The sequence below is a fragment of the Pseudomonas sp. 9Ag genome (genome assembly GCF_902506445.1).
GTDB lineage: Bacteria > Pseudomonadota > Gammaproteobacteria > Pseudomonadales > Pseudomonadaceae > Stutzerimonas > Stutzerimonas stutzeri_AB.
Window position 1 is genome coordinate 1,247,921 of the sequence record NZ_LR733836.1, and the last position, 230,686, is coordinate 1,478,606.

The window sequence follows — 230,686 nt, forward strand, 5'->3', positions numbered from 1 at the left end:
GCGGCCTGGAGACGCGACTGCTACGCGGTCAGGTCTTGGTGGAGCAGATTCGCCCCGGCAGCGTGACGATCTATTCCCTGGTCAGCGCCGACGACCGGCTGGCCCTGACCGGCGAGGTCGAGCAACTCAGCGAACAGCTGGCACGCGCCACTATCTACCTGCTGATCGACGAGCTGATCCGCTATCCCGAAGCCGAACAACCCCAGCGCCTGGCTGAACTGAAGACGGCGCGTGGGTTCGGCTATCCGCTCGAGCTGCTGACCCGCAACAGCGCCAGCCTCGACGACGATCAGCGGCGCCGGCTGGATGAAGGCGACACGGTGATGGCGCTGGTCAACGGCGGTGAGGCCATCCGGGTGTTCGCCGCGATTGCCGGAACCCCTTGGATCATGTCGCTGGGGCCGTTGCGTCAGCTCAATCCCTATCCGCCCGAGCTGCTGACATTGATCGGTGTACTGGGCCTGTCGCTGATCGGGCTGACGGTGTATCTGCTGGTACGCCAGCTGGAACGGCGCCTAAGGAGCGTCGGGCGCGCCGCCACGCGCATCGCTAACGGCCAGCTGGAAGCGCGCGTGCCGGATGCCGGAACCGATTCGGTCGGGCGATTGGCCAAGGCCTTCAACGGCATGGCCACTCACCTGCAGCGCTTGCTGGCGGTGCAGCGGGAAATGGTCAGCGCCGTGGCACATGAGCTGCGGACGCCGGTCGCGCGGTTACGTTTCGGCCTGGAAATGGCCGGCTCGGCGCAGACAGCGGAAGCACGTAATCGCTATCTGGAAGACATGGATGGCGATATCGACGACCTGGATCGCCTGGTGGACGAGATGCTGGTCTATACCCGCCTCGAACGGGGTTCGCCAGAGCTGACGTTCCAGGCGGTGGATCTCGGCGCACTGGTCGATCAGGTCATCGGAGAGCTGGCGCCATTGCGGCCAGCGGTGCAGGTCGAGCGCGGGCCCTGTAAGCCGGCCGCCGACGGCAGCAGCGTGGTCGATGCCGAGCCGCACTACCTGCGCCGCGCCTTGAGCAATCTGATCAGCAACGCCATGCGCCACGCCGAAACGCGAGTTCAGGTCAGCTTCGTCATCGATGGCGAGCGGGCGCAGTTGGTGGTCGACGATGACGGGCCGGGCGTGCCTGAAGAGGCGTGGGAAAAGGTCTTTGCCCCCTTCCTACGTCTGGATGACAGCCGCACCCGCGCGTCCGGCGGGCATGGTTTGGGGCTGTCCATCGTCCGGCGAGTTACCTACTGGCACGGCGGCCGTTCGCAGATTGGGCATAGCGACCTGGGCGGCGCGCGCTTCAGCCTGGTCTGGCCGCGCAAGCGGGTGAAGTAGGCGCTGAGATCAGCGCCCTGCGGCTATCGAGAGGTGTGTTGTCCGCGAAGTCTCGCGTCTGACTGTAACGATTCAGGCCGGAATGCTCACCAGGCTCAGCAGGTAATCATCGAACTGCGCGAACTGGCCCTCCAGCTCGGCGCCGGTCTTCCATTCTTCCGATAGATCATTGAGCAAACGCAGGCGGGCGTAACCGCTGCTGTCGTGGTGGATCAGCTCGGCTTCCTGGAAGTAGAAGCGCTTGTTGACCAGCGGATACAGCGCCTTGAACAGGCTTTCCTTGATGGAAAAGGTCAGGGTGACGCGTTGGGCGCGCTGGGTCTCGTCGAGTGCCGCGTAACCTTCCAGCTCGCGCGGCGTGAGGATTTCAGCGACCAGGCGGTCGGCCCGTGTAGTGGGAATCTGCTTCTCCACATCCAGCCCGAGACCGCGCCATTGCGCGCGACGTGCCACCACGGTCGCCGCCCAGCCGGCGCCATGGGTGATGGAGCCGACCACCCCGGCAGGCCAGTTGGGCGAGCGGTCCTCGTTCACAGCCGGGATGCACGGCACGCCCGTCACCCTGCGCAAGGCCTCGTGCGCACAGAGGCGGCCGGCAAGAAACTCGGTCTGGCGCTTGCTCACGGCGCTCATGCCCGGCACGCCGCAGCGGGTGAAGTCCTCGGAGTCGAGCAGGGCGGGGTCGAAGCGGGTGCTAATCAACTGCACGCCGGGCAAGGCGAGCGGCAGCGGCCAGTGATCGCTCAAAGGCGAGCAGCAGGCCGGGTGATAAAGAATGGAAGTCATGGGCGTTAGTGTGCCTCAGTGCCGGCCCGAGCGCAGTCCCGGTGATGCGCTTGGCGTGGGCATAAGACTCTTCGCGAGCAAGCTCGCGCCTACATGACCCGGGTTGGCCCCTGTAGTAGAAAGCCCGCTTTCCCGTGAGCCGGACGCGCGGGCGGGGCGGCCATCGATTTCAGCCCTGTCCCGATCTCGCATCCTAATATTCTTGCAGGAGCGAGCTGGCCCGCGGACCAGAACCGCGGGCGGGCCATGTTTCATCAGGCCTCCTCAGGTCGCGCAAGGATCTTCGGCGCCGCTTCGATGATCTGGCGCGACAGACTTTCCATGCGTGGCGACTGCACCTTCCAGGTGTGCCAGTACAGTGAGATGTCCAGCGGCGCGTCTGCGGCCAGGTCGACCACGATGCCCTCGGCCAATGCATCCTGCAGCAGCGGCTGCGGCACCATGCCATAGCCCAGCCCGTAGCGGATCGCATTGAAGCGAGGCTCGGCGCCGGGCACATAGTGGCAAGGGTAGGCGCCCTCGGGCAGGCCCAGCCGGCGAAGCAGGAACGAAGAGGTGAGGCGGTCCTTGTTGGTGTAGGCGACCACCGGCGCCTTGCGCGCGGCATTGCGGTTCAGGCCGTTGGGAAAGTACTGCTGCCGAAAGGCGGCGGACGCTACCAGGCGATAGCGCATGCTTCCCAGCGGGCTGGCCGTGCAGCCGCGCATGGGCTTGGGTTCGGTGCTGATGCAACCGATCGCCAGACCGGTTTCCAGCAGGCTGTAGGTGTGGTCCTGGTCCTCGACCGTCAGATCGAGCAGCACGCGTTCCTTGATCAGCACGTCGGCCAGCGCCGGAAAGAACCAGGTGCCCAGGCTGTCGGCATTGAGAGCGGCGACCACCACCAGCGGCGCGTCGCTGCGTTCGGCCAGGTCCGCCATCAGGTCGGCTTCAAGCAAGGTGGCCCGCTTGAGGTACTGCAGCAGCCGCTGGCCTATTTCGGTAGGGCGACAGGGGCGGCTGCGCACTACCAGAGCATTGCCCAAGGCGCTTTCCAGCGCTCGCACCCGCTGCGAAATAGCAGGTGGCGTCAGATGCAGGCGCAGGGCAGCTTGCTCAAAACTGCCGGTTTTGATGACCGCACGGAAGGCTTCAGTCTGTTTGGGATCAAGATTCAAGCCCTGCGTCCTCAGATTAAATAAATGTTTGTATAGCCTAATTTTGCTAAGTCACATCGATTGAATGGCAGTGTGCCCCATAATGGCGCCGTTTTCCCGCCTGCCTCTTCTGGAGTTCCGCTGTGACGCTGTTGCACATCATCTATCTGATCGCCATTACGGCCGAAGCCATGTCCGGCGCCATCATGGGCATGCGCCGCGGCATGGACCTGTTCGGTATCTGCATGCTCGGCACGGTGACGGCGCTGGGCGGCGGCACGGCGCGCGATGTGCTGCTGGGGCATTACCCGATCGGCTGGATCGCCCATCCCGAGTACCTTGGTTTCACCGTGGGCGCGGCCATCGTCACCGCCCTGGTCGCGCGGCACATGCATCACCTGCGGCAGGTGTTTCTGCTGGTCGACGGCCTGGGCCTGGTGGCCTTTACCGTGATCGGTTGCGGCGTGGCCATGGACATGGGCGCGCACCTTTCAATCGTCGTGCTGGCGGGGGTCATCACCGGCGTGTTTGGCGGACTGCTGCGCGACATTCTCTGCAACCGGGTGCCGATGGTGTTGCGGCGCGAGCTCTATGCCACGGTGGCGCTGTTCACTGGCGTGCTCTACGTGACGCTGCTCTGGCTCGGGATAGACACGTCCATCGCCTCGTTGGCCACGCTGTGTGCGGGCTTCCTGTTCCGGGTGCTGGCAATGACCTTCCAGTGGCAGCTGCCGCACTTTCAGGAGCGCGACGTCCGCGGGCTGGACTGAATTCGCAACCGCCAGGCGCCCAATCAAAACGCGCCTGGTTCTGCCTGACGTGCATTTGTCTTGCAACGCAGATTCCCGCCCTTCGAGCCGCTACACTAGCGCACTGGCCACCAGGGGAATGGAACCGTGCTGAGAGACCTAGGAATAAAGAGTCGGGTGCTGGTGTTGATCTTGTTGCCCAGCACGGTGCTAGCCGTAGCGCTTGGCATCTATTTCACCTGGATGCAGCTGTCGGAGATGCGCCATCAGCTCGATGCGCGCGGCCAGTTGATCGCCCAGCAGCTCGCGCCGCTGGCGGCTCCGGCCATGGCGCAGGGCTATGGCAAGCGGCTGCAGCGCATTCTCAATCAGGTGCTGGATCAGCCTGATGTGCGTGCGGTCTCCATCCTTGATGCCGAGCGCAATCTGCAGGCCCATGCCGGGCCGAACATGATCACCCCGTCGCCGCCAACCGATCCCGAAGCGCTGACTCAGGTCAGCAGCGTCGACACCACGCGCATCCTCCTGCCGGTGCTAGGCAAGCATCTGAATCTCGCCGAAGACAATCCCGACAACGACCTCCGCCTGATTGGTTGGCTGGAGTTGGAGCTGTCGCACCAGGGCACGCTGCTGCGCGGTTACCGCAGCCTGTTTGCCAGCCTGTTGCTGATTGGCGCCGGGCTGATCATCACTGCGCTGCTGGCGCTGCGCATGAGTACCTCAATCAGCAAGCCGCTGCACAGGGTCAAGGTGGCCGTGGCGCAGCTCAAGGACGGTCACCTGGAGACTCGTTTGCCAGCGCTCGGCAGCCATGAAATGGACGAAGTGGCGGCGGGCATCAACCGTATGGCCGAAGCCTTGCTGGCCGCTCGTGAAGAACTGCAGCAGAGCATCGACCAGGCCACCGAAGACGTACAGCAGAACCTCGAGACCATCGAGATCCAGAACATCGAGCTGGACCTGGCACGTAAGGAAGCGCTGGAGGCCAGTCGGATCAAGTCCGAGTTCCTGGCCAACATGAGCCACGAGATCCGCACGCCGCTCAACGGCATCCTCGGCTTTACCCACCTGCTGCAAAAAAGCGACCTGACGCCACGCCAGCAGGACTACTTGTCGACCATCGAAAAATCCGCTGACAGCCTGCTAGGGATCATCAACGAAATCCTCGACTTCTCGAAGATCGAGGCCGGCAAGCTGGTCCTCGACAACATCCCGTTCAATTTGCGCGATCTGATCGAGGACACCCTGACCATCCTCGGCCCGGCGGCGCATCAGAAGCATCTGGAGCTGGTCAGCCTGGTCTACCGCGACACGCCGCTATCACTGGTCGGCGACCCGCTGCGACTCAAACAGGTGCTGACCAATCTGGTCAGCAATGCCATCAAGTTCACCAATGAAGGCACCGTCATCGTCCGGGCGATGGTCGAAGACGAGCGCTCCGACCGCGCTCAGCTGCGCATCAGCGTGCAGGACACCGGCATCGGTCTGACTGATCAGGACCTGCGTGCGCTGTTCCAGGCGTTCAGTCAGGCCGACAATTCGCTCTCGCGCCAACCGGGCGGTACGGGGCTCGGGCTGGTGATCTCCAAGCGACTGATCGAGCAGATGGGCGGGGAAATCGGGGTCGACAGCATTCCGAAGGAGGGCTCTGAATTCTGGATCAGTCTGAGCCTGCCCAAGGCGCGTGACGACATCGAGGACCTGCCGCGGGCGGCGCTGCTCGGACGCAAGGTCGGCTTGCTCGAGCAGCATCCTTTGACACGCCAGGCGTTGCAGCACCAGCTGGAAAGCTGCGGCATGGAAGTGCTGCCGTTCGACAGCCTGGATCAGTTGCAGGCGGCGGTGTTCGAAGCCCATACCAGCGACACACCGATCGAGGTGGCCGTGCTCGGTGTGACCCATCGAGAAATCGCACCGCAACAGCTATGCCTGCGGCTCTGGGAGTTCGAAGGGCTGGGCTGCAAATGCATCGTGCTTTGCCCGACCAGCGAACAGGCGCAATACCACGAGGCGCTGCCCGAATCGCACACCCATGCCCAGCTGCAGAGCAAACCGGCCTGTACGCGCAAGCTGCAGCGGGTGCTGCTCGATCTGTTGCGGCCGCCACAGGCGATGATCGAGAGCATCGCCGTGTCGGAAACCCGACCGCCACGGGTACTGTGCGTCGATGACAACCCGGCCAATCTGCTGCTGCTGGAAACCCTGCTGACCGACATGGGCGGTGAAGTCGAGGCGGTGAGCAGCGGCGCCGAGGCGCTGGAAGCAGTCAAGCACAAGTCCTTCGATCTGGTGTTCATGGACGTGCAGATGCCGGGCATGGACGGGCGCCAGACCACCGAGGCGATTCGTCGCTGGGAAGATGACAGTACGCAGCCACCGATGCCGATCGTTGCGCTTACGGCTCACGCGCTGTCCAACGAAAAGCGCTCGCTATTGCAGAGTGGGCTCGACGATTACCTGACCAAGCCGATCAGCGAGCGCCAGCTGGCCCAGGTGATCCTGAAGTGGACCGGCCTGCCGCTGGCGCGCAGCTTTGTTGCAGCACCGCCTGAGACGGCGACGCCGGAAAACAACCTCAAGGTGCTCGATGCGGAAGAGGGGTTGCGCCTGGCCGCCGGTAAAGCCGATCTCGCAGCGGACATGCTGAGCATGCTGTTGGCCTCACTGGAGGATGACCGTCAGGTGATCCGCGAGGCGCGGTCGATAAATGATCGCCAGGCAATGATCGACCGCGTGCACCGGTTGCACGGCGCGACCCGCTATTGCGGCGTTCCGCAGCTGCGGGCGGCCTGCGAGCGCAGTGAAACCTTGCTCAAACAGAACCATCCAAGCGCCGCCCAGGCGCTGGATGAGCTGGACAGCGCCATCGAACGCCTGGAGAACGAAGCGCGAGTCGTCTAGCGGATCCGGCTGACGTCAACGTATTCGCGTTGACGTCGGGCCTATACCGGAAACATCCGGCACTTGCTCTGGGCGTGGCGGGCGCCCTGCGACGACGCAAGTCGCCGGGCTGCCTGGAGTTCCGGTGGCCGGTGCGGCGTCACTCGCCCATGACTACACCTTCGCGGCGCGGATCAGCGCCGCCGAACCAACCGCTGTCGCTACGCTGAATGGCCTGCAGCCCGCTGGTCATTTCCGTCTCGTTGACCTCGTGACCACGCGCTTTCAGCCCCTGTACAGTGCTGGCCGGGAAGCGTCCTGCTTCAAGCACTGTGGGGCCGTTGAAGCTGCCGAAGTTGGGCAGGTCGATGGCGCGTTGGGCATCGAGCCCCCAGTCGTACATGCCCAGCAGCGTCTTCGCCGTGAAGTGGATGATCGCCGCGCCGCCCGGCGAGCCGAGGCTCGCCAGGAACTGTTCACCCGTGACGTCGAACACCAGCGTCGGACTCATGCTTGAACGGGGACGCTTGTTCGGTTCGACTCGATTGGCCACTTGCCGACCCATCGCGTCGTAGGGTTCAAAGGCAAAGTCCGTCAGCTCGTTATTCAGCAGATAGCCCCCGGCGAGGCCGGTGCCGCCATCGTTGAGCAGGCGCGAGCCGAAGGCCTGCTCGATGGTGGTGGTCATCGCCAGTGCATTGCCCTCGGCGTCGACGATGCTGATGTGGCTGGTGCCGTATTCCGGCTGTGCCGCCTGCGGGGCGAACGAGACAGGCATCTCGCCGGGTTCTCCCGCTTCGGCGGTGCCCATGCTGCGCGGACCAATCAGCGCGGCGCGCTGTTTGATGTAGCTCGGTGCAAGCATGCTGTTCCAGGTGCGGCCGGGTACCGGCACGAAATCAGGGTCGGCCAGGTATTTGGCGCGGTCTGCATAGGCCAGGCGTGCGGCCTCGGTGTAGCGGTGCAGGAATTCGACAGAAGGCACCCCCTGATCGAGAGGCTGAACCGGCGGCAGCTGTTCCAGCATGCCGAGGATCTGCATCTGGGTGATGTGGCCCGATGACGGTGGCGGGAAGCCGCAAACCTGATAGCGCTTCTGCCAGAGGGTGCAAATGGCGTCGCGCTGGCGCGGTTGATAGCCTTCCAGGTCGTTCAGACTGATGCGGCCTGGGTTGGTCGGATGAGTGTTTACCTGCAGGACCAGAGAGCGGGCATTGGCCCCTGTATAGAACGCCTTGCTGCCGCGCTCGGCGATGTCCTTGAGCAACGCCGCGAGGGCCGGATTGCGCAAGCGATGGCCGACCGGCAGAGGCTCGCCATCGTTCTGGTAGTAGAACGCTGCCGCACGCCGGTCTTTGCGCAAGGCCGGGTCGCTGGCTAGCAGGCCATGCAGGCGTGGGCTGATCTCGAAACCGTCTTCGGCGAGTTCGATAGCCGGCTTGAACAAGGCGCTCCAGGGCAACTTGCCGTACTGGTCGTGAGCCCGTTCGAGCATCCTGACCACACCGGGCACACCCACCGACCGGCCGCCCACCACGGCGTCGAGAAATGCCATCGGCTTGCCGTCGGCCGTCAGGAAGAGTCGCTCGTCCACCGCTGCCGGCGCGGTTTCGCGCCCATCCAGGGCCGCGATATGTTCGCCATCCCAGTGCAACAGAAAGGCACCGCCGCCCAGCCCGCTGGATTGCGGCTCGACCAGACTCAGCACCATCTGAACCGCCACGGCTGCATCCATCGCGCTGCCGCCAGCTTTGAGAATCTCGTAGCCGGCTTCGGTTGCCAGCGGGTTGGCTGCGGCCACGGCGAAACGCTGAAAGGCCCAGCCGGGTTTGGCCGAGTAGCCGCTGGACGCCTCTGGCGCGGGCGGGATTTCGCTGGACGGGCGGTCCGGTTGAGTACAGGCGGTTAGGCTCAATAACAGTATCGAGGGAACCAGGGCGGCTCGTCCGGCGTGCATGGGATGTTCCTTGTCTGGGGCGGAAGGAAAATATGTAACTGATTACAGACCTGGCAGGCTGTTAAAAAACGTCGGCGAGGCAGGCAAGACGAGGCAAAAGGAGCCGAAGATGCGAGTTTAGTTGTTCTGAATGAGCATTCTGAGGCTGCTTTTAACGATGTATTGCCAACGCGGGTAGTTTTTAAACAACCTGCTTGATCACTGACCCCAGTTAGCCAAGCCTGATCGCTGCGGTTGGCAAAATCTTCGTACGTCCAATGTGCTGAGCCGTTCGTCTGCCTGCTTCGCCGAATGGGTCGGGCATCGGGCGCATCGACAGCCGTTTCGCGATGCCCGCCCGACCGAAGCAAGGGTATTGCGGTCTGCCCGTGGCCGATGGTTGCCGGTATCATGTGCGCCTCTCAAAGGCTGTGCGGTCCATCGAAGCCATGACAATTCAGTACCCGACCATCGCCGATTGCGTCGGCAACACCCCTCTGGTTCGCCTGCAGCGTCTCCCCGGTGAAACCAGTAACACCATCCTGGTCAAGCTCGAAGGCAACAACCCCGCTGGCTCGGTCAAGGACCGTCCCGCGCTGTCGATGATTGCCCGGGCAGAAGCGCGCGGCGATATCAAGCCCGGCGACACCCTGATCGAAGCCACTTCCGGCAATACCGGCATCGCCCTGGCCATGGCCGCGGCGATCAAGGGCTACAAATTCATCCTGATCATGCCGGACAACTCGAGCGCCGAGCGCAAGGCCGCGATGACTGCTTACGGCGCCGAGCTGATTCTGGTGAGCAAGGAAGAGGGCATGGAAGGTGCTCGCGATCTGGCGGTCAAGATGGCCGCGGAAGGGCGCGGCAAGGTGCTCGATCAATTCGCCAATGGCGACAATCCTGAGGCCCACTTCACCAGTACCGGACCGGAGCTGTGGCGGCAGACCCAGGGCAGCATCACCCACTTCGTCAGTTCGATGGGCACCACCGGCACCATCATGGGCGTGTCGCGCTACCTCAAGCAGCAAAACCCCGAGATCCAGATCGTCGGCCTGCAACCCATGGAGGGCGCGGCGATTCCGGGCATCCGGCGCTGGCCGCAGGAATACCTGCCGAAGATCTATCAGGCCGAGCGCGTCGACCGCATCGTCGACATGGCTCAAGACGAGGCCGAGCACGTCATGCGGCAGCTGGCGCGCGAAGAAGGCATCTTCTGCGGCGTGTCGTCAGGTGGTTCCGTGGCAGCGGCGCTGCGGCTGTCCAAGGAAGTTGAAAACGCGGTCATCGTGGCGATCATCTGTGACCGTGGCGACCGCTACCTGTCGACGGGCGTGTATGACCAGCCCTGATCGCGACATGACGCTGCAAGGCGGAACCTGCTGATGGCCAAGCGCAGTGGCGGTTTACGCTTTCAGCCCAGTGGTGGCGAGAAGAAGCCGCAGATTTCCACCGGCAAGAAGCAGCGGCTGAGCATCCAGCGGCTCGCCAACGATGGCCGCGGCATTGCCTTTCTCGACAACCGCACCTGGTTCGTCGAAGGCGCTTTGCCCGAAGAAGAGGTCGAGGCGCGCGTGCTGAATGCGCGCAGCCAGATTGTCGAAGCCCGCACCGAGCGGGTGATGGTCGCCAGCGCCCAGCGGCGTACCGAGCCTTGCCCCCATGCTCGGGTATGCGGAGGCTGCAATCTGCAGCACCTGAGCGCAGCCGATCAGCTTGAATTGAAGCAACGGAGCCTGGCCGAGCAATTGTCCCGCGTGGGTTCTATCGAGCCGCAGCAATGGGCGGCTCCGCTCAGCGGGCCCGAATTTGGCTATCGCAGGCGCGCAAGGCTCGCCGTGCGCTGGGACAACAAGGCGCGGCGCCTGGATGTCGGCTTCCGCGCCAGCGCTAGCCAGGACATCATCGCGATCCGCGAATGCCCCGTGCTGGTACAGCCCTTGCAAACGCTGTTGCCGGCGCTGTTAGCCGTGTTGCATGAATTGGACAAGCCGCAGGCGGTCGGTCACCTGGAGTTGTTCAGCGGGACTAGCGAAGCGGTGCTGGTGCGCCACACCGCGGCGCTGGCAGCGGAGGATTTGCAACGCCTCACCGAGTTCGCCAAGGCGCAGAACGTCCAGCTCTGGCTGCAAGGCGAGGATGCGCCGCAGCCGCTGGAGCCCGCTTACAGGCTGGGCTACCGCTTGTCGGCGTGGGATCTGGAGTTGGCCTGGCGACCCGGCGACTTCGTCCAGGTCAATGCGCCGGTGAACGAGGCAATGGTGGCGCAGGCGCTGGACTGGCTGGCAGCGGAAGAGGGCGAGCGGGTGCTCGATCTGTTCTGCGGGTTAGGTAACTTCAGTTTGCCGCTGGCGCGTAAAGGTGCACAGGTCGTGGCAATCGAAGGCGTTGGCGAGATGGTCGAGCGCGCCTGCACCAATGCGGAGCAAAACGGTCTTCACGGTGCGCACTTTTATCAGGCAGACCTGTCGAAGCCGCTTATTGATGCGCAGTGGGCCAAAGAGGGTTTCGCAGCCGTCCTGCTCGATCCGCCGCGTGACGGTGCCTTGGAAATAGTGCGGCAGATGACGACTTTAGGCGCACGGCGCGTTGTCTATGTTTCGTGCAATCCTGCAACGCTGGCGCGCGATGCTGCCGAGTTGATCGGCCAGGGCTATCAGCTGAAGCGGGCCGGCGTGCTGGATATGTTTCCGCAGACGGCGCACGTCGAGGCCATGGCGCTTTTCGAGCGGCCAGCGTAAGTCAGTTTCTTTTGACAGGCGATCGGCCTGTGGTTCAACCGACCGGCTCTTAGAAAGCCGGCGTATTCGACGCAGATGATGCGTAGAGGGAAGGTATTAGATGGTCCAGGTCAGAGCGCTTCAGCCGATCAACACCGACGGCAGCATCAACCTCGATGGCTGGCTCGATCACGTGCTGGGGATGGACCCGGCACTCGACCGCGACGCTCTCAAACAGGCTTGCGAGTTCGCCCGAACGGCGGAGCAGCAGGCCAACGCGGCACAGAACCTGTGGAGCGAAGGCACCTCCAGTTACCAGACCGGGCTGGAAATCGCCGAAATTCTCGCCGACCTCAAACTCGACCAGGACAGCCTGGTGGCGGCGGTTATCTACCGCGGCGTGCGCGAATGCAAGATCCAGCTGGCCGAGGTGCATCAGCACTTCGGCCCGGTGGTGGCCAAGTTGATCGAGGGCGTGCTGCGCATGGCCGCGATCAGCGACAGCCTCAACCCGCGCGAGTCGCTGGTGCTGGGCACCCAGACCCAAGTGGAAAACCTGCGCAAGATGCTGGTGGCGATGGTCGACGATGTGCGCGTCGCGCTGATCAAGCTGGCTGAGCGCACCTGTGCCATCCGCGCGGTCAAGAATGCCGATGACGACAAACGTCATCGCGTCGCGCGGGAAGTATTCGATATATACGCGCCGCTGGCGCATCGGTTAGGCATCGGACACATCAAGTGGGAACTGGAGGACCTGTCCTTCCGCTACCTCGAACCCGAGCAGTACAAACAAATCGCTCAGCTGCTGCACGAGCGACGGTTGGATCGCGAGCAGTACATCCAGAACGTCGTCCAGCAGCTGAAGGACGAACTGACCGCCACCGGAATACACCCGGAAATCGACGGACGTGCCAAGCACATCTATTCGATCTGGCGAAAGATGCAGAAGAAAGGCCTGCAATTCAGCCAGATCTACGACGTTCGCGCCGTGCGCGTGCTGGTGCCCGAGGTCCGCGACTGCTACACCGCACTGGGTATCGTGCACACCCTGTGGCGGCATATCCCCAAGGAATTCGACGACTACATCGCCAACCCCAAGGAAAACGGCTACCGCTCGCTGCACACCGCCGTGCTCGGTCCGGAGGGCAAGGTTTTGGAGGTGCAGATCCGCACCCAGGCCATGCATGAGGAAGCCGAGCTGGGTGTTTGCGCGCACTGGCGGTACAAGGGCACCGACGTCAAGGCCACCTCGAACCACTACGAGGAGAAGATCTCCTGGTTGCGTCAGGTGCTCGAATGGCACGAAGAGCTGGGTGACATTGGCGGCTTGGCCGATCAGCTGCGCGTGGATATCGAGCCGGACCGCGTTTACGTGTTCACCCCGGACGGCCATGCCATCGATCTGCCCAAGGGCGCCACGCCGCTGGACTTCGCCTACCGCGTGCACACCGAAATCGGTCACAACTGCCGCGGTGCCAAGATCAACGGGCGCATCGTACCGCTCAACTACAGCCTGCAGACCGGCGAGCAGGTCGAGATCATCACCAGCAAACAGGGCTCTCCGAGCCGCGACTGGCTGAACCCGAACCTGGGCTACATCACCACCTCGCGCTCGCGGGCGAAGATCGTTCATTGGTTCAAGCTGCAGGCCCGCGACCAGAACGTGGCGGCAGGCAAGGCGCTGCTGGAGCGCGAACTCGGGCGCCTCGATTTGCCGCCGGTGGACTTCGACAAACTGGCCGAAAAAGCCAATCTGAAGACCGCCGAAGACATGTTTGCCGCGCTGGGGGCAGGCGATCTGCGTCTGGCTCAGCTGGTCAACCATGCTCAGCAGCTGGTTGAGCCGGATACCCATGATGATGACCAGCTCGAGCTGATCCCCAGACGCCCCAGCACCAAGCCTGGCAAGCGCGGCGACGTGCAGATCCAGGGTGTCGGCAATCTGCTCACTCAAATGGCAGGCTGCTGCCAGCCGCTGCCGGGCGATCCGATTGTCGGCTACATCACCCTCGGTCGCGGCGTCAGCATTCATCGCCAGGATTGCGCCTCGGTGCTGCAGCTGGCCGGGCGCGAGCCGGAGCGGATCATCCAGGTCAGCTGGGGGCCGATCCCCGAGAAAACCTATCCGGCGGACATCAGCATCCGGGCCTATGACCGCTCCGGTTTGCTTCGCGATGTCTCGCAGATCCTGCTCAACGAGCGGATCAACGTACTCGCGGTGAATACCCGCTCAAACAAGGAAGACAGCACGGCGCAGATGACGCTGACCATCGAGATCCCAGGGCTGGATGCGCTGGGGCGACTGCTCAGCCGGATATCGCAGCTGCCCAATATTATCGAGGCGAAGCGCCAGCGTACCTCCTGACCTGCTGCGCTCGGCCATACGGCGTTGCAAGCTTGCTGAAAAATGCTCATTGGCAGAAGCCAACTCCGCTTTTTCAGCAAGCTTGCGCCTTGTCTGGCCTTCGCTCGCGACGGTCAGGTTGATGTACCGAGCTGCTGCGCTCGCGACGCTCGGGGCCCGGACGCATGAACGGGGTGGGTCGGAGGCTACAGCCAACTCCTCTTTTTCAGCATGCTTACGCCTTGTCTGGCCTTCGCTCGCGACGCTCGGGTCGCTGTAAAAGCTGGTAACAGCGTAGATACCGTCTTCCCCATTACCGAGCAAGGGCCAGTTGAGGGTCGAAACGCTGGCCCGATTTAAGTACCCCATAGGCGATGTGCAGCAGCTTGCGCATCGCTGCACAGACGATTTGTTTTCCGGATTTTCCTTTTGCACTCAGACGCTCGCGTAGAGCACTAATGGCCGGGTTGTGTGTGAGCGAGCAGACCGCCGGCATGTAGAGTCCAGCCCTCAAGCGANGCACTGCCCCGTCTGTCGGTCCGCCCGATGACCCCGCGCCGCGCCTGGGCTCCAGCGTCACCCGGCTTTATCCGGACTCTTCCGGCAGGCCTCCCTCCCCAGTGCCATACCTAACACCTCCTCACACAATGCTCAACCTGGACTTGACCGGTTCGAGGACCGGCTGCAGCTGTTGCCAGAAACCCTCGCATACCCGTGGCTCGCATAGCACCAATGGGTGTTGCGCGATTTCTTCCAGCGGAATCTGTCGATACGCCAGCAATTGATGCCGCGCGGGCAGGGCGACGATGAGCGGGTCTCGCCATACGGGAACGGCAACGAGGCCCTCGACACGAGCTAGGCTCTGGGTCAGTCCTATATCGTATAGATCGTCCTGCAGCCCCTTGGCCTGAGCCGAGGACGATACCTCGTACAGGCAGACTTCCACTTCCGGGTCCTGCTCTCGGGACTGAGCGAGAAGCGTGGCCAGTCGGGACTGGGGAATACCATCCGACAAGGCAACGCGCAGCCGCCCTCGGTAGCCCATTGCCGCACCCTTCACGCTGGCCTTCGCCTGGTCGACCACGGCGAAGATGCGGCGCGCCTCTTCCAGCAGCACTGTTCCCGCCCACGTGAGACGAGTACGACGTGTCGTTCGCTCGAACAGCTGCACGCCCAGCCTGTATTCCAGATCTTTGATGATTCGCGAAAGGGGCGATTGCTCAATATGCAGACGGGCTGCGGCGCGTGCGAAATGCAGTTCCTCCGCAACCACGACGAAACAGCGAAGATGACGAAGCTCCACGTTTCTCTCTCCCTTGTCTGTCAGTGATGGAGTTCGGGCCGGCTTGTGCCTGACCAGCTCGACTGGCGCCGCAGGTTGATGAGCTGTATCAGGGTACCGGTCAGTGCGATGGCGCCAGCGCTGGCGGCCAGCGTCCAGCTGGGCAGTTGCAGCAGCAGAAGGAAACCTCCCGCAGCGGCGCCGATGGCGCTGCCCAGATAAAGCGCCGATTCGTTCAGGGCAATCGCGAGGTTGCCGTCGCCCTGCGCCTGCCTTGCTAGGATCAGCTCGTTGTTCTGTGGAACCTGCAGTGCCCAGCCAACGGCGCCCCATAGCGCAATGGGCAACATGACCAGCCAGGCGCCCAGTGCGGCGGCAAGCGGCAGCACGAATAGCGAGGTCGCCAGGATCAGCATGATGGCGAGCACCAGCACGGGACCTCGTACTCGGTCCACCACGGGACCGATTAGGAAGCTGCCCAGCACGCCACCGATGCCCCATATCCAGAGGTAGGGGGTCACCGAGCGAACCGCGCCATACGCCGGGTCTGCGAGCAGGGGAGCGATGAACGTGTACATCCCCAGACTGGCAACGGCCGCCAGGAGCGATACGAGCAGGATGGTCACCACATGTCCGTCGGTGAGGATGGCCAGTTTCTGGCGCAGGGAGCTGGTGGGCGCCGCGGGCAGCCCTGGCAACATGATCGACAGCCCTGCCAGGGCCAGCAGGCCCAGAAGCGTGACCAGCCAAAGTGCGGCCTGCCAGCCTGCCTGGTCGGCGATCATCAGGCTTAGGGGGACGCCCAGCACCACGCCGCTTGCCATGCCGCCCATGATGATGGCGATCGATTTGCCGCGCCGCTCGGTCGTCGACAATGCGGCGGATGCCCCGATGCCCATGGCCAGGTATACGCCCGCCCCGATGCCGGCCACGGCCCGCCAGATCATCAGGGTATTGAAGCTTGTCGACATGGCGCTAGCTGCGTTGGCGACCACGAACAGCGCAAGAGCGAGGAGGAGCCCGGCGCGCTGTTTGTCGGGTGGCGTCAACGCGACGAATAGCGGGGATCCGAGGCCGTACGCCAGGGTAAAGGCTGTTACCAGCTGCGCGGCGACAGCGACCGAGACTGAAAAGGACGATTCGATCATCGGGATCAGGCCGGCGGTGACGTAGGACGCCATCCCGAGTGCGAAGGCACCGAGGGCGATCAGGTAGATGGGCAGCTGGTTGGGCGAGGGGTTGCTCATGGGTGACACTCCACGGACGGACGCGACGCGACCCCGTCGGGACCGCGTCCCGATGGGTTAGAGAACGAGGCTGATGTCCTGCTCGGTGAGCCAGGTGTTTAGGCCGACGGCGAGTTCCATGCCCATGCGGTCGTACATGGGTGAGAAGTCGCCGAGGGGCCGGTCGAGGGTTTGCTTCACGCGCGACAGGTCGAGCAGGCCGCGCACGGGAGCATCGGGATCGGCGATGATTGCGGTCAGCGAGGTACGCAGCGCCTGCTCGTAGGCCGGATCTTGCGTGGAGGGGTAGGGGCTTTTGACCCGATCGACGATGGAATCGGGAAGCAGGTCGCGGGTCGCTGCGCGCAGGATGCTCTTCTCGCGCCCGTCGAATGCCTTCATCTGCCAGGGAATATTGAAGGCATAGTCGACCAGACGGTGGTCGCAGAACGGGACCCGGACTTCCAGGCCGACGGCCATGCTCATGCGGTCCTTGCGATCCAGCAATGTCTGCACGAAGCGCGTCAGGTTCAGGTAGCTCATCTGGCGCATGCGCCGCTCGACCGGGCTTTCGCCCGGCAGTTCGGGCGTCTCGGAAATCGCCTGGCTGTAGCTGTCGCCTAGAAAGCCCGGCATGTCGAGTTGGCGAAGCAGCCCGGCGTCGAACAGTGTCTTTCCGTCGAAATAACGACCCGTGACGGACGCCAGCCAGGGGAAGGTCGGCGCCTCGATCGCTGCCGGATCGTGGAACCAGCGATAGCCGCCGAAGACCTCGTCGGCGCTTTCGCCGGACAGGGCGACGGTCGAGTGCCTGCGCACTTCCTGGAACAATCGATAAAGAGACGGCCACATGTCGCCCCAGTAGGCAGGGGGCAGATCAAGCGCGCGCACGACCTGGCTGCGAAGTGCCGGGTCAGCCAGCTCATGGCTCTCGAGTACGATCTCGGCGTGGCTCGAGTGGATGCGTTCAACCAGGTCGCGCACGAAGGGCGCATCGGGGGTCCCGCGTACTGCGTCGCTGGCAAAGCCGCCGCCATGATCGTGAAAGTCTACCGAGAAGGAACGGATATTCTCCCTGCCGCTGGCCAGTAGCTTGCGCGAGGCCAGGGCCGTAATGATTGATGAGTCGAGGCCACCTGAAAGCAGGCTGCACAGCGGGACATCGGACACGATCTGCCGCTCGACGATGTCCTCAAGAAGCTCGCGTGTATGGTCAATGGTCTGCTCGAGAGAATGAGCATGTTCGCGTGCCTCGAGTTGCCAGTAGCGGCGTCGCGAAACGCCCTGGCGGTCGATGCTCACCAGCTCGCCCGGAAGGACCTCTTGCATGCCGTCGAATACGGCATGACCGGGCGTCTTGACCATTTCCAGGATCTCTCGCAGGCCATCGGCACGAACCCTGCGAGGGACACGCCCATTGGCCAGCAGGGCCTTTGGCTCGGAGCCAAAGATCACGCCGTCGTCCGTGCGGTAGTAGTAAAGCGGTTTGACGCCCATGCGGTCACGAACCAGCAGCAGTCGCTGGCTGCGCAGATCCCACAGTGCAAAAGCAAACATCCCGTTGAGGTGATCGACGAAGCCCTCACCCCATTCAAGGTAGGCGCGCAAGGCGACTTCGGTGTCGCTGTGGTTCTCGAAGTGATGGCCGCGAACCTGAAGCTCTGCCCTCAGCTCGCGGTAGTTGTAGATCTCCCCGCTATAGGTGATCGCGGCCGCTTCCCGACCGTCAGCCTGTCGGGCGAGCATCGGCTGCCTGCCCCCTTCAAGGTCAATGATCGACAGCCGGCGATGACCCAGCCCGATGGGGCCGTTCAGCCAGAGGCCTTCGGCATCCGGCCCCCGCCGAGCCATGGTGTCGGTCATGTGCTGCAGGGTGTCTCGTTGTGTCTGCATATCGAGGCTGTAGTCCAGCCATCCAGCAATTCCACACATAGTCTTTCTCCAGATATGACGGTTTAGCCGAGGGTTTCCAGATCGCTGTCTTCGGCCAGCAGGGCCCGGGTATCGCCATGGCAGTAGCGAGCCGGGGGAGGAGTCGATGCTCGTGCTTCGAATTCGTTGAGCAGGCGCTGCAGGCCCAGCGCCGTTTCGAAATCGGCAAATGGAAAGTCGGGTGGTTGCCGGTGCGCCACCCACTGCAACGCCTGCAGGCAGACTCGGGAAAGCTTGTGCAGCGTCTCCAGGCCGGGCTGGCGAGGGGAAAGGGCCAGTTCGTGCAGCACCAGCTCGGTGCCATCGGTATCACGCATCCAGATGCGCAATTGGTCGTGGTCCCATTGGGGGGTATCGAAGGTCAGGCGCGCATGGATCAAATGCGCCTCGCGATCGACAAAAGACAGGTCCACCGTGCGCTGCCGTACGACGTTGACGAAACTGGCGTAGCCACTCACTGGGGCATCTCCAAGCGTTGCGGTCAGCTGAAGGGTGTCGAGAACGGCATTACCCGAAATGGAAAAGTCGGAGCGGATGCCCAGCACGCCCGAAACTTCCAGCGGTCCTGCACAGGGACACAGCCAGGACAGCAGGTCCAATGCATGGATCGCTTCGCTGGTGACGCCGCAGGTAGGGCGGTAGTCGTTGATGCGATCCTTGCCCCAGTGGAAACTCGCCCGTACCAGTTCCCATCCATGGCGTGCGACCCAGTTGCGCAGAACCAGGCTCGCATCCGAATAGCGCTCGATAAGGTTCATGGCGAACCCGCAAGAGTTGGCGAGTGCCGTCTGGATCTGCGCCAGATCCTCATGCGGGCATGTCAGTGGCTTTTCGCAGACGACAAAGCCTCGATACCCGGCCAACTGCTCCAGAACCACTGAGTGCGCGATGTCATTGACGCTTACCACCACGATGTCTGGCGTGAAGTCCTGGAGTGCGCCATCGATACGGTCGAAATGCCGCAGCGTGGTCCGCTTAGGACGATGGTCGACGTAGGCGATCGAAACGGAGATGCCAGAGCAGGCGCCAACGTGCTCGAATGCGCGTTGAAAACGCTGGCCGGCGTAACCCAGGCCAATGATGAGAATCTTCATCCGCGTGCCTCCTGACGAATCAGCAGGCGTTCGTGGCTGGGCTCGAAACCGAGGGCCCGGTAGAGCCCTTGCGAATCCGCGGTGGCCTGGAGCACGACGGTGGTGACCTCGCGGTTGTCGAACCAGCGCAACAATTGCTGCATGAGCTGCCTCGCAGCTCCTCGGGAACGCCACTGGGGCGCGACCACCACCGACTGCACCCAGCCTGAAAGGCCGTTGAGGTTGGCGGACGAAGGTGCCCTCGCATCGATGATGCCGGTTGCGCAGCCGACCACCTGGCCAGATTCTCGGTGCTCGGCCGCGAAGACCTGCACGCTGTCGTTCGTGCCAAGCGTGCCGGTCAGCCAGCTTCGGTAGGCAGCGCGCCAGCGTGCCTGCTCTGTCGGAGTCCGGGCCGAATAGCTGGCGTCCGTGCCGTCGAGCAAGTGTGCTCGCAGCTCGATCAGCATGGCCACGTCCGCCAAAGTGGCGCTTCGCACATTGAAGGGGCGGTCAGCCATCAGGCCACCTCCGTTGCGAATGCGGCCGAGGCCAGCGGAATGGCGAAGTGCTCGAAGGTTTCCCGAAGCGCGAGGGCCAGGTGCTCTAGTTGCGCGCGACTGTGGTTCGGTGTGGCGTTGACGCGAAAGCGCTCGGTGCCAACCGGAACGGAGGGATAATTGATCGGCTGCAGGTAGACGCCATGGGTGTGCAGCAGGCGCTGGGCGGCTGCCCTGCAGCGCTCCGCCTCGCCGACCAGTACGGGCAGTACATGGGTCTGCGAGCACGGCATGACAGGGATGTCGTGTTGGGCAAGCCGTTCGCGAAGCAGCGCGGTGTTGGCGTGCAGGCGGCTGCGCTCCTTGTCGCTTGCCTTGAGGTGCTCGACGCTCGCCAGGCAGCCGGCGGTGATGGCCGGGGGCAGAGAGGTAGTGAAGATGAAGCCGGTTGCAAACGAGCGCACGGCATCGACGATCACGCGGCTGGAGGCGATGTAGCCGCCGATCACGCCGATAGCCTTGGCCATCGTGCCCTGGATGATGTCGACTTGTTCGGCGAGCCCGAGCTGGGCCGCCAGGCCAGCACCGCGTGGACCGTACATGCCGACCGCGTGCACCTCGTCCAGGTAGGTCAGTGCGTTGTAACGCCTGGCCACCTCGATGATCTCTGCAATGGGGGCGATATCGCCATCCATCGAATAAATTGATTCGAACACGACGAGCTTCGGCTGACCGAGCGGGTACTCAGCAAGAATCCGCTCCAGGTGTGCAACGTCGTTGTGGCCGAACACCTTGCGCTCGTTGGGAGTTGCACGGATGCCATTGACGATGGAGGCATGGTTCAGCGCGTCGCTGACCACCACACAGTCGGGGATCTGGCGCAGCAGGCACTGCAACGTCGCGTCGTTGGAACCGAAGCCGGTCGGGAATACCAGTGCCGCTTCCTTGCCGTGCCAGTCGGCCAGACTGTCTTCCAGCCGAGCATAGGAGGCGTGCGATCCGCCGATGTTGCGCGAGCCACCCGACCCGGCCCCGTAGGTATCCAGCGCCAGGTGCATCGCTTGGCATACCGCCTCGTGCTGGGACATGCCGAGGTAGTCGTTGCTGCACCAGACGACAACCGGCTCCTGCCTACCGTCCTTCAGCGTTGCCAATGGGTACTGGCCGCAGATCCGGCTAAGGGTGATGAAGGTGCGGTATTGATTGGAGGACTTCAGTAACTCCAGCTGCTCGCGAAGTAGTGATTGGTACATCCGTATCTCTCCTGACGGTCAAGACGCCGCCCATGCGCTCTGGCGCGGGCCTTCGGGACGACGAGGAGCTATTCTTAGTACCACTACGATGGGGTTACAATTTGACCATTTATGCTATTACTGGAGGTAACTGGATGAGCGCGCCACGCAGTCTCGAGCGAAACCGGGCAGAGCTGGCTGACTTCCTGCGCAGTCGGCGTGAGCGCATCACGCCCCAGGAAGTAGGCCTGCCAGCGGGCGGCCGCCGCCGTACCCCGGGGCTTCGACGCGAAGAGGTCGCCGCCCTGGCCGGGGTTGGACTGTCCTGGTACACCTGGCTAGAGCAGGGCCGTGAGATTGGCGTTTCGGCTTCGTTCCTCGAGAGCCTGTCGAGAACCTTGAAGCTCGATGCGACTGAACGTCGCCACCTGTTCCTCCTGGCGCATCAGCGCCTGCCACCGGAGCCGGGCAAGACCTGGTGCGTGGTTCCGGCGCTGGTGCACCGGCTGATGGCCGACCTTCCGTTGCGTCCGGCGTACGTGCTGAACCTGCGGTGGGACGTGCTGGCCTGGAACGCCGCGGCCGACAAGGTGTTCGGCTTCTCCAGTGTGCCGGCCGAACGGCGCAACCTGCTCTGGCTGCTCTTCACTGCGCCTACGCTGCGAACGTTGCTGGACCCCTGGGAGGACCAGGCGCTGCAGATCCTGTCGAGTTTTCGCCGCGACTTTGTACGCGCACCGCAGGATCCCGATATAGGGAATCTGGTCAGGGACCTGGAGAAGGTCGACCCCGATTTCCGGGCCTGGTGGCGGCAGCAGGACATCCACGGGCCGTGCCAGGGCATCCGCCATTTCCAGCTTCCTGATATTGGGCCGGTCGTGTTCGACCACACCTCGCTGTCCATCGATGTGGACCGCGATCTGCGCCTGGTCTATTACGCCGCCAGGGAAGGGGAGACCCAGAGCCGTCTGTTCGAGCAGTGGCTTCAGGCCGAGAGCGGCCAGGCCCAACTCGAGGCAGCTGCCCTCAGCTGAGAGTGGGGCCGCGTGAACGGCCGATCTGCCAGGACACATGGGCGCCCCGGACCGTGGCCGTCATCGTTTGCCCCAGCCTGTGTTCGATGACGGGCTTCCAGGGCACCAGGCTGAACCCCATGCCATCGTCGAGCAAGGCGTAACGCCCGCTGGCCAGCTCGATGCGGCGGCGATAAATCCCGCTGGCGGACTTGCCGTCGGCCAATGGGCGATACTGCAGGCCCGTCCGAGCCTCGATGTCATGGGCTGCGACCGCCAGTTCTCGATCCCGCAAGGTTGGCAGGAGGTTGCGCGCGATTTGCGTACGGTTTCCTCGACGTTGCGCCAGGCCCTGCTCGACCAGCCAGTCCGCGCGCCGGCGCAGGGCGTCACGGACCTCGGCGCCGAAGCCTCGATCACCGATGGCCTGGTTGTTGGCGATCAGCTGCGTGTCCAGCCAGGTGGCTCCGTTAGTGCCGATCTGCCGCTCGAGCGTAAGCGGGCTTCGTACCCTGACCGACAAGCCACCCGTGCGCCTGGCATCGTACCGTCGCCCGCGCTCGATTAGATCGTCCGGCACGCGCCATAGCCCTTCACCTGTCCGCTCGACGATTCCCGCCCGGCGCAAGGCCTCCAGCCGTCGCTCATGGGCATCCAGCAATGCCTCGGGTTTATCGCTCAAGCCCGGCTGCCGAGCCAGGAGCGTGCGGTGCTGCTCTCGGCGGTAAAGGCCGTCAGCCGCGAGTGAGCTGATGCGTCGATCCACCGCTCTCGGGGCCTGGGAGGCCTGCGCCTCGATTAATGCACCCATTGGGTAGTCGGACAGATCGGCGCCGGCCGGCAAACGCAGGTAATGGGCCCTGCCATCGACACCGTCGATCGCCAGGTAGGCCCGGTCGTGCGCCTCGCCGGCAAGCCCCTTGTCTGCGAGCCGGCCCACTACGACCTGTTCGGAGCCTGGCTCTACAATATTCAGTTCTGGCCACCTGCCGGACATGGCGCGCTGCATCGTCCGGACGATATCGCCTCGTTCGCCCATGGCCCGCAAAGTCTGCTCGGCACGGTCGTCGACATGCCAGTGGCCGGTTCGTGGTTCGTGCGCCAGCCCCAACTGCTGCAGATGTTGCAGCCGACCAATCAGCTGTTGCCGCCGTGGATGGTGGGCGATGTCCTGCAGCCGTATCCCATCGTTCCGGGACTGACGCAGCAGTTCGCGATCAAGGTTGGTCCATCGGGTTTGCCCGATTTCGCGTTGCAGCCCTTGGCGTATCTCCCGCTCGGTTCGCGGTCCCAACCATTCGGTGGCCAGTTGGCATGCCTGATGGCGCATGCCGTGCGAGATATAGTCGCGTGCGATGACCAGGTCCCGTCCGGCCTCATCCTTGCCGCGCAGGACGATGTGGGTGTGGGGGTTGTCGGTGTTCCAGTGGTCGACGGCCACCCAGTCCAGGCCAGTGCCGAGATCACCGGCCATGCGCTCCATCATATGCCGGGTGAAAGTGCGCAACTCCTCCATCGAATCGGCATCCTCGGGGGAGACGATGAAGCGGAACTGGTGGCGGTCGTCCCGCCCCCGCGCCTCGAACGTCTCCAGGTCGGCGCGATCGTTCATCGGTCCGTATGCCTGTCCGGGTTCGCCTTCGCGTCCGACCCCCTCGCGCTCTATGTAGCGTAGGTGCATCGAGATTGATCGCTGGCTGGTATGGCGCAGATTCACCAGGCGTGTCTTGATAGTCACCCGGCGATCGCTGGGCGAGGGGCTGGCTGAGAGCCGCGCCGCGACATGACCCCGACCGAGGCGGGCGCCCGGCCGATGTGCACCGGCACGGCGAATACCCCCGGCCTTGCCGGCCTGGCGAATGACCTGTGTAACCAGCGACTCGCTGCGATTCCCGGGCGCCCCGAGCCTGAGCTGAAATCGATCCTCCGACGCCTTGTCTCGATCATTCATGCTGCGCCCCCGTATCGGCGTGGTTCGAGGCGACTGCACGGGCGGACGTCAACAGTGGCGCACTCCCGGCTCGAAGCCCGACACGCTCGCCGACGCAGCCGTGCCGCTCCCAACCCCACGTGCAGACTGGTCCCGAAGGCCACTTCGTGCCGCCTTCTTTTATCTTGCCCTCCGCTTCTCCTGCCTGATGCACCCTCTACACGCATCGCTACCCTCGCAACTTGACGGCGATGCGCGGGTTCTGGACCGCTAGCCGTGCTGCTCGCGATCCACCGAACGCCTTGCATAGATTGGTCATCCTTTATCGAGACGTACGGGGTGGGCGATGCCAAGCACGGCGTCGCGTCTTAGCGGGCCGAAGTAGCGACTGTCGAACGAGTCCGGATGATCGGGGCTGAGCAGCCACAGCTCGTCCTCAGAGAGCGCTCGACAGCCGTTCCATCGGGGAAGGGGACGGCCGGCGAGGTCGTGCGGCTGCCACCGCGCAACCACTCGACCATCAACAATCACCTGCCGCGCTCTGATGCAGACCCGGCTCGGCGACGTGGCAAACACCCGCTTGATAAGCGGAACGTTCGCCGGCAGGTAGTGACGTGCAGCTGCCAGCTTGGCCGCAGCCTCGGGGATCTGCACAAGCACAGTGTCAGCGGGCACGATCGACTCAGCTGGCGAAATGAGGTACCACCCGGTCGGCATGCTCGCCGAGGCGTTGTAGACGATTCGCGCGGAAGGGGTTCTGACCACGGCCCAGGCAAGTGCCACCATGCCGATGGCGGCCAGCCCAACAACCAGCCGATTGGCCGGCATTGGATGTTCTGAGCACCCTTGTGCAGACCACCGCTGTAAGCGCACGTCAGGAATCTTCATCAGCCGTGCTCCTGAAATCGATTTTCCAGCAGTTCACGCAGCATTTCGGCGACCGTGCATCCCTGATTGAACGCGGCGACCTTAATCCGCCCGCGCAGGGCCGGCGTCACATCCAGCGTCAAGCGGGCGCTGTAGACGGTCCCCTTGGCGAGAGCGGCCCGGTTGCTTTGCCGTACCCAGGCCTCGGCCTGCCGATTAGCGAGCGGACGGCTGCCGATCGCGTTTCGCTTTGATGTCATAGGGACCACCTTAGTAGCTCATCAACCAGGTTGCTGACTTCACGTGACGCAGCGCTTCCAGGGGCGAGCTCGCACGCCAGCTGTCCGCCCGCGGCGCTGTCTGCAAACACGATTCGCTGACGAATTTCGGACCCAAGCGCCGGCAGTGGTTGGTCGGCCAGCGCCTGACGTGCCTCGCGGCCGATGATGGTCGTGCTGACCCGTCGATTGATGGCAAACGCGGCGCGAAGCGAGGGCTTGAAGACCTGCGCCTCTTGCAGCAGGGCCACCATCTCGGCACTGGCCCACATGTCGAACGGGCTGGGTTGCACCGGAATAAGCACACGGTCTGCAGCCATCAGTGCTGATCGGGCCAACGCCGCAATCCTGGGCGGCCCGTCAATGACTACATGGTCGGCCCGTTGGGCTAGCTGCGGCGCTTCCTGATGCAGCGTCTCGCGGGCAAGCCCCACCGCGCAAAAGAGTCTTGGCAGGCCCCGTTGCACGCGCCTTTGTGTCCAGTCCAGTGCCGAGCCCTGCGGGTCGGCGTCCAGAAGAATCACCGTGCTGCCGCGCAGCGCGAGCTCACCAGCAATATTGGTGGCCAGGGTGGTCTTACCGACGCCTCCTTTCTGATTGAGCAGAGCAAGGATCATGATCTGCCCTCGAAGCAAGCCGAGTACCGTCGAGTCATCCACGGCGGCGCTGACGACCCATAACAAGTTAGGACTCTTTGGTTAGTTATGTTAAGGGCCGCCGCAGGCCCCACAGGTTCCGGGCTAGGTGTGTTTGGGTACGCTCGATAGCACGACAGGCATGCGCCTGATAGCACGTGTGCAGTTGCGCCCGATAGCACGATGCATTCCACAGCTTGTTCGCAAGTTATCCCCGTGCCGCATGCGGCACCGGGCGAAAGGCAAGCAACTCGGTGGACGGCGGGATACGCAGGGTGCTCAACCGGTAACCTGGCAGTGACTGCCTCGCCACCAGTACGCGCAGGTCGTAGGCAAAATCGGAGTACCGCGCTGCGCTCCCTGACTTGCGGTACAGGTGCCGAAAATCGAACTGCCAACCGTCCACCTGGCGACCGCCGTGCTTGCGCACCAACCGATAGAGCCAGCGCTCTATGCCGCCTGTAAGCTTGAAATACGCAGGGTCTATTGTCAGGACCAGCGCCTGATCGAGCACGCCGGAGTAAAACCAGTCCGGCAGGATCATCTCCAATCCCAACGGTTTGCCATCTGGTGATGCGAGTTCGCGCCATTCGTTGATCCAGGAAAAGCGATGCAACCGTCGGCCAGTCGTCTCGCGCAGGGATGTTGCAACACTTGTACTTTGGAGCCGGTCCAGTGCTGCCTTGAGCCGCTGGTAATCGCGTTGCGACGTGCCGCGGCTGATAAACCGCAAAATCTCGTACGGCGTTGCCTGGATGAGCCGTGAGGTTGGGATGCCGGCGTCGCGGGCCTCGACCAGTTGGCTGGCTGCCCAGATCAAGATATCGGCATCCCAGATGGTGGCGATGCCGTGATCGAGCGTCCCCTCGACCCGAACGGTAACCGTGGCGGTTCGAAAGTCGATGGGTGTTGTTCGACGGGACTTGGCCAGGGAAAAGAACGGATGCGCCATCAAGTCCTGGGCATCCCGAGGCGCCAGGTCTCCTGGAATGGCCCGAAAGCATCGCAATGGCTCCGGCGTGGCGCTCATAAGTCATCGCACGCGCCTCCCTGTTGCTGAGCCAGATACTCCGGGTCAAAGGTGGTCTCGAAGCATCGTGCGTCAGCCCAGGCCAGCAGGTCAGACTGGGCGTACATCACGCGTCGCCCGAATTTGCGAAAACGAGGGCCTCCACCGATCACGCGCTGCTTTTCCAGCGTGCGCGGCGACAGGCGCAGAAAAGCGGCTGCTTCGTCGTTGTTCAGATACTGGGGAATGTCGGCTGGGGTCGGTTGCCGGCTCTGATCGGCCTCGCGCTCGAGTCCGCCTGGGCGCCTTTGTTTCGGCGTCGTACGGGAGGGGAGAGGGTGCGCATTGCGGTAGATGTGGCGTGACATGGTATGGCCTCCGGTGAATGAAGGCTTACCCTGGTCCGCACTGAAGCGGGAATCATGCCGCGTTCGGTCTCAAGCGAGTCGACAATAGCTAACTACCGCAATTACAGCGGGTCGAGTCGGACTTGTGACAGGCCAATCGGGCGCTAACTGCCCGTATGAATGTCAGGAGCAGTAAGGTGAGCGGGGCGGCTATCCGATCGCGGAACAGTACATTCGTAAAGAACAAAATATCAATGCCGTGCTTACGGCATCCGGGCTGTGAAATATTCAGTAAATGGTTCTTGCTCGAATGGTCTTAATACACGCCGCCTGTAGAGTGTGCTTATCCGTTCACGTAATTATAATAAATTAGACTGCGGTACGTACTATTAGGCGTCCGCTAGGCACACAAATAGGCCACTGGCCAAACTTACGAGAGTACAGATGAGCAAGATCGCAGAGTACAAACGCCTAGAAGCACAGCTTGCCGAGCAACTCGCTGCGCTGGACAAGCTAAAGGGCGACGATAAATTGCAGCAAGAAATGGAGTTTGAGACGAAACTGAGAGGGCTGCTTACAGAGTATGGATATGGCATCCAAACCGTACTTGATATTCTGGATCCGACGCCCTCAAAAAAGGCCGTTGAGCCAGATAATCGCAGAACACGGGTCATTAAGACATATACCAATCCGCACACCGGCGAAGTTGTGGAAACCCGAGGCGGGAACCACAAGATCCTTAATGTCTGGAAAGCCGAGTATGGTGCTGAGGAGGTCAGATCCTGGGGCAGTAACAGCCATTCTTGACTGCCCTAGGCTGGTCAATAGCACTGCTCTCAACACAGTGTTAACTGCAAAAGTCCCAAGCAGGGCAGACTCGAAATGTGACGCGTATATCCAATAGCGGATCCTGCTCTTTCGTGGTCGGCCGATTGAGATAAGGTCGTTGAAACCGCCGTTGGGGCGGTACCCGCAAAGGAATGCGCATATGGGTAGGTTGGTCCTTAACAGGCGAGTGGGCGAGCAAGTACGAATCACGCTACGGCGCGGCGTGTCGGTCGATGCATTGCTTGACCAACTCGAAGACGAGGGCGTCTGGATTACGGTCGCTGAGGTGGAGGGCGGTCGAGCGCGCCTGATCATCGACGCGCCCGATGAGCTGTTGGTACTGCGCGATGAACTCGTGGAACGGTACGAGCAATCCGATTGATATCCAGCCCTGGGACGGCAGCTGACTGGACTCGTCGCACATGGGTTCGCAGTCCCGGCGCCTGGCTACGGTATCTCCCGGCTACGTGGCAGGTTCGTACTGTGGTTGCTCCGGTGTTGGCGCTGGCTATCGGTACTGCATCGAGTACGTCCTTGGCGGCTGTGGGCTTGCGTACGACCGATGCGACCGGGTGTCACCTAACCGATGGCCGCGGTTTTGAGGCCCCTACAATCGTGTTGATGGCAGGAGCTTTCCGCGAGCCATCGCTGGGACCTGAGACGGCGTTGAAGATCATCGACGTCGCGATCGGCGCAGGCTGCGATATTGATGAGCCGGACGCATTGGGATTGTCTCCATCGAACGCGGCGATTCTCTATAACGAACCAGTGCTCGTCAGGCGATTCCTGGAAGGCGGCGCAAACCCCTACGCGAAAATCATCAGCCAAAAGAAATTGCTGAACGGTAACAACTCATTCGAATTTCTTGAGTTGCTCGAAGCACGCGACAAGCGTCGCAACAGACAAGCGCTCCGTAAGGTGCTCGGCACTCCGCGCTAGACGTGGAGCAGATAAGGCCTGTCATTTGCGATCAATCAGGAAATATTAGCCGCCGTACACACGCTGGCATCTCGCCAGCTCCTAAAGCTGAAAAGTGTGTTTGTCCAGCCAAATAGGTTCCAATTTTTCTTAAAAAGTCGTTGACAACAAATTGTTATGCACATCGGACCGTGCATTTATCGAGTTGGATATGAGAGGCCCTTACGGGTTTCCGTTCTTTTCTTTAAGTAACTGATTTTCAAGGAAATATCTAGAGTGGGTAAAAACTCACCGATCTGTCTCAACCCCGCGCCAGATGGGCGTTTGCCCCAGTCATCCAATAAGTGTTCACAGTGTTATCCACAGGATTTGTGGATAACGGAGGTAGCCCAAGCGTGGCGGGCCTTTCAGAGCGGCTGAAGGACGGTGCGTCCAACCTTACCCTTCGATTGTTTCGCTTTTAGGCATGCCATCGATGACTTGAAGACTGTCAACTGATCGCGATGTGGTCTGCCTGGCCTCGTCGAGGCGATTGCTCGATTGTCATTGGCATTCAGTCAGCTGGACCGGCGCGACATGACGATTGCCGTGGCCCATCACGCAGGCAATACGCTGGTTTCGAGCCCGCTCCCAAGGCTGGGGTGGGTAGCTTTTGCTCCATGCGCTGTACAGCTGTCGGTCCTGCTTGGACAACCGCAGCTTGTAGCGCTCGGCCATATAGAAGTAGGTGCGAGCAATCATGCCGCGCACCTGCTGGCGGGGCATTGCCTTGCGTGCCTTGAAATCCACCACCATCGGACAGGCGCCATACTGCGTCGGTTGTTGTGGAAGCCAGGCAAAACCATAGTTGCTCCGGTCGCCGTTTACCTCACCAATGCTGGGCACCAGGTTATGCAAGTCTGCTTCGGCCACCCGGTAGGTGGCGTCGTTCTTGGAGCAGTTGGCGCGGCCCCCTTTTTGCCAGCACTGGCGCTGGTGACCTATCACCCAGGCTGGCACGATGTGCTCCCACTCGATGCGAGAGGCCCGCTGCGCATTCTTGCGGGGGATGTATCCGCAACTCTGCAAGTCCACCTTGTTCCCCCTGAATTGGCAGCCGCAGTAGAACTCTGGGGTGCCAGCATAGAGTTTCCAGGCCACTTTCTTGGCCTCGGCAAAGGTGCGCGGCGCGTCGGCAAAGGCTTGTATGGAGAATATGCAGGTGAGGAACAGCAGCAGGCGGGGCGGGCGAGACATTCGCGCCTCCTTGGCGCAATTGATAGCTGTATAAATATACAGCATTGGACGCTCATCAGCCATTCCGGCCGTCTCGGTTTCGGACCCTGCCGGATAATGTCGTTTCGGCCCGTCAAGCAGACACTAGGCTGCGATTGCCCATGCCCAGGGGAAAGGCAAAAAAAACCGCGCCGGACAGCGCGGAGAAGCGGCCGCCGCATGGAGAGGGATGATCGGCCGCATCCTAATGATAGGCCGGCATCGGATCGGTCTGTCGGTCGGCAGGCGGAACGGGTTCACGTTTGCTGAAAGTCCAAAGCGTCAGCCGTGCTGGCCAAACGAATCAACTCGCTACGGGAAGATCAGTCTGATGGCATAAAGGGGGCAAGGTGATGAACTTATGCCAGTAATGGCACTCCTAGAACGGCACCGTTCTGAGCCCCCGTCTTGGTGAGCTCAGGCGTGCCCAAACCAGCTCGGGTTGCTCCCGATTCGGCTGCCGCGAAGGACTCGCAGGGTTTCAGGATGAAACCTCCCAGACCGCTCGGAGCGGTAACTCGAATGGACCCAGTCTTTGTCGGCCCTGTAGCGATACAGGGCCATTTTTTCTGTGGTTTGTAGTGACTGTGGAACACCTTAATTAACGAGGCAGCTGTCGATCACGGGATAAGCCTCTGAGACGCTGGACACGGATTTACTGGCTCGTACGTCAGCTGAAACCGGCTGGCTGTTGGCTGAACTTCCCCTGAAACAGCGTTCCAAGTGATATGCATCGCGGCGTCTCGCTTGTTGTCGCGGTACCCGACGTCATCGCCGCATTTACTCAAAGGGACTGATCATGAATCACCAAGCAAGGGACTACACCGAGAAGCGCGACTTCATCCGGATGTCTATTAGGACACCGATCACCCTTTCGCAGGCTGGGTGTGTCCTCCAAGGCGTATGCCAAGACCTTTCTAGCACGGGCATGCGGGTGGTCGCTGCCAGCTCGTTCGATCTGGGTGACAAGATTGAGGTGCGCATTCCGTCAGAGCATGCCGAGCTCAAGGGCCTCGAAGCGCTGGCCGAAGTGGTACGCGTCGAACATCAAACTGATGGTTCTCAGCATCTGGGCTTGTCCATTCAATACATGAAGTAATCTTCCCAGCATTGGCTGTCGTTTCTTAGCCGAACGGAACCAAGCCTAAGCTGGCACCGCTGCAGCGGAGCAGGGGTTGGTGAGTTGTCATAAGCCAACTCGCTCCAGTTGGTCGTAGCCGCTTCGAGCGCGCAGTCTCCAAAAAAGTCCGCCGGCCCGCTTGGCAACCTGCTTCAAAGTGATACGTCTGTCACCCTTAGGCGACGCTGCTTCGCTAGAATCTCGCCGACGTTTGGCGCCGCCTCGACAGTCGCTCTGAGGCGGCGTGTACTGTTAACTCACCTTAGCTTCCACTCGCTCCAATGGCGTCGCCAATCCATCGCTTATCACTGACTCAGCGGCCGCACTCGGATATCTCATGTTCTGCCGGCCGAGCAAAAAACGTGGCGTGTCTTTTCTGAGTCGCAGTACACATCTGGTGATATGGAAACTCGAACTGGAAAAAGTGAGTCTTCTTTTATCCGTTTAAGGGCTGAGGTTTATGCAAAGTCCATCGGACTCCTCCGACCACGAGATGTATGGCATTTCACTGATCACCCATTACACAGGGGCGAAGGCCTGGCGTGTCACTTTGTACCGCGACGGTAATAAGGTTGTGGATCGAGAGTTTCCGCATCTGAAGCATGGTGGCGAGGCGGCGGCGCTCCAGGAGGCCAAGATTCATCGCGACGCGCAAATGCTGCTTCATCCACCGCAGCTCAGCCGCGACGTTCGAGCAAAGATCAGAACCACCAACACCAGTGGCCATGCGGGCGTTACGCGCTATCGCATGGGTAAGCACTGGTACTGGGTGGCCCAAACCAAGCGTCGTGACGGCAAGTCGATGAAAAAGTCGTTTCGTATCGACCTCTTTGGCGAGGAGCAGGCTAAGGCGCTTGCTGTGGAAGAACGCCAACGACAGCTTTCTGAAATCGACCATCTGGTCTTTCGAAGCCTGCAGGGCGAACAGCACTATCGCAGGCTCGTCGAGCAGTCACCGGCGCGACCGACCGACCACTGATTGAAGCTGCGTTGGTCGCCTTCGTTCCCTGCGGAATTTGATCTGCGTCTTGTTTCTAAACTGTTTCTTATCCAAACGTGATTTGCGCACGAGGGTGTGCAAGAACTTGCCAATGTTTTGCGGCTAGCCTTCGCGCCTTGGAATAAGTCGTCATGCTGGCTCCGCCGGGCATGTGCAGGAAGCAGAGGAAACAGGATGTTCTCACCGGCCAACCAGAAGAAATTCGCCCTTAGGATTCTGGGCGTCAAACACGATTTCCAAGTTCTCTCTTTTGAGGGTCGCGAAGGCCTGAACAGCAGCTATGTCTTTGACATTGAGCTGGTCAGTGAACAAGCTGATTTCGACTACCTCTCGCTGCGAAACAAATCAGCATTCCTAGAGATTGACCCTGACGGAACGGGCTTTCATGGCCTGCTCTATAGCACTGCCCAGGGCGAGTCGGGCAAGCGCATGACGCGCTACCGGGTCTCGCTAGTACCGCAGTTGCAGTACCTGGCCCACCGGTATAATCAGCGCATCTTCCAGCATTTGTCGGTTCCCGACATCATCGCAACGGTGCTTCGCGAGCACGGCATTCTGGCTGACACGTTCCGCTTCCAGCTCTCCGGTGAGTACCCGTTGCGTGAATACTGCGTTCAGTACGACGAGAGCGATCTTCACTTCGTCAATCGCCTGTGTGAGGAAGAGGGAATCCACTACCACTTCGAGCACGCCCAGACAGCGCACGTGGTGGTGTTTGGCGACGACCAGACGGTCTTTCCGGAGCTTGGTGCAGCGACCTACCAGCAGGACAGCGGCATGGTGGCAGACCATCAGGTGGTGCGTGCGTTTTCTGCTCAAGCCAACACCCGTACCTCGCGTGTGGCACGGCGCGACTACAACTTCGAAACGCCACGCCTCGTCATGGAGGCCAGCCACCGAAGCGATTTGACGCCGGATCTTGAGGACTACGATTATCCCGGGCGGTTCCTGGACCGCAGCCGAGGCAAGCATTTGAGTCGGCGTACGACCGAGCGCCATCAAGCCGACCAGCATGTCGCCGAAGGGCGAAGCGACATCAGCGGCCTGGTGAGCGGCCATTTCATGCCGCTCGCACAGCATCCCCGGACGGACTGGAACGAGCTCTGGTTGCTCACCGACGTGTTCCATGAGGGCAAGCAACCCCAGGTTCTTGAAGAATCCGTGACCTTGGCGGCCGACGATGGCTCAGGTTTTCAGCAGGGCTACCGCAACGCGTTTGTGGCAACCCCCTGGTCTGCGATTTATCGACCACCGCTACGCCATTCCAAGCGCACCATCAGTGGAAGCCAGACGGCGCGCGTAACGGGACCGGAAGGCGAAGAGATCCATTGCGATCAGTACGGCCGCGTGCGTGTCCAGTTCCATTGGGATCGGCATGGCCAGGGCGACGACAAGACCAGTTGCTGGCTCAGGGTTTCCAGCAGTTGGGCAGGGGGTCGTTATGGCGGCATCGCCATTCCGCGCGTCGGGATGGAAGTGCTGGTGACCTTCCTTGAAGGCGATCCCGACCAACCCCTGGTGACCGGTTGCCTGTACCACGCGGCCAACGAGGTGCCCTACGAGCTACCCGCCAATAAGACGCGCACCGTGTTCAAAACGCTGAGTTCGCCCGGCGGTGGCGGGTACAACGAGTTGCGCATTGAGGACAAGGCGGGCGAGGAGCAGATCTACCTTCATGCTCAGCGTGACTGGGACGAGAATATCGAGCATGACCAGCACATCCGCGTCGGCAACGAGCGACACGATACGGTTGAAGCCAATAGCTATACCGAGCTACGCAAGGAAGAGCACCGCACAACCCTGCTTGATCGCAAGGTGCAGCTTAAGGCCAGCGATCACCTGACGGTCGCCCAGGCTCAGCACACCAAGATCGGGACCGGACAGTACGTCCAGATCGGCAAGGAGTTTCACCTCTCGGCTGGGCAGAAAGTGGTCATCGACGCAGGAGCCGAGCTGACGATCCAGGCCGGTGGCAGCTTCATCAAGCTGGATCCGGGTGGTGTGACCATCGTCGGACCACAGGTAAAGATCAACTCGGGTGGCGCGCCGGGGAAAGGGGCGGGCGCTCAGCCCATCCTGCCGGTAAACAGCGAGCCGGTAGACCCCGGTGCCGGCCCCGGCACGACCGTCAATTTCTATCGTACCCAGGCGCTGGCTGGTCATCTGTTGGTTGAGAAAAACTGCAGCCTGTGCGCTCAGGGCACCTGTGAGGTGCACGGCTATGCATAAGATTTCCGAGATACGCTCAACCACCATGCCGCTTGACCTGTCCGGGACGGACGAGGCTAGTCGCCGGTTTGTCATCCTAGACGGCGCCTTCGATGAAGACCTCGCTATGCAGGTTTACTTAAAGGCCAACGATGGTGCGCCGACCTGGTATCCCTTGGTCGTCGATACACCCTATGCAGAGCTCTACAAGGTCAGCCCCTGTCTGGTCGAGTGCGAGGATCAACCCCAACTGCTCGACTATGCATCGGCCATGCTCGACCAGCTCGATGCCGGTTGCGTGCTTTGGCTCGAAGACGGTGTGCATCCGGACCAGGCGGCCGCCCACTGCCGAAGCCTGTTGAGCGCACGGGACGACCGTAACCAGGAACGCTTTTTTCGGTTCTTCGAGCCGCGCTGGCTCGAGCCACTGTTTGCCGTCATGTCGATTGAGGAGGCCTCTATTTTCCTTGGGCCCTTCAGCGCGATTGCATGGCGCAACGAACGGGGCTGGCGACAGGTCACGCGGCTCGGCCCATGGAGCGGGGTCATCAAGGATCGCGGCTGGTTCTGGCTCGACGGGGAGCGCCAGGCGCAGCTTAGCCAGGCGCGCCTGCCGATGATTGCTGCGCAGCTCTCCAGCGATTACCTGCCTCATCATCCGGCAGCCACCGAGGCACGTGTACATGCCGCGCTCATCGAAGCGGGGCAGTGGGGGTTCGACGACCTGGCGTCCCAAGAACGGTGGTTGCGCCTGGATTTGCAGGCCCCGGCCGGCACACTGTCATCTGGCCCCGCCCACCAAATACTCACCCGCCAGGACCTGGCCAAAGGCGAGAAGCTCGACGAGCTCGAGCGAACGATTGCATAAGGAACATGCACCATGACATCTAACGCTTACATCGTCCGCGCAGGCGATACGCTCGGCTCGATCGCCAAGGCTCATGGCACGAGCCCGGCCAATATCCAGGCCGCCAACCCCATCATCAAGGATCGGGACAAGATCCAGGCTGGCTGGAAGCTCAGCATTCCCGGCGAGGCGATGTCGGCCAGTGCACCGACGTCCAAGCCACAGGCCACCCCGGCAAAACTCGCCGCTTCGCTTCCGCCAGCCAAGCACGCAGGCGACAGCAGCAGCGCCGCCGTCAAAAGCGCCCCGCCATGCGCCGACGAGCTTGTGGATGTGGTGCACTTCACCGCGGACGCTGATCGCCTTTTCGTGCTGACCGAGGCCCAGGCCAAGGAGCTCAAGACCGAGGTCGACCTGGTCCAGAAGCTCATGGACGAGTTCCACGGCATCGTCAGCGCGGCGACCGCCGTGCCCTGCAAAAAGACTGCCGCTCACTCGGACGCAGCGTGCACCTGCACCGGCTGCAAGAAGGCCGATTGGGCTAAGAAGGCCGGCGAGGTGGGCCTGCTCCGACTTGATGACCGACCCAAAGCGGTGACGGCCGAACCGGTCGTGACCGAGGCCGATATCCAGGGCAAGATTGGCGAACTGCAACAGGCGCGGGATTTCTTCCTCACTTACGACAGCTTTGTCGCCGCACGCAGCGGCCAAATGCATAACGTGATCGAGGGCAACTGGCGCAAGCTGTGCGAGAAAAAGGTCGCCCAACTCAATGCCGAGATCGGCACGCTTCAGGGGCAGCTCAAGGCGCAGGGTCCGCAAAGCGGCGAAACCTTTGCTGGCGGCGGAAAACCCGACTCGAATAGCACCTATACGAGCAAGCGCACCTTCGAGGCCGGCGCCGGCAGGCAGACCAGCCACTATATCCAGGAAGTCATCATCCTCAGCCGTCCCGACCGCCGCTACTACGTGCGTGCGCAATTCTGGACAAGGGTCAAGCGGACCTGGGCCCACAAAGCCAGCGCCCGAATCCTGCGCGAGAAGCCCTTTAGTCCGGCGATGGTCAAGGACCTCTTTGACGATATCAAGAAGGCCATCGGCGACAGCGCGAAGGCAGGCCCACTCGGCAAGGTTGAAGCCAAGCTGTGGACCATCAAGACGAAGGAAGACCATCCTCTCAATGCGCTGCGTTGCGAGCTGTACAAGTTCGAAACGAAGCAGGCCGACGGTGACCGCTACGCGCTGTCGGCCGAGGCCCAGGCCCTGCGCTTTGCGGCCAGCGCCAGCGCCGGCATCAAGAGCTTCAACCCAGCTAAGGGCGAGATTGATGTGGGCGTCAAATGCGAGGCGGCCTTTGCCTTGGCAGAGGGCAAAATCACCACGACAACCTATTTTCCGTCGCGGGCCGGCAGCACGCTCCAGATCAGCTACCGCAATGCCGTCGGCAAACCGGTGCGGCATTCATTCGGCAGCTTCCGCCTGAACGGTAGCCTGGAGCTGTCATGCTTCGCTGGTGCCAAGGGCAGCCTCGAGGCGGGCGTCAAGACAGGTAAGGGCGCTGCTGAAGGGCCTTCCGGCGCCCTTGCGCTGCTCGGCACGCCCTCGATCGACGCAAGCAAGGCCGGAGGCCGGCTCGGCCTGAAAGCAGAAGGCTTCGCCGGGGCCGAAGCCGGCGGTGCGCTTAGCGGCGCCGTCGAATGGCTGCCGCCAGCCGACTACGGCAAAGGGGCGGGCAATTCCGGCACCCTCACCAGCGGCAATTCCGGCTGGAGTGCCCTGGCGCAGGTCAAGGCCGAAGGCAACCTGGCGCTCGGTATTGGTTTTGAAGGGGACTTCGGTGTCAGCCTGCACGAAGGCTATTTTGCACTCACGTGCAAAGCCAATTTGGTCTTCGGGCCAGGTGCAGGCGGTGGCTTTGGGACCGTGGTGGACCTGGAGAAGATTTGGGACCTAGCCATGCTTGTCTGCCAAACGCTGAGCCAAGTCGAATACCGCTTTTTGCTCAGCGTCAAACCGGATGCGTTTCGGACACTCAGCCAAATGCTATATAAGGCTGCCTTGGAACCTGGCCAAACAGTAGAGCAAGTAATTGCGGCTGGGGCTGATTCGCTATTGCAATGGTGGCAAACACGCGAAGCAGGTATTGCTGAAGCTGAAAAGCTGACCATGGCAATCCTAGCCCAAGGTCAGATAGTGGTCGGCGGGCGCATGGTCAATATCGGATTATTGCCACCCCAGACCCTCGGACCAATGCTATGGACGCTGACTGAGTCATATGTCGGGCACACACACAGCCCGGCTCAAGAGGCGGCAATAGTTCAATTGCTGTCTCGGATTCGTCGTTGGCGACACATGCTCGAGACGCTGGAGCACATGTCTAAGTCGGCAAAAAAGGTCAAGGCAACCGATAGCCTAGAACGAATAAACAGTTTTCTTGTTGGTAAACAGCAGGACGACTTCAACCGTTTCCTAGATGGCCTGGCCTTGCATGGCCAACCGACTCAGCCGGCCGCTGCCTATGCCTGGGACGTTCGAGATTCCCTTCGCTTCGGATCTGACAAGGCGACGATGCTCGCTGGCGCGATGCGGCGGGATAACACTAGGCAAGCATAAAAAAAGGGGCCGTTAGGCCCCTTCTTTTGGGAATAATGCTCATGTCAGATTGTTATCTGCCACGATATATCAAGCAGAAGAGCAGAGAATAGGTCAGTCGCTACGATAGGCATAGTCAGCACCTGTTCTTAAAGCGGCTCGCTGGTCTTCAGCGCGCATCTGAACGAACGAGTCAGATAATGCTTATCCAAAACCAATGCTTGGTTTCGTCGTATGACCGTATTGGCCGTGAGCCAAGGGGTGTCAACCATGTCGGTCCCGCGTGCGACTTTCTCCTCTCCGGTATCGGGGCCTTTTGGATCTACCTCGTTCGCCGATTCGGCGTAGTAGCTATCGGAATACCAGTCGTTTACGTATTCCGTCGCCCCGCCGGACATGAGGAACAACCCGAGGGGATTCGGCGGAAAGGCGTCGACCCGGCTTGAGATCTGCTGCATCTCCTCGTCGTAGGGGAAGTTCTTGCCGAGCTTCAAGCTGCCATCGTTCGTTGGGTAGAGGATGTTCTTGCCTCGGTCTCTGGCGGCATATTCCCACTGGGCCTCGGTAGGCAAGTCGATGGGGTAGCCGCTCAGCTCGCCTAGCCACTGGCAGTACGCCTTTGTTTCGTCCCATCGCTTGACCGGTGCGGAATTCATCGTATCGAACAGGTACTGCAGATCTTCGCGATGCCGAAGCTCGCTGAGCACGGGCTCCTTACCGAGCACAGAAAGGTAAAGGTCGAAGTCGCCCACCGTCGTCTTTTTGGCTGCGAGGTGATAGCTCGATAGCTCCACCTCGTGCAGAGGCGCATCGCCATTCATAGTGATGTTGCAGAGATTGTCCTCGGGAGCTCCGCATGGCCAGGTACAGACCTCGGCGGGGTCGAAATCGCACTTCCAGCCGAAGTCACCCATTTCGAAGGTCCCGCCCTCGATGAACACCATCTCGTCCAGCGAGCGGACCACCGTGCGCAGCACTTCGTCCCGCTTGTCCTGGGATAGCTTCGGATACTGGGCCTCGATGCGCGAGGCGATCTCGGCGACCCGGTCAGGCGAGAGCTTTTGGCTTTCTGGGAGGTTGGCAGAGCTACACGCAGCTGCCGCGGCACAGCCGACGAGCAACGCAAGTGTCCGGATAGGGCTCATCTTCTTCGTCCTTGAATCGATATATCTTTGACGTCGCAGTCTAGCAACTAGGGAGATGGGGCGGGGCCAGCATAGCTTGAAGTTCAACGGCGCTCACATTCACGTCGACGTAAGCAGCGTTAAGTGTGAACCATATATTGATCAAGCCATCGAGCTAGGCTATGGCCTGCACTAGGACGGCATGTCGCTGCGAATACCGCAGCGAAAGCTATCGGTCTCGACGCTTTTCCCAAACCGCGTAATGGGTCGATCGGTCTATAGAGGCTTCTGCTCCTTCTCCAAGGGCAGCCTTCCGCCCCGGCTGTTCATTATGCTTGGAACGTAAACGACTCAATGGTCTATGGCGAACTGAAGCGATCCCTTCTTGCCTCTGCGGCTCGCCATAGCGACACGAGAATTGCTCCTTCGAGTACCAATCATTCACAACCTCCGTGGCGATCCCGGTCATGGAATACAGGCCGATCGGATTTGGGGGATAAATGTCGACTCGTTCAGGCAGAATCCTTCCGCTTTGCTTCGCATAATTAACGCCGGGCTTCAGGCTGCCATCGTCGGTAGGATAGAGCACTTTTTGAAGCGCGATAGGTCGATGCGCCTGATTAAGCCTCCTTAGAACGTGCGAGCGGTGGGCGTTATCAGCCATTCATATACGGAACGAGCCGCTGCCGGCCCCGTTAAAATGACGCTAAAGGGGTTTGCTTCTTTGTATGGCACACCGAAAGCTGTCTGAAAATATGTCCGTATCCGATTGAAGAGCCAGTGATCGACGCAGGACAGTGTTCGCTGAAATCCATGGCGTCTCGGACATATTTGAACCACGGGCGACCTTCCGAGCGCCCGATGGAGGGCCTTGCGGGTCTTTGATCGGTGAATTTGCGTAATAGTCGTTCGCGTACCAATCGTTGACTGACTCGGTAGATCCTCCGCTCATCATATATAGCCCAAGTGGATTGGGAGCAACGGCGTCAACTCGCGCCGTGAGGGACTGATGTTGCTTGTCGTATGGATAGTTCTTGCCTAGCTTCAAGCTGCCATCGTCAGTCGGATACAGTACGTTCCGACCTCGATCCCTGGCAGCGAACTCCCAATAGGCAGATCTGAAGCCCTCAAGTCTAACGAGAAGCCAATCGCAAGGGGCCGGCATGACTCACAGTTGAATTCGCTTCACATTTCGAGAGGTTTTAGCCTGACACTCTACGTTCTTTGGAGAGATCTGCCTTTACGGCTGTTTTCACCTTTGTGTTTAGGCGCATAGCTGCCCATGCCACGCCAGCATAGTGAGGGTCGTGTCGGCAGCTAACGGGCGGGACACAGCTCACTGTTTACAATGGCCTTTTGAACGAGAATAACGCCTGCTTGATAACTACGACAGGGATAGCGAAATGCAAGATCAAGGACTTGAGTACGCGGGTTTTTGGCCCAGGGTAGGGGCATCAATCGTCGACACGATTCTGATCATGCTGATCAACGTCCCGTTAATTCTCGCGATCTACGGATGGGAATATTTCGATTCAGGGCAGACCGATTTCATTGCTGGTCCAGCTGACTTCTTAATTACGTGGGTGCTGCCCGCATTTGCGGTAATCGTGTTCTGGATCTACAAGCAGGCGACTCCCGGGAAGATGGCGATTTCGGCCCGGATTGTTGACGCAAGATCGGGGCAGCCCGCTAGCCCTGCGCAATTGGTTGGCCGCTATCTCGCTTACTACATCTCAATGCTTCCGCTCGGCTTGGGCCTGATATGGGTCGCGTTCGACAAGCGTAAACAGGGCTGGCATGACAAGCTTGCCGGTACGGTTGTAGTCAAGCGGACCAACAGTGGGCCAGAGCCGGTCAGCTTCCATAGCGCCTAATTGGCTTGTGGATGAGCACGGTCGCCAACGGGCCGCAGCTTGTGGCAATTCGAAGTTTCGAGGATAAAAGCACCTCGCGCTTTGGACAACATGTTTGGCTCCCAATACTGGCCGGCTTGATCTGCATACCGTGGCGACTGGCTTCACGATGAGCGCGCCGGCGGCAGTGAGCTTCGACTTTATTCACCGGAACCAGGATGACCATTTGGAGTGCTAAACACCACCATCGAGTCAGTTGACGACGATTGGTGAACTGGTACCAGAAGTCGTTTTGAACCCAGCAGCGGCATCCTCAACGCTTACTATTCGAAGTTCGGGAAAAGGAAATGGGTACTTGGGGTCGACTTTTCGGCGGGCGCTTTACCATGCCGCCGCCCGACGAAACCGACCTCAGCGACAGTGCGTGTTTCAAAGCACTACGGCCTGATCTGCCCCACCAGCGGCGGGCGTTGAAAGCGCTCACCGAGGCTATATTGGCACGAACACCAGAGACTGAGCGCGGCAGGTTAGTGCGGCGCGTCATACGAAAGCTGGACGGCGGGGAGTGCGCCAGCACTGCGTTGTACGAGGGCCTCGTTGATGACAAGCGTGGGCAAAAGCTAGAAGAGCTTGCCCTGATATCCGTCGACTGGCGCGGGTTTGATTCTTTTGAGTACTTAGCCCCATACCTAGTACGCGCTAGCGGTATTGACACGCCATTTGCCTACTCGCATGAAGGGCACGGGCCGATGCCCGACGTGCTCAAAGCGCTCGATGCCTGGCTGGAGCCGCACGATCGGCGGTTTGTGCATCTGCATCCCGGAAGCGACAGCTACGTAGGGTTTATCACCTTAAAAGCGCGCGTGCCCGAGATACTAGAGTTGGCTCATGCGGCCGCGATTGAGGTCAGGCTCGAGAGTTTCTAGCTTGGCCTTAGCAAGCTGAGCGGCAAGTGTGCTCCCTCCACCACCGGGAATGGTGAAGGCCTGTCGAAGCTGTATGTGAAGCTAGAGCGGCGCGGGGGACTTCACACTGAGAGACGAATTTTCCAGTCTCTTATCGATAACTTGGGTGAAGTGGACACGCGTAGATAGGTGCCCGAGTCGAGTATCGAAAAGTACCGCTCTAAATTGCCCGATGTCCTGCTGGGCTACTGGCGTGATGAGGGCTGGTGTTCCTACGCAGGCGGGTTGTTATGGATCGTTAATCCAGAACCCTTCAAGGTCATGCTCGACATGTGGCTACAGAGTAGCTGTCGGTTCGTTGTATGCCTGAGGTGAGCGTTACCAACGCAAGTCACGGTATCGAGCTTGGCGGGCGGTATCGTTGCGCTGAAGAATCAGCTTCGGAAACGCAACCCTGATCCGGACCGTGCGATGGGCATTTTCCTTGGGTCGACCAGCCGGGAAGGCCTCGACTTCGAAGATAATCAGGGTAAGCCGTTGTTCCAACCGGCGCTGGCGAAGGAGGGGCCCGTTGGAGAGCATGAGATGTATGCGTTCGAGCCCGCGTTGTGTATTGGTGGTAAGGCTGACCTTGAACATATGGTCAAGCTGAGCATGGACGTTCACCTGATGGTACTCGATCAGTTGCGGCGCTGAGGTCGCGCTATCGGGTGAAGTAAATGTGCGTCGTCGATTGCCTGCTGGGCAGGGGTTACCAATCTGTCTTACCTCGGTTTCTACAAATTCGTCTCGGGTCGCTAAGCGGAGCGGCACGAGCAGACAATGCAAAAGCGCAGCTTTTCATAGCCTACGCAAACCGGACGTTGCCTAGATCACCCCACCAATGCCTACCGCCGCTCAAGACGTTGCGCTAGGATCGAAGCCGCGCCAGGTGCCGCTGGCATGACAGGGGTTATTTCGAGGAGCAGGGATGACATTCAGCAGCCACGGCGAAGCGCGGGTAGCGGTACTCGTCGATTGCGACAACGTAACGCCGGAAATTCTTGAGCATGCGCTGCGTGTTGTGGCCCAGTTCGGACGCGTCGTGCTTCGCCGCGGCTACGGCAACCACGGCACGCTTGCCAACCGCTGGCAGGAGGCGCTGGTTCGCCTGGCCTTCACACCCTGCCTGCAATATCAGTACGCCGCGGGCAAGAACACCGCCGACATCGCCCTTGCGCTCGATGCACTCGAAGCGCTTTTTGACCAGCGGGCCGACACGTTCTGCCTCGTGACCAGCGATTCTGATTTTGCCTACCTGTGCCGCAAGCTCAGGGAGCGGGGCGCTACGGTGTGCATCGTCGGCGAGGCCAAGACACCAGATGCGCTGCGCAACGCAAGCGATGAGTTTTTTGAATGGGTACGGTCAGCCCCGGAACCTGAGCCCGCTTGCGATTCAACAGAAAAACCACCAACGGCAGCGATTTGCCCAACAAAGGCCGAAGCCAAACCGGAGTTGGCAAAGCCGATCGTCAAACGCCGGCCACGCTTCCTCGTCGATGCAGTGGCGCTCATGGTTGCAGGCACGAACGAAGGCAAGGTGACACTCAGTGCGCTCGGGCTTTATCTCAAGCGCGCCGACCCAGCATTTTCGCCCAGCGCCTACGGGCATTCCGGGTTGCTGAACATGGTCAAGACATACGATCTCTTGCACGTGATACGGGAACCTGGTGGGCACTGGAGCGTAAGCCTGGCAAAGGAAATGGAAATGGAAATGGAAGACGCTGCTGCGCTTTGACCGGCTCGATACGCTTATCAATCACATGAAGGATCGCATGCATCGACGCCACACCTCGCCTTCATTTTTCATAAGCGGCAACTTCCAAGATACTTCACAGCCTCTAACGTCCACCCCGGCAACCCAGCTCAGTTTCTCCGTCATTGGCGTCCAGTCACCGATCTATGGTTAATGAGCGGCTTGCGAACCTGATGGCTTTCTGCATCGGGTTACGCGCGGCAAGGCGGAGCAGCTAAAGCCTACTGGCTGGTCAGCGAGTAGTGCTGGACTGACAGAAAAGGAGAATATCTATTTGCTGCTGATCGGCCGCTTCTGGGGCCGGTAGCTGACCGTCGACACCGGCCGCAATTGGCCAAAAGCAGTCATTCATAGCGTCTGCCGAATAAGAGACCAAATTCGAGCAGAAACTGACTGATTACGTGATCGCTACTGGAGCTGTCCAGATTTTCATTTTTCTGTTCGCGGATAATTTCGCCGCAATCGAGCCCTCGCTGTTCTATGTCGTCCCGGTAAAAATTTCCTACCGGGCGCAGTCAAAACTATCAAAAGAACAGCCGTAAATTTCTTGTCCTGGGGACTTCTAACCGCCTCTCACGGGGCATCCGCAATTCAGATAAATCATTCAGGCATGTATAAGTCGTCAGATTCACACTCCAGCATCACATCATAGAAATAGTCTCGCACCTCATCAATAGACATCGAGCTACTACCATTAAAATCTGCCTTTTTCTGCGGATCACTTTCAATCTGCTCAAATAAATCCCTTGTTAAAAACTCAATTCTGCAGGCTGTTGATGGATGCGTCGGCTTCGTGTTCTGTGGAAACTCCATAGAGCGCTCGGCCAAATCAAATCGTGGCAACTGGGTAAGTATGGATGCCTGGATACCTAACCCAGTATCACTCATCAGCCCCAAAGCATATTTATCAGCCTCATGCTCTTGCTGCCTAGACACTGAGGGCGAGATATCGCTGTACTTCTTATGCCTTAGAGCTACATGCCCAATTTCATGCGCCAGAGGAAATGCTAATGCATCAATCATAAATCCCTCCAGCCTTGCACGGTACTGATAATCATGCTGATCATTTATACAACAAGGCTTATTGATCCCAGCCCAAAGCCAAAAATCATTGAAGCCAAGGCTATACCCTTTTTTTCTTGACTCAAGCCCTCTCTCAGACAAATACTTCATGTACTCTTGATACAAACGCGGATCTAGATTCTCATCATAAGTTTGCATTAGAGCCCTAGCTTGAAAAAACGTTTCAGCCACAAACCCCAGCGGAACGACTATGCTCTTATTGCTATCGTTTGCGAACGCATTAAAATCAGCTACGGCTTCAACTCTTACTGCCTCAGTTCGATAAAGCTCAGGAGCCTCCTCCTCTACTACGGGGCGGAATTTCTCCATTAACAGATCTAAAGTTCTTTGCCCCGCATCCATCGTATCCTGCATCGATTCGATGGTATCAGCCTCATCATCTCCGAATACAGGTGAAACTCCCCCACCAATCAAAAGAATAAGAATAAGAATAAGAATAAGAATAAGGGAACATTTAGTCCCCGAAGCGCTACCCCGCCTCATTGGTTGACAATCCCTTGCTGGCTGTCGTACTTCAACTCTTCAAAAAAATCAACTTTCGGATCTCCGCTGAGTTCGGCGCGAAGAAAGTCCTCAAACTGCTTTTCAGTGCCTGACGTGAGAAATGTAGAGATAGCCTCATTGTATTGATCTGGGTCAGATATCTGAGTAACTGGGATCATCCCCTGGAAACTAATATCCCCTGCAAACCTAACAGCCTTACGATATATGATTCCTGCAACAATACACACTCTACGCTTGTTAGTGGCAATTATGTCAGCCTGCAATGCAACATCGCACTCTTGTCGCCGCATCTGAGCAGAGTTCTGAAGCAGCTTGAATTTAACATTATTGCATTCACTGCTCTTATACAGGTCGCCGCCATTCCGGCACCGCCTGTATTCGCAAACCCTCTCAAGCGACGTCTCGCATTTTGCATAGCACTTATCATGCTCGCTGCAAGCACCGCTAAAGTCGCATAGGCCGATAATTGAATCCGGAACGAACGGTGCATTCCATCCAGTTCCGCACCCGTTTGGTTCAGCTCCGCCAATCTTTTCGGCAGAGGCGTGAGACCAAATCATGATATTGAAAACAATAACAAAAGCCCGAAGAACAAATAATTTACGCAGAAGCATGAAATACTCCTTACATATCAATCACTAAGGCCGCCATCCTGTAGAGCCATTGCAGGGCTCATACCTCACTGTAGTACGCAAACAACTTCCCGACATGGAACTCATAACTCCGTCAGGCCTGAATGCGGCGTAGAGCGAATCAAATCGACATCAAGGACACAAAGTCCAAACGAGCTTCTTCCCGATCTTCCAGCGCAAGCGCTAGTAGGCTCTGGTAGATCCAGCATCGATCACTGATCTATGGATAGCGGGGTATCGAGACAGGACAGGTGCATTGCTTAGGCCCACCTACCTTTTGGCTATACGATAGGGACAGGCCCTATGGCATGGGTTTCAGAGGGGGAAAAGGGAACAGATCATTGATTGGGTTGACTGTCCGCTTCTGGCCGGTAGCAGCCGGTCGCTAAGGACTGCTTGCAGCAAGATGTGGTCGTCGAGCCCACGTTGCATCTTTGCGATGCTCATGAAAAGTAGCAGGCACGCGCAAGCAGTTCTTCTTCGCAGCGTTCCCAGCCTTGCACGCGAAAGCTATCCCAGGGCTCGCTCAACCCACTCCAGTCTGTCCTGACCAAAGAACATTTCCGCTCCGACAAAAAAGGTTGGCGCACCGAACACTCCGCGGTTCACTGCCTCGGTGGTTAGGCTTTTCAATCGATCTTTCACCACCGGGTCGCTGCATCGGCTCAGAACGTCCCGGGGATCAAAGCCGTCCGCCGCTAATACCTCGGCTATAACTTCAGGCTGGTGCATGTCGCGTTGCTCCACCCACATGGCATTGAAAATGGCGTGCAGATAATCATGGAAACGCGGCGTGCCTAGATAGGCCGCAGCGCCGCGCATCAGCGTCAAGGTGTTGATGGGGAAGTGCGGATTATGATTGAGCGGCAGACCATAGCGCCTGGCGAAACGCTATAGGTCCAGTTGGCTGTAGCGGCCCTTGGCTTCAACAGTGGCCGGTGAACTTTTGCCGGTCGCCTGAAACACGCCGCCGAGCAGCATCGGCTTCCACACCACGTCGGCGTCATGTCGCTCGGCTAAAGAGGGGAGTTGAGTCCAGGCCAGGTAACTGGCCGGGCTGCCTACATCAAAGAAGAACTCGATCTGCTTGCTCATGGTTCGCTACTCCTATCACTCAGAACGTTTCCAGCCAGGGGCGCAGATCCAATTCGTGCGTCCATGCAGAGCGAGGCTGACAGTATTTGCCAATACTGTTCAGCAATATGTTCTGGGTCGAGGATCCCATCCTGCGACTTCAGCGCGAAACGTTCAGGGAAGTTATCGCGAATGAATGCTGTGTCGATGGCGCCGTCGATGATCGGGTGCGCCACATGGATACCTTCCGGTCCAAGTTCGCGCGCCATGCTTTGAGCAAGGGCGCGTAGCGCGAATTTGGCACTGGCGAAGGCTGCGAAACCGATGCCGCCGCGCAGCGATGCTGTCGCTCCGGTGAAGATTATCGTTCCACGCCCTCGTTGGAGCATTACCCCATCGTCATAGACCTTACCCTCGGCGACGAGGTGGTCGACATTCTCGGCGGCCAGGCCGACGTTGCGGTACGGTTTGGCCATCTGCCCGACAGCCCGCTGACCGCTCGCAAGATCGGCGACACGGGCCAGGTGGTCGTGGCTTCGCCGGGGTATCTGCAGCGCCATGGCACGCCCCAGGAACCAGAAGACCTGCTAAGGCACAACTGCCTACGCTTCAACTTCCGTCGTGCCGAACCCAACTGGCCGTTTATCCGCGACGGAAGAGACTTTTTTTATCAAGGTCAGCGGCAACATCGAATGCAGCAGTGGTGAAACGCTGGCACAACTGGCACGGGAAGGTGCCGGCATCGCGCGTATCGGCGAGTTCAGCGTGGCTGAAGATCTGCAAAACGGCGATCTTGTGCCTCTGCTGGAGACCTGGAACCCAGATGACCGGGAGCCCATCCACGCTGTGTTCATTGGCGGTGCGGCAATGCCGGCGCGGGTGCGGGTTTTCGTAGACTTTTTGCTAGAGCAGCATCGGATCTGAGCTATGGCTCCGACTCAGGGTTAGTAGAGACGATACAGGGCCGGTTACTTCGGTGATGATTGAGCAGCAGCTAGGACGCCGTTGCATGCATAGTGAGGAAAAGCTGCTTGGAGCCCGAAGTTTTTACACACACCGGGCCGTTTGCTGCCTGTCGCTGTTCGTTTAGGCAGAACCCTCAAGGAAATCTTGCGTCTTCTTTCACACGTTTGTTTCTGGACCCCTTCGTTTCCCCGAGAATTCTTCCTGTATCCCTGGCAGGAGGAAGCCCAAATACCCGCGCGTAATCCCGGCTGAATTGTGTCGGGCTTTCATAGCCCACCTCGAAAGCTGCCGCTGTGACGCTCTTGCCACTGGCCACCATGAGCATCCGCGCCTGGAGCAAACGCACGCGCTTTTGATACTGCAATGGGCTCAAGGTCGTCACCGCCTTGAAGTGTCGGTGAAAGGCCGAGACGCTCATCGCTGCCTTCTGCGCCAGGCTTTTAACCCTGATGGGCTGGCAAATTCCGCCGGATCCATTGAATGGCCGTGTTCACACGGGCCATAGCGGTATCCCGCGCTGCGATTTCCTGCAACATCCAGCTGTGCGGGCCTTGCAGTACGCGAAACAGAATTTCGGATTCATACGCCGGCGCCAGGACGGCAATAGCATCCAAGTTGCCCATCCATCGCAACATGCGCCCCCAGGCATCCATCAATTTGGGCGTGACGGCTGCCAGCGAGAAACCGGGGTCGCCCTCATGGCGATCAGCAGGTTTAGGCAGGTCAGCCAGCAATGTGGATGGTGGGAGCAAGCGTCAGGCTGATGCACCTTCACGGTGCAGGGCGCATTGCCGTTAATGGGCGAGGGCAGCAGCGTCGTCATAATCGGCTCGACCGCTTCGATCAACCCCGGGCCCAGCCTGAGCGTCTACGGAACCACCAAGGCCGCATTACGCGAGATGGTGAGGAGCTGGATTCTGGACGTCAAAGGCTCTGGCGTACGCATCAACCTGCTCAGCCCTGGCCCAGTAGGCACCCAGTCTCTGCGTTAAGTGCTTGGCGCGAACGCGCAGCAGGTGATCGATGCCCTTAGTGAAAGAAGAGCACGCTCCGTCGTATCGGTCAGGCGCACGAGATCGGTAAAGCCGTGATCTTGCTGGCGAGCGATGCGCCGAGCCAGATCAACGGCGCCGAGCTGTTCGCTGACGGCGGCGCTTCCCAGGTAACACCACGTCAAATGGGCTCAGAGAGATGCGGTAAAGCAGACCGCCTGAAAGGCATTACCCTTACTTCCCTTTGCCCCCTAACCACCGAAATACGCACGATGTCGAGTAAGTGGCAAGCGCCAGCTACTGGCGCCAATAAAGGCGAAGGTATTGGCATAGCCGAAAGGTTGGCGGAATTAGGGCTTTACGTTGCGTATGTACCTCTCAATGCCACGAGCATCGTTCCAAAGCAGCCGTTCGAACATTCGGTAGGCTATTGGTGATGACGCACTGGGACTAGTCATTAGGAGCAGAATCCAGGCTCATGCGTAGCTATCTACTACCCGCCGGTACTGGCTTGGGGAGGCGCCGATGTGTTGACGGAAGAAGCGGGTGAAGTGACCCTGTTCGGAAAATCCCAGGCTCTCGGAGAGCTGACCGAGCGTGCCGCTGCGCTCGCGCTCCAGCCAGACGAATGCCCGGCGCATGCGTGCATCATTGACTACCAAAGCGGGTGTCATGCCGGTGTCCTGCCGAAACAAGGTGAAAAAGTGCGCGCGCGACAACCCGGCGGCTTTTGCTGCGTTGTTCAAGCAGTCCGGATCATCAAGGTGCGTCTGCAAATATTCGGAGGCGCGACGAATTCGTCCATCGCGAAACCCCTGGCGGGTCTGAGCGCCGAGGCGACGCAGTTGTTTCCACTGAGAGAAGTCCTCGATCAGCTCGATCAGAAAATCGAACAATAGAAACTCGATGTGCTCGCGCGGAAGCAGCCCGGCACTGTAGGCCTCGGCGATCAGCCGATCGGCCATTGCCCGATTCTTGCTGCTGAGCTCAATGCAGGGGTGGGAAAAGAAACCTGGATGTGCGCTCAGCGCCAGTGACTGTTGGGCTTCGGCCAGCCACGCCGGCTCGATGTAGAGCGCGAGGATCTGCGTCTGCTCGGCGCCTGGCTGGAAATCGTAATAATGCGGTTGCCAGGCGTTGATCAATACCGCGCAGCGATCGGTGAGTGGCACTTGACGCCCATTAACATTGAAGAAGGTGTCAGCCCCTGAAGCCTTCACCAGCACATGGCACTCGTGGTGCGAGTGGGTGACCAGGGGGCGATCCATGTCGAGCAGCGCCACCCGCCCGAATTTACCGTGAAAAACGCGTTGCGCAGAGGACATCGCTAGCTCCTTACGGGTTGGCTGGTGAAGGCGACGGCGGTTGCCGAGCGCTCGTTAAGATCGGCTGGACGGTCGACATCCAGCAAAATGCCAGGATCCTCGACGTCCACCGTTTTGTAATGTTCGGGATGACGGCGGATCAGGCTGCGCGCGCCCTTGTCGCCGTCAAGTTCGCATAGCGCGGGCCAGAAAGCACGACCGAACAGTACCGGGTGGCCTAGGTGGCCGTCATGGCGAGGCTGCACGATGTGCGCGGCGTCGGCTACGGTGATCAAGCTTGCGCAAGTATCCTGGCGCACCCAGGGCATATCGCCGAGCAGCACCGCGAGCGCCTTGGCGGGGTGTGTAGAGAGCGCCGCGACGCCTGCTGCCAGGCTGGCACCGAGACCGCGCTCGGCCAACGGCGTGTGGATCATCCTAACCTGCGGCGGCAGGTGCAGATCGTCGACCGTGTCGCCGTCGCGCAGCACCAGCAGCAGCTCGTTGAAGGCCTCTGCGGCGTTGGCAAGGCTCGCCTCCAGCAGCGTACGGCCGTCGGCCAGGCGCGCCCGGCGTTTGTCAGTGCCGAAGCGAGTGGCGCGTCCGGCGGCCAGGACCAGGCCCACCACAGCCGTTTTAGAGTTCATCACGGGCCTTGCCGTGGTAGACGCGCAGTACGTCGGCAACTACCGACAGGGCAATCTCCGCGGGCGCTTTGCTGCCGAGGTCGAGCCCGATGGGCATGTGGATACGTGCGATCTGCTGCTCGGACAACCCGCCAACCCTCGCGAGTCGTTCGGCGCGCTGGGCCGACGTTTTCCGCGAACCCATGGCGCCGATGTAGAAAGCCGGCGTGCGCACGGCCTCCATCAGCGCCAGATCGTCGATGCGTGGGTCATGGGTGAGGGCGACCACAGCGGTGGCTTCATGGCAGTGGCCGGCAGCAATGAATTCCGAGGGCAATACCGCATGAAAGTTGACGCCTTCGGGCGGGCGCTCACACATTTCCTCCCGCGGATCGCAGGCGATCACCTCACAGCCGATGGCCCGGGCGAAGCTGGCGCAGTATTCGGCAACTGGCGATAGCCCAGCGAGGATTAGACGCAGCACCGGGCCGATGCGCAGACGTACGCGCTCGTTCTCTACCTGCGTGATGTCCCCGCCACGGTCGTCTGGCGCGAGCACGAAGGCGCCGTAGCTCAGGTCGAGCTCGCGCACCAATCGACGTTGGCCAAGCAGGGCGTCGTACAGGTCCTGCAGATGGTCGCCCCAGGCCTCGTCCGGCTGGCGGTGCTCGACCAACACCTGAAGGATGCCGCCGCAGGGCAGGCGCAGCCGCTGACGCTCGTTGTCGCTCTCGCCGTAGCGGACGATCTGGGCCGGCGCGCGCAGCTCGCCGCGCGCCAGGCTTTCAATAAAGGCTTCCTCGACACAGCCGCCCGAAAGCGAACCGACGAACTGGCCGTCGGCGCGGGCTACTAGCATCGCGCCGGGCCCGCGTGGTGCCGAACCGTAGGTCGAAAGCACCGTGCACAGCCAGACGGTGTGACCTTCACGGATCCATTTCAGCGCGGCATCGATGACCTGGAGGTCGAGTTGACGCATATCAGAGTTCCCATGACGGGCGCCGGCGCCAAACGCGCCGCGCAGATCGGTTAATCTTCGGGCCCGTAAACAGAAGGCCCCGTACGCCATGACGCACCGAGAATTCATCGAAATCGCCGGTGCCAGGCTCGAGTATCAGTTGCTGCAGCCCCAGGGTTCGACCGGTCCGACGCTCGTCCTGTTGCATGAAGGGCTCGGCAGCCTCGAGCTGTGGAAGGACTTCCCAACGCAGCTGGCTGAATACTGCGGCTCGCCGGTGCTGATTTATAGCCGGCAGGGTTATGGCCGCTCCAGCCCGGTTCGGCTGCCACGTGCGCTCGATTACCTCAGCGTGGCCGGCCCCGATGAGCTTGGGCGCGTGCTGGACAGCTTGGCGCTCGGTCAAGTGGTGCTGCTCGGTCACAGCGACGGCGCGTCTATTGCGCTGGCCTACGCCGCCCGCCGGGATCCGCGTGTGAGTGGTGTGGTTGTCCTCGCGCCGCACGTCGATGTCGAGCAAGCCAGCGTCGAAGGTGTGCGCCGCACCGTCAACGCCTATGCCCGTGGCGACCTTCGCGAACGGTTGCGCGCCTATCACGGTGAAAACCTTGACGGTGCCTTTCGCGGCTGGAGTGAAACCTGGCTGCACCCGGCATTTGCCAAATGGAACCTGCATCAAGCCTTGCCGTGCATCCAGGTGCCATTGCTCGCCATTCAGGGCCGTGACGACGAGTTCGCCACACCCGCACAGCTGCAAACCATCGCATGTGAGGTTGGCGGCAACTGCCAAACGGTATTGCTCGACGATTGTCGCCACTTTCCGCAGAACCAGGCCCGCGATCGCGTGCTGACGCTGGTCGCGGGCTTCATGGCAAAGCTGCCGCGCTGAGTGGCTACGGGTCCGGTGGAAGGCGTCGGGCATAGGCATGGGCGTCAGCACTCTCGTATGGTCGCCTCAACCTCGTCGAGGGTTGGCAGGTCTTCCGGCGTTTCCCGCCAGCGCTTGACCACGCCGAGTTCGATATCGAACAGATCCAGCACTCGTCCGAGGGTGTGGTCGACCATTTCGCCGAGCGAGGCCGGCTTGGTATAGAACGCCGGTACCGGTGGGGCGATGATGGCGCCAAGCTCGGCCAGTTCGGTCATGGTACGCAGGTGATTCCTGTGCAGTGGCGTCTCACGGACCATCAGCACCAGGCGGCGACGCTCCTTGAGAATCACGTCGGCAGCGCGGGTCAGCAGGGTGGACGTCACGCCACTGGCAATCTCCGACATCGAGCGTACCGAGCAGGGCGCGACGACCATGCCCATGGTCTTGAACGAGCCGCTGGCAATGGCGGCGCCAATGTCCTGATTTGAATAGCACACGGTCGCCATCGGCTTGAGCAGGGACCAGGACAGGCCCATTTCGTGGGACAGTGTGATCAGCGCCGATTTCGACACCACCAGATGCGTTTCGATTGGCGTGTCGCGTAGTAGTTCGAGCAGGCGCACCCCGTAGATTGCGCCGGACGCGCCGGAGATGCCGATGACAAGCCGCTGCGGGCGGGGGCTAGTTGAGATCATGGTCGGTTTCCTGAATGGCGCCTTCCTTGTAGAAATGGATGGCGTTGAGGGCAGTGCCCAACGTTTTGCTAATGACGTCGATGAACAGCGTCGCGGCAGGGGTCAGCGGGCGGCGACTGTCGTGCACACAGACCATGCGCCGGGTGATTCCGGGCGCCGCCAGCGGATAGGCGCGTAATGCGCCTTCCTCTAGCCCACGTTGCAGCACGGTCGCGGGCAGCACGCTGATCCAGTCGCTACGGCGTAGGAAGCTTTCGATCACAGTGAGGTCGTCAAGCTCCAGATGCGGCGCCAGCTCCAGCCCCTGGGCGGCAAGCGCCCGGTCGATGACAATGCGCAGGCCGTGGCGGCGCGAGGGCAGTACCAGCTTGAGCTCTCCCAGCGCAGTGAGCGGGATCGGCATTGGCAGGCGCAGCCGAGTGGTGGCGCCAGTGGCTACCAGCAACTCCTCGTTGAGAATCTCGATGCGGTGCAAGTGCTCCTGCTGAAAGCTTTGGTTGATCACCGCGAAGTCCAGCGCCCCGGACAACACCCGATCGATCAGATCCTGGCTATAGCCGTAGCTGACTTGCAGATCGACGTCCGGGTGGTGCTCGACAAAGTAGGCCAGTGTGCTGGCTAGCGCCTGGTTTGCAGCCGAGGCGATCAGCCCGGCGTTGATCCGCCCGCCAATCTGGCCGCTGCGGTCGATCAGGGTCTGGCGGGCTTCCAGCAGTTCACCGAGGATCGGCATGAACAGGCGGTAGGCCTGCACCCCGGCTTCGGTTGGCGTCATGCCCTTGGGCGTGCGCTCGAACAGCGGCTGGCCGAGCTCCTCTTCCAGCTTGGAGATCTGCATCGACAGGGCAGGCTGAACGATGTTCAGCCGCTGCGCTGCCTTGGTCACCGACCCTTCCTCGTACAGACAGGTGAAGTACTTGAGCTGACGCAGTTCCATTTCAACCTCGTCGATACCGACCTATAGGGTCCCGACATTCTGGTAGACGTGCTTGAGCTCTGTAAAATCCAATAGCGCGTCGTAGCCGTGCAGGCGGCCCAGCCCGCTCTTGCGATAGCCGCCAGTTTCCGCTTCGGCGAACAGCTTGTTGTGATCATTGATCCACACGGTGCCGTTACGCAGCGCCCGGGCCAGACGCATGGCGCGTGCGCCATCTCGGGTCCAGACGCTGGCCGACAGACCGAAGTCGGTATGGTTGGCGCGACTAACGGCCTCCGCTTCGTCCTCGAACGTTTCCAGCACCAGCAGTGGGCCGAAGATCTCTTCCTGACAGAAGAACGCGCCGCTGTCCTGATGCGCGATCAGCGTTGGCGAGAGGAAGGCACCGCTGCTCAGCGCATCGCCAGGGCGACTGCCAGCCAGCAACACCTCGTCGCAGCTGTCCATCGACTCGCGGATGCGTTGCTCGACCCGGTCACGCGAGCATTGGTCGATCAGCGGACCCATCTGAGTTGCGGCTTCCAGCCCATGGCCCAGGCGTACTTCGGCGAGCGCCGCAGCCAGCGCCTTTTTCATTTCGGTTGCGCGACTGGCATGGACCAGTACGCGCCGGGCGGCAGTGCATTGTTGGCCGGAGATAATGGTGGCAGCCGCGGCCAGCTTTGGCGCCACTGCCGCCACGTCGGCGTCGCCCAGCACCAGGCAGCAGGACTTGCCGCCGAGCTCCAGGGACAGCTTCTTCATGGTGGGCGCCGCATCCCTCATGATCTGGATGCCGGTGGTCGTGGAGCCTGTAAAGCTGAGCACGTCGACTTTCGGCGTGGCGACCAGATAGGCCGCGCCGGCGTGGCCGGTCTCGGCAAACAGATTCACTACGCCGGGCGCAAGATTCGACGACTCCAGCAGCGGTGCGAGGAAAGCGGCGTTGAACAATGCGGTCTGTGGCGCCGGTTTGACTACGCAGGTGCAACCTGCGGCCAGCGCCGGAGCCAGCGCCCGTACCAGCAGCACCGCCGGAGCGTTCCAGGGAATGATCAGTCCGGCCACGCCGGCTGGCTCGCGCAGCATCGTCGAGAACTCACCGGGGGCGACTTCCAGCACATGGCCGGGGTTATGTCGCGCCAGGCCTGCGTAATAGAGAATTTCCGAGATGGCACCGCCGATCTCGCCGCGCGACTGAGCGACGGCCTTGCCATTTTCGCGAGTCAGTAGTGCAGCCAGTTCTTCCTGGCGAGCCTTCAGCGCAGCGGCCCAGTCCAGCATGACCTGCTGACGCAGGCGCGGGTTTCGAGACCACTGCGGATTTTCGAATGCCCGGGCGGCGGCCTCGACCGCGGCCCGTGCCTGCTCCTCGCCGCCATCGGCAAAGCGTCCGACAAGCTGACCATTAGCGGGATCGAGGCTTTCAGCCCATTGGCCGTTGTCGCACCACTGACCGTCTATGTAATGTCGTGCCTGCTGCATCTGTATCTCCTGTCCGGCGATTCTGACTTGTGTTTGTTTTAAGTCGCTGGAAAAGGCGCGGCGTCCATGGCCCGCCATGAGCGGTCAGGCTGTTTCTGCGCGCCCTCGCGGGTCAGCCGTTGCGCGGCTGACCGAACAGCTGCTGCCAGTCGGCGGGGGCCAGGTGGCTGACGTCGTGCAGATCGACCTCGGCCTCGCCTGGCACGCGGATGCGCTTGAAACGCATCGGTGGTGCCGACAGCGGCACGGTGGCATCGAAGCCCATCTTCGAGCCGACGCCGTCGCGGGTGGACGGATCGAGCTTCGAACCCTGGGATTCGTGGATCAGCACCAGGTCTCGATCGGCCTGGAAGCGGGTCGCCACGGCCCACTCCACCTCGGTAGGGTTATGAATATCGACATCGGTATCGACCACCACCACGTGCTTGATGTCGTAGTGGCCGCCCAATGCACCCAGAATCACGTTCTTCGCCTCGCCTTCCGAGCGCTTGTCGATCTGCACGTAGAGGTGGTAACGGCACACGCCGCCTCGGGCCAGGTGTACGTCGCGTACCGAGGGAAAGCTGCGGCGCAGATGTGCGAGCATCGTCGCCTCTCTCGGGATGCCTCCGAGCAACAGATGCTCCAGGCCGCCGCCAACAATTGTGTGGAACATCGGCGCCTGGCGGTGGGTGATGGCATCCACGTCAATCACATGGCGCTCGGCGCGTTCGCCGTAATACTGTGGGAATTCACCGAACGGTCCTTCTGCCGCGCGGGCGTTTGCCAGCAGGCGACCCTCGATGACGATTTCCGCCTCGGCCGGCACACGGATGCGGTTGGTCACACACTTGACCACCGGCAACGGACGGCCATGCAGCGCGCCAGCGATTTCCAGCTCGTCGTGGTCGATGGGCACGATGGCCTGCGACGCCATCAGTGTCAGCGGATCGCAACCGACCACGACGGCGACTTCCAGGTCCTCGTTCTCGCGTTCGGTCTCCTGAAAGTACGCCAGCGCATGACGCGGCAGTAACAGCGCGCCGAGACGATTCGGCCCGCTGACCTGCAGGCGGTGGATGGATACGTTCTGCACGCCGGTACGCGGGTTGCGGGTGATCAGCAGGCCGGCGGTGATGTAGGCGCCGCTGTCGTGTTCATTGTGTGTGGGAATTGGCAACTGAGCGAGCAGGTCGACCTCATGATGGACAACCTGCTGGCAGGGCGCGTCCTCGGTTTCCTGCCAAGGCAGCGGCTCAAGGCTGGCTTGCTCGAAACGGGCAAGCACCTGGCTCGGCTCGACGCCCATTGCTTCAGCCATCCATTGACGATCCGAGAGCAATCCGGAGATCACGGGAATCTCATGCCCGCCGGGTTGCAGGAACAGCGACGCACTGTTGCCGTCGAGCCGGTTAGCAATGGCCGCGACACCGAAGCGTAGTTCCGTTCCAGGGCTGATGACGCTCAGTCGCTGGGTTTGCTGTAGATGATCCAGCCAGCCGCGCAAGCTGACGCCGACCGGCAGTGCCGATGCAGTTGATTCGGCCGAAAAGGAGGGCATGGTCGGCATGGCGAATTCTCTCGTGGTTATTGTTTTGGCCATGCTAGGAGCGACAGGCAAGCGTGCCTATTAAGCTTTTCTGATGCGGTCCATCAGCACCGGCGATGCCCCGTTGCTTTATCGCAATCTGGCACGGACTGTGTCTGGCAGTGGTACGGCCAGTCAGCGCGCCCCATAACAATCCCTGATCCTCGACATCATTATTCACTAATGGCTGCAACGAGCGGCCTTGCGCTAGGTTCGTGGCTACCACTAGGCCGGACTCGAAGCGGCACGTCGCAGGGTCGGCAAAAAAGAACAACAAGAGGGCCGTATATGAGCATCGCCATCGAACGCTTGATCCATTTGCCCCGTCGCGGTCACGCACGGGCTTCATGTCATCTGCCGTCTGCGCCAAGCCACCATGGCCACGCGGCTGGCTGTCCCCCGTCCGCACCGATTCGTCCCTGCTGAACGAACAGCCCTGTCAGCGCTGCGCCTGATCATCAGTGATCGGCTGCGTTCGCTTGATGGTCGTCGGCGCGCAAACAGGTGCTCAACGCCGCATGGCGTGGCTGTTAGTCACTTCCCAAAACAAGAAAGGTGGACCATGAAAAGAACAACCAGACTGCTGTGCACGCTAGTGTCTGCTGCCGGCTTGATGCTCAGCGCCGGCGCGATGGCCAAGGATCTGCGCCTGGGGCTGATCGTCCCGGGAAGTCACGCCTGGACGCAGGCCGCGCAAGCCATGGGTGAGGAGCTCAAGGAACGCTCGGGTGGGGAGTACAGCGTTGTAGTGTTTCCCGCCGGTCAGCTGGGCAGCGAGGCGCGCATGCTCCAGCAACTGCAGACCGGCGCGCTCGACATGGCGTTCATGACCACCGCCGAAGTGGCTAACCGGGTGCCGGATTTTGGCGCGCTGTTCGCACCCTATCTGGTACGTGACGTGGGGCAGGCCGGCCAGCTGCTCAATGGCCCCACTGCCCAGGGGATGCTCAACCAGCTGCCCGGCAAGGCCGGTGTGGTCGGGCTTGGTTACGGGGTTGCCGGCATGCGGCTGATGCTCAATGCCTTCCCTACCGACGATGTCGGTGCGATCAGTGGTCGCAAGATTCGCATCACGCCGTTCCCGCCGGTACAGGACTTCTACCGCCTGCTCGGCGCCGCCTCGACACCGATGCCGGTCACCGACGTGTACGACGCGCTGGCTAACGGGCAGGTCGACGGCGTGGACGCCGATCTTGAGTTGATCTGGAAGCTGCGCCTCTACGAGCGTGCCAATACCGTCCTGCAGAGCAACCACATGATGTTTCCGGTCATCGGTCTGATGTCCGGCCGGATCTGGTCGCAGATGAGTGAAGAAGATCGAGGCCTGGTCCGCGAGCTGACCCGCAAACACCTCGACAGCCTTACCCCGCATTACCAGCAAGCCGAGGCCGAAACTCAGGCCAGCATCGAGGAGGCGGGCGTCAAGGTGATGGCGGTGGGCCCCGAGTTTTTCGGCGACACGCTGCAGCAGTGGGAAAACCTCTGGCAGAAAAAGGCCCCGGTGCTCGGCAACCTGCGCCAGGAAGCGGCCGGCCTGTAACCCGGAGCTGGGCCCCGCGACCAGCGGGGCTTCAGCTGAGAGTCCTTTGGAGAAATGTCTATGATCCGCGCCCTGAGCAACACGATCGGACGCGCCGAACGGGCCGCGCTACGCCTGCTGGTGGTGGTCTTGCCGCTGATGATTCTGGTCAACGTCGCCGGCCGCGCACTTAAGGTGCCGATCTTCTGGCTTGATGAATTGGCGGTCCTGACCATGGTCTGGCTGGCGATGCTGGGGCTGTCGGTGACCCTACAGATGCGCGAAGCGGTGGCCGTGACGCTGCTGACCGATGCCGTCCCCAAGCGTTTGAGCAAACTGCTGCGCTGCGTCGCCGATCTCGTGGTGCTTGGCTTTGCCGTGGCGCTACTGGTGCTCTGCTATCTATGGTTCGACCCCTTGCTGCTCTGGCGCAGTGGCTTCGATTTCGACGCCTTTGCTGCCGAGTCCTTCAACTTCGTTTACCAGGAGCCGACCGCGACGCTGGGTGTGTCCAAGTTCTGGTTCTGGCTGATCCTGCCGGTCGTGGCTTTCACCAGCAGTATCCACGCACTGGCCAACCTGATTGACAGCTTGCGTACGCCGCACTCGGTGACGGGCACCCGTCCAGCAGCGGCCGTTGGCTCGGGGGAATAAAGAAATGGTCATCGGACTTTTCGTAGTGCTGCTGTTCATTGGTGTGCCGATCGCGCTGGTACTGGCTGTAAGCGCAATGGTCTACATCCAGTCCAGCGGCAATAGCGTGTTGTTTCTGTCCTATCCACAGCAGTTTTTTGGCGGGCTGGACAATTACGGATTGCTCGCAATTCCTTTGTTCATGCTGGTCGGGGAGTTGATGAACGAGGGCGGTATCACCAAGCGGTTGGTCGCCCTCGCCTCGGTGTTCCTCGGTTCGGTGAAGGGCGGGCTGGCCTACATCAATATTCTCGCCAATATGATGCTGGCCTCGATCGTCGGCTCGGCCAACGCGCAGGTCGCGGTCATGGCGCAGGTGATGGTGCCGGAGATGCACCAGAAGGGCTACGACCGCAACTTCGCCACCGCGACGACGGCAGCTGGGGCGCTCCTGGCTCCGGTAATTCCGCCGTCGATGCTGTTCGTGATTTTCGGCGTGCTGGCACAGATTTCCATCGGCGACCTGTTCATCGCCGGCATTGTCCCTGGGTTGCTGATGGCCGCGGGCTTCATCCTGGTCATCGCGCTGCTCGGTTTCTTCTATCAATACCCGCCAAGCGAGCGCTTGAGCCGCGCACAGAAGCTGCGCAACGTGGTGCGCAGCCTGCCGTCGTTGAGCGTGCCGGTGGTGATGATCGGCTCAATCATTGGTGGCATCGCCACGCCGACCGAGGCCGCAGCGGTCGGGGCGGCCATGGCAGTGCTGGTCGGCCGTTTCGCCCATGGCGAGATGAAGTTCGAACGCATGGGCGACATGCTGCTGCGAGTGGGCATCAACAGTGGCGTGGTACTGGCGTTGGTGGCTGCGGCAGCGGTGTTCGGCTGGGTGATCGTCTACGAGCAGATTCCGCAGCAGTTGGGCACCATCATGCAGGGGATGACCAGCGACCCCTTCGTTTACATGTTGCTGCTGATCGCGCTACTGCTGGTCGTCGGCATGGTGATTGACGGCATCGCCGCGCTGATCCTGCTGGTACCGATCGTGCTGCCGGTGGCCGAGTCGGTCTACGGCATCAACGCCTATCACCTGGGCGTCGTCATGTGCATCAACCTGACCCTCGGCCTGCTCACCCCACCAGTGGGGGCCGCCCTCTACGTCGCCTCTCGCGTCACCGGTTGTCGTCCGGGCGAGATCATGCGGCCGCTGCTGCCGTTCCTGCTGGTCACCTTGTTGGTGATGGTGCTGATTTCCTGGCAGCCGGGCCTGGTGACCGCATTCATCTCATGAGGCCTGCTACAGGTCGTAAAGCGCACCCCGGCTCGCTTGGCCGGATTTGACTGGAGATATTTATGAGTCGTATGAAAAACAAGGTCGTGATCATTACCGGCGCGGCCCAGGGCATCGGTGCCATCTACGCCCGCGCGTTGGCGGCCGAGGGTGCGCACATCGTCATCGCCGATGTGCTTGATGGTGCTCCACTCGTTCAGGAGCTGGAGGGCATGGGCGCCGAAGCCATTGCGGTGAAGACCGACGTGTCGGATGAAGCGTCGGCGGCAATCATGGCCGCTGCGACGCTGGGTCGCTTCGGGCAGATCGACGTGCTGATCAACAACGCCGCGATTTACGCTTCGCTGAAAATGAAGGACTTCGAGGACATTGATGTCGCGGAGTGGGACAAGGTAATGGCCGTGAACGTGCGTGGCCCCTTCATCTGCGCCCGCGCCGTGGCGCCCCACATGAAGGCGCGAGGTCAGGGGCGGATTATCAATATATCGTCCGGCACGCCATTCAAGGGCACCCCGGGACTCCTGCACTACGTAACGTCCAAAGGCGCCATTCTCGCGCTGACGCGCGCGCTGGCCCGCGAACTGGGCGACTTCGGAATATCAGTCAACACGCTGGCGCCCGGGCTGGTGCTGAGTGAGGGCGTAGTCGCCAATGCCGAGATGCGCGAGCGGCTGACCGCGCCGGTGATCGCTAGCCGGGCTATCAAGCGCGACCAGATGCCTGGCGATCTGATCGGCCCGCTGCTGTTTCTTGCCTCGGATGACAGCGCGTTCATGACCGGGGAGACGGTGGTGGTCGACGGCGGTTCGGTGATGCACTGAGCAGCGACGACCCACAGAAAAGGCCGCGTTAGACGCGGCCTTTTCTGTGGTCCCAGTCCTAGCCCTGCGGGCCGGGTGTCAGGGCCGCAGGATCGACGGGTTCATCACCAGTTCGATGAGAAACGGCCGACTAGCCGTCATGGCCTGCTCGAAGATGTCTGCAAATTGCTCGGTGCGTTCGACCCGTGCTGCACCGGCGCCGTAAGCCTGGGCGAGGGCGACCATATCCGGATTGACCAGGTCGGTGCCATAGCGGCGGCCGGGGTAGTGCTTGTCTTGGTGCATGCGGATCGAGCCGTAGGAGCCGTTGTTGACCACGATGATAATTACGTTGGCGCCGTACTGCATCGCGGTCGCCAGCTCCTGGCAGGTCATCTGGAAACAGCCGTCGCCGGCAAAGCACACCGCTGGCCGCGACGGCTCGGCGAGTTTCGCGGCGATGGCTGCAGGCAGGCCGTAGCCCATCGAGCCGGAGGTCGGCGCCAGCTGGCTGCCCAGCCCGCGGAAAGGGTAGAAGCGGTGCACCCAGAGCGTGTAGTTGCCAGCGCCGTTTGTGATCACCGCTTCGGACGTCAACCGCTGGCCGAGCCAGGCGACGATCTCGGCGAGCTGGAGCGGCCCAGGGGATGGGGTCGGCTGTTGCCAGGCTGCGCGAATGTTTCGCGCGCGAGTAAGCCAGCTCTTGCGCGAAGCCGTGACAGGACCTGCCTGCAGTTCCTCGGTGGCTACGGCGAACTCGCTCACCGCCGCGCAGATTGCTAGATCCGGTACGCGGACGCGGCCGGGCTCCTGCGGATCGGGATGGATGTGGATCAGCCGCTGGCGCGCCTTCGGCACGTCCACAAGTTCGTAATGCCGCGTGGTGATGTCGCCCAGGCGGGTGCCAACCGCAAGCAGCAGGTCGGCCTCGCCGATCAGGTTGGCGAGCTCGGGATTCATGCCCAGGCCAGCGTCGCCAGCGTAGCTGGGATGGCTGTTGTCGAAACGGTCCTGCCGGCGAAAGGCCGTAGCCACCGGCAACGCTTGGGCTTCGGCGAAAGTTTGCAGCCGCGCGCGGCATTCAGCATCCCAGCCGGAGCCGCCAAAGATCGCCAATGGGCGTTGTGCCTCGTTCAGCATCTGGCTCAGCTGCGCCATTGCCGACGGCGACGGATAGCTCTGATTGATCGGAGCCGGACCCAGTTCGATAGTGTCCAGCCGCTCGAACAGCAAGTCTTCGGGCAGGCCCAGTACCACCGGGCCCTGACGGCCGGAACGGGCGGTACTGAACGCGCGCGACAGGTACTCGGGCAGGCGTGCGGCGTCCTGAATGTCAGTCGACCATTTGGCCACCGAACCGAACAGCGCGCCGACATCGACCTCCTGCCAGGCCTCGCGCCCCTGAAACCCGCGCGGCACCTGACCGACAAAAACCAGTAGCGGGGTGGAGTCCTGAGCTGCGACATGCAGCCCGGCCAGCGCATTGGCGCTGCCCGGCCCGCGGGTAACAAAGCAGACGCCCGGGCGCCCGGTGGTCTTGGCATAAGCTTCGGCCATCATTGAGGCGCCGCCTTCCTGGCGGCACACCACAAGGGCGATGTCGGGCGCATCGTGAAGGGCGTCTAGCACCGGCAGAAAGCTTTCGCCGGGGACCGTGAACACCCGATCCACGCCGTTGCGTCTTAGCAGTTCGACGATGGCCTTGCCGCCGTCGGGCTGGGTATCGGCTGTCATTCGTTCCTCGCTGGATGAGGGGCGAAAAAAGCCGCGCCGTGGGGAAGGCGGCGCGGTAGGGCGGGTTACTTGAGTAGCCCGATTTCGCTGTAGTACTTCTGGGCGCCCGGGTGCAGCGGGGCGGCAAGGTTGGCCGGCTCGGCCGAGCCTTCGGTGGTCCAGCCCTTCATCGAGCCGAACGAGCGCTGAAGTGCCTCGCGGCCTTCCATCACGGCCTTGGTGATCGCATAGGCATCTTCATCGGACATCGTCTCGGTGGCGTATAGCGAGGTGCTGAAGCCGACACCCTCGACTGTCTGCTCCTGGTCTTCGAACATGTTGGCCGGCATGGTGGCCCGGACGAAGCCAAACTTCTCCAGGTAGGCACTAGCCTCTTCGCTGAGGCTGAGGAAGCGCTGGCCGGGGGTAATCGACAGCTGGGCGGTGTTTGGGTGGCCTGCGGTCGTGATGCCGATGATCATGTCGAGTTTCTTGTCGCCGAATTGGTCCTGCAGGATGCTCAGGTTCGATTTGCCGATGCTGCCGCCGTAGGACTCGATGTCCTCATAGGACAGGCCGTTGGCTTCGAGGATCAACTTGGCGATGTACTCGTTGAGGCTGCCCTGTGGACCGGTGCCGATGCGCACCGGCAGCTTCTTTTCTTTGATCTCGGCGATCGACTGGATTTCGCTGTCGGTCTGCACGGTGATGCGCTGGTAATACTCGTCGAGCCCGCCGACCAGGCCGCGGATGTTCTCGATCTTGCGCTCGAACGGGCCGAACGGCTGCTGGGCCCAGGCGGCCACCGGAGGAAAGATCATTCCGATGTCCGCGCGCTTGGCGGCCAGTAGCTTGGTGTTGGCGATCGCCATTGGCGTGCCCTGGATATCCACCGTGGAGCCTTCTGGAAGGCGCTGGAGTAATTCGCCGCGCAGGGCACCGGCATAGGCATACCAGGTGGTGCCGGTCGGCCCCGCGGCGAATTTCACATTCACCGGCTCGGCGGCCAACGCGCTGCCGCTCAGGCCCATGGCCCCTATTACCGCAACGGCGGCGTACTTTGTCAGGAATTTTTTCATTTTGTTGTTCTCCTTGGTTGATATGCAGCCCGTTGGCGCTAGGCCCCGGACCTTTCCAGCACACAAGTACTCTGCGCCTGGCGAGCCTTGCGGCTCTGCCAGACCCAAACACCACAAAGCAGCGCCAGCCCGCCTAGCGAGGCCTTCAGCACCGGCGCAATCAGCAGTGCGGCGGCGATCAGCAGCAGAGCCGACTCCAGCAGCGAGTTACGTGCGCGCAGATAGCCCGCCACGCACCCGGCCAGGGCGTAGCAGCCGATCACAGCAGTGCCGACGGCCGGAACGATTGCCTGCCATTCGCCCTGGAGCAGCAGCGCAGGGCTGAAGACAAAGGCGAAGGCCACCAGGAATCCCGCCAGGCTGTAGCGGAACGCCACCCATCCGGTTTTCCAGACATCCGCCTTGGCAATCCCGCCAGCGACGAAGGCTGCCAGTGCCACCGGCGGCGTGACCATCGACAGCGCGGCGAAATAGAGCACAAAGAAGTGTGACGACAGCGCCGGGATCCCGAGCTTGTCGAGGGCCGGAATGGCCAGGATTGCACCCATGATGTAAGCGGCGGTGGTCGGCATGCCCATGCCCATCACGATGACCATGAACATCACCAGCAGCAGCGCCGGGATCAGCATGCCGCCCGACAGGGCCGTGACGAAGCTGCCGAAGGTCAAGCCGAGGTTGGTCATCGAGGCGATGCCGACCACGATGCCGGCACCGGCGCAAGGGATGGCCACCGCGATGGCGCCACGCGCGCCGGAGTCCAGCGCCTGTATCGAATCGCTCAATACCGAGCGTGCAGCCTTCAACACGCCGTTGCCACCTTCGGTGCGAAAGCCCTCCCAGGCGCGGGTGCAGAGGCCGAACACCAGGGTGATCCAAATTGCCTGCAGCGTCGACGAGCTCAGTGCGCGGCCGGCCATGATCTGGTAGACCAGCACGAACACCGGGATCAGCAGATACAGCCGCTTGAGCACACTGTTCCAGTTGGTGCCCAGTTCGTCGCGCTTGAGGCCGGCCAGGCCCTTGCGTCGTGCCAGTAGGTCAACGACGAAATACAGCGCGACGTAGAACAGCAGCGCCGGGATCAATGCTGCGATCGCCACGTCAGCGTAGGGGATGCCCATGAACTGCGCGATCAAAAAGGCCGCCGCGCCCATGACCGGCGGCATCATCTGGCCGCCAGTGGAGGAGGCCGCCTCGACCGCTGCCGCCTCTTCGGCGCTCATGCCCGACTTCTTCATTGCAGGGATGGTGAACATGCCCATAACCGCTGCGTTTGCCGTCGCGCTGCCGCTGACCGAGCCGAACAGCGTCGATGAAACGATCGAGACCTTCGCCATACCGCCTCGAAAGCGACCGACCAGCAGTACGGACAGGTCCATGAACAACTGGCCGCCGCCGAACAGCTGCAGGAAAGCGCCGAACAGTAGAAAGTAGAATACCTGGCCGTAGGAGACGATGCTGGGGATGCCGAACACGCCTTCGTTCTGTAGCACCTGCACGTCGAGGAAGGTTTCAAGAAACAGCCGGGTCGGCTCTCCGTCGTGACCGATGATGCTAAGCATCGGAATGCCGCGCAGCTGCGGGCCGATGAACTGGTAGACCAGAAACACCAGGATGACCACCGTCAGCCCCATGCCGAGGGCGCGGCGCACAGCCTCGATCACCAGGGCGATTGTGACGATGCCCACCACCAGATCGATCGGCCGCAACGGGTCGACCATCGCAATGCGCATCGTCAGTGCTTCGGCGTTGAGCAGGTAGAACAGGGCAATAACTGCCGCCACGGCGGCGAGCAGGTAATCCGAGACACGCAGCGCGTTGAAGTGGCCGAGGTCCTGTTTGCGCAGCGGGTGGGTGATAAAGGTCAGCACGAGGCCGAACATGATGTGGATTGGCACCGCGACGATCAGGTCCAGCGGCGTGCCGTAGACCATGTAGATCTGGAAGGCCGACCAGCAGAGCGCGACGATGGAGGCAGGGTTCAAGAATTTTTTCATGGGTTCAGCCCTGCTGGATGGCGGCCTGATGCCTGAGTACAAGGGAGCCGATTGAGCATTGCGCGCAGGCCATGGGGCCGGTGGCGATCAGGGCGACGAGACGGGCCGGCGACCCGGGGGTCTGGCAGAGGATCATGGCGTTCACCGTTGTTGTTTTTATCGGTTGTCTGCTCAGCCGACGCAGGCGTCGGCGGCAGATTCATCTTGGCGCTTGCCGGAAGGCCTGGCCATTAAGGAATGTTGATACGCGCCATCAGGCACAGCTCTAGCGTGCTTTAGGGCCCTGTCCGGCACCGGCCGTGCGAATTTCACCGAGCAATGCGGACACTGCGACGCCGAACAGCAGCGCCCAGAACGGCGAGCTGATGCCCAGCAGCGAGAACTGACTCATCGCCACGGCCAGCGCGACGAAGGCGCCGGTCTGGCAGGCACCGCCCTTCTGAAATGCTTGCTGCAGGGCTCCGAGCAGTACGCCGATCATCGCCAGGCCGGCGACCACGACGATCAATGCTTTCGGGAAGGCAAGAATGAAGGGCACCGCCAGCCCAGCGAACAGCCCGAAAAGGGCGAACAACACGCCGTTTACGATCGCGGCGCCGTAACGCAGGCGCGGATCGTCTCCGGCCTGCTCGGACGAGCAGATTGCCGTCATTGGTCCGGCGATATTGGCGTTGTGTCCGCCGAGCAGCCCGGCCAGCACGCCGCCGATACCGCTGATCACCGTCATCGCATTGACTGGCGGACGATAGCCTTCGGCCAACAAAACACCGGTCGCCTGCGCGTTTTCGGCGCCGATCACCAGCGCGGTAAGCGGAATGGTGATGGCCAGAAAGGCGTCGAGCGAGAACGTTGGCAGGGTAAACGTCGGCATCACCCAGGCGATGTCTACGTCGGCCGGTTGCAGCTGGCCAAAGGAGAAGGCCAGCACCAGCCCGACCACCCCGGCAACCAATACCGGCGGCACCGCACGGGTGAAACGCGTGACCAGGAAGAAGCTCAGGGCAGCGACCCCTGCTATCAGCGGCGCAAGCACGATCGCATCGATCGCACCCGTGGCGAAGCGGATGAGTGCCCCGGCGATCATGGCCATGACGATTGGCATCGGCAGCCAGCGCATCAAGCGGCCGATCAAGCCGGTGATGCCGAGCAAGAAGACCAGCAGCCCGCTCATGATGAAGGCGCCCACCGCATCGCTAAACGGAATCACGGTAAGTGAGGCGGCGAGAATCGCGGCGCCGGGGATGGTGTAGGCACCGCAAATAGGCTGACGGTAGCGCAGCGCGAGAAACAGACTGATCAGCCCACCGAGAACATAGATCGCAAATAGCCAGGCGACCGTCTGGGCATTGCTCAGATTGCCGGCTTCGGCTGCATTGATGACGACCAGTGCCGGGCCGGTGCAGCCGAAGAGGGCGGCGACTACCCCTGCGCTAATGGATTTGGAGTTGAATGCACGGCGCAGCGTAGGCTCGCCGGTAGAAGCGGACAGCTCGACCGTTGGGTGTGAAAGATTCTGGGACATGGCAACGCCTCCGCTTGTTGTTTTAATGCGTTCGGTCGTTCACCGGGTGCCGTCCAATGCCGGGCGGCACGCGAGCAGGCGACGTTTATCCGCCGCTTGATTTACTCCCCACGAAAAACCGCCGGACGCTTGCCGTGGAACGCCTCGACGCCTTCCTTGAAGTCCGCCGAGCTGCGCAGGCGGCTGTAGCAGTGGCCTTCCATCTCGATGGCGACTTTCAGCGGCGCGTCCTCGTTGTCGTTGATCAGTTTCTTCGCGGTGCGCTGGGCCAGCGGCGAGAAGCGGCGCAGTTCGTCCACCAGCGCATCGACAGTGCTCTCTAGCTCGGCATCGGGTACGCACTCGGTGATGAAGCCCCAGTCATAGGCCTGCTGGCCGGTAACCCGCTTGGCGCGCATGACCATGTGCTTGGTGCGGGTGATGCCGATCATTTTCTGCAGCCGAGCCGAGCCGCCGGAGCCGGGAATCTGCCCCAGGTTTTGTTCCGGCAGCGCGTAACGTGTGGTATCCGAGGCGATGCGGAAATCGCAGGCCAGCGACAGTTCGAATCCGACGCCGAATGTGTAGCCTCGGTTGGCGACGATGACCGGCTTGGTGCAGCGCTCGGGCGCGGCGACGTTCCAGGCCAGCTTAGAAACATGCTCCGGCGAAGCCTCGAGGAAGCCCCTGATGTCGCCACCGCTGGAGAAATGCTCGCCCTGGGCGCGCAGCACGATGACGCGCACGCCGGGGTGCGCATCAAGCGCCTCGAATACCTGGCGCAGCGTCTCGCGCTGGCTCATGGCGATGACGTTGAATGGCGGGCGGCCAAGGATGATGTCGGCGCGTTCGCGGGCGGTGTCGACCTCAACGGTGAAGCCATCGAATTCGTTGGCGAGAAACTGTTCAGGAGTTGGGTTGTTCATGGTCTTTCCTCTTGTCGATAGGATCAGCTGGCAGCCTTGAGGTCGCCGCCGTACTGGGCGACCAGTACACGGCGCAGGACTTTGCCAACGGGAGATTTGGGTATCTGTTCGATGAACTCGTAGCGGCGTGGTCGTTTGAAGCGCGCCAAACCGGAGCTCACGCAGTGGGCGTCGAGTTCCTCTTCGGTGACCGGATGGCGCAGCTTGATGAAGGCGGCGACCAGCTTGCCCCATTGCTCGTCGGGCAAGCCGACGACGGCGACTTCCTCGACTGCGGGGTGCAGCGAGAGGGCATTCTCGATCTCCGCCGGGCTGACGTTTTCGCCCCCGGTGATGATCAGGTCGTCGACCCGGCCGGTGACGAAGAGATCTCCCTGCTCATCGAAATAGCCGGTGTCACTGGTGAAATACCAGCCTTCGCGCAGCGACTTGGCGTCAGCGTCGGGCCGCTTCCAGTAACCTTCGAAGGCCTCGTCGCTGGCCAGGTCGGCGATGATCTGGCCTTCCTCGTTGGGCTTGACGGCCTGTGTCGGTGATTGCGCATCGAGGGCGACCACCCGGATCCGCTGATTCAGCGCGCAGCGCCCGGAGGAGCCTGGCTTGCGGCTGGCGCTCTGATCAATGGTAAAGGTATAGATCTCCGAGCTGCCGTAATGGTTGACGAACAGTTCGGGCTGGAAGGCCGCTTCGACCCGGTGCATCAGGCCGTCGCTCATCGCCGCTCCAGCGAAGCCGATCTTGCGCACGCTGGCTACCCGCTCGGGGCTGAACGCCGGGTGCTCAATGAGCATGTGGTAAAGCGTCGGCACTAGATAAAGATTGCTGATCTTTTTGCGCTCGATGGCGTCAAGCGTGGCCTCGACATCGAACTTCGGCACGCAGACAAAGTGGCCATCGATCAGCGCCATCGCCAGCAGAGAGCGCACGCCCATGGTGTGGTAAAGCGGCATCACGCCAAGGGTGCATTCATCATGGCCGTAAAGGTTCTGCGCGACGTGCGCGACCGCGGCGGCGCGTTCGGCGCGGTGCCGACGCGGCACGCCTTTCGGCCGGCTGGTAGTGCCGGAGGTGTAGAGCATCAGCGACCAGTCTTCGGCACCGGCACGCAGGATGGTTTGCGCCGGCGCGTCGGCGCACAGCTGCTCGAAGCTCATGGCGCCGTCTGCGGCTGCATCACCGACGCTGATGCAGGGAATCTGCAGGTTGCCGCAAGCCATCACCGCCTCGGTGGCGGAGTCGTCGTGGATCAGGGCGCGGGCGTCCGCATCAGCCATGCACCAAGCCAGATCGTCTGCGGTGCAGCGCCAGTTCAGCGGGGTCATGATGATGCCGCTGAATTGACAGGCCCAGTGCAGCGTTGCCATCTGCCAGCGGTTCTGCATTATCGCCACCAGGTGGTCACCCTTGGCCAGGCCAAGACGTTCGAGCCCGTACGAGGCGCGCTGAATGTCGTCGAACCATGTCTCGTAGGTTTTGTTTAGGTCTCCGTCGCTGATCGCCACCGCCCCAGGGCGGCGCTCCACCGCGGCAAGAAAGCTGCGTCCCAGATCAAACATGAGTGCTCTCCAAGGTTCTTGTTGTTGTATGGCTAGTGTTCAGGGAGCCCGGCGCTGCTGGGCCACGTCGAGCACCGCCTGGACCATCCCGGTGTATCCGGTGCAGCGGCACAGATGGCCGGAAAGCATGTCGCGCACCTGGGCCTCGTCCGGCTCGGGTACGCGTTCGAGGAATTCCACGCAGGACATCAGGATTCCGCTGGTGCAGAAGCCGCATTGCAACGCGTGATGGCGGCTGAAGGCCTGCTGCAGGTCGTTCATCACGTCGTCGCGGGCCAGCGACTCGACGGTGTCGATGCGCCGTTCGTGGGCCTGCACCGCGAGCATCAGGCAGGAACGCGAGGCAACGCCGTCGACCAGCACCGTGCAGGCGCCGCAGACGCCATGCTCGCAGCCGACATGCACGCCGGTGACGCCCAGCTCGTGACGCAGGAAGTCGCAGAGCTGCATGCGCGGTTCGGCATGGCCCTGGCGGTCACGCCCGTTGAGTTGCAGACGGACAGGAAAACGTTGGTCAGATAACGCGCGCATGGTCTTGTTCCTCGATGAGTTGCTGGCCGAGCTCGCGCACCAGATGACGGCGGTACGCCGCGCTGGCGTGTACGTCGTCCTGCGCGCCGAGCGACCAGGCGAAAGCGTTGAGCGCGTCGGGCAAGCCCTCGCCGCGCGGCAGGCGGCGAAGCACCGGACGGTCGGAGACACCGCCGATGCCGAGCTTGACGCCGTCGGTGCGAATGCAGGCGGCCAGCGCCACCAGGGCGAAGTCGCCGTGACGCATGGCCACTTCGCGGAATCGATAGCGCACGGCCGGGTCGGCCAGTGGAAAGTGCACTTCGCTGACCAGCTCGTCCGGGCGCCGCGCGGTGGTCAGCACGCCTTGGAAGAACTCCGCGGCAGGGACTTCGCGGCGCTTGCCCTTGAGCGACTCGAGTACGATTTGGCCGCCCAGCGTGACCAGGCACAGCGGAATCTCGGCGCTGGGGTCTGCATGGGCCACCGAACCACACACGGTGCCGCGGTTGCGCGTCTGAAAGTGGCCGATCCACGGTAGCGCTTGGGCCAGCAGCGGTACCTCGTCGGTGAGCGTAGGGCGGTCCATTAGCTCGACCTGGCGCACGGCGGCGCCGATCACCAAACGGTTTTTGTCGACGGTGAGGCCATGCAGGTCGCTGGCGTGGTTGATGTCGATCAGCACCTTCGGCTGCGTCAGGCGCATGTTCAGCACCGCCATCAACGACTGGCCGCCGGCGATGATGCGTGCCTGTTCGCCGTGCTCGGCGAGAATTTCCAGGGCCTCGCGCTTGTTGGCGACGCGCACGTAATCGAATGCGGCTGGTTTCATTGCGCACCTCCCTTGCCGAACAGGCCGAACAGGCCGAGCAGGCGTTGCCACAGGCCCGTTTGCGCTGGCGCGCCGGTCAGGCGCTGCGCCAGGCGGGTAAAGATCTGCCCGATGATCACCTTCGAGGCGCTCTGCAGCATGCGCCCGCCGACCGCGGCGACCTTGCCGCTTACAGCGGCGTCATAGACGTATTCGAGGCGTGTGTGGCCATTGTCCAGCTCGACGAAGCGTACCTTTGCACTGCCGGTGGCCGAGCCCATCGGGCTGTTGCCCGAGCCGGACAGCTTTAGCGAATGCGGCGGGTCGAGGTCAGTCATGCCGACCCGGGCGGCGAAGCGCGCGCGGATCATGCCGACGCCCACGGTGACGTCGGCTCGGTAGTGGTTTTCGCTTTCCAGCTCCAGCGCGTGGCAGCCCGGGATGATCGCCTTCAGCGTTTCCGGATCGAGCAGGGCGTCGTAGACCTCCTGTGGCGAAGCGGGAATCTCCACCGAATCCTCGGCCTGCAGGCTGGAGCCACCGGCCACCTTCGGCGCCTCGAGCACCATGCCCTCAGGCGCTGGCGGTTCGTCGATGCCGATCATGGTGCGCACCCGCGAAGGCGTCAGTGGAATGCGAATGTCCGAGCGGCCGAGCGCGTCGGCCACGGCATTGGCGATGCACACCGGGGTACTCATGTTGTTGCCTTCGCCGACACCCTTGGCGCCGAGTGGCGTAAACGGGGAGGGCGTTTCCATGTGCAGGATCACCGGCTCCACTGCTTCCGGCGCGGTCGGGACCAGATAGTCGGCGAAAGTCCCGGAAAGGAAGCTGCCGTCACTGGCGTAGGCGAACTCCTCCATCAACGCTACGCCCAGACCCTGGGTGAAGCCGCCGCGGATCTGCCCGTCGACCAGCATCGGGTTGAGGATGCGCCCGGCGTCGTGGCAGGTGACGTAGCGGTCGATGTGCACTTCGCCGGTGACCCGGTCGATTTCCACCGCACAGATATCGAAGATGAAGCCGTAGCACAGCGAGCTGTTGATGCAGTCCTCGTCGGTCGGTGCGGTCAGTTGCGGCGGGCTCCAGAACGCGGTTTCGCGTAGGCCGCCTTGCTCGCCTTCGGGCAGCAGGCCGGGCGACCAGTGGGTGGCGCCCGCTATGCGGTGGAACGGCTGGCTCGGCCCGCCTTCAATGAATACTTTGCCACCGCCGAAGCGTACGTCTTCGGCCGGCACGTTCCACATGGCCGCGGCGATCCCAGCCATGCGCTCACGGATGCGCATCGACGCGTTATAGACGGACCCGGCGACGGCACCGGCGAAGCGGCTGGAATAGTTGCCCGAGGCGATCGACCAGGCGTCCTTGCCGGTGTCCAGCTCGACATTGACGCTGATGCCTTCGAGCGCCACGCCCAGCACTTCGGCAACGATCTGCGCCACGACGGTCTGATGGCCCTGCCCCTGCGGAGTCGAAGAGACGTGCGCCGAGACGCCGCCGAGCGGATCAACGCTGACCGTCGCGGTGCTTACCGCTCCATTCTTTGGCCCAGCCTTGTGCCGCTCTTCGGGCGTCATCGCGACAGTGATGTACCCCATGTTGGAGATCGACGGCTCGACCACAGCGGTGTAGCCAATGCCGTAGATCCGTCCCTCGGCGCGCGCCTGCTCGCGCCGACGCAGCAGTTCGTCGAGGCCGCCCTCGCGCACGGCGAGATCGAGGGTTGCTGGGTAGTCACCCGAATCGAGCAGGGCGCCAGCGGCGGCGCGATAGGGAAAGGCGCCGGTCGGCACCAGATTGCGGCGAATTACCTCCAGCGGGTCGAGGCCCAGCTCCACGGCGACCTGATGCATCAGCCGCTCCAGCGCAAAGTACACCTGGCCACCACCGAAGCCGCGATTCAGGCCGCTGGGTACCTTGTTGGTGAGTACTACGCGGTTGCGCACCTGCAGATTGCGGATCGCATACGCGCCGGTCAGGTTGCCGTGCATGCGGTAAAAGGTGGCAGGTTCCGGGGCCCGCAAGTAACCGCCGCAGTCGTCGATCTGGTCGTATTTCAGCGCTAGTACACGGCCATCTACTGCAACGGCGGCTTCGATTTCGCAGACGCGGTTAGTCGCGCTGGACGACGCCTGCAGATGCTCGAGGCGGTCCTCGACCCACTTCACGGGTGCGCCGACCTTTCTTGCAGCAAGGCCCATTAAAACGATGTAAGGGAACACACCCTGCTTGATGCCGAAGCTACCGCCCGAATCCGGCGGGGTGCGCAAACGCAGGCGATTGCCGGGCACGTTCAGCGCCCGGGACATCACCGAGTGCAGTGCGTACGGTCCCTGGAAGTTGGAGAGCACGTCGTAGGTGCCGGTCGCGGCCTGATACTGGCCGAGCACTACATAGCACTCGATCGGCGTGCAGGAATTACGCGGGTAATGGACCTTGACCGACACCCGCCGCGCAGCGTTGGCAAAGGCCTGCTCGGGCTCGCCGTAGCGGAAGTGTCGCTCATTGACCACATTGCTGCCGACTGCCTCGTGCAGCACCGGCGCATCTTCGGCGGTTGCCGCCTCCGGGTCGATGATCGCCGCTAGCGGTTCGTACTCGACCTGCACCGCGTCGAGCGCGTCTTCGGCCAGGTAACGGTCGTTCGCGATCACCACGCAGACCGGCTCGCCGACGTAGCGGACCTTGTCCACGGCCAGGCACCAGTGCTCCATCGGCGCACGCACGCCGACCGGGAACGGATTGGCCCAGCGCTTGACGTCCTCACCCGTGAGCACGCCGTGCACGCCAGGCATGGTCAGGGCGCTGGTGGCATCGACGGAAAGCACCCGGGCATGGGCATGAGGGGAACGGACAATGGCGGCGTGCAGCGTGCCGGGCGGCGTCGCGACGTCGTCGGCGTAGCGGCCGAGCCCGCGCAGCAGGGCGGCATCCTCGATGCGGCACTGGCTCCGTCCGATATGGCCGGTCGCGGTTTCAGCATTGCTCTGATGCATAGTCATGGGTGAACTCTTGTTCTTATGCGCGAAGCGATTGCGACCGATTTTCGGCAACCACTCCGTGCACCGCCTTGCCCAGGACTATTCGTTTATGCGTTTGAGTCTGGAAATTTACCTTTGAGTCTGATCGACGCTTAGTTGGTGTCTATTGCTTGGGTGGCTGGCGACCGTAGGAGACCTAGAGCGCTAGCCATTGGATATGTGGATGGATTCTTCTTTTCGAGGGGTAGGAACGTATGCTTCGGCCGAAAGCCGCTGTTGGCATCGGGAGAGAGGTTGTCTGACCGAGGCGCACCTTCGTCCGCTTTTGGGCCGGGAGCGGGAGATGAAGACTGGCGGATAGCTGCCCAAAGCGATCTGCATCTAGCCAGTTGCCCCGCAGTGCGAGCGGGATCGTCAAGCTTAAGAAGACGGATCAAGGAACACTAAAGAACGCATTGCTGGAGCCAGCCCGTCTTTGAACGGCCGTGCTAGGCTTGGTTTTGGCTGTTCCCACAGCCGATACGAACAATTATGCATGGCCCGACTCGGCGCCTTGTTTGGAGTCCCGCATGATCGCGCGTCCGCCATCAGAGCTTCCAACCGAGCTCTCAGCATTCGTCGCCACGCACTTCGCCGGCCGTGAATCCAATCCGGATCGGCTGATTGCAGAATCCTGGTACCGCAGCGTCCATGAGCATGGACTGGATCCAGCTCAATCCGCGTCTCACGTTCAGCTTGAGCATCAGGAAATACGGCTGCATCAAGAGGAGCACCATGACTTTCTGGCCATTGCGAGCCAGGGATAGAGGGGCTGTCGCGGCGTCTGAACCCGGCGGGATTTGCGGTGCTGCTCAGCGATCGCCGCGGTATCACGCTCGACGCGAGGCTCCCTGGCCAGCACAGTCCCTATGCGGACTCGGGGCTGGTGGTCGGTAGCTGCTGGGACGAGTCGCTGGTGGGCACCAACGGCATCGGGACGGGGCTGGCCGCCTGCCAACCCCTGATCATCCATCGGGACGAACATTTCTTTAGCAGCAACGCCATGCTGAGTTGCTCAGTCGCGCCACTGTTCGACCCACAGGGCGACTTGATGGGATGCCTCAACGCCTCGTGTCTGAACAGTGGCGGGCCGAAGCAGGCGCAGTACCTGACGCTCCAGTTGGTGAGCCTGTACGCGCGACTTATCGAAAACGCCAGTTTCCGCCAGCGCTATGCCAGTAGCGCCATGCTGACTCTTGGCGGCGATGCCGGCGACCTGGGCAATGAGCGGTTGGTAGCGCTCGATGGAGGAGGCCGGGTCCTCGGAGCCAACCGCGCAGCTTTCATGGCCGCCGGCCAAGAGCGCGAACTGCTGGGAGAGGCGGTTCAGGATGTGCTGTCGATGTCACTGGATGAACTGATCACCCTGACCCACGGTGGCCAGCGTAGCGCGTCTCTGCGGCTGGCCGGCGGGCCGGCGCTGGAGGTCACGCTGCGTATGCCGGCCACCACCGCGCGGCGCGCCAGGAACGAGCGCGGCCTGAGCGTCACCCCGACAGAGCCGTCGCTTGAGCACTTGGCAGGGGAGGACCCAGGCCTGCAGCGCTCCGTCCAGAAGCTGCGGCGCGTGCTTGATCGAGACATTTCGCTGTTGCTGACCGGCGAAACGGGCACCGGCAAGGAAGCGTTTGCGCGGGCGATCCATCAGGGCAGCGTGCGCGCCAAGGGGCCCTTCGTTGCGCTCAACTGCGCGGCGATTCCGGAGTCGCTGATCGAGAGCGAGCTGTTCGGCTACCGCGCCGGGACCTTTACCGGCGCCAGCCGGCAGGGGATGAAGGGCAAGCTGGAACAGGCCAATGGCGGGACGCTGTTTCTCGACGAGATTGGCGATATGCCGGCGCACTTGCAGACGCGCCTGCTGCGCGTACTGGCCGAGCGGGAGCTGGTGCCGCTGGGCGCCGCCACGCCGGTGTCGCTGAATGTGCAGCTGGTCTGCGCGACGCACCGTGACCTGCCCGCCATGGTGGCCGCTGGCGAATTCCGTGAGGACCTGTATTACCGACTCAACGGCTTGACGGTCAGGCTGCCCGCTTTGCGCGACCGGGCGGATCGCGTGGGGCTCATCCGTCGCGTTCTGCAACGTGAGGCTGGGGATGAACATGTAGAGCTGACGGCCGAGGCGACGGAGCATCTGACCGCTTACGGGTGGCCCGGCAACGTGCGCCAGCTGATCAACGTGCTGCGCTGTGCGGTCGCGTTGGCGGACGACGGAATAATCGGGCTCGATTGCCTGCCGCCGGAGGTCGTGTCGGTGCCAAAAGAGCAGCCGCCAGAGGCGCACTCGCTTGAGACGACCCGAGACGCTGTCGAAGCGGCCGTCTTGCAATCGGCACTTGAGCAGCACGGCGGCAATGTCACGTCAGCGGCTCGTTCGCTCGGCATCAACCGCGCCACCCTCTATCGCAAACTGCACCGTTACGGCCTGGCCGCGCTGCGCACATGATATCTCGCAGGCGACTCGGCATTTTCTTAAAACCAGACGTTCGCCCAGCCCCATAACAAAAACCCCGCCGGGGCGGGGTTCCTGGTCACCTCAAGTCGCTTAGCTTTGCAGATACACCGCGTGGGTATGGGTGTACTCGTATAGGCCGTGCTTGCCGTCCGCACCGCCGATGCCTGACTTGCGCACCCCAGCGTGGAAGCCCTGCATCGCCTCGAAGTTCTCGCGGTTGATGTAGGTTTCACCGAAGTCCAGGCCTGCGGCCGCCTTCATCGCAGTGGAGAGATCGCGGGTGTAGATGGATGAGGTGAGGCCGTACTCGCAGTCGTTGGCCAGGGCGATGGCTTCGTCCAGATCGTCGATGATTTGCACCGGCAGCACCGGGCCGAAGACTTCCTTACGCATGATCTCCATGTCGTGCGAACAGTTGGCGAGTAGCGTCGGCTGGTAGTGGAAGCCCTTGCCCAGGTCCGCCACGGTGCCGCCTGTAATCAGCTGCGCGCCCTGACTCTGCGCAGTGCGCACCATCTGCTCGACCTTGCGCAACCCGGCCTCGTTGATCAGCGGGCCCATCTCTACGTCCGTCTGGGCGATCGGGTCGCCGTAGCGCGTCTCGGCCAGGGCGCCGGCGATGCGCTCGATGAACTGGTCGGCCACGCCGCGCTGCACGTAGACGCGCTCGGCACAGTTGCAGACCTGCCCGGTGTTGATGATCCGTGACGCGCGGATGGCGGAGACGGCGAGGTCCAAGTCGGCATCGTTCATCACGATTGCCGGGGCCTTGCCGCCCAGCTCCAGGTTGAGCTTGGTGACGTTCTGCGCCGCGGCGGCCATGATCCGTTGGCCGGTGCCGACGCTGCCGGTGAAGCTGATCATGTCGATCTTGTCGCTGGTGGTCAGGGCGCTGCCGACGCCCGCGCCGCTGCCGCAGACCACGTTGAACACGCCTTTGGGCAGGTCGGTCTCGGCCACCAGTTTGGCGAATTCGAAGCAGTTGTTTGGCGTCTCCTCGCTGGGCTTGATGACGATGGTGTTGCCGGTGACCAATGCTGGTGCCATCTTCCGGGCGATCAGGAAGAAGGGGAAGTTCCACGGCAGGATGCCGGCCACCACGCCCAGCGGTTTGCGGAACAGGAAGATGTTTTCGCCCGGGCGATCGCTGGTGATGATCTCGCCCTCGATGCGCCGCGCCCACTCGGCCATGTAGTCGAGGTAATCGGCGGTAAAGTTGACTTCGACAAGCGCCAGGCTCTGGATCTTGCCGCCTTCCTCGGTGATGACCCGGGCCAGGCGCTCGGCGTTCTGGCGGATTTTGCTGGCGATGGCGCGCAGGTAACCGGCGCGTTCGACGGCAGGCTTCTGGCTCCAGCCTTTCTGCGCAGCGCGAGCGGCGGCGATGGCGCGTTCGGCGGTGGCGGCGTCGGATTCCGGCACGCGGGACAGCACCGCACCTGTGGCCGGGTTGCGTACCTCGATGAGGTTGTCGCAGGCGACGAAGGCGCCGTCAATGTAGTTCTCGTAGGTGATTGGATCAGTCATGTCGGTCTCCTGAGGGTCAGTTGCTGGCCGTTTTCTGGGTGGGCTGCGGCAGGTCGTTCGGGCCCTGCTCGATGCGGTCGTGGGCACGCTTGATCAGGTACTGGTGGATCTGCTCCATCTGCTCCTGATCGAAAGCCTCGCCAAAGGACGGCATGCCGTCGGGGATGCGTGCGCCGTGGAGGATGCCGAGGAACTGCTTGTGCGTTTCGGGTGAAAGCATGCGCAGGTCCGGCAGCACGCCGCCGCTGACCGCGTGGATGCCGTGGCACTGCGAGCAGTAGCCGTCATAGAGCTTGGCGCCGGCCTCGACCGTAGCCGCATCGGCCGTCAAAGGCGGTGGCTTGGGTGCATCCTCACGCGGCGCGGGTTCCTGCAGTTCGGCCGTACCGCCGAGCTTGTAGGTCAGCACCTGTGCATAGGGCTGCACACCGGCGCGCAGCGACAGGGCGCCAGCGAAGGTCGAGAAGGCACCGCCCCAGCCGGCCATGAAGGTCACGTACTGCTCGCCGTCCACGCTGTAGGTGATGGGGGCCGCCATGACGCCGCTGGCAGCGGGCTGCTCCCAGAGCTTCTTGCCGGTGTCGGCGGCATAGGCGATGACACGGCCGTCAGCGCTGCCCTCGAACACCAGGTTGCCGGCGGTGCTCAGGGTGCCGCCGTTGAAGATGGTGACGTAGGGCACTTCCCAGGCCTGTTGCTGCTTGACCGGGTCCCAGGCAATCAGCTTACCGGACCAGGTGTCGGCGTACTTGCCGAGTCCTTCCGGGTCCTCCGGCATCATCCCGGTCTTCAGGCCCAGCTGGTACATGCTCTTGAACTTGTTACGCGCCGGCGCATCCGGCACGTGCTCGTACCAGGCGGACATGATGTGTGCCGGGATGTAGACGAGGCCGGTATCCGGGCTGTAAGACATGGGGTGCCAGTCGTGAGCACCCCAGAAGCCCGGCTGGACCAGCTTGGCCTTTTTCTCACCTTTCCAATATGCGGCGGCTTCGTCGTCTACGATCGGGCGGCCGGTCTTCAGATCTACACCCTTGGCCCAGTTGATTGGCACGATGTTCTCGGCCGACAGGAGCTCGCCGGTGGCCCGGTCGATGACGTAGAAAAACCCATTCTTAGGCGCCTGCATCAGCACCTTGCGCTGCTTACCCTTAATCTCCAGGTCAGCCAGGATCATGTGCTGGGTAGCGGTGTAGTCCCAGGCATCGCCCGGCGTGGTCTGGTAGTGCCAGACGTACTCGCCGGTGTCGGCATTGACCGCGACGATGGAGGAGAGGAAGAGGTTGTCGCCCTTGCCCTCGCTGCGCCAGATCGGGTCCCACAGCGAGCCGTTGCCTACACCGATATACAAAAGGTTCAGCTCCGGGTCGTAGGCAAAGGAATCCCACGCGGTACCGCCGCCGCCCTGTTCGACAAAGGCGCGGCCGTGCCAGGTCTTCTTGGCGATCTCCATGCCCTTTCCTTCGGCGGGCTTGTCCGGGTCACCGGGCACGGTGAAGAAGCGCCAGGCCTGATCGCCGGTCTCTGCATCATAGGCGGTGACGTAGCCGCGCACGCCGAACTCGGCACCACCGTTGCCGATCACCACCTTGCCGTTGACCACACGTGGCGCGCCGGTGATGGAGTAGCTGCGCTCCTTGTCGTAGCGGGTATCGACCGACCAGACGCGCTCGCCGGTCTTGGCGTCTATGGCTTCCAGGCGGCCATCGAGCACGCCGACATAGACCTTGCCTTTCCACACGGCAACGCCGCGGTTGATGGCATCGCAGCAGGCCTCACCGGCGCGGGACCGGTCGGACTTGGGGTCGTATTTCCAGATTTCCTTGCCGGTGCGGGCGTCCAGCGCATAGACGATGGAGAAGGGGCCTGTGGTGTACATCACGCCGTCGACCACGATGGGCGTGGCTTCCACGCCCCGGTCGATGTCGAGCTTGTAGCTCCAGGCCAGGCCGAGATCGTCGACGTTGCCGTCGGTGATCTTCCTCAGCGGGCTGTAGCGCTGCTCGCCGTAGTCGCGCCCATGGCTCATCCAGTTGCCGGGTTCGGCGTCGGCATTGGCGATGCGCTTGCCGTCAACATCGGCGGCCTGCAGTGGAAGGGACAGCAGGGCGGCAAGGCTGGCGCCAAGCAGGGCGGTGGGCCGTCGGCCCGAATAGGGATCGAATTGATTCATCGCAGGCTCTCTCTTGTTATTGGTCTGGCCGCCCCATGGGGCAGGTCTTTCAGAGAGAGCAACCGCTGTGCCAGCCATTCAAATGTGGCTGCAAAACCAGATGTGGCGGGGCTTAGAGCGTCCAGATGCCTCCAAAGTAAAAGCGGTCTGTCGCAACCAACCGTCGCACGGCTGCGACAACTGTCGCGCCTCTGCGACAGGGCGGACGGCGCCGCACGCCGCACGAACATAGCTTATGCCGAGGGGACGGTTCAGAACGGACGGCCGGGACAGCAGGACTTGCGGCTAGGGGGCTGTTTCGGCCAAGGGTGATGTCTATAGGCACCCTTGGCAGGTGCGTTGGCTAGATGACGCGCAGGCGTTTTCACCCGTACGCATCGGATGACTTGATCGAGCTCATGCAATGCAGAAAGGAGGCGAGCCGCCCACTAGGGACGGCCCGCAACCTGACCTAGCTTGTCGCTGTGCCAGAAACAGCTCGCCGATACAGCACGACCATTTCGTCGAGCAGCGCTTCGGCGGCATAGAGCGTCATCTTCAGCCGCAGGTCCTGGGGATAGAACCCGTCTGGCCCGCCAATCTGTTGCAGCAGATCCTTGACCATATCGGCACGTAGTTCGGCCTCGGCCAGCACGGACTGTCGTGCAGGCACAGACGCAGAAAACGAGGGCGACGATGGTGATTTTGGACGATAAGGGAAGGGGAGAAGCCCGGATTCAAGATCAGCCATGGCACACCTCCAATGAGGCGACACAAAACAAAGCTGATGAATCCGATGACTCTAGGTGGAGCGCGGGCGTAAAAAGGGGATAGCGCATTCTGCTTATGCTCCTCGAACTGGTTAAGGAGCCACAACCACCCGTTGTCACGCGGAATGGAGGTGGACCGCACGGGGGTGACAAACCGGCGTCCGAGGGAACCGGCCAGGCCGAAGCCTGCCCCGCACGGCCCACCATAGAATGCCGGAGCCAAACACAGTGAAGTGTCGGCTGGACATTTATGGCGCTGCCGCGCCCTCGAACGGTTTCAGGTTGTCACACCCGGTCGTGGGATTGACCACGACCGGCGCAGTCTAGCGCGGGGGTTCGAGAAGGGCAAACAGGCTGGGGCGTGGTTGAGAGGAGGCCTGGCGTCTTGTTGAAGCCGAATTCGAATGGCCGCTTTCGGCCAAAAGCGGTCCTGTGGGGGCTCAAGTCGAACCTACTTCGAAAGCCCGTTTGCGCCGTGGTCGACCTCCCACAAAAATCTCTCGAGTTAAGGTCGCGTCCACCTCTCCTAATAAATGCGTCCCGGTCGTCGTCGCTGTGCCAATACTCGCCTGCATCAAATGCCTGGTAGATAGAGAATGCCGGCTGGGGCATATCCGCATGCATGGACAAGCCGACGATATCGCTGACGACAGTATTCATCACCTCATCCCAGTAATGAAAATCGCGGGTGCCTGTAAAAAACAGTCTTGCTATTGAGATCGCCAACTGATTCAAAAGATCGCGACTGTCGATCTGTAGGTGCTCACACATCACACCTAACTCGGCGTCTGGGGCACTTTCAATAACCGCAAGTACGTAATTAAGGTTGGCATCACTCAGACCTTTGTCCATGGGATGAAAGTACTCTTCAATCCAGTTACTCGATGGATTCAGCGCAGGCCTGTTAGAACAGATATTGGCAGGTGTGCTGCCGAGCGTCCGCCTTTTGTAATCCCCTTTTGTACGATCACCTAGCGATGTCACGTGGTATGGAGGGGCATTTGAATTGCATTTTCACCCCAGCACACCGCCGAACCGAGGCCTGCTCCAATCCCTGCCATGAGTGATGTCTGTTTGATATCATGGGTTGTCCATCAATCCGGGGGCCGCTATCGCGGTTACCGCCGGTATGCGGACGATCTTTTATCATTCATTTATTGGCAGGAGAAAGACGTTGAGTGAAGGAAATGGGAGCGGAAAGGCGCCATTGTCGAAGGGAGTCATCATCACTCGGTCATCGGTTTGGGCTACGTATGAGGTGCTTCTGACGTTGATGCCTGTGCTTATTTGGCTTTTCATCATCTATTTTTCAAAGCCCGAGTTTGAGATTTCCCTGCAGTTTCCGGCGTTCTCTTTTTTCTGTGTTTCTATCTGGGCGGCTTGCATTAGGGAAATTCCGAGAACACTCGTCGGGGGGGATCCGGTTCAAGACAAATTTGAACGGGAGTGCTCGTTGGCCATTGCGATTCTAGGATTCGTGATTTCGCTTTTGTGTCTCGTCTTCGCTGCGCTCAGGAGCACCGGCAGCATTCCTAATATTTGGGGGGCTTTTTCCGTGATTGTGGCGACTGCCGGAGGGCTCGGTATCCTCATGCTTTTCGTGATGATCTCGATAAAAATCCAGCGAGTGGAATATGGGCGCTACAACATCCGTCCTACGATGTAAGAAAAGGGGGCTGATTTAGTTTCTGAGAAATAAATCAGTCCTTTTTTTCCAAAGCTCGTGTTTATGCACGTTGTTGTGCGAAGGCTTTTTTTATTTCCGTTTTAGGTGCTGCTTGCAGCACAATTTGAATTTTAGAACCCCTGGAGGGATGCAGTGGTTACTTATACACAGAGTGTAAAAGAAAAAAGCAGAGTAGAAGTATGGACTAGGGCTGTTAGAAAACTGACTACTGATAGGGAAAAGCATAGGGTTTTAAAGCCGAATTATATAAGGCGCCTTTGGGATTACGCTTTTGACGAGGTTCTACAAGATGAGAGTCCTAACGAGGATTTTATTGAGTCATGGACCAGATTTTCAAATAATCTTTACGAGACCAAGCAACCGCAAAACTTGAAAATTGCATACTTTTGCGGGCCGGAGCCTGAAAATGATTTGCGAATTATAGTGGCGCTAGGTGTTCAGATTGAGAATGTTTGGGCTATTGAGTCAGATAGAAAAATGTACTCTTCAGCACTGATTAAGGCACAAAAAAAATATCCAACATTAAAGATATTCAATGGTGCAATATCTGAACTCATGCGGGTCACTTCTTTTAAGTTTGATATAATTTACCTTGATTTTACTGGCCCTCTTTTTAGTCAGCAGTCAAAGCCGCTTCTAACTATAAATGCTGTCTTTGAAAACAGCTCTCTGAGTGATTTGGGGATTCTGGTAATAAATAGCTCTCTCCCCGAAAAAACCGAAGAAAATATTGAATTCTTGTCTTCTTATTTTCGTAGTCATCCATTTCTAGAGAACTGTATCCGTTCAGGTGACCCTAAAGATACTGGCTTTTGGGAAGGAGTTGATTGCTATGGGTTTGTTGACAGGGCCTACCAAGAGGAGCTTAAGGCGCTCGGCGAGCCTTGCGAGGAACGTTTGTTTGAGGACTTGATAAGCTCGCACTTCGACTCTGCATACAGTGCATTCTCAACGCATTATCCAACAATCTTTGCTAGCTACATAAGTCCGATGCTTAAGGTTGGTAGTAGCCCAGCCTTAAAACGCATGTTTTTGAGGATGGATGAAGCTCAGATAAAATCCATTATTAAAAAAATGTCTACCCCCCAAAGCTATGATTTCGAGGATGGACAGGTTGATGAGGCCACCCTCGAAGATTTGGATTTGTCAGGAGGTGAAATTTTCGAGCCGCATGAAGACTTTCCAATTTGGAATTTCTTGCTAAGGCTGAAGGAGTCTAAAAGTAAGCTGGGTCAGTACTGGTACGAGCAGTTTTCAAAAAAGAATGGGGCTCTGTCATATCTAGATAGCGTGCAACTTTATGATTTGCTCAGATATGCACAGTACTCATATAAAAGCACTCTGTCGGAAAGCTTGTCTCGGTCGATAAAGGAAATAATTAAATCTCTTCCTGATCCGCGCGGAGGCGTTTTTTGTGATGTACCGATGCCGCATTTATGGATAGAGCTTGCTTTAAATCACCTTGGGAATACGCACCACATAAACACGGACGCGCATTGGCGAGCCAGGTATAAAGCAAAGGAGCGGGAGATGTATCTTGATATGTTTGTTTTTGATAACTGCAGATCCCTGTATGACTGGCTTCCGATGGTGGATCTTTATGGAAAAGACACTGCGACCATAGAGAGGCAGATAATTATTCGTTCTTGCATGGATGCTATCACTAAGCAGAACCATTATTCGTCATTTTTTAGCTACTATGGCGCCAATCTAATTGGAGTCAATACAAAGAGATGGTCAGATTTTGGTGAGCTGAAAGAGCGATTTGATTTGAATGACTAGTATTGAAGCTAAGCATCTCAAAAGTTACTTGCTATGCGGGCGTTCCATCATTAGCAACAGCATTCCCCGAGGCTGACTGACTTGAATGCCTTTTGAGCTCCTTGATGATTCCACGGACCCTTTTGGCCGGTAGCGGTCGGCTTCCCAATGTCCGCTTATGGCCGATAGGTGCCTGTCACCAGCGCTTGGTACTGACCCTTAGCTGACGCTCGTAAGGGACTACCTTCCCTTAGAAGTTATGACATGAAGATGTTTAAGATCCCAGAGGCGATTCAACCACTGACGGCCCGGATGCTGTGCAGGGTAGGCGCGCTCAGCCTGATATTCTCTCGGCTTCATCGCGTTGATGAGGGGGGCTACGATGGGTTTTATCCCGAGCTGTGACCACAGAGAAGACGCTATTAGATCGCTCTCTGAAATCTATGCGGTTTCCACCGAGCAGATCGATAGAGTTCTTCGATCTCCGGAAGTGCTACAAATCGCAGAGGTGTACTCTCAAATTGATTCGCCCGGGTTCCACTTTGTGGTGTGCCACCTGCTGAAAGCTTCGCCTCGTGCCGACATTACCCACGCTTGTTACTACCATTCCACAAGCTACGATGGCTGCCCTTCATGGTTTGATGAAGGACTGCTGGGCGCGTCGCAGGGTGTAGCTCGCTTTCTAGACAAAGTCACCGAACGGTTCCCTCCTGAGAAGCAAATGGTTGCCAAACAGGCGGCTGAGGGAATCGTGAAGCTTCGCAGCGAGTACGAAGGCTCCACAGCCGAAATGAGTGGTCCCTACGCATGGAACACATTCACTGCTGCCAGCTCTAGCCCAAGCGGAATTTGCTATCGGGTTCCAGAGGCTATCCAGGATCTGTGGTCGCCAAGCTTTTGTGGGAACGGAGGGTTGGTCGATCTCAGAGGAGTCATCGAAGAATGGCTGAAACCCGTCGTAGTGAAGTTCAAAGGTAAAGTCTCAAACATCGATGACTATTGCGCCACGCTCTGGGCCTACTTACTTTCAGATAACGGTGAGTGCCACCTTACTCATACGTTCAGGGGCAATGGTTTCGCTATACCTAAAACGGACATCATTGCGCTGATGGACGTATCGTAATACAAGGCTTGGGCAAATATGCCGGCTGCCCCTTCGCGGACGCAGTGGAAACCGATGGCTACCCATGAGTTCTGAATAGCGGGTGGATGGCCGCCTTTGGCCGTTCTCTGCCGACCATGGCCACTTAGTCTGCCGAACAGATCCGATACAAATCGGTGGTCAGAACGAATGCATACAAGCTCAAGCGGAGTGCAAATTCGCAAACGCCTAGAGCTGTCGTTGTGGATTGAGAGTGGACGCATCAACGAAGGTCGCCTCAGCAGGCGACCTTCTTCTTAGGCTTTATCGGTATCAGCCAGCGCGAGCCTGTGGCGAAGACACGCCATCGGTCAGCGCAGGTTGAAGACGCAGCGCAACATGCTTGGCGCAGAGGCCATCGACGAGCTCACTAGGGGCGTACACCGGAGTCATGTCACAAGAAGCCGCACCTGCGCGTACTAGCAGTTTTTCATCAATGCAGGCGTTGCACCGTACAAGACCCGCAAGGCGAGCGCATTCAGCACACACGACAATATGCTCAGTCGGATCGTGATCGTGTGTATGTGAAACCTCAACGTGCGTAGCGTAGTGATCCCAAGAATGAGCACAGCGTATGGTGCCAGCTGATTCGTACTCAGCTGAAATGATGCGGGTAGTCATGATGGACCCTTCCTCTAAAAAAAGATGTGGAAAACTCTTTTTGAAGCGGCGGGTGTTAACGGAGTCGGTGTCGGAACTCGCTGAGCTCTGGACCGTAGGCGAAGAGAGGAACTCGGTTACAAGCAATCTCAGCAACTTTGCTGAGGTTCATGAAGGTGAGGTTTTCTTTCCGCAGGCGATAGATGGCAATGGCGGCCGAAAGGCCATGTGCAAAGCCTGAGAAAATAGACATCCCCCGACGCGAAAGCGTACGAATGGTGTCAATTGCGTCGAGACTAGATAAAGCGTCACTTACGATTACGCGCATCGCGTAATCCAAATAGCTCTCCTTAAGCTCGTCCTCAATGTTGGTTAGAAGAGCTTCTTTGCTCGGACCGCCGAGTCCTCCTGATTTCTCGGGCTGTGTTGCAGCAAGCGCTTCGTCGATTAGTCGATAAATCTTGTCCTGGTGAACATGCGCTTCGAGCAGCGCAATCTCGCGGGCTACCTCCTTTTCGCCCCAGGACTCAGCCGGAGTAGCATGAATACTCTCCTCAATGGCTGTGGTGTTGGGTTTAGGGCGGTTCATGGTTGCATCTACCTATAGTAGGTGGTGTAGCAGTTCATATGGCGTCCCAATATATGCATTAGAGAGCCCCCACTTCAACCAATTTTCTTTGGCTGCTTCTCGCCGTGGACTTACCCTTCCACCAGTTCTGAGACAGAACAGCCCAATCTTCACCACTGATCGCTTAGGCGTCCAGTCCAGCAGTGAGTGGCAGCTTCTGGCCGGTTAGCGACCGCCGTTCAGGCTAGTCATTCTTGTCCTCCCACACGTGGAGGACTTGCTATGAACATCATCGCTACCTGCAGCCGTCAGTCCTGGAACAAAGGAAATTGGTCGGACAGAAAACCCCACTCCGACTGAGAGATATCTGGGCCATCCGAGTAAGGCTTTAAATTGCAGAAAGATCCCGGGATCTGGCTCTCTTCGATCTGGCCATCGACAGCAAGCTTCGAGCCTGCGACTTAACCAAGCTCCGTGTGCGGGACGTTGCACATGGCGAGCATGTGTCATCACGAGCAGTAGTGATGTAGCAGAAAACACAGCGGCCAGTGCAGTTCGGGATCACTGAGCAAACTCGGGCGGCGCTCGCGGCCTGGATACATCAAGTACAGCTCCGCAGCGAGGACTACCTATTTCCGAGTCGACTGCATAGCTCAGATCATCTATCCACTCGTCAGTACGCTCGTATCGTCAAAGGCTTGGTGAAAGCCATTGGCCTTGATCCAGCTATGTATGGCACTCACACAATGAGACGCACGAAGGCATCACTGATCTATCGCAGGACGACGAACCTGCGGGCCGTTCAACTGCTGCTCGGCCATACGAAGCTGGAGAGCACCGTTCGATATCTGGGAATTGAGGTCGATGACGCCCTGGAAATGGCGGAACAGAGCGAAGTGTGACCATGTGTAGCGACGGTCAAAGTCAGGCCGTCGCTAACCGGCCAAAAGCAGACCATGGACACCATGCAAGCGCGCCAGTAACGTTGCCGTTCATAGTCATGCTAGTTACAGCGGAGGTAGCGATGGCGTCGGCAGAACACGACTATCAGCATTTCATGCAATGGCTTCATCGACCTGGCGGTAGTGTGCCAGAAGATGTACGTCGATTTGCAATGCTAGTGCTCGACGATTTTGAACGAGTTAGTGCCACTTCTCGTAATCGAAGTCAGCGGTCGGTGCATTTGGTTGAGCTGGCGCGCCAGCGACTTACCACGACTGATCCGGGGCAACCGCAGCTGGACGCCATAGCAGGGGGAGTAGGGTGGAGTTGGCAGAGGCTGTGCCACCTCTCGCTTGGGCCATTCCGGGGCTTTCGCAATGCTGAGGCGTTTGATCTAGCACGCCGTATCGTGTTGTTTTATGGCCCCAATGGTAGCGGCAAGACCAGTCTTTGCGAGGCGCTCGAGTTTGCCCTGCTCGGAGCTGTAGACGAGGGAGCGCAAAAGCGAATTGATGCTGCTCAGTACCTCCGCAACATACATGAAGGTCGGTTTGCACCTCCTCATCTGGCGGCATTAGATGCACATGGCCGGCAAGTTGCCGTTCAGGCAGATGCCGACGCATATCGGTTCTGCTTCATTGAGAAGAACCGTATTGACTCCTTTTCTAGGATCGCTGCAAAACCCGCCGGCCAGAAGACAGAGTTGATCGCCGCGCTGTTCGGCATGGACGATTTCAATGAGTTTGTGAGTCAATTTAACGAGTCAGTTGATGCGCAGCTCTCGCTTCAGGCTGGGCAAGGTTTCGAGCTTGCTCGTAGACGGCAAGCAATCGCTCATGACACTGAACTACTTACTGCTGAGCCTGCCAGTATTGCTGCGTTCGACCAGGCAGAGCGGCAGTATGCTGAGGCTTTCCAAGCCGGACTGACGTATGCCCAGTTGCAACAGGCGGTGGGCTCTGCTGACGCCCCGGGTCGATTACAGGCTTTGATAGAGATATTGAACCAACCTGCGCCGGCTTTGTACGGTATACGGCAGCAGGATCTCCTTGGGGCATTTCGCGTCGCAGATGAAGCTCACGATCTCGTTGAGCAACTCGCTGGCCAGCTGGCCTTGCAGCAGGATGGTGCCGCGTACCAAGGCCTCTACACTGCAGTTCTTGAGCTACAGGCACTTTCTCCAGACCATTGCCCCGCATGTGAGACTGCAATTGTTGGGGTGGAGCATGTCCATGCTGATCCTTTTGTTAAGGCTGCGCAGGGTCTGGAGCAGCTGCGGGAGCTGACTCAGCTCAAGCAGCAGCACCAAGCGGCTGTTGACCAGAGGCGGGTCGCCTCAGATGCATTGCGAGCGTTCTTCGCCAATTTCGCCCAGCGCGTCGGAGCTAGGGTTGATAGTGAGCATGAAGTTTTACGCTATCTGGCAAATCCAGGTGTCCAACCCGGCACCGCATGGTGGAAGGTAGGGTACAACCCAGTTGCCGGTGGCATCTCACTGGCACAGCAGGCAGTCAATTACGCGCGTCAGCTAGAGGAGGCGGATGCCGCTACTCAGCAAAATCTTCAGCAGCGGGCACAACTGATTGCTGAGCGAGATCGTCTTTCCGACGCTCGCATCGCATTGACTGAGCATACGACTCGACGCCAACAAGCCAGTGCAGCCATTGCTGCGGCTCGCCAGCGTGTCGATGCCTTTGAAGCGCAGAACGCCGGACTGATCGCCGCTGCCGCAGAAGAGGAAGTTCGCATTGCATCAGAGGTAAGAATTCAAGCTGCCTACAACGGATTCTTGGGCCTACTACGACAGTACCGCTCGGGGTTGCCGAGAACGTTGATGGCAGGTTTGAACACCTTGGCCATGGAGCTGTACAACGAGTTCAACGTCCGTGATGCCGACGAAGACAAACTGGCTGCGCTACACCTACCTGTCACCGGCGACGGTCGAATCGAGTTGAGCTTTCGAAGTTCCCCAGAAACGCGTGTTGATGCACTTCAGGTGCTGAGTGAAGGACATGTGCGGTGTCTGGGGTTAGCCATCCTGTTGGCAAAGGCTACCAACATCCAGGCGCCTACAGTGATCTTCGATGACGCGATCAATGCTATTGACCATGAACATCGTCAGGGCATTCGGGAGGCTTTGTTCCAGAGCGAGCGCTTTGCCAATACACAGATCATCGTGACCTGCCACAGCAATGAGTTCATTAAGGACATCCAGAATCATGTTGATCGTGCTCAGTGGGTGTCTTACACGTTCCGTCACCACACTGGGAATCATCACCCGCGCGTCCTACGGGATGTGCCGCCGCAAGCCTATCTTTTAAACGCAAGGGCCGCTGTTGACCGAGGCGACCATCGTGGGGCACTACAACCGTGCAGGCAGGCGTTAGAAATGCTCGCTAACAAGGTATGGCGATGGCTGGGGCAATGCGATCTAGGCGTAATCAGCGTCAAGTTGGCAGGTGTTGGAGATCAGCCCTCACTACGAAATTTGTGTGAGGGGCTCCGTGCAAGACTAAATGGCGCACGCACCTTTGAGCATAGTGATAAGCAGCCGTTGCTGGAAGCAATGGAGCAGATTCTCGGAATACCTGAGCAGACGTTGTTATGGCAATACCTAAACAAAGGCACTCACGAGGAGCAGGATCGGGAGGACTTTGATGAGGGGGTGGTCGAGCAGCTGGTTGTCCTAATGGAAGGAATGAATGCTTTGAGGCTGCGAAGCCGCTAAAAGCACCTCAAGCGGCCATAGAATCCTCAATGGCCCCTCCGGCAGCAGGTTGCCATTGGGCCGAGAGTCGCCAGTCGCAACAGGCTGAAACCTACCATTTGCAGCTGCTCGCAGATGTCTACCGAGTAAGGACCGATTCAGTGCCGCCTGAATGCGCGTAAGCGATTTCGTACGGCCCATCAGTAATCTTCTGACTTTCGGTTTCGGGTAAGTCCTGCGGTGAGCTAGGTATTGTTCAAAAAGCACTGACATGGACCGCGTAACGTGTAGGTCAATGTGACCGTAGCAGCAAAGGCCACCTAAGATGATGTCATTTGTTAGGTCGGCGCTCAGTGCAAGTTTGATGATTGCAAACGTATACAGTCAGCTCACTCAGGTACTGTACCCCGGGAGAAAGGAAGCATGAATTTTACTGGTCGTCCTGAAGCTGACGTATTCGCGGATCTTGCTGTTCTAACGGCACAGTCAGGTTACATCCACGCCATTGCACATATATGCCATCGAGACAACCTCGTAGCTTACGCAGGCGAGTACAAGGCATCTGACCTGAGCCACATGTTTGATTATGAGCGCCTCATAAGGACTGAGATTACTACGCTACTGGGTTTGATGATGCGACAGCCCCTTGATCTCACGCTCCCAACGGCGGAGACAATGCAGGCTTACATATCGCGCACCGACGAATTGATGAGGGAGCTGCATGATGCGCTGAACCGCCCGATGTTCGAATCGATGATCGAAAAATTTCGTGGCGGAAGGGATCCGAGCGATTTCTGGAGCGGCTCGGTGATGCGGGAACCCATTTTCTACGGTACCGAGTCTGCATACTCCTTCCAATACCGTGATTTGTTCCTAGAAAAACATAGCCCAGACGATACTTGGCTTCAGGAAAATACGGGGTTCACCAGTGCACAAGCGCAGCGGGTAGCGCGCACTATGTGTTCGCTGATGGATGAGAGGGCTACGGCCACCTTTGCCAAAATTCGGCAAGGCGGACAGCTTCCACCTTCAGTGCTATACCACTTTGAATTCACACCAGAAGAGATCGCGCAACGAAGCAGCCAGAGCATAGAGGTCGTGCAGGCGGTGTTCATGGCATTGACGCTTACGACCGGTAATTCTCAGTTTAACGAGCTTGGGGACTTCAATGCTGTTGCGGCCACCCCTTTGCTGCCCACCGGCCGAGGATCCGTGTTGCTCTTTCAGCATTACGCCATCTACGAAGCGCTGTATGAGTCGCCTTTTTTCTGGATGTGGAACGATAAAGCTTACAAGCAAACTGCGATGGACAACCGCGGCGCCTTTGCAGAGAAATTCTCCTCTCGGAGGCTGACTGCAGTCTTCGGTCAGGCGCGCGTCCATACGAACGTCAATATCTACCAAGGGAAAGACATCGTCGGAGAAGCTGATGTGCTGGTCGTCTTTGGCGACCGGATTATCATCGTTCAAGCTAAGGCGAAGAAACTGACGCTGGCAGCTCGCAAAGGAAACGATGGCCAGCTGAAAAGTGATTTTGCTGCGGCCATCCAAAAGGCTTATGACCAGGGGGTGGAGTGCGCTAATGCAATGCTCACTGGCAATTGCCGCCTAGTTGATGATCAGGGCCGAGAAGTCAATCTGCCTGAGTCAATAAAAGAAATTTCTCCATTCTGCGTGGTTTCGGACCACTACCCTGCCTTGGCATTCCAGGCGAGCCAATACCTGAAGCATCAAACGACAGACGTGATCCAGCCGCCGTTTGTAATGGACGTTTTTCTTCTCGACGTCCTCGCCGAAATGCTGGATACGCCACTTCGGTTTCTGAGCTACGTTCGTCTACGCGCGGCAGCGACAGGTAAGTTATCTGTCAATCATGAATTGACCGCACTGGCATACCATTTACAGCGTAATTTGTGGCTCGACCCCGAGTTCAACATGGTAATGCTGGAGGACTCAATCGCAGCCGAATTGGACACTGCGATGACTGTCCGAAGAGAGGGGTTTCCCGGGCAGAGAACCCCGTCTGGAATTTTGACAAAGATGGTGGGTACACTTTACGAGGGCCTTATTACCCAAATTGAGCGAAGAGCAGACCCCGCAATCCTCGAGCTGGGGTTCACCCTGTTGTCCATGGATGAGGACTCCTGCCAGAACGTTCATCGAGGCCTTGTAGCCATTACCCACCAAGCGAAGTCAGATGGCAAGCGTCATGACTTTGTCATCGGCGTGAGTTCAGGCGGCACCGGGATATGCTTCCATTGCAACCCTTCGTCTAGCCGAGACGCAATTGACGCGTTGCAACTACATTGCCAGAAGCGGAAGTACTCACTTCATGCCCGCACATGGTTTGGTGTGTCGCTGAGCCCGTATGCTGATATCCAATTCGGTGTGACGTTAGATTTTGCGTGGGCGCAATCGAGAGAGATGGATCATCTAACGAAGGGTATGAAGGCTCCCACATCAGTGAACGCGGCGTTCAAAACATTCGAAAGAAATATCCGTCCTAAGAAATGCGGACGTAACGAGCCCTGTCCCTGTGGCAGCGGGAAAAAGTACAAAAAGTGCTGCTGTTCCTGATAGCGATGAAAGCCTAGCGGTACCGGAAGGGACAACCTAGGTTTAGTACGGAAAGTACTGCCGTTAGCATCTCAGCGAGCAGATCAGAGTGCCATCGCCACAAAACTCCTGTATCGATGCTGAATCAGTTGATAGCTGCACAGAGGTATCAGATCAGGAGTTGCTCTTAACGGCTGCTATTGGCCGATTCTGTTGAAAAAGTAGCGGCCTCTCCATGCCGTTGGCAAAATTGCTCTGTCAGCGAGCGTGGGGGCGAACAGCATGATGGGACAGTTACCGGGAGGACAGCAGCGCCTGTTCTACTCGTTCAACCTGGAAGATCACGTCCCGGCTCAACACCTCCTGCGCAGCATCGACCAGTGCCTGGATCTCAGTGATCTGCGCGCCTACCTGGCGGACTTCTATAGCCCCATCGGACGCCCCTCGATTGACCCGGAATTGATGGTGCGCATGCTGGTCGTCGGCTACTGCTATGGCATCCGTTCCGAGCGGCGATTGTGCGAAGAGGTGCACCTGAACCTGGCCTATCGCTGGTTCTGCCGGCTGGGTCTGGAGGACGAAGTACCTAATCACTCGACCTTTTCGAAAAATCGCCATGGCCGTTTCCGTGACAGCGATCTGTTCCGCTGGTTGTTCAATGAGGTGCTGCGGCGCTGCATGGCAGCCGGCCTAGTCAAGGGCGAAGGTTTTGCCGTCGACGCCAGCATCATCAAGGCGGATGCCAGCCGGCAACGTGGGGTGGCGGGAGATGAGGTCGATTGGAGCGATCCAAAGCTCAGCAGCCGCGCCGTGCGCGAGTACCTCGAAGCACTTGATGAAGAGGCGTTGGCTGAGGCTCTTCCCAAGAAAATTTCGCTCACCGATCCTCAGTCCCGTTGGACAGCAGCGCCAGGTGGCCCGGCCTACTTTGCCTACTCCACCAATTACCTGATCGACACTGAGCACGGCGTGATTATGGATGTGGAAGCGACCCCGGCGCACCGTACCGCCGAGGTCGATTCGACCAGGACGATGGTCGAGCGTGTCGAAGCGCAGTTCGATCTCACACCGGAACGCCTTATCGGCGATACCGCTTATGGCACCGCCCCGATGCTGGCCTGGATGGTCGAAGAAAAGGATATCGAGCCGCATGTGCCGGTGTGGGACAAGACCGAGCGCAAGGACGACAGCCTCTCCAGTAACGACTTCCACTGGAATCAGGAGGCCAATGAATACCGCTGCCCAGCCGGCAAACCACTACGCAGTGAGTGGCGCGCCTTCACCCAGAAAAGATCGCGGGTGACCAAGGCCAACACCATCATTTATCGCTCCAGCCAAACCGACTGCACTACCTGTCCGCTGAAAGCGAAATGCTGCCCCAACACGCCGAATCGGAAGATCGTCCGCAGCATCCATGAGGCTGCCCGCGATGTGGCCAGGCGCATCGCCAAGACACCGGAATACCTCGTCTCTCGCTGCGAACGAAAGAAGGTGGAGATGCTGTTCGCCCACCTCAAACGGATCATGAAACTCGACCGTTTACGACTGCGTGGCCTGACAGGTGCCACTGACGAATTCACTTTGGCGGCGACGGTGCAGAACCTGCGACGCATGGCCAAGCTTTTGCCTCAAGGGCCACCGCTCACGGGATAGGTACGCCTGCTGAGAGCAGAAACCCTCAAATTAACCCTCAGGCCTGAGCAAGGACGCTCAGCGAAACGCCGAAAGGCAACCTGAGGTGGCTTGCAGCCACTTCGACAGCAGGTACATCCGACCGCCTTGCTGCCGCTAAACCTACTTTTTCAACAGAATCGGCCGAAACCAGTCATCAAACGCCGCCCGCGTCAGCGATAAGCGCCCTCGGGTCGAGACGGCCCCGGCCGGCTCGATGCACAGCACGCCAGCGCGCCCCGGCCCAGCCGGGAGACGCCATACTCTTTTGCACTTTTGCACTTTTGCACTTTTGCTCCTGCCGTTGTTCATCCGCCCACACCCGTCGGAAACCACAACACGCATACCCCACCGCGACCCGCGCACCTACCTAGACCGGACATTTGGCGCTACAGTGCCAATAGCCCCGTAGTCTGTTGCAAGGATCGCCGTCCGGATGGCTTCACCGTCTCAACCCAAAAGCCTGATCTTCGATCTCGAAGTCGCCCCCGGCAAAGCCGGTAAGCCCGACCGGATCTTTATGGTCGGTGCCCTGCGCCCCGACACGGGCACCGAACTCGAACGCAAGGTCGACAAGGACCTGCCCGAGGTCCTCGACGCCCTGGACAGCCTGGGGCAGGGCGCAAGCTTCGTCCTCGGCCACAACGTCATCGACCATGACCTGCCGATCCTTAAACAACAGGCCCCACACCTTGCCCTGCACGGGCTCCCTGTAATCGACACCCTGCGCTTGTCGCCCTTGGCCTTTCCGCAGAACCCGTATCACCGCCTGGTCAAGGACTACAAACTCATCCGGGACAGCCTCAACTCACCGCTGTCCGACTGCCGTTCCACACTCACCCTGTTTCAGGACCAGCGCCAAGCCTTTGCGCAACTGAACGAAACCAACCAGGCGGAGCTGCTGTGCTACCAGGCACTGCTGGCCCCTACGCTCAAGAGCGACCTGGGCTCATTCTTCGCTTCCCTCAGTGGCACCAGTCCCAAACCGGTTACCGAGCTGCGCGGCCTGATTCCCCAACTGCTGGTTGAAAACGACCCGACCCTGACCCGAAGCCTCAAGGTCTGCAGCACCCGCCTTGAGCAGCTCCTCGAAACCGACCTGCTAGATCAGTCCCTGCATCTGCCCTTGGCGTATGCACTGGCCTGGCTCCGAGTGTCAGGCGGCAACTCAGTATTGGCCCCCTGGGTGCGATATCAGTTTCCGGAAGTGGGGCGGTTGATTGCCGAGCTGCGGGACATTCCGTGTGGGCGCAGCGATTGCGAGTACTGCGCCACCACCCATGACCCGCGCCATGAGCTCAAGCGCTACTTTGGCTTTGATGACTTTCGGACCGAACCGGATGGCAAGACTTTGCAACACGACGTGGTCTTGGCCGGCATGCGCAGCCAACACGTGCTCGCCATTCTGGCCACCGGCGGTGGCAAGTCCCTGTGCTACCAGCTCCCGGCCCTGAACCGCTTTCACCGCAACGGCAGCCTGACCATCATCATCTCGCCGCTGCAATCCTTGATGAAGGATCAGGTTGATGGCTTGCTTGAGCGCAACGTCCAATGCGCCGCCACCCTCAATGGCCTGTTGACCATGCCCGAGCGGGCCGAGGTGCTGGAGAAGGTCCAAATGGGCGACGTCGGCATCCTGCTGGTCTCGCCCGAGCAGTTTCGCAACAAGGCCTTTCGACGCGCGATCAAGCAGCGGCAGATTGGCGCCTGGATCTTTGACGAGGCGCACTGCCTGTCCAAGTGGGGCAATGACTTCAGGCCCGATTACCAATACGTGTCGCGCTTTATCAGCGAGCACACCGGTGAGGGCCCCTTGGCCCCCATTGGCTGCTTTACCGCCACGGCCAAACCGGAAGTGCTTGAGGACATTCAGGATCACTTCAGAGAGCAGCTGAAGATCGAGTTCGAGACCTTTCTGGGCACCCACGAGCGCACCAACCTGAGTTTCGAAGTGTTGCCCTGCACCCGCGCCGAGAAATGGGCGCGCACCCACCAGCTGCTTGAAGACCATATAGGTCGGCACGACGGTGGCTCGGTGGTCTTTGTCTCCAGCCGTAAGGGCGCCGAGGAACTGTCAGACTTTCTCATCACTCAGGGCTGGCCCTGCAAGCACTTTCATGCAGGCCTCGAACCCCACGAGAAAACCGATATTCAGGATGCGTTCAAGGCGGGTCAACTGCGGGTCATTGTCGCGACCAATGCCTTTGGCATGGGCGTGGACAAGGCCGATATTCGCCTGGTGGTCCATGCCGACATTCCGGGTTCGCTGGAAAACTACCTGCAGGAAGCTGGGCGAGCAGGGCGCGACCAGGGCGATGCCCGTTGCGTGCTGCTCTATGACCTGCAGGACATCGAAACCCAGTTCGGCATGTGCGAGCGCTCCAAGCTTGGCCTGCGCGACATTCAGCAGATCCTGCGCAAGCTGCGCCGTGAAAGCGACCGACGCAAGGGCGGCAAGCTGGTCATCACCGCTGGCGAGGTGCTGCTGGATGATGAGGTCGAAACCAGCTTTAACGCCGATGATCGCGACGCCGAAACCAAGGTGGTCACCGCGGTGGCCTGGCTCGAGCGCGGCCAGTACTTAAAGCGTGAAGAAAACCAGACCCAAATCTTCCCGGCGACCCTCCGGCTGCCTCAGGCCGAAGCCGAACAGCGCCTCGATAACGCTGACCTGCCAGCACGCCGGCTGGAAGAGTTTCGGGCGATCTTGCGCTTTCTCTACGACGCGGGGGCCGATGAGCGCATTAACACCGACGGGCTGATGGCCCTGACCAGCCTCACCTCCGAGGAGGTCACGGCGACCCTCAAGCAGATGGAGGACATGGGGCTGCTGGAGAACGACTCCAAGCTGACCCTGTACCTGCGTCATGGGGTGTCGGGTGCGGCCACCCAGCGCTTAAAACACACCCTCGAACTGGAGGCGGGGTTGTTTGACACCCTGCGTGAGCAGGCCCCCGATGCCGAGAGCGGTGCCTGGCAAGACCTGAATTTGCCACCTCTGACCGCCGCGCTGAAAGAGTCGACCGGGCAAGGCGAGTTGATTCCGCTGCACGTGCTGCGCCTGTTGCGTAGCCTCGCTCAGGACCATGACAGCGACAGCCAACAAAAGGGCACGCTGGAGCTGCGCCAGGTCAGCCGGGATTACCTCAAACTACGGATCAAGGGTGGCCACAGCTGGGCAAAGCTTCATAAATTTGGCGAGAAGCGCCGGGCATTGGCTGGGGTGCTGCTCGAGTATCTGATCAGCAAGATTCCAGCAGGCCTTCGTGGCAAAGATCTGCTCGTGGAAACCACCTTTGGCGAGCTGGCCCGCACCCTTGAGGCTGACCTGGCGCTGCCGCACCTGATCCCACCGGAGCAGCGCCGGCGCGCCATCGAGCACGTGCTGCTGTACCTGCACAAACAGGAAATCCTGACCCTCAATCACGGCATGACCGTGATGCGCCGTGCCATGACCATTGAGGTCAACCCGGAAAAGCGCAGCGGGTTTCTCAAGGATGACTACCTAAAACTCGACGAGCACTACCGAGAAAAACGCATTCAGGTGCATGTGATGCGCGAATACGCCGAGGTCGCTCTCGGCGAGATGGCCGCTGCGCTGAGCCTCGTAATGCATTACTTCAGCGACTCGAAACAGGACTTTATCAAGCGCTATTTCGGAGGGCGCGAAGAAGTGCTGAAGCTCGCCACCAGCGAGGAGTCCTGGAACACCATCATCGAAACCCTGAGCGTACCGCAGCGAGTGGTCGTCGCCGATGACGACGACATGAACCGCCTGGTGCTCGCGGGTCCCGGCTCGGGCAAGACTCGCGTGATCGTGCACCGCATTGCCTATCTGCTGCGGGTGCGCCGGGTGCCAGCAAGCTGCATTGTGGCGCTGACTTTTAACCGCCACGCTGCAAACGAGATCAAGCAACGCTTGTTGCGCCTGGTCGGGGCCGATGCATTCGGCGTCAACGTGATGACCTATCACCGGATGGCGATGCGCCTGACCGGTACCCGTTTCGCTCGGGGCGAGATGGTCGAGGAGGGCACCCTCAAACAGGTGCTGTCGGACGCAGTCGAGCTGCTCGAAGGCAAGCGCCAGGTCGAAGGCGAGGATGATCTGCGTGAGCAACTGCTACGCGGCTACCGGTACATCTTGGTCGACGAGTACCAGGACATCGATGAGCTGCAGTACCGGATGGTCAGTGCCTTGGCCGGACGCAAGGCAGAGGAGGATGGCCGGCTATGCATTCTGGCGGTGGGCGACGATGACCAGAACATCTACCAGTGGCGCGAAACCAATAACCGCTACATCTTGCAGTTCCGTGAGGACTACGAAGCGACCACCAGCTACCTCATCGACAACTACCGCTCGACCCGTCACATCATCGAGGCCGCCAACAGCCTCATCGAGCGCAATCCCGACCGCCTGAAACAGCGTCATCCCATTCAGATCAACGCATCACGCCGTGATCATCCGCGCGGCGGCGAATGGGAGGAGCTGGACACTGACCGGCGAGGCCAGGTCATTCGCCTTTCGATACCGGGCGATGAGCAAACGCGACCGAACCTGCAGGCTCAAGCGGCTGTCGCCGAGTTACAGCGCTTGTTGGAGCTTGAAAACGGAGACTGGCAGGGGTGCGCCATCCTGGCTCGCCGGCACGAGTGCCTGTACCCGGTTCAGGCCTGGTGCGAGCAGAACGGGGTTTCCTATTGCCTGGCGGCTGACAAGGATTCAGCGCTTCCGCTCACCGGCCAGCGCGGCTTCGTCGCGGCGATCGAACAGCTGCGCTCCCAGGATGCGTCGCTTGATGCGAGAGGCCACTGGCGCGATCTCGATAGCGCGTCGCTTGAACCCGAATGGCATGACTTCTTCGAAGTTGCCTTCGGCCAGTTGTTGGCAGAGCTTGGCGAATGCCAGTTAAGCGCTCAGGCGGTTATCGACTGGCTCTACGACTACGCGCGCGAGCTGCGTCAACAGCCTAAGCAGGGGCTGTATGTTGGCACTGTGCATTCAGCGAAGGGGCTGGAGTTCCGTCACGTGGTGCTGCTCGATGGTGGCTGGCCCACCGGCGCGGAGGTACTCAATGACGAGCGCCGCCTGTACTACGTGGGCATGACCCGGGCTGAGCAGACGCTGACCCTGTGTGAGTTTTCCAATGGCAATCCGTTCAGCCGACACCTGCCCGCAAATATCCAAAAGCGTGAATACGTAGGTCGGTACCTTCCGGAGCTTGAGAAACGTTACCTGCAGCTTTCACTCAGGGACATCGATCTCGATTTTGCAGGCCGCCAGCCGCAACACGCACCGGTACATGCGGCACTCGCGCAGCTTCAGATGGGTGATCCTTTGGCGCTGGTCCCGAGTGAAGACCGGTACCTCATTCAAAACAGCCAGGGCCAAACCCTTGGTCGTACCTCGAAAACCTTCAAGCTCCCGCTCGAGGTTGAGCGATGCGAGGTGGCTGGCATTCTGGTTAGGCAATCAGGGCACTGCGACGAGCAGTACCGGGCCTGGCATAAGTGCGAGCAGTGGGAGTTGGTGGTGCTTAGAGCCATTGGCCGAACCATTTAGTTCTCCGCTCCCTTGTTTTGTCGCTCCGCCACCAGAGCCGGCCGAACAGAGCGCTGTTCGTGGTCGGCACGTAACTGCCCCCCTTTTTTGTGTCGCAACTTAAGTGCTTTACCAAACCTCAATCGGCCGATTGTGCCCGGGGACGTAGTGCATGGCCTCCAGGAGGCCTTCATCAGCGTTAGTCAAAGGTATTATTAGTTCCTTGTTGTTCGAAAATCCGAGTTTAATTTCCTCATCAGCTAGTATCGTGACGTAATTAGCCGTGCAGCCAATGAGGCTGCACAAGTCATCGCGTGAGCCGTTTTCCGGGTATCTTATTTCTCTCGCGCCATACCTTAAAATCGGGCAGGTAAATGAGCGGATAATTTTTTCATTAAATTGAAATTCGATATAGTCGTGAACAAATGAAATAGCTGACAATTGTTCATTTACTACCTCCAATAACCCCGTGTCGTCGGTCATGATCAGTCCAGATAGTGATGTCCACTGGGGTCTGCGTTTGGCACCGTTCTGCCTGTTGCAGGGTTAACTGTTTGCCCGGTCGTATTCATGTAAATCGCACGCGATCCTTGGTTACTATTGGCGTCCATGATCCGAACCCCCGTAACCTTGCTATCCATACTGTGGCCACCGGATCCCCCATTGTATTGAAATCCTGGTTTTCGAGTGGAGGAAGGACCGCTCGCCCCCGCTGGCACTGGCACGGCTGTGCCTTTCGGTGTTACCACGAAGTCAGGAGCAGGCCGAGGGATCGGGCAATAGACTTGGTCTCCTTGACGGCTTTGCGCTCCTTTACCCCCACCGATCGGGCCTATGCTTCCCGTTGGGCTGCATATCAGCCCCTCAAAGCCAGGCGTACAAACATTTCCCCCTAGCCCATCATCAACCATCAAACCAAATGGATCTGAATATCTCAACGGATTTCCCAGCACATACCCGAAGGTATTCAGCCCACCCTCTAGCCCTATCGGATCACTCTCCACATACCGCCCCGTCGCCGGGTCGTAATCGCGGAAGAAGTTGTAATGCAGCCCGCTTTCGCTATCGAAGTACTGACCAGGAAACCGCAGGTTGATGGTTGCGGTTCCTACGACATCACCGACCCCAAAAGCATCGGACTTCCACCGCCAGATCTCAACACCGGACTGGTTTGTCGCTAGCCGTGGGGTGTTGAGGTGGTCGGTGTGAAGATAAAAAGCACTGCTGCTAGTGACGCCACCTTCCGCATCATACGCCAGCGTGATCCCCCCTAAAGGCAGGCTATCCAGCCAAACGTAGAACTGGCCGCTGAGCTTCGTACCGGTGGGGCTGTACTGGGTTTCGCCAAGCAGCTGGCCGTTCGGTCCGTAGAAAAAGGTTGTTGTCGCTGTGCCCGTGATCTTGTGGGTTCGCTGACCCAATGCATTGTATCGGTATTGAGCAATTACGTTGCTGGCGACCTTCACCTGCGCCAGCCGGCCCTGGGCATCGTACTCAAAGTTTCGGTTATTGCTATATTGCGTCAGGCTGCCAGCGGCATCGCTAGTTACGGCCAGTCCGTCGATGCTCCCCAGCCGATTACTGTCGCTCGCATAGCTGAGGTCCGTAACCATGCTGCCCATGGGCTGGCCTTCGCTTAGGCCGATGAGGGCTTTGCTGGTCCTGTTGCCCACCGCGTCGTACCCATACTGCAGGCGCTGGTCCTCGTCAATGAAGAAGACCGTGCACTTGGATGCGCCAATGAGCTCCTTGATCTGGTTGTCACCCAGGTTGGCGTACAGGCCGCTCTTCTCATTGAGGCGGTGGGCCTCATCGACGATCAGCATGTCGAACACATCGCGCTCTGCATCCACGAAGGCACCGGATCCGGTAAACATGTGAGAGAAACGCGAGCGAGTGATGGAGCCGACGAGCTTAGTCTCGTAGACCTTGCGTGGCGCAGCATTCTTCGACACGTACTTGCCGACCAAGCCTAGCGAGGTCAAATGCACCAGGAGATTGATGGCGAGCACCGTCTTGCCGGTGCCGGGCCCCCCTCCACGATGACCACCCGAGGCTGTTCGGAGGAGGCTGCCTTCGCCGCAGCTACGGCCGCCTCGTAAACCTCCTTCTGGTCGTCGATCAGAACGAATTCCGGATTGCCCTTCAACAGGCCTTTCAATGAGTCTGCGAGCGCCTTGGAGGGGCGGATCTTTCCGTTCGCCAGTTCATACAGGACGGCTTTGTCATCACCGGTCTTGATGTATTTCTTGATGAAGGCCCGAAGCTGCTCGAGCTCATCCTTGCCCTTGAGAAAGAGTGGGGCTTTGTCGATGTAGGACTGGTAGTGGGGCGCATCGATGAGCCTCCGATTGATCTTGCATCGAACATGGCCATTGGCGACAGACGGCATTTAGGATCAATCCAAAGGGCCGATATCGGTTGTGCCTGGCTGCAAATAGGTTGCAGCTTGTTTCAAGGAAGCGCAATTGTGCAATTGAAGAAAACGCTGCTGGCTCTTTCAATACTGGCCGCGTCCCAAGCAGTTTCGGCTTATGAGGTCACGCTTGTTGACCAGCCATTCAACGAAGCGGTTGATGCCGACTATCTGTCAGTGTTTGGAAGTTTCACTGGCGAGCCAGTTGGTATTGCGGCGCCCTGGATGAATCTAACGTCGGATTTTCAGAACTTTGCCCAACTGGACATTGAACAGACCAGCAACCAAAGCATGATGGCATCCGGTATGGAGATCGGCGGGTTGATGCCCTCAAGCATCGGTGGCAGTTTCTTCAACCGGGCCGCAATCGATGTGCTGGGTTATAACGCTAACGGCATTCATCTCATGGATGTCAGCATTGCAAACGACCTGGTAAACAATGCAGCCATCAATGTCACCGGCTTCGCCGGATCCGCATCCAATGGCCTTTTATTGGATCACACGCGCCTGGACAACGCGTTGGTCAATAACTCTGACATCATCAGTTTCGGGCAGAAGACCAAGGGGGTCAATCTACAGCGCAGCTACGTTGAGAACCTGTTAAACGGCGGCAGCATTCTGTCTGCAGGGCAAGGGGCGAATGCCGTCTACCTTTCTGCGTCGACCTACGTTGGGACTATTCAAAACTTCGGCACCATTGGTGCGACCATCCCCGACAATAACCTTTTGCAGGGCTTCGAGGATGGCGCAAGAGCGGTGGTGCTCGGCAGTGGTTCGCTTATTAGCGTCTTGCACAACCAGCCTGGAGCTGTGATCACCGCCACCGGCGCCCACGGCGCGGGTATTCTGGTGGATGGTGGCGAGGTTACCGGCGGTATTCGAAACGACGGTGATATTTGGGGTGACGAATACGGCATATTTGTCAGTCAGCATGGTGATGGTTCCAAGCAATTGTTCATCACCTTGGTCGCGGGCCAAATTGGAGGCAATCACGCCGCAATCAACGGTGGTCACAACACGGTTCTCGATTGGTACGGTGCCACGATCCTTGGCGATCTTCACAATATGAACACCGTCGTTGTCCGCGGTGGCGAGGCAATCTTCAGGGGCGAGGATATTTACGCCAACAATGTGGTTGTCCTTCCCAGTGCCTCGCTGAATCTGACGCAGCCTCATAACTTCTTCTGGGGCGACTTCGACCTCCTGGGAAATGCTGAGCTGGTGATGAATCTTTCACCGGCGACTGATTTGAACAAGGCGATTCTGAACGTTAGCGGTATAGCAACGCTTGAGCAGGGCTCGCGGATTGTCCTTCGTTCACAGCTGAGCGATTTCGAAATGGCTGGTAAGGCGTACAGGCTGATTCAAGCCGGTACGCTTCGCGACTTCGGAGCTACGGTTGTTTCTTCGTCTGCTCTGATGCAAGCGTCGCTGGTCTCAGCCCACAACTACGATTACACGTTTTCGCCTCTTGCTCCTACACCGACCCCCATACCGACCCCGGAGCCGACCCCGATACCCACTCCTGAGCCGACGCCCACGCCGACGCCCACGCCTACAGATCCAACTGAGCCGACCGTTCCGACCGTTCCGGAGATCATTGTCGAAGTACCAACGCTTCCAACTGTACCTCCCACTCAGCCTGCGCCCGGCGAACCAGTCGTCGTCGTAACGCCGAATACCGAGGCTCAAAACCGAGAGTTGATAGCTAGGGCCGGCGGAAACCAAAATGCCCAGGTCGCTGGCGCGCGCTTCGCAACCCTGCTTGGTGGCGGAAATCTCAGCGAGAAAGATCCAGTTGTGTCTAGCTTGCTCGGTGCGGGCCAGGACACTGCTGCCATTGCGCGTATGGCCGCTCAGCTTGCCCCGGAGACCAACGGTGCCACCCCTAACGCTGTAATGAGTGGTCAGGGCCTGGTTACCGGTGCTATCGGAGGGCGAGTGAGTGGTGCGCGTTCCGGTATGTCGTCTGGCGAAGGCTTTGACGAACTAGGCGGCTGGATTCAGCTGCTAAATGGTGATTCAAAACAGGACATGCGTGATGGCCTTGACGGCTACAGCACTGATTCCAAAGGAATCCTGTTTGGCGCTGATGGCAAGTTGAGCAACAAAGTGACGGTGGGTATGTCATACAGCTTCGTTAACACTGACGTTGCCGCCGACAACTATCACAAGATTGAAGTCGACACGCATGCACTAAGCGCCTATAGCAGCTGGAACGACGATGGCTATTTCGTAGACGGTAGCGCGACCTATGGTTTGAGCCACAACAAGTCCGAGCGTCAGCTTCCGGGTACTACGGCCAAAGCCAACTTTGACAGCGACCTGTTCGCCATCAACGTAATGGGAGGCTATGCCCATGAATTGGATTCCGGTCTGATCGTTGAACCCCGCATTGCTGGCCGTTACAACCAAGTGAATACTGAGGGCTACCGCGAGAGAAGTGAATCAGGCGCGGCGCTGATGGTTGAGAACCAGCGCATGGAAGTTCTTGACCTGGGCGCTGGTATGCGCCTGGCCGGTAGGTTCGATCTCAGTGGTGGCCTGCTGGTGCCAGAGGTGAAGGCTATGGCATATCACGATGTAATTGGCGACCAGGCTGACTCTAAGGCGACGTTCATTGCCGGCGGCAGCCAGTTCACTTCGATTGGTGCATCAGCTGCTCGCGAGACGTACGAGTTCGGTCTGGGTGCCTCTTACCGTCGTGATCAGGTCACCATGGCTGTAGGGTATGACCGGATGATGAAGACAGGTTTCGAAGCGGATAGCTTTACTGCGAAGGTCCGTTACGACTTCTAAGTCGCTACGATCAGAAAGGCCCGTTTCGGCGGGCTTTTTTTGCCCGAATTGGTAGCAGGTACACTGCTACAGGCTCCTATTGCGGATAGCCAAGTTTCCGACGTTCCTCCTTCGTTGGTACAGGCCAACGAGCTTACAGTGGTCAATTTTGTGATAACTCACTTCAAGCGTGCCGTTTCGTTGCTCTTGGTAATAGCGCTGCCTGGTTGCGCTAGTCACCTTGACCGGTTGTCGGAGGCAGTATCGGTTAGGGCTGGCCAGATACAAATCATCCGAACCAGCGAGTTTGATCTTGTCAGCGCATCAACATCCGAGACCGTGAAGACTGATGTACTTCGAGTCTATATAGAAGGCGACGGCAAAGCGTGGTCGACCCGTACCCAGCCGAGTACCGATCCATCACCGCGCAACCTGTTTATGGTTAATCTTGCCTTGTCCGATCCGCATCCTTCGGTTTACCTAGCAAGACCTTGTCAGTTTCACAAAAGTGTCGGTTGCGGCATTTCGCTTTGGACAGACAGGCGATTCAGCACTCCGGTAATTCGGAGCCTTCATGATGCGCTGAACGCGCTGAAGGCGCGTCAATCAGCTCAATCACTGGAGTTGATCGGATACTCCGGGGGAGGTTACTTGGCTTTATTGCTGGCCGATGAACGTACCGATGTTTCGCAGGTGCAAACAATTGCCGGCAACCTCGACCCGGCCGCGTGGGCGCAGCATCATCAACTGTCGCCACTGCACGGGCTGAAGCCTATCGGCTCGTCGGCTCTGCTAAGGATGCTGCCTCAACGCCATTTTATTGGGACCGAAGATAAGGTTGTTCCCCCAGCATCAGTGGAAGCTTTCATTCGTGAAAATGAATTTCGATGTGCGTCTGTCACCCGCCTCGTGACCAGCCACGATTCCGACTGGCCTGGGCTGGCCCGTGCGCTCAATGCCGAAGTTACGTGCCAGTAGGTAAATCATTGAAGAACTGACAGCCAGCACCATAGGGACTTTCGGCAGTCTGCAGTTAGGGTGAGACGTGTCCGCAATGCTCGAGTCGTAGGCCGCCTTGTTGAATCGCTTCAGCCGGGATGCGTAGGGCTATGCTCGTATGAAGGTAAAGCCGTCACCCTACCGTTGCAGGGTGGTTATGACGATTACATCCTTTGGCATGACTTAGCCAAACTCCATTGCTTGAGTTCAATTTGCTGAGCCTTCTTCCCCTGCTTTCAGCCTTGATTCTCAATGCGACCCGACCCGACCCGACCCAGCACATGCAGCTCAAGCCGACCGGCTACCGAGCACGTTCTTGGGGGGCGTCGTGAGGCACTGCTTTCGACCTGCTGGCAAATCCCCAACCAAACAGAGGATCGCTTGTCAGTTTCCTTACCCCCACAAGAATGATGGTAAGGAACTGACATGAGAAGAAGCTCATTGCTGGTCGCCGGGTTTTGCGCAGCCCTGTTTGGTAACGCCTACGCGCAGGAAAAGCCCACGGTTCAGTTAATTGCGACTGGCGGAACGATCGCCATGAAGATCGACCCGGTCAAAAAGGCACCGGTGCCCGCCATTTCGGGTGATGACTTGCTCGCGACGGTGCCGGAGGTAGGGGAGTTCGCAAAGATTGAAGTCGACAACCTCTCGAATGTGCCTTCGGACTACATGGATCCGCCGCGCTGGATCGAACTCACCGAAGCGGTTAACGCTGCGCTGAAGCGGCCAGAGGTGTCAGGTGTAATCGTCTCACACGGTACCGACACCCTCGAAGAAACCGCGTTCTGGCTCGACCTGACTGTCAAATCCGACAAGCCGGTCGTTGTCATCGGCGCGCAGCGCAACGCCTCTTCTTCTGACTTCGATGGCCCGCGCAACCTGCTCAATGCGGTGCGTATTGCTGTCGATGAGCAAGCGAAGGGCAAAGGGGTCCTGCTGGCCATGAACAACCAGATCAATGCGGCGCGCCATGTGACCAAGACCCATACAGCCAACGTAGAAACCTTCCAGTCCGGTGACTATGGCTTTCTCGGAGAGGTCTATCCCGACCGTGTAATCTTCGCGAGAGAGCCGCTACGCCGACAGCACATCGAAATCCAAACCGATGAGATGCCAAAGGTCGAGATCGTTGCCATGTACGGTGGCGCCGACGGCAGTTTGCTTCGCAGCGCAGTCGACCAGGGGGCCAAAGGCATCGTGGTACAGGCATTGGGCATGGGCAACATGAACCAGCCGATGTTCGAGGCGGTGAAGTACGCGCTGAGTAAGCAGGTACCAGTAGTGATCTCGACACGTGTCTATAACGGGAGGGTCATGGCCAACTACGGCTTCGAGGGTGGCGGCAAAACGACTGCGGATGCAGGCGCGGTCATGGCGGGGAACCTCAGCCCACAAAAGGCGCGCATTCTGCTTATGCTGCTTTTGCAAAGCGGGAAGTCGGGGCAAGAAGAGCTGCAGGCAGCGTTTGACGCCATGTGACACCTGGCACTGCGATAACCCAACGCCTCCCTCCAGGGGGAGGTGATCCCATGCCACGAAAAGCAGGGCAATCTGGTCGCTAGGTCGACACCGCCTCGATCAGTCCCGGTCCCTCGTTGCGGACATTCCCAACCGCCCTGTCGACCGCAAACCATTCGAACGCCTCCACCGGTAGCGCGAGGTCTCGCACGATCTCTTCAGCACGCGCCAAGGGCAGGTCCGGATCCACCCATTGGCGAGCCAGATCGGCCTCAAGCACGATCGGCCTGCGGTCATGGATATCGAGCATGCCCTGGTCGCTGTCTGCCGTGAGGATCACGAAGCCGTCCCCGTCACGCTCAACCATCGCGTTCCGGTCCAGCTGGGCCAGGGCTGCGAACCATAGAGGCTCGCCGTCCTTGCGCCGTATGTAGTACGGCTGCTTTTTCTTGGGATCGTCCGGATCCTTGACCCACTCGTACCAGCCATCGGCGGCCACGAGCGTGCGCCCCGTCGCCCAGATATCCCGAAAAAATCGACTGGTCGCGGCCGTTTCGACGCGTGCGTTGATGGCCGGTTGGCGCTTTCCCTTGCACCAGAACGGCTGGTACCCCCAAGGCAAGCGTGCCTGGCGCAAGCCGGCGTCCGTTTCGAAAAACATCATCACCCGAGAACGCGGCGCGACGTTGTAGCGGTTGATCGGCTCGGGGTCGATCCCGCCCTCGATGGGTTTGTCGTACCGCAACGCATCGAGGTACTCGACTGCCGTCCGGTACTGGGTGAATCGTCCGCACATGGATCCTCCGGCCTGCTATCGGCAACTGGTCTGTTTACATTGACCGCTGTTGCGGCTCGCTGTTAACTGTATACATATACAGTTACCGCAGAGCAGTATCATGCGCGCCCTTATTCTTGGCCAGCTCGGCCCATCCAGCAGCTTTTGCCAGTACATCGACACACGCCTGCCGGCCGGTTTTCCATCGCCGGCGGCCGACTACGAAGAGCTCACGCTCTCGATAGATGATCTGGTCGACCTACGCACCCCGCATGTCTACCTCGCCCGGGTTGACGGGCCCAGCATGACCGGCGCCGGCATCTACGATGGGGACGTGCTGGTGATCAATCGGGCCCTCGAACCGCGTTCGGGGGACGTGGTTGTCGCTTATGTTGACGGCGGCATGACAGTCAAACGACTCGACATCACGCCAACTGGCGTCTGGTTGCAGCCCGAGCATCCCGATTACCGAGCCATCGGGGTAACCGAGTCGCTGCATATCTGGGGCGTGGCCACCCACAACCTGCATCGCCTATGTTCGCGTTAATCGATTGCAACGCGTTCTACTGCAGCTGCGAGCGGGTATACCGCCCGGAGCTTGAGGGCGTGCCGGTTGTGGTCCTGAGCAACAACGACGGTTGCGTGATTGCGCGCACCCGTGAGGCCAAGCGCCTGGGCATTCCGATGGGGGCTCCCTACTTTCAGTGGCGCGATCGACTGCACGAGTGGGGCGTTGTCTGCTTTTCAAGCAACTACGAGCTGTACGGCCAGATGAGTGCCCGGGTCATGACCACCCTGGAAGGCCTGTATCCGCGGATCGAGATCTACAGCATCGACGAAGCCTTTGCCGACCTGGCGGGGCTTTCAGGTGACATGGTCGCGCTCGGTCATCAGGCGCGTGAGCGTGTGCTGCGCTGGACGGGCATACCGGTCGGAGTGGGCATCGGACCGACCAAGACCCTGGCCAAGCTTGCCAACTGGGCGGCAAAAACCTGGGGCAGATCAGGCGGCGTCATCGACCTGCGGGACCCGGCACGACGGGACAAGCTGCTCACGATCACCGAGGTCGGGGAAGTATGGGGTGTCGGTCGGCGACTGACCGCCCGGTTGGAAACCCTCGGTATCAAGACGGCCTGGGACCTTGCACGGTATGACCCGGCGTCGCTGCGCAGGCAGTTCTCGGTGGTACTGGAGAAGACCGCACGCGAGCTCAGGGGTATTGCCTGCCTAGAGCTGGAGGAGGCAACACCCCCGCGTCAGGTGATCTGCAGCAGCAAGATGTTCGGCTCGCGTCTGCGGGAAATCGCACCTGTTCGTGAGGCAGTGGTGGCCTACGTGACCAAGGCCGCTGAGAAGCTTAGGGCTCAGCAGAGCCTGGCGGGTGGGCTGCAAGTAGCCATTCGTACCGGCATGCACGATCCCGAGCAGCCCCGCTATGCCAACGCTGTCGACTGCCCACTGCCATACCCGACCGATGACACCCGCGTGCTGGCGGCCGCAGCAATTCGGGGTTTGGATGCGATCTATCGGCCAGGCTATGCCTACAGCAAGGCGGAGGTCCTGCTCCAGGATTTGCGGCAACGCGGTGAGTTCACCGCCGACCTGTTCGCGCAAGCACCTAGGCCAGGCGCTGATCGGCTGATGGCGGTGGTCGATCACATCAACGCGCGTGAGGGCAGGGGGGCTGTACGGCTCGGGCGCATTCCCGCTGCGCCTGTATGGGCGATGAAGCGCGAGATGATGAGCAAGCGGTATACGTCCCGATGGGATGAGCTGATGATCGTGGACTAGAGTCCTCACAGCCCGAGTTCTCCAAGTTGGGCGAGCAGAGCGCCGTTTCGAAGCGACACTGCGTAACGATCCAGTACGAACGTCGACGACCCGTGCCGATCTGTTTGCGTTCCTGCCGCTTTTTTTCGTGGTCCCGGCGTCATACTGGCGATCGGGCGTGACTTAGCCGCAATGCAATGCAAAGCAGAGGAACTTGTGATGACCACCCTCACCGTGGAGCAGAAGTGCGATGCGTTCTGGACGCTGCATGAGTCCGGGTGCTTTGTACTTCCGAACCCCTGGGATGCAGGTAGCGCGCAACTGCTCACAGGCATGGGATTCAAGGCACTGGCGACGACCAGCTCCGGCCATGCCTGGTCCTGTGCCAGGCCCGACGGCTCTATGCAGCGCGACGCTGTGCTGGACTATATGCGGAGTATCGTCGAAGCCACTGATCTGCCTATCAATGCAGATTTTGAAGACGGGTTCGGCCAATCATCCCAGGAGGTGTTCGAAAGCGCACAGCTTGCGGTGGCGACTGGGGTGGCAGGCTTTTCCATCGAGGATTCGACAGGTGATCCGCTAGAGCCTGTCCGCGATATCCAGGACGCGGTCGAACGTGTCTGTGCGGCACGGGAAGCCATTGATGCAAGCGGCTCCAAGACGCTCCTGGTTGCTCGTGCGGAAAACTTCTTCCTTGGCCGTCCCGATCTGCCGGACACCATCAAGCGGCTGCAGGCCTACGCCGAAGCCGGTGCCGACTGCCTTTATGCACCCGGGATCAAGACGCGTGACGAGATCGCTGCGGTCGTCCTGGCCGTGGCGCCCAAGCCGGTCAACGTACTCATTGGCTGGAACAGTGACCTGACGGTCGAAGAACTGTCAGCCATGGGGGTCAGACGAGTCAGTGTAGGCGGCGCGTTGGCGCGCGCCGCATGGAGCGGCTTTTACAACGCGGCCCAAGCGGTAAAGCATGGCCGTTTCGATGCGTTTCCAAGCTCACCTACCGGTAGCGAGCTCGACGAAGTGTTCCGGGGCGCTGCTCCAGCAACGATATGTGATTAACGGTACCGCTGACGGGAGCGTCTGGCCTTATGGCCCTGGCAGAAGCTTGCCGCCAAGCGCCTGAATTACTGCGCGAGCGGGCACGTGACGTTGCGCGGGTAGTTAATTGGAGTTCCAACGTTAGGACTGAGCCAGGCCAAACACGTTTTGTGCAGGAGCGACAGCTCTTGGCCGATAGGCGTCAGTGGATTTAGATTTGGCGAAGCCACCAAGCGTAGAATTTGACTGTGATGCCCTAAATACTCTTCGCTAGAGCTCTGTTCGCATGTCACAAGCCAAAAATTTAGCTTCTGTTCCTCATCGCGTTTCCGCCGATACGCGTAGCCAAAATTTTGGACACGAAGGCGCAGTTGTGTGGCTAACCGGTTTGTCCGCTTCAGGTAAGTCGACGCTGGCAATGGGACTTGAAGAAAAAATGCTAGCGCTCGGTTATGCCTGTTACGCATTGGATGGCGACAACATCCGCAATGGCCTGAATGCCAATCTCGGTTTCTCACCAGCAGACCGTGCAGAGAATATTCGTCGGGTTGGCGAAGTGGCGGCACTATTCGCTGATGCAGGATTGATTTGTATCACAGCGTTCATCTCGCCTTATCAACATGACCGGTTGCTGGCGCGCAGGGCGAGCAGCAGGGTTAGGTTTCATGAGGTCTATGTATCAGCGGATTTGTCTACGTGCGAAGCGCGTGATCCCAAAGGGCTTTACCGTAAAGCACGGGCAGGGGAATTGTGCGATTTTACTGGTATTGATGCGCCCTACGAGGTTCCGAACTCACCAGACCTTATTATAGATACGCGGTATAACTCGCCAGCCCAAAGTCTGGATCATTTACTTAGTTATTTGCTGAAGCAACATCCCATACGGTGAGAAATCTTAACGATAGTCATTAGGTGATCTATCGGCTGATTTTATCGGAAATTTTTCCTTCGACTTAGCGGCTATTTCCTTGACGCTTCCAGCTGCTGTCGTAGACTCCGCCATCCGTCAGGGAGTAAGGGTTATGCGCTGTTTGAGTGGTTGGGTTTTGGGGTTGGCCCTGGTGACGAGCGGGGTTCTGGCGCAGACATCTTCAAGCGATGACCTGCTGATGGAGAGCAGTGTGTCAGCCACTTTGCCAAGCGGTGCTGAGGCGCGTGGGGTGCTTCGCGCGCGTGATCAGGCGGTGCTGGCCAGTGAGTTGGCCGGGCGCATTGTTGAGTTGCCGTTCAGCGAGGGCGAGCCCTTCAAGAAGGGGGACACCTTGGCGCGGTTCGATTGTGCGGCGTATCAGGCCCAGCTCAAAGCAGCTCAGGCGGCGAACCGGGGTGCTGATGAAGAGCTGGCTCATAACCGGCAACTGGCGGCTTTGAATTCAGTCGGGCGTTTCGAGGTGGCGCGGGCCGAGGCCCGGCTTAGCGAGGCCCAGGCGCAGGCACAGGTGTATCAGGTGCAGGTAAAGCGCTGTAGCGTGATCGCGCCGTTCGATGGGCAGGTGGTATCTCGCAAGGTTCAGCGTTATGAAAGTGTGACCGCCGGGGCGCCGTTGCTGGAGGTGGTCGATAACCGAACCCTGGATATCCATCTGCTGGTGCCATCTCGATGGATGAGCAGGCTCAAGCCCGGCCAGTCCTTCACCTTCATCCCCGACGAAACCGGCCAGTCGCTGCAAGCAACGGTAAAACGCCTGGGCGCGCGCATCGATGAAGGCAGCCAGACCCTGCTGTTGATTGCGAGCGTGCCCAGTGCCGATGGCCTGCTGTCGGGCATGAGCGGCACGGCGCATTTCGCGGAGTCCAAGTGAACGCGCCAATTGTCGGTAGCGCCGAGCAGGCGTTCGCCCGCTTTCTTGATCTAGAGCGCCAAACCCGCGCCGCCCGAACCCCCGAGCAGTTGAGGTACAGCCTAGTCAACGACGGACAGGCTTTGTTCAGGTTCCGCCACGCTGCGTTATTGATCGCGGGCAAAGTGCAGGCCGTCACGGGAGTTAGCGCGTTGGAGCCTAATGCGCCGTTCGTGGCGTTTGTCGAGCAGGGGGTGTACCAGTTATTCAAAAAAGAGCTGCTCAATCAGGCACGGGTCATCGCCGCAAAGGACGTGGATGAGTCCGTTCAGGCAGATTGGCAAAGCCTGTCAGCGGGACAGGTATTCTGGCTGCCACTGATTGATCATCAGGGCCAGGCGTATGGTGGCTTGTGGCTGGCCCGAGACATCCCGTGGACGCCGTCCGAGCAGGTTCTGCTGTCGCATCTGGGAGACACCTATAGCCATGCCTGGCTCGCGCTGCAACCGCGTAAGCCGTGGCGTTTGCGCTGGACGCGCAAACGTCAGGTCGTGCTGCTGGTCCTGCTTTTGCTGGCGCTGCTCATCCCTGTGCGTCAATCGGTGCTGGCACCGGCAGAGGTGGTGCCTTTGGGGGGGCAGGTCGTGGCGGCACCGTTGGACGGCGTGATCGCCGATTTCATAGTTAAGCCCAACCAGCGCGTCAAGCGTGGCGACCTGTTATTGCGTTTCGAAAGTACCACTCTCAAGGCTCAGGCCGATGTCGCCGACCGTGCCTTGCGCGTGGCAGAAGCGGAGCTAAAAGCCAACGCGCAACGCTCGTTTACCGATGCCGAGTCGAGTTCGAAGATCGATTTGTTGGCTGCTCGAGTCGAACAAAAGCGTGCCGAACTCGACTATGCAGTCGAACTGCTTAAACGCAGCGAGGTGCGTGCCGAGCGGGATGGCATTGCTGTTTTTGCCGATGCCGAACGCTGGCTCGGCAAGCCTGTGCAGATGGGCGAGCGGCTGATGGAGATAGCCAACCCGACCCAGGCCGAATTGCGGATTGAACTCGCCGTAGGCGACGCGATTGCCCTGGCCCCCGATGCGCCGGTGGCGCTATTTCTGGATAGCGATCCGCTACAGCGGCACACGGCCACACTTGAGCGGACCGCTTACGAGGCCCAGCCCACGGCTGCTGGACAGCTGGCTTATCGGCTGGACGCACGCTTCGATGCTGCGGCGCCGCGCATAGGTTTGCGTGGTACGGCGAAAATCTTCGGTGATCGCGCGCCATTGGCGTTTTATCTTTTACGACGCCCACTGGCAGGCCTGCGCCAGAGCGTAGGGCTGTAACATGAAACTGCCGAGCCTACGGCCAGATTTGCAATTGTCGGTCGCAGCTCCAGATCTGGACGGTTCGCCCCAGTGGACATTGGCCGATCCTGTGCGTGGGCGCTACTTCAAGTTCGGCGCTGCGGCGATGCGATTGCTCAGGCACTGGGCGTTAGGCGACTCGGAAAAGGTGTTGTGCGCAGCAAATCGTGAGCCGGGCCTGCCGCTCAATAGCGAATCGGTGGAACAATTGCTGGGTTTCCTGCGTGGTCAGGATCTGATCAGCGCGGTCGATCCTGAGCAACGCGACAGCTATCAATACAAGACGGCCGCCCAGCGTCAGAGCCTGTGGCAAGCCCTGCTGCACCAATACCTTTTCTTTCGAATTCCGCTGTGGAGACCCAATGCCTTTCTTAACCGAACCTGGCCGTGGCTCGCACGCTTTGGCCCCGGCATCTTGCGCTACGGATTGCCTGTCACACTGGTAGTAGGGGTTTTTCTGGTGTCGCGGGACTGGCAGCGCTTCGTGGGCACTTTTCCGCACCTGTTCAGCCTGGGCGGTGCTCTGGCATTCGGCGTAGCCCTGTTTTTCGCCAAGCTGTGCCACGAATTCGGTCACGCCTTTATGGCCAAGCGAGCCGGTTGTCGCGTGCAAAGCATGGGTTTGGCGTTCATGGTGCTATTGCCGATGTTTTACACCGACGTGAGTGATGCCTGGCGAGTCAATGATCGCCGCGCGCGGCTGTTGATAGGTGCGGGGGGGGTGCTGGCGGAGATGGTGTTGGCCTGCATCGCATTGTTAGTTTGGTCGCTGCTGCCTGACGGGCCGACGCGCACCGCAGCCTTTATGCTGGCCAGTGCAACGTGGATCACCACCTTGCTCATCAACCTAAATCCATTTATGCGTTTTGACGGCTATTTTCTGCTCAGTGATTTCTGGGGAGTGGATAACCTCCAAAGTCGAGCATTCGCTTTGTGCCGCTGGCGCTTGCGTGAAGCGTTGTTTGGGTATGGGATCGCGGCGCCGGAGCCCTGGCCGCCAAAGATGCGCCGGCGTTTATTCGTGTGGGGTTACGGCGCCTGGCTATGGCGTGCGGCCTTGTTTTTGGGTATTGCGTTGGCGGTTTATCACCTGTTCTTCAAGGTGCTCGGCATCTTTCTAATGGCGGTGGAACTGGTGTGGTTCATTGGCATGCCAATAATGAGGGAATGGCGGCATTGGTGGAGCGCACGCGACCATGCTCGTCCCGCCCGCGTGTGGTTAACCGGCATGGGTATGCTCGCAGTGATCCTGGCACTTTTTGTGCCGTGGCGTAGCGCCGTTGAGGTGCCCGCGTTGTTTGAGGCCGGCCGCGCTAGTGCCTTACATGCCCCCGTGGCCGCAAAGGTAAAACGGGTGAATATTCAGGACGGACAGGTTGTAGCGCAGGGCGAGGTGCTTATCGAACTGGAGTCGCCTGACCTTGCTTCGCGCCTGGGCATTGTGCGGCGTGAAATCCAGATTCAGCAATTGCGAATGAGACGAGAGGCCGGTCGTAGCGAGACCGCAGCAGATGCGGGCATCGTCGAGCAACAATTAGCTGAGTCCGTCGCCGAGTACAGAGGGCTGGCAGCCCAGCAGGAGCGTTTGCTGTTGCGCGCGCCTCATGCCGGTCGGGTTAGAGACGTTCTTCAGCACCTATCGTTGGGTCGCTGGTTGTCACCGAACCAACCCCTGGCCAGGGTGGTGCAGGAAGATTCTCGATTGCGCGGATATCTGCCGGAATCTGAATTACGACGGGTTGAACCCGGCGCAACAGGGCGATTTATTGCTGACGACCCGATGCGTCCCTCTTTGGCCGTACGGCTGAACGAGGTTGATACCAATGGCGTAGCTTCGGTCGATCTGCAGGCGTTGACGTCTGATAATCACGGGCCAATTGCTGTGCGTCGTGATGCTCAGCAACGGGCCGTACCGTTACAGGCACAGTACGGCGTACGCCTTAGTTCCATTGATAAAACGCCCGCTCCGACACACCCTTTGCGAGGCGTGGTTGTATTGCAGGGCCAGAGCGAGTCATTGCTGGGCGCGGGCTGGCGCCGGCTAGCAGCCCTAGGGATTCGGGAGAGCGGCTTCTAGGTTGCGGCCAGTGGTAAGGCCGGTATACCACTGATATAGCCGTACGCCGTTTTGCTTCCGCAGGCATGATGAAAAATGATCACGGATCAGCTGCAGTGTCGTAGCCCATCAAACCAGCCTAAGTGGGTGAAGTGTCAATATTCAATGACTGGGGGCTAGTTTCAACAAAGTTCCACTAGGCGCCGATTGGTTCCTCGACTACGCTCTGGTGCCAGTAGTGAACATAAGTGGTGAAGGGATGTCGCAGTTCCATTTTATTTCAGGTTTGCCGCGTTCTGGTTCCACTTTGCTTTCTGCGATCCTTCTGCAAAATCCACGTTTTCATGCCGGCATGACCAGCCCTGTCGGTTCGCTGTTCAGCAGCGTTCTGCAGCAATGCAGCGCTGGCAGTGAGTTTGGCTCGGTGATCGACACCAACTTGCGCCGTCGTCTGTTGCGCGGGCTGTTCGACTCCTACTACGCCGACAAGGCCGACAAGCCTGTCATCTTCGATACAAATCGCCAATGGTGCGCCCGGTTGCCTGCGTTGCAGGACCTGTTCCCTCAGGCCAAGACCATCGCCTGTGTGCGCAACGTCGCCTGGGTGCTGGACAGTCTGGAGCGGCTTTACCGCGCCAATCCGTTCGAGAACACCAAGCTGTTCAATGACGATGATGAGCGCAACACCGTCTACAGCCGCTGCGAAACCCTGGCCCAGCGCAACCGCCTGGTTGGCTTTGCCTGGACGGCGCTCAAAGAGGCGTATTACGGCGAAAACGCCGAGTCGATGCTGATCGTCGACTACGACCTGTTGAGCCAGGCCCCGGAGCGCGTGATGCGCCTGGTGTACGAATTCATCGGCGAACCCTGGTTCGAACACGATTTCAATCACTTGACCTACGACGCACCGGCCTTCGACCAGGCCCTGGGCGTTGCCGGCCTACACAAGGTCAAGCCCAAGGTCGCGCCGCAAGCCCGGCGGACCTTGCTACCACCGGATCTGTTTGAAAAGTATGCCGAGTTGTCGTTCTGGCGCGATGGGTCCGCAAGCGCCGCCAATGTCATTCGTATGAAAACCGACGCGGCGGTCAGCTGACTCGCGTTTTTTTCATTTTTATGTTTAAAAAGTTCGAGTCCAGGTGAACGTCATGTGGTGGAGCAAAGGTAAATCGCGGGTAACCGAGGGCGCAAAGGCTCTGGCATCGCCGATGATCATTTCCCTGGAGCCGCGGATGCTGTTCGACGGCGCGGTGGCGGCTACCGTGGCCGATGCTGCACAGGCGGACGTCCAACCCACCGCAGACGCGGCCAAGGCGCCTACGACTGATCAGGCTTCAGACAGCCACGCGCCTGAAGGTCAGGCCGATGCCACCCAGGCCGCAGTACCGGGCAAAGCCGTGGTGTTTGTCGATTCCCGGGTCAAGGATTCTGCCAGCCTGCTTGAAGGGGTTGCGACCGGTACCCAGGTGGTGCAACTGGATGCCACCAAGGACGGTCTGCAGCAAATCGCCGATTACCTGGACTCCCATCAGGACATCAGTACGGTTCAGATCATCGCCCACGGCAACGCCGGTGATTTGTGGCTGGGTAACAGCTACCTGTCGTCGGACAACGTCCAGGCCCGCAGTGAGGTGCTGGCGCAAATCGGCCAGGACATGAACGTCGGTGGCGATATTCTGATCTATGGCTGCTACACCGCCGAGGGCGAGCGCGGCCTGAGCCTGGTCGATTCACTGGCGCAGTTGACCGGCCGCGACGTGGCGGCGTCCACCGACCGAACCGGCGTTGGTGGCGACTGGGACCTGGAAATCGCCACCGGCAACATCGAAAGCGCCAACGTGCTCTCGACCACGGCCATGAGCGAGTACCAATGGGGCCTGGCCACCTGGACCGCTACCAACAACCTCAATTCGGGTATCGGTTCTTTACGCGCGGCGCTGTCTTCTGCGCAAAATGGTGACATCGTCACGTTCAATACCGGCATGACCGTCGCGCTAACGCAGGTGCTGGTGGTCGACAAGAATGTCACCATCGATGGCGATATCGACAACGATAACGTGGCCGATGTGACCCTGGATGGGCAATACCGCACTCAGATCATCAACGTGACGGCGGGTACCACTGCCACCCTCGATGGGCTGGTGATTACTCGGGGCATGGTGGCAGGCAACGGTGGTAACGGCGGCGACGATGCAATGGTGTCCAAGGGCGGTGGTATCTACAACGCCGGCACCTTGACCCTGAGAAATGTTACGGTCACAGCGAACGCCGCCTCGGGCGGCGGCGGTGGCGGTGGTGTAACGCCACAGTATGCCGGTGGCGCCGGTGGTGGCGGTGGTGCGATCACCGGCGGTACCGGTGGCAAGGGGGGCAACACCCTCAATTCCACAGGCTCCAACGGCACGGCCGGACAGGGCGGTGCGGGCGGCGGCTTCTTCAACATCGGCGGGCGCGGCGGTTCCACCACCGGTGGTGCGGGCGGTGCGGCTTATCCGGGCTACAGCACCGGTTCGGCTGGTGGCACGGCCACCAGCGGTGGTTTGTCCATCGGCGGTGGCGGCGGTGGCGACGGCTATAACGACATCGGCGGCGCCGGTGGCGGTGCGGTCGGCGGTATCTACAACGATACCGGCGCGACCCTGCGGATCATCGGCAACTCGGTCATCTCCAACAACGTCGGTGCCGGCGGTGGTGGTGGCGGTGGTGGTGCCGGTGGTAGTTACTACCAGGCAGGCGGTGCGGGCGGCGTCGGGGTTGGCGCCATCTGGAACAAGGGTTCGATCCTGATCACGGCCGCCAACTTCGCTGCCCTGGCCGGCAACGTCGGCGGCAGCGGGATTGGCGGAACGAGTGCTGGCAGCGCGGGCGTCTCGCCTGCGTCGGTGGCCAACGTCTACGGCGATGGCGGCACCATCAACCCCAACTATGTGCCGGACGAGACACCGCCCACCGCCGCCGTCGTGGTGGCCAGTACCAACCTCAACTCCGGTGGTACATCGACGGTCACCATCACCTTCTCCGAAGCCGTGACCGGCCTTGCCGCGGCGGACCTGACGGTGCAGAACGGCAGCGTCGGCACCTTGACCAGTGGCGACGGTGGCATCACCTGGACCGGGACGTTGACTGCGGCCAGTGACATCGCCGACAGCACCAACATCATCACCCTGAACAATACCGGCGTGGCCGACCTGGCCGGCAATGCCGGCGTGGGCACCACCGACTCGAACAACTACATTGTCAACGACACCGTGGCGCCGACGGCGTCCATCGTGGTGAGCGACACCGCCCTCAGGATTGGCGAGACCTCGACGGTCACCATCACCTTCAGCGAAGCGGTGGGCGGTTTCACCGCCGCCGACCTGACCGTCGCCAACGGTACCCTCAGCGGCCTGAGCAGTAGCGACGGCGGCATCACCTGGACGGCCACGCTGACACCGGATGCGGCGATCACCGATACCTCCAATCTCATTGTCCTGAATAACACTGGCGTGGCGGACCTCAATGGCAATGCTGGCGCGGGGACTACCAATTCCAACAACTACGCCGTTGACACGCAGCGCCCGACCGCCACCATCGTGGTGTCCGACACCGCGCTGCGCGCTGGGGAAACCTCGGTGGTGACCATCACCTTCACCGAGGCTGTGAGTGGTTTCACCACCGCCGACCTGACGGTCGCCAATGGCACGGTCACCGGCCTGAACAGCAGCGACGGCGGCATTACCTGGACCGCTACGCTTACCCCGAGCGCCAGCATCACTGACACCAGCAACCTGATCACCCTGGATAACACCGGCATTGCGGACTCGGCGGGCAACGCCGGTAGCGGGACCACCGACTCCAACAATTACGCAATCGACACGCTGCGTCCCACCGCCACCATCGTGGTCGCCGATAGCGCGCTGAACATTGGCGAAACATCGCTGGTGACGATTACCTTCAGCGAGGCCGTCACGGGTTTCACCCTGGCCGACCTGACCGTTGCCAACGGCTCCTTGAGCGGTCTGAGCAGCGGCGACGGTGGCATCACCTGGACCGCGACGCTCACCCCGAGCGCCAGCATCACCGACGCCACCAACCTGATCGTCCTGGCCAATACCGGTGTGGCGGACGCGGCCGGTAACGCCGGTACGGGCACCACCAGTTCCAACAACTATGCCGTCGACACGGTGCGTCCGACCGTCACCATCGTGGTTGCGGACAACGCGTTGAGGGTTGGCGAAACGTCCCTAGTGACCATCACCTTCAACGAAGCGGTAACAGGCTTTACCACCGCCGACCTGACGGTCGCCAACGGCACGGTCACCGGCTTAAGCAGTGGCGACGGCGGCATTACTTGGACCGGCACGCTCACACCAAGCGCCAGCATCAGCGACACCACCAACCTCATCACCCTGGACAACACCGGCGTGACTGACGCGGCGGGCAACACCGGCAGCGGTACCACTGATTCCAACAACTACGCCATCGACACCGCACGTCCGACCCCCACCATCGTGGTCGCCGACACGGCCATCGCCGTTGGCGAAACATCGGTGGTGACGATTACCTTCAGCGAACCCGTGACGGGCTTCACCCTGGCGGACTTGAGCGTCACCAATGGCAGCCTGAGCGGCCTGAGCACCAGCGACAACATCACCTACACGGCGACCTTCACGCCAAGCGCGGGTGTCAGCGATGCCACCAACCTGATCACGCTCAATAACACGGGCGTGGTGGACGGCGCAGGCAATACCGGCAGCGGCACCACCGATTCCAACAACTACGCCGTCGACACACTGCGCCCGACCGCCACCATCGTGGTCGCCGATACGGCGCTGAGTGTCGGTGAAACGTCGCTGGTTACCATTACGTTCTCCGAGGCGGTAAGCGGTTTTGTCAATTCGGACCTGAGCGTGGCTAACGGTACGCTGAGTGCGGTCAGCAGCAGTGATGGTGGCATCACCTGGACGGCCACCTTCACCCCGGCCCTTGGGGTCAGCGACACGTCCAACGTCATCACCCTGAACAACAGCGGCGTCAGCGATGCGGCGGGCAACACCGGTACCGGCACCACCAGCTCCAACAACTACCAGGTCGACACCAACGTGCCGACGGCGACCATCGTGATTGCGGATACCACATTGAGCATTGGCGAGACGTCGTTGGTGACCGTGACCTTCAACTCGGCGGTTAGCGGTTTCGACAATTCGGACCTGACCGTCAGCAACGGCACGCTCAGCAACATGAGCAGCACCGACGGCGGCGTCACCTGGACGGCCACCTTTACGCCGAGCGTCAGTATTTCCGATACCAGCAACGTGATCACCCTGGACAATACCGGCTTGATCAACGGCGCGGGCAACGCTGGCGTGGGCACCACCGACTCCAACAACTATGTGGTCGACACGGTGCGCCCAACGGCGACCATCGTCGTGGCTGACACCGCCATTGCCGCCGGCGAGACCTCGCTGGTGACGATCACCTTCAGCGAGGCCGTGACAGCGTTCACCAGTGCCGACCTGATGGTTGCCAATGGCGTGATCTCCGGTCTGAGCAGCAGCGACGGCGGCATCACCTGGACCGCGACCTTCACACCGACCGCTGGCGTCACGGACACCAGCAACGTCATCTCGCTCAACAGTGGTGGCATCATTGACCTGGCCGGCAACACCAACGTCGGTGGTGCCGACTCCAATAACTACAGCATCGACAGCCAGCGTCCGACCGCCACCATTGTGCTGAGTGACGCAGCGTTGAGACCGGGCGAAACGGCTCAAGTGACCATCACCTTCAGCGAGGCAGTCACCGGCTTCAGCAACGCCGACCTGAGCGTGGCAAATGGCACATTGAGCGCCGTGAGCAGCAGCGACGGCGGCTTGACCTGGACTGCCACTTTCACGCCTGACCTGGGCGTGACCGACGCCAGCAACCTGATCGTCCTGGACAATGCCGGCGTGAGCGACGCGGCGGGCAATACCGGGACAGGCACCACCAACTCGAGCAACTACGCGGTCGAGACGCGAGTGCCAACCGCCACCGTCGTGGTGGCTGATAACGCACTCAGCGTGGGGGAAACCTCGCTGGTGACCATCACCTTCTCGGAAGCGGTCAGCGGGTTCGACAATGCCGACCTGAGCGTGAGCAATGGCACACTGAGTAACGTCTCGTCCACCGATGGCGGCGTGACCTGGACGGCCACCCTCACCCCGGCCAGCAACATTAGCGACACCAGCAACTTGATTAGCCTGGACACCGGCGGCGTGGCCAACGTTTCGGGCAACAACGGTGTCGGCGTGGTGAACTCCAACAATTATGCGGTCGACACGGTGCGCCCGGGCGCCACCATCACCGTGGGCGACAACACTCTGGGTATCGGCCAGAGCACCACGGTGACCATCAGCTTCACCGAGGCGGTGTCCGGTTTTGACTTATCGGATCTCAGTGTCGCTAACGGTGTGTTGTCGAACCTCGCCAGCAGTGACGGCGGCCTGACCTGGACGGCGACCCTGACGCCTACCGCGGGCGTCAACGATGCCACCAACCTCATCCTGCTCGACGTCAGTAATGTGCAGGACCTGGCCGGCAACGCCGGCGCAGGCATCGCCATTTCCAGCAATTACGCACTCGACGCCACCCGGCCGACGGCAACCATCGTGGTCGCCGACCCGAACCTGACGGCGGGCGAGACGACCCAGGTGACGCTCACCTTCAGCGAACCGGTGACTGGTTTCGATCTGTCGGACCTGAACGTCGCTAACGGTAAACTGACCAACCTGACCACCAGCGACAACGGCAGGACTTGGACTGCAACGTTTACCCCAACCGTGAACCTCACGGACCCTAGCAACTTCATCGACTTGGACACGGGTAGCGTTAGCGATCTGACGGGCAACGCCGGAGCAGGCGTGGCGGTTTCCAACAACTATGCAATTGACACGGTGGTGCTCAACGATGTGAAGCCCCCGCCGGAGTTCCTGACTTCCGACCCGGTCACGGTTATCCCGCCATCCGATGTGCATTTGCAGCCGATAGTCTTCGCGCCGCCAGCCGGTGCCCTCGGCTCGCCGCTGGGCTTTCCACCTCTTTTTGAACAACGGGACGTGGGCGGCGGCATTCGGCCGATCGGTGACATCTTCATCAACCGTGGCGCACTGACGCAGAGCTATATCGCCCAGGTATTCAGTACTGACGCCGCGGGCGATGGGGCCGGCCAGGGTTTCCTGGGCTTCGGTGGCGGCGATGGCGGAGTGTTCGGTAGCAGCACGATCGCCGGTCTATTCGGCCAGGATGCCGGTTCCGATGGTGCATCGCCGGACACATTCGGCATGTCGTCGATGCTGGGTGGTGACATGTTCCAAGGGGGAAGCGAGGTGTTCGGCGCACCAACCCTGGGTCAGCAACTGCAACAAATCAAAGACACCGAACAGCGTCAGGTCGACAGCCTTGCAAAGGCATTGCAACAGGTTGGCACGAGTCAGGCGCAGGCCTGAACAACAAAAATTGGGGCAGCCAGGGACAATCCAGGTAATGAATAGAAGTCAGAAGTTATTCGCAATGAGTGTACTGGCGTGTACGGTCAGCGGATGTGCGGTCACCAGTGAGCCGATTGAGCGTAGCGCCAGCGAGCAGCGCGCCCGAACCGATCTGCAGTCTATGTACAAGGATCAAGAGCCTCTCAGCGGTCCGCTGACCCTTCACGAGGCCATGGCCCGGGCGGTCAAGTACAACCTTGAAGGCCGCTTGAAGATCATGGAAGAGGCTCTGGCCAAGCGTCAGTTGGACTTAGCCAGTTTCGACATGCTTCCACGCATGGCCCTGGAGGCCGGCTATGTAGGCCGCAACAACGTGAGCGCTTCCAGCAGCGAGAGCGTGGAAACCGGTACCCAGTCCCTGGAACCGTCGACCTCTCAGGATCGCGATCGCGAAGTGGCCGACCTGACCATGGTCTGGAACGTGCTCGATTTTGGCGTGAGCTACATCAGTGCCAAGCAGGCCGGGGACCAGCGACTGATCGTGCAGGAGCGTCGTCGCAAGGTAATCAACACCATCGTCCAGGATGTACGTTCGGCTTACTGGCGTGCCATGGCCGCAGAGCGCCTGCTCAAACACATCGACAGCTTGATGGCCAGGGTCGATACGGCACGCGGGAACAGTCAGAGCATGAGCGAGCAACGCATTGGCGATCCGGTGCAGGCGCTGGGTTACCAGCGTTCGCTGATCCAGGCCACCCGCCAACTCGAAGAGCAGCGCCGGGCGTTGTCCCTGGCCAAGACGGAACTGGCGACTCTGATCAACCTCCCTCTTGGCACCGAGCTGACCTTGGCCGTCCAGGATCAATACGTCATTCCGGAACTCAAGATCGATCTCGCACGCCTTGAACAGGAAGCGTTGACCAGCCGCCCCGAACTGCGCGAGCAGGACTACCAGACGCGCATTACCGCCGCCGAAACCCGCAAGGCTATGCTGCGTCTGTTACCCGGGCTGGAGTTCTCCGCTGGAGGCCATTACGACAGCAACTCGTTCCTCGTGGAACAGAGCTGGATTGACTATGGAGTGAAAGTCACCTGGAACCTGTTCAACGTGATCTCCGCCCCGGCGGCCATTAACGTGGCTAAAGCTGGTGAAGAGGTCGCGGCGGCGCGGCGCCAGGCCATGTCGATTGCCGTACTTGCGCAGCTATACGTGGCCAATGCCAATTACCGCGAGGCGCTGCGTCAGTTCAAGACCAGCCAGCAGTTGTCAGATATTGAGGGGCAGATCGTCGGCCAGCTGCGCAGCCGCTATCAGGCTGCCGGCTTGGGTGAGCTGGACCTGATTCAAGGCGAGCTCAATACTCTGCAGGCTGATTTGCGGCGGGATCTAGCCTATGCCGACCTGCGCAACGCTTACGGTCAGATCTTCGCCAGTGCTGGTCTGGACCCGTTGCCCGATGAGGTGCAATCGACCGAGGTGCAATCCATTGCCACGGCATTGGCCAACCGCGAAGCGGGCTGGGCCAGAGGTGATATTGGTGTACCTATCGTAGCGTTGCCCCAGTAACAGCGTGCGCGCATGACACGCCTGGCGTTTTTCCAGCTGCCACGGCCAATGGACTTGCCTATGCTATTTCCGGATTGCAGGAAATAAGCTTGACCGCTGGCAAGGGCACTTCAATCGAATAGCGGCGGCTGGAGCGGTGTGGCGTGATCCCCCCGGCTGGCGCCTTCACCGAGCCGTCATCGGGCTGGGTAAGCCCGTGCACTGGGCATCCTTGTCAGTGGATGATCGCTGGTGTCAGGGGCTATGTGATTGGCCGCTTCAGGTAAATCAAATTTATGGGGCGAACAGACGTTCCCGCCCATATCCATGTTCGGGTCATCGTTGAGGACTTCATCGGGCAGGAATGACCTTCGATTGTATTTCCTAAACCATCTTAGTGGGGCAGGGCCTGAGGGTGCTGGTGCCTCGTTGAATAACCGAACAATGTCCGCATTTGGACAGTAAGCCGCCATTGGCCAGTGACTGCTAACGGCCCAGAAGCGGTCAGTATCGATCCCGACCAGCCAAACAGTTCGAACCATGACCAGGGGGACCGGGTTCGTCCCTCAACGACCAGGAAGTCGACCAGCAAACGGACCAGAACATCCATCGTCGGCGGGGTCCTAATCCTTAATCGCCCGGGCCACACGTGCGAACAGGTGGGCTCGGATGTGGCTGCAGCCCTGGCCGACATGGAGTCGCTGGGCGTTATGGGGCTGTTCAACCCGGACCTCGTTACACGCTTGAAAACGCATGCGCCGTTCAACGAGGTTCCCCCTCAGCTGCGCTATGCCGGCGGAGACGCTGAGGGCTACATTGACTCGCATGTCTAAGTGGTTCGCGGTCACTATGACGCGGACGAAATCTTGATCGTATCGACGAACGCGCGGAGCGCAGAGGGAATATTGCGGTTGCCGGGGTAATAGAGGTACGCGCCTGGGAAACCGCTGCACCAATCATCGAGCACGATGGTGAGCTGACCGGTCTTAAGAGCATCAAGTACTGAACTCTCGAACACGTAGGCGATGCCGAGCCCCGCGAGCGCAGCCTCAATCATCATACTTTCCTGATTCAAGATAAGGGTTCCTGGCACGTCGATCGCCAGCGTCTGCCCACGTTTCTCGAACTCCCATGCGAGGAGCTTTCCGTTGGGGAGCCGTACTCGAATGCACTCGTGCGACTGGAGGTCGTCTGGGGTCTTCGGCCGCTTGTGCCGCGTGAAGTAGCTAGGCGAAGCTACTGCGATGCCGCGCGCCTGGCCACCGACCTGTATTGCAATCATGTCGCGAGGAATGGCGCCGCCGAGCCGTACGCCGGCATCGAAGCCTTCTTTTACGATGTCGACAAATCGCCCTTCAGTTACGAGGTCAAGCTCGATTCCCGGGAAGCTCTTCTGAAACGCTGGGACCACTTCTCGGAGCAAGAGCCGTGCTCCCTGCTCCGGCGCGTTGATGCGAACGCGGCCTGTAGCCTTACCCCGAAACTCATCAACTTCACCAAGTGCACTACGGAGCTCCTCCAGGGCGGGACGCAGACGGGCTAGCAGCCTTTCCCCAGCTTGGGTAGGCGCTACGCTGCGTGTCGTTCGGTGGAGCAAACGCACATCCATGCGTTGTTCAAGCCGGCGTATCAGGTGGCTCACCGTCGATGGTGACAGTTCAAGAAGGTCCGCTGCCTTACGAAACGAACGCAATGTCGCCACCTCGGCAAAGGCGTTCAGCTCAGTCATATCGGGCATAGTCATTATTGGAGCCTTAGCATGAATGCATGCAGATTATCGCCATTGTGCAATGAGTGTTCTGCCGGTCCAATAGGGTTCAAGCCTCAAAAAGCGGTACATGCTGAACCTCCGTACGCGCCGCTTCCCACTGGCAAGCTCACCTTACTTGCAATGCAAGGCGCGCCAGAGGCGCATTTCGTGTCTACAGAGGAAACACCCGTATGTCTTTGTTAGCGATGTTCAAATCAGCAGGGCTGACCGGCTTCGGTTACGGGTCTACTGCGGAGCAGGTCACCGAAGGGTACTCGCTCACCGGCCAAACGATCTTAGTGACGGGTTGCAACTCGGGCATTGGGCAGGAGGCGTGTCGTGTGCTAGCCATGCGGGGCGCCCTTGTGCTTGGGACGGCGCGTACCAAAGAAAAGGCCGCCGCGGTATGCTCGACGTTCACCGGTAAGGCGATCGGCTATGCCTGTGAACTCTCGAATCCTCTGTCCGTGCGAGGGTGCGTTGCAGCGGTCAAGGCAGACGGTCACCGGCTTGACGCCATCATCGGCAACGCGGGCATTATGATGTTGCCGAAACTCGAGAAGTCGCACGGCTACGAGCTGCAGTTCTTCACCAATCACATTGGGCACTTTATGCTGGTCACAGGACTGCTCGAGCAGCTCAAAGAACGGGGTCGAGTGGTGATGCTCAGCAGTGAGGGACACCGGCAAGCGCCCATCGGGGGCATCTCGTTCGAGAACCTCTCGGGTGAGGGTGGGTATCAGCCGTTGACGGCATACGGCCAGTCAAAAATGGCCAACCTGCTTTTTGCCAAAGAGTTGCAACGGCGCTTTGTCGGCACTCAGAAGACCGCCTACGCGGTGCACCCCGGCGTCGTAGCCACCAAGCTTGCACGAAACCTCGGGCCAGTACTAAGCCGAGTGCTCGCGGCTACCGGCCCGCTTTTTCTTAAGTCGGTCGGTGAGGGTGCCGCGACTGAGGTCTTCGCCGCGGTCAACGTAAAGGCGCTGCCCTTGGCTGGCAGCTACCTCGCTGACTCGAACGTAGCGAAGCCCCGCGCCGACGCAGAAGACCCCGCGCTCGCCGCCCGGCTGTGGGCTGAGTCAGAGAAGATCGTACAGGCGCTTGATAATGAAGCCGGTTCCAGGCAGGCGTAACGACGCTTGCAAGGCTGCTCACAAATCTGTGAAGCCAACAATCGCTCCGCAATGCGGGCCTCGCACGTCCGACAGCATGGCTCGGCAAACTAGGTACTTGTATTGCGTAGGGTAGGTAACAGCGTTGCCGAACTTACAAGCATTCTTGCGCTTAGAACGAAATGGTTTTGTCATGCGCACCGTTTTGCTCACTCAGCCAGTTCGAGCGCAATATGCAATCACCCCGCCTGGAGCATCATTACGCGTACCCTTTGAGCTGTTCTGCGCTTGGTCATTGGTCATGGTGAGGAGGTCTATAACGCACGGCTTTCCTACGACCTCGCGAAGGCGTCACAAACTGACCAGTCATTTATGTGCAACTTACCTTTAAAGCCCTGGTAGGCCTTGGCCATTTTTTGTTCTGTCCGGATGGCTTGGCGCAACAGGTCAGCTGAAACAGTATCGGTCGGCGCGCTCCAGTCTTTGCCTACCATTAAGGATGAGGCCTTGAGTTCAAGGCGAAGTGCTGCGGTTAACACCGCTGAAGCCTTCGACAGTGTGCTGTGCGCTGAGCTGGCCAGTGCGCCGTCCGTTCAGTTGGCCACCCAACGTATCCCCAATACCAACGCCCCTACTTCATGGAGCGAGAACATTAACGGGGCAGCGTAAAGCTGGGTGGCCCGGCTCTCCAGCGGGAATTCCCAGCCACTTTAACCCTTCATACTTGGACCGTTTCGGGTCCCATGCTGCCGGTTATGAACGGCCAAAATCACCCTGCCCGGCTGAGGCTACTATCTGCTTTAGGCCGTTAGCGGGTGTTGGTGCAGGCCGCTAACGGCCAAAAAGCGGATATCACCTTCGAAACAAAAAGGATCGATTCGGGGCGCATACTCAGATGCGCCAACGGCCTGGGCGCGCTAGACGGCGCGTCGGGATTGTGCGTGATCTCGATACCGGTTCAGGGCCACTGATGAAGCCCCATAGCCTCTTATCGATGCACTTACGGCGTCGAGGCGTTGAACTGGATGCGCTGGCCTGGCACTAGGCGATCGCTTTCTATGCTGATGTCCAGTGCCGCCCGCGCATGCTGACCAATACATGCCGCAGCGGTCCGTTCCGCGCCGGGAAGCAACCCCTTTAACGAAGTGCCCATGCGTTGACCATCCGCGGCTGGCCAGGCGTCGTAATAGATCGGCGCCACGCCTTCGTTGCGCACCGTCATACGCACGCAGTCGCCATTGCTGGAGAGCGCCGTGATCCGGAACGCGTAGCCGGTCGCCATCGACGCCTCGCGAATCCGCCAGCGCGGCTGATAGCCGGGCTGATCGTTTCCGAGCATGTAGCTGATGTGATACTGCGCCGCGAAGGATTCGAAGCTCCGTCCCCAGGGACCGTTCGGGGCCAGCACATGCTCCTGATCGTAATCGCTGTAGTAGTTGAATTCGCCGCCTGCGGGGCTGTGGTGATAGCGTGTGCTCCCGAAGAACAGCCAGGAGGCGCGGTTGTATTCCTGATTGCTCTCCGAATGCGTCTCGTGCATGAAGGAATCGTCGAACAGGCCGAAGCGCAGCTGCCGCAGGGCCGGTACCGCCGAGAACGGCGTGTACTTGGTGCTGGCAGCGTCGATCGACAGCGACCACGGCGTCTTTATGAATGTGTCGCCCAGGTGCGCCAGAAACTGCTGCTGGAAGGCCTTCGACGGAAACGTGGTGCCGAGCTTCAACGGTCCGTCCCAGAGGTGGTACTCGGCATAGGAGCCGAAACCGACCTGCAGGAAGGCAAGACGTGAATCGCGGTCGTAGCGCTGCGCAAACCGGCTGTAGAACTGGAGGATGAACGCCTGTAGCGTGGGCGAACGCCAGTCCGGCACGAACGTCCGCTGACCCTCAATCTTGTGGTAGCTCAGCGCATGATCGGGCGCACCTGCGACGTGGGCAGGAATCGAGACCTTTGTTTGCCCGGGATAGGTGTCGTGAAAGCGCAAAATCATCTGGTGACCACGCCCCGCCGAGGACGCCAGCGCGGCATCGACCCGTGACCAGTCGTAGACGCCCGACTCGGTGACGACATCGCTGTACTTGAAGTAGGCGAACTCCAGTTGCACGTCTTCGCCGAGCGCGTCGAGATCACGGGTGTTGTCGTTCCACAACACGATGCCGGTCATAGGTTGCACCCGGTCGATCGAAGAATGCAGCGGTACCGGAACATAGTCCGCGACACTCGAGCGTTGCACTGCGTCGGCCTGCGATGCGCTCGCGACTGTCAGCAGCGCGGCGGTGGTGAACCCGTGCAGCAGGGGGCGGCATATCTGCATGACATCTCTTCTGTAGTTGATGCGGAGCCAAAGTCTAGACACCAAGCGTCCACGACCGTAGAAGATTAGCGTGACAGATTTCTTTTATTGTGCTGAATGACCGCTTCTGGGCGATTCCTGCCGGTTATGGCGTAAAACTGTGGGGCAGTTGGCGAAGGCCGCTGGTCCCTGATCCCAACGCCGCATCCGTTAACACAGACGCTTGATCTTCTTTGAGACGCTGGCGAGGCCCAGCTACAGGGGTTACGCATGAACGCCGCACGGCAGCAGGGTACCGTCAGCTAGCTGGAGTTGCGGTCTACAAGTATCATCAACATTGGTAGCTTACGGGCTACAAAAGAGATGAATCAGAGCTTTTCTGTAGCTTAAAGGCTACAACTGCCAGGCTTGATAGGCACTTGCCTCGGCTTCCCGCTGAAGGTGTTGTTAGCTCACCCTTTCAAAAGTTCAACGTCTGTCCCCGCGAACGAGGGTGCGAGCAGCGCATCCTAAACTCGCTCTGATAGACGCTGAGATGAGTGGGAAGCTCCCGCCGCTCACTGAGCACGCCTCACCGAGAGTCCCCGGCAGGCCGCCGGAGTCTCTATTGCTGTAATACGCTGGCTACGTTGCCGGTACCGTTTTGAATGATGCTCGCCGAATGACTGACCAGCCCTTCAGCTTGCATCAGGACAGCCTGATTGCTGTTACCCGTTTGGCTGATCAATGCTTCATGAGCGCTAAAGTTCTGGTTGGCTTCTATCTCGTTGTAGGAGCCCATTTGATTGATTGCCAGACTATTGTCATCCCCAATCTGCGACGTTATCACTGTGTTGTAATCTCCTTCCGAAGAGCCGGTTAGGCTGCTGTTATGCCCGGCGATGTAGGCGTCAAGTCTGTTTCCGGTGCCCCGCTGGGCATAATCCAGAGTGCTGTGGCCATCTCGGGCTTCGATCTGCGCGACGTTGGCGACACCGGTTTGCCGCAGCAGTACATCAGCGGCGGGATAGCGTCCGGAACGCTGCTGGACGTCTGCCTGATTTGCCGTGCCGTCCTGTTCGATTACAGCCGAACCTCCGCCCAAGCCGCTGCTCAGTTGCTCCAGGCGCAAGAGGTTCGCACTGCCGCTCTGCCGAACCTCTGCGGTGCTAAAGCCGGTTTGATTCGTTTCGACCACGTTATCCTGACCGATGGACACGACGTCGAGCCCGTTGCCTACCCATGTCTGGCGGGCAGCAATCCGGTTGCCTGTACCTTCTTGGTAGAAGGTTGCGGTGCTCGCCAATTCGCCGAAGTACTCATGCTGTTCAAGCGTGGCGGTATTGGACGTCCCCTCCTGGTAGATCTCGGCGCTTGCCATCCCAGGCCGGCTTCCGTTTACCTGGTAGATTGCGGCGGAATTCAGGTTACCTGTTTGTTCGATACTCGCCTGGCCAGCTTCGCTACCTAACCCCGATTGTTCAATGATTGCGTTGTTCACGGTGCCGTTCTGCTGGATGAACGATCGCAGCATGACGCCACGCTGCGTCTGTTCAGCGCTGTTGTTAATACCGTTTTGTTCGATCTCAGCAATTTGATCGTTGGCCATGGCGCTGCTGCTTGCCATCCATAAAAGCGCAGCCGCTATAGAAGTGAATTTGGACATTGGCGTCTCCTGTTTCGCGTTGGATGAGCTCCGTACATCACAGGCGAAGCCAATAGGAGTCTTGTCGGTACGTTCGGGTTGCGCTAGCGCACAAGGCGGCTAACAGATGGCCGGTTAGCACTCGTCTCTTTCCGGCTTATAGATCTCCACCGCTATGCCGTCATCTCGCTGATAACAATCGCATTGATGCTCCGCAACAGGCGTACCTGGCCGGCCAATGTCGCTGTTGGCAAATTGACCGGCGGTTGCAGTAGGGGCCAGTTGCCAGCCGATTAGCGCACAAGGCGCCGTCTGATGCCGGCGCCGATTGACGGATGTACGGGCTGCTGGAACACGCCGTGGAGGAGAAGGGGGCCGAAGCCCCGCTTCGCTTACAGCAGCCCCAGTTCCGCAAACGACACCTGCTCGCGACCCGCCACAATGATGTGATCCAGCGTCCGGACCTCAACCAGCCCCAGCGCCTCCTTCAACCGGGCTGTTAAAGTCCTGTCCGCCTGGCTTGGCTCTGAATGCCCGCTCGGGTGGTTGTGCGCAAGGATGGTTGCCGCTGCATTGAGCTTGAGCGCTTTCTTCACGACTTCGCGCGGATATACCGAGGCACTGTCGATGGTCCCTCGAAACATTTCGGCGTACTGGATCAACCGATGCTGATTGTCGAGAAACAGCACCGCAAAGATCTCATGCTCAAGTCCTGCGAGCTTGGCGCCCAGGTACTCTTTGACGATGTCTGGCGACGCGAACGGTGCCCCGTTGCAGATCCTCTGATCGACGACTCGACGCGCCGCCTCCAGGATCTGATCGGCCGTCGCTGGGAGGTAGCACCCCCGGTCGTCACGCACCAGAAGAGAGGAACCAAAAGAGAAGGAGAATTGAGACATGGCAGCATGCTCCAGTTGCTCGGGCGAAATTGCCCGGAACCGACCCGGCACGGCGCAGCGCAAGCGGTCACAGGGGCATCGCCGGCCTTCGGCCGCCAGCGCGAAGCGTGCAGCCCTTGACGGCGAGCACGCCGTGACAAGGTGAAGGATCCAGCAAGACCGCCTCCCCACTCTCTGGCACGGACTCACCGACACGTACGGCAAGCGGAGCGCGCAAGTGCAACCCCGAAGGAGGTGCGCTGGAGCAGAGAGCTGAAATGGCCAGCGATCTCGATGTATAACAGCGAAGAAGTCAGGAAGCCGCTATGCCCGGCAGATGATCGAATGTCAGCGGTGACGGTCTGAACGTAACGTATTGAGATCGACGGAGCAGTAGATGACCGCTTTTGATTGGCAGCGCATGTTGCTGGACGAGTTTCCAGTCGCCTTTCTCGGTGAAGTCGCATTCCGTGCGCTTTTTGCGTTTGTCATCGTATTCCTCTTCCTGAAAATCAGCGGTCGCCGTGGCGTTCGGCAGTTGTCGCTATTTGAACTCGTCGTAATTCTTACCCTTGGTTCCGCCGCGGGCGACGTCTCGTTCTACGAAGATGTACCCTTGCTGCCTATCGCCGCTGTGTTCGCTACGCTGCTGCTTGTCTATCGGCTCACTGTTCTGCTCATGAGCCATAGCATTCGGTTTTCCGACTGGATGGAAGGCAAGCCAGTCACGATTATCAGAGATGGTCTTTATGAGCTGAACAGCCTGAACCGCTTGAACATCTCCGCCGACGAGTTTTTCATGGAGCTGCGTATACAGGGGGTTGAACATCTTGGTCAGGTGCGCCTGGGCATCCTTGAAACCGATGGCAATGTGAGCCTGTTTTATTACGCGCCAGAGGCGGTAAAGCCAGGGCTGTCCGTTTTGCCTCCGCAGCACCGCCCCACCTATGAGCGAGTTCCGGCCACCGCTATATATGCTTGTTCGCGCTGTGGCCATATTGAAAACATAGGCAGCCATCAGCACGAAGTCTGTCCTCGCTGCGGAAATAATAAATGGTCGACCGCCTTGAGCGATCCACGGCAGCGCTAATGTTAGGCGTCACATGTTTCGCCTTGGGATTAGTTTAGGAGTACGCCTGGATTGCCGACCAGAGTGGGACGGGGCGCTGAAGCGCCAAAAGCGCGACACGGAACCGCTTCTGCCAAGTGCTGAACTGGCTAAAAGCCTCAAGCAGAACGGCGGTGGCCTCCGCTAAAGGGTACGGACGCTGACGGTCTTGAGGGGCTTGATGTGTGAGCGGGCATGAACAGCATCTCGGTAAAGAGGGCCGTGCTCTCGAACTTCTAGAGCCACATGTTTCGCAACGGCAGGCCGTCACTGAGACCGGCATGGGTCGAACGCGGAGATTCCAAAACAGCCACGGCAAGAAATCTTGGCGCTTCGTGGCCGGGAAATGATTGTTCGTTCGCGCGAGCGGTCCAGCGTCTGGCTGATGAGGGACTCTTCAAGCCAGCTACAACTGGCGATGGTCCCGTTTGCGAACCCGTCGGGGGCGTACAACCCGGCCATGGTTTGAGTCGCGAATCCGCTAAGGCGATTTGATCGCTATTGCCTTCCATATTTCATCAGGCGAAGCGCAAAAAGCGCCCTGCTGAGGCAGGGCGCTCTTGGCGATTATCCGGCTTTTCGGCTCCAGATCAGCGTATGGCTGCCATCCTCGCCTTCGATGAGGTTGGCGTAGACCGTGGCGGGCAGAGTTGGATCATCGATGCTCACCGACAGGTACGGACGGTCCGACTGGCTGAGTTTCTCCCAGGCAGCACCGATTTCGTATCCGCCGGAAGCCAGGATGCGATAGTCGGGCGCGTGCTCGCTGCTCTTGGTGTTTGAAACGAAGCTCACCTTGGCCTGGAACGAGAGGGTGCGCAGGGTGCCGGTGAAGCCGTCTTTGGTGTTGGTAAAGGTGCCGATGATGGCCATGATGTGCTCCTTTCGGATTCAAGGTCGCGCCTATCGCGTCCTTGTTGTGAACCGGTCGGCGAGGGAGGGCCGAACGCACTGCGCTGCAGCCGAAACGTAGAGGAGGACCGTGAGCACCGAACATTTTGTCGCGCGAGGAAGCCGCTCGCCGGCGGGGAAAATGTTTGGTGCGAACGGTTGCGGGCCTAGGCCCGATCCCGCCAGGATTCACGACGAGCCAAGGACGCAGGGGCTGACCAACCGAATTGGGCCAGGCCATGTCTCAGGTCTTCGCCACATTCCGAAATGGCGGCTCGAGCCTGTGCCTTTAGGAGAGTCTGGAGGTGAGTTACAGACAGCTCAGCAGCGTGCTGCGGGATGAGTTCATGTAGCCGAGCTCGGCTGCGAGAAGCCCCAACAGTCTCCACGGCCAATGTTCATCGACCGTGGCTGTAACAGCGACCTAGCGAGGCTAACTCCATCTAGGCTGGGCGTGTTAAGAATGGAATCCAATGGCGGTGCGGTGGTAATCGGTTCCGAAGTGGACAGCTGAAAGTCGGCGTCAGGTGCGTCAAGAAGCCGCAGCTGGTAGGGTTGGAGAAGGCAGCAGGTTAGTGATTTAGCGCTCGTATCCAACGTGCCTTCATGTGTACGAAAATGTGTACCTAACCACTGCCTAACGTTAATTATTACCTTTGAATTCAGTGACTTACACTAACAATTCGAGTCTCTCCGTCCGCACCATCTGAAACGCGAAAGCCCCGTTTATCGGGGCTTTCGCGTATCTGGGAAATGGGAATGGCGGCGCTTCGATTTCCATGTGTCTGCGCGCGTGAATGCCGGACTGCATTCTTCGATATCCCCTGTGCTTCTTTACGGCTCAAAGACCATTTCTCTGCTGTAGCCGGGTTATCTATTGCCCGCTCAGCTTCCCCAGTGCTGGCCAGATGCAACATCGCCCAGCCTTTTTAGACCCAAGCTCCAGATCGGTAAACGCTGGTCAACTCTGCAGAGTGCGACGGATCGAGTCAGCCGAAGCGGCTGGATGATTGTGCTCTAGTGGCATTTTGGCTCGTTGTGCAGGCGTGACGATTAATCGAGCTGCCATCACGGTGAAAATGTGGAGAGCAAATATGGCGCCGCGTCTATGGCTACAAGTGCCAATTCTGTCTAAAAAAGTCGTTGACAAGAATTGTTATGCACACTCAGGTCTGGAAAGCTCCCTGCCCGACGTCTGCGCCGTTTCGTTTGTTAGGTAGATTTGTTTAAGTAACTGAATTAAAAGCCTTTTTTGGATATGGTTGAAAACTCGACGATCTGTACCAAAGCCACGTGAGCCGGGCGTTTGAGCAAGTCATCCATCATGTGTTCACAGACTTATCCACAGCTTTTGTGGATAACGCGCGCAGGGCAAGCGCGGCGGGGCTTTCACGGATTCGCTGAATAACTCAGATGTTTATGACAGTGATTCAATCGCAGGAAGTCACCTGTGGTTGCCTTGCAGCAGACACTGTTGCTGGCAGGGCAAATGGCTTCCGATATCGCTTTTCAAAGCGCGTCCCGCGCTTTACCTCGATAGACCCGCAGTACATCAGCCATCACCGAGAGGGCAATTTCAGCCGGTGTCTTGCTGCCGAGATCCAGTCCGATGGGCATATGGATGCGCTCGATTTGCTGTTCGTCGAGTCCACCCACGCGCTGCAACCGTTCGGCTCGCTTGGCGGAGGTCTGTTGCGACCCCATAGCGCCGATGTAGAACGCTGGAGTTCGTACCGCCTCCATCAGCGCGAGGTCATCAATGCGTGGATCGTGCGTCAGCGCGACCACGGCGGTGGCCTCGTGACACGCGCCAGAAGCAATAAACACGGAGGGCAACACCGGCTGCACTTCGATGCCTTCGATCAGCGTGCCCTGCATCTCGTCTCGGGGATCACAGGCAATCACTTCGCAACCAAGCGCCCGAGCGAAACTGGCGCACGCCTGTGCAACAGGCGATACACCTGCGAGCAGCAGCCGAAGCGCGGGGCCGATGCGGATATCGACTTGCTCACCCTCAAGGCGGGTCTGCTCACCACCTTGGTCAGGTAGCAGTTCAGCGGCGCCAGTCGTCAGGTCTACTCGTCGTAGCAGGCGCTGTTGGCCTTGCAGAGCTGCTTGTAGCATGAGCAAGTGAGTGCGCCATGTTTCGCTCGATGTGTGGTGCTCCACCAGCACCTGCAGGATGCCGCCGCACGGCAGCTGTAGGCGTCGCCGGTCATCATCGGTTTCGCCGTAGCGAACGATTTGGGCCGGCGCTTGTAATTCGCCTTGCGCCAGACAGGCGAGAAATTCCTCCTCGACGCAACCGCCGGACAATGAGCCAACGTGCGCACCGTCTGCCCGGGCAGCGAGGAGGGCGCCCGGCGCTCGTGGCGCCGATCCGTAGGTCGACAACACGGTACAAAACCATATGTCATGTCCTTCCGAGACCCATTTAAGCGCCTGATTGATCACCTGCAGATCAAGGTGTTGCATGTCTGTCTCCCCTGACAATTCGACGAGGCCGACCCGCCCGTTATGGATCGGACCCGTCCGAAGCGCGTTCTGCTGCATGGGGGCTTTGGGTTGTAAGGTGCTGGCAAAGCTTGGGGGGAGGGCGCGCCGGACGCTTGAGCGGTTTTATCTACTACTTCCGATATGATCCTATGCCCGACGCGTGCCGGTCGGTCTGCAAGGTAGCCATCTTCAGCGGCGATTTCAGATCGCGCTGATTGAACTGACGCTTGAGATGCAACCGTTCCAGACCATCTCGTAATGCTCGCTTTGAATGATCGAGGTCACCGGCTTTGGGGTCATCAATGCCCAGCAATGCTGACCCGATTTGCGTACGGAGTGGTAACGCAAGCCGGGCTTTTGACCTTTTCTGAGCAGTCGCCCGAGGCGATGGCCGCTCGAATAATCCTCAGGGTCGTAGAGCGGATCCGTCATTGGGATGGGCATCGCATCGAGCATCCCGGCTTCGCTGAAGCGGCACGACAAGCCGCGAAAAACAAAGCGCTCATAGCTCAGGCCAATCACCTTCGACCAGTAGCGGTCCTGGTGATGGCGAACTTCAGCAAGCGCTGTATCCATCGTGCTGGCCAGATAAAGCACGCCAAAGCTACCGTCGCTGAAACGCGACCCGGCCGGGTTTACATGGGTAAACGGAGCAGTGGCATATGAGCAGCCGGGTATGCCGAAGGGTATTTCAGCGCGCGCGATCAGCTCCAGACGGCCTGTCTCGTTTCGTAACCGTGGATTGGTCAGGGCTTGAAGCTGGTAGAGCGTTTCGAACTCGTCGGCATCGGCGACATCATCGAACAAGGCAATGGGTGGAAACTTCGAGTTAACCAGCCGATAGGCCTGTTGCTCGACATCAGCCAGTCTGGGCAGCTGACTCGGGCTTACCACTGAGCGCCTCGCAGGCTATCGATGCGTCGGAACGTTTCGTACAGAGAGACCATGTCACCCTGAGCCATGATTTCCAGCGGTGAGCGCCCATTGAAGAACTCGTTATGGTTGGCCATCGCTGGGAAGCCATACATATTCTCCGGGTTGTCGAAAACAAGCCGAAGTGCGGCATGAATGTTCAGAACGAAGCTGATGCGTTGCATCTGGTCCGGGTCGAGGCTGACCGACCAACTAGCATCGCCTGACCTGGCGCGATTATGGGTGCTCCGTGATATCCGAAGAATCGTGCACGCCTGGTCGGTGGTTGTCTGCCATTTTTCCAGAATGTTCACCGCAGCCCGTAGACCGGTTGCGCACTGGTCCTTCGTGAATGCTTGTGCTTGGAGAACTGCTGCCATAGTTAAGCTGCCTGGCTGTGTCTGTAGAATTAAAAGTAGCACATCATGTATCTACAGACAAAACTCGACGCTATCGGACTAAGTGGCAGCAAAAATTGCCGTCAGGCTTTTTTCATGGACCAGTACGCCGGCTTGAACAGGTCCCTTTCGCCGAGCAGCACCACGCCCAGCGCGAAAGCACAGAGCACCAGGCCTATATACAGGCACAGTTGCAGTAGCCCGTGCGGGGAAGGCAACCAATGCAGTGCGGTTGCGACCACGACGGCGGTAGCGAGCCAGCGCCCGAGCACGCCGGGAGCCAAGCCTGCAGGCGACGCACGATAGACGTACAGTCCCATGAAGAGCGCCTGGAGGGTCACGCCGCTGCTAAACGCAACGGCCAGACCTTCGGCACCATATGGTCCGTAGAGCAGCGCATCGAGGCCGATCGTAAAGGCAGAACTGACCAGCATGATCACCAGGAACAACCGTGATTGATGCTGCGCCAGGAGCGCACGTCCCCACAGCAGCGCCAAGCCCATCGCGGGCAGACCGAGTGCATACAGGACCACCAGCGAGGCCGTGGCGTCGGTTTGTGTTGCGCCGAACTGCCCCCGTTCCAATAGTACTGAGACCACCGGTCGCGGGAATGAACAGAGCACGACGGACGCCGGAACCAGAAATAGCAGTGTCGCCAGCAATCCTTTGCGAATAACGGCGCCATGGCCGCTGAGATCGCCATCGTTCCAGCTCGAGACGAAGCGGGGGAACAGCACCGAGAGCACGGACAAGGCGTAAAGCGTGAGCGGAATGGTGACGATGCGAAACGCAAACGACAGCATCGTGATACTGCCTTCCTCCAGGAAGGAGGCGAACATCCGCTCGGCAAGAATGCAGGCTTGTTGCGCCCCGGCCGCCAGCAGTACGGGTGCGAACGCGAGACCGAAGCCACCTGCATGCCCCTTTGTCTCGACTTTGCTGTCGCCGCGCAGGTATGCGATACGCCGATGCTGGACCAGGATCAGCGCCAGCTGAGGCAGCAGCATGCCAATGAAGATCACCATGCCGGTGGGTTGGAACAGCAGGATGCCGACGATCGCGCCAGCGTTGAGCAGCACCGTCCGGGTCATCGGCAGGATGAACACCTCATCCATGTTCAGCAGTGCACCCTGGCAATACAAAACCGCCTGAACGGCGACCAGTACCGCCCCTACGCAGAATACGATCTGGCCGGCGGCAACCTGAGCGTCCGTCCAGCCGGGCGCCAGCATGTTCAGAATCCAATAGCTTGCAATGATGGCGACGGCACTCACAGCTGCGCCCATGAGCATGACCCGCCAATAGAGCCAGCGGCTGACGGCTTCAAACAGGGCTTCGGATTGGCTGCGTAGCTTTTGCAGGTAAGGAATCATTGCATCGCGCAGGGCGAGGCCGAGAAAGTTCTCGAAGAACATCGGCAGGATCAGTGCGACAAATATCAGATCCGCTTCCCAGCTCAGTCCGAAAGACTTGGCGATAAACAGGTCGCGTAGAAAACCGAGTAGAAAGCTGGCAATTGTTAACGCCAGGATGACCAGTGATGCGTTCATTCCTTGATCCTGTGCAGGCCATTATCGGACGGCCTGAAAATAGCGGCATGCCTCATCGAATACGGGACGATTCCGCTGAGCCACATTGGTCAGCGTCCCGGCGAACGATACATAGACTGGATGGCTCAAGCATGGTTCCTGCGCCGGCATGGAGCGTTTTGCCATCGGTTCGGGTTGCTACAAAGCCTGATACGTAAAAATGCCGTAAATCCCCTTTGCGAGCGGAGCGCGACTGCTTATGGTTCACGCTCATTTTCAGGCGAACCCAGTTCATGTCCGAGGCAACTACTTCTTCTGCGGGCTCCATGCGGCGTTGGCTAATCATCGGCGGCGTGGTTGTTGTGATTGCGTTGCTGCTCTGGTGGCTATGGCCAAGCGCGGACGAGACGCCGCCACAGCAGGCGGGTGGGCGTCCGGCTTTCGGCGCATTTGGTGGCCCCACGCCCGTGCGGGTTGCCCCGGTGGAACGAGGTGAGTTCGAGGTATACGCCAAGGCGCTTGGCACCGTTACACCGTTGAATACCGTCAACGTGCGTAGCCGCGTGGCCGGTGAACTGGTGGAGATTCACTTCGAGGAGGGCCAGCGAGTCAAGGCCGGCGATCTGCTGGCCGTCATCGATCCCCGCGCTTATGAAGTGGCACTGCAGCAAGCCGAAGGCACCCTCCAGCAAAACCGCGCTTTGTTGCAGAATGCGCAGCTGGACCTCGACCGTTACCGTGGTCTGTTCGCCGACGACAGCATTGCCAAGCAGACGCTTGATACGCAGCAGGCACTGGTCAATCAATACAAGGGAACGCTTGCAGCCAACCAGGCCGCTGTCAACGAGGCCAAGTTGAACCTGCAGTTCACCAAAATTCGCGCGCCAATAGATGGCCGCGTCGGCCTGCGTCAGCTGGATCAGGGCAACCTTGTCGCGGCCAACGACACCACGCCGCTGGTAGTGATCACCCAGACCCAGCCCATCGCAATCACCTTTACGCTGCCCGAAAATGAGCTGCCGCCGGTCATCTCCCGGTTCCGCAGCGGTGAAGAGCTTTCAGTCCAGGCCTGGGACCGGGGCGAGCGCACCCTGTTAGGTGAAGGTGTACTGGAAAGTCTCGACAATCTGATCGATACCACCACTGGCACGCTGAAGATGAAGGCGCGCTTCGATAACGAGGCCGAGCTGTTGATACCCAACCAGTTCGTCAATGCTCGCCTGCGTGTGGAAACCTTGCCTGGTGCGGTTCTGATTCCTTCGGCAGCACTGCAGTTCGGCTCGCGCGGCAACTACGCGTATGTCGTTGGTGAGGACTCGAAGGTTGAGCTGCGGGTGCTCGAAGTCGGTCCGAGCAATGGCGACAGGACCGTCGTGGTGAACGGTTTGAACCCCGGCGAGCGAATCGTCATGGAGGGCACCGACCGCCTGCGTGACGGCAGCGAAGTCGAAGTGGTGGATCGTCAGAAACTTGCCGACGAAGCGGCTGCGACTCCGAAGGCCGATACTCAGAGCACCAAGGAGCGTCCGGCGCGATGAACATCTCGCGGCTGTTCGTCCTTCGGCCGGTGGCCACCACCCTGACGATGATCGCGATCCTACTGGCCGGGCTGATCGCCTACCGCATGCTGCCGGTGTCCGCCTTGCCCCAGGTGGATTATCCGACCATCCGGGTGATGACGCTGTACCCCGGCGCCAGCCCGGAGGTCATGACCAGCGCGGTGACTGCGCCGCTGGAACGGCAGTTCGGTCAGATGCCCGGCCTGACGCAGATGTCCTCCACCAGCTCTGGCGGCGCATCGGTGATCACCTTACGCTTCTCGCTGGACGTTGAGCTCGACGTTGCCGAGCAGGAAGTCCAGGCGGCTATCAACGCCGGAAGCAATCTGCTGCCCAATGATCTGCCGGCACCGCCGGTCTATAACAAGGTCAACCCGGCTGACACGCCGGTCATGACACTGGCGGTGACCTCGGAAAGTCTGGCCCTGCCGGAGCTGCACGACCTGGTCGATACCCGCATGGCGCAAAAATTGGCGCAAATAAGCGGCGTCGGTATGGTCAGCATCGCTGGCGGCCAGCGACCAGCAGTGCGTATACGGGTCAATCCGGAGGCGCTTGCGTCTTACGGCCTGTCGCTGGCTGACGTGCGCTCCCTGGTGACCAGCTCCAACGTCAATCAACCCAAGGGTAATTTCGATGGCCCGACCCGCGTGTCGATGCTCGATGCCAATGATCAGCTGAAAACGCCGGAGGAATACGCTGAGCTGATTCTGGCCTACGAGGGCGGCGCGACGCTGCGCTTGAAGGATGTCGCCGACATTATCGACGGGGCTGAGAATGAGCGCTTGGCCGCCTGGGCCAATGAAAGTCAGGCCGTGCTCTTGAACATCCAGCGCCAGCCCGGCGCCAACGTGATCGAGGTGGTCGAACGGATTCAGGCATTGCTGCCTGAGGTGACCGCCAGCATGCCGACCGGTCTCGATGTGGTGGTGCTGACTGATCGTACGCAGACCATCCGGGCTGCAATCACCGATGTGCAGCACGAACTGTTGATGGCGACCTTCCTGGTTGTCATGGTCACCTTTGTATTTCTCAAGCGCCTGTCGGCGACCATCATTCCTTCGATTGCAGTGCCGCTGTCGCTGATCGGCACTTTCGCGGTGATGCACCTTGCCGGTTTCTCGCTGAACAACCTGACCTTGATGGCGCTGACCATCGCGACGGGATTCGTTGTGGATGACGCCATCGTCATGCTCGAGAACATCGCACGCCACGTGGAGGAGGGTGAGACGCCGCTGCAGGCCGCACTGAAAGGTGCCAGACAGATCGGCTTCACGTTGATCTCACTGACCTTGTCGCTGATTGCCGTACTGATTCCGCTGCTGTTCATGCAGGACGTAGTGGGGCGGCTGTTCCGCGAGTTCGCCATCACCCTGGCTGTGGCAATCCTGATTTCACTGGTGGTCTCGCTGACGCTGACGCCAATGATGTGCGCCAAGCTGCTCAAGCCCGCAGCCGTTGAAAAGGGCAAGCCCGACTGGGTCGAGCGCCTTATCGGAGGTTATTCCCGCTGGCTGACCTGGGTGCTGGGTCACCAGACCCTGACGCTGCTGGTGGCGGTGGGCACGCTGGGTCTGACGGTGGTGTTGTATCTGGCGGTGCCGAAGGGCTTCTTTCCGGTGCAGGACACCGGTGTGATTCAAGGCATCAGCGAAGCGCCGCAGTCGATTTCCTTCCGCGCCATGAGCGAACGCCAGCAATCCTTGTCGCGCGTTATCCTGGCTGATCCGGCGGTGGCCAGCCTGTCGTCGTACATTGGCGTCGATGGCGACAACGTAACGCTCAACAGCGGGCGGATGCTGATCAACCTCAAGCCCCATGGCGAACGTGATGTCACCGCCAGCCAGGTGATTGATCGGCTGCGGCCTGAGCTGGCGAAACTACCGGGCATCGAGCTGTACATGCAGCCGGTGCAGGATCTGTCGATTGAGGACCGGGTCAGCCGCACGCAGTTTCAGTTCAGCCTGGAGTCACCCGATGGTGAGCTGTTGCAGGAGTGGACGCCACGCCTGGTGGCAGCGTTGCGTGAGCGCCCGGAGCTGACCGATGTGGCCAGCGACCTGCAGAGTGACGGGTTGCAGATCTTCCTGGATATCGACAGAGATGCCGCGGCCCGCTTGGGGATCGAAATATCGGCGATAACCGATGCGCTGTACGACGCCTTCGGCCAACGGCAGATTTCAACGATCTTCACCCAGGCCAGCCAGTACCGCGTTGTGCTCGAAGCAGAGGCAAACAACCGCCTTGGCGCGCAGGCGCTGGAGCAGCTGTACGTGCAGAGCGAGAGCGGAACCCCGGTTCGGCTGTCCAGCCTGGCAACGCTGCAACAACGTAGCGCACCCCTGCTGATCAATCACATTGGTCAGTTCCCGGCCGTCACGTTGTCGTTCAATCTGGCTGATGGCGTTTCGTTAGGTAAGGCGGTGGAAGTCATCGAAAGCGTCGAGGCACAGATCGATTTGCCGGCAGGAATCCAGAGCCGGTTCCAGGGCGCGGCTGAAGCCTTCCGCGCGTCTTTGTCGAGCACATTGCTGCTGATTTTGGCGGCAGTCGTGACCATGTACATCGTGCTCGGTGTGCTTTACGAGAGCTATATCCACCCGATCACCATTCTCTCGACGCTGCCGTCGGCTGCGGTCGGCGCCTTGCTGGCTTTGCTGCTGACGGGCAACGACCTGGGGCTGATTGCGATCATTGGGATCATCCTGCTGATCGGCATCGTCAAGAAAAACGCCATCATGATGATCGACTTCGCGCTGGAGGCCGAGCGCCACCAAGGCATGAGCCCGCAGGATGCGATCTACCGTGCGGCGTTGCTGCGTTTCAGGCCCATCCTGATGACGACCCTGGCGGCATTGTTCGGTGCGGTGCCGCTGATGCTGGCATCAGGCTCCGGTGCCGAGCTGCGCCAGCCGCTGGGCCTGGTACTGGTTGGCGGCCTGCTGCTCAGTCAGCTGCTGACGCTGTTCACCACGCCCGTGATCTACCTGTTCTTTGATCGACTGGGCAACCGGTTCGGCCGCAAGCAGCGGCCTGTGCAGGAAGTGCGTACATGACCCTGGCAGCAGAGCAGACTTCCCCGGTTGGCGGCGACCCGCAGCCATGAACCTCTCGGCCCCCTTCATCGCGCGCCCGGTCGCGACCATGTTGCTGAGCCTGGCGATCCTGCTGCTGGGCAGCGTCAGCTTTGGTCTCTTACCGGTTTCGCCACTGCCAAACATGGATTTTCCGGTGATCACCGTGCAGGCAAGCCTGCCCGGTGCCAGCCCCGAAATCATGGCTTCGAGCGTGGCGACGCCGCTGGAGCGCTCCCTCGGAAGCATCGCAGGCGTCAGCCAGATGAGCAGTCGCAGCAGCCAGGGGCAGACCCGCATCGTCATCCAGTTCGACCTGGAGCGGGATATCAACGGTGCCGCCCGCGATGTGCAGGCGGCGATCAATGCCTCGCGCAATCTGCTGCCCAGCGGGATGCGCAGCATGCCGAGCTACCGCAAAATCAACCCAGCCCAGGCACCGATCATGGTGTTGTCGCTGACGTCCGACGTGCTCGACAAGGGGCAGCTATACGACATCGGCTCGACGATTCTGGCGCAGAAGCTATCGCAGGTCCCTGGGGTTGGCGAGGTGCAGGTGGGAGGGAGTTCGCTGCCTGCCGTCCGGGTCGAGCTGCAACCACAGCAACTGGAACAGTACGGCGTTTCACTCGATGAGGTCCGCCAGACCATCGCCAACGCGAATGTTCGGCGACCCAAAGGGATGGTCGAAGACGACGACCGCCACTGGCAGGTGCAGGCCAGTGACCAGCTGCATGAAGCCGCAGATTACCTGCCGCTGATCATTCGCTATCAGGACGGCGCAGCACTTCGCCTGAGCGATGTCGCGAAGGTCAGGGACGGGGTGGAAGATCGTTACAACGACGGCTTCTTCAACAACGACCGCGCCGTGCTGCTGGTCATAAACCGCCAGGCCGGCGCCAACATCATCGAAACCATCGAGGGAATTCGTAACGAGCTGCCGGCTCTGCAGGCGATCGTGCCGGGCAGTGTCAACATGGCCGTCGCAATGGATCGCTCACCGGTGATCCGCGCCACCCTGCATGAGGCCGAGCGAACCTTGCTGATTGCTGTCGGGCTGGTGATCGTTCTTGTGTTCCAGTTCCTCGGCAAAGTGCGGACCGCGTTGATCCCGGCGCTGGCGGTGCCGGTATCGCTGGTTGGCACCTTTGCCGTGATGTACCTGTTCGGTTTTTCGCTCAACGTGCTATCGCTGATGGCCTTGATCCTCGCCGCTGGGCTGGTGGTCGATGACGCCATCGTGGTCCTGGAAAACATTGCACGACATATCGACCAGGGTGTGCCGCCGATGCGCGCCGCCTATATCGGCACCCGTGAGGTTGGCTTCACCTTGCTGTCGATGAACCTGTCGCTGGTGGTGGTATTCGTCTCGATTCTGTTCATGGGCGGCCTTGTCGAACGGCTTTTCCGAGAGTTCTCCATCACCCTGGCGGCCGCCATTCTGGTGTCGTTGCTGGTCTCGCTGACCCTGACACCCATGCTTTGCGCACGTTGGCTCAAACCCCACCAGCCTGAGCATGACGGGCGCCTGCATCGCTGGAGTCACAATGCCCACCAATGGCTGTTAGGCCATTACGACAGGTCTCTCGGCTGGGCGCTGCGCCATCATCGGATCACCCTGATTACGCTGCTGGCGACCATCGGGCTCAACGTTTTTCTGTACATCGAAGTTCCGAAAACCTTTCTGCCGCAGCAGGACACAGGCCAGCTGACCGGCTTTATTCGCGGCGACGACGGCTTGTCGTTTCAGGTCATGCAGCCAAAGATGGAAACCTACCGCAAGGCAGTACTGGCCGACCCAGCCGTGGAAAGCGTGGCGGGCTTTATCGGCGGGCAGGGCGGTATCAACAATGCGTTCATGATCGTCCGGCTAAAGCCATTGGATGAGCGCAAGATTTCTGCGCAGAAAGTGATTGAGCGTATTCGCAAGAACCAGCCAAAAGTGCCGGGTGGTCGGATGTTCCTGATGGCCGATCAGGATCTGCAATTTGGTGGCGGTCGGCAGAGCAGTTCAGCGTATTCCTACAACCTGTTGGCCAGCGATCTGGCTGATCTGCGCACCTGGGTGCCGCAAGTGACCCAGGCGCTCAAGGCTTTGCCGGAGCTCACCAGTATCGACGCCAACGAAGGCGAGGGCGCCCAGCAGATCAGCCTGAAGATCGACCGTGACGCGGCCAAGCGGCTTGGCATCGACATGAGCACGGTGACGACCTTGCTCAACAACGCCTTCAGCCAACGGCAGATATCCACCATTTACGAGTCGCTCAACCAGTACCGGGTTGTTATGGAAATCGACCCGAGCTATGCCCAGCACCCTGAAGTGTTGGAGCAGATCCAGGTGATCACCAGCGACGGCCGACGCGTGCCGCTCTCGGCCTTTGCCCGTTACGAGCGGAGTCTCGAGGAGGATCGGGTCAGCCATGATGGGCAATTCGCTGCCGAGAGCATCGATTTCGATCTGGCGCCCGGTGTCAGCCTGGATCAAGCGACGCGGGCTATCGAGCGCGCAGTGGCGGCGATAGGGCTGCCGAGCGAAGTCCAAGGGCGCCTGGGAGGCACGGGTGATGTCTTCAAGGCCGCTCAAGAAAGCCAGCCGTTCATGATTCTTGGAGCATTGCTGCTCGTCTACATCGTGCTCGGCGTGCTGTACGAGAGTTATATCCACCCGCTGACGATCCTTTCCACGCTGCCTTCTGCCGGGGTCGGCGCGTTGCTGGCAATTATCCTGACGGGCGAGCAGTTCAGTCTGATTTCCTTGCTTGGGCTGTTCCTGCTGATCGGGGTAGTAAAAAAGAACGCGATTCTGATGATCGATCTGGCGCTGCAGTTCGAACGTAACGAGCACCTGCCGCCGGATGAGTCGATTCGTCGGGCCTGCCTGTTGCGTTTTCGGCCGATCCTGATGACCACCATGGCGGCGATCCTCGGTGCGTTGCCATTGCTAATGGGCGGCGCCGAAGGTGCGGAAATGCGCCAGCCGCTGGGTCTGACGATTATCGGTGGCCTGATCCTCAGCCAGATCCTTACGCTCTACACCACGCCGGTGGTCTACCTGTATCTGGACCGCGCGCGGCATCGATTCAACAGCTGGCGCGGTGTCCGCACCGACGCCGCCCTGGAAAATCCGCTATGAGTCAGTTGTTTTCGAAGTACGCCCTACGCCAGCTGGCCCTTGTCGGCATGGCTTTCTCCCTAGGCGCTTGCACCTTGGGCCCTGACTACCAGCGCCCAGCGCTGCCAATGGCTGCTGAATTCAAGCAGGCCGAAGGTTGGAAGGTTGCCAACCCGGCAGATGTGCTGGAGCGCGGTGATTGGTGGCGGCTATACGGTGATGTGGCATTGGATGCCTTGGTTGGGCGCCTCAATGTCTCCAACCAGAATCTGGCGGCTGCTGAAGCGCAGTACCGCCAGGCGCGGGCACTGGTTATGGGGGCACGATCACAGCTGTTTCCTGCGGTAGGCAGCAGCGCTGGCGCAACACGTGCCGGGCAGGGCAGTTCGACCTCATCTACCGCATTGACTGGCAGCAGTTTCAGCGGCATCAGCGAGAGTTATAGCGTGGGGCTCGATGCGGCCTGGGAACTGGATATATGGGGTCGCCTGCGGCGCAATCTGGAAGCCAACCGAGCCAATATGCAGGCCACTGCAGCTGACGTGGCCGCTGTCCGCTTGAGCCTGCAGTCCGAGCTCGTCCAGACCTACCTTCGATTGCGCGTGATGGATGAACAGCAGCGTTTGCTGAATCAGACGGTCGAAGCCTTTGCTCGCTCGTTGAGGTTGACGGAAAACCAGTATCGCGCAGGCATCGTGCCGAAGTCCGATGTCACCCAGGCACTGACCCAACTCCGGAGTACCGAGGCTCAGGCCATCGACTTGCAGTGGCAGCGAGCTCAGATGGAGCACGCTATTGCGGTGCTGGTCGGGGTGCCGCCGGCAGAGCTGAACATTGCCGAACTCGACGAGATTCCGGAGCTGCCGGCAGTGCCGCTGGCACTGCCTTCGCAATTGCTTGAACGTCGCCCGGATATCGCGTCGGCCGAACGTCAGGTGATCGCGGCCAATGCACAGATCGGCGTGGCCGAAGCAGCTTGGTACCCGGACCTGACACTGAGCGCGAGCGGTGGCTATCGAAACAGCAGTTTTACTGACCTGATCAGCCTTCCCAACCGCTTCTGGTCGCTCGGTCCGCAGCTGGCAGTCACATTGCTTGATTTTGGTGGCCGTCGCGCTGACCTCGAAGCTGCCGAAGCCAACTATGACCTGACAGTGGCCAACTATCGCCAGACGGTGCTCGACAGCTTCCGTGAGGTCGAGGACAACCTGGTGCAACTGCGTGTTCTCGCGGCTGAGGCCGTGGTTCAGCGACAAGCGCTGGAGGCCGCGCAGGAATCGCTGCGCCTGATCCAGAACCAGTATCGCGCGGGCACCGTGGACTTCCTCAGCGTTGCCACCGTGCAAACCAGTGCGCTGAACAACGAGCGGACCTATCTGACGCTGCTGGGTGATCAGCTCGCCGCCAGCGTTCAACTGATCGCGGCGCTAGGCGGCGGATGGGAAGAAGCGCAGCTGGATTTCGAACCCGTACTGGAGGCGTCAGAGCGCTGACCAACGAACGCGTGAGTGCAAACCGCCTTCCGGCGAGCAGGCTGCACGCTGAGAGGTTAGTAGAAGGCTAAAGAACTTATGGACTCGCCGAGCGGCGTTGGCAAACCGCGGCGTTGCTGCCGCGGCTGGGAGGAAAGGCGGGAAGTAATCAGTTGCGCTGCTTGCGATTGACCGTTTGCGCCGCCTTGATGATGTCAGCGCCAATCACCGGTTCGAATTCTTGCCACACCGGTCGCATGGCTTCGCGCCAGGCTTCGCGTTGTTCAGGCGTCAGTTCGATGATCTCCGAGGTGCCCGCTTTGCGGATCCGCTCACGGTCGGCCTGGTTGGCTTCTTCCGCGGCACGGTTCACCTCGAAGGTGACCTCGTCGATGATGCCTTCCAGCTCGGTACGCAGCTGATGCGGTATGCCAAACCAGAACCGCGTATTGCTCACCAGCATGTAGTCGAGCACGCCATGATTGGATTCGGTGATGTAGGGCTGCACGGTGTGCATCTTCTTGCTGTAGATGTTCGACCAGGGATTTTCTGCCCCTTGGACGGTGCCGTTCTGCAACGAGGTGTAGACCTCGGCAAACGGAATCTTCTTGGTGGCTGCGCCTACCTGGGAGAATTGCGATTCCAGAACGGCTGAGGGTTGGATACGGAACGCCAGCCCCATGGCATCGCTCGGCTGCAACAGCGCCTTCGTTGCCGATAGCTGCTTCATTCCGTTGTGCCAGTAAGCCAGGCCAGTGATGTTTTCCTTTTCCATCGAGCGCAGCAATTGGCGGCCCTTGGCGCGCTTCTGGAACCGGTTGACGGCCTCCAGGTCGTCGAACAGGAATGGCAGGTCGAACACTTGCACCTGCTTGGTGTACTTCTCGAACTTCGCTAACGACGGCGCCAGCAGCTGCACCTCGTCGTTGGCCAATGCTTCAAGCTCGTTGGCATCACCGAACAGTGTCGAGTTGGGATAAACCTCGACGGTCACCTGGCCGGGTAGACGCTCTTCAACCAGTTTCTTGAACAGCAGGGCACCCTTGCCTTTCGGGGTGTCTTCAGCGACGACGTGCGAGAACTTGATGACGATCGGCTCAGCTTCGACCGCGGTTGCGGTCAACGCCAGCACCAGGCCAGCGAGGGTGATGATCGGCTTGATCATGAAAAGGCTCTTTATTTTTGGTGGGTTGGCATGACATCCGGGAGACGGATGTGATTGAGCTTCAATGAAGCGTTATGCCAAATAAGCCGCACCGTAAAAAGGGCTTTCTCACAGAATTCATAATTGAGGGAGCGGGAGTTGCAACAGGTCACACTTTGGCCGCTGAGAGCGACTGCTCTGCGCCGCCATTCAGCGGCGCAGAGAGACTTCCCGTCAGTTGCTGGCGAGCTGCCAACCGCCGCCAAGTGCCTTGTAGAGGCCCACGACGCCGCGATAGACCTCGACTTCGGCCTGCGCCTGCGCATCCTCCGCCGCCAGACGCTCGCGCTCGGCATCCAGTAGCACCAGAAAGTCCACCGTGCCTTCCCGGTAGCGGATTGCCGCTTGCTCCGCTGCCGCGCGACTGGCGCCGGACTGCCGCAGCAGTGCGAGCAGTCGCTCCTGGGCGCGCGCATAGTCGCTGAACGCGTTTTCCGATTCCTCCAGCGCCAGCAGGACCTGCTGCTCATAACTGGCCAACGCACCTTCGGCGTCTGCTTCTGCACCGCGCAGCCTGGCGCGAACGCTGCCCATGTCGAACGCAGCCCAGCTGATGCTCGGCGTTACACCCCAGGCCTGCGCCGCGCTTGAACCGATCTGCGAACCGCGTCCAGCGATGAAACCCAGAAAACCGCTCAGGCTTACCCGCGGAAACAGATCAGCCGTCGCTACGCCCACGTTGGCAGTGGCCGCTGCCAGCTGCCGTTCGGCTGCGAGAATGTCCGGTCGCCGACGTAGCAGTTCGGTGGGGTCACCAATCGGCAGAGCCTTGGCAATGGCAGGCAAATCGCGCGGCGTCAGGTCGACGCTGAGTTTGTCGGCGCGCTGGCCGAGCAGGGTCGCGATGCGATTGGTTGCCCGGGTCTGCTGTGCCTGCAGTTGCGGCAAGCTGGCCTGGGTCGCTGCTAGCCGAGCGTCGGCGCGCAGCACATCAAGCTCGCTACCCACGCCCGCGTCGCGCAATTGCTCAGTCAGACGGTGCGAATTGCGCTGGTTCTCGAGGTTTTCCCTAGCAATTTGTTCACGCAGTTGCGCCCCGCGAAGCTGGCCATAGGCATTGACCAGTTCGGCAATCAGGCTGACCTGTAGTTGATACTGCTCGGCTTCCGCGGCTTCGCTCTGTGCCTCGCTGGCTTCGATGCGCCGCTGAACTCGGCCGAACAGGTCGAGTTCCCAGGCCATGTCCAGCCCAAGATCGTAGCGCTCGATGCTGCTGCGCTCCTCGCCGAATCCCGGCTGCTGAGCCTCGCCATATTCGGCGCTGGCCCCTGCGGTTACGGTAGGGAAGCGATCATTGGTCACGTCATCGCGAATGGAACGAGCGGCGCGGAGCCGGGCGAATGCGATGCGCAGTTCGCGGTTCTCGGACAATGCTTCACCCACCAGAGCATCCAGCGTCGGGTCATCGAACTGGCGCCACCAGGCCGCTTGAAAACGCGACTGATCGAAGCCAGTCGCCGCAGCCCGTTCGATGTGCGCCCGAGCGACATCTGGCGCGCGGTAGTCCGGCCCCACTGCGCAGGCACTCAACGCAAGAGCGGCGGCAAGCAGTAGTGGAGTGGTAATAACAGCCTTCATGCGTGCACCTCCTTCACTACTGCTTTTTTCTCCGCGCGCCGTTCGACGAAGGCGCGAATGACCAGGTAGAACACCGGCGTCAGCAACAGCCCGAAAAAGGTCACGCCAAGCATGCCGCTGAACACTGCAACACCCATGGCATGACGCATCTCGGCGCCTGCTCCCGAAGAGAGCACCAACGGCACCACACCCATGATGAACGCGAAGCTGGTCATCAGGATCGGGCGCAGCCGTAGGCGGCAGGCCTCAAGCACAGCGGATAGGCGATCCATGCCTTCTTCCTGTTTGTCCTTGGCGAACTCGACGATCAGGATCGCGTTTTTGCACGCCAGGCCGACGAGCACGATCAGGCCGATCTGGGTAAACACATTGTTGTCGCCGCCCGACAAGATCACCCCGGTGATGGCCGAGAGCAGTGTCATAGGTACGATCAGGATCACCGCCAATGGCAAGCTCCAGCTCTCGTACTGCGCCGCCAATACCAGGAAGGCCAGCAGCACGCAGAGCGGGAAGACGAACATTGCAGTGTTCCCCGCGAGGATCTGCTGATAGGTCAGCTCGGTCCATTCGAAGCTCATGCCGTTCGGCAGCTCGGCTTGCAGCAGCCGTTCCATGGCCGCTTCGGCCTGGCCAGAGCTGTAGCCAGGAGCGGCTGCGCCGTTTATTTCAGCGGTCAGGAAGCCGTTGTAGTGCATCACCCGATCCGGGCCGGAACTGTCGCTGACCTTGACGAAGGTCGACAGCGGGACCATCTCGCCACGGTTGTTGCGCACCTTCAGCTGGCCGATCTGGTCGGGCGTCAGGCGAAACTTCTGCTCGGCCTGGACGTTGACCTGATAGGTGCGACCAAAACGGTTGAAGTCATTGGCATACAGCGAGCCAAGGTAGACCTGCATGGTGTCGAAGATCTGATCGATAGCCACCCCGTGGGTCTTGGCTTTTTCCCGGTCGATGTCGGCATCGATCTGCGGCACGTTGACCTGATAGCTGGTAAACAGCCCGGCCAGTTCGGGATAGTCCGCGCTCTTGGCGATGACGTTCTGCACCTGTTTGTACAGCTCTTCGTAGCCAAGATTGCCGCGGTCCTGCACCTGCACACGGAAGCCGCCGATGGTGCCCAAGCCTTGTACCGGTGGCGGCGGGAAGATCGCGATAAAGGCGTCCTGAATTTGCGCGAACTGGCTGTTCAGATCAGCCGCGATGGCGTTGGCGGACAGCGAAGGATCACTGCGCTCATCAAAGGGCTTGAGCGGGGTGAAGACGATGCCGCTGTTCGGGCTGTTGGTGAATCCGTTGATCGACAGGCCAGGGAAGGCCACGGTGTTCTCGACACCGGGATGCTCGGCAGCGATCTGTGACATGCGTTTGATGACGTCTTCAGTGCGATCCAGCGTGGCGGCATCCGGCAGTTGCGCAAAGGCCACCAGGTACTGCTTGTCCTGCGGCGGCACGAAACCGGTCGGTGTGCTGGCGAAGCCCATATAGCCGAGTCCGACCAGGCCGAGATAAACCACCAGGGCGATGCCGCTGCCACGCAGAATGCGTTTAACCGCACCGACGTAGCCGTGGCTGGCGCGTTCGAATACCCGGTTGAAGGGGGCGAACAGCCAGCCGCCGAACAGCTTGTCCAGCAGGCGTGAGAAGCCGTCTTTTGGCGCGTCATGGCTGCGCAGCAACGCGGCCGCTAACGCTGGCGACAGGGTCAGGGAGTTGAAGGCCGAGATCACCGTGGAGATCGCAATGGTCAGGGCAAACTGTTGATAGAACTGCCCGGTAAGGCCCGAGATGAAGGCAGTCGGGATGAACACCGCGCAGAGCACCAGCGCCGTGGCGATGATCGGCCCGGTCACTTCCTTCATCGCCTGCTTGGTGGCTTCCACCGGCGACTTGCCGAGGCCGATATTCCGCTCGACGTTCTCCACCACCACGATGGCGTCATCCACCACGATGCCGATTGCCAGCACCAGGCCGAACAGTGACAGCGCATTGAGTGAGAAACCCAGCATGTGCATCACGGCAAAAGTGCCGATGAGTGAGACCGGTACGGCGGCCAGCGGGATGATCGACGCGCGCCAGGTCTGCAAGAACAGAATCACGACCAGCACCACAAGCACAATCGCTTCAAGCAGGGTATGCACCACCGCCTCGATGGAACCGCGCACGAAGATGGTTGGGTCGTAGACGATTTCGTAGTCCACGCCTTCAGGGAAGTCCTTCTTCAGCTCGGCCATGCGAGCACGCACTGAGTCGGAGATTTCGATTGCGTTCGAGCCAGGGCGCTGGAAAACCGGGATGGCCACGGCGGGCTGGTTGTTGAGCAAGGAACGCAGTGCGTATTGGCTGGAACCCAGTTCGATACGCGCGACGTCCCGCAGGCGGGTGATCGAACCGTCTTCGCCGGCGCGAATGATGATGTTCTCGAACTCTTCTTCGCTGACCAGCCGGCCCTGTGTGTTGATCGACAGTTGGAAGTCCGTCGCGCCCGGCGCGGGTGGCGCACCCAGCGAACCCGCAGCGACCTGACGGTTCTGCTCGCGGATCGCGTTAACCACGTCGGTTGCGGTGAGGTTGCGCGAGGCGACTTTGTTCGGATCGAGCCAGACGCGCAGCGAATAATCACCCATGCCGAACAGCTGCACATCGCCAATTCCGTCCAGCCGCGCCAGCTCGTCCTTGACGTTGAGCGCCGCATAGTTGGACAGATAGAGCATGTCGTAGCGCTCGTCTGGCGATGTCAGGTGCACCACCATCGTCAGGTCCGGCGAGGCCTTGTCCACCGTCACGCCAAGGCGCTGCACTTCGGTCGGCAACGTCGGCTGGGTACGCGTGACGCGGTTCTGCACCTGCACCTGGGCGTTATCCAGATCGGTTCCCAACGCAAACGTGATGGTCAGGGTCAGCTTGCCGTCAGCGGTTGCCTGGGACGACATGTAGAGCATGCCCTCGACACCGGTGATGGCCTGTTCGAGGGGGGACGCGACGGTTTCGCCGATCACTTTCGGGTTGGCGCCTGGGAAGCTGGCGCGCACCACCACAGTCGGTGGCACGACTTCGGGATATTCGCTGATCGGCAGCTGGAACAGCGATATGGCGCCACCGATCAGGATGATCAGTGATAGCACCGCGGCGAAGATCGGCCGCTGGATAAAGAACTGGGAGAAATTCATGACGCACTCCGGGGGAGAGGGCACGCGCGACGTGCCCTGACGGAATCGGTTTTGTTTGAGTTGGCGCCTAGGCGCCGGTCAGTGGGACGTGCTGAACGTCAACTGCTCGGCCCTCGCGCCAGGGGCCGGTCGACCACCTGCGGGTTCATCGCTGCCGATATGGCACGGCTCTGTTCTTTCAGCGCGGCGAGGGTGTCCGCATCTGCCATCGGTACGTCCTCTGGCTGTACGGCATTACCGGGTCGCACGCGCTGCAGGCCGTTGACGACGATGGTTTCACCTTCCTCCAGACCGCTACGAACGATGCGCAGGCCCTCCAGCTTCGGACCCAGCTCGATGGCGCGATAGTTGACAGTGTCGTCTTCCCCGAGGACCAGGACGAACTTCTTCCCAAGATCGGTTCCGACCGCGACATCCTTGATCAGGACGGCGTCGTAGGTGGCGCTACCGACCAGCTTCAGGCGGGCGTAGAGACCGGGAGTGAAGCGCCCGCCACGGTTATCGAACACGGCGCGTCCGCGAATGGTGCCGGTGCGTGGGTCGACCTGATTGTCGATGAAGTCCATGTGCCCCAGATGAGGGTGTCCTTCCTCGCTGGAGAGCCCGAGGTACACCGGTGTCTCGTCGCCACGCTCACCGTCACGGGCGAGTTCGCGATACTTCAGGTAGGTGCGTTCGTCCGCCTCGAAGTAGGCATAGACCTTGTCGGTGGAGACCAGCGTCGTCAGCAAGGCTTCGCCAGCATTGACCAGGTTGCCCGCTGTAATCAGCGCACGACCTACGCGGCCATCGATGGGGGCGGTGACGCGGGTGAACCCGAGATCCAGCTTGGCGGCATCGAGCTGAGCCTGGATGGCGGCGACAGCGGACTTCGCTTCGCTGGCGGCGCTGGCTCGCGCGTCAGCCAGTTCGGCGGAAATGGCATTGTTGGCGCGCAGTCGCTCACCGCGCTCGGCTTCGCTTGCGGTCCGGCGCTCAGTGGCGCGAGCCTGTTGCAACTCGGCCTGCAAGCGTTTGACCTGCGCTTCGAACGGGCGCGGGTCGATCTGAAACAGCAGATCGCCTTTCTTCACCAGCGAGCCTTCTTCGAACGCGACCTTGTCGATGAAGCCCGACACGCGTGGACGAATATCGACCGATTCGGGCGCTTCCAGGCGGCCGGTGAGCTCGTCCCATTCGGTCACCTTCTGTTCGATGACCTCGGCAACACTGACGGCGGGGGCCGGCATGGCCGCTTCGGTGGCTTCGGGCGCTTTACCGCATGCGCCTACAAGGGCGGCAGCAACCGCAACCAATGGGTAACGCAAAGCTTTGAGTGAACGATCCATGCTTGACTCCGCAACTCGGGTTTTTATCGATGGCGGGAGTGTGGGGGCTGGCCTTTGCAAGCAGAAATCGAACGAGGCGAATGTAAATATCATCCGCGATGATGTTGCAGCATTTGTCATTGATGGCGCCGACAGCAAAACCGCGGCTGAGCTTCAGACTACCCAGCGACACCAAGCACTAGCCGCAAGGGCACACAAGGAGCAGTGGAGAGGAAAGGGGCGATCGGTTGCAGCTACAGGGGGAATCGGCGCCCGAGCGGCAACCGATGCTAAACGTTATCGCGACCCGGGTTGGTTCAGAGACTGTCTGGATCGCCAACGAACATCTGGATGCGCGAGCGCAGCCAGCGCTCGGCGGGATCGTTGTCCTGAGCGCCGCGCCAGGCCATGGACAGCTCGAAGTCCTGGCTGGTCTCGAATGGCAGCGGCTCGGCCCGCACGCCACCGTTGGCGGCAAGCGCCGCAGCGGCATAGTCCGGCATGGTCGCGACCAGGTCGGTTCCGGCCAGCAGGCTCGCCAACCCGTTGAACTGCGGCACCGCCAGCACGACCTTTCGCTTGCAGCCGTGCAGCGCCAACTCGTCATCGATATAGCCGTTCAGGTCGCCAGCAAAGGAAACCATGGCGTGCGGGCGCGAGCAGTAGTCTTCCATCGTCATACGGCCAGGGATGCTGTCAGCACGCAGCAACATGGGTTTCGGCCTGCGCAATACCTTGCGCTTGGCGTTGGCCGGCAGTTCCTCGGTGTAGCAGACCCCCACCGAGATCTCGCCCGAGGCAAGCAGGCCCGGCATCAACAGGTAATTGGCACGACGCACTACCAGCACCACGCCCGGCGCTTCGGCACGGACGCGCCTGAGCAATTGCGGCAGCAGGGCAAATTCCACCTCATCGGTCAGGCCGATGCGAAACACCAGTTCGCTGGTGGCCGGGTTGAAGTCCGAGGCGCGGCTGACGGCCGTGGAGATCGAATCCAGCGCTGGCGACAGCAACCCGGCGATCTCTTGCGCGCGTGCGGTGGGCTCCATGCTGCGCCCGGTGCGCACGAACAGCGGGTCGTCAAACAACGTACGCAGGCGAGCCAGGGCGGCACTGATGGCGGGCTGCCCAAGAAACAGCTTTTCAGCGGCGCGAGTCACGCTGCGCTCATGCATCAGCGTTTCGAAGACGATAAGCAGGTTCAGATCCACGCGGCGAAGGTCGTTGCGGTTCATGCCATTCACTTCAAGCTGTGGTCAGACAAAGGCGCGGCTGACCTTCTGGAGGGTTGCGGTTGCATTCTAGACAGATCGGAGTGACGCCGGCATGTCCATTTCAGCTTTGGAATTACACAAACCTGCAGTCTGTGGCGCAGGTTTACATACAGCTCATCATCATTCCCACGCATGGCGACTATCGAGCGGAATGCAGGGATCGGCGCTGGAGTTGTTCCGGCGGTGCAGATAGAGTCACTGACACAGTAGTAATCGAGGGGTCTTTCAATGTCCCGCATCATCCGTTTCCACCAGTTCGGGCCAGCCGAAGTGCTGCGTTATGAGCAGCGCGACGTGCCAAAGCCTGGCCCGGGCGAGGTGCTTGTCGACGTGAAAGCGATCGGCATCAGCTGGAACGACGTACTCTGGCGGCAGGACTTGGCTCCGCGTCACGCCAAGCTCCCGGCAGGGCTGGGCAGCGAGATCGCCGGCGAGGTGTTGGCGGTAGGTGATGATGTAGATGGTTTCGCGGTGGGTGATCGTGTTGCCAGCTTCCCTGCGCACGATCTCAACCAGTACCCGCTCTATGGCGAGCAGGTTCTGCTGCCGCAAACGTCGCTGGTGCACTATCCGGAGATGCTCAGCGCAGCTGAGGCCAGCGTCCATTACACGCCGGCGCTGGTGTCTTATTTCGCGCTGATCGAACTTGCTCAGCTCGAGCCTGGACAATACGTGCTGGTCACCCAGGCGCGGCATTGCACCGGGCCTTCTGCGGTGCAGCTGGCGAAAGCACTTGGCGGACGTGTGATCGCCACCTGCGAGACGGCTGAGGATCGCGACTTCCTGCGTGAGTTGGGTGCCGAGACGGTCATCGTTACCGAAGAGGAAGATCTGGTCGGGCGGCTGCAGAAGATCACCGGTGGGGCTGGCGTGGAAGTCGTACTCGACGGTTGCGGCGGCTCGCAGATGAAGCTGCTGGGCGACGTGATCGCACCGCGCGGCAAGCTGATCCTTTACGGGCTCAACGGCGGCAACGAGACAGCGTTTCCGGCTTGTGCGGCGTTCAAGAAGAACTTCAAGTTCTTCCTGCATTGCCTGTGCGATTTCACTGGCCAGCCCGAACTGGGCATCGAGCAGAACCGCGATGCAGTCGAGCGTGCCTTGCTGCACATCAACCAGCTCACGGCCGATCGTCTGGTCACTCCGCAGGTCGACAAAGTATTCACCTTCGACGAGGTGGTGGCAGCGCACGAGTATGTTGAGAGTGGTGCTCCGCGTGGTCGGGTCGCACTGCGCGTCGACTGATTGACCGAGGCCCCTGTTCAGGGGCCTCTCATCGCTTCACAGAAACTTTTCCTTCCGCCGTCAAGTCCTCCGAATACAGCTTTCAGGCTCTTACGGAGGATCCAGCATGCCCGACGAAAACCAGACGCTCCCACCTCAACAGCAACCGGAGCCTGGCAAGGAAAGCGAGATGAGCCCTCGCCCCGAGTACCGTGGCGAAGAATACAAGGCCGCCGGCAAGCTCACGGGCAAGGTTGCGATCATTACCGGTGGCGACAGTGGTATCGGACGCTCTGTCGCGGTGTTATTTGCCCGCGAAGGCGCTGACGTGGCGATTCTTTATCTGGATCAGCACCAGGACGCCGAGCAAACCAAGCGCGTAGTGGAAGAGCAGGGGCGCAAATGCCTGACGTTTGCAGGCGACGTAGCGGACCGCGATGTGTGCCGCAAGGTGATCGATGAAACGCTGAGCGCGTTCGGCAAGCTCGACATCCTGGTCAACAACGCAGCCGAGCAGCATCCGCAGGAAAAGCTCGAGGACATCAGCGAAGAGCAGTGGGAGAAAACCTTCCGCACCAACATCTTCGGCATGTTTCAGATGACCAAGGCCGCACTGCCGCATCTGAAAAAAGGCGCCTCCATCATCAACACGACCTCGGTTACCGCCTACAAGGGCAGCCCGCATCTGTTGGACTACTCGTCGACCAAGGGCGCAATCACATCATTTACCCGCTCGCTGTCGATCAACATCGCCGACCGCGGAATCCGCGTGAACGGAGTAGCGCCTGGGCCGATCTGGACGCCACTGATTCCGTCGACGTTCGATGAAGAAAAGGTGAAGAAATTCGGCGCCAACGTGCCTATGGAGCGTCCGGGGCAGCCTGATGAAGTGGCGCCGGCATACGTGTATCTCGCCAGCAGCGACTCGTCCTACGTCAGCGGACAAGTTATTCATGTCAACGGCGGCACTGTGCTCAACGGCTGACCGAACGAACTGTCGACAGGAGGGAAGGCATATGCCCCGTACGATCTGGAAAGGCGCCGTCAGTTTCGGCCTCGTTCACATCCCCGTCGCGCTTGTACCGGCTACGACCCGGCAGGGTATCGATTTCGACTGGCTGGATAAACGCAGCATGGACAGGGTCGGCTACAAGCGCATCAACAAGACCACCGGGGAAGACATCGAGAGCGAGAACATCGTCAAAGGCGTGGAATACGAAAAGGGTAATTACGTCGTCATCAGTGATGATGAAATCAAATCGGCCCACCCTGAAGCCACGCAGACGGTCGATATCGTTGCCTTTGTCGATGCCAAGGACATTTCTTTCCTGTACATCGCTACGCCGTATTACCTCACCCCGGATCGACGGGGTGAAAAGGTCTATGCATTGCTCCGCGAAACCCTGGAGCAGACCGGTAAGGTCGGCATCGCCAATGTTGTGCTACGCAACAAGCAGCATTTGGCGGTTGTGATGCCGCTGGGCAAGGCCCTGGTCATGAATACCTTGCGCTGGGCCGATGAGGTGCGCGGCGTGGAATACCTTGAGATGAAGGACGAAGCGCTCAACCCCGACCTTAATCCCAAGGAACTCGACATGGCCAAGCGGTTGGTCGAGGACATGAGCGAAGACTGGAACCCCGAGCAGTACAAGGACACCTTTCAGGATCAGATCATGGATCTGGTGGAGACCAAGGCCCGAGAAGGCAAGCTCGAAGCCGTGGGTGGGCCGGAAGAAGCAGTGGATCGTCGCAGCGCCGATGTCATCGATCTGACCGAGCTGCTCAAGCGCAGCCTGGCCGGCAAGTCGTCAGCCAAGAACGCTGCGCCGGCGGAAGCAGTCGACGAGGATGACAGCGAAGAGGCCGCGGCACCGGCCAAGCGGACTATGAGCAAATCTGCGGCGAGCAAAGCCAAGGCTCCAGCCAAATCGACTGCCAGTAAGTCTTCAACCAGCAAAACCTCGACGGCACGCAAGACGAGTACCAGCAAACCGGCAGCCAGCAAATCCAGCAGCAAGAAGGCGAGCTGAGCCCATGAGGATTGCGCATGGCTGAGAAGGCGGCCAAAAGCCGCCCCGATGTGGGCGGTATCGGCATCAGTAATCCGCAGCGGGTCATCGACCCGGCCAGCGGCGCCACCAAGCTGCAGCTCGCTGAATACTACCTGGCAGTCGGTGAATGGCTGACGCCTCAGTTGGCCAAGCGGCCGCTGTCGATTGTTCGCGCTCCGGAGGGCGTCCCCGGTGAAAGCTTTTTCCAGCGTCACTGTGGACGTTTGAAAATGCCCCACATGCGCGTGCTGGATAAATCACTGGATCCCGAACACGCCCGTCTGATCCAGGCGGACAGCGTGACTGCCGTGATTGAGGCTGTGCAGATGGGCACCATCGAGTTCCACACCTGGAATGCGCGTAGCGATCGGATCGACAAGCCGGACCGGGTCGTTTTCGATCTTGATCCCGACCCGGAACTGCCATGGTCGAGCATGGTGCAAGCCACCTGCATGACCCTCGATCTGCTCGACGAACTCGGTCTTCGGGCCTTGCTCAAAACCAGCGGAGGCCGGGGCGTACACGTAGTCGTGCCCATCGACCGTCGTCACAGCTGGGATTGCGCCAATGAATTTGCCCGTGGCGTTACGGTCCGGTTGGCAAAGGAGGCGCCGGAGCAAATCGTCGCGAAGATGGGGCCGAAGAACCGGGTCGGCAAGATCTTCGTCGACTACCTGCGCAACCAGAGGGGCGCGAGCACGGTTGCGGCCTTTTCCGCGCGGGCACGGCCCGGTTTGCCGGTTTCCGTACCCATCGCCCGGGAGGAACTGCAGCAGATCAGCGGCGCCGATCAATGGAATATCCTCAACCTGCATGAGCGCCTCGACAACCTGAAGCACGATCCCTGGGCCGATTACCCTGCGACCCGCCAGACTCTCTCGGCTCAACTGTTAAAAGACCTCGCTGCGCGCCAGTGACGCGACGGGTGACCTGTTGATGGTCGAGGTCCTGAACTAGCCTTTTAAGCGTAACGACTGTGACGCCCGTCTGTCCCTCTGGAGGAACCATTCCAGAGCGGTCCAGTCCACCTGTTAGATGGACAGACACAATAAGTAACAGGAGATACCGATGACCGTGCGAGTATCCCGGCGACAGTTCCTGAAGTTCGGTGCGGCTGGTGTAGGCGCGTCGAGCATGGCCATGATGGGATTTGCGCCTGATGAAGCCTTCGCGTCGATTCGTCACTTCAAGCTGACCGGCGCAAAAATGACCCGCAATATCTGCACCTACTGCTCAGTAGGCTGCGGCATGCTGCTTTACTCCCGTGGCGACGGCGCGATCAACGTGATCGACGAGATCTACCACGTCGAAGGCGATCCGGATCACCCGGTCAGCCGCGGTTCGCTTTGCCCACGCGGCGCAGGTGTTCTCGACTTCATCAAGAGCGAATCGAGGGTCAAATACCCTGAGGTCCGTGAGCCTTACACCAATGAGTGGAAGCGCATCAGCTGGGACGAGGCCTTCGCGCGTATCGCCCGGCACATGAAAGATGACCGCGACCGGAATTTCGAGACGCATGACGAGCAGGGCCGGCTGGTCAACCGCTGGATGACCACATCGATGGTAGCGGCTTCGGCCTGTACCAACGAGACGGCCTATCTCACGCAGAAGATCACCCGAGCGCTTGGCATCCTCAAAATAGACAACCAGGCTCGCGTTTGACACGGACCAACGGTGGCAGGTCTTGCCCCAACATTTGGTCGCGGTGCCATGACGAATCACTGGACCGACATTGCCAACGCCAATGTCATCCTGTCGATGGGCGGCAATTCGGCTGAAGCGCATCCGGTGGGCTTCCGCTGGGTCATGCATGCCAAACAGCGCAGCAATGCTGTCCTTATTTCGATTGACCCACGCTTCAATCGCACCACCGCAGTAGCGGACTATCACGCCTGGCTTCGTACTGGCACGGATATCGTGTTTCTCGGCGGGTTCATCAACTACCTGATCGAAACCGAGCGCTATGCACATGAGTACGTGCGCGAGTACACCGACGCCAGCCTGATCGTGGCCGAAGGGTTTGGTTTCGAGGAAGGATTGTTCACCGGTTATAACCCGGCTGATCGAACCTACGACCGGGAAACCTGGAATTTCGAGCTGGACGAAAACGGCTTTGCCCGGACCGACCCAACGCTGCAGCATCCACGCTGTGTCCTGCAACTGATGCGTCAGCATTACAGCCGCTACAGCGTCGATCAGGTGGAAAACATCTGCGGCATGCCCAAGGCAAAGGTGCTTGAGCTCTGGGACCTGATGGCGACCACTTCGGCGCCCGACAAGACCATGACCATCCTCTACGCTCTGGGCTGGACGCAGCACACCATCGGCTCGCAGATAATCCGCTGCGGAGCCATGGTCCAGCTGTTGCTGGGCAACATGGGAATGCCGGGTGGCGGGGTGAATGCGCTGCGCGGGCATTCCAACATTCAGGGGCTTACGGACATCGGATTGCTGTCCAACCTGCTCCCGGGCTACATGAATCTTCCGTCGGTGAATCTGCAGTCCTACGAGGACTACATGAAGACCCGCATCAAGCTGCCGCTGCTCGAAGGCGAGGTTTCCTACTGGAAGTTCTATGAGCGGTTCTTCGTCAGTTTGATGAAGGATTGGTACGGCGATGTGGCAACCAAGGAAAACAATTGGTGCTACGACTGGCTGCCAAAGCTGTCCGAGCCAATCTATGACGTGCTGTACGCCATCAACGACATGACGCTGGGCAAGATGACCGGCGCATTCTGTCAGGGCTTCAACATTCTGGCGGCTTTCCCGAACAAGGCGAAGGTCATGGACGGTCTGTCGAAGCTTAAATTCCTGGTGATCATGGACCCGCTCACCGTGGAGACAGGCGAGTTCTGGAAAAACTTCGGTGAATACCACGACGTCGACCCGTCGCAGATCCCCACCGAGGTGTTCCGGTTGCCGACCACCTGTTTTGCGGAGGATGACGGCTCCATCACCAACAGTGCGCGCTGGTTGCAATGGCATGAGCGGGCCGTGCCTGGCCCGGGCGAAGCCATGACCGATACGGAGATCCTGGGTGAGGTCATGTTGCGCCTGAAGCTCATGTACCAGGAGGAGGGTGGTGCCTTCCCCGATCCGATCCTGAATCTGAGTTGGAACTACAAGGTGCCGCAGTATCCCAAGGCATCCGAACTGGCCATGGAGTACAACGGTCGCGCACTGGCGGACATTACCGATGACAGCGGCAAGGTCATTCGGCGCAAAGGCGAGCAGTTGCAGGATTTCAGTGAATTGCGCGCGGACGGCTCGACCGCCTGTGGTTGCTGGATCTATTCCGGCGCCTGGCCCGAGCAGGGCAACATGATGGCCCGTCGCGACAATTCGGACCCCTACAACACCGGTAATACCCTGGGCTGGGCCTGGGCCTGGCCGATGAATCGGCGACTGCTCTATAACCGCGCTTCGGCGCGTCCCGACGGTACCCCATGGGCACCGAACAAGGCGTTCATCTGGTGGAACGGCGAGCGCTGGACAGGCGCTGATGTGCCCGATTTCCCGGTCACGTCGCCGCCCTCGCAAGGGGTGGGTCCGTTCATCGTCACCCAGACCGGACGTGGGCATTTCTTCGCCTGCGAATGGTTGAACGAAGGGCCTTTCCCCGAGCATTACGAACCCATGGAGACGCCGATCGACCGCAATCCACTGAGCCCGGACAACCCCTTGGCGCTGCATAACCCCATCGCCCGGGTGTTCGAGCAGGACCGCGACTCGTTCGGTTCAAACACGGAATTCCCGTATGCGGCGACGACCTATCGCCTGACCGAGCACTTCCATTACTGGACCACCCATGCGCGGCTCAACGCCATCGCTCAGCCGGAGAAGTTCATCGAGATCAGCGAAGTGCTCGCCGGCGAACTGGGCATTGCGGCCGGTGATCGGGTCAAGGTCAGCTCCAAGCGCGGCTATATCACCGCCGTGGCGGTGGTCACCAAACGGCTGGTGCCGCTGGAGATCGACGGCCGCACCGTGCATCAGATCGGTATCCCGATTCACTGGGGGTTCAAGGGTGTGGCGAAGAAGGCGCACCTGACCAACACCCTGACACCCTTCGTGGGCGACGGTAATACGCAGACGCCAGAGTTCAAGTCGTTCCTGGTGAACGTGGAAAAAGTCGGAGGGATCCTCTGATGAGAGGCGACCAGATAAATCTGCAGAACATCATCGCCCGTTCGGCGACGACCACGCCTTCGCCACAGGTACGCCATGGGGGTGTGGAGAAGGTCACCAAACTGATCGACGTGTCGGTCTGCATTGGCTGCAAGGCCTGTCAGGTGGCGTGCTCGGAGTGGAATGACCTACGCGACGAGGTTGGGGAGTGCGACGGTACTTACAACAACCCTCAGGACCTTTCGCCTGAGTCATTCGAGGTGATGCGTTTCTCGGAATACGAGGACGAGCAGGGCAACCTCGAATGGCTGATCCGCAAGGACAACTGCATGCATTGCGCCGAGCCTGGCTGTCTCAAGGCCTGCCCGTCACCCGGCGCCATCGTGCAGTACGCCAACGGCATCGTCGATTTCAATTCCGAGCATTGCATCGGCTGTGGTTATTGCGTGGCGGGTTGCCCGTTCGACATTCCGCGAATCTCGAAAAAGGACAACAAGGCGTACAAGTGCACCCTGTGTTCGGATCGAGTCTACAACGGGCTGGAGCCGGCGTGCGTCAAGAGCTGCCCGACCTCGGCCATCATGTTCGGTACCAAGGAAGACATGCTCGACTACGGTGCTCACCGGGTCGCAGATCTGCAGGGGCGTGGCTACGAAAATGCCGGGATCTACGATCCCCCAGGTGTTGGCGGCACTCACGTGGTCTATGTGCTGCAGCACAACGACAGGCCGGAGCTCTACAGCGGGTTGCCGCGTGATCCCCATATCGCGCCCACGGTCGAGCTGTGGAAAGGGGTGACTAAACCGATCATGTCGGTGGCGCTGGGCATGTCGGTGCTGGCGGGCTTCTTCCATTACGTGATGAAGGGGCCGAAAGAGGAGCCGGAGGATGATCCGGATCCGGAAAATGCGCATGACGCCCGTGAAATCGACAGGCGCGGGGAGGACCGGCTATGAGCCACTCGAATGTCAAACACGGCATCCTGCGCTATGGCTGGTGGACGCGGGTGAATCACTGGCTCATCGCGATCAGCTTCGTGCTGCTTGTGCTGAGCGGGTTGGCGTTGTTCTACCCGTTCTTCTTCGGCCTGACCGCGCTGTTCGGCGGGCCGGAGCCGACGCGCATCGTTCACCCGTACATCGGCGTGTTCATGTCGTTGTTCTTCGTCATCCAGACGGTGCGCTTTTTCGGCGACAACCTGATCCGTCGTCACGATGTGCAATGGATGAAGCAGATCCGCGACGTGCTGGCCAACCGCGACGAGCGGCTGCCGCCAGTAGGCAAGAACAACGCCGGGCAGAAGCTGGTGTACTGGATATTCCTCGCCACTGTGCCGGTGCTGCTGATCACCGGCATCGTTCTCTGGCGCCCATGGATCGCCGATGACATGCCTGTCTGGGCGCTGCGCTGGGCGGTCACCATCCATGCTTACACCGCCTTCATTGCGATCATCACATTGGTAATCCACATCTACTCGGCGATTTGGGTGAAGGGGTCGGTACGCGCGATGACGCAGGGACGTGTGAGCCACGCCTGGGCGCGTCACCACCACGGTCTCTGGTATGACGAGGTACGCCGCAAGGGAGGGCATGAGGATCCGGGCGGTCTGTCGCCCAACCGGGACGTACCCTCGAAACGAACGTAAGGAGCTGCAGTGAACCACTCTTTTGGAAGTGCGCCATCGGGAATTATGGAGGCGCCAAATGTGGTGTTGCCGGACGCCAAAGTGTTCAGCAAGCGTGCGACGAGGCTGCGGGAACTCGTCCAGCAGGTTCCACCCCTGGATGAGTTTCTCGCCTTCATGGCGCGCTTGGTGCAAGCCCAGCACCAAGTACTGATTGAGCGTGAAGCAGGTTGGCGTCCGGCTGAGGACGCATTCGATCAAGCGTTGAAGCATGGGCTGCCGCCACTCGGCTTTCAGGCCTTGAAGCGTGACGTGCCCTGGCATGAAGACCTGCTGTCGATGCTTGATGCGATGGAGCTTCACATAGGCGAGATTCAACGACCGTTGCTCAAGAGACTTCGGGAATCCTCGCGTGAGCAGCTCGATGCGTTGGCGGACGACATTCTCGAGGCCCGACCCGGTGATGAAACAAGCCGCCCGTTACTGCCACTGGTCGCCGCCGCCCTGCAGATCACTTGGACGAGGCTGGCGATGGCGTTGCCTCGGCCCCCCGAAAAACCTGTGGGCGAAGCGAAAGGGCTGTGCCCGTGCTGCGGTTCCCCACCGGTCGCCAGCGTCATTCACAACGAACGTCACCGCGCGGGCGTGCGTTATCTGCATTGCTCGCTCTGCGCCACTGAGTGGCATCTGGAGCGACTCAAGTGCAGTGTCTGTGACAGCGGCGCGAAGCTGCTGTACCTGACGTTGGATGACGAGCAAGGCAAGCCGGCTATGCCGGTTCAGGCGGAGTCGTGCGGCGAATGTCACAGCTATCTCAAGGTCATGTTGCGCGAGGAGCACGGGCGCGCTGACCCGGTAGCAGACGACATTGCCAGCCTTGCGCTCGATATGCTGCTGGCCGAACAGGGCGAATACGGCCGTAGCGGCTACAACCCATTGCTGATCGTCGGTGGCGACTAGCGCACCAGGCGTATGTCTCAGACTGGCACCTATTGGGGCAGCCGCACATCAAATGCGCTTCGGATTGCCAGCAAACTGGCTCCTACTGGAGCAATGCACTCACACGCCGGCCGTTCTGTCCGGCGTTTGTCCTAAAACAACCGCAGCGCTGTCTGTGACAAGCGGTAGCGGCCTTCTTGCTGAACTTTTCACGCCTCCTTTGGTTCGGAAAGAACAGAGCCCGAGAAAGCCCGCATGAAGGGTTTTCCGCCGGTATCGCCAGCCCCGCTCGATTGCCAATCCCGAGCGGGGAGGTTTTGCCGTTTCGCTGTCATTTCGCCTAGGAGCCCCGTTCGATGACCGATGCAAAGCCCCATCCGGTGATTCACCCCCGACTTGAACAGGCCTTGCGGATGCCGCGCATCGCCATTGAATCTACCCAACCCGTCCTTGAAGGGGGGCGATTTGCCGCAAAGGCAACCATTGGCCACCCGATCAACGTCACGAGCAAGATCTTCGCCGATGGGCACGATCAGCTCGCTGCGACGATCTGCTGGCGGACCAAGGACGAAACCACCTGGCGCCGCGCACGGCTCAAGTTGATCGGCAACGACAGCTGGGAGGGGCAGTTCACCCCAACCCAGGTTGCGTCACACGAATTCATGATCGAAGCCTGGTGGGATATCTACGAGACCTACCGTTACGAGCTGTCGAAGAAGCACACCGCCGGCGTTCCCGTGCAACTCGAGCTGGAAGAAGGACGGCTGTTGCTTGAGCGCGCCAGCCAACGCGCGCAGGCCGAAACCAAGGCCATCCTTGATGACCTGCTACACCGCCTGAGCGTGGCGCACCTGGACGACGAGCGCGTCTCGGTGATGCTGGCCAGTGAAACCGCCGCGGCGATGGCTGATGCAGACCCACGTGAGCATTGCAGCCAGAGCGATGTATACCCGGTGGAGGTCGAGCGACCGCTTGCACTGTTTGCCAGCTGGTACGAGTTGTTCCCCCGCTCTGAAACCGATGACCCCAACCGTCACGGTACCTTCCACGACGTACACAAGCGTTTGCCGTCGATCCGCGACATGGGCTTCGACGTACTCTATTTCACGCCGATTCACCCTATCGGCCGGCAGCACCGCAAAGGCCCGAACAATACCCTGCATGCCGGTCCGGATGATCCAGGCAGCCCGTATGCAATCGGCAGCGAAGCCGGTGGGCACGATGCTGTTCACCCGGAGCTGGGTACGCTTGACGATTTCCGCGCACTGGTCGCTGCGGCCCGAGAGCACGGTCTGGAAATCGCACTCGATTTCGCGATTCAGTGTTCGCAAGATCACCCGTGGCTCAACGAGCATCCGGGCTGGTTCTCCTGGCGACCGGACGGGACCATCCGCTATGCGGAGAACCCGCCGAAAAAGTATCAGGACATCGTCAACGTCGATTTCTACGCCGAGGACGCCATGCCCGACCTGTGGATCGCCCTGCGCGATGTGATCTGGCACTGGGTGGAGCAGGGCGTGAAGATCTTCCGCGTCGATAATCCGCACACCAAACCGCTGCCATTCTGGGAATGGATGATTGCCGATATCCGCGAGCGAGACCCGGATGTCATGTTCCTTTCCGAGGCTTTCACCAAGCCGGCGATGATGGCGCGCCTGGGCAAGGTTGGCTTCAATCAGAGCTACACCTACTTCACCTGGCGCAACAACAAGGCGGAGCTCAGCGCATACCTCACCGAGCTCAACGAGCATCCGCTTCGCGATTGCTACCGGCCTAACTTCTTCGTCAACACGCCTGACATCAACCCGTTCTTCTTGCACGACTCCGGGCGCGCTGGGTTCCTGATTCGCGCGGCGCTGGCGACCATGGGCTCCGGGCTGTGGGGCATGTACTCGGGGTTTGAACTGTGCGAGTCGGCGGCGATTCCAGGCAAGGAGGAGTACCTGGATTCGGAGAAGTACCAGATACGGGTACGGGACTATCACGCACCGGGCAACATCGTTGCCGAGATTGCCCAGCTCAATCGAATCCGCAGGCAGAACCCGGCCCTGCAGACGCATTTGGGGTTCAAGGCATACACGGCCTACAACGACAACATCCTGTTCTTCGGCAAACGCACGCCGGATCTGAAGAACTTCATCCTGGTTGCGGTCAGCCTTGACCCACATAACGCCCAGGAAGCGCATTTCGAGCTGCCGCTGTGGGAGATGGGGCTCCCGGACAATGCCGAGACCCGAGGCGAAGACCTTATGAACGGGCATCGCTGGACTTGGTACGGCAAGACTCAGTTTATGCGGATTGAGCCCTGGCACTTGCCGTTTGGCATTTGGAGCATCAGTTCAGATGCCATGGACCCTGACTTAAAGTGATTTATTAAGAAGGGTATAAAAACGCTATTTATCAGTTGTTTATAAACATTATCTCATCTCGTTTATAGACTAGCTGGCTTACTTTTCCGCCTCGGCTGGCCAGATGTGTGGGCCAGTCAGGAGGCAGATGAAAGGAACGAGACCATGGCCAGAGCGCGCAAACCTGCTGCCTTTATCAAGGATCCTCTTTGGTACAAGGATGCGGTGGTCTATCAGGTCCACCTAAAATCCTTCTTCGATTCGAATAACGACGGCGTCGGCGACTTTCAGGGCTTGATCGACAAGCTCGACTACATAGCCGACCTCGGCGTGAACACCATCTGGCTACTGCCGTTCTACCCATCGCCGCGTCGCGACGACGGTTATGACATTGCTGAATACCGTGGCGTGCATTCGGATTACGGCACCATGGCTGACGCCAAGCGCTTCATCGCCGAGGCTCACAAGCGTGGCCTGCGGGTGATCACCGAACTGGTCATCAACCACACCTCCGACCAGCATCCGTGGTTTCAGCGTGCGCGCAAGGCGAAGAAGGGCTCCGCGGCGCGTGACTTTTACGTGTGGTCCGACACTGACGAGAAATACGACGGCACGCGGATCATCTTTCTGGATACCGAAGTGTCGAACTGGACCTGGGACCCGGTAGCACAGCAGTACTTCTGGCATCGCTTCTATTCTCACCAGCCGGACCTCAACTTCGACAACCCGCAGGTGATGAAGGCGGTTCTCAGCGTGATGCGCTACTGGCTGGATCTCGGGATCGACGGACTGCGTCTGGACGCGATTCCCTATCTGGTGGAGCGCGACGGCACCAACAACGAGAACCTGCCCGAAACCCATGTGGTGTTGAAGAAGATCCGCGCCGAGATCGACGCCAACTACCCCGACCGCATGCTGCTGGCCGAAGCCAATCAATGGCCGGAAGACACGCAGCTGTACTTCGGCGGCGAGGACGGCGGGCTCGGCGACGAATGCCACATGGCGTTCCATTTCCCGTTGATGCCGCGCATGTACATGGCGCTTGCCCAGGAAGACCGTTTCCCGATTACCGACATTCTCCGGCAAACACCAGACATTCCCGAGAACTGCCAGTGGGCGATCTTCCTGCGCAACCATGACGAGCTGACGCTGGAAATGGTGACCGACAAGGAGCGTGACTACCTCTGGAATTACTACGCCTCCGACAAGCGCGCGCGCATCAACCTCGGCATCCGACGTCGCCTGGCGCCACTGCTGGAACGGGACCGCCGCAGGATCGAGCTGCTCAACAGCCTGTTGCTTTCGATGCCCGGTACGCCGGTGATCTATTACGGCGATGAAATCGGCATGGGCGACAACATCTTCCTCGGTGACCGAGACGGTGTGCGCACGCCGATGCAATGGTCGGTCGACCGCAACGGCGGCTTCTCCCGCGCCGACCCGCCCAGCCTGGTGCTGCCGCCGATCATGGACCCGCTCTACGGCTATCAGGCGATCAACGTCGAGGCTCAGCAGCGCGACCCACATTCACTGCTCAACTGGACGCGACGGCTGCTTTCCATCCGTAAGCAGTTCAAGGCATTCGGCCGTGGCACCCTGAAGATGCTGGCGCCGAGCAACCGTCGCATTCTTGCCTATATCCGCGAATTCACAACGGCAACCGGCGAGACGGAAGTGATCTTCTGCGTCGCCAACGTCTCGCGTTCGGCACAGGCCGCAGAGCTGGAGCTGTCGCATTACGCCGGAATGGTGCCGGTGGAAATGGTCGGCGGCAGTGCCTTCCCGCCGATCGGCCAACTGCCGTATCTGCTGACTCTACCTCCCTACGGCTTCTACTGGTTCCAGCTGGCAACCAGTCACCAGATGCCGAGCTGGCACCAAGAACCGGTGGAAACCATGCCTGACTTTCAAACGTTGGTGCTCAAGCGCCTGGATACGCTCAATGCGGCCAACAAACGGATTCTGGAAACCGAATCGCTGCCGGCATACCTGCCCAAGCGTCGCTGGTTCGCCAGCAAGGACGCGACGATCAATTCGATCAAGATCTGCTACAGCGTGCCGTTCGGCGACCCGCAACGCCCCGTCTTGTTGAGTGAGGTGGCGGTCGATGCAGGCGGACGCAGCGACCGTTATCAGTTGCCATTGGGCTTCCTCGACGAAGGTGACTTCGATATCGCGCTGCCACAGCAACTGGCAATGGCGCGGGTTCGTCGCGGGCCGCAAGTGGGCCTCCTGACTGATGCCTTCGCGCTCAAGCAGTTCGTACTCGGCGTCATCCAGGGGCTGCGCGAGGAGCAGGTGCTGCCGTGCGGCGAAGGCGAGATACGTTTCCAGCCCATGGCGCAGCTTGCAGAAATCGAACTGCCAGCCGAGGCGGAAGTGCGCTACCTGACGGCCGAGCAGTCCAACAGCTCGGCAATCATCGGCAGCTGCATGATGATCAAGGTCTTGCGCCGCGTTTCGGCCGGGATGCACCCGGAACTGGAAATGGGCAGCTTCCTGACCGAACAGGGCTTCACCCATATCTCGGCGATGCTGGGGCAGGTGAGCCGCTTCGACAAGAGCGGTGAGCAATATGCCCTGATGGTCGTGCAGCGCTTCCTCGACAACCAGGGCGACGCCTGGGAGTGGACGCTGAACACGCTGGACCGGGCGGTGCGCGACCAGATCGCTGGCGGCGTTTCGCTGCATGAAAACCAGTTCAGTGCACTGGAAGAGCTGGAAGCCTTCAACCGGTTGCTTGGTCAACGCCTGGGCGAAATGCACATGACCTTGGCGGTGCAGACCGACAACCAGGCCTTTGCTGCCGAGCCAACCACGGCTTCGGATGCCAAGGACTGGACACAGCTGATTTCCGGGCAGGTCGAACATGCGCTTAACCTGCTGCAGGCTCGCCGTGGCGATCTGGATCGTAAAACTACCGCTCAGGTCGATCAGCTCCTTGACCAGCGCAAGGAGCTGTTGGCGGAGGTCAAGCGGCTGGCTAACCGCACGCTGGGTGGGCTTCGGACGCGTGTGCATGGTGACCTGCACCTTGGCCAGATTCTGGTTGCGCAGGGTGATGCCTACTTCATCGACTTCGAGGGTGAGCCCGCACGCTCGCTCGAGGAGCGACGCAGCAAGCTGAGCCCCTTCAAGGACGTCGCCGGTGTCCTGCGCTCCTTTGAATACGCCACCGCCATGACGCTGCGCAACGCCCAGTCGAGCGACAGCTCGGAAGTTGCCGACCAGGCTCGCCGCACCATTTCCGATACCTATCAACAAAGCGCACGCGCGGTCTTCCTGGAAGCTTATCGCGAGGCGACCGCCGAGTTGCCACATGCCTGGAAGGACGCGGCCGGTGCTGATGCGGCTCTGGCCCTGTTCAGCCTGGAAAAGACCGCGTATGAAGTAGCTTATGAAGCAGAGAACCGCCCGGCTTGGCTGACCGTCCCGCTTCAGGGACTGGCGACGCTGGCACAACAGATTTCCGATGGAGGTTACCAATGAATGATCGTCCGGCCGTGACAATGCCCGGTGAAAACCTGCTACCAACCGATGCTGATGTCGATGCGCTGGTGCGCGCCGAACATGGCAACCCGTTTTCCATTCTTGGCCCGCACCCGGACGGTGATGGGCTGGTCGTGCGCGCCTACCTGCCCAATGCGTTGGGCGTCGAAGTGCTTGAGCGCAGCGGGGGAAGGGTGCTGGCGGCCATGGAGCAAGGCCAGGTGCCCGGCTTTTTCTTCACCCGGTTGACCAATCAACAGCCATATCTGTTGAAGATTCGCTGGGCGAGTGGCGAACAAATCACCGAAGACCCTTTCAGCTTTGGTCCCCAGCTCGGCGAAATGGACATGTACCTGTTTTCCGAGGGCAACCATCGGGAAATCGGCCGCGTGTTCGGCGCTCAGCCCATGGAGGTCGATGGCGTTCAGGGTGTTCGCTTCGCAGTGTGGGCGCCTAACGCTCGCCGCGTATCGGTAGTTGGCAGCTTCAACGGTTGGGACGGGCGTCGGCACCCCATGCGCCTGCGCTTTCCGTCAGGCGTGTGGGAAATCTTCATCCCGCGTTTGCAGCCGGGTGAGGCCTACAAATACGAGATTCTTGGCCCGCACGGCATCCTGCCACTGAAGGCCGATCCGATTGCTCTGGCTACCGAACTGCCGCCAGGCACTGCATCGGTAATCTCGCACCCGCTCGAATACGAATGGAAAGACGAGGCCTGGCTGGAGCAGCGAGCAAAGCAACAGTCGGTGAAAGCACCGATGAGCATTTACGAGCTGCACGCCGGTTCCTGGCGTCGCGACGGCGGCGACGACGGTCGCCTGTACGACTGGCATGAACTGGCCGAGCGGCTGATTCCCTATGTGGTCGACCTGGGCTTCACCCATATCGAACTGATGCCCATCATGGAGCACCCCTTCGGCGGCTCCTGGGGTTACCAGCTGCTGTCCCAGTTCGCGCCAAGCGCGCGATATGGGTCGGCGCACGACTTCGCAGCCTTCATCGATGCCTGTCACGCCGCCGGTATCGGTGTGATTCTCGACTGGGTTCCGGCCCACTTCCCGACTGATGCTCATGGTTTGGGCGAGTTCGATGGCACTGCGCTATACGAGTACGCGCACCCGTTCGAGGGTTTCCATCAGGACTGGGATACCTACATCTACAACCTGGGGCGTACCGAGGTGCATGGCTTCATGCTTGCCTCGGCATTGCACTGGCTGCGCGAATTCCACGTCGACGCACTGCGTGTGGATGCGGTGGCCTCGATGCTGTATCGGGACTACTCGCGAAAGGATGGTGAGTGGATTCCCAACCGTCATGGCGGCCGGGAGAATCTGGAAGCCATCGACTTCCTGCGTCACCTGAATGATGTCGTGGCGACTGAAACCCCTGGTGCGCTGGTCATTGCTGAGGAGTCCACAGCATTCCCCGGCGTGAGCAAGCCAACGTCCGAGGACGGGCTCGGCTTTGCCTACAAGTGGAACATGGGCTGGATGCACGACACGCTCCAATACATCGAAGAAGACCCGATCAACCGTCAGTACCACCACGACAAGTTCACTTTCGGCATGGTCTACGCCTATTCGGAACACTTCGTCCTGCCGATTTCCCACGATGAGGTGGTGCACGGCAAAGGCTCGTTGATCGACAAAATGCCGGGCGACCGCTGGCAGAAATTCGCCAACCTGCGGGCTTATCTGTCGTTCATGTGGACGCACCCCGGCAAGAAGCTACTGTTCATGGGCTGCGAGTTCGGCCAATGGCGTGAATGGAACCATGACCGCGAGCTTGATTGGCATCTGCTGGAAGAGCCCGACCACCGCGGCGCGCAGAATCTGGTGCGCGATCTCAATCATCTGTACAGCAAGGAACCTGCGCTGCATGAGCTCGACTCCGATCCGGCCGGCTTCCAGTGGTTGATTGGTGATGATCGCGCCAACAGCGTATTTGCCTGGTTGCGCATGGATTCCAGCGGCAATCCATTGTTGATCGTGGGTAATTACACGCCGGTCGTTCGCGAGAACTATCGCATTGGCGTGCCAGTCGACAGTCGCTGGGAGGAAATCTTCAACAGTGACGCCGAGTGCTATGGCGGCTCCAACGTGGGTAATGGCGGCGGCGGCATATTGGCCGAGCAGATTCCTGCTCATGGTCAGGACGTGTCACTGGCGCTGACCCTGCCGCCGCTGGGTGTGATCATCCTTCGACCCCAGGTGTAACTGGTGCTTGCGGTGGCAGCGGTCAGGGCAAACTTGCGGTCATTATCAAGTCGCTGTAGACGGGTGCTCCTCCTGCGGGTCGTCGTCGTTTTGCGCCTGGCCACGAGAACGCAGCTTCTTGGCCCGTAGTTCCAGCGCCACGTAAACCATCGTGGCAAACATAAGCGGGACAAGGAAGTAGACCACCCGGTAGCCGATCAACCCGGCCACGATGTTGGCCTGGCTGAGTTCACCGCCGCTGAGCATTGCCACGAACACCGCTTCAATCACCCCCAGCCCGGCCGGTATGTGGGCAATCACGCCCGCTACGCTGCTGATCATCAGAATGCCCAGCACGACGGGATAGGGCACCTGTTGCGACAGCATAAAGTAGACCACCAGCGCCATCAGAGCCCAGTTGCTGGCGCCGAGCAGCATCTGGACCACAGCCAGGCGCAGGCTCGGCAAATAGATCTCGTGCTTGCGGATCGTCCAGTGGCGGCGTTTGGAGAAGCCGCACGCCCAGAGATAGACCGCCGAGACCAGCAGCAGCCCAGCGCCCAGTACACGCAATGCGGTATGACCGATCTCCCAGTCAGCGGGCGGCGTGATCCAGCCCAGGGAAAAGATCAGCCCCGCCAGCCACAAATAGCCGAGCCAGTTGGTCAGCACGCTCATGGTGAACACACGGGTGATCTGCGAGGTGCGCAGGCCAAACCGCGAGTAAAGCCGATAGCGCAGCGCGATTCCGCCGACCCAGGCGCTCAGGTTGAGGTTGAAGGCGTAGCAGACAAAGGTCACCGGGAGGATTTGCCGGATTGGCATGTCGTGCTGGGCATAGCGTTTGCCGAGTACGTCGAAACAGCAGTACACCGCATAACTCACCGCGGTGGCTGCGCCAGCCATCCACAGCGTCCTGGCGCTGTAGTTGCGCAGCGTCTGATAGACCTCACTCCAGTTGACGTTGCGGGCAAGCCCGATCAATAGCCCGGCGACCAGAATGAAGAAGCAGTAGGTCAGGATCCGCTTGATCAGCGGCCATCGGCGGCGCCACCCGCTCTGTGGCTGGTGGTGTCGCTCTGTCATTGATGTTCTCGCTGCAAGGGGGCTGGGCTGGGCTCCAGGGGCTCCGGATCGAGCAGCTGCAACCTTGGTTTATGCGCCGGCAACAGGCCAACCCACTGAGGGAAGTGACGCAGGAAGTGGAAAATGATGAAGGCCAGCGGTGCTCGCCACCAGTAACCACGAATGATGCGCTCCAACGGAATGCGGCGGCAGTCCTGTTGCAGCAGTCGGTCCAGGTTCTCGTGCAATTGGCGGTTGAAGCTGTGATCACGAATGATCAGGTTCGCCTCGAGGTTGAGCGACAGGCTCAGGGGATCGAGATTGCTCGAGCCCACTGTGGACCACTCGTAGTCGACCAGCGCTACCTTGCCATGCAACGGCCGGCGGCAGTATTCATGGATCTCCACGCCGTCGCTCATCAGATAGTTGTAAAGCATGCGCGCGCCGAACTTCGCAATCGGCATGTCCGGTTCGCCCTGCAGAATCAACCGGACCCTGACGCCACGCCGTGCGGCGTTGCGGATTTCCCGCAGCACCCGGTAACCGGGGAAGAAATAAGCGTTGGCGATCAGCAGGCGTGAGCGAGCATCGCGGATCGCCTGCAGATAATGCTGCTCGATGTCGTTGCTGTGGTCGTTGTTGTCGCGGGTCACGAACAGGGCGCGGGCTTCTCCTCGGCTGACGCCGACAAAACCGTTGCTTTGAGTTCGTGGCCGCCGATGCCACCAGCGGCGGTGCGTAGAGGTGGCCGAAATGTTGGCGAGCGAGAAACGGTGGATATCGTGTACGACCGGGCCTTCGACCCGAAGCGCGTAATCCTGCTTGGCCGCTGGGCCAAAATCGCCGAGATGGTCAGCGGAAAAGTTGATGCCGCCGATGAAGGCCAGATCACCATCCACCACGACAATCTTGCGGTGCATGCGGCGGAACACGTTCAGACGCTTGCCCAATACCCGCTTGCCCGGATCGAATACGTGGACGCGTACACCGGCCCGAGCCATCGCCGCGGCAAAATCGCCATCCAGGTCAGCCGAGCCATAACCGTCTACGGTCACATCCACACTGACGCCGCGCTCCGCTGCGGCGATCAGTGTCTGTTGCAGCTCCTGTCCAACCTTGTCTTTGAAAAAGATGAAGGTTTCCAGCAGCACTTCCTTTTCCGCGGCCGCGATGGCCTCGAATACAGCGGGAAAGAATTCCTCGCCGTTTTCCAGCAACTGAAGACGATTCCCGTCTCTCCAGTGAAAATTCATATGTGTATCTCCACCGCCAAGGGCAGATGATCGGACAAGTGTGTCCAGGGTTTGTTACCCAGTATTCTCGGTTTGTGGCTCGTGGCATTTCGCACATAGATCCGGTCCAGCCTCAGCATCGGCCAGCGCGCCGGGAAGGTTTTCGCCACCTTGCCCTGTGATACCGCGAAAACCTCGTGCATACCGGCGCAGCGATCCAACACCTGAGCACCTTTGAGTCGCCAGTCGTTGAAGTCCCCGGCAACCACCACTGGGGCATCGGCTGGCAGCGAGTCAAGAAGGTCACAGAGCAGGCGCAATTGCTGCTGACGATGGGCTTCGCGCAGGCCCAGGTGCACGCAGATAGCATGGAACTCGTCATGCCCCGGCACCTGCAGCACGCTGTGCAACAGGCCTCGACGCTCAGGGCCAGCAATGGAAATGTCGAGGTTCTCGTAACGCGTGATGGGAAATTTGGAGAGCAGGGCATTGCCGTGGTCGCCGTCCGGGTAGACGGCGTTGCGGCCATAGGCGAAATCGGTCCAGATGCTGTCAGCCAGGAACTCGTACTGTGACATCTTGGGCCAGTCATGAAAGCGCAACGCATGCTTTTCATGGGTACCGAGCACTTCCTGCAGAAACACGATATCGGCCGATACCGCCCTGACTGCCTCGCGCAACTCCGGCAGGATGAACCGCCGGTTGAGTGCGGTGAAGCCTTTATGGGTGTTTACGGTCAGCAGGCGGACCGTGCTGACCGCCGTGGACATATGCGCGTCTAGGTCGCGGCTGTCGAGGGGGTGGGACTTGTCCAGATTCACGCCAATGCTCCTTCCAACTGGCCTGGAGTGGTTTCCAGGTCTTTATCCAGTCCGAGCCGGCGCAACAGCTGTCGCGCGTCATAGGGCGCCCGGACCTTTACATCGTTATCGAAATAGCAATAAACGGCGCGATGCTTGCGCGCCGGAGGCTTGCTGGAGCTGATCAGATGAGCGTCGTCAGGCTGGCCGCCATTGCTCCAGCGGGTGATGCGCTGGGCCCAGTTATCCAGCGCATCATCGGTGTAGCCGCTGGTGTAGAGCTGTTCGGCGCCGTGAAGGCGGATGTAGACGAAATCACTGGTGAGATCCTCTCGGTATGGCCACTTACCGGCCGTGTCGGCTACAACCAGTGCAACCTTGTATTTGCGCAAAAGCGCTACGAACGCCGGATCGACAAAGCTCTCGTTACGTATTTCGACCGCATGGCGAAGGGCGCGTTTGCGGTCAATCTGCAGATAACTGCGGCCCTCCATGCGTGGTTCACAGCCTTTTGCCATTTCCAACGCCGCAGCCGTGTCATGCGGCAGCAAACTGAGGAAGGTTTCGAAACGCTCGGGATCGAATTTGAACGAAGGCGGGAACTGCCACAGCATCGGACCGAGCTTGTCCTTGAGCGCAAGAACACCGGAGGCAAGAAAGTTGGCAATGGGCTTCTCGACATCCCGAAGGCGCAGCACATGGGTGATGTAGCGGGGCGCCTTGACGCTGAAAACGAAGCCCTTGGGTGTCTCGTCATACCAGCCGGCGTAGAGCTCTGGCTTCTGCAGCGAGTAGAACGAGCCGTTGATCTCGATGCTGCTCACGGCGCGCGAGGCGAACTTCAGCTCGTTCTTCTGGACGAGACCCTTGGGATAGAAGTCGCCTCGCCAGGGTGCGTAGCGCCAGCCGGACATGCCTATATGGATGGCTGCCATCGCTTGCTCCTGTGGCCTAACGGGGGTTCTGCATGCTGGTCGGATCGCTGGCCGGGAAGGTGTCGGCGACGGCCTCGTCGACCAGCGTTTCCTCCGAGCCGTGCATGTTCGAGCCCTCTCGTTGGGGCTTCAGCTCGACCTTGATCCAACCGCCTTCGCGCCGATCGAACGCTTCGAATGCCGCGATGACATCGCTCATCGGCTTGACCTGGGTGAGAATCTTCGTCGGGTCGATGCGCCGCGCCTGGATCATCTCGATCAGCCGGGGGATGTATTTGCGGTGGTGGCAGTTACCCATGTTCATGGTGATGTTCTTGTTCATCGCCATGCCGATGGGAAAGGTCGTGGCATCCGGTGGGTAGACGCCAATGATCGACAAGGTGCCGGCCTTGGCCAGACACTGCACGCCCCATTCGAGCGCCTGGGACGGCGCATCGCCCGGTTGCCACTTGGCGTTCTGATCGGCATTAGTGCCGTCGGCAGGTTTGCCGCCGCAGCAATCGTGTTCCGCATCGACGCCTACAGCATCAATCACGCGGTCGACGCCAATCCCGCCGGTCAAACGCTTGAGCGTTTCGATCGGGTCTTCTCGATTGAAATCGATGATCTCAGCCCCCTGACGCTGGGCCATGCGCAGACGGTCGTCGTATTGGTCGATGGCAAAGATGCGCCCGGCACCCAGCAGTTTGGCGCTGGCAATGGCGAACTGACCGACCGGACCGCAGCCGAATACGGCTACCGTATCGCCGGCTTCGATCTCGGCCATCTCCGCGCCGAAATAGCCGGTCGGGAAAATGTCCGAGAGCAAGATTGCCTGGTCATCGCTGATCTCTGGCGGCAGTTTCACCAGCCCGATATTGGCGAAGGGAATGCGCGCCTTTTCGGCTTGCAGCCCATGAAATGGGCCTGTGGCCGCAGGGCCGCCGTAGAACGCAGTGCCTGCTTCCTTGCCGTTTGGATTGGCCACGTCGCACTGGGCGAAATAGCCCGAGCGGCAGTACGAGCAGTTGCCGCAGGCAATGGTCGAGGGGATCACCACGCGGTCGCCGATCTGCAGGTTGCGCACGTCCTCGCCGAGCTCTTCAACGATGCCGACACCCTCATGCCCAAGAATGGTGCCGGGCTTCATGCCGCTGAAGGTGCCGCGCACGAAGTGCAGATCCGTCCCGCAAATGGCAGAGGCGGTGATGCGCACAATGGCGTCGGTCGGGGCCTCGATCTTGGGGTCGGGTACGTCTTCGAGGCGTATGTCGCCGACATCGTGATAGACCACAGCTTTCATGGGCGTCTCCATAAACGGTCCAATCGCGCCTGGCCGGGCTTCGATTGGTCTGAATGAATGGTGAGTGACATCCAGCAGATCAGCCGAGCTGGAGCAGCTGGGCTGAACAATCCTTGGGCATGCGCCTGCCTGTGCGGGCGGCGCGATCCACGGCACGTTGCTTACGCAATCTGCTCCCTTCATTCGGACTGATAGCGGCTTGCCCGGTTCATCTTTTTTTCCCCTGCAGCGCAGCCGGGGCCGCTCAGTATCGGGAGTTACCGCCTGTTGGAAGAGTGCTGAGGCGAGGCGAAAGGCACGGCCGGGTCAACGAAACGGGCGCTCCCATGGCAGCTCGCCCGCGAACGCTTCGACCAGATAGTCGATCATGGCTCGCACTTTGGCGGGCGGGCGGCGATCTGGCGGGTAGACCACATGGATCCCGCCGAGGCCCAGCGGTGGCTGATCGAGTTCGATGACTTCCAGCTCACCTCGGCTGAGGGCCGCCGCCAAGATGAACTGCGGCTGGTAGATCAGCCCTTGGTCACCCACGGCGGCTGCCACCAGCGCCGCGCCGTTGTTAGCCACCAGGTTGCCCTGGATCGGTACGCGGAATTCTCCCTCGGGTCCGAATGCCCATTCTCGACCGCCCAGCAAGTTCGACAGGCTGTAACCCAGGCAATTGTGCTGCGACAGATCGCTCACCCGCTTCGGCACGCCATGCCGGGCCAGATAGCCGGGCGAGGCGCAGACCTGCATCCGGCAGTCAGTCAGACGCCTGGCCTGCAACGGGCTGTCGGTCAGGCGGCCAATTCGCACGGCCATGTCCCAGCTCCCATCGATCAAGTCGACCTGGCTGTCGGTCAGCCCCAGTTCGACTTTGACCGCTGGGTGGCGCTGACTGAATTCAGGCATCAAGGGCGCGATGAAACGGGTACCGAACGACAGAGGCACGTTCATGCGCAGCAGGCCTGAGGCTTCGACCCGCTGTGAGGCGACGCTGGCCTCGGCTTCGTCGATTTCCGGGAGGATCCGCAGGCACGCCTCGAGGTAGCTGCTGCCCGCCGCTGTTAGGCTTAGCCGTCGGGTGCTGCGGTGAAAAAGCTTGACCCCTAGGCGTGCTTCCAGCGCATCCACATGCTTGGTCGCCATGGCCGGTGACAAGCCCAGATGACGCGCAGCGGCAGACAGGCTGCCAGCACTGGCTGCACGGGCAAACACTCGCATTCCGGTGATTCGGTCGAGCATTGCAGCTCCTACTCTCAGTTGAAACTGTTGATTCAGATTGCCTTGTTCAGCTCAAAACAACCGTAATCCATACTGTGCGTCCGCCCCCTCAGGATCAAGATGCGATGCATAACCACGCCAATATGAGGATGCCCACACTGTTCGTGCCGCACGGTGCCGGGCCGTGCTTCTTCATGGAATGGAACCCAGCCGATGCATGGGATGCGATGGCTGCCTTTCTGAGATCTGTCGCCGCAACGTTGCCGCAGCGCCCTCGTTCGATCGTGCTGATCTCAGGGCATTGGCTGGAGTCACGCGTCATGGTCACGGCGAACGCACGACCTGAGCTCATCTATGACTACAGCGGATTTCCCGCGCATACCTACGCCTTGGAGTACCCGGCACCAGGCGATCCAGCGCTGGCGGCACGGCTGGTCGAGTTGCTTGGTGAGGCTGGCATTGCGGCGGGCGAGGACGGGCAACGCGGCTACGACCACGGCACCTTCATTCCACTGAAGCTGATGTTTGCCGAGGCAGACGTGCCGGTGGTGCAGTTGTCGCTGCAGCGCGATCTGGACGCGGCGACCCATCTCGCTATTGGTCGCGCCATCGCTCCGCTGCGTGATGAGGGTGTGTTGATCGTCGGCAGCGGCATGAGCTTTCACAACATGCGTGGCTATGGCGATCCGCGTTTCGCGCCGATTTCGGATGAGTTCGACCACTGGTTGAGCGATGCCGTCAGTGCAGCGCCCCAGGATCGTGAGGCGCTGCTGCAGGGATGGGAGCAGGCGCCTTCAGCGCGGCTCTGCCATCCGCCCCGTGGCGAAGAGCACCTTTTGCCGCTGATGGTGGCGGCTGGTGCGGCGGCGGACGGGGCGGGACGCAAGGTATTCACTGATCGCGTCATGCATACGACGCTGTCGGCCTACCGGTTTGACTGATCAATCAGTCCATTAGAAACGAGGTCTCTTTATGCTCAGCTCTACCGTACAGATCCAGACATCCGACCCCAGCCGCCTGATCCGCAGGCTCTGCAAACACTGGAGCCACAAGTTCGAGGTGGATTTCGATGACCAACATGGCCATATCGCCTTGGGTGAGACTCAGTGTTCGCTGACGGCCGGAGAAAACAGCCTGACCGCTACCTTGCAGAGCACGGACGAGGAACAGCTGACGCGGATGGAGGCCGTTGTGGCTGACCACCTGCAGCGTATGTCAGCCGACGAGACGTTCAATTTTGTCTGGCAGCGCTGAAGCGCTATCGCGATCAGTTGTTGCTGGCGAAGTTCGGCAGCGTGCTGACCGGTTGTGAAAAGCGGAAAGGAATCGACAGCATCGAGTCGCCATAAGCTTTCTGAACGACGAAGTGCAGGTGCGGGCCGGTACTACGGCCGGTATTGCCGGATTGGCCAAGCAGCGTGCCGACTTTGACCTGCTGCCCCGCCTTGACCTTCACTGAACCGCGGCTCAGGTGCAGGTATGCGCTATGCGTGCCGTCGTCGTGCAGGATTCGCACATAGTTGCCGGCCGGGTTGGGCATCCGCCCGTGCTGCCCATCACGCGCCTTCAACACCGTTCCCGCACGCGCGGCCACGATGGGCGTGCCTTCCGGCATGGCGATATCGACCGCATAACGGCCCTTGGGCGATGTGTGGCTGTAGTCACCGCCTGCGCCCTGCGAAATGGAGAACGGGCCGCCTTTCCAGGGCAGGGCATAGGCATAACCGCCAACGGAACCCTTTTTGCCCGGCTCAGGTGAGTAGATCAGCGAGTAGCTGAACGAATGCTGGTACATCAGCGGATAGCCGGGTTGGCGTTTGCGCAATGTGGCAACGCGCATACGGGTTCGTGCCGGCACTGTCTTGCGGACCACGCCTTTACCAACGCCGGTGACGTTGACCATGTGCGTCAGGCGCACCACGACTTCGACCGGAACGTCGGTGTCGTTGCGCACGTCCATCGCTTTGCCCGAGCCAACACGGTTGACGAACAGCTTTACGGTGCCCGGCTTGGTGGCAGGCAGCGTCGCATTGCTGATGGTGCCGCCGGCAAGCGAGGGCAGGGCAACAATGGAGCAGCAGGTCAGCAGAACGAAGGAAATGAGCAGCCGAATGAGATGCATAAAGAAGTGATCCGTCACGGAAGGGACACTCTGCCCGCGACTGGCAGGAACAAATCCGTAGGTTCATGAACGCCGCGCTGTGGGTTGGGACTGGAGTCGCTTGGCGGGGTTCAATACCGCACGTCGAGTTCAAACGAACGGTTGAGTGCTGGCGCGGTTGTTGTGCTTCAGAGACAAAAAAGCCCCGGAGACCGGGGCTTTGAACGCAACTGTTGTCAGGTCGGTGCCTGTTTACCCGTTATTCCTCTTCCTTGATCAGTTCGAACAGCAACAGCGAGCGGCCGGTGAGGGCGTATTCGTTGTTGAAGTCGAAACGCTCGGATCGGGCGTTGGGGTTGTTGGTGTCAATCAGGCGGTTCCAGTAGATGCCCTGAGGCACCTCGGGTAGCGCGAAATTGACCACATCGTGATGGGAGTTGACGATCAGCAGCAGGGTCGCGTCCGAGCCGGCCTTGCGGATGCCGGTGGGCTGCGCCCGACCGTCCAGCAGCATGCCCATGCACCGGTTGTTGCCGTCTTCCCAATGCTCAATGGTCATCTCCTCGCCGTGTGGCGCCAGCCAGGTCACGTCCTTGACGCCCAACTCTTCGTTATAGGCGCCGACGAGGAAGCGTCCACGGCGCAGCATCGGGTAGCGCTGACGCAACCGGATCAGCTTGCGCACGAAGGCCTGCAGCGTGCGGCCGTCGTCGGAAATGTTCCAGTTGACCCAGCCGATTTCGCTGTCCTGGCAGTACGCATTGTTATTGCCGTTCTGCGTGCGGGCGAACTCGTCGCCGGCGACGATCATCGGCGTGCCCTGTGAGAACAACAGGGTGCCGAAGAAGTTACGCATCTGCCGGAAGCGCAGTTCGTTGATCTCCGGATCGTCAGTCGGGCCTTCCGTGCCATGGTTCCAGGAGATGTTGTTGCTGCTGCCGTCGCGGTTGTCTTCGTCGTTGGCCTCGTTGTGTTTGTCGTTGTACGACACGAGGTCATTCAGGGTGAACCCGTCATGTGCAGTGATGAAGTTCACCGAACTGAATGGGCGGCGACCACGCTGATTGAACAGATCGCCGGAACCGGTCAGGCGCGCCGCAAAGTCCGGCAGCTGATCGCCGTCGCCTTTCCAGAACGCGCGCACGGTGTCGCGATACTGGTCGTTCCACTCGGCCCAACCAGGCGGGAAGCCACCGACCTGATAACCGCCGGGGCCACAGTCCCAGGGTTCGGCGATAAGTTTGGTCTTTGCCAGCACCGGATCCTGACGGCAGGCGACCAGGAACCCGTGGCGCTCGTCATACCCGTCGTGCTCGCGGCCGAGGATGGTTGCCAAGTCGAAGCGGAAGCCATCGACGTGCATCTCTTCAGCCCAGTAGCGCAGGGAGTCGGTCACCATTTGCAGGACACAGGGGTGACTCATGTCCAGCGTGTTGCCGGTGCCGGAGTCGTTGATGTAGTAGCGCTTCTGGTCGGGCATCAGCCGGTAGTACGAGGCATTGTCGATGCCGCGCATGGAAAGCGTCGGGCCCAGCTCGTTGCCCTCGGCGGTGTGGTTGTAGACCACGTCGAGGATGACCTCGAGATCCGCGTTGTGCAGGTGGGCGACCATTTCCTTGAATTCGCTGATCTTGCCGCTCGCTAAATATTTCGGGTGCGGTGCGAAGAAGGCGATGCTGTTGTAACCCCAGTAGTTGCTCATCCCTTTTTCGAGCAGATGTTGATCCTGCACGAAGCCGTGGATCGGCAAAAACTCGATGGAGGACACGCCGAGCTTGCGTACGTAATCGATCACTTCCGGCGTCTTGAACCCGCCAAAGGTGCCGCGCATGTCCTCGGGTACTGCCGGGTGCTGCATGGTGAAACCCCGCACGTGGGTTTCGTAGATGATCGTGCGATCCCAGGGCACCTGTACGGGGCGGTCATGGCCCCAGGTGAAGGCTGGATCGATGATCTTACACTTCGGTACGAAGGGCGCGCTGTCGCGCTCGTCGTAGCTCAGGTCACCATCAGGATGACCAATGGTGTAGCCGAACAGAGCTTCAGACCACTTCAGTTCACCGACCAATTGCTTGGCATAAGGGTCGATCAGCAGTTTGTTCGGATTGAAGCGGTGACCATTCTCGGGGTCGTACGGGCCGTGAACGCGGTAGCCATAGATCTGTCCAGGGTGTGCGTCCGGTAGGTAACCGTGCCAGATCTCATCGGTGTACTCCGGCAGCTCGATGCGCTCGAGTTCGGTCTCGCCATCGGTATCGAACAGGCACAGCTCAACCTTGGTGGCGTTCGCAGAGAAGATCGCGAAATTGACTCCCAACCCGTCCCAGGTGGCGCCAAGTGGGAAGGGAAAACCTTCACGGATACGCGAAGGCGTCAGAATCTGAGGCGCCGCAGGCTTTTTTCTACTCATGAAATCTCCGATGGCAACTCTGCCCAATGGCTGTGCAGGGCGGTGAAGGACCACGACTCGCCGGCTCCTAGATGGAGCCGGCTCGGTGGCATGACGCGGTGTCGTTCAGCTGTCTTTCTTGGCGCGTGGTGCACGGGGTTTCTTCACGCCTTCAGGAGTACCCTCGGCTGCGTTGGTACCCGCTTTGGCCTTGGGGCGTGCAGTTCCCTTGGCTGGATCGACCGCAGGCTTGGCTGGCTTGACGTCTTTCGACTCCTTGGCTTCCTTCGCAGGTTTGGCTGCCTTGGTCGCCTTGGCGGGTTTGTCCGCAGGTGTGGCATCCGTTGGTTTTGTGACTGCTTTACGCGTCCGGGCTGCAGGCTTTGATTCGGAAGTATCGTTTTCCGCTTCTGCCAGCTTGCGGGCCATCTCCCAATGACGTTCGTCCTGCCCGTGCGGGCGGCCTTCCGAAACCCAGATGTCGTAGGCCAACTCGCGAATGCGCTGCTGTTGTTTAGTCATCGTTCTGATTCTCCTGTTGAACTCATTGTTAGCTGTAAAAGCGCAAAGGGCAGGTGCTGCAAAACCTCGGGCACGCTTAAACCTTCTTGTTTGGGTCTGACTGTCATTCCGTCGAAAAGTCGCTCCATTGCATTACCGCTCAGCGCATCGGGCAATCGGACATGGGTGTCGCCCCAGCGCTCGACCGGAATTTGTGGTGTCTGGCTGTCGCCTAGCAAGCCATACGCCAGACGCGCGGCGATCACGATCACGCAGTTGCCGTCGAGCTCACGAGCGAAGGCAATCACACTTTCGGCATGCTCGCCTTCGACCTTCAAAGGAAGATAGCGGCCCTCGGTAAACAGGCGCGGGTGGGCGCGACGCAGTTTTAGTGTGTTCGCGATCAGCCATTGCTTGATGCGACCGTCCTGCCAGTTCTCCATGAGCTCGGCAGGCTGTGCGTCCAGATTGAAAGTGGCGCGTCGACGGTCGAAATCGACGGGACGGCGGTTGTCGGGGTCGACCAGACTGAAGTCCCAGTAATCCGCGCCCTGATAGAGGTCGGGCACGCCCGGCGTGGTCATGCGCAGAAAAGTCTGGGTAAGGCTGTTCAGTGCGCCGGCAGGGGCCAGCTCGGCGGCGGCGGCGGCGATGTCGTCACGCAGCGTCTTGCATTCGTCACCCAGAAGCAGGGCTCGCAGATAGTGCTGGCAGGCGCCTTCGTAATCGCTGTTTGGATCGGTCCAGGTACTGCGCAATTTGGCCTCGCGCACGGCCTTTTCCTGCCATTGGATGATCCGCTCGCAGAAGGTTTCTATGGCCGGCTTGTCCTCAGCCTTCAGGTCCAGCGGCCAGCAGCCGAGCAGCACCTGATACAGCAACATTTCGTCGCCAGCCGAAGGCGCAGGTCCCTCTGGCAGCTCCTGGCGCTGGCCGTAGGCGAGCTGACGCCAATGTTTGACTTTGCTGGCGAACCATTCGCCGCGTTCGCTGATCACCGTCATCCGCGCACGGGTGTCTTCGCCGCGTTTGTGGTCATGGGTCGCCGTGGTCAGCAGGTTGCGCGGGAAGTGCTCAGCACGTTCGAGGCACTCGGCATGGAAGGTGTCGACCGGTGCGCTGAAGGTTTGCGGGTCAAAGCCGACATCGTTGCGCGACAGCAGCGCACCGGAGCGGTAGCAGGCGGTGTCTTCCACGGCCTTGGCGGCGGCAGGCGAGGTCAGCTGCTGGAAGCGGGTACAGGCATAGCGGCGAATCCGCCGTGCAGGTCCCGGCGGCAAGGAGCGAAGGTCTTCCCCACCGAGCCAGCGATCAAGCAGATCCAGCAGCGGCCAATCGGCTTCGCTAAGTGTGGTGCGCGCGCCGGCCAGCGCCTGCTGGAAGAATGGCTCGTCAGACTCGCGACGGCCGCGGGCGGCGATGTAGGTGCGGTACACCGGGAAATGCACGATCAGTTCGAGCAGCCCGCGGCGGATAGCGCCGAGTGTGATATCGCGGGTCATCACGTCATAGCGCGCGACCTGAAGCAGCGCCTGGGCGACCGTTTCGAAGTCGCCAGCCAATGGCCCGGTCAGCACCAGCTGTCGTGCCTGCCGGACTTCCTCCATGAAATCGGCGGGGCGCTCGGCGGTTTCGCTCCACAGCGCACACAGCACGGATTTACCGGCCGGGTCGTGCTGCAGCAGCGACACCTGGTTCATAAACTCGTAACCAGTGGTGCCGTCGACGCCCCAGTCGTCATGTAGACGCTCACCCTCGGCGAGGATTTTCTCGACGTAGATGGGTACGTGATCCTGTTCCGCGCTCTCGGGGCGCCCGGCATTGAGCCGGTCCACACGACGTCGTAAGCGGCGGCAGTAACCACGCGGGTTGGCCAGCCCGTCGATGTGATCGATACGCAAGCCGTCGACCAGCCCTTCGCTGATCAACTCGAAGATCTTGGCGTGAGTTTCCTCGAACACAACGGGGCGCTCGACACGCAGACCGCCCAGCTCGTTGATGTCGAAGAATCGCCGCCAGTTGATGTCGTCCCCGGCGGTACGCCAGCTGGCGAGGCGATAGTTCTGCCGTTCGAGCAGACCATGCAGGCGTTTGAAGCCTTCCTCAGTGGTCGAGTCGTAGTGCCTGAGCGCTTGTTCCAGCGTTTGCCGGGTGTTGCTGTCCTCCAGCAGACGGGCCAGGTCTGCACGCAATTCACGTGCGGTCTGATAAGGCGCCGGCTCGGTTTTCAGCGCATCGAAATGCTGCGCAAGGCTACGCAATTCAGGCTGGTCGGTCAGGCGCAGGATCTCGCCGTAAGTGGGCGGCGAAATGGGGAAGCGGTGCTCGTAGTGCTCGGCGTAAAAAGCGCCATTTTCGATATCCAGGCGCAGAGGAATCTTGCCTTCCTGCAGCGCATCGCCGTAGTCGCTGCCAAGGAAGGGCACCAACAGTTGGCCTTCCAGCAGTGGATCGGGAGAGTTCCACTGAATGTCGAAAAACTGGGCATAAGGGCTGCGGCGTCCCCACTCGAGCACGTCGAGCCACCAGGCGTTGCCTGAGCCGCCAACCGCCATGTGATTGGAGACGATGTCCAGTATCAGGCCCATGCCCTTGGCGCGCAGGGCATCGACCAGTCTTCGCAGTGCTGGCTCACCGCCCAGTTCCGGATTGATACGGGTCGGGTCGATGACGTCGTAGCCGTGCATTGAGCCGGGCCGTGCCGTCAGCAGCGGGGACGCGTACAGATGGCTGATACCAAGGTCGGCAAAGTAGTCGACCAGAGCGGTGGCATCGTCGAGGGTGAAGTCACGATGGAACTGCAGTCGCAACGTGGCGCTAAGGTCTCTCATCGATGTTTACTTCCAGTGGCCTGCTTGCGCGCGCTGGAGAGCAGCTCCAGGCGGTGCGAGCAAGCGGGGTCATCAAGCAGGGTAGCGCTGTCGCTGGGGTAGCGTCGGCGCCAGTTGGGATGGGTGTCGATGATGCCGGGCAGATTCGGTTGTTCGAGCAGGCCCAGGGCGTCCTCGACAGGGAACAGCATCAGCGGAGCCGGCGTGCGGCCGAGGAAGACGGCACAAGCGTCGGCGAGTACGTCTGGATCGGTGAGGTCGCCCTCGATGCTCGGTGCGTATTCACGTAACAGCCTCAGCAGCCCGCCACGCTCGCGCTCGCGTTCCTCCAGCTGTGCGGGGCGTTCGTCCTCGCGGTGCTGGCCGACCTGGATACGCCAGTCGATGTCATGGGCTGTCCACCAGCCCTCGATGGTCGGCAGGTCATGCGTGGTCGACGTGGCGATTGCGCTGTCTGGCCATTCATTGAGTGGCTTGAAAGTGCCGTTGTTGTCGCGTTCGAAAAACAGCACGCGCATGCCCAGCAGCTTGCGTGCCGCCAGCTTGTCGCGCAGTCCTTCGGGGACCGTCCCGAGGTCTTCGCCCAGCACCACAGCGTTACGCCGCCAGGCCTCCAGCGTGAGCAGGCGCAGCAGGTCGTCAAAGGGGTAATTGAGGTAAGCGCCTTCGGTGGGGCCGGCGCCTGCGGGCATCACCCACAGACGCATCAAGCCCATCACATGATCGATGCGTATGCCGCCGGCATGCGCCAGGTTGGCCCGAACCATTTCGATGAACGCGCGGTAACCGTGTGCCTTGAGGCCCCATGGGGAGAACGCTGAGATCCCCCAGCTTTGTCCCTGACGATTGATGACATCGGGCGGTGCACCCACGCTGAGCGCCGCCAAAACTTCATCCTGGCGACTCCAAGCCTGGCTGCCACCCCCGTCGGCACCCACGGCCAGGTCGCTGATCAGGCCGATCTTCATTCCAGCGCTGCAGGCGGCAATCTGGGCACGCTCGAGCCCACGGGCGATCAGCCATTGGCAAAAGGCGTAATAGCTGACCTCGGAGGCGTTTTCCTGTGCGAACTGTTCAACGGCGGCGCTTTGGGGCGTGCGGTATTCCTCGGGCCAGTCGCGCCAGTGCTGTGGGAAACCTTCTGGGCCGAGGAGGGCTGCGTGCAAGGCCTCGAAGCGACAATGGTTTTCCAGTGCTTCACCGCCTGCTTCGCGAAAACTGTCGAAGTCCGCCTGCTGGGCGTTACCGCCGGTGGCGAAATCCTCGTAGAGCGTGCGCAGCAGGCACTGGCGGGCTTGCGAGGCTGCGCTCCAATCGATCAGGTCGAGCGCCTCGAGGCGTTGTAGCTCGTCAGCAAGCCCGCAGGACTCGATTGCCATGCGCAGCGGCTTCTCACCCAGCACGGTGCCAGGTGCACTATGCAGAATGTTGTAGAACAGCCGGCTGGAAGGCGAATACGGGCTGTATTGGCCGCTGTTGCCGGTAAACATCGCGTGTACCGGGCTGATGCCCAGCGCGTCGGCCCCATGTGCAGCTGCATTGCGCGCAATCGCTTCAAGTGCCTGGGTATCGCCGAGCCCGCCATCACCGGGCCGACGCAATCCATAGAGCTGCACCGTAACCCCCCAGGCTCCCGGGCCGGCCACGTCTTCTACGCTGGGGCAGGCGTCAGGGGAGACGGCCAGCGTAAGCTGCTGGTCAGCAATACTCAGTCGGTGATAGCCGGGCGTATCGATGGCCGCAAGACGCGACTGGCTATCCAGGCTTCCGTCCAGCTCGCTACCGTCTTCGAGGGTCAGGCTGTAAGGTGCCGATGGCTCGAAGTACTGGCTGAGGTCCAGCGGCGCGCTCTGATCCAGCGTCAGCAGCGGCGGCACACTGGCCGCGCCTGAGCCGGCGTCGAGTTTTTCCAGGCTGAGTTCAATCTCCTCGTCGCTGGTGGCTGGCAGCCCCAGCCCGCCGAGCACGGCACGCAAGACCTCCGGTTTGACCCGTTGATCCTTGCCATCCGCATCTACCCATTCGATGGACAGGCCAGCCGCCTTGGCCAGGCGGTTCAGTCGTTCATCGCTCATTAAGACACTCCTGCTGATTCGAGCAAATACATCCTGGCGGTGCGCGCAGGTAATGTGTCGGTGCCGCCTGAATCGCCTTCACGGCTGCTGTGCAGCAAGCGCGCAGTCGAGGCAGGGGGCGTAACGGCAAGGTCGTTGCCACTCAAGTTGAGCTCCAGGCGCAACTCGCTGCGGTCACCCAGTTGCCAGCGAGCCAAGGCCGCGCTTTCGCCCAGGGCCTCAGCGCCGAGGAATTGCGAGCCTTCCAGCCGCGGTACGATTTCGGCGTGGCGAAGCTGCAGCAGATGGCGGTACAGGCTCAGCCATTCGGCGTGCTCAGGCTCGTCGCGCTTGCTGAAGTCAGGTTTGGAAGCCTCATACGTCTCGACTGCGTTTGGGTCGGGGATGCGCTCACGGGTGTGCTCGTCGGCGAACTCGGCAAATTCCGCGAATTCACCACGGCGACCCTCACGCACGGCGTCGGCCAGCTCGCCGTGATGGCTGGTGAAGAACAGGAAGGGCTCGCGCGCGCCCCATTCCTCGCCCATGAACAGCAGTGGCACCATGGGCGAAAGCAGCAGTACGGTCGTCGCCGCTTTCAGTGCTTCGGGTGGCGCCAGGTTGATCAGCCGGTCGCCGAAAGCACGGTTACCGGTTTGGTCGTGGTTCTGCAAAAACAGGACGAAGGCGGTCGGGGAGAGGTGACCGCTGGGCTCGCCGCGCGATTCACCACGGCGATTCTTATGCCCTTGATAGACGAAGCCTTCACCGAGAAAACGCACCAGTTTGCTGGTCGAGTCGCTGTGGTAATCGCCGTAATAGCCCTGACTCTCATCGGTGAGCAGGGTGTGCAGCACGTTATGGCCGTCATCGTTCCACTGGGCGGTGAAATCATCGGAGAGCAGGCTGGAAAGGTTGTGTTCGTTCTCCAGCACTAGATGCACATGGCGACCGGGCTCAACCTCCGCACGCACGCGTTCGGCCAATTCGGGCAGGAAGGTCGGGTCTGGAATCGCGTGGACAGCGTCCATTCGCAGCCCGTCGAAGCGATAGTCCATCAGCCACATCAGGGCATTATCGATGAAGAAATCGCGCACTTCGCGACGACGGAAATCGATGCCGTCTCCCCAGGGCGTCTGCTGGTCGTGACGGAAGAAGTGCTTGGCGTAGCTGTGCAGGTAATTCCCGTCCGGCCCGAAGTGGTTGTAGACCACATCGATGAATACCATCAGTCCTAGGCCATGGGCGGTGTCGATCAGGTGCTTGAGCTGATCGGGCGTGCCGTAGGAAGCTTCCGGCGCGTAGAGCAGAACGCCGTCGTAGCCCCAGTTGCGGTCGCCGGGAAATTCGGCGAGCGGCATCAACTCGATCGCAGTCACGCCGATATCCGCCAGCGCCTGAAGACGCTGTTCGATCTGCGCATAGCCTCCGTAACTGCCAGCGTGCAGTTCGTAGAGCACAGTTTCGTGCCAGGGACGGCCCGGCCAATCCGCGTTGCGCCACGTATAGGCTGCAGGATCGACGACTACGCTCGGGTCGTGCACATCGGCAGACTGTGCCCGGGACGCGGGGTCGGGCACCTGAAGTTCATCGTCGATGAGGAAACTGTACTGCGTGCCGGCGCCGACATCTGCCTCGATGCTGTACCAGCCGTCTTTACCTTCCTGCATTGGCAGCGTAGCGCCGCCAATGATCACCAGGCTGACGCTTTGCGCGTCCGGTGCCCAGAGCCTGAACCGGGTACGGGATTCTTCCAGTAGCACCGGTCCGTGTTGCCCGTTGCGGGCAGGCCTATTCTGCATTGATCAACCTCGTTAGATAGTGGCACTGACCTCGCGTCGTCCGCCCAGCAGGCGTTGGTACAACCGGTCATAGGGTTCGATCGCATGACTCCAGAAAAATCCCCCACTCATGGCACGGCAGCGCATCGCATTGAGTAATTGGGCGTTCTGATGCACCGACAGGGCGCGTTCGACTGCGCCGCGATAGCTGTCGACGGTGGCTTCGCCGAAGAGGAACCCGGTAACGCCGTCGTCGATGCTGTCCGCCAGGCCGCCCGTGCGGTGGGCTATCGGCAATGACGCGAAGCGCTGTGCGTACATCTGGCTCAGGCCGCACGGCTCGTAGCGCGATGGCATGAGCAGGAAGTCACTGCCGGCAAACAGGCGCCGGGCGTCGGTTTCGTTGAAGCCGATATGCGCACCGACACGGCCGGGGAAACGCTCGACCAGGCGGCGAACCTCGTCTTCGATGTGTGGCTCGCCACGACCCAGGATGGCCAGCTGGCCGCCGCGTTCTACAATGGTTTCGGCAACCGCGATGGTCAGGTCGATGCCTTTCTGGTGCACCAGGCGAGACACCACCGAGAACAGCGGGCCATCACCTGCGTCCAGCTCGAACAGTTCGCGCACGTGCGCCGCGTTGGCCTGTTTGCCGGACCAATCGTTCGGGCCGAACGGGCTGACCAGATGAGAACAGCTGCGCGGCTCCCAGCTTTCTTCGATGCCGTTGAGCAAGCCGCTGAGCAGGCCTTGGCGTGCCTTCATGCTGAGGAAACCTTCCATGCCGCAACCGAATTCCGGCGTGGTGATTTCTTCGGCATAGGTCGCGCTGACGGTGGTCACATGGTTTGCATAGGCGATGCCGGCTTTGAGCAGTGACAGCGAGCCATAAAACTCCATGCGCTCGGGACCACAGCCTTCCAGAGGAATGGCCAGCGAGCGACGCAGGCTCATATCGATGTTGCCCTGGTACGCCAGGTTGTGAATGGTGAAAACGCTCGGCGTGGTAAGCCCGCGCCAGTGCATGTAGGCAGGTGTCAGGCCGGTCGGCCAGTCATGGGCGTGGACCAGATCGGGTGTCCAGCGAATGCCCGCCGTGCCGTCGGCGATATCGGTCGCTGCCATGCACAGGCGGGCAAAGCGCACCGGGTTGTCCGGCCAATCCTGGCCATGCTCATCGCCATACGGCAGGCCGTCACGCTCGTAGAGTTCCGGGCAGATCACCACGTAAATGATCAGGCCGTCAGGCATGTCTAGCCGGCCGATGCGGCTCGGCGGCAGGTCAGCGTGGGAGATTACGCTACCCACAATTCGTATCGGTTCGCCGCACTGCATCACCTGGGTGTAGCCGGGGATGAGCACGCGCACGTCGTGTAGATCACTCAGGGCTCGGGGGAGGGCTGCAGACACATCGGCCAGGCCGCCGGTCTTGACCAGATCGGTCAACTCGGACGTTACGAAAAGTATTTTCTTCTTGTCGTCCTGCGTGCTGCGCAACTGCAGCAGGGGTCGCTCTGCTGGCGGTGCCAGGCGTTGTGCGATATTCAAGCTGACAGGCCGGGCGTTCACAGCAGCAATACTCATAATTTACCTCTCCCCAAGCGGCCGGCCTCTTTGCCAAGCCTGCTACAAGCACGTTTCTTCCATGCAGCACCACCGGGGCGCCGCAAACCATGAGCACGACAAAGCTGAATTTTCTGTGTTGAGGCCGCGTGTGGAGCGGCGTAGAGCTGCGTTGGCCCTACCCTGAAACAAGACCGGCACGCCGTGAAATAGTTCTCGCCTCTAGGCGGAATACTGAAGCTTGGAACTTTGCCCCTGGGTATTGCCTCGGAAATTTGACTCAAGTCAGCTTTTTTCAAGACGAAAGCCGGAGTCAAGACCATGCAAGACCTTGCTGAAATCGTGCGGTTTCTTCGTGACAAACAGATGATGTTGACCACTGCGGAATCCTGCACCTGTGGCCTGATGGCCTCCCTGTTAGGCGACATCCCGGGCTGTGGCAGAGCGCTCGACAGCGGATTCGTTGTCTACTCGCCAAAGGCGAAGAACCAGCTGTTGCACGTCAGTTTCGAAACCATCGAAACCTTTGGCCTTACCAGCGAAGAGGTCGCCACCGAAATGGCCATCGGCGCGCTGAACGCCAGCGTTGCCGATATCGCCATTGCAAACACCGGTGTGGCCGACGACAGCGGAGAGGATGCCGGCGGTACACAGTGTTACGCCTATGCACTGATGCAAGGGGAGCGCCAAGTAAGCATCAGCGAGACCGTTCAGTTCGAAGGTGATCGCGTGGCCATTCGTAAACAGGCAGCTCGCTACGGGCTAGAGCAGTTGCCGAGCAAATACGAACAGCTGGTACGTAAACTGCGCGAGCGCGAATGAATTCGCGGTGACTGCGTCCGCGCACCGACAGACGACAGTTCGCAACGTAACGCCCCATATTGCAGCACAGCCGGCATGACTCCTGTGGTCACACCGGCGGCTGACGTTCGGGCTCGATATGGTCGGGAACGGAATGTTCGACATTTGGCTTCCGGCCCACGTTGAGATCCGCGCGCAGCTGCGGCAAGCAGCCGGGATACTCGCGCTGGATGAAGTTGATCAACGCCTCGCGCAGGTGGCAGCGCAGGTCCCAGGCGCGCGATGAATCTGGCGAACTAACCAGCACCCGCACCTGAATTGACTTCTCGCTGGTATCGGTTACCTGCAGCACGATCACGCGCCCGTCCCATAACTCAGGCACCTCACGGCAAAGGCGGCGCAGCTCCTCGCGCACGGGCTCCAGTGGCAGCGAGTAATCGACCCAAAGAAACACTGAGCCGATGATGCTGGAATTACGGCGTGTCCAGTTCTGGAAGGGCTTCTCGATAAAATACTGCAGAGGAACCACCAGCCTGCGGTCATCCCAGATCCGTACCACCACGTAGGTGCCGGTTATTTCCTCGATCCGCCCCCACTCGTCTTCGACGATCACCACGTCATCCAGACGAATTGGCTGGGTGATTGCGATCTGTATACCGGCAATCAGGTTGGCCAGCACCGGGCGCGCAGCGAAGCCGACGGCCAGGCCAGCGAGACCCGCCGAGGCCAGCAGACTGGCGCCGAACTGGCGAGCACCCGGAAACGTCATGAGCATTCCGGCGGCACCGATCAAGAGGATGAAGAAGCTCAGCGTCCGCAACAGCACCCGCGATTGCGTCTGGATCTGGCGCGCACGCAGGTTGTCGCTGACGTCGACGGGGTTTCTAAGTCGCACGGCCTGTTCAAGCCCTCGCATCAGTCGCATGGCCAGCCAGGTGAAGCAGGCAATCATGACCAATGCAGTAAGGCGTCGAGCGAGACTGATCAAGGCCAGGTCGTCACTGGCCGCCGCCAGCACAGCTTGCAGGCCCAGCAGCGGCAGCAAGACGCGGATGGGCTTTTCCAGCTGCTCCGAGACGGCTTTGGTGAGCAGAAATCCGCGGCCAAGTCGCAGCATCACGGCCGTCAGCACTCGGCTGAATACACTGAGCAAGACCACGACAAAGGCGGAGGCCAGAAGCGTGCGTAGCGCCGGCTCGGTGATGTAGTTTTCCCACTGGAGGAGGGGATCTAGAAATTCGATGAGGTCAGCTCCGTCTAATCCGTTGCATGAGGGACTGGTTGCCCTATGCAAAGTTCATGGCAGTGCAGCCAGTCGGGTCTGCGGAACCTTGCTGGCCTGCCATCTCTCACACATAACAAGAGGGCAGCGATAACGCCCTGATGGCTATCCAAACCAGTGGGAGAGAAACATGCAAAGCGCTCAGACGGGAAATGACGTCCGCATTGAACGATTGATTGAATGGCTTCGCGACGCGCATGCCATGGAAGCGCAGGCTGAAACCATGCTCAACAAGCAGGCCAGCCGCATCGAGCATTATCCGCAGCTCAAGGCGCGGATCGAGCAGCACATTACCGAAACGCAAAACCAGGCGAAGCTGATCGAGAGCTGCCTGCAGCGTTACGACAAGTCCTACTCAGGTTTCAAGGACCTGGGCGGCAAGATGATGGCGATGGGGCAAGCCATGGGCGGGATGATGGTCAATGACGAAATCGTCAAAGGCGCGCAGATGGGCTACGTCTTCGAGAACCTTGAGATCGCCTCATACGAGATCCTCATTGCTGCAGCCAAGGCGGTTGGCGACACCGAAACCGCTGATATCTGCACACGCATCCTCGGTGAGGAAGTCGCAATGGCCGAGTGGATGCGCAGCCACCTGGCCGAGCTGACCCAGGCCTATCTGACCCGAGCTGCCGAACCGCATACCGAAGCGAAGCGCTGATAGAGCACGCCACCCTGGTTGTCGGTGATGCGATGCCGAATGGCTAGCCGCCGACAACCTTGGCGACATCCGCAGCGACCGGCATGCCACTGCGCGTCGCGTAGAGCTCAAAGCGCAGTTCCTGCGCCAGGCGGACAAGGTTTGCGGCATCCCGGCATTGATCGTCGGTTATGCCGAACACGGTGAGCTCCTCACCGTCAGCGGTGTCTTCATAGAGCCGCACGGTGAGATGACTGTCTTCCTGCGCATGGCAATCACAGCGGAAAGGGTGGAGATAGTCGCGAAGGATGTTCTCTATGGTGGGCAGAGGTAGACGTGTACCCATGATCCTTCCTCCCATCGATGTCCGCATGTGGGTGGCTTGCGCCGAGGTGGCGCAGCCTTGGTTTTTCAACTTCTACAAACGCTAGCAGGCCTTGCCGAGATGTAAACACCCTAGCGCAACCGCTTGGCAGAAGGCTCGCAGCTCGACCAAAACGATAATGGAGTCGCTGCCATGGCCTTGGACGAATACAACCGAAAGCGCGACTTCACCGCGACCCCCGAGCCTGGCGGCGAGAACGGTACTGGCAAACGCGCCAAAGCCCATGCGCTGCAGTATTGCATCCAGAAGCACGACGCGACTCGGCTGCACTATGACTTCCGACTGGAACTCGACGGGACGCTGAAAAGCTGGGCTGTACCCAAGGGCCCGTCGCTCGACCCGAAATCCCGCCGTCTGGCCGTTCATGTCGAAGATCATCCCCTCGAATACGCAACGTTCGAAGGCAGCATCCCGAAAGGACATTACGGTGCGGGCGATGTCATCGTCTGGGATCGTGGTGTCTGGGTTCCGGAGGGAGATCCGCAAGAGGGTTATCGGAAAGGCAAGCTCAAGTTCAGCCTTGAAGGGGAAAAACTCAGCGGTACTTGGAATCTGGTTCGCACCCGCATGGAGGGGGGGAAGGAACAGTGGTTTCTGATCAAATCCAATGACGATGCGGCCAGGCCAGAGAGCGATTACAACATCGTCGAAGAGCAGCCAAACAGTGTGCTGAGCGATCGAACCCTGATTCCTCGCAAGCGCGGTAAAGCCAAGCCCCCGGCGACAACCAAAACCGTCAAGACGCCAGCTCGTCGGCGCAGCCGCAAAGATGAACCAAACGCGACGCTGTCCGGCGCCAAACAGGCCCCGTTACCGGAAAGCTTGAAACCGCAGCTCGCTACGCTGGTTGAGTCGGTGCCTGATGGTGACTGGCGCTATGAAATCAAATTCGACGGGTATCGCATCATGGCGCGCATCGAGTCTGGCAAGGTCCAGCTCTTCACGCGTAACGGCCATGACTGGACGCACAAGATGCCACAGCAAGCCGAAGCGCTGGCCGGGCTGGGTCTGGAGTCCGCCTGGCTCGATGGCGAAGTAGTAGTGCCCGATGAAGACGGCACGCCGGATTTCCAGGCACTGCAAAACGCCTTCGAAGCAGGGCGCAGCGGCAGCATCATCTATTACCTGTTCGACATGCCCTATCTGAATGGCATGGACCTGCGCGAGGTTGCGTTGGAGGAACGCCGGGTTGCCCTGAATCAAGTACTGGATGCTGACGAGAGCGAGTTACTGCGTTATTCCGCCGACTTTACAGATCAGCCAGAGACCATGCTTGAAAGCGCTTGCCAGATGAAGCTTGAAGGGCTGATCGGCAAGCGTGCAGGCAGCACCTATGTTTCCCGGCGCAGCAACAGTTGGGTCAAGATCAAGTGCAAGAATCGGCAGGAGTTCGTCATCGTCGGCTTCACCGACCCCAAGGGCGCACGCAGCGGCTTCGGCGCGCTCCTGTTGGGCCTTCACGATGAACAAGGTCGGTTGCTTTACGCCGGTAAGGTTGGCACAGGCTTCAACCACGCCACGCTGGAAAGCTTGCATGCCGAGCTCAAGCCGCTAGAGGTCGATAAAAGTCCGTTAGCCAAAGCACCGCCCGCCGCCGATGTTCGCGGCGCGCACTGGCTAAAGCCCGAGCTGATGTGCGAGGTCGCCTATGCAGAAATGACCCGCCAAGGCGTGGTTCGCCATTCCGTCTTTCATGGCCTGCGCTCGGATAAACCGGCCAAAGCCATCACCCATGAACGCGCAGCGAAAGCGGCCAAGACAACCGGCACCGCGAAGCCTAAAAAAAGCAACCTGGCCCCGAATACGGCGGGTGGCAGAATCAAGATTTCCAATCCTGAACGCATCATCGACAAGTCGATCGGTGCGACCAAGATGGAGTTGGCGCGCTTCTATGCCGAGGTCGCGCCCTGGGCGTTGCCGCACCTGACACAGCGTCCGCTTGCGTTGGTCCGCGCTCCAGAGGGAATCGACGGCGAGCTGTTTTTTCAGAAGCACACCGAGAAGCTGAGCATCCCGCATATCACTCAACTGGACACTTCGCTGTTTCCCAACCATGCAGCCTTGATGACCATCGACACTGCTGAAGCGCTCATCAGCGCAGCACAGATGGGCACGATAGAACTGCACACCTGGAATGCCGTGGCGCCGGTGCTCGATCACCCAGATCGCTTCGTGCTCGATCTCGATCCTGACCCCGCGCTGCCCTGGAAGCGCATGGTCGAAGCCACTCAGCTGACTCAAACTCTGCTTGATGAAATCGGACTGCAGTCCTACCTGAAAACCAGCGGCGGTAAGGGTTTGCACATCATAGTGCCGCTAAAACCGATACACAGCTGGACAGAAGTAAAAGCCTTCAGCCAGGCGATTGCCCAGTACATGGCGAAATTGATGCCGCAGCATTTTTCTGCAGTCAGCGGGCCGAAGAATCGAGTCGGGCGCATCTTTATCGACTACCTGCGTAACAGTAAGGGCGCGAGCACCGTCGCTGCTTATTCAGTGCGGGCCCGCGAGGGGCTCGCCGCCTCTGTGCCTATCCATCGAGATGAACTGGCCGATCTCAAAGGCGCCAATATCTGGACCATCCGCAACCTCATTCCTCGTTTGGAAGAGCAGGGTGATGACGACCCGTGGGCAGGCATCGACGAGGCGGACCAGCAAATCACCGATAAAATGAGGGTGCAGCTGGGCATGAGGTGACTCGCTCGGGCTGATCGTCGGCTAGTTCGGAACATCCTTGGACCAGTCAGCTCCAACTAAAGGCCCTGGTTAGAGTTTTTCTGATGATTTGCCATTTCCCTTGCGACTGCCTGCCTAGGCTATCGATGCCTCGGGCTCGTCTCACCTGTCCGTCTGTCAGCAGCATATGCTTCAGCCGTGCCGCGGAGCACTGCCATTCATGAAGCTCACTCGCTGGCTGATCGTGCTGTCTTTCGTGGTCGCGGCAGCTTGTTTTTTCTGGTTCGATCTTGAGCAATACCTGACGCTGGAAATGATCCAGGCGAAGAGTGGGGCGCTTCGAGACGAGGTTCAGGCGCACCCCTGGTGGACCGGTTCGGTGTTTTTTGCCGCTTACGTAGCGCTGACGGTCATGTCTTTCCCCGGCACTGTGGTGCTAACGCTCCTCGCCGGAGCCTTGTTCGGACTGGTTGGCGGAACCTTGATGGTCTCCTTCGCCAGCAATATCGGCGCGCTGGTCGCGATGCTCATCAGCCGGTTTTTGTTACGCGACTGGATTCAGAGACGATTCAACAAACAGATTGCGAGTATCAATCGGGGACTCGAGCGAGACGGCGCCTTTTACCTGTTCTCGCTGCGGTTGATTCCGCTCGTTCCCTTCGTTCTATTGAATCCTGCGCTCGGTCTGACGCGCGTGAGCATGTGGACGTTCTGGTGGACTACCCAGGCCGGCATGCTGCCAGGGCACGCGATCTACGTTGGTGCCGGACGCCAACTCGCGCGTATTCGGGAAATTTCCGACATTCTCTCGCCGAGCTTGATAGGGACGCTGGCCTTGCTTGCCATATTTCCGCTGGCTGCGACCAAGCTGCTGACGCTCTACAAGGCGCGCAAGGTCTATAAGGGTTGGCAAAAACCGAAGAGTTTTGAGCACAACTTGTTGGTCGTCGGTGGCGGCAGCGGGGGCCTGGCCGCAGCTCGGATTGCGGCGTCGATGAAGGCCAGGGTGGCATTGGTCGAGTGCGAGCGTCTTGGTGGCGCGGCGCTTCACAGTGGCAGCGTTCCGGCGAGGGCGCTGATGCGGGCAGCCAACATGAATTACGCGCTGCGCCATGGCAGTACGCTGGGCATTCGCCTGCGCACCGAAGTCGACTTTGCTGAAGTCATGGCACAGGTGCGCCGCACGCTGGACGAGGCGCAAGAGCATGTCACGGCAGAATCCTGTAAATCCACCGGTGTTGAGATGATCCGGGGTAAAGCCCAGATGACGTCACCCTGGTCGATTCAGGTAGGCGATCGCACCCTTTGCAGCCGCGCTATCGTCATCGCTACGGGAAGCCAGCCCGTCATCCCGCCGATACCGGGCCTGGAAAACGTCGAGCCGCTGACTTGCGAGGACGTCTGGGATTTGCAGCAACGGCCAGAGCGGCTGCTGATCATGGGAGGCGAAGCCAATGCCTGCGAACTGGCCCAGGCGTTTCAGCGCCTCGGCTGTCAGGTGACGCTGGCCGTCGAAGGCGAGATGTTGTTGGCTGCCGCTGAGCCAGAGGCACGCGAGGCTGTCCATGACGCCCTTCGCGCCGATGGGGTTGAGGTTCTATTGAAGGTCTCACCACAGCGTTTCGAATTGGTCGAGAACGAGCGCCGCCTGGACTGTTTGATTGATGAGCAAAAACATTCGCTTCCGTTCGATCAGGTGCTGCTGGCGTTGGGACGCAAAGCCCACCTGGACGATCTAGGGCTGGAAAGGCTGGAGTTGAACATTCGCGAGGACGGCAGTCTGGAAGTGGACGAATACCTGGCTACGCGCTACCCGAACATCTATGCCGTGGGCGCAGTGGCGGGGCCGGACAGCTCGTTTCAAAGCGCTAAACACCACGCCTGGTACGCCGCCGCCAATGGTTTATTTTCCGGATTCCGCCGTTTCATGGTCAGCGACAGAGTGGTCCCCCGTGTGGCCTTTACTTCACCCGAGATTGCCAGCGTGGGCCTGACTGAAGCCCAGGCAAAGTTGGCTGAAGTGGAATACGAGGTGACCATGCTCGACCTCGATTCGCTCGAGGCGGCACAGATGAGCGCTGGTAACAGCGGCTTCCTGAAGGTGCTCACCGAACGCGGTCGTGACCGCATCATTGGCGTCACGCTTGTCGGGGATGGCGCGAGTGAAACACTTGCCGTGTTCGTGTTGGCGATGAAGCACAAACTGGGTCTGAACAAACTGCGCCGTACCGTACACATCAACCCGACCTTGGCCGAGGCCAGTCTCGCCGTTGCCGAGGCGTGGCGCCGTGCTCATACCGCCAAACGTCCGCAGACCTGGGCGGCCAGGCTTCATCGATGGCGGCTTGGTGGGCAGCCTTAGGGCTGCCGGAGCTCATCAGTCCAGCTGCTGCAAAATCCGATAGGCGAGCTTCACCCGCTCTTCGTTCGGGTAGTACCGGTTGGCCAGAATCACGATGCCGATCTGCTTAGCCGGGACGAAAGCCACATACGCGCCGAAGCCATTGGTTGACCCGGTCTTGTTGATCCAGACAGACCGCTGCGGTTCAAGGGGCGGTGCTATCGGCTCCACCGGCTTGCTCTCGAGGACCATGGAGCTGCCATTTCCAGTTAGCAGATCGTCCAGTTTCGCCGGGTACGGATATTGTTCCCAGACCAGAGCCTGGGTCATGGCGCCCACACGGTAGTAGCCGGTTCGCGTGGCCGCCACGGCGCTCTTGATTGATGTGTCCATTTCGACGACGCCCAGCTGGGCGTCAACAAAGTGCAGCAGATCTTTGCTCGTTGTTTTCACACCATAGGCTTCGTCAGCCAACAGCGCTGGATTCAGCCGAACTGGTTTTCCGGCCTTGTCGTAACCCTGGGCGTAGCGCGTCATCTGCTCGGGTGGCACTGTGAGATAAGTGTCGACCATGCCCAGTTTCGGCAACAGCTGGGACTGCAGCGCATCGGCATAGGGCATCCCAAGGCTTTTTGCCGCAGCCCGTCCGAGCAGCCCGATGCTGGGGTTGGCGTAGCTGCGACAGCGACCGGTGGGATGTTGCGGCTGCCAGTTGTTGAAATACTGCGTCAGCTGCTGCTCGGTTTGAATGTCGTCTGGCAGCTGCAGAGGAAAGCCGCCAGCTGTGTGCGTTGCGAGATCGATCAGACTGATCTGCCCGAGCCTGTCGCACTCAAGCGCTGGCAGGTAGCGACAGGGGCTGTCACTCAACGACAGTTTGCCTTGCGCCTGCGAGTAAGCGGCTAGCGTGGCTGTAAGCGTTTTGCTGACCGAGCCCACCTCAAACAACGTATCGCGTGTTACAGGCTGGCCAGTTTTCTTCGACGCCACGCCAAAATCAAAGAACCGCTGTTGACCGTGAGCGGTGATAGCAACCGCCATGCCCGGTATCCCGTGCTCAGCCATCGCGGCTTTTGCAGACTCATCGACAGTTCGATCTATGTTTTCGATGTTCATGCCAGCTGCGACGTTGCAGCTGAGCGTCGCCAGTACCGCAGCGACGACTAGTCGAGCTTGAATCTTCGGTATCGGATGCATCTCGACGCCTCAATCATTGCGGAGTAGGCCCCGGCATTTGGCCGTGCTCTCTGAAACCTAGGTTTTCGTCAGTCTTTACAGCATCCGTTGCGCAGCGACTCCAGCGAGGACCGCCAATGCAAGAGCGCCGATCAGTAGTCCGAGGCGCCAACGCGAAACGGAATGTTCGGCCGGCGCTTGGGTTGGTGCCATCGCTGCAGCGGTGCGAAGCGGGTTCGGCGTGGCGGGGCGGGGACGGGCGGGCTTCGCTTCAGGACCCGCATGGGCAGGCAGGTCGGCCGCGCGAATGAAAACGGTGGCGTCTTCGTCAGCAACTACCGGAGCGTCGACCTTGGGACCAATGACCAGCAACGTCGTGTTTCCCAGCTGGACCTGATCGCCAGGCTGCAACACGGCTGTTGTGACCTTCTCGCGATTGACGAGTAAACCGTTGGCTGATGCAAGGTCTTTGACTTCGAGTACGTCGCCCTTGAGATAGAACTCGGCGTGCCGGCGCGACAGCTCAGCGTCACTGAAGCAAAGCTCGCACTTCACCGACCGCCCAAACGTCATCGAGCCGGTGATGTGGTACTTCTGTCCCTGGTTTTCGCCTTTTACGACCTGCAACAACCAGCGTGGCGCAGTCGCCACCTTAGCGCCGACCTTGGCGGGATCGACGATCTCCAGCTCCAGCCTGCCAAGGCGAACGCGGTCGCCAGAGCGAATCTGATAGCGCTCACCAATCTTTTCTTCGTTGACGAAAGTACCGTTCGGTGTACCCAGGTCCGTCAGGTAATAGAAGCGATTGTCGTGGCGCAACTCAGCGTGAAAAGGTGCAATGCCGACGTCGTTTAGTACCAGATCGTTGCTGCCGTCCGAGCCAAGAGTGAATGTCTCATCGGCAAGCCATACCGGACTCTGGCGATTGTCAACGAAATGGATCCTGAGCATCTATGCATTACCTTGAGCGGGATAGGGTGGGCTCGAACCAAGCGGCCGAGCGATCTCATCAATTGAAAATTCGGTTCCAGAGTCGCTTCACCGGATTGGCAGGCGCTTGGGCCTGCGCAGGGGGACTGGAGGTGGTGCGGGCTGTGCTGACAGCGGTCCGTTTCACAACACGAGGCGCTCTTGCTTTGGCGACTCGCTGCAAATGCCCGTCGCGCAAAGCGAGGAGGGTGGCCTGCTCGGGCGTAGCCTCAAGGCCTTGATGGATGTATTCGAGCGCTACTGCGTATTCGCGCCGGCCGTAGGCCGCTTCAGCGAGTTCGGTATAGCGTTGGCTTACGCGCTCCAGGCCGACGCGGGCAGCTTCGTTTTCCGGTAGCCAGCCAAGCACCTGACGAAAATAGTGCACAGCGCTGTCTTCGGCCGGTTCGAGCAACTGATCCTCCGCCAGCCGCTGCTCGGCCAGCACCAGCGATTCGGCGATACGGGCGTTGAGCACGCGCTTGAGCCCGTCGAGGGCCTTCGGATTGTCCGCATCCAGGCGCAACGCACGGCGGTAGTAGTAATCGGCGTTATCCAGAGCCGGCGCAATCAGCTGCCCATTGGCCAGCCGTACCTCAGCGCGTGTCAGGAAGTCATTTATGCGCGTGTATTGGAACCACTGATAACCACCAACGCCCAGAGCAACTGTCGCTAGCATCGCCGCACCTATTGCCCCCCATCGTTTCAGCCCACGACGGCGCGACCGTCGTCTGGGGCGAGAAGCAATGACAACAGCCGGCGCGATACGAGTCTGATCCATGTCTGGCTCGGTGAGCGTGTCGATGGCTTCCAGCAATTCGCGGCAACTGCCGAACCGTTCGCTCGGTTGCTTGGCCAGCATGCGATCAAGAAGCATCTGATAGGGCGCTAGCGCTGGCGGTAGCTGCGGCGCTGGCATTTGTACGTGGTTGAGTACAGTTTGCGGATAGCTGCCTGCGCGGAATGGGTTGGTGCCAATCAGCATCTCGGTAAGAATCACACCGAGGCTATAAATGTCGCTCCGTGCGTCCAGTGTCTGGCATTGGGCCTGCTCCGGACTGCTGTATGCGGGGCTGCCGACAGCTATTCCGAAGTGGGTAAGTTCGTTGTCCAGCTCTATCGCTTTTGCCACACCGAAGTCGGTGAGCACGACGCTTCCATCGTCCCGGAACAGGATGTTGGCTGGTTTGACATCTCGATGGACCAGGCCGCCGTCGTGAACGACGGCCAGCCCTCCAGCCAATTGCCTGATGATGTCCAGTGCACGCGAAGGGGAGAAGACGAGACCGCGATGCTGAGCTAAGTCGCCGCCACCGATGTATTCCATGGCGAGGTAGTGCCGGCCGTCAGTGACCTGGCCAATGTCATAGATCGTGATGATTGCAGGATGGCGGAGCGAAGCGACGATGTGGCCTTCCTGAATGAAGCGTTCGGTAAAGGCTGCGTCCTCGGTCCGTAACAGCACCTTGACCGCGGCCTCACGGTCTAGCGAAAGCTGCGTAGCCAGGTAGACCTCGGCCATTCCGCCTTTTCCGAGGCGTTTGTGCAGGCGATAACCGGGAACTTCTAGCATCCGTTGCGTCATGAAACGTGGGCCTACTTACGACTTCAGGGGATTTAGCAGCATATTGATGAGCCGCCGTGTGCGGGACTCGGTCGTCGGAGAGACTGCAGTTCGTCCGACCACAATGCAGGAGATATTGTCGCGTCCACCGTGGTTATTCGCCTGGTCGATCAGATACTCCACAAGACTTTCGAGCGTATCGGCGAAGGTGCAGCTGGCGTGGATCTGGGCGTCAGTCAGTTCGTTGGTAAGCCCATCGCTGCAAAGCAGGAGCAATTCATCGCCGCCAAGTGTGCCCTTGCAGGTGCCGATCTCCAGCGGTTCTTCGCGCCCGAGGCAACGCATGATGATGTTGCGCCAGGCATGTCCTCGAGCATCGGACGGCTGCAGCTCACCAGCATCTATCATCATCTGCACCCAGCTATGGTCACGGCTGAGCTGCACAATCCCATTGGCAGTGACGAGATAGGCTCGACTGTCACCCACCCAGACAAGCTGGAAATCTACCCCGTCGAAATGCGCTGCGACAAGGGTCGTGCCCATACCATCATCGCTGGATGCGTCGAGCACGGCTCGGTTCGCTACGTGAACGGCAGTGTCCAGCGGTTCGCCAGTTTTTACCGCCTGCTCCAGTGCCGCGAGCGCCAGTGTACTTGCGACCTCACCAGATTGGTGACCACCCATGCCGTCAGCGATGGCCCAAAGGCCCAGCGTTGGCGAGCAGAGCAGAGCGTCTTCGTTGTGATCACGTGTTCGACCGGGAGAGGTGAGCCCGGCGTATTCCAGCAAGGAGGCAGAGTGCGTAGGTTGCATGCGAGGGCCAGTTCCTTGTTCCTGCGGCACGACAGCGAGCGAACATGATGCGTGGGGCCTGTGCGGCTGTCATCGATTGGCAGGCAAGCAAACACAAAACTGTTAACTCGTCGGCGTCCTGACGTGACCAGCAAGAGGCTTTCGTTGTGCTCATCTGAAGGATCCGGCTCGTTTCGCTACTTGAAGCCAACCTCTAAGAGCAAAAACCAACGGTTGCAAACTGCATATCGTCGAAGCTTGAGACTGCACAATCCGCTGTAGATCTAGATGCAGACAGTGGCGCTTACAGATGCGATGGCTCTCGGAGGACGCGTGACCTTGCGCTGGAGTTTTTAAGGGATGCGCGTCTAAAGAAACAGTCGGTCTCGACTTCGCGATTTTCTTTCTGGCGATTGCAGTGATCTGCATCCCATTGGTGCCTTGTTAACAGAGCGTCAAAGGGTTTCGCCGTAAATGGCTTCGAAATGAGTGCTGCTAGTTCGAGCGACAGCGCGGCCCTTAACGACCTGCGCATCATGCTGGGCTGTTCGCTGGCTACGTGGTCCGCATGCAGGGGCAACTCATTCAGGGGCAACTGAGGGTCGCTGTTCATGTAGTCACCGGTGCTGCGTTGCATGGGAGCTTATGGCCCGACGCAGGATGACCACCTTGGCGGATAAGGAAGTACGGATGGTTATAAGTTTGCGGGTGGATGGCAAAGTCGCCCATAAATTCGGTTTGGTTGGAGGCCTTGAGTGGTCGCTACCAACCTGTGCATAGAACGGTAACGCGATTCGCATAATGTATATTATGTTAAATAGCGTATTGGGTTTACGCACACGCATGCACTCACTATTACTGTGTACGGCAAACGGACCGCACTCTCGCCGCACAAGCCTCCTGCTTTGGGATGACCTGTGCGGCTCTTCTTCCATGGCTTACTGATTTTCAAGAACAACGCTGCGTATGTCGTCTGCCAGTTGGCGCACGCGTTCTTCGCTGGTATCCCACGAGCACATGAAGCGTGCGCCGCCGACGCCGATGAATGTGTAGAACATCCAGCCGCGGCTCCTCAGTGCTTCGAGCGCTAATGGTGGGATGCTGACAAAGACGCCGTTGGCTTGCACTGGAAACATCAGTTCTACACCGGGCACGTCGCTGATCAGTTTGGCAAGTAACTGCGCGCAGCTGTTCGCGTGTGCGGCGTATTTCATCCAGGCGCCACCTTCCAGCAGGCCTACCCATGGCGCGGATAGAAAACGCATCTTCGACGCAAGCTGGCCAGCCTGCTTGCAGCGATACTCGAAATCCTCGGCTAGATCTCGATTGAAGAACAGGATGGCCTCGCCTACGGCCATGCCGTTTTTGGTGCCGCCAAAACAGAGCACGTCTACGCCTGTTTTCCAGCTCAATTCAGCCGGTGACAGACCAAGATAAGCGCAGGCATTGGCAAAGCGTGCGCCATCCATATGCAGATGCAGCCCCAGCTCCTTGCAGGTGTCGCTGACTGCGCGGAGCTCGTCTGGCTGGTAGACAGTGCCAATTTCGGTGGCCTGGGTCAGGCTGACGACGCGCGGTTTTGGGTAATGGATGTCCTTGCGTTTCAGCGCTATTTCGCGAATGGCGGCGGGCGTCAGCTTGCCCTGTTCGGTCCGCGCCACCAGCAGTTTGGAGCCGTTGGAGAAGAATTCTGGTGCGCCGCATTCGTCGGTTTCGATGTGCGCGATATCGCCGCAGATCACGCTGTGATAGCTCTGGCACAAAGATGACAATGCCAGTGAGTTGGCCGCTGTACCGTTGAAGGCGAAAAACACTTCGCAGTCGGTTTCGAACAGTTGGCGGAAATGGTCGGCTGCGCGCGACGTCCATTGATCGTCACCGTAGGCGCGATCATGCCCCTGGTTGGCCCGGGCCATCGCCTCCCAGGCTTCCGGGCAAATTCCGGAATAGTTGTCGCTGGCAAATTGCTGATTGGCGGTGCTCATCAAAGCCTCTCTATGAATACTGTCTAGCTGCTGATTGGCAGGAAAATAATGGTGTAGAGCCCTAGCACGCCAAGCACGAACACCGACACACCGAGCCACAGTACTGACAGCGCATCAGCTTGGATTCGCCCGCTTTTCACCCCGCTGGCGCTACGCGTGTAGCGTCGCTGCTGGGACGTCCAGATGCCCAACGCGGTGGCCAGGGATAGCGCGACCAACACTGCGACGAAGGTGCCGTGGTAAGGCATCCAGCGCAGAAACAGGGCGCTTACGGTGATCAACGTCAGCAAGGTCCGGCCCCAGGCCAGCGATGTGCGTTCGGGTTGCAGTCCAGGGTCTTCATGCAGTGGTAGCGGCGGCGGTTTGGGCTCCAGACGGCGGCGAAAGGAAATATGCATCGGCGTTCAGTCAGTTGCGTAACGCGACGAAGGCGATCAGGACCAGCGTCACCAGCGTGCCACCGATGGACAGGATCGGGATCAACAGCGGGAATGGCAGCGGCCCCTGGTGACGCATCGCTCGCTCGATGGTCAGCCAGCGGAAGCAAGCCGTTGAACTGATGAACATCGCCAGTAGCAACAGCGAAATCGACAGAACCTTGCGTATCTCCAGCGGGAAGATTTCACTGGCGAAGGCCTCGACCGCAACGCCGCCAGCCAGCACCGCGAGCGACGTTCGGATCCAGGCAAGAAAGGTTCGTTCGTTGGCCAGGGTAAAGCGCGGATCGGGCTCCTTTCCGCCAGACAGTAACCTGTGACTCCAGCGACTGCGTTCCATTGTGCTGATGCATCTCCGATCGGAAGGTTCGTGTGTCATTCAAACAGAAACGATGCGGCGCTGCAGGTTCCGTTGATCATGGTATGTGGATTCATTGATGTCACGTAGCTGCCACGCTGGCCTATGCGCGTCAGGGACGCAGATCAACGTCAGCATGACGCAGCATGCTAATGTGCTGCGCTTTCAAACACCTCGGAGATCTCCATGTTGCTTCGCCTGGTAACCCTTATTGCGCTCGGCACGGCATGCCTGTCGGCAACGGCAGCTGACCAAAACCATGCTCACCATCAGATGGGCACAATGCCCGAGGCATCTCAAGTATGGTCGCGTGCCATGCCGCCCACCGCTCCGACCGGTGCGGTCTATTTCACCTTGCAAAACCCAGGTGATGCACCGGACCGACTGTTGGGCGTGCACACACCGCGCGCGAAGAAGGCTGAGCTGCATACCCACGTGCACGAAGGCGACATGATGCGCATGAAGCAGATCGATTCGATTGAAGTACCTGCGGGTGGCCAGGTCGAGTTCAAGCCAGGCAGTAACCACGTCATGCTCTTCGAACTGAGCGCCCCGCTCGTTGCTGGTGAACGTTTCCCGCTGACCCTCGAATTCGAGCACGCGGGTGAACTAACCGTCGAGGTGTCCATCCAGGACCAAGCCCCGACGCCTAGCACTCACGAACACATGCAGCACTGACAGCGGAACGACACAACGTTTGGCGCAACCAAACCAGAGGGCGCCCGTTCTGCGGCAAAGGGCCGGCTGATGCAGCTGGCCCCCTCCTCCTTCGCCGTTTCCGCAAGCTCGCCGCAACCAGGCGCAACTGTTATCTAGATTCCTGTTTGGGTGCGCATGGTGACGAACTCTTCAGCAGCGGTCGGGTGGATACCCACCGTATCGTCGAAGATTCGCTTGGTAGCGCCGGCCTTCAGCGCAACGGCCAAGCCCTGAATGATTTCTCCCGCTTCGGGGCCTGCCATGTGGCAGCCCAGCACCTTGTCGGTGTCCGCGTCGACGACCAGTTTCATCAGGCTTCGCTCTAGGCTGTCGGTCATGGTCTGCTTCATCGGTCGGAAACGGCTTTCGAACAACACCACCTTGTGTCCTTTTTCGCGTGCTTGTTCTTCGGTCAACCCGACTGTCGCCATGTTCGGCAAGCTGAACACCGCTGTGGCGATATTGTGGTAGTCGACTGGCCGGTATTCGTCGGGTCTGAAGAGTTGCCGAGCCACCGCCATGCCTTCGGCGAGCGCGACGGGGGTTAACTGGATTCGACCGATTACATCGCCGATTGCCAGGATTGATGGCGTCGTCGTGCGGAACTGGTCGTCGATGGCAATGAAGCCAAGTTTGTCCAAAGCCACATCGACGTTTTCCAGCCCTAGCCCGTCGAGCATCGGCCGACGCCCGGTGGCGTAGAAAATGCAATCCGCCTCGAGGGTGCGGCCGTCTTCCAGCGTGGCAAGCAGCGTACCGTCTGCCTGTTTGTCGATGCGGGTGATGTCAGCGTTGAACTGCAGGTCGAGACCCTTTTTGATCAGCTCATCCTTGAGATGATCGCGCAGCGAACCATCGAAACCGCGCAGGAACAGGTCTCCGCGGTAAAGCAACTTGGTATCCGCACCGCAGCCATGAAAGATCGAGGCAAACTCGACCGCGATATAGCCACCGCCCACCACCAGGACGCGCCGGGGCAGCTCATCAAGGTAAAAGGCTTCGTTGGAGGTAATGGCATGCTCGCGTCCTGGGATATCCGGCACGTATGGCCAGCCGCCGGTTGCAATCAGAATGTGCTCGGCGCTGTAGTGCTTGCCATCGACCTCGACGGTATGCGGGTCGACCAGGCGTGCATGGGCCTGCAGCAAGGTGACGCCGCTGTCAGTCAACAGGTTCTTGTAGATGCCATTGAGACGCTGGATCTCGCGATCCTTGTTGGCTATAAGCGAAGCCCAATCGAACCTGGCGCCGTCGATGGTCCAGCCATAGCCCTTGGCTTCGTGAATGTCTTCGGCATAGTGGGCGCCGTAGACCAGCAATTTCTTCGGCACACAGCCGACGTTCACACAGGTGCCGCCCAGGTAACGGCTTTCGGCTACCGCCACGCGGGCGCCATAGCCAGCTGCAAATCGGGCGGCACGGACGCCACCGGAACCGGCGCCGATGACGAATAGATCGAAGTCGTAAGCCATGAACTGTTGTCTCCCTTGTAGATCGCACAGCATAACCCAGCCCGTTGGCTGGATTCATTGAAGGAGCATCGCATGCGCCCTACCCTCACTCATCTCGCCCTGCACGTGCCCGATCTGGACGCCTGCATTGCCTTCTACGAGCGATTCTGTGGAATGCACGTGTTTCATGAGCGCGCCGGCAAGGGATCGCGCATTGTCTGGATGGCCGAGCCAGGAAAAGAGCGTGAGTTCATCTTCGTTATCATGCCGGGCGGGCAGGACCGTGGACTGGCTGACAATGACTACAGCCATTTTGGCTTTGCCTTGTCCAGTCGCGCCGAGGTTGATGCAATTGCTGACAGGGCGCGGCAGGTTGGCTGTCTGATCTGGGAGCCCAGGGACGAACCTTACCCCGTTGGCTATTACTGCGGTGTTCGCGACCCGGCTGGCAACTATGTCGAGTTCAGCTACGGTCAGCCCCTTGGGCCCGGCGCTGAGGAAATGCCCGTTCCCTGAAACGCACAAAGCCACCCGGAGGTGGCTTCCTGCACAGCGCTAGTTTTTAGAACGCTTTACCTGTCAGGTAGAAGTTCTCGTAGCAGAAGTTGGTGGCCGCGATATAGCCCTCGGCACTGCCGCAGTCGAAGCGCTGACCCTTGAACTTGTACGCCAGCACGCAACCGTCCTGAGCCTGGCGCATCAGAGCGTCGGTGATCTGGATCTCGCCGCCTTTGCCTGGCTCGGTCTGTTCAATCAGGTCGAAGATATCCGGCGTCAGGATGTAGCGACCAATAATCGCCAGGTTGGACGGTGCATCCTCCGGCTTGGGCTTCTCGACCATGTGGCTGACACGGAAGATGTCGTCACGGATCATCTCGCCGGCGATCACGCCATACTTGCTGGTCTCTTCCGGCGGCACTTCCTGGATTGCAACTATCGAGCAACGGAACTGGTTGTACAGCTTGACCATCTGCGCCAGTACCGGATCACCGTGGAGGTTGATACACAGGTCATCGGCCAGGACGACAGCGAAGGGCTCGTCGCCGATCAGTGGACGGCCACTGAGGATCGCATGACCCAAACCCTTCATCTCGACCTGGCGGGTATACGAGAAGCTGCATTCATCGATGAGTTTGCGGATGCCGACCAAGTATTTTTCTTTGTCGGTGTTACGGATCTGATGTTCGAGCTCGTAGCTGATGTCGAAGTGGTCTTCCAGGGAGCGCTTGCCGCGACCGGTAACGATCGAAATTTGGCTCAGCCCAGCAGCCAGTGCCTCTTCAACCCCGTATTGAATCAGGGGCTTGTTCACTACCGGCAACATCTCCTTGGGCATGGCCTTGGTCGCAGGAAGGAAGCGCGTGCCATATCCGGCCGCAGGAAAAAGGCATTTCTTGATCATGTGATTCCTTGAAAAGATGAGTCCAATTGATGCACTGCGCCTGGATCGGTCAGCAGCCATAACCTGCATGTCCCGCCAACGGCGACTGACTAGAGGCTACGACCGCCGAATCGCTTCGGGGTTCGAATACGGCTGGGCTAATTTCTCCGTCCCCATAATCCGGACGGATGGTCATTGACACGGCCTCGGCATAGCGTGAACCGGCTCGCCGAAATTGCCAAGAGGCTTAGGGAAAAAGTTTGCCGTTGCGGCCTTCCAGCGCTCCGAGAGGACAATTGCGTGCTGAATGGACTGGTGCTGCCGACTGTTCGAACGCTCGCCCCGCGATGAGATAAGCGGCATAAGTCGCCCTTTGGCTTCTCGTTATTTCTTGATCTAAATCAACAAACCTTGAGTTTGATTTCCTTTCATCGCGAGCCATGGCTCAACGCTATTGAACAGCGACTACGATGTCGCCGGCTTTGCTGATAGCACTTTGCCTGCAGCCGGGTGGCGTCGAGAAACCTTGTAAAGAGAAGGGATGTCCGGCCGATAAGTCAGGCAGATAGAGCGGCCAAGCCCTGAACCGGACGCCCGCTGTGGTCCGCCGCGTCCTCGTGAAGGTTTCGTTTTCGTGTAGCAGCAGTACCTAAGGAACAGGATGAACAGTACCTCTCCAGCTCGGCAAATGTCCGTTCAAACCAAAATCAACCTGGCCCTGTTGGTGGTGTTCGCCCTGGTCTTGGCAGCCTCCCTGTTCTATTCGGCGGGTTCAGAGAAGCAGCTGATACTGCATGTCGTCGAACAGCAGACCAAGGATACGGCTGACTCCTATTTCGACAGTATCAATACCATGATGCTGACCGGCACCATGGGCCAGCGAGAAGTGCTGCGTAACAAGATTCTTGCCCGGCCGGGAGTGATCGACGCACGCATCATCCGCGGCGAGCCAGTGGCCAAGGTTTTCGGCCCCGGATTCGAGCATCAGGCCCCCAAGGACGAGCTGGACAAACGTGCGCTTGCTGGCGACGCCACCGTGGAAGTGAGCGAGGGCCTGAATGGCCGTGTACTGACGGTGATCAATCCGATCCACGCGCAACAGGATTACCGCGGCACCAATTGCCTGACCTGCCACCAGGTCCCACAGGACACCGTGATGGGCGCGGTCCGTATCAGCTACGACCTGTCCGCACTGGACGGCGAGGTGCATCGCAACATTCTGACTTCAGCCGTGATCCAGGCGCTGTTGCTACTGGCGGGTATGGTCGTCATGGGCTACATCATTCGCCGGGTGATCATCAGCCGTATCAACGACATGCGTCACACCATGGAGGCGATGACAGAGGACGAGGACCTCAGCCGTACTGTGGCTGTCCACGCCCAGGATGAAGTCGGCGCCATGGGCACTGCGTTCAACCGCATGATCTTCAAATTCCGCAGCAGTCTGGAAGCGGTGGCCGCCGTGACCCACCAGCTGGGTGAGGTATCGAATCGAGTGTCGAGCGTTGCAGAAAAGACCCAGACCGCAGTCATGGAGCAGCGTAGTGAAACCGACATGGTCGCCTCGGCCATGAATGAAATGAGCGCGACCGTTCAGGAAGTGGCTCGGCATGCTAACGAGACAGCATCGGCCTCGAGCGGCGCCGATGATGAATCGCGCGTCGGCGTCAACCTCGCAACCGAGGCACTGGACGGCATCGAGGTGTTGATTCAGGACATCGAAAAAGCGGCGCATGTGATCAAACAGGTCGAAACTGACAGTGTCAGCATTGGCATGGTGCTGAACGTCATCAACGGTATTGCCGAGCAGACCAACCTTCTTGCACTGAATGCTGCCATCGAGGCTGCTCGCGCCGGAGAGCAGGGTCGCGGCTTCGCTGTGGTGGCCGATGAGGTGCGCACCCTGGCCTCGCGCACGCAGAAGTCGACCGAAGAAATCCAGCGCACTATCGAGCAACTGCAAACAGGAGTCCGTAATGCCGTACAGGCGATGGAAGGCGCCCAGGTTCGCGCACAAACCGGTTCGGACTGCGTAGCCAAGACCGCTCAGAGCCTCACCGTGATCGCGGGCGAAGTGAATACCATCAACGGCATGAACACCCAGATTGCCACGGCGGCCGAAGAGCAGAGCGCGGTTGCCGAAGAAATCAACCGCAACATCACCACTATCAGTACGATTGCTGACACTACCTTGGCCGATGCGTCTCAAACCTCACAGATCAGTGAAGAACTGGTGCAGCTGGCGGCCGAGCTGAATCGTCTGGTTAGCCAGTTCCGGCTGTAATCACGAATGGCAGCTGCCGCGCATGCGGCAGCTTGGCCTACTATTTATGTGACGACCGCTCGGCGTCCACGCGTCCAGCCTGACCGGTTCTTGATCTGGGACAGGCCCAGTCCGCCTGGGGAAACGCGATAATTCGCGCCAAGATGTCGCAGGCTGCCGACCGCCCTGCCCGGCCCAGCCACTCACAATCATGCAATCAAGGTGAAACCCTACATGGACCAAACGCCGAGCTTTAACCGCGCCCTGGTCGAGAAATATGACCGTCCCGGTCCTCGCTATACCTCCTACCCCACTGCCCCGCAGTTTCATCAGGCCTTTGCCATAGATGATTACCGCAGCGCTGCGCAGGAAACCAACGAGGCCCCGACGCTCAAGCCGCTGTCGGTGTACATCCATATCCCGTTCTGCAAAAGCCTTTGCTACTACTGCGCCTGCAACAAGATCATTACTCACAAGACCGATCGCGCCGTCGAGTACCTCGATTACCTCAAGCGCGAGATCAGGATGCAGGCCGCGCTCTTCGACCGCTCGCGCAAGCTGACTCAACTACACCTCGGCGGCGGCACACCAACCTATCTCACCAGTGACCAACTGGCTGATCTCATGGCGACGCTGCACGACGCGTTCAACATGGACGGCAGTGATAATCACGAGTTTTCGCTGGAAGTCGATCCACGTACCGTGACCCCGGCTCAGATCCATCAGCTACGCGAGCTTGGCTTTAATCGCTTGAGCTTTGGCGTACAGGATTTCGACGAGCAAGTGCAGATAGCGGTCAATCGCATTCAGACTGAAGAGCAGACCCGAGAACTGGTTCAGGCTGCGCGTGACGCCCGATTCAAGTCGATCAGCGTCGATCTCATCTACGGCCTGCCGCTGCAGACCGTTGAAAGCTTCGGTGTGACGTTGGACAAGATCATCGACATCCGCCCGGATCGAATTGCGGCTTACAGTTATGCGCATCTGCCGGATCTGGTTCGGGCGCAAAAGCTGATTCGTCCGGAAGACATGCCGCCACCCGAGCGAAAGCTCGAACTGCTGGAGCTGACCATCCAGCGGCTCACTGAGGCGGGCTACGTCTATATCGGCATGGATCACTTCTCACTGCCTGACGACGAACTGACCCTCGCGCGTGCCAATGGCACGCTCCAGCGTAACTTTCAGGGCTACTCGACCCATGCTGATTGTGACCTGATCGGCCTCGGTATCTCATCCATCGGTAAAGTCGGCAACAGTTACAGCCAGAACGTAAAGGAGTTATCTCAGTATTACGCTCGGCTCAACGACGGTATGTTGCCGGTGCACCGCGGCTATCAGCTCAGCGAGGACGATCGCTTGCGTCGCGACGTGATCGTTTCATTGATGTGCCATGGCCGCATCGATTACGCCGAAATCGAACAGCGCTACGGCATCGACTTCCAGGATTATTTCGCCGACTCGCTGGCCAAGCTGGACGAACATGTCGCCGACGGGCTGGTGGAAATCAATGACGATGCCCTGGTTCTGTTGCCTCAGGGGCAGTTGATGTTGCGCAACGTCGCCATGGCGTTCGACGCCTATCTGGGCGGCGAGCAACGGGGCCGTTTTTCCCGCACGGTCTGATCCTCATTGCGCTCAACCCACCCGGCCAAGGCTCGGGTGGGTTGAGCGCCAAGCCTTACTCTATAGCTCTCCAAGCCCCGCCGGTGCAGAGGTCGTCGCCACTGATCGTCCAGGCATTGCCAAAACCATTGATAACTGTATAAATACACAGCCTTGTGGGCGCCATGCCCATGCTCGACCGAACCGGACGTTCGATGCGCCAGGCGCTGGAAAACCCCTTCTATTACCTCGACAACTTTCGCCAAGTGCTCGCCTGGGTTGGTGAGCGCCACGGTGATCTGCTGCACGATCACGAGCGCGCCTTTCTCGACCATTTTCATCAGGTTCCGCAGGCTGCGCAGGCATTGCTGGTGCGCATGGTCATGCGCAAAGGCACGTTGTTTCGCGCAAGCAAGCTGCGCTACGCGGAGATTGGTTGCCCAATGCAGGCATCCGTTGCGCTTATCGAACACGGCTGGGTCGAGATCAACCCGACGCTGGATTTGGCCCAGCTGTTTGGTCTGCTGAAAAAAAACGAGCTGCTTCGCGTCTGTGGCGGTGCGGCAAATAGCGGCCGGCGCAAGAGCGATTTACTCCAGGCCATGCTGGACGGAGCTCCCCAGCCAAAGCCGTTTGCCAGCTGGTGTGAGGGGCTTGAGGACGCTGCGTTCGCACTGACGATTGGCGATCTGGGCGACCGCTTGCGGCTGATGTTCTTCGGCAACATCCATCAAGACTGGTCCGAGTTCGTGCTCGCCGATCTAGGCATTTTTCGCTACGAGCAGGTTGCGTTCTCCCCGGCTTCCCGCGCCTTCCATGCGCGCGCTGATGTGGATGCCTACCTGCACCTGCATCACTGTCGTGAACGCTTCGAGGCAGGAGAAGCGGTAGAAGCGGTGCTATCCGATATCCCGTCGACGCCGTACGCCAATGAATGGCTGGAAAATCGCCGCGGCAAACTGATACTGAGCATCGCCAGGCAATGCGAGCGCAACGGTGATCTGCCCTTGGCGCTGCGCCTGCATGCAGCCAACTGCTATCCCGGCGCACGCGAGCGTGCAATCCGGGTGTTGGAGCGTTGCGACCAGCCAGAGGCCGCCATGCAGCTGGCCCTGATGGCGCAGGCCAAGCCTGAAAGTGAGCATGAAGCCCAGCAACTGCAGCGCATTCTCCCGCGCCTGCTACGCGCGCTGGGCAAGCCGGCCGCGCGTCAGGTGCGCGCGGCGCAGCCAGAACGCATAGACCTGAGCCTGCCCAGGCCCGACGGCATGAGCGTCGAACAGGCCGTACGCGCGCACCTCGGTCGCAGCGATGCGCCGGTTTACTACGTTGAAAACGCGCTGATCAATTCGCTGCTTGGTCTGCTCTGTTGGGACGCTATTTTCGCGCCTTTGCCTGGCGCGTTCTTTCACCCGTTTCACGCCGGCCCGGCTGATCTGACGCGCCCTGATTTCCATGCTCGTCGTGCTGGCTTGTTCGACGAGTGTCTGAGCAAGCTCGGCACTGACGAATACCGTGTCTGCATTCGTCGCACGTTTCGAGAGAAGTTTGGCCTGCAGTCGCATTTCGTCAGCTGGGGGCTGTTCGACGAGGCATTGCTGGAGCTGGCACTCGCCTGTATCCCAGCCGAGCATCTGCGCGCATTTTTTCAGCGCATCCTTGAGGATGTGCCCAACCATCGCAGCGGCTTGCCGGACCTCATCCAGCTGTGGCCCGGCGAGCAGCGTTATCGAATGATCGAAGTGAAGGGCCCTGGCGACCGCTTGCAGGACAATCAGAAGCGCTGGATCGAATTTGCGCTGAGGCAGCAGATTCCGCTCGCGGTTTGCTACGTGCAGTGGTCGGAGGCTGCGCCTTGAGTTATCGCGTCGCGGTGCGAGCCCTGTGCGAGTTCACCGCCAAGCAGGGTGACCTGGATCTGCGCTTCACGCCCTCGCCTACCGCGCTGGAAGGTATCGCCGGTCACGCCACAGTCACCGCGCGGCGTGGCGATGGGTACGAACGGGAGGTCACGCTTGAAGGCACCTACCGCAATCTATGCGTGCGCGGCCGCGCCGATGGCTACGACCCAACGAAGAATCAGCTGGAAGAAATCAAAACCTACCGAGGTGACCTTGCCCGGCAACCGGACAACCACCGCCACCTGCACTGGGCGCAAGCCAAGGTTTATGGTTGGTTGCTCTGCCAGATGCGCTCGCTGCAGTCACTGGATATCGCACTGGTGTATTTCGATGTGGTCAGCCAGAAGGAAACCCTGCTGATCGAAACCTGCAGCGCTGAAGATCTGCAGGCGTTTTTCGAAACCCAGTGTCAACGCTTCATTGTCTGGGCAGAACAGGAGCTGGTCCATCGAGCCGAGCGTGACCAGGCATTACGACTTCTGACATTCCCCTACGGTGAGTTTCGTAGCGGCCAGCGACAGCTCGCCGAAGCGGTGTACAAGGCCGCCTGCACCGGTACCCACCTGATGGCGCAGGCGCCAACCGGTATTGGCAAGACGCTCGCAACCCTGTTTCCGCAACTGAAAGCAGTTCCCGGTCAGCAGCTCGACAAGCTGTTTTTTCTCACCGCGAAAACCTCCGGTCGGCAGTTGGCACTGGACGCACTTGCCAGCCTGAAGGCCTCGTCGCCGTTGCGCGTGCTGGAACTGATCGCACGGGACAAAGCCTGCGAGCATCCGGACAAAGCCTGTCACGGCGAATCATGCCCGCTTGCGCGTGGCTTTTACGACCGCCTTCCCGCTGCGCGCGCCGAGGCCATAAGACGACCGTTTCTCGATCAGTCGACGCTGCGCGAGGTGGCCTTGGCCCATCAGGTCTGCCCCTATTACCTCAGTCAGGAAATGGCTCGCTGGGCCGATGTGGTCGTTGGCGACTACAACTATTACTTCGATCTGAGCGCCCTGCTCTACAGTCTGACGCTGGTCAATCAGTGGCGCATCGGGTTGCTGGTGGACGAGGCCCACAACCTGCTGGAACGCGCCAGGGCGATGTACAGCGCCGAGTTGGACATTCGCAGTTTCAAAGGCTTACGGAAGATACTTCCGGCAGCACTTAAGAGGCCAGTCGAGCGTGTGCTGCGCTGCTGGGGTGATGTGCACCGTCTGCAAACCCTCAGCTATCAGGTCCAGCCGGAATTGCCACACAAGCTTCTTGGCGCGCTGCAACAGGCGGTCAGCGCAATCACCGAGCATCTCGCGGAAAACCCCACAGGTCTCGATCCGGCGCTGCAGTCGGTGTACTTCGATGCGATGCATTTCTGCCGGCTCGCTGAGCTGTTCGGAGATCACTCGCTGTTCGACTGCACGCTGCTCCCGACACGGAGCGAGGCACGCGTGTCTGTGCTCTGTCTACGCAACGTGCTGCCTGCGCCGTTGCTGAAGCCGCGCCTACTCGAAGCGCGCTCATGCGTGCTGTTTTCAGCCACCCTCAGCCCGCAGCGTTTCTACGCCGACACGCTCGGCCTGCCGCTCAACCACGTATGGCTCGATGTGGACTCTCCGTTCCAGTCCGAACAGTTGCAGGTGCGTCTGGCTCGGCACATTTCGACCCGCTATCACGACCGTTACGCTTCACTTCAGCCGATTGTCGATTTGCTCGTCGAGCAATTTCGAGAGCGTCCTGGAAACTACCTGGCGTTCTTCAGCAGCTTTGACTACTTGCAGCAAGTGACCAACCTGCTCGCTGCGCAGCATCCGCAGCTGCCCTTTTGGGAGCAGACACGGAGCATGCATGAAGAGGCGCGCCATGCCTTTCTTGCACGTTTTACGGATGAAAGCTGCGGTATTGGCTTCGCCGTACTGGGTGGTGCTTTTTCCGAGGGTATCGACCTGCCGGGTCGGCGTCTGATCGGCGCTTTCGTCGCTACGTTGGGACTGCCACAGATCAACCCCGTCAATGAGCAAATGAAAGCGCGGATGGATCAGCTGTTCGGCGCGGGCTATGACTACACCTACCTCTACCCTGGGCTGCAAAAGGTTGTGCAGGCCGCCGGCCGAGTTATTCGCACCACCGAAGACGTCGGCGTTGTCCACTTGATCGACGACCGCTTCGCCAGGCAAGACATCAGACGACTCCTGCCCGTTTGGTGGGCTTCTGCCGAATAGGTAGAGTCGCTTCGAGGTCATCGTATCTCTCCCCCTCGACAAGCCAGTATTGACTGGCTGCTCTTCGAGGTCTAAAGCCTGCCAAATAGAGCATTAGACCAAAGTCTGAGCTCTCACAATTCTTTACAAATTGAATTGACAAGTAACACTCGGTAGCCATAATCCGATCTGTCGTACGACAACTGATATCAGGTCTTTTGCGCCGACAGCGTCGCTTTGAACAGCGGTCGCGCTTTATCCCGCCTCGTCTTTGACAACTGTCGCACTGGGCGGACTACTTAAAAAAGGGAGCACAACAACAATGACCCCACGCAATTCTTTGTCTGCCGCCGTCTTCGCAGGCACTCTGTCGCTAGCGCTCGGCATCCCTGCCGCCGCCTACGCTGCGGACGGTTTTGTCGAAGGCAGCAAGGTCACGCTCAACGCTCGTAACTTCTACATCAACCGTAATTTCGTAGACCCGGCCTACAACGGCGGCCAGAACAAGGCTGAGGAGTGGACCCAGAGTTTCATTCTCAATGCTCAGTCCGGCTACACACCTGGCCCGATAGGTTTTGGCGTTGATGTGCTGGCCGGTTTGGCAGTCAAGCTCGACGGCGGTGCCGGCACCTACGGAACCGGCCTGCTCCCGACTCACGGCACTGGTGCTGATCGCCACCCAGCGGATGACTTCGGTCGGATAGCCGTGGCTGCCAAAGCCAAAATGTCGGAAACCGAACTGCGTGTCGGTGAGTGGCAGGTTGTTGTGCCCGTGCTCCGTGCGGATGACGGCCGCTCGCTGCCACAAACCTTCCAAGGTGGCATGATCTCGTCGAGAGAGATCAGCAACCTGTCACTGTTCGGTGGTCAGATGCGCCAGAACAGCACCCGTGACGATGCCAGCATGGAAGATATGTCGTACAAGGACGGACTGAACGGCATTACTGCCACTTCAGACCGCTTCAATTTCATCGGTGGTGAATACACCTTCAATGAAAAGACCAAGGTTGGCCTGTGGCATGCCCGTCTCGAGGACATTTACCAGCAGAGCTATGCGCAGGTGCTACATGTCCAGCCGCTGGGTGAAAATCTGGCCCTAACCGCGAACCTGGGCTACTTCACCGGCAAGGATGAGGGCAGCGCCCTGGCTGGCGATCTGGACAACAAGACCTATTCCGGTCTGTTTGGCCTGCAAGCCGGTGCCAACACCTTCTACATCGGTTTGCAAAAAGTCAGCGGCAATCAATGGATGCGCGTTAACGGTACCGGCGGTGCATCGGTAGCTAACGACAGCTTCAACTCCGCCTATGACGCGGCCGATGAGCGCTCCTGGCAAATCCGCCACGACTACAACTTCGCTGGCGTCGGTATCCCTGGCCTGGTCCTGATGAACCGCTATATCAGCGGCGACAACATCACCACGGCAAGCGGTGACGAAGGCTCGGAATGGGGTCGCGAATCCGAGCTGGCCTACACCGTACAAAGCGGCGCTTTGAAGAACCTGAACATCAAGTGGCGTAACTCCAGCATGCGTCGTGACAGCTCGTTCAGCCGTAACGAGTTTGACGAGAACCGTCTGATCTTCAACTACCCGATCTCGATCTTGTAAGCGTCACCACCACGCTGGACGCAACACTCCTCGCTCCTGTTGCGGAAACTTTAGCCCGTCCTAGTGACGGGCTTTTTTTTGCCACTGTAGGGATTAGCAGAGCGAGAAAGCCCATCCCATGCACTGAAACCTCTCAATCAGCCGGGCACTATTGACTTGAGTGCCTATACTGTGCATATCCGCTGACGAATGCCGAGTTGTGGGGTGCTGTGAGGCATCGACTATCGCCAGAAGGTCGTAGTCTCCCCTTCACAGCCGTGGGCAGGCCTTGTGCGTGCCTTCCGGCATACTCAACGGTGATCGTTATGAATCAGCTTTCAAACACCGCGACAGACGCATTTCACGCGGCCTTTGCGGGCACGCTCGTTTTTCCCGAAGATCCCCAATACAACGAAGTGCGCCAGATCTGGAACGGCATGATCGACCGCCGTCCTTCGCTGATTGCCCGCTGCGGTTCAGCTGACGACGTTGTTCGGTCTTTGGACTTCGTTCGCCAACACGACCTGCCTTTCTCTATCCGCGGCGGCGGACACAATATTGCTGGGAATGCAGTCTGTGACGGCGGCCTGATGATCGATCTCTCGCTTATGAAAGACGTCAGTATCGATCCGGAACAACGTCGAGGCTATGTCGAGCCGGGCTGCACGCTGGCTGACTTCGATGCGGCTGCGCAAGCACACGGCCTGGCCACGCCTCTGGGCATAAACTCCACCACGGGCGTGGCCGGGCTGACCCTAGGCGGCGGCTTTGGTTGGCTCAGCCGAAAGTACGGCATGACCGTAGACAGTCTGCTGGGGGCGGATGTAATAGTCGCCGATGGCCGTCAGCTGCACGCCAGTGAGTCGGAAAACCCGGATCTGTTCTGGGGGCTTCGCGGCGGCGGCGGGAATTTCGGCATCGTCACCCGTTTCGAATTTCGGCTGCACCCGGTAGGGCCTGACGTGTTGTGCGGCCTCATCGTCTTTCCGTTTGAACAGGCGAAATCCGTTATCACCCAGTTCGCTCGTTTCACCGAAAGGATGCCGGATGAGCTCAACGTCTGGATGGTTGCCCGCAAGGCGCCGCCGTTGCCGTTCCTGGCCGAAGAGGTCCACGGCAAAGAAATCGTTGTGCTGGCCGTTTGTTACGCAGGCGACCCCGATGAGGGCATGAAACATGTGGAGGCACTGAGGCAGTTCGGTTCCGCCTACGGCGAGCACATCGGCGTGCAGCCGTATGTCGATTGGCAGCAGGTCTTCGATCCGCTATTGACGCCGGGCTCCCGAAACTACTGGAAATCTCACAATTTCTCAGAGCTCGAGGAGGGGTTGATCGATACCGTCATCGAATACGCCAATGCACTGCCCTCACCGCAATGCGAGATATTCGTCGCTACGATAGGTGGCGAAACAGGACGAACCAAGCCTGACGCCATGGCTTACTCGAGTCGTGACGCCAACTATGTAATGAATGTGCATGTCCGCTGGGAAACGGCGGATGAGGATGCTCGTTGCATTGCCTGGGCGCGGGAGTTTTTTGACCGTACGCAGTCGTTTGCCAGTGGTGGCGCTTACGTGAACTTCCTGACCAGTGATGAAGCTGAGCGCACCGCCTTCGCTTATGGCACGAGCTACCAGCGACTGGTGGATCTGAAAAGGAAGTTCGACCCGACAAATCTCTTCCGCATCAACCAAAACATCAGCCCGGCATGACCGAACGCGAGCGCTCTTGAATGGGCGCTCGCACCTCTCGGCCCCCCTGCGACTTTGAGCTATCAACACCTGGGTGAGACGCTACTGGAGCGTACGAGCCATACGCTGAATCTGCAGTTTGCAACTGACCTGCATTGTTTCGCCTGGCTGCAGCACCTGTATTCCGTTTGCGTCCGGATCGTCCATGCAAAGGGCATTGTTGGCATGAGAAACCGGCTCGACCGCAAAAAATCCCATATCTGCCGGTGGCGTGAACACGACCAGATGATCGAGTGACTCGCTGGCGTGCATGGTCAGCGCTACCCCTTCGTTCGGCCAGCGGATGGTTACTGGCTTGGTGCGGCCTACGAAACAGTTGTCCAGGCTGGGTTGCTGAAGTGATTGCTCGGATGAAAAGTCCCATTCAGCAGGGATCGTCGCCTTCTTGAACGGCAGGTTTTGAGCGTCGTTCTGCCAGACACCCTGCGCTTCGAACTGCAGCTGGCACGCCTCATGGCGCAGGAAATACGGGTGCCAGCCAAGTCCAGCGGGCATCGAGCGGCTGTCGATGTTGCGCAACCGCAGTTGGAGTGCAACGCCGGTATCGTCGAGCTTGATCTCATGTTCTACCCTGAAAGCGAACGGCCAGTCACGCACACCATCCCCCTCCGGATGATGCGTAAATGTCAGGCGAAGAATGGTCGAGGTCTGCTCGGTCAGACTCCAGGCGCGCTTCCAGGCGACTCCATGAATCGGCAACGGGTGTTCGGCAGACAGGTTGCGCAACGGATAACGTGTTCCCTCATGCATGAACCCGCCATCGCCGACGCGATTGGAAAACGGTGCAAGGACAAAGCAACCGGTACGTCGAACGCTGTCGGAGCCGTCCCAAGGTCGTAGCAAATCGATGCCATCGACGCTCAATCGAGTGATTGCGCCGCCCAATGCTGGGCAAACCGACAGTCGCAGCGATTCGTGCTGAAGCTCGACCTCGGTCAGAGAGTGAAGGTCAGCCATGCGCCGTCTCCTATGAAAGCCGTATCGCTCGAGGATTTGAATTTGAATGGCGCCTAGCACCTGCGGGCTTGTGGCTCGCGGCGTTGGGCGCCCAGGGGATGTCACTCTGTAGTTATCTGACCGAGGCTTTTGGCCTGGGCCGCCGGCGACCGAGGCCGCCTACTCATCTGAAACGCACGGGTGTGTGTGCTCAGACAGCCGTCAGCACCTCGCCGCGCTCGAGAAACGCACGCAGGTTGGCGAACAGCAACTCTTCCATGGCCAGCCGGGTTTCCTCGGTGGCGCTGCCAATGTGCGGCAGCAGAACGACGTTGGGCAGATCAATCAGGGCTTGCGGCACCTTGGGTTCGTGGGCGTACACATCGAGACCCGCGCCGCCCAACCGTCCTTCCGTCAGCGCCTCGACCAGGGCGGGCTCGTCGACCACGGAGCCGCGCGAAACGTTGATCAAAATACCTTTCGAGCCAAGCGCATCGAGCACACTTCGATTGATCAAGTGGCGGGTACTCTCACCGCCGGGACAGGTCAGAACGAGAAAATCGCTCCACGTCGCCAACTCGACCAGGTCTGATTCGTAGCCATAGCCGCTGCCTTCGACCGGGCGGCGATTGTGGTAGCGCACCTCCATGTCGAAGCCGCTGGAGCGCTTGGCCACCGTTTCTCCGATTCGCCCGAGGCCGACAATGCCGAGTCGCTTCCCGCTCACTTGCGTCGCCAACGGCAAGCCGCCGGAGAGCCACTTGCCTGCACGTACGAAGCGGTCCGCGCGCGACATCTGTCTTGCGGTGGCGATAACCAATCCGAAGGCCAGATCCGCCACGCAATCGTTGAGCACGTCTGGAGTGTTGCTCACCGGGATGTCTCGCGCCCGTGCAGCGGCCACATCAATGGCGTCATAGCCGACGCCGAAACTGATGATCGCCCGCAGGTTGGGTAATTGTTCGATCAGCGCCGATGTGCAGCCGAATCGACCTGATGTCACCACGACGTCGATGCGTTGGGCGTGCTGGGCAACCAACGCATCGGCCCCCTCCTCCCAGAAACGCAGCACCTCATGCTCCGCAGCCAGGCCACGGTTGAAACGTTCAGTCAGCGGGCCGATCTGGAGTATGCAGGTCACGGGGTTACCTCGAATGGGTTGATAAATGGGTGATGAGCGTGCTCAGAGCACCTTGCCCGGGTTCATCAGGCCGTTGGGATCAAGTGTTGTCTTGATGGCGCGCATCAGTTCGAGTTCCAGCGGCTGCTTGTACAACCGCGCGGCGGCGCGCTTGGCCTGGCCCAATCCATGCTCCGCGCTGATGCTGCCCTGAAATCCGGCGGTGGCCTCGTAGATGACGTGCATGATCGCCTCTTGCTGCGCCTTGAAGCTCGCATCGTCAGAACCGACCGGCTTGCTGATGTTGTAGTGCAGATTTCCATCGCCAACATGCCCGTAGGCGACGATGCGCACGCCGGGAAACTGCTCAAGCAAGCGCTGATCGGTTGACTGGATGAACGCCGGAATGCAGCTCACCGGCACGCTGATGTCGTGCTTGAGGCTAGGGCCTTCGTGGTTCTGGGCTTCGGAAATACCTTCGCGCAGCGCCCACAGCGCCGCGACCTGCGCTTCGCTGCTGGCGACGACTGCGTCGCTCACCTGCCCATGCTCCAGGGCTTCGCCTATCCCGAGTTCAAGAAGGTCATTGAGCGGCGCGTCAGGTTGGGTATCGCTCAACTCGATCAGCACATACCAGGGGTGTGCCGCGACAAAGGGATCGCTGCAGCCGGCGACGTGACTGAGCACGAACTCAACACTCTGCCGCGACATCAACTCGAACCCCGTCAGCCGATCTCCACAAAGGCCTCGGATGATGCCGATCAATTGAACCGCCGCTTCCGTGCTGGGCAATGCGACCCAGGCGGTCGTCACGCTGCGCACGGCTGGATACAGCTTCAGCACCGCCGCAGTGATGACGCCAAGCGTGCCTTCCGAGCCGATGAACAGGTGTTTGAGGTCATAGCCTGTGTTGTCCTTGCGCAGGCCGCGCAAGCCATTCCAGATCTGACCGTCGGGGAGTACCACTTCCAGTCCCAGGGCAAGGTCACGCATGTTGCCGTAGCGCAGCACGGCAGTGCCGCCGGCGTTGGTGGCGAGGTTGCCGCCAATCGTGCAGCTGCCCTCCGCGCCGAGGGACAGGGGGAATAACCGCCCAGCGTCGGCGGCGGCCTGCTGGACCCTCTGCAGAATCACCCCCGCCTCGACCGTAATGGTCTCGTTCGCTGCATCGACTTCGCGGATACGGTTCATGCGCGTCAGGGATAGCACAACCTGTTTGCCGCTGGCGTCCGGGATCGAGCCGCCGCACAAGCCGGTATTGCCGCCCTGCGGCACCAATGCAACCTGGTACTGGTTGCAGAGCCGCACCACGGAGGCGACCTCTTCGGTGCTGGCCGGGCGAACTATCAGAGCAGCTTCGCCACGGTAAGCGTTGCGCCAGTCGCTCAGATAGCTGTGCATGCGCTCGGCATCACGAACGATGCCGAGCTCACCGACGACGCTTTCAACGGCGCGGATGAATTCGTCCGGCAGCTTGCTCATCTCGATCTCCGCAGTTGACCACTCGATGCAGCGCATCACGCGGATGCGCTTTCGCGCTGTGGTCAGGTGATGGGCGCTGGATTGAACAGCACGATGTCGTTGTGCAACCGGTGTTGTTCAGCCCAGGTCTTCTTGCGACCGCTGGCGACATCCAGGTAGTAGTGAAACAGCTCCCAGCCGAGCTCTTCGAGAGTGGCCCGGCCGCTGGCGATGCGTCCTGCGTCGATGTCGATCAGATCCGGCCAGCGTTCGGCCAGCTC

At 60.1% G+C, this 230,686-nt stretch carries 167 protein-coding genes and 8 pseudogenes (2 of these 175 cut by a window edge); 84 read left to right on the forward strand and 91 right to left on the reverse strand.

The genetic code is table 11. The features are described from left to right. Positions 1-1,337, forward strand: the 3' portion of a protein-coding gene (locus tag ALTERO38_RS05690; RefSeq protein ID WP_159967589.1) for an ATP-binding protein. Its footprint begins 265 nt before the window's first position; the window shows 1,337 of its 1,602 coding nt (coding positions 266-1,602); the start codon falls outside the window, past its left edge; the stop codon is at positions 1,335-1,337. Between the two features lie 72 nt (positions 1,338-1,409). Here the strand turns inward: ALTERO38_RS05690 and ALTERO38_RS05695 are convergent, their stop codons facing one another. Both ALTERO38_RS05695 and ALTERO38_RS05700 read right to left on the reverse strand, forming a co-directional pair. Further along, a complete protein-coding gene (locus ALTERO38_RS05695) occupies positions 1,410-2,123 on the reverse strand; it encodes a 4'-phosphopantetheinyl transferase (protein ID WP_159967590.1) in 714 nt (237 codons plus the stop codon). A 254-nt stretch (positions 2,124-2,377) separates the two neighbouring features. Then, on the reverse strand, positions 2,378-3,280 hold the full coding sequence (locus ALTERO38_RS05700; protein ID WP_159967591.1) for an HTH-type transcriptional regulator ArgP: 903 nt from the start codon (positions 3,278-3,280) through the stop codon (positions 2,378-2,380). Between the two features lie 122 nt (positions 3,281-3,402). On the opposite strand from ALTERO38_RS05700, the gene ALTERO38_RS05705 reads away from it, so the two are divergent. Together ALTERO38_RS05705 and ALTERO38_RS05710 are read left to right on the forward strand one after the other, a co-directional pair. Next, positions 3,403-4,029, forward strand: coding sequence for a trimeric intracellular cation channel family protein (locus ALTERO38_RS05705; RefSeq protein ID WP_102838198.1), 627 nt, complete (start codon positions 3,403-3,405; stop codon positions 4,027-4,029). Positions 4,030-4,155: 126 nt separating this feature from the next. Next, positions 4,156-6,909 (forward strand): response regulator, encoded by a 2,754-nt coding sequence (locus tag ALTERO38_RS05710; protein WP_178114571.1) that lies wholly within the window; start codon positions 4,156-4,158, stop codon positions 6,907-6,909. A 139-nt stretch (positions 6,910-7,048) separates the two neighbouring features. Here ALTERO38_RS05710 and ALTERO38_RS05715 read toward each other — a convergent pair whose 3' ends face one another. Next, positions 7,049-8,845: a gamma-glutamyltransferase family protein gene (locus ALTERO38_RS05715; RefSeq protein ID WP_159967592.1), complete on the reverse strand. Its 1,797-nt coding sequence runs from the start codon at positions 8,843-8,845 to the stop codon at positions 7,049-7,051. A gap of 428 nt (positions 8,846-9,273) precedes the next feature. On the opposite strand from ALTERO38_RS05715, the gene cysM reads away from it, so the two are divergent. The 3 genes from cysM to relA all read left to right on the forward strand — a co-directional run bounded on the left by cysM (position 9,274) and on the right by relA (position 13,906). Continuing rightward, on the forward strand, positions 9,274-10,173 hold the full coding sequence (cysM, locus tag ALTERO38_RS05720) for a cysteine synthase CysM (protein ID WP_159967593.1): 900 nt from the start codon (positions 9,274-9,276) through the stop codon (positions 10,171-10,173). Between the two features lie 33 nt (positions 10,174-10,206). Further along, entirely contained in the window at positions 10,207-11,562 is a 1,356-nt protein-coding gene (gene rlmD, locus ALTERO38_RS05725; protein ID WP_159967594.1) for a 23S rRNA (uracil(1939)-C(5))-methyltransferase RlmD, read from the forward strand. A gap of 100 nt (positions 11,563-11,662) precedes the next feature. After that, on the forward strand, positions 11,663-13,906 hold the full coding sequence (gene relA / locus ALTERO38_RS05730) for a GTP diphosphokinase (RefSeq protein WP_159967595.1): 2,244 nt from the start codon (positions 11,663-11,665) through the stop codon (positions 13,904-13,906). Positions 13,907-14,531: 625 nt separating this feature from the next. On the opposite strand, the pseudogene ALTERO38_RS05735 reads toward relA, so the two are convergent. From ALTERO38_RS05735 to hemA, 6 genes and pseudogenes are all read right to left on the reverse strand, one after another. Then, positions 14,532-15,188, reverse strand: a pseudogene (locus tag ALTERO38_RS05735) (LysR family transcriptional regulator); the annotation flags it as partial. 20 nt (positions 15,189-15,208) lie between these two features. After that, the gene (locus ALTERO38_RS05740) at positions 15,209-16,414 is read right to left on the reverse strand and encodes an MFS transporter (RefSeq protein WP_159967596.1); all 1,206 of its coding nucleotides are present in this window, start codon (positions 16,412-16,414) and stop codon (positions 15,209-15,211) included. Between the two features lie 57 nt (positions 16,415-16,471). Then, on the reverse strand, positions 16,472-18,325 hold the full coding sequence (gene asnB / locus ALTERO38_RS05745) for an asparagine synthase (glutamine-hydrolyzing) (protein WP_159967597.1): 1,854 nt from the start codon (positions 18,323-18,325) through the stop codon (positions 16,472-16,474). Between the two features lie 23 nt (positions 18,326-18,348). Then, on the reverse strand, positions 18,349-19,419 hold the full coding sequence (locus ALTERO38_RS05750; protein ID WP_159967598.1) for a Gfo/Idh/MocA family oxidoreductase: 1,071 nt from the start codon (positions 19,417-19,419) through the stop codon (positions 18,349-18,351). Continuing rightward, entirely contained in the window at positions 19,416-19,919 is a 504-nt protein-coding gene (locus tag ALTERO38_RS05755) for a GNAT family N-acetyltransferase (protein ID WP_159967599.1), read from the reverse strand. The genes ALTERO38_RS05750 and ALTERO38_RS05755 overlap by 4 nt, the downstream gene beginning before the upstream one ends. Beyond that, positions 19,919-21,151 (reverse strand): 5-aminolevulinate synthase, encoded by a 1,233-nt coding sequence (gene hemA, locus ALTERO38_RS05760; RefSeq protein WP_159967600.1) that lies wholly within the window; start codon positions 21,149-21,151, stop codon positions 19,919-19,921. The genes ALTERO38_RS05755 and hemA overlap by 1 nt, the downstream gene beginning before the upstream one ends. Positions 21,152-21,285: 134 nt before the next feature. Between hemA and ALTERO38_RS05765 the strand changes: the two genes are divergently transcribed. Continuing rightward, a complete protein-coding gene (locus ALTERO38_RS05765) occupies positions 21,286-22,164 on the forward strand; it encodes a helix-turn-helix transcriptional regulator (protein ID WP_159967601.1) in 879 nt (292 codons plus the stop codon). Here ALTERO38_RS05765 and ALTERO38_RS05770 read toward each other — a convergent pair. The 6 genes from ALTERO38_RS05770 to ALTERO38_RS05795 form a co-directional block, all read right to left on the reverse strand. After that, on the reverse strand, positions 22,157-24,094 hold the full coding sequence (locus ALTERO38_RS05770) for a DUF3363 domain-containing protein (protein ID WP_159967602.1): 1,938 nt from the start codon (positions 24,092-24,094) through the stop codon (positions 22,157-22,159). The two genes, ALTERO38_RS05765 and ALTERO38_RS05770, sit on opposite strands and share 8 nt — an antisense overlap. Before the next feature lie 294 nt (positions 24,095-24,388). Beyond that, a complete protein-coding gene (locus ALTERO38_RS05775) occupies positions 24,389-24,961 on the reverse strand; it encodes a S26 family signal peptidase (RefSeq protein WP_256663789.1) in 573 nt (190 codons plus the stop codon). Next, positions 24,961-25,200, reverse strand: a complete 240-nt coding sequence (locus ALTERO38_RS05780; protein ID WP_159967603.1) for a chromosome partitioning protein ParB — start codon at positions 25,198-25,200, stop codon at positions 24,961-24,963. The genes ALTERO38_RS05775 and ALTERO38_RS05780 overlap by 1 nt, the downstream gene beginning before the upstream one ends. Then, entirely contained in the window at positions 25,197-25,835 is a 639-nt protein-coding gene (parA, locus tag ALTERO38_RS05785) for a ParA family partition ATPase (RefSeq protein ID WP_159969640.1), read from the reverse strand. The genes ALTERO38_RS05780 and parA overlap by 4 nt, the downstream gene beginning before the upstream one ends. Positions 25,836-26,061: 226 nt before the next feature. Then, positions 26,062-26,883 (reverse strand): replication initiator protein A, encoded by an 822-nt coding sequence (locus tag ALTERO38_RS05790; RefSeq protein ID WP_159967604.1) that lies wholly within the window; start codon positions 26,881-26,883, stop codon positions 26,062-26,064. After that, entirely contained in the window at positions 26,880-27,230 is a 351-nt protein-coding gene (locus tag ALTERO38_RS05795; RefSeq protein WP_159967605.1) for an AlpA family transcriptional regulator, read from the reverse strand. Before ALTERO38_RS05795 ends, ALTERO38_RS05790 begins: the two co-directional genes overlap by 4 nt. A gap of 423 nt (positions 27,231-27,653) precedes the next feature. On the opposite strand from ALTERO38_RS05795, the gene ALTERO38_RS05800 reads away from it, so the two are divergent. The 3 genes from ALTERO38_RS05800 to ALTERO38_RS05810 all read left to right on the forward strand — a co-directional run bounded on the left by ALTERO38_RS05800 (position 27,654) and on the right by ALTERO38_RS05810 (position 28,976). Beyond that, positions 27,654-28,016, forward strand: coding sequence for a histone-like nucleoid-structuring protein, MvaT/MvaU family (locus tag ALTERO38_RS05800; RefSeq protein ID WP_159967606.1), 363 nt, complete (start codon positions 27,654-27,656; stop codon positions 28,014-28,016). Between the two features lie 181 nt (positions 28,017-28,197). Beyond that, positions 28,198-28,419 carry a carbon storage regulator gene (locus ALTERO38_RS05805; protein ID WP_159967607.1) on the forward strand — a complete coding sequence of 74 codons (222 nt, stop codon included), beginning with the start codon at positions 28,198-28,200 and terminating at the stop codon, positions 28,417-28,419. Positions 28,420-28,703: 284 nt separating this feature from the next. Further along, positions 28,704-28,976 (forward strand): hypothetical protein, encoded by a 273-nt coding sequence (locus ALTERO38_RS05810; protein WP_159967608.1) that lies wholly within the window; start codon positions 28,704-28,706, stop codon positions 28,974-28,976. A 522-nt stretch (positions 28,977-29,498) separates the two neighbouring features. Here ALTERO38_RS05810 and ALTERO38_RS05815 read toward each other — a convergent pair. Next, positions 29,499-30,191 (reverse strand): endonuclease, encoded by a 693-nt coding sequence (locus tag ALTERO38_RS05815; RefSeq protein WP_159967609.1) that lies wholly within the window; start codon positions 30,189-30,191, stop codon positions 29,499-29,501. An 817-nt stretch (positions 30,192-31,008) separates the two neighbouring features. Here ALTERO38_RS05815 and ALTERO38_RS05820 point away from each other — a divergent pair. The 5 genes from ALTERO38_RS05820 (at position 31,009) to ALTERO38_RS05840 (ending at position 37,997) form a co-directional block, all read left to right on the forward strand. Continuing rightward, positions 31,009-31,308, forward strand: a complete 300-nt coding sequence (locus tag ALTERO38_RS05820; RefSeq protein WP_159967610.1) for a PilZ domain-containing protein — start codon at positions 31,009-31,011, stop codon at positions 31,306-31,308. 571 nt (positions 31,309-31,879) lie between these two features. Then, the gene (locus ALTERO38_RS05825) at positions 31,880-32,308 is read left to right on the forward strand and encodes an AP2 domain-containing protein (protein ID WP_159967611.1); all 429 of its coding nucleotides are present in this window, start codon (positions 31,880-31,882) and stop codon (positions 32,306-32,308) included. Between the two features lie 195 nt (positions 32,309-32,503). Beyond that, positions 32,504-34,558 carry a type VI secretion system tip protein TssI/VgrG gene (gene tssI / locus ALTERO38_RS05830; protein WP_159967612.1) on the forward strand — a complete coding sequence of 685 codons (2,055 nt, stop codon included), beginning with the start codon at positions 32,504-32,506 and terminating at the stop codon, positions 34,556-34,558. After that, on the forward strand, positions 34,551-35,405 hold the full coding sequence (locus tag ALTERO38_RS05835) for a DUF4123 domain-containing protein (RefSeq protein ID WP_159967613.1): 855 nt from the start codon (positions 34,551-34,553) through the stop codon (positions 35,403-35,405). Before tssI ends, ALTERO38_RS05835 begins: the two co-directional genes overlap by 8 nt. A 12-nt stretch (positions 35,406-35,417) precedes the next feature. Beyond that, a complete protein-coding gene (locus tag ALTERO38_RS05840; protein ID WP_159967614.1) occupies positions 35,418-37,997 on the forward strand; it encodes a LysM domain-containing protein in 2,580 nt (859 codons plus the stop codon). 128 nt (positions 37,998-38,125) lie between these two features. Here the strand turns inward: ALTERO38_RS05840 and ALTERO38_RS05845 are convergent, their stop codons facing one another. From ALTERO38_RS05845 to ALTERO38_RS05855, 3 genes are all read right to left on the reverse strand, one after another. After that, positions 38,126-39,121 (reverse strand): SUMF1/EgtB/PvdO family nonheme iron enzyme, encoded by a 996-nt coding sequence (locus tag ALTERO38_RS05845; protein WP_159967615.1) that lies wholly within the window; start codon positions 39,119-39,121, stop codon positions 38,126-38,128. 208 nt (positions 39,122-39,329) lie between these two features. After that, a complete protein-coding gene (locus tag ALTERO38_RS05850; RefSeq protein WP_159967616.1) occupies positions 39,330-39,764 on the reverse strand; it encodes an SUMF1/EgtB/PvdO family nonheme iron enzyme in 435 nt (144 codons plus the stop codon). Between the two features lie 42 nt (positions 39,765-39,806). Then, positions 39,807-40,265 carry an SUMF1/EgtB/PvdO family nonheme iron enzyme gene (locus tag ALTERO38_RS05855; RefSeq protein ID WP_159967617.1) on the reverse strand — a complete coding sequence of 153 codons (459 nt, stop codon included), beginning with the start codon at positions 40,263-40,265 and terminating at the stop codon, positions 39,807-39,809. A 238-nt stretch (positions 40,266-40,503) separates the two neighbouring features. On the opposite strand from ALTERO38_RS05855, the gene ALTERO38_RS05860 reads away from it, so the two are divergent. The 5 genes from ALTERO38_RS05860 to ALTERO38_RS05880 all read left to right on the forward strand — a co-directional run bounded on the left by ALTERO38_RS05860 (position 40,504) and on the right by ALTERO38_RS05880 (position 43,635). Beyond that, positions 40,504-40,974 (forward strand): RDD family protein, encoded by a 471-nt coding sequence (locus ALTERO38_RS05860; RefSeq protein WP_159967618.1) that lies wholly within the window; start codon positions 40,504-40,506, stop codon positions 40,972-40,974. Between the two features lie 365 nt (positions 40,975-41,339). Continuing rightward, complete coding sequence (locus ALTERO38_RS05865; protein WP_256663790.1) at positions 41,340-41,879, forward strand: hypothetical protein; 540 nt, start codon at positions 41,340-41,342, stop codon at positions 41,877-41,879. Between the two features lie 168 nt (positions 41,880-42,047). Beyond that, positions 42,048-42,233, forward strand: a complete 186-nt coding sequence (locus tag ALTERO38_RS21750; RefSeq protein ID WP_159967620.1) for a GAD-like domain-containing protein — start codon at positions 42,048-42,050, stop codon at positions 42,231-42,233. A 96-nt stretch (positions 42,234-42,329) separates the two neighbouring features. Beyond that, complete coding sequence (locus ALTERO38_RS05875; RefSeq protein ID WP_159967621.1) at positions 42,330-42,554, forward strand: T6SS immunity protein Tdi1 domain-containing protein; 225 nt, start codon at positions 42,330-42,332, stop codon at positions 42,552-42,554. A 274-nt stretch (positions 42,555-42,828) separates the two neighbouring features. Further along, on the forward strand, positions 42,829-43,635 hold the full coding sequence (locus ALTERO38_RS05880) for an NYN domain-containing protein (protein ID WP_159967622.1): 807 nt from the start codon (positions 42,829-42,831) through the stop codon (positions 43,633-43,635). A gap of 618 nt (positions 43,636-44,253) precedes the next feature. On the opposite strand, the gene ALTERO38_RS05885 is transcribed toward ALTERO38_RS05880, so the two are convergent. The 4 genes and pseudogenes from ALTERO38_RS05885 to ALTERO38_RS05900 form a co-directional block, all read right to left on the reverse strand. Then, positions 44,254-45,219, reverse strand: coding sequence for a M48 family metalloprotease (locus ALTERO38_RS05885; RefSeq protein ID WP_159967623.1), 966 nt, complete (start codon positions 45,217-45,219; stop codon positions 44,254-44,256). Continuing rightward, on the reverse strand, positions 45,216-45,854 hold the full coding sequence (locus ALTERO38_RS05890; protein ID WP_159967624.1) for a hypothetical protein: 639 nt from the start codon (positions 45,852-45,854) through the stop codon (positions 45,216-45,218). Before ALTERO38_RS05890 ends, ALTERO38_RS05885 begins: the two co-directional genes overlap by 4 nt. Positions 45,855-46,382: 528 nt before the next feature. Next, positions 46,383-46,967 (reverse strand): annotated as a pseudogene (locus tag ALTERO38_RS05895) (2-hydroxychromene-2-carboxylate isomerase). Between the two features lie 19 nt (positions 46,968-46,986). After that, positions 46,987-47,338, reverse strand: a pseudogene (locus tag ALTERO38_RS05900) (SDR family NAD(P)-dependent oxidoreductase); the annotation flags it as partial. On the opposite strand from ALTERO38_RS05900, the pseudogene ALTERO38_RS05905 reads away from it, so the two are divergent. Then, positions 47,336-47,870: pseudogene (locus ALTERO38_RS05905) on the forward strand (LysR substrate-binding domain-containing protein); the annotation flags it as partial. The pseudogenes ALTERO38_RS05900 and ALTERO38_RS05905 overlap by 3 nt on opposite strands. Before the next feature lie 175 nt (positions 47,871-48,045). On the opposite strand, the pseudogene ALTERO38_RS05910 reads toward ALTERO38_RS05905, so the two are convergent. Then, positions 48,046-48,652, reverse strand: a pseudogene (locus ALTERO38_RS05910) (helix-turn-helix domain-containing protein); the annotation flags it as partial. A 57-nt stretch (positions 48,653-48,709) separates the two neighbouring features. On the opposite strand from ALTERO38_RS05910, the gene ALTERO38_RS21465 reads away from it, so the two are divergent. After that, positions 48,710-48,904 carry an SDR family oxidoreductase gene (locus tag ALTERO38_RS21465; protein ID WP_256663936.1) on the forward strand — a complete coding sequence of 65 codons (195 nt, stop codon included), beginning with the start codon at positions 48,710-48,712 and terminating at the stop codon, positions 48,902-48,904. A 95-nt stretch (positions 48,905-48,999) separates the two neighbouring features. After that, the gene (locus ALTERO38_RS21470) at positions 49,000-49,341 is read left to right on the forward strand and encodes a hypothetical protein (protein WP_256663793.1); all 342 of its coding nucleotides are present in this window, start codon (positions 49,000-49,002) and stop codon (positions 49,339-49,341) included. 39 nt (positions 49,342-49,380) lie between these two features. On the opposite strand, the gene ALTERO38_RS05920 is transcribed toward ALTERO38_RS21470, so the two are convergent. Genes ALTERO38_RS05920 through ALTERO38_RS05930 form a run of 3 tightly spaced genes read right to left on the reverse strand, consistent with a single transcriptional unit; the run spans position 49,381 to position 51,813 of the window. Then, positions 49,381-50,229 (reverse strand): AraC family transcriptional regulator, encoded by an 849-nt coding sequence (locus tag ALTERO38_RS05920; RefSeq protein ID WP_159967625.1) that lies wholly within the window; start codon positions 50,227-50,229, stop codon positions 49,381-49,383. A 2-nt stretch (positions 50,230-50,231) separates the two neighbouring features. Continuing rightward, a complete protein-coding gene (locus ALTERO38_RS05925) occupies positions 50,232-50,855 on the reverse strand; it encodes an NTP transferase domain-containing protein (protein ID WP_159967626.1) in 624 nt (207 codons plus the stop codon). Beyond that, positions 50,845-51,813: an XdhC family protein gene (locus tag ALTERO38_RS05930; protein WP_159967627.1), complete on the reverse strand. Its 969-nt coding sequence runs from the start codon at positions 51,811-51,813 to the stop codon at positions 50,845-50,847. The genes ALTERO38_RS05925 and ALTERO38_RS05930 overlap by 11 nt, the downstream gene beginning before the upstream one ends. Positions 51,814-51,901: 88 nt before the next feature. On the opposite strand from ALTERO38_RS05930, the gene ALTERO38_RS05935 reads away from it, so the two are divergent. After that, on the forward strand, positions 51,902-52,681 hold the full coding sequence (locus tag ALTERO38_RS05935; RefSeq protein WP_159967628.1) for an alpha/beta fold hydrolase: 780 nt from the start codon (positions 51,902-51,904) through the stop codon (positions 52,679-52,681). 44 nt (positions 52,682-52,725) lie between these two features. On the opposite strand, the gene ALTERO38_RS05940 is transcribed toward ALTERO38_RS05935, so the two are convergent. The 4 genes from ALTERO38_RS05940 to ALTERO38_RS05955 all read right to left on the reverse strand — a co-directional run bounded on the left by ALTERO38_RS05940 (position 52,726) and on the right by ALTERO38_RS05955 (position 57,308). Continuing rightward, the gene (locus ALTERO38_RS05940; RefSeq protein ID WP_159967629.1) at positions 52,726-53,358 is read right to left on the reverse strand and encodes a UbiX family flavin prenyltransferase; all 633 of its coding nucleotides are present in this window, start codon (positions 53,356-53,358) and stop codon (positions 52,726-52,728) included. After that, positions 53,345-54,295, reverse strand: coding sequence for a LysR family transcriptional regulator (locus ALTERO38_RS05945; RefSeq protein WP_159967630.1), 951 nt, complete (start codon positions 54,293-54,295; stop codon positions 53,345-53,347). Before ALTERO38_RS05945 ends, ALTERO38_RS05940 begins: the two co-directional genes overlap by 14 nt. Before the next feature lie 21 nt (positions 54,296-54,316). Then, entirely contained in the window at positions 54,317-55,759 is a 1,443-nt protein-coding gene (locus ALTERO38_RS05950; RefSeq protein ID WP_159967631.1) for an aldehyde dehydrogenase family protein, read from the reverse strand. Between the two features lie 112 nt (positions 55,760-55,871). Further along, positions 55,872-57,308, reverse strand: coding sequence for a UbiD family decarboxylase (locus ALTERO38_RS05955; RefSeq protein ID WP_178114572.1), 1,437 nt, complete (start codon positions 57,306-57,308; stop codon positions 55,872-55,874). A 580-nt stretch (positions 57,309-57,888) separates the two neighbouring features. On the opposite strand from ALTERO38_RS05955, the gene ALTERO38_RS05960 reads away from it, so the two are divergent. From ALTERO38_RS05960 to ALTERO38_RS05975, 4 genes are all read left to right on the forward strand, one after another. Continuing rightward, the gene (locus ALTERO38_RS05960) at positions 57,889-58,866 is read left to right on the forward strand and encodes a TRAP transporter substrate-binding protein (RefSeq protein ID WP_159967632.1); all 978 of its coding nucleotides are present in this window, start codon (positions 57,889-57,891) and stop codon (positions 58,864-58,866) included. A gap of 60 nt (positions 58,867-58,926) precedes the next feature. Continuing rightward, positions 58,927-59,499: a TRAP transporter small permease gene (locus tag ALTERO38_RS05965; protein ID WP_159967633.1), complete on the forward strand. Its 573-nt coding sequence runs from the start codon at positions 58,927-58,929 to the stop codon at positions 59,497-59,499. Between the two features lie 4 nt (positions 59,500-59,503). Beyond that, a complete protein-coding gene (locus ALTERO38_RS05970; RefSeq protein ID WP_159967634.1) occupies positions 59,504-60,766 on the forward strand; it encodes a TRAP transporter large permease in 1,263 nt (420 codons plus the stop codon). A gap of 62 nt (positions 60,767-60,828) precedes the next feature. Next, positions 60,829-61,587: an SDR family NAD(P)-dependent oxidoreductase gene (locus ALTERO38_RS05975; RefSeq protein WP_159967635.1), complete on the forward strand. Its 759-nt coding sequence runs from the start codon at positions 60,829-60,831 to the stop codon at positions 61,585-61,587. A 78-nt stretch (positions 61,588-61,665) separates the two neighbouring features. Here the strand turns inward: ALTERO38_RS05975 and ALTERO38_RS05980 are convergent, their stop codons facing one another. The 9 genes from ALTERO38_RS05980 to ALTERO38_RS06020 all read right to left on the reverse strand — a co-directional run bounded on the left by ALTERO38_RS05980 (position 61,666) and on the right by ALTERO38_RS06020 (position 74,661). Next, complete coding sequence (locus ALTERO38_RS05980) at positions 61,666-63,300, reverse strand: thiamine pyrophosphate-binding protein (RefSeq protein WP_159967636.1); 1,635 nt, start codon at positions 63,298-63,300, stop codon at positions 61,666-61,668. A 65-nt stretch (positions 63,301-63,365) separates the two neighbouring features. Further along, positions 63,366-64,358, reverse strand: a complete 993-nt coding sequence (locus tag ALTERO38_RS05985; protein WP_159967637.1) for a TAXI family TRAP transporter solute-binding subunit — start codon at positions 64,356-64,358, stop codon at positions 63,366-63,368. A gap of 38 nt (positions 64,359-64,396) precedes the next feature. Further along, positions 64,397-66,355, reverse strand: a complete 1,959-nt coding sequence (locus ALTERO38_RS05990) for a TRAP transporter fused permease subunit (protein WP_159967638.1) — start codon at positions 66,353-66,355, stop codon at positions 64,397-64,399. Positions 66,356-66,620: 265 nt separating this feature from the next. After that, entirely contained in the window at positions 66,621-67,877 is a 1,257-nt protein-coding gene (locus ALTERO38_RS05995) for a benzoate/H(+) symporter BenE family transporter (RefSeq protein WP_159967639.1), read from the reverse strand. Between the two features lie 101 nt (positions 67,878-67,978). Then, positions 67,979-68,782, reverse strand: coding sequence for an enoyl-CoA hydratase/isomerase family protein (locus tag ALTERO38_RS06000; protein ID WP_159967640.1), 804 nt, complete (start codon positions 68,780-68,782; stop codon positions 67,979-67,981). A 23-nt stretch (positions 68,783-68,805) separates the two neighbouring features. Beyond that, complete coding sequence (locus ALTERO38_RS06005) at positions 68,806-70,338, reverse strand: AMP-binding protein (protein WP_159967641.1); 1,533 nt, start codon at positions 70,336-70,338, stop codon at positions 68,806-68,808. Between the two features lie 39 nt (positions 70,339-70,377). Further along, positions 70,378-70,869, reverse strand: coding sequence for a (2Fe-2S)-binding protein (locus tag ALTERO38_RS06010; RefSeq protein ID WP_159967642.1), 492 nt, complete (start codon positions 70,867-70,869; stop codon positions 70,378-70,380). After that, positions 70,853-71,680 carry a xanthine dehydrogenase family protein subunit M gene (locus ALTERO38_RS06015; protein ID WP_159967643.1) on the reverse strand — a complete coding sequence of 276 codons (828 nt, stop codon included), beginning with the start codon at positions 71,678-71,680 and terminating at the stop codon, positions 70,853-70,855. Before ALTERO38_RS06015 ends, ALTERO38_RS06010 begins: the two co-directional genes overlap by 17 nt. After that, positions 71,677-74,661, reverse strand: a complete 2,985-nt coding sequence (locus ALTERO38_RS06020; RefSeq protein ID WP_159967644.1) for a molybdopterin cofactor-binding domain-containing protein — start codon at positions 74,659-74,661, stop codon at positions 71,677-71,679. The genes ALTERO38_RS06015 and ALTERO38_RS06020 overlap by 4 nt, the downstream gene beginning before the upstream one ends. Positions 74,662-75,209: 548 nt before the next feature. On the opposite strand from ALTERO38_RS06020, the gene ALTERO38_RS21635 reads away from it, so the two are divergent. Continuing rightward, the gene (locus ALTERO38_RS21635; RefSeq protein WP_306109783.1) at positions 75,210-75,446 is read left to right on the forward strand and encodes a hypothetical protein; all 237 of its coding nucleotides are present in this window, start codon (positions 75,210-75,212) and stop codon (positions 75,444-75,446) included. A 38-nt stretch (positions 75,447-75,484) separates the two neighbouring features. Next, positions 75,485-77,122: a sigma-54-dependent Fis family transcriptional regulator gene (locus ALTERO38_RS06025; RefSeq protein ID WP_306109784.1), complete on the forward strand. Its 1,638-nt coding sequence runs from the start codon at positions 75,485-75,487 to the stop codon at positions 77,120-77,122. 99 nt (positions 77,123-77,221) lie between these two features. Here ALTERO38_RS06025 and aldA read toward each other — a convergent pair whose 3' ends face one another. The 4 genes from aldA to ALTERO38_RS21475 all read right to left on the reverse strand — a co-directional run bounded on the left by aldA (position 77,222) and on the right by ALTERO38_RS21475 (position 82,432). Continuing rightward, the gene (gene aldA, locus ALTERO38_RS06030) at positions 77,222-78,658 is read right to left on the reverse strand and encodes an aldehyde dehydrogenase (protein WP_159967645.1); all 1,437 of its coding nucleotides are present in this window, start codon (positions 78,656-78,658) and stop codon (positions 77,222-77,224) included. Positions 78,659-78,674: 16 nt separating this feature from the next. Beyond that, a complete protein-coding gene (locus tag ALTERO38_RS06035) occupies positions 78,675-80,831 on the reverse strand; it encodes a PQQ-dependent dehydrogenase, methanol/ethanol family (protein ID WP_159967646.1) in 2,157 nt (718 codons plus the stop codon). 451 nt (positions 80,832-81,282) lie between these two features. Next, positions 81,283-81,561: a hypothetical protein gene (locus tag ALTERO38_RS06040; protein WP_159967647.1), complete on the reverse strand. Its 279-nt coding sequence runs from the start codon at positions 81,559-81,561 to the stop codon at positions 81,283-81,285. A 304-nt stretch (positions 81,562-81,865) separates the two neighbouring features. Further along, positions 81,866-82,432, reverse strand: a complete 567-nt coding sequence (locus ALTERO38_RS21475) for a hypothetical protein (protein WP_256663797.1) — start codon at positions 82,430-82,432, stop codon at positions 81,866-81,868. Between the two features lie 322 nt (positions 82,433-82,754). On the opposite strand from ALTERO38_RS21475, the gene ALTERO38_RS06050 reads away from it, so the two are divergent. The 3 genes from ALTERO38_RS06050 to ALTERO38_RS06060 all read left to right on the forward strand — a co-directional run bounded on the left by ALTERO38_RS06050 (position 82,755) and on the right by ALTERO38_RS06060 (position 86,151). Beyond that, a complete protein-coding gene (locus ALTERO38_RS06050; protein ID WP_159967648.1) occupies positions 82,755-83,246 on the forward strand; it encodes a hypothetical protein in 492 nt (163 codons plus the stop codon). Positions 83,247-83,399: 153 nt separating this feature from the next. Beyond that, the gene (locus tag ALTERO38_RS06055; RefSeq protein ID WP_159967649.1) at positions 83,400-85,049 is read left to right on the forward strand and encodes a hypothetical protein; all 1,650 of its coding nucleotides are present in this window, start codon (positions 83,400-83,402) and stop codon (positions 85,047-85,049) included. A 361-nt stretch (positions 85,050-85,410) separates the two neighbouring features. Then, the gene (locus ALTERO38_RS06060) at positions 85,411-86,151 is read left to right on the forward strand and encodes a hypothetical protein (protein WP_159967650.1); all 741 of its coding nucleotides are present in this window, start codon (positions 85,411-85,413) and stop codon (positions 86,149-86,151) included. 694 nt (positions 86,152-86,845) lie between these two features. Here ALTERO38_RS06060 and ALTERO38_RS06065 read toward each other — a convergent pair. Continuing rightward, the gene (locus tag ALTERO38_RS06065) at positions 86,846-87,358 is read right to left on the reverse strand and encodes a hypothetical protein (protein WP_159967651.1); all 513 of its coding nucleotides are present in this window, start codon (positions 87,356-87,358) and stop codon (positions 86,846-86,848) included. A gap of 261 nt (positions 87,359-87,619) precedes the next feature. Between ALTERO38_RS06065 and ALTERO38_RS06070 the strand changes: the two are divergent. The 5 genes and pseudogenes from ALTERO38_RS06070 to ALTERO38_RS06090 all read left to right on the forward strand — a co-directional run bounded on the left by ALTERO38_RS06070 (position 87,620) and on the right by ALTERO38_RS06090 (position 100,773). Further along, positions 87,620-88,239 (forward strand): annotated as a pseudogene (locus tag ALTERO38_RS06070) (tyrosine-type recombinase/integrase). Between the two features lie 122 nt (positions 88,240-88,361). After that, positions 88,362-91,007 carry an AAA family ATPase gene (locus tag ALTERO38_RS06075; RefSeq protein WP_159967652.1) on the forward strand — a complete coding sequence of 882 codons (2,646 nt, stop codon included), beginning with the start codon at positions 88,362-88,364 and terminating at the stop codon, positions 91,005-91,007. Between the two features lie 402 nt (positions 91,008-91,409). After that, entirely contained in the window at positions 91,410-93,563 is a 2,154-nt protein-coding gene (locus ALTERO38_RS06080; protein ID WP_159967653.1) for an SEC-C metal-binding domain-containing protein, read from the forward strand. A 261-nt stretch (positions 93,564-93,824) separates the two neighbouring features. Continuing rightward, on the forward strand, positions 93,825-95,195 hold the full coding sequence (locus ALTERO38_RS06085; RefSeq protein ID WP_159967654.1) for an IS1182-like element ISCfr1 family transposase: 1,371 nt from the start codon (positions 93,825-93,827) through the stop codon (positions 95,193-95,195). Positions 95,196-95,649: 454 nt separating this feature from the next. Beyond that, positions 95,650-100,773 (forward strand): RecQ family ATP-dependent DNA helicase, encoded by a 5,124-nt coding sequence (locus ALTERO38_RS06090; RefSeq protein WP_159967655.1) that lies wholly within the window; start codon positions 95,650-95,652, stop codon positions 100,771-100,773. A 108-nt stretch (positions 100,774-100,881) separates the two neighbouring features. On the opposite strand, the gene ALTERO38_RS06095 is transcribed toward ALTERO38_RS06090, so the two are convergent. The 3 genes and pseudogenes from ALTERO38_RS06095 to ALTERO38_RS06105 form a co-directional block, all read right to left on the reverse strand. Beyond that, positions 100,882-101,235, reverse strand: a complete 354-nt coding sequence (locus tag ALTERO38_RS06095) for a hypothetical protein (RefSeq protein WP_159967656.1) — start codon at positions 101,233-101,235, stop codon at positions 100,882-100,884. 2 nt (positions 101,236-101,237) lie between these two features. Then, entirely contained in the window at positions 101,238-102,374 is a 1,137-nt protein-coding gene (locus ALTERO38_RS06100; protein ID WP_159969642.1) for an RHS repeat-associated core domain-containing protein, read from the reverse strand. A 69-nt stretch (positions 102,375-102,443) separates the two neighbouring features. After that, positions 102,444-103,096, reverse strand: a pseudogene (locus ALTERO38_RS06105) (DNA/RNA helicase domain-containing protein); the annotation flags it as partial. A 126-nt stretch (positions 103,097-103,222) separates the two neighbouring features. Here ALTERO38_RS06105 and ALTERO38_RS06110 point away from each other — a divergent pair. The 3 genes from ALTERO38_RS06110 to ALTERO38_RS06120 all read left to right on the forward strand — a co-directional run bounded on the left by ALTERO38_RS06110 (position 103,223) and on the right by ALTERO38_RS06120 (position 108,424). After that, positions 103,223-105,967 (forward strand): autotransporter outer membrane beta-barrel domain-containing protein, encoded by a 2,745-nt coding sequence (locus ALTERO38_RS06110; RefSeq protein ID WP_178114573.1) that lies wholly within the window; start codon positions 103,223-103,225, stop codon positions 105,965-105,967. Positions 105,968-106,105: 138 nt separating this feature from the next. Further along, positions 106,106-106,924 (forward strand): alpha/beta hydrolase, encoded by an 819-nt coding sequence (locus tag ALTERO38_RS06115; RefSeq protein WP_159967657.1) that lies wholly within the window; start codon positions 106,106-106,108, stop codon positions 106,922-106,924. Positions 106,925-107,371: 447 nt separating this feature from the next. Beyond that, on the forward strand, positions 107,372-108,424 hold the full coding sequence (locus tag ALTERO38_RS06120; RefSeq protein WP_159967658.1) for an asparaginase: 1,053 nt from the start codon (positions 107,372-107,374) through the stop codon (positions 108,422-108,424). Between the two features lie 79 nt (positions 108,425-108,503). Here the strand turns inward: ALTERO38_RS06120 and ALTERO38_RS06125 are convergent, their stop codons facing one another. After that, a complete protein-coding gene (locus tag ALTERO38_RS06125; RefSeq protein ID WP_159967659.1) occupies positions 108,504-109,199 on the reverse strand; it encodes an SOS response-associated peptidase family protein in 696 nt (231 codons plus the stop codon). 100 nt (positions 109,200-109,299) lie between these two features. Here ALTERO38_RS06125 and ALTERO38_RS06130 point away from each other — a divergent pair, with 100 nt between their 5' ends. The 11 genes from ALTERO38_RS06130 to ALTERO38_RS06180 all read left to right on the forward strand — a co-directional run bounded on the left by ALTERO38_RS06130 (position 109,300) and on the right by ALTERO38_RS06180 (position 127,017). Continuing rightward, on the forward strand, positions 109,300-109,725 hold the full coding sequence (locus tag ALTERO38_RS06130; protein WP_159967660.1) for a LexA family transcriptional regulator: 426 nt from the start codon (positions 109,300-109,302) through the stop codon (positions 109,723-109,725). After that, positions 109,713-110,969 carry a translesion error-prone DNA polymerase V subunit UmuC gene (gene umuC / locus ALTERO38_RS06135; RefSeq protein ID WP_159967661.1) on the forward strand — a complete coding sequence of 419 codons (1,257 nt, stop codon included), beginning with the start codon at positions 109,713-109,715 and terminating at the stop codon, positions 110,967-110,969. The genes ALTERO38_RS06130 and umuC overlap by 13 nt, the downstream gene beginning before the upstream one ends. 198 nt (positions 110,970-111,167) lie before the next feature. After that, positions 111,168-112,013 (forward strand): oxaloacetate decarboxylase, encoded by an 846-nt coding sequence (locus ALTERO38_RS06140; RefSeq protein ID WP_159967662.1) that lies wholly within the window; start codon positions 111,168-111,170, stop codon positions 112,011-112,013. A 265-nt stretch (positions 112,014-112,278) separates the two neighbouring features. Then, positions 112,279-112,881, forward strand: a complete 603-nt coding sequence (cysC, locus tag ALTERO38_RS06145) for an adenylyl-sulfate kinase (protein WP_159967663.1) — start codon at positions 112,279-112,281, stop codon at positions 112,879-112,881. Between the two features lie 133 nt (positions 112,882-113,014). After that, positions 113,015-113,794, forward strand: a complete 780-nt coding sequence (locus ALTERO38_RS06150; protein ID WP_159967664.1) for an efflux RND transporter periplasmic adaptor subunit — start codon at positions 113,015-113,017, stop codon at positions 113,792-113,794. After that, positions 113,791-115,110, forward strand: a complete 1,320-nt coding sequence (locus ALTERO38_RS06155; RefSeq protein ID WP_159967665.1) for an efflux RND transporter periplasmic adaptor subunit — start codon at positions 113,791-113,793, stop codon at positions 115,108-115,110. The genes ALTERO38_RS06150 and ALTERO38_RS06155 overlap by 4 nt, the downstream gene beginning before the upstream one ends. Before the next feature lies 1 nt (position 115,111). After that, complete coding sequence (locus ALTERO38_RS06160) at positions 115,112-117,208, forward strand: HlyD family efflux transporter periplasmic adaptor subunit (RefSeq protein WP_159967666.1); 2,097 nt, start codon at positions 115,112-115,114, stop codon at positions 117,206-117,208. Between the two features lie 238 nt (positions 117,209-117,446). After that, positions 117,447-118,283: a sulfotransferase gene (locus ALTERO38_RS06165; RefSeq protein ID WP_159967667.1), complete on the forward strand. Its 837-nt coding sequence runs from the start codon at positions 117,447-117,449 to the stop codon at positions 118,281-118,283. A gap of 52 nt (positions 118,284-118,335) precedes the next feature. After that, positions 118,336-124,656 carry an Ig-like domain-containing protein gene (locus tag ALTERO38_RS06170; RefSeq protein WP_159967668.1) on the forward strand — a complete coding sequence of 2,107 codons (6,321 nt, stop codon included), beginning with the start codon at positions 118,336-118,338 and terminating at the stop codon, positions 124,654-124,656. Positions 124,657-124,693: 37 nt separating this feature from the next. Next, positions 124,694-126,205, forward strand: coding sequence for a TolC family protein (locus tag ALTERO38_RS06175; RefSeq protein ID WP_159967669.1), 1,512 nt, complete (start codon positions 124,694-124,696; stop codon positions 126,203-126,205). Positions 126,206-126,855: 650 nt separating this feature from the next. Further along, positions 126,856-127,017, forward strand: coding sequence for a hypothetical protein (locus tag ALTERO38_RS06180; protein WP_159967670.1), 162 nt, complete (start codon positions 126,856-126,858; stop codon positions 127,015-127,017). Positions 127,018-127,031: 14 nt separating this feature from the next. On the opposite strand, the gene ALTERO38_RS06185 is transcribed toward ALTERO38_RS06180, so the two are convergent. Continuing rightward, the gene (locus ALTERO38_RS06185; RefSeq protein ID WP_159967671.1) at positions 127,032-127,928 is read right to left on the reverse strand and encodes a LysR family transcriptional regulator; all 897 of its coding nucleotides are present in this window, start codon (positions 127,926-127,928) and stop codon (positions 127,032-127,034) included. 197 nt (positions 127,929-128,125) lie between these two features. On the opposite strand from ALTERO38_RS06185, the gene ALTERO38_RS06190 reads away from it, so the two are divergent. Next, the gene (locus ALTERO38_RS06190) at positions 128,126-129,070 is read left to right on the forward strand and encodes an SDR family NAD(P)-dependent oxidoreductase (protein ID WP_159967672.1); all 945 of its coding nucleotides are present in this window, start codon (positions 128,126-128,128) and stop codon (positions 129,068-129,070) included. 145 nt (positions 129,071-129,215) lie between these two features. Then, positions 129,216-129,440, forward strand: coding sequence for a winged helix-turn-helix transcriptional regulator (locus tag ALTERO38_RS21755; RefSeq protein WP_372239404.1), 225 nt, complete (start codon positions 129,216-129,218; stop codon positions 129,438-129,440). A gap of 609 nt (positions 129,441-130,049) precedes the next feature. Here ALTERO38_RS21755 and ALTERO38_RS06200 read toward each other — a convergent pair. The 3 genes from ALTERO38_RS06200 to ALTERO38_RS06210 form a co-directional block, all read right to left on the reverse strand. Beyond that, the gene (locus ALTERO38_RS06200) at positions 130,050-131,213 is read right to left on the reverse strand and encodes a DUF4832 domain-containing protein (RefSeq protein WP_159967673.1); all 1,164 of its coding nucleotides are present in this window, start codon (positions 131,211-131,213) and stop codon (positions 130,050-130,052) included. Between the two features lie 733 nt (positions 131,214-131,946). After that, positions 131,947-132,987, reverse strand: coding sequence for a hypothetical protein (locus ALTERO38_RS06205; RefSeq protein ID WP_159967674.1), 1,041 nt, complete (start codon positions 132,985-132,987; stop codon positions 131,947-131,949). 371 nt (positions 132,988-133,358) lie between these two features. Then, the gene (locus ALTERO38_RS06210) at positions 133,359-133,865 is read right to left on the reverse strand and encodes a RadC family protein (protein WP_159967675.1); all 507 of its coding nucleotides are present in this window, start codon (positions 133,863-133,865) and stop codon (positions 133,359-133,361) included. 376 nt (positions 133,866-134,241) lie between these two features. On the opposite strand from ALTERO38_RS06210, the gene ALTERO38_RS06215 reads away from it, so the two are divergent. After that, positions 134,242-134,934: a YetF domain-containing protein gene (locus ALTERO38_RS06215; protein ID WP_159967676.1), complete on the forward strand. Its 693-nt coding sequence runs from the start codon at positions 134,242-134,244 to the stop codon at positions 134,932-134,934. A gap of 585 nt (positions 134,935-135,519) precedes the next feature. Here ALTERO38_RS06215 and ALTERO38_RS06220 read toward each other — a convergent pair. The 5 genes from ALTERO38_RS06220 to ALTERO38_RS06240 form a co-directional block, all read right to left on the reverse strand. Further along, positions 135,520-135,825, reverse strand: a complete 306-nt coding sequence (locus tag ALTERO38_RS06220) for a DUF736 domain-containing protein (protein WP_159967677.1) — start codon at positions 135,823-135,825, stop codon at positions 135,520-135,522. Between the two features lie 1,527 nt (positions 135,826-137,352). Then, positions 137,353-138,318 carry an XdhC family protein gene (locus ALTERO38_RS06225; RefSeq protein WP_159967678.1) on the reverse strand — a complete coding sequence of 322 codons (966 nt, stop codon included), beginning with the start codon at positions 138,316-138,318 and terminating at the stop codon, positions 137,353-137,355. Positions 138,319-138,540: 222 nt separating this feature from the next. Further along, on the reverse strand, positions 138,541-139,233 hold the full coding sequence (locus ALTERO38_RS06230) for an RES family NAD+ phosphorylase (RefSeq protein ID WP_159967679.1): 693 nt from the start codon (positions 139,231-139,233) through the stop codon (positions 138,541-138,543). Beyond that, the gene (locus tag ALTERO38_RS06235) at positions 139,227-139,631 is read right to left on the reverse strand and encodes an antitoxin Xre-like helix-turn-helix domain-containing protein (RefSeq protein ID WP_159967680.1); all 405 of its coding nucleotides are present in this window, start codon (positions 139,629-139,631) and stop codon (positions 139,227-139,229) included. Before ALTERO38_RS06235 ends, ALTERO38_RS06230 begins: the two co-directional genes overlap by 7 nt. Positions 139,632-139,732: 101 nt before the next feature. Further along, entirely contained in the window at positions 139,733-141,199 is a 1,467-nt protein-coding gene (locus ALTERO38_RS06240; protein WP_159967681.1) for a lipid II flippase MurJ, read from the reverse strand. A gap of 272 nt (positions 141,200-141,471) precedes the next feature. On the opposite strand from ALTERO38_RS06240, the gene ALTERO38_RS06245 reads away from it, so the two are divergent. Genes ALTERO38_RS06245 through ALTERO38_RS06260 form a run of 4 tightly spaced genes read left to right on the forward strand, consistent with a single transcriptional unit; the run spans position 141,472 to position 150,416 of the window. Continuing rightward, on the forward strand, positions 141,472-142,716 hold the full coding sequence (locus tag ALTERO38_RS06245) for an MdtA/MuxA family multidrug efflux RND transporter periplasmic adaptor subunit (RefSeq protein WP_159967682.1): 1,245 nt from the start codon (positions 141,472-141,474) through the stop codon (positions 142,714-142,716). Further along, a complete protein-coding gene (locus ALTERO38_RS06250; RefSeq protein ID WP_159967683.1) occupies positions 142,713-145,793 on the forward strand; it encodes an MdtB/MuxB family multidrug efflux RND transporter permease subunit in 3,081 nt (1,026 codons plus the stop codon). Before ALTERO38_RS06245 ends, ALTERO38_RS06250 begins: the two co-directional genes overlap by 4 nt. Positions 145,794-145,839: 46 nt before the next feature. Then, entirely contained in the window at positions 145,840-148,944 is a 3,105-nt protein-coding gene (locus ALTERO38_RS06255) for an efflux RND transporter permease subunit (RefSeq protein ID WP_159967684.1), read from the forward strand. After that, on the forward strand, positions 148,941-150,416 hold the full coding sequence (locus tag ALTERO38_RS06260) for an efflux transporter outer membrane subunit (protein ID WP_159967685.1): 1,476 nt from the start codon (positions 148,941-148,943) through the stop codon (positions 150,414-150,416). The genes ALTERO38_RS06255 and ALTERO38_RS06260 overlap by 4 nt, the downstream gene beginning before the upstream one ends. 148 nt (positions 150,417-150,564) lie before the next feature. Here the strand turns inward: ALTERO38_RS06260 and ALTERO38_RS06265 are convergent, their stop codons facing one another. The 5 genes and pseudogenes from ALTERO38_RS06265 to ALTERO38_RS06285 all read right to left on the reverse strand — a co-directional run. After that, positions 150,565-151,557, reverse strand: coding sequence for a TRAP transporter substrate-binding protein (locus tag ALTERO38_RS06265; RefSeq protein WP_102835505.1), 993 nt, complete (start codon positions 151,555-151,557; stop codon positions 150,565-150,567). A gap of 216 nt (positions 151,558-151,773) precedes the next feature. Next, positions 151,774-153,177: an efflux transporter outer membrane subunit gene (locus ALTERO38_RS06270; protein ID WP_159967686.1), complete on the reverse strand. Its 1,404-nt coding sequence runs from the start codon at positions 153,175-153,177 to the stop codon at positions 151,774-151,776. Continuing rightward, positions 153,174-156,344, reverse strand: coding sequence for an efflux RND transporter permease subunit (locus ALTERO38_RS06275; RefSeq protein WP_159967687.1), 3,171 nt, complete (start codon positions 156,342-156,344; stop codon positions 153,174-153,176). The genes ALTERO38_RS06270 and ALTERO38_RS06275 overlap by 4 nt, the downstream gene beginning before the upstream one ends. A 98-nt stretch (positions 156,345-156,442) precedes the next feature. Beyond that, positions 156,443-157,672 (reverse strand): multidrug efflux RND transporter periplasmic adaptor subunit MexE, encoded by a 1,230-nt coding sequence (mexE, locus tag ALTERO38_RS06280; RefSeq protein WP_159967688.1) that lies wholly within the window; start codon positions 157,670-157,672, stop codon positions 156,443-156,445. A 296-nt stretch (positions 157,673-157,968) separates the two neighbouring features. Then, a pseudogene (locus ALTERO38_RS06285) lies at positions 157,969-158,893 on the reverse strand (LysR family transcriptional regulator); the annotation flags it as partial. Positions 158,894-159,153: 260 nt separating this feature from the next. Here ALTERO38_RS06285 and ALTERO38_RS06290 point away from each other — a divergent pair. The 11 genes from ALTERO38_RS06290 to glgB all read left to right on the forward strand — a co-directional run bounded on the left by ALTERO38_RS06290 (position 159,154) and on the right by glgB (position 176,944). Beyond that, complete coding sequence (locus ALTERO38_RS06290; protein WP_102835287.1) at positions 159,154-160,170, forward strand: zinc-dependent alcohol dehydrogenase family protein; 1,017 nt, start codon at positions 159,154-159,156, stop codon at positions 160,168-160,170. 106 nt (positions 160,171-160,276) lie between these two features. Then, complete coding sequence (locus ALTERO38_RS06295) at positions 160,277-161,134, forward strand: SDR family oxidoreductase (protein ID WP_159967689.1); 858 nt, start codon at positions 160,277-160,279, stop codon at positions 161,132-161,134. A gap of 31 nt (positions 161,135-161,165) precedes the next feature. Then, positions 161,166-162,179: a Ku protein gene (locus ALTERO38_RS06300; protein WP_159967690.1), complete on the forward strand. Its 1,014-nt coding sequence runs from the start codon at positions 161,166-161,168 to the stop codon at positions 162,177-162,179. A 17-nt stretch (positions 162,180-162,196) separates the two neighbouring features. Further along, positions 162,197-163,117 (forward strand): non-homologous end-joining DNA ligase, encoded by a 921-nt coding sequence (ligD, locus tag ALTERO38_RS06305; protein WP_159967691.1) that lies wholly within the window; start codon positions 162,197-162,199, stop codon positions 163,115-163,117. A gap of 157 nt (positions 163,118-163,274) precedes the next feature. Further along, positions 163,275-166,349, forward strand: coding sequence for a formate dehydrogenase-N subunit alpha (gene fdnG, locus ALTERO38_RS06310; RefSeq protein WP_178114633.1), 3,075 nt, complete (start codon positions 163,275-163,277; stop codon positions 166,347-166,349). Continuing rightward, a complete protein-coding gene (gene fdxH, locus ALTERO38_RS06315) occupies positions 166,349-167,284 on the forward strand; it encodes a formate dehydrogenase subunit beta (protein WP_102835281.1) in 936 nt (311 codons plus the stop codon). Before fdnG ends, fdxH begins: the two co-directional genes overlap by 1 nt. Continuing rightward, positions 167,281-167,973, forward strand: coding sequence for a formate dehydrogenase subunit gamma (locus tag ALTERO38_RS06320; protein ID WP_159967693.1), 693 nt, complete (start codon positions 167,281-167,283; stop codon positions 167,971-167,973). The genes fdxH and ALTERO38_RS06320 overlap by 4 nt, the downstream gene beginning before the upstream one ends. A 45-nt stretch (positions 167,974-168,018) precedes the next feature. Continuing rightward, positions 168,019-168,912: a formate dehydrogenase accessory protein FdhE gene (fdhE, locus tag ALTERO38_RS06325; protein WP_159969645.1), complete on the forward strand. Its 894-nt coding sequence runs from the start codon at positions 168,019-168,021 to the stop codon at positions 168,910-168,912. A gap of 335 nt (positions 168,913-169,247) precedes the next feature. Then, positions 169,248-171,260, forward strand: a complete 2,013-nt coding sequence (locus ALTERO38_RS06330) for an alpha-1,4-glucan--maltose-1-phosphate maltosyltransferase (protein WP_159967694.1) — start codon at positions 169,248-169,250, stop codon at positions 171,258-171,260. Positions 171,261-171,404: 144 nt separating this feature from the next. After that, positions 171,405-174,728, forward strand: a complete 3,324-nt coding sequence (gene treS, locus ALTERO38_RS06335) for a maltose alpha-D-glucosyltransferase (protein ID WP_159967695.1) — start codon at positions 171,405-171,407, stop codon at positions 174,726-174,728. Then, positions 174,725-176,944, forward strand: coding sequence for a 1,4-alpha-glucan branching protein GlgB (glgB, locus tag ALTERO38_RS06340; protein WP_159967696.1), 2,220 nt, complete (start codon positions 174,725-174,727; stop codon positions 176,942-176,944). Before treS ends, glgB begins: the two co-directional genes overlap by 4 nt. Positions 176,945-176,989: 45 nt before the next feature. Here glgB and ALTERO38_RS06345 read toward each other — a convergent pair whose 3' ends face one another. From ALTERO38_RS06345 to ALTERO38_RS06370, 6 genes are all read right to left on the reverse strand, one after another. Next, positions 176,990-178,009: a lysylphosphatidylglycerol synthase domain-containing protein gene (locus ALTERO38_RS06345; protein ID WP_159967697.1), complete on the reverse strand. Its 1,020-nt coding sequence runs from the start codon at positions 178,007-178,009 to the stop codon at positions 176,990-176,992. Continuing rightward, positions 178,006-179,241 (reverse strand): cardiolipin synthase ClsB, encoded by a 1,236-nt coding sequence (clsB, locus tag ALTERO38_RS06350; RefSeq protein ID WP_159967698.1) that lies wholly within the window; start codon positions 179,239-179,241, stop codon positions 178,006-178,008. Before clsB ends, ALTERO38_RS06345 begins: the two co-directional genes overlap by 4 nt. Next, positions 179,238-180,041, reverse strand: a complete 804-nt coding sequence (locus ALTERO38_RS06355; protein WP_148924179.1) for an endonuclease/exonuclease/phosphatase family protein — start codon at positions 180,039-180,041, stop codon at positions 179,238-179,240. The genes clsB and ALTERO38_RS06355 overlap by 4 nt, the downstream gene beginning before the upstream one ends. Beyond that, positions 180,038-180,955 (reverse strand): DUF72 domain-containing protein, encoded by a 918-nt coding sequence (locus ALTERO38_RS06360; RefSeq protein ID WP_102835272.1) that lies wholly within the window; start codon positions 180,953-180,955, stop codon positions 180,038-180,040. Before ALTERO38_RS06360 ends, ALTERO38_RS06355 begins: the two co-directional genes overlap by 4 nt. Positions 180,956-180,971: 16 nt before the next feature. Then, positions 180,972-182,237 carry a zinc-dependent alcohol dehydrogenase gene (locus tag ALTERO38_RS06365; RefSeq protein ID WP_159967699.1) on the reverse strand — a complete coding sequence of 422 codons (1,266 nt, stop codon included), beginning with the start codon at positions 182,235-182,237 and terminating at the stop codon, positions 180,972-180,974. A gap of 306 nt (positions 182,238-182,543) precedes the next feature. Beyond that, complete coding sequence (locus ALTERO38_RS06370) at positions 182,544-183,464, reverse strand: LysR family transcriptional regulator (protein WP_159967700.1); 921 nt, start codon at positions 183,462-183,464, stop codon at positions 182,544-182,546. Positions 183,465-183,568: 104 nt separating this feature from the next. Here ALTERO38_RS06370 and ALTERO38_RS06375 point away from each other — a divergent pair, with 104 nt between their 5' ends. Both ALTERO38_RS06375 and ALTERO38_RS06380 read left to right on the forward strand, forming a co-directional pair. Further along, complete coding sequence (locus ALTERO38_RS06375; protein ID WP_159967701.1) at positions 183,569-184,384, forward strand: class III extradiol ring-cleavage dioxygenase; 816 nt, start codon at positions 183,569-183,571, stop codon at positions 184,382-184,384. Positions 184,385-184,415: 31 nt separating this feature from the next. Next, positions 184,416-184,697 carry a DUF2218 domain-containing protein gene (locus ALTERO38_RS06380; RefSeq protein ID WP_159967702.1) on the forward strand — a complete coding sequence of 94 codons (282 nt, stop codon included), beginning with the start codon at positions 184,416-184,418 and terminating at the stop codon, positions 184,695-184,697. A gap of 13 nt (positions 184,698-184,710) precedes the next feature. Here ALTERO38_RS06380 and ALTERO38_RS06385 read toward each other — a convergent pair whose 3' ends face one another. The 7 genes from ALTERO38_RS06385 to glgA form a co-directional block, all read right to left on the reverse strand. After that, positions 184,711-185,565 (reverse strand): M23 family metallopeptidase, encoded by an 855-nt coding sequence (locus tag ALTERO38_RS06385; RefSeq protein WP_159967703.1) that lies wholly within the window; start codon positions 185,563-185,565, stop codon positions 184,711-184,713. Between the two features lie 238 nt (positions 185,566-185,803). Beyond that, a complete protein-coding gene (gene glgX / locus ALTERO38_RS06390; protein ID WP_159967704.1) occupies positions 185,804-187,954 on the reverse strand; it encodes a glycogen debranching protein GlgX in 2,151 nt (716 codons plus the stop codon). Between the two features lie 105 nt (positions 187,955-188,059). After that, positions 188,060-188,455 carry a DUF2934 domain-containing protein gene (locus ALTERO38_RS06395; RefSeq protein ID WP_159967705.1) on the reverse strand — a complete coding sequence of 132 codons (396 nt, stop codon included), beginning with the start codon at positions 188,453-188,455 and terminating at the stop codon, positions 188,060-188,062. After that, the gene (locus ALTERO38_RS06400) at positions 188,452-191,265 is read right to left on the reverse strand and encodes a malto-oligosyltrehalose synthase (protein ID WP_159967706.1); all 2,814 of its coding nucleotides are present in this window, start codon (positions 191,263-191,265) and stop codon (positions 188,452-188,454) included. The genes ALTERO38_RS06395 and ALTERO38_RS06400 overlap by 4 nt, the downstream gene beginning before the upstream one ends. Further along, on the reverse strand, positions 191,262-193,340 hold the full coding sequence (malQ, locus tag ALTERO38_RS06405; protein WP_159967707.1) for a 4-alpha-glucanotransferase: 2,079 nt from the start codon (positions 193,338-193,340) through the stop codon (positions 191,262-191,264). The genes ALTERO38_RS06400 and malQ overlap by 4 nt, the downstream gene beginning before the upstream one ends. Further along, positions 193,340-195,121, reverse strand: coding sequence for a malto-oligosyltrehalose trehalohydrolase (treZ, locus tag ALTERO38_RS06410; protein ID WP_159967708.1), 1,782 nt, complete (start codon positions 195,119-195,121; stop codon positions 193,340-193,342). Before treZ ends, malQ begins: the two co-directional genes overlap by 1 nt. A gap of 12 nt (positions 195,122-195,133) precedes the next feature. After that, positions 195,134-196,684, reverse strand: a complete 1,551-nt coding sequence (glgA, locus tag ALTERO38_RS06415) for a glycogen synthase GlgA (RefSeq protein WP_148924191.1) — start codon at positions 196,682-196,684, stop codon at positions 195,134-195,136. Positions 196,685-196,984: 300 nt separating this feature from the next. Between glgA and ALTERO38_RS06420 the strand changes: the two genes are divergently transcribed. Continuing rightward, the gene (locus ALTERO38_RS06420) at positions 196,985-197,485 is read left to right on the forward strand and encodes a CinA family protein (protein WP_159967709.1); all 501 of its coding nucleotides are present in this window, start codon (positions 196,985-196,987) and stop codon (positions 197,483-197,485) included. A gap of 88 nt (positions 197,486-197,573) precedes the next feature. On the opposite strand, the gene ALTERO38_RS06425 is transcribed toward ALTERO38_RS06420, so the two are convergent. After that, complete coding sequence (locus ALTERO38_RS06425) at positions 197,574-198,581, reverse strand: mechanosensitive ion channel family protein (protein WP_234484393.1); 1,008 nt, start codon at positions 198,579-198,581, stop codon at positions 197,574-197,576. A 295-nt stretch (positions 198,582-198,876) separates the two neighbouring features. On the opposite strand from ALTERO38_RS06425, the gene ALTERO38_RS06430 reads away from it, so the two are divergent. Beyond that, positions 198,877-199,407, forward strand: coding sequence for a ferritin-like domain-containing protein (locus tag ALTERO38_RS06430; RefSeq protein WP_102835259.1), 531 nt, complete (start codon positions 198,877-198,879; stop codon positions 199,405-199,407). Between the two features lie 43 nt (positions 199,408-199,450). Here the strand turns inward: ALTERO38_RS06430 and ALTERO38_RS06435 are convergent, their stop codons facing one another. After that, positions 199,451-199,732: a DUF1652 domain-containing protein gene (locus ALTERO38_RS06435; RefSeq protein WP_102835258.1), complete on the reverse strand. Its 282-nt coding sequence runs from the start codon at positions 199,730-199,732 to the stop codon at positions 199,451-199,453. Positions 199,733-199,903: 171 nt separating this feature from the next. Here ALTERO38_RS06435 and ligD (ALTERO38_RS06440) point away from each other — a divergent pair, with 171 nt between their 5' ends. Together ligD (ALTERO38_RS06440) and ALTERO38_RS06445 are read left to right on the forward strand one after the other, a co-directional pair. Then, positions 199,904-202,468, forward strand: coding sequence for a DNA ligase D (ligD, locus tag ALTERO38_RS06440; protein ID WP_159967710.1), 2,565 nt, complete (start codon positions 199,904-199,906; stop codon positions 202,466-202,468). 199 nt (positions 202,469-202,667) lie between these two features. Further along, positions 202,668-204,809: an FAD-dependent oxidoreductase gene (locus ALTERO38_RS06445; protein ID WP_159967711.1), complete on the forward strand. Its 2,142-nt coding sequence runs from the start codon at positions 202,668-202,670 to the stop codon at positions 204,807-204,809. A 15-nt stretch (positions 204,810-204,824) separates the two neighbouring features. Here the strand turns inward: ALTERO38_RS06445 and ampC are convergent, their stop codons facing one another. The 7 genes from ampC to ALTERO38_RS06480 form a co-directional block, all read right to left on the reverse strand. Beyond that, complete coding sequence (gene ampC / locus ALTERO38_RS06450) at positions 204,825-205,904, reverse strand: class C beta-lactamase (protein WP_218581721.1); 1,080 nt, start codon at positions 205,902-205,904, stop codon at positions 204,825-204,827. A 156-nt stretch (positions 205,905-206,060) separates the two neighbouring features. Beyond that, on the reverse strand, positions 206,061-206,915 hold the full coding sequence (locus tag ALTERO38_RS06455; RefSeq protein WP_148924205.1) for an FHA domain-containing protein: 855 nt from the start codon (positions 206,913-206,915) through the stop codon (positions 206,061-206,063). A 58-nt stretch (positions 206,916-206,973) separates the two neighbouring features. Further along, positions 206,974-208,518: a serine/threonine-protein kinase gene (locus ALTERO38_RS06460; RefSeq protein ID WP_159967713.1), complete on the reverse strand. Its 1,545-nt coding sequence runs from the start codon at positions 208,516-208,518 to the stop codon at positions 206,974-206,976. Positions 208,519-208,533: 15 nt separating this feature from the next. Beyond that, positions 208,534-209,310 (reverse strand): PP2C family serine/threonine-protein phosphatase, encoded by a 777-nt coding sequence (locus tag ALTERO38_RS06465; protein ID WP_159967714.1) that lies wholly within the window; start codon positions 209,308-209,310, stop codon positions 208,534-208,536. A 917-nt stretch (positions 209,311-210,227) separates the two neighbouring features. Further along, entirely contained in the window at positions 210,228-211,274 is a 1,047-nt protein-coding gene (locus ALTERO38_RS06470; RefSeq protein WP_148924245.1) for a low specificity L-threonine aldolase, read from the reverse strand. Positions 211,275-211,297: 23 nt separating this feature from the next. Next, positions 211,298-211,672, reverse strand: coding sequence for a DUF202 domain-containing protein (locus ALTERO38_RS06475; RefSeq protein WP_102835241.1), 375 nt, complete (start codon positions 211,670-211,672; stop codon positions 211,298-211,300). Between the two features lie 10 nt (positions 211,673-211,682). After that, positions 211,683-212,051: a YidH family protein gene (locus ALTERO38_RS06480; protein WP_102835240.1), complete on the reverse strand. Its 369-nt coding sequence runs from the start codon at positions 212,049-212,051 to the stop codon at positions 211,683-211,685. Between the two features lie 204 nt (positions 212,052-212,255). Here ALTERO38_RS06480 and ALTERO38_RS06485 point away from each other — a divergent pair, with 204 nt between their 5' ends. Further along, positions 212,256-212,747 (forward strand): copper chaperone PCu(A)C, encoded by a 492-nt coding sequence (locus tag ALTERO38_RS06485; RefSeq protein WP_159967715.1) that lies wholly within the window; start codon positions 212,256-212,258, stop codon positions 212,745-212,747. A 134-nt stretch (positions 212,748-212,881) separates the two neighbouring features. Here the strand turns inward: ALTERO38_RS06485 and gorA are convergent, their stop codons facing one another. Next, positions 212,882-214,240, reverse strand: coding sequence for a glutathione-disulfide reductase (gorA, locus tag ALTERO38_RS06490; protein WP_159967716.1), 1,359 nt, complete (start codon positions 214,238-214,240; stop codon positions 212,882-212,884). Between the two features lie 72 nt (positions 214,241-214,312). On the opposite strand from gorA, the gene ALTERO38_RS06495 reads away from it, so the two are divergent. Beyond that, positions 214,313-214,735, forward strand: coding sequence for a VOC family protein (locus ALTERO38_RS06495; protein ID WP_159967717.1), 423 nt, complete (start codon positions 214,313-214,315; stop codon positions 214,733-214,735). Positions 214,736-214,781: 46 nt separating this feature from the next. On the opposite strand, the gene galU is transcribed toward ALTERO38_RS06495, so the two are convergent. Next, positions 214,782-215,621, reverse strand: a complete 840-nt coding sequence (galU, locus tag ALTERO38_RS06500) for a UTP--glucose-1-phosphate uridylyltransferase GalU (protein WP_102835236.1) — start codon at positions 215,619-215,621, stop codon at positions 214,782-214,784. 640 nt (positions 215,622-216,261) lie between these two features. Between galU and ALTERO38_RS06505 the strand changes: the two genes are divergently transcribed. The 6 genes from ALTERO38_RS06505 (at position 216,262) to ALTERO38_RS06530 (ending at position 226,849) form a co-directional block, all read left to right on the forward strand. Beyond that, positions 216,262-217,884 (forward strand): methyl-accepting chemotaxis protein, encoded by a 1,623-nt coding sequence (locus ALTERO38_RS06505; protein WP_159967718.1) that lies wholly within the window; start codon positions 216,262-216,264, stop codon positions 217,882-217,884. A 213-nt stretch (positions 217,885-218,097) separates the two neighbouring features. Continuing rightward, positions 218,098-219,486 (forward strand): oxygen-independent coproporphyrinogen III oxidase, encoded by a 1,389-nt coding sequence (gene hemN / locus ALTERO38_RS06510; RefSeq protein WP_159967719.1) that lies wholly within the window; start codon positions 218,098-218,100, stop codon positions 219,484-219,486. Positions 219,487-219,680: 194 nt separating this feature from the next. After that, positions 219,681-221,324, forward strand: a complete 1,644-nt coding sequence (locus ALTERO38_RS06515; protein WP_159969646.1) for a VRR-NUC domain-containing protein — start codon at positions 219,681-219,683, stop codon at positions 221,322-221,324. After that, on the forward strand, positions 221,321-223,570 hold the full coding sequence (locus tag ALTERO38_RS06520) for an ATP-dependent DNA helicase (protein WP_159967720.1): 2,250 nt from the start codon (positions 221,321-221,323) through the stop codon (positions 223,568-223,570). The genes ALTERO38_RS06515 and ALTERO38_RS06520 overlap by 4 nt, the downstream gene beginning before the upstream one ends. 301 nt (positions 223,571-223,871) lie before the next feature. Further along, a complete protein-coding gene (locus ALTERO38_RS06525) occupies positions 223,872-225,158 on the forward strand; it encodes an OprD family porin (protein ID WP_159967721.1) in 1,287 nt (428 codons plus the stop codon). Positions 225,159-225,463: 305 nt separating this feature from the next. Beyond that, positions 225,464-226,849 carry an FAD-binding oxidoreductase gene (locus ALTERO38_RS06530; RefSeq protein WP_159967722.1) on the forward strand — a complete coding sequence of 462 codons (1,386 nt, stop codon included), beginning with the start codon at positions 225,464-225,466 and terminating at the stop codon, positions 226,847-226,849. Between the two features lie 81 nt (positions 226,850-226,930). Here ALTERO38_RS06530 and ALTERO38_RS06535 read toward each other — a convergent pair whose 3' ends face one another. The 4 genes from ALTERO38_RS06535 to garD form a co-directional block, all read right to left on the reverse strand. Next, positions 226,931-227,845 (reverse strand): aldose 1-epimerase, encoded by a 915-nt coding sequence (locus ALTERO38_RS06535; protein ID WP_159967723.1) that lies wholly within the window; start codon positions 227,843-227,845, stop codon positions 226,931-226,933. Between the two features lie 190 nt (positions 227,846-228,035). Further along, on the reverse strand, positions 228,036-228,965 hold the full coding sequence (locus ALTERO38_RS06540) for a 2-hydroxyacid dehydrogenase (RefSeq protein WP_159967724.1): 930 nt from the start codon (positions 228,963-228,965) through the stop codon (positions 228,036-228,038). 42 nt (positions 228,966-229,007) lie between these two features. Continuing rightward, positions 229,008-230,426, reverse strand: coding sequence for an FAD-binding oxidoreductase (locus tag ALTERO38_RS06545; RefSeq protein WP_159967725.1), 1,419 nt, complete (start codon positions 230,424-230,426; stop codon positions 229,008-229,010). Positions 230,427-230,488: 62 nt separating this feature from the next. Next, on the reverse strand, positions 230,489-230,686 hold the 3' portion of the coding sequence (garD, locus tag ALTERO38_RS06550; protein ID WP_159969647.1) for a galactarate dehydratase. It continues 1,356 nt past the right edge of the window; the window shows 198 of its 1,554 coding nt (coding positions 1,357-1,554); its start codon lies beyond the right edge, outside the window; its stop codon occupies positions 230,489-230,491.

What these genes read in the sequence shown, in the direction of transcription:
- ALTERO38_RS05695 (WP_159967590.1), bottom strand. Translation starts at nt 2,123, where the DNA reads ATGACTTCCATTCTTTATCACCCGGCCTGCTGCTCGCCTTTGAGCGAT.
- ALTERO38_RS05715 (WP_159967592.1), bottom strand. Translation starts at nt 8,845, where the DNA reads ATGCACGCCGGACGAGCCGCCCTGGTTCCCTCGATACTGTTATTGAGC.
- cysM (WP_159967593.1), top strand. Translation starts at nt 9,274, where the DNA reads ATGACAATTCAGTACCCGACCATCGCCGATTGCGTCGGCAACACCCCT.
- rlmD (WP_159967594.1), top strand. Translation starts at nt 10,207, where the DNA reads ATGGCCAAGCGCAGTGGCGGTTTACGCTTTCAGCCCAGTGGTGGCGAG.
- relA (WP_159967595.1), top strand. Translation starts at nt 11,663, where the DNA reads ATGGTCCAGGTCAGAGCGCTTCAGCCGATCAACACCGACGGCAGCATC.
- ALTERO38_RS05740 (WP_159967596.1), bottom strand. Translation starts at nt 16,414, where the DNA reads ATGAGCAACCCCTCGCCCAACCAGCTGCCCATCTACCTGATCGCCCTC.
- asnB (WP_159967597.1), bottom strand. Translation starts at nt 18,325, where the DNA reads ATGTGTGGAATTGCTGGATGGCTGGACTACAGCCTCGATATGCAGACA.
- ALTERO38_RS05750 (WP_159967598.1), bottom strand. Translation starts at nt 19,419, where the DNA reads ATGAAGATTCTCATCATTGGCCTGGGTTACGCCGGCCAGCGTTTTCAA.
- ALTERO38_RS05755 (WP_159967599.1), bottom strand. Translation starts at nt 19,919, where the DNA reads ATGGCTGACCGCCCCTTCAATGTGCGAAGCGCCACTTTGGCGGACGTG.
- hemA (WP_159967600.1), bottom strand. Translation starts at nt 21,151, where the DNA reads ATGTACCAATCACTACTTCGCGAGCAGCTGGAGTTACTGAAGTCCTCC.
- ALTERO38_RS05765 (WP_159967601.1), top strand. Translation starts at nt 21,286, where the DNA reads ATGAGCGCGCCACGCAGTCTCGAGCGAAACCGGGCAGAGCTGGCTGAC.
- ALTERO38_RS05770 (WP_159967602.1), bottom strand. Translation starts at nt 24,094, where the DNA reads ATGAATGATCGAGACAAGGCGTCGGAGGATCGATTTCAGCTCAGGCTC.
- ALTERO38_RS05775 (WP_256663789.1), bottom strand. Translation starts at nt 24,961, where the DNA reads ATGAAGATTCCTGACGTGCGCTTACAGCGGTGGTCTGCACAAGGGTGC.
- ALTERO38_RS05780 (WP_159967603.1), bottom strand. Translation starts at nt 25,200, where the DNA reads ATGACATCAAAGCGAAACGCGATCGGCAGCCGTCCGCTCGCTAATCGG.
- parA (WP_159969640.1), bottom strand. Translation starts at nt 25,835, where the DNA reads ATGATCCTTGCTCTGCTCAATCAGAAAGGAGGCGTCGGTAAGACCACC.
- ALTERO38_RS05790 (WP_159967604.1), bottom strand. Translation starts at nt 26,883, where the DNA reads ATGAGCGCCACGCCGGAGCCATTGCGATGCTTTCGGGCCATTCCAGGA.
- ALTERO38_RS05795 (WP_159967605.1), bottom strand. Translation starts at nt 27,230, where the DNA reads ATGTCACGCCACATCTACCGCAATGCGCACCCTCTCCCCTCCCGTACG.
- ALTERO38_RS05800 (WP_159967606.1), top strand. Translation starts at nt 27,654, where the DNA reads ATGAGCAAGATCGCAGAGTACAAACGCCTAGAAGCACAGCTTGCCGAG.
- ALTERO38_RS05805 (WP_159967607.1), top strand. Translation starts at nt 28,198, where the DNA reads ATGGGTAGGTTGGTCCTTAACAGGCGAGTGGGCGAGCAAGTACGAATC.
- ALTERO38_RS05815 (WP_159967609.1), bottom strand. Translation starts at nt 30,191, where the DNA reads ATGTCTCGCCCGCCCCGCCTGCTGCTGTTCCTCACCTGCATATTCTCC.
- ALTERO38_RS05820 (WP_159967610.1), top strand. Translation starts at nt 31,009, where the DNA reads ATGAATCACCAAGCAAGGGACTACACCGAGAAGCGCGACTTCATCCGG.
- tssI (WP_159967612.1), top strand. Translation starts at nt 32,504, where the DNA reads ATGTTCTCACCGGCCAACCAGAAGAAATTCGCCCTTAGGATTCTGGGC.
- ALTERO38_RS05835 (WP_159967613.1), top strand. Translation starts at nt 34,551, where the DNA reads ATGCATAAGATTTCCGAGATACGCTCAACCACCATGCCGCTTGACCTG.
- ALTERO38_RS05840 (WP_159967614.1), top strand. Translation starts at nt 35,418, where the DNA reads ATGACATCTAACGCTTACATCGTCCGCGCAGGCGATACGCTCGGCTCG.
- ALTERO38_RS05845 (WP_159967615.1), bottom strand. Translation starts at nt 39,121, where the DNA reads ATGAGCCCTATCCGGACACTTGCGTTGCTCGTCGGCTGTGCCGCGGCA.
- ALTERO38_RS05850 (WP_159967616.1), bottom strand. Translation starts at nt 39,764, where the DNA reads ATGGCTGATAACGCCCACCGCTCGCACGTTCTAAGGAGGCTTAATCAG.
- ALTERO38_RS05855 (WP_159967617.1), bottom strand. Translation starts at nt 40,265, where the DNA reads ATGCCGGCCCCTTGCGATTGGCTTCTCGTTAGACTTGAGGGCTTCAGA.
- ALTERO38_RS05860 (WP_159967618.1), top strand. Translation starts at nt 40,504, where the DNA reads ATGCAAGATCAAGGACTTGAGTACGCGGGTTTTTGGCCCAGGGTAGGG.
- ALTERO38_RS05865 (WP_256663790.1), top strand. Translation starts at nt 41,340, where the DNA reads ATGCCGCCGCCCGACGAAACCGACCTCAGCGACAGTGCGTGTTTCAAA.
- ALTERO38_RS05875 (WP_159967621.1), top strand. Translation starts at nt 42,330, where the DNA reads ATGGGCATTTTCCTTGGGTCGACCAGCCGGGAAGGCCTCGACTTCGAA.
- ALTERO38_RS05880 (WP_159967622.1), top strand. Translation starts at nt 42,829, where the DNA reads ATGACATTCAGCAGCCACGGCGAAGCGCGGGTAGCGGTACTCGTCGAT.
- ALTERO38_RS05885 (WP_159967623.1), bottom strand. Translation starts at nt 45,219, where the DNA reads ATGAGGCGGGGTAGCGCTTCGGGGACTAAATGTTCCCTTATTCTTATT.
- ALTERO38_RS05890 (WP_159967624.1), bottom strand. Translation starts at nt 45,854, where the DNA reads ATGCTTCTGCGTAAATTATTTGTTCTTCGGGCTTTTGTTATTGTTTTC.
- ALTERO38_RS21465 (WP_256663936.1), top strand. Translation starts at nt 48,710, where the DNA reads ATGGGCGAGGGCAGCAGCGTCGTCATAATCGGCTCGACCGCTTCGATC.
- ALTERO38_RS05920 (WP_159967625.1), bottom strand. Translation starts at nt 50,229, where the DNA reads ATGTCCTCTGCGCAACGCGTTTTTCACGGTAAATTCGGGCGGGTGGCG.
- ALTERO38_RS05925 (WP_159967626.1), bottom strand. Translation starts at nt 50,855, where the DNA reads ATGAACTCTAAAACGGCTGTGGTGGGCCTGGTCCTGGCCGCCGGACGC.
- ALTERO38_RS05930 (WP_159967627.1), bottom strand. Translation starts at nt 51,813, where the DNA reads ATGCGTCAACTCGACCTCCAGGTCATCGATGCCGCGCTGAAATGGATC.
- ALTERO38_RS05935 (WP_159967628.1), top strand. Translation starts at nt 51,902, where the DNA reads ATGACGCACCGAGAATTCATCGAAATCGCCGGTGCCAGGCTCGAGTAT.
- ALTERO38_RS05940 (WP_159967629.1), bottom strand. Translation starts at nt 53,358, where the DNA reads ATGATCTCAACTAGCCCCCGCCCGCAGCGGCTTGTCATCGGCATCTCC.
- ALTERO38_RS05945 (WP_159967630.1), bottom strand. Translation starts at nt 54,295, where the DNA reads ATGGAACTGCGTCAGCTCAAGTACTTCACCTGTCTGTACGAGGAAGGG.
- ALTERO38_RS05950 (WP_159967631.1), bottom strand. Translation starts at nt 55,759, where the DNA reads ATGCAGCAGGCACGACATTACATAGACGGTCAGTGGTGCGACAACGGC.
- ALTERO38_RS05955 (WP_178114572.1), bottom strand. Translation starts at nt 57,308, where the DNA reads ATGCCGACCATGCCCTCCTTTTCGGCCGAATCAACTGCATCGGCACTG.
- ALTERO38_RS05960 (WP_159967632.1), top strand. Translation starts at nt 57,889, where the DNA reads ATGAAAAGAACAACCAGACTGCTGTGCACGCTAGTGTCTGCTGCCGGC.
- ALTERO38_RS05965 (WP_159967633.1), top strand. Translation starts at nt 58,927, where the DNA reads ATGATCCGCGCCCTGAGCAACACGATCGGACGCGCCGAACGGGCCGCG.
- ALTERO38_RS05970 (WP_159967634.1), top strand. Translation starts at nt 59,504, where the DNA reads ATGGTCATCGGACTTTTCGTAGTGCTGCTGTTCATTGGTGTGCCGATC.
- ALTERO38_RS05975 (WP_159967635.1), top strand. Translation starts at nt 60,829, where the DNA reads ATGAGTCGTATGAAAAACAAGGTCGTGATCATTACCGGCGCGGCCCAG.
- ALTERO38_RS05980 (WP_159967636.1), bottom strand. Translation starts at nt 63,300, where the DNA reads ATGACAGCCGATACCCAGCCCGACGGCGGCAAGGCCATCGTCGAACTG.
- ALTERO38_RS05985 (WP_159967637.1), bottom strand. Translation starts at nt 64,358, where the DNA reads ATGAAAAAATTCCTGACAAAGTACGCCGCCGTTGCGGTAATAGGGGCC.
- ALTERO38_RS05990 (WP_159967638.1), bottom strand. Translation starts at nt 66,355, where the DNA reads ATGAAAAAATTCTTGAACCCTGCCTCCATCGTCGCGCTCTGCTGGTCG.
- ALTERO38_RS05995 (WP_159967639.1), bottom strand. Translation starts at nt 67,877, where the DNA reads ATGTCCCAGAATCTTTCACACCCAACGGTCGAGCTGTCCGCTTCTACC.
- ALTERO38_RS06000 (WP_159967640.1), bottom strand. Translation starts at nt 68,782, where the DNA reads ATGAACAACCCAACTCCTGAACAGTTTCTCGCCAACGAATTCGATGGC.
- ALTERO38_RS06005 (WP_159967641.1), bottom strand. Translation starts at nt 70,338, where the DNA reads ATGTTTGATCTGGGACGCAGCTTTCTTGCCGCGGTGGAGCGCCGCCCT.
- ALTERO38_RS06010 (WP_159967642.1), bottom strand. Translation starts at nt 70,869, where the DNA reads ATGCGCGCGTTATCTGACCAACGTTTTCCTGTCCGTCTGCAACTCAAC.
- ALTERO38_RS06015 (WP_159967643.1), bottom strand. Translation starts at nt 71,680, where the DNA reads ATGAAACCAGCCGCATTCGATTACGTGCGCGTCGCCAACAAGCGCGAG.
- ALTERO38_RS06020 (WP_159967644.1), bottom strand. Translation starts at nt 74,661, where the DNA reads ATGACTATGCATCAGAGCAATGCTGAAACCGCGACCGGCCATATCGGA.
- ALTERO38_RS21635 (WP_306109783.1), top strand. Translation starts at nt 75,210, where the DNA reads ATGATCGCGCGTCCGCCATCAGAGCTTCCAACCGAGCTCTCAGCATTC.
- aldA (WP_159967645.1), bottom strand. Translation starts at nt 78,658, where the DNA reads ATGACTGATCCAATCACCTACGAGAACTACATTGACGGCGCCTTCGTC.
- ALTERO38_RS06035 (WP_159967646.1), bottom strand. Translation starts at nt 80,831, where the DNA reads ATGAATCAATTCGATCCCTATTCGGGCCGACGGCCCACCGCCCTGCTT.
- ALTERO38_RS06040 (WP_159967647.1), bottom strand. Translation starts at nt 81,561, where the DNA reads ATGGCTGATCTTGAATCCGGGCTTCTCCCCTTCCCTTATCGTCCAAAA.
- ALTERO38_RS21475 (WP_256663797.1), bottom strand. Translation starts at nt 82,432, where the DNA reads ATGGACAAAGGTCTGAGTGATGCCAACCTTAATTACGTACTTGCGGTT.
- ALTERO38_RS06060 (WP_159967650.1), top strand. Translation starts at nt 85,411, where the DNA reads ATGGGTTTTATCCCGAGCTGTGACCACAGAGAAGACGCTATTAGATCG.
- ALTERO38_RS06065 (WP_159967651.1), bottom strand. Translation starts at nt 87,358, where the DNA reads ATGAACCGCCCTAAACCCAACACCACAGCCATTGAGGAGAGTATTCAT.
- ALTERO38_RS06075 (WP_159967652.1), top strand. Translation starts at nt 88,362, where the DNA reads ATGGCGTCGGCAGAACACGACTATCAGCATTTCATGCAATGGCTTCAT.
- ALTERO38_RS06080 (WP_159967653.1), top strand. Translation starts at nt 91,410, where the DNA reads ATGAATTTTACTGGTCGTCCTGAAGCTGACGTATTCGCGGATCTTGCT.
- ALTERO38_RS06085 (WP_159967654.1), top strand. Translation starts at nt 93,825, where the DNA reads ATGATGGGACAGTTACCGGGAGGACAGCAGCGCCTGTTCTACTCGTTC.
- ALTERO38_RS06090 (WP_159967655.1), top strand. Translation starts at nt 95,650, where the DNA reads ATGGCTTCACCGTCTCAACCCAAAAGCCTGATCTTCGATCTCGAAGTC.
- ALTERO38_RS06095 (WP_159967656.1), bottom strand. Translation starts at nt 101,235, where the DNA reads ATGACCGACGACACGGGGTTATTGGAGGTAGTAAATGAACAATTGTCA.
- ALTERO38_RS06100 (WP_159969642.1), bottom strand. Translation starts at nt 102,374, where the DNA reads ATGGGCAGCATGGTTACGGACCTCAGCTATGCGAGCGACAGTAATCGG.
- ALTERO38_RS06120 (WP_159967658.1), top strand. Translation starts at nt 107,372, where the DNA reads ATGAGAAGAAGCTCATTGCTGGTCGCCGGGTTTTGCGCAGCCCTGTTT.
- ALTERO38_RS06125 (WP_159967659.1), bottom strand. Translation starts at nt 109,199, where the DNA reads ATGTGCGGACGATTCACCCAGTACCGGACGGCAGTCGAGTACCTCGAT.
- ALTERO38_RS06130 (WP_159967660.1), top strand. Translation starts at nt 109,300, where the DNA reads ATGCGCGCCCTTATTCTTGGCCAGCTCGGCCCATCCAGCAGCTTTTGC.
- umuC (WP_159967661.1), top strand. Translation starts at nt 109,713, where the DNA reads ATGTTCGCGTTAATCGATTGCAACGCGTTCTACTGCAGCTGCGAGCGG.
- ALTERO38_RS06140 (WP_159967662.1), top strand. Translation starts at nt 111,168, where the DNA reads ATGACCACCCTCACCGTGGAGCAGAAGTGCGATGCGTTCTGGACGCTG.
- cysC (WP_159967663.1), top strand. Translation starts at nt 112,279, where the DNA reads ATGTCACAAGCCAAAAATTTAGCTTCTGTTCCTCATCGCGTTTCCGCC.
- ALTERO38_RS06150 (WP_159967664.1), top strand. Translation starts at nt 113,015, where the DNA reads ATGCGCTGTTTGAGTGGTTGGGTTTTGGGGTTGGCCCTGGTGACGAGC.
- ALTERO38_RS06160 (WP_159967666.1), top strand. Translation starts at nt 115,112, where the DNA reads ATGAAACTGCCGAGCCTACGGCCAGATTTGCAATTGTCGGTCGCAGCT.
- ALTERO38_RS06165 (WP_159967667.1), top strand. Translation starts at nt 117,447, where the DNA reads ATGTCGCAGTTCCATTTTATTTCAGGTTTGCCGCGTTCTGGTTCCACT.
- ALTERO38_RS06170 (WP_159967668.1), top strand. Translation starts at nt 118,336, where the DNA reads ATGTGGTGGAGCAAAGGTAAATCGCGGGTAACCGAGGGCGCAAAGGCT.
- ALTERO38_RS06175 (WP_159967669.1), top strand. Translation starts at nt 124,694, where the DNA reads ATGAATAGAAGTCAGAAGTTATTCGCAATGAGTGTACTGGCGTGTACG.
- ALTERO38_RS06185 (WP_159967671.1), bottom strand. Translation starts at nt 127,928, where the DNA reads ATGACTATGCCCGATATGACTGAGCTGAACGCCTTTGCCGAGGTGGCG.
- ALTERO38_RS06190 (WP_159967672.1), top strand. Translation starts at nt 128,126, where the DNA reads ATGTCTTTGTTAGCGATGTTCAAATCAGCAGGGCTGACCGGCTTCGGT.
- ALTERO38_RS06200 (WP_159967673.1), bottom strand. Translation starts at nt 131,213, where the DNA reads ATGACCGGCATCGTGTTGTGGAACGACAACACCCGTGATCTCGACGCG.
- ALTERO38_RS06205 (WP_159967674.1), bottom strand. Translation starts at nt 132,987, where the DNA reads ATGTCCAAATTCACTTCTATAGCGGCTGCGCTTTTATGGATGGCAAGC.
- ALTERO38_RS06210 (WP_159967675.1), bottom strand. Translation starts at nt 133,865, where the DNA reads ATGTCTCAATTCTCCTTCTCTTTTGGTTCCTCTCTTCTGGTGCGTGAC.
- ALTERO38_RS06215 (WP_159967676.1), top strand. Translation starts at nt 134,242, where the DNA reads ATGACCGCTTTTGATTGGCAGCGCATGTTGCTGGACGAGTTTCCAGTC.
- ALTERO38_RS06220 (WP_159967677.1), bottom strand. Translation starts at nt 135,825, where the DNA reads ATGGCCATCATCGGCACCTTTACCAACACCAAAGACGGCTTCACCGGC.
- ALTERO38_RS06225 (WP_159967678.1), bottom strand. Translation starts at nt 138,318, where the DNA reads ATGCAACACCTTGATCTGCAGGTGATCAATCAGGCGCTTAAATGGGTC.
- ALTERO38_RS06235 (WP_159967680.1), bottom strand. Translation starts at nt 139,631, where the DNA reads ATGGCAGCAGTTCTCCAAGCACAAGCATTCACGAAGGACCAGTGCGCA.
- ALTERO38_RS06240 (WP_159967681.1), bottom strand. Translation starts at nt 141,199, where the DNA reads ATGAACGCATCACTGGTCATCCTGGCGTTAACAATTGCCAGCTTTCTA.
- ALTERO38_RS06245 (WP_159967682.1), top strand. Translation starts at nt 141,472, where the DNA reads ATGTCCGAGGCAACTACTTCTTCTGCGGGCTCCATGCGGCGTTGGCTA.
- ALTERO38_RS06250 (WP_159967683.1), top strand. Translation starts at nt 142,713, where the DNA reads ATGAACATCTCGCGGCTGTTCGTCCTTCGGCCGGTGGCCACCACCCTG.
- ALTERO38_RS06255 (WP_159967684.1), top strand. Translation starts at nt 145,840, where the DNA reads ATGAACCTCTCGGCCCCCTTCATCGCGCGCCCGGTCGCGACCATGTTG.
- ALTERO38_RS06260 (WP_159967685.1), top strand. Translation starts at nt 148,941, where the DNA reads ATGAGTCAGTTGTTTTCGAAGTACGCCCTACGCCAGCTGGCCCTTGTC.
- ALTERO38_RS06270 (WP_159967686.1), bottom strand. Translation starts at nt 153,177, where the DNA reads ATGAAGGCTGTTATTACCACTCCACTACTGCTTGCCGCCGCTCTTGCG.
- ALTERO38_RS06275 (WP_159967687.1), bottom strand. Translation starts at nt 156,344, where the DNA reads ATGAATTTCTCCCAGTTCTTTATCCAGCGGCCGATCTTCGCCGCGGTG.
- mexE (WP_159967688.1), bottom strand. Translation starts at nt 157,672, where the DNA reads ATGGATCGTTCACTCAAAGCTTTGCGTTACCCATTGGTTGCGGTTGCT.
- ALTERO38_RS06290 (WP_102835287.1), top strand. Translation starts at nt 159,154, where the DNA reads ATGTCCCGCATCATCCGTTTCCACCAGTTCGGGCCAGCCGAAGTGCTG.
- ALTERO38_RS06295 (WP_159967689.1), top strand. Translation starts at nt 160,277, where the DNA reads ATGCCCGACGAAAACCAGACGCTCCCACCTCAACAGCAACCGGAGCCT.
- ALTERO38_RS06300 (WP_159967690.1), top strand. Translation starts at nt 161,166, where the DNA reads ATGCCCCGTACGATCTGGAAAGGCGCCGTCAGTTTCGGCCTCGTTCAC.
- ligD (WP_159967691.1), top strand. Translation starts at nt 162,197, where the DNA reads ATGGCTGAGAAGGCGGCCAAAAGCCGCCCCGATGTGGGCGGTATCGGC.
- fdxH (WP_102835281.1), top strand. Translation starts at nt 166,349, where the DNA reads ATGAGAGGCGACCAGATAAATCTGCAGAACATCATCGCCCGTTCGGCG.
- ALTERO38_RS06320 (WP_159967693.1), top strand. Translation starts at nt 167,281, where the DNA reads ATGAGCCACTCGAATGTCAAACACGGCATCCTGCGCTATGGCTGGTGG.
- fdhE (WP_159969645.1), top strand. Translation starts at nt 168,019, where the DNA reads ATGGAGGCGCCAAATGTGGTGTTGCCGGACGCCAAAGTGTTCAGCAAG.
- ALTERO38_RS06330 (WP_159967694.1), top strand. Translation starts at nt 169,248, where the DNA reads ATGACCGATGCAAAGCCCCATCCGGTGATTCACCCCCGACTTGAACAG.
- treS (WP_159967695.1), top strand. Translation starts at nt 171,405, where the DNA reads ATGGCCAGAGCGCGCAAACCTGCTGCCTTTATCAAGGATCCTCTTTGG.
- glgB (WP_159967696.1), top strand. Translation starts at nt 174,725, where the DNA reads ATGAATGATCGTCCGGCCGTGACAATGCCCGGTGAAAACCTGCTACCA.
- ALTERO38_RS06345 (WP_159967697.1), bottom strand. Translation starts at nt 178,009, where the DNA reads ATGACAGAGCGACACCACCAGCCACAGAGCGGGTGGCGCCGCCGATGG.
- clsB (WP_159967698.1), bottom strand. Translation starts at nt 179,241, where the DNA reads ATGAATTTTCACTGGAGAGACGGGAATCGTCTTCAGTTGCTGGAAAAC.
- ALTERO38_RS06360 (WP_102835272.1), bottom strand. Translation starts at nt 180,955, where the DNA reads ATGGCAGCCATCCATATAGGCATGTCCGGCTGGCGCTACGCACCCTGG.
- ALTERO38_RS06365 (WP_159967699.1), bottom strand. Translation starts at nt 182,237, where the DNA reads ATGAAAGCTGTGGTCTATCACGATGTCGGCGACATACGCCTCGAAGAC.
- ALTERO38_RS06370 (WP_159967700.1), bottom strand. Translation starts at nt 183,464, where the DNA reads ATGCTCGACCGAATCACCGGAATGCGAGTGTTTGCCCGTGCAGCCAGT.
- ALTERO38_RS06375 (WP_159967701.1), top strand. Translation starts at nt 183,569, where the DNA reads ATGCATAACCACGCCAATATGAGGATGCCCACACTGTTCGTGCCGCAC.
- ALTERO38_RS06380 (WP_159967702.1), top strand. Translation starts at nt 184,416, where the DNA reads ATGCTCAGCTCTACCGTACAGATCCAGACATCCGACCCCAGCCGCCTG.
- ALTERO38_RS06385 (WP_159967703.1), bottom strand. Translation starts at nt 185,565, where the DNA reads ATGCATCTCATTCGGCTGCTCATTTCCTTCGTTCTGCTGACCTGCTGC.
- glgX (WP_159967704.1), bottom strand. Translation starts at nt 187,954, where the DNA reads ATGAGTAGAAAAAAGCCTGCGGCGCCTCAGATTCTGACGCCTTCGCGT.
- ALTERO38_RS06395 (WP_159967705.1), bottom strand. Translation starts at nt 188,455, where the DNA reads ATGACTAAACAACAGCAGCGCATTCGCGAGTTGGCCTACGACATCTGG.
- ALTERO38_RS06400 (WP_159967706.1), bottom strand. Translation starts at nt 191,265, where the DNA reads ATGAGAGACCTTAGCGCCACGTTGCGACTGCAGTTCCATCGTGACTTC.
- malQ (WP_159967707.1), bottom strand. Translation starts at nt 193,340, where the DNA reads ATGAGCGATGAACGACTGAACCGCCTGGCCAAGGCGGCTGGCCTGTCC.
- treZ (WP_159967708.1), bottom strand. Translation starts at nt 195,121, where the DNA reads ATGCAGAATAGGCCTGCCCGCAACGGGCAACACGGACCGGTGCTACTG.
- glgA (WP_148924191.1), bottom strand. Translation starts at nt 196,684, where the DNA reads ATGAGTATTGCTGCTGTGAACGCCCGGCCTGTCAGCTTGAATATCGCA.
- ALTERO38_RS06420 (WP_159967709.1), top strand. Translation starts at nt 196,985, where the DNA reads ATGCAAGACCTTGCTGAAATCGTGCGGTTTCTTCGTGACAAACAGATG.
- ALTERO38_RS06425 (WP_234484393.1), bottom strand. Translation starts at nt 198,581, where the DNA reads ATGCTGCGACTTGGCCGCGGATTTCTGCTCACCAAAGCCGTCTCGGAG.
- ALTERO38_RS06430 (WP_102835259.1), top strand. Translation starts at nt 198,877, where the DNA reads ATGCAAAGCGCTCAGACGGGAAATGACGTCCGCATTGAACGATTGATT.
- ALTERO38_RS06435 (WP_102835258.1), bottom strand. Translation starts at nt 199,732, where the DNA reads ATGGGTACACGTCTACCTCTGCCCACCATAGAGAACATCCTTCGCGAC.
- ligD (WP_159967710.1), top strand. Translation starts at nt 199,904, where the DNA reads ATGGCCTTGGACGAATACAACCGAAAGCGCGACTTCACCGCGACCCCC.
- ALTERO38_RS06445 (WP_159967711.1), top strand. Translation starts at nt 202,668, where the DNA reads ATGAAGCTCACTCGCTGGCTGATCGTGCTGTCTTTCGTGGTCGCGGCA.
- ampC (WP_218581721.1), bottom strand. Translation starts at nt 205,904, where the DNA reads ATGAACATCGAAAACATAGATCGAACTGTCGATGAGTCTGCAAAAGCC.
- ALTERO38_RS06455 (WP_148924205.1), bottom strand. Translation starts at nt 206,915, where the DNA reads ATGCTCAGGATCCATTTCGTTGACAATCGCCAGAGTCCGGTATGGCTT.
- ALTERO38_RS06460 (WP_159967713.1), bottom strand. Translation starts at nt 208,518, where the DNA reads ATGACGCAACGGATGCTAGAAGTTCCCGGTTATCGCCTGCACAAACGC.
- ALTERO38_RS06465 (WP_159967714.1), bottom strand. Translation starts at nt 209,310, where the DNA reads ATGCAACCTACGCACTCTGCCTCCTTGCTGGAATACGCCGGGCTCACC.
- ALTERO38_RS06470 (WP_148924245.1), bottom strand. Translation starts at nt 211,274, where the DNA reads ATGAGCACCGCCAATCAGCAATTTGCCAGCGACAACTATTCCGGAATT.
- ALTERO38_RS06475 (WP_102835241.1), bottom strand. Translation starts at nt 211,672, where the DNA reads ATGCATATTTCCTTTCGCCGCCGTCTGGAGCCCAAACCGCCGCCGCTA.
- ALTERO38_RS06480 (WP_102835240.1), bottom strand. Translation starts at nt 212,051, where the DNA reads ATGGAACGCAGTCGCTGGAGTCACAGGTTACTGTCTGGCGGAAAGGAG.
- ALTERO38_RS06485 (WP_159967715.1), top strand. Translation starts at nt 212,256, where the DNA reads ATGTTGCTTCGCCTGGTAACCCTTATTGCGCTCGGCACGGCATGCCTG.
- gorA (WP_159967716.1), bottom strand. Translation starts at nt 214,240, where the DNA reads ATGGCTTACGACTTCGATCTATTCGTCATCGGCGCCGGTTCCGGTGGC.
- ALTERO38_RS06495 (WP_159967717.1), top strand. Translation starts at nt 214,313, where the DNA reads ATGCGCCCTACCCTCACTCATCTCGCCCTGCACGTGCCCGATCTGGAC.
- galU (WP_102835236.1), bottom strand. Translation starts at nt 215,621, where the DNA reads ATGATCAAGAAATGCCTTTTTCCTGCGGCCGGATATGGCACGCGCTTC.
- ALTERO38_RS06505 (WP_159967718.1), top strand. Translation starts at nt 216,262, where the DNA reads ATGAACAGTACCTCTCCAGCTCGGCAAATGTCCGTTCAAACCAAAATC.
- hemN (WP_159967719.1), top strand. Translation starts at nt 218,098, where the DNA reads ATGGACCAAACGCCGAGCTTTAACCGCGCCCTGGTCGAGAAATATGAC.
- ALTERO38_RS06515 (WP_159969646.1), top strand. Translation starts at nt 219,681, where the DNA reads ATGCGCCAGGCGCTGGAAAACCCCTTCTATTACCTCGACAACTTTCGC.
- ALTERO38_RS06525 (WP_159967721.1), top strand. Translation starts at nt 223,872, where the DNA reads ATGACCCCACGCAATTCTTTGTCTGCCGCCGTCTTCGCAGGCACTCTG.
- ALTERO38_RS06530 (WP_159967722.1), top strand. Translation starts at nt 225,464, where the DNA reads ATGAATCAGCTTTCAAACACCGCGACAGACGCATTTCACGCGGCCTTT.
- ALTERO38_RS06535 (WP_159967723.1), bottom strand. Translation starts at nt 227,845, where the DNA reads ATGGCTGACCTTCACTCTCTGACCGAGGTCGAGCTTCAGCACGAATCG.
- ALTERO38_RS06545 (WP_159967725.1), bottom strand. Translation starts at nt 230,426, where the DNA reads ATGAGCAAGCTGCCGGACGAATTCATCCGCGCCGTTGAAAGCGTCGTC.